This window comes from Streptosporangium sp. NPDC002544 (assembly GCF_040295965.1).
Classification (GTDB): Bacteria; Actinomycetota; Actinomycetes; order Streptosporangiales; family Streptosporangiaceae; genus Streptosporangium.
Window position 1 is genome coordinate 1 of record NZ_JBEOWJ010000025.1, and the last position, 162,616, is coordinate 162,616.

The following is a 162,616-nucleotide window of genomic DNA, read 5'->3' on the forward strand; positions in this document are numbered from 1 at the left end:
AACTACGCGGCGGCCAACGTGTTCTTGGACGCGCTGGCGGCCTATCGGCGGTCGCGAGGGTTGGTGGCGACGTCGCTGGCGTACGGGTTGTGGGATGTGGCCACCGGGATGAGTGCCGGGTTGTCCGATGCCGATCGGGACCGGCTGGCCCGGCTGGGGCTGCCGGCACTGCCCGCCGCCGAGGGGTTGCGGCTGTTCGATGTGAGCGTGCGGGCGGATGCGGCGATGACGGTGCCGCTGCGGGTGGATGTGGAGGTGTTGCGGGGCCGTGGCGGTGAGGTGCCGGCGTTGCTGCGAGGGCTGGCACCGGCGAGGCGGGTGGCTCGTGCGGTCGCCGGTGGCGGCGAAGACGCGGGTGAACGCCGGCGCCTGCACAGCAAGGACGCCTTGGCTGAGTTGGTACACCACCAGATCGCGGCTGTCCTCGGCCACGCGGACGGTGTGAACATCGGTGGTGACCGCGCCTTCAAGGACCTGGGCTTCGACTCGCTCACTACTGTGGAGCTGCGCAACGGCCTGGCGAAACACATCGGGCTGCCGCTACCCGCGACCGTGGTGTTCGACCATCCGACGGCTGATGAGCTGATCAACCATCTCTGGTCGCGGATCCACGGTGCCGCTCCGGACATCAGCCGGCCTCAGGCGAGAGCCGACCACGACGACCCGGTCGCCATTGTCGGTATGGCGTGCCGTTTTCCAGGTGGGATCGACACTCCTGAGCAACTGTGGCAGTTGCTGGCCGATGGGGGTGAGGTGCTCTCCTCTTTCCCTGAGGACCGCGGCTGGGATCTGACGACCTTGGTGAGCCGCAGTGCCACTACATCCGGCGGGTTCCTCGCCGGAGTCGCTGACTTCGATCCGGGGTTCTTCAGGATTAACCACCGTGAGGCCCTGGCGATGGACCCCCAGCAGCGACTGCTGTTGGAGACTTCGTGGGAGGCACTGGAACAAGCCGGCATCGTGCCCGCGACCCTGCGCGGTAGTGACGTGGGCGTGTTCATTGGCACCAACGGCCAGGACTACCCGACGCTGCTGGCCCAGTCTGAAGGTGACTTCGGTGGCTACGCCGGCATTGGCAGCGCGGCGAGCGTGGCGTCTGGACGGCTTGCTTACACGTATGGCTTCACCGGTCCGGCGCTCACAGTGGACACCGCGTGCTCCTCGGCACTGGTCGCCCTGCATCTGGCCGCTCGGTCACTCCGGTCCGGGGAGTGTTCGCTCGCCCTGGTCAGCGGCGTCACAGTGATGACGACGCCAGAATTGTTCGTCGAGTTGACCCGGCAAGGAGTGCTGTCCGGCGACGGGCGTTGCAAGGCTTTCGCTGACGCGGCCGACGGGACAGGGTGGGCTGAAGGCGTGGGCATGCTTGTGGTCGAGCGGCTGTCGGACGCACGGGCGAAGGGCCATGAGGTGTTGGCAGTGCTCCGGGGCAGTGCCATCAACCAGGATGGCGCCTCGAACGGGCTCACCGCACCGAACGGCGTCGCGCAGCAACGTGTCATTCGCCAGGCGTTGGCCTCCAGCGGCCTGTCCGTGTCCGATGTGGACGTTGTAGAGGCACACGGCACCGGAACCAGGCTGGGAGACCCGATTGAGGCCGACGCCTTGCTGTCGACCTACGGTCAGGATCGGGACCGGCCGTTGTGGCTCGGTTCGGTGAAGTCGAACCTGGGGCACACCCAAGCGGCCGCGGGTGTGGCAGGCATAGTGAAGCTGATCCTCGCCATGCGGCACGGGATTCTTCCGCGGACGCTACATGTGGACGAGCCTTCGTCTCGGGTGGACTGGTCGGCCGGTTCGGTCAGGCTGGCGACCGATGCGGTGCCGTGGGCGACCAACGGGCGTCCACGACGCGGTGCGGTGTCCGCCTTCGGAATCAGCGGGACCAACGCACACGTCATTCTTGAAGAAGGCGAACAGTCCGGGAATCCGTCCAGCCGAGGGAAGCTGCCCTGGTTGCTGTCCGGCCGCACCGCCGATGCCCTTGGCGCACAGGCGGAACGCCTCCTGGCGGCCGACCCTGACTCGCGTGTGGCTCGACCGCTTGCGGTGTCTCGCACGCACTTCGAGTACCGTGCGGCGGTGCTGGACGGCAACCTTGACGCCCTCGCCGCTCTCGCGAGAGGCGAAGACCATGAGTTGGTTGTCCGCGGTGTGGTTGAGAAGCCGGTGGTACCGACGATCGTGTTCGCCGGCGCGACCGCGTGTACGGCGATGGGCCGTGAGCCGGCTCAGTTCCCGGTGTTCGCGGCAGCGCTGGCCGAGATCGGCAGCCGGTTCGGGGAGGAAAGTGGTTTCGCGTTCGAGGTGGCGTTGTTCAGGTTGCTGGAGTCCTGGGGGGTGAGGGCGGAAGTCCGCGGCCATTCGGGTGGCGAGGTCGCCGCCGCGTATGTGGCCGGGGCGTTGTCGCTGGATGACGCCTACGAACTGGTCATCGCCAAGGCCCAGGACCCTCGTGTCGCCGAATACCGGGTCCGGCCGTTCGGACAGGACGACGTCGTTGTCGAACCGGGGACCTGCGGTTCACTGTCCGGCTTGGTCAACGCGCTGGCAGGACTCCATGTGCGCGGCGTCGCGGTGGACTGGGCAGCCGTGATTCCGGGCGGGCGGTGCGCCGTGCCCACATATGCCTTCCAACGGCAGCGGTTCTGGCCGCGGGTGGTCCACCACACCATGCCCCCCAGCCCCATCGAAGCCGATGCCCAGACCGAGCCGCTGTCGGCGTTGGATCTCGTCCGGACCGAGGTGGCCAGGGCCCTGGGCCTGCCTGGTATGCAAGCGGTGGCGCCGGACAGTGAGTTCACCCGCCTCGGCCTGGACTCGTTGACCTTGATTGACCTGCGTGCCAGGCTGCGCGCCCGCACCGGCAAGAAGATCGAAGCGAGCGCGGTGTTCCGGCACCCGACCTCTGCGGCTCTCGCCCGCTATCTGGACGAGCTCGACCAGGGGCCGCAGGCCGAGCCGGGTGTGGAGGACGCGGCGCCGGTGCCGGGCGTGATGCCGTGCGTGATCTCGGGCAGGTCGGGTGAGGCGTTGCGGGCGTGGGCGGGCCGTCTGGCGGTGTATGTGGAGGAGGGTAACGAGTTGGGGCCGGCCGATGTGGCGTTCTCCCTGGCCACGTCGCGGTCGGCGTTCGAGCATCGGGCGGTGGTGGTCGGCGGGGATCGTGAGGAGTTGCTGGCGGGGTTGGCCGCGGTCGCTTCCGGCGACTCGGCGGCGGGTGTGGTGCGGGGTGTGGCCGACGTGGATGGCCGGATGGTGTGGGTGTTTCCAGGTCAGGGGGCGCAGTGGGTGGGCATGGGTGCGCGGCTGCTGGAGGAGTCGGCGGTGTTCGCCCGCCGGATGGCGGAGTGTGCGGCGGCGTTGGAGCCGTTCGTGGACTGGTCGGGGTGGTCGTTGCTGGATGTGGTGCGGGGTGTGGAGGGTGCTCCGGGGCTGGATCGGGTGGATGTGGTGCAGCCGGTGTCGTTCGCGGTGATGGTGTCGCTGGCGGCGGTGTGGGAGTCGTTGGGGGTTCGTCCGGATGCGGTGGTGGGGCATTCGCAGGGGGAGATCGCGGCGGCGGTGGTGGCCGGTGGTCTGTCGGTGCAGGACGGTGCCCGGGTGGTGGCGTTGCGCAGCCGGTTGATCGGTGAGCGGTTGTCCGGGCATGGGGTGATGCTGTCGGTGATGGCGCCGGTGGAGCAGGTGCGCGCGGCGCTGGCCGAGGATGATCTGCTGGATCGGATCTCGATCGCCGCGGTCAACGGGCCCCGGGTGGTGACGGTGGCCGGTGACGGGGAGGCCATGCGGGTGCTGGAGCGGCGGTTGTCGGCCGAGGGGGTGATGCGCTGGCAGTTGGCCGGTGCGGACTTCGCCGCGCATTCGCCGCAGGTCGAGCGGTTCCGTGACGATCTGCTATCGGATCTGGCGGGGGTGGCGCCGCGTGCGGCGCGGGTGCCGATGCTGTCGACCGCGACCGGGCGGTGGCTGGAGGGCACGGAGCTGGATGCCGGCTACTGGTATGAGAACGTGCGGCGGACGGTGGAGTTCGCGCCGGCCATCGAGCGGTTGCTGGCGGAGCGGTATCGGGCGTTCGTCGAGGTCGGCCCGCATCCGCTGCTGACGTTGGGGATCGAGCAGGCGGTGGACGCGGCGGGGGTCACCGCGGTGGTGGCCGGGACCTTGCGCCGCGACGAGGGTGGCATGGACAGGGTGGTGCTTTCGGCGGCCGAGCTGTTCGTCCGCGGGGTCGCGGTGGACACTGCGCCAAGCGCGTCACAGAGCCCGCCGGACGTCATCGCGCACCTGCACCGGCAGTCGGTCGACGCTGGTTTGCTGGACCAGGCGGACGCATTGCTGCGCGGGGTGGCCGAAGTGCGGGAGAAGTCGGCCGAGCCGCCGGCCCTCCGTCTGACACCGTTGAGGGACAGTGGAACCGGGCGTCAGCTGGTCTGTGTCGCGCCCATCGTTCCCACCACCGGCGAGCATGTCTACCATGGTCTGGCCACCGCTCTTGGCGGCCAGTGGGATGTCAGCGTGGTCACGCCTGGCGGGTTCACCGACGGCGAGCTGTTGCCCAGCTCCCGGACCGTGTTGATCGAGCAACTGGCGGCCGCGGTCGTGGACCGCACCGTGGCGGGTCCGCTTGTCCTGCTTGGAACATCTTCGGGCGGGTTGCTCGCCCACGAGGTCGCCGCCTGGCTTGACGATCGCGGCCTTGCCGTCGACGCGGTTGTCCTGCTGGATACCCACTTGCTCGACTCGAAAGCCACTGAGGTGTTGCGGCCCAGGCTGTGGCCGGCGTTGCATGCCCGGGAATCGGTGGTCGACGGGCTCGACTGGATCCGCTTGTCGGCCACCGCTTGGTATTTGGACCTGTTGTCGTCGTGGCGCCCTCGGCCGACGCGAGTGCCTTCGCTGCTGGTGCGCGCGTCTGCGCCGCTGGGCACCGTACACGACGATGCTTGGCGATCGACGCTGCCCGGGATGACCGACGTCATCGACGGCCCCGGCGACCATCTGTCGATGCTCGAGCAGCACATTGCGGAGACCGGTGGCCGAGTGGCGGACTGGCTCGAACGCATGGTGTTGAACAAAAGGCAGTGAGAGGTAGGTGGACATGTACTACGAGCACCTGAGCGAGTCCGTGTGGATCGCCTATGACGGAACCACTCGCAACGCGACGTACGTGCGGGGTGACATGAGCGGGGGTATGCTCGTCGGCACTCTCGACAGCGCGGACGCCACGAGACAGCTGCTCAGTTACGGTGATGGCGCGGCGAAGGTGGTGGTGCTCACCGACACCGACTCCGGGCAGCACATCCCGGACTACGCCACGACACTCACCTCGGTGGAGACGGCGACGGCACTCGCCAGGTGCCCTCTGCTCGACGCCGTCGAGGTGGAGCGGGGTTCTCCACTCGATGTCTATCTCGGGAGATCCCAGCGCACACACGGAATCGCGGCTCGGCGATTAACACCTGATCAAACCTTCAGCGGTGCGGCCGACCTCAAACTCGGCCACACACTTGTCGAGGTTCAGGACATCGGGCGCGCCTACAGCACCGCTGACACGATCGTGTGGCTTCCTGACGAGGCGGTGCTGATCACAGGTGCCGCTGTCGTCAACGGTGTGCATCCCGCGTCGTGGTCGGGCTCGATCGAGCTGTGGCGTGCGGCTTGCGTCCAGCTCGCGGCGCTACGGCCGACTGTAGTGGTTCCCGGGTACGGGCCGGTCACCGACATCACCGGGATCATCGATCTGCGGGACTATCTCGAGCACCTGCACAGCGAGGCGGAGGTGCGCTACCGCAAGGGAATGCCGGTCGAGGAGGCCGCCGCCGAACTGCCGCTCGGCCGCTGGGACCAGTGGGAGTGCCGGGAGAACCTGGCGATCACCTTGGCCACCGTCTACAAGTCCCTGGGCGACAGCACCGACCGCACGGTCACCGGCGTCCTGACCACCGCCGCCGAGATCGCCGAGGGCATCCGCCGGCGGCCGCGGATCGCACCCGTTGCCCCCGGTGAGCGTGACCAGGAAACACTGGACGCGTTGGGCCTCATCGAAGGGGAGAACTCGATCTTCGAGCTGCACCGTGTGAACATCCCGAACATTCTCACCACCTTTGTACGGCACACCAAGCTGTACAAGGAGAGCGTGCCCCTCGCCCGTGGCGTGATCGACGGCGTCCTACCGCCACGCCACCGCGAATTGGCGATCTTGCGCGGCGCGTGGGCGTGTTCGGCGATCTACCAGTGGAATCACCACTACCTTGTCGCCCTCGGCGTCGGCCTCACCCGAGAGGAGATCGACCTGATTTCCCGGGACATCTCCCTTGGACCATGGACCCGGCACGAGCGGGCGGTGCTGACCGCTGTGGACGAACTGCACACCGAGTCAGTGGTTTCCGACCACACCTGGGAGACCCTGTCGGAAACCTACGGCGAATGTGAACTGATCGAACTCGTCACCCTGATCGGCGAGTACCACAAGGTCTCCTTCGCGCTGAATAGCTGGGGCGTCCCCCTCGAACCGTGGATGGGCCCTTACCGCATCCCCTCCGGCTGGCGCACCGCCCACCAGGCCCGAGCCACTTCCCTGGACGATGCCTCACGTGGTGAGCTTGGCGGGTTTCTTGTAGCAGGTCAGCGCGGTGGAGAGGCCGAGGAAGGCGAGAGGTGGCTGCCCTTGCATTAATACCGGACGGGGAGACGGTGCTAGCCGAACAGCCAGGCAAGGAACCTCTCAATGCCCAGCACACGGGCTCGGCCCCGGCCAGGCAGGTCGGCGTCTTGTCGCGCTCACGCGGTAGCAGCAGCCCGGCCAGATGCTCGCGAAACCCGCGCCGCTGCCCGAACACGGAGAAGCAGGTACTCAGGACGCCCTGGAAGTTGAAGGAATGACTCTGCTGAGTCCCCAGGCGATCAGGCCGGTGATCGCTCCGACGATGACGCCGGTGAAGAGACTGCTGATCGCGGCGAACAGTCGCAGGATGACGGACTGCGTCGCCGGGGTGAGATCGCTCAGGTTCCCGCCGAGTGCGGGCGGGTTGCCGCCGAAGCCGGCGTCCCAGAGCAACTGGTGTCCCGCGGCAAGGAGGACGCCATAGAACAGGCCCACGACGAGCAGGGTGAGGAAGGGGCTGGGCACTCGTTTCCAGAGGGCGACCCCGATCCAGATCATCGGTGGTACGAAGACGAACAGGGCGTTCACGAAGGTGCCCTCGTGGATGACGTCCAGGTCGTGAAGCACGACCCGGGGCGCCGCGAGAAGAGCGAGCCCGACTACCACGATCATGGGCAGCCCGAGAACCGGGCGTCTCGGGGCGGGCGGCCGAGGTGGTGGGGTGTGCTGATGGGTCATGGCTGCACGCTAGGGAGCGCCATGGGCGCGGCACATCCGTATCCGATCTCGATGCCGGTACGTCCAGAGGCGACCCCCGGTGTCGCTTCACGCGGGCCGCGGAGTCGCCGAGGGGCACCCTAGGGTGGATCCATGGTCGACGAGCGGGCACGAAGGAGACTCCCATCCTGGGCCGTCGACGCCCTGATCGGTGCGGGCGTCAGCCTCACCGTGTCGGTCGTGATCTCCGCCGACCAGGGAGGACGGCACGGTCCGGACGCGATCGCGTACCTGTGGGCGGTAGGTCTTGGCGCGCTGATGCCGGCCCGCCGGCGTTACCCGGTGATCGTGCTCGCCGTCAGCGCGCTGGGACTGTTCGCCTACTACGCCGCCGGCTATCCGGCTGTCGGGGTCGCCGTCCCGGTCGCCGCGGCGTTGTTCTCGGCGGCCGAGTTCGGCCGGCTCGTCCATGCCGTTGTCACCGCTACCGTCGTGGTCGCGGTCTCGCTGTTCTTCCGCTTGGTCGAGGGCCAGGATTTCTCGTTCGTCGTCGGCTATGAACTGGCCGGACACATCCTGCTCATGGCCGCGGCGATCGCCCTGGGAGACGGCCTGAGATCGAGACGGACCGCACAGGCGGGAGCGAGGCGGATCGCCGAGCTCACCGCTCAGCGGTATCAGCAGGAAGCGGACGCGCGCGTTCACGCCGAACGCCTGGCCATCGCGCGGGATCTGCACGACTCGATCGGTCACACGACCTCCGTCATCTCCCTGCACGCCGATGTCGCCCGCGAGTCGCTCGGTCACGACGAGACGCAGACCCGCGCGGCTCTCGACCTGATCAGGTCCACCGCCACGCGCACGATGAGCGAGCTGCGCAGAACCGTCGCCCTGCTCCGTGCGCCGACTGAGAACCCGAGATCGGTCGTCTCGCTGTCGAGCATCGACACACTTCGTGAAACGGCCGCGGCCGCGGGAACCAGCATCGACATCGACATGCGCGTGACCGCTCAGTTGCCCGCGACGGTCGACGCCGCGGCGTTCCGAATCGTTCAGGAGGCGGTCACCAACATCGTCAGGCACTCGCGCGGTACCCACGCCCGTGTCACCGTGTACGACGACGGAACCCTGCTTCACGTGTCGGTGACCGATGACGGTGCGGACCCGGGCGGCGGTACCGGGCACGGGCACGGGATCGCCGGGATGCGCGAGCGAGCCGAGGCGCTTGGCGGCACCCTGACAGCCGGACCCGGAACCGCGGGATTCACCGTCCGCGCCGTCCTCCCGCTGGAGCCACCGTCATGATCAGCGTGATCGTCGTCGACGACCAGGAGCTCGTACGTGCGGGCCTGCGCACACTCCTTGAGAACGATCCGGAGATCACCGTTGTCGGCGAGGCGTCCGACGGCCGCGCCGCGCTCTCCCGCGTCCGGGAGCTGCACCCCGACATCGTGCTGATGGACATCCGGATGCCCGGCATGGACGGGCTCGAGGCGAGCGCCGCGATCCGCGCCGACGATTCGCTGGCGGGCTCGCGGGTCCTGATCCTCACCACGTTCGACGAGGACGACGACATCATCGAGGCCGTCACTCTCGGCGCGGCCGGCTACCTCCTCAAGGACACGCCGTCCGACGACCTCCGGAAGGCGGTGCACACGGCCGCGGCGGGCGGAAACCTCCTCTCGCCCACGATCGCCCGGCGGGTCATGGAACACCTCGCCCGAGCTCCGAAACCGCCAGAACCAGACCCGCGACTGGCCGCCCTGACCGAGCGAGAACTGACCGTCCTCACTCGGGTCGGTCACGGAGACACCAACGCCGAGATCGCCGCGGCGCTCTTCATCAGCCCGGCGACCGTACGCACCTATGTCAGCCGGATCCTGACCAAGCTCGATGCCCGGGACCGCACGGCACTGGCCGTCATCGCCCACCGCTCCGGGCTGAGCACCGGCGAAGACGGCCACAAGTAGCGGGCCACCATGATGTGCTCGCGATGCGACTGCCGCCAGATCTTCCGGATCCCGTGGACACCGTGGTTGTCCCGATGGACTCGGCCGATGTGGGCCTTGAGTTCCTCATCGCGCACGGCGCGGGCGCTGGGCCGGCGGTTGGTGGCGGCATGGATCGCTTCAACGCGCGAACTGCTTCGACGATGATCGCGTCGCTGTTCACGGTCGCTCCTTCAGATGGGGCCGGTCGTTAGCGAGGCATCATCCGGAGGGCGCGGTCCATACGGATCACTTCACCGTTGAGACAGTCGTGATGGGTGATCGCCGACGCGGGCCGGGCGTACTTCCATCAGTCCTGCTCCTTGCTGGAGGTGGTGATCGTTCCACCGGTGTTCCCGGCGAGTGCACGGCCGATGACCAGGCGCTGGATCTGGTTGGTCCCCTCGAAGATCTGCATGACCTTCGCCTCGCGCATGTAGCGCTCGACCGGGAAGTCCCGGGTGTAGCCGTAGCCGCCGAGGACCTGCACGGCGTCGGTCGTCACCTTCATGGCGTTGTCGGTGGCGACCATCTTGGCGATGGACGCCTCCCGGCTGAACGGGCGCCCCTGATCCTTCAGACGCGCGGCGTGCAGCGTCATCGCGCGGGAACTCTGGACGGCCGCCTCCATGTCGGCGAGCAGGAACGCGAGGCCCTGGTGCTCGATGATCGGTTTTCCGAAGGTCTCCCGCTCCTTCGCGTACTCCACGGCCTGGTCGAGTGCCCCTTGGGCCAGGCCGGTGGCGACCGCCGCGATTCCCAGCCGGCCGGAGTCGAGGCCGGCCAGTGCGATCTTGAGGCCATCGCCCTCCTCGCCGATCCTGCGCGAGGCGGGAACACGGACGTGGTCCAGCCGCATGGTGGCGGTCGCGGATCCGGTCAGGCCCATCTTGCGCTCGGGCGGGTCCGCGCTCAGGCCTTCCGCGTCGGCCGGGACCAGGAAGCAGGAGATGCCCTTGCGATCGTCGGAGGTCCGCGCCATCACCTGGTAGAAGTCGGCATGCCCACCGTGGGTCGTCCATGCCTTCGCGCCGTCGAGCACGTAGTCGTCCCCGTCCCGGACGGCGCGGGTCCGCATGGCGGCGGGATCAGAGCCCGCGTGCGACTCGCTCAGGCAGTACGCGCCGAGGAGGTCGCCGCCGAGCATCTCGGGCAGCCAGGCCCGCCGCTGCTCTTCCGTGCCGAAGGCGACGAGCCCGAAGCACGCCAGGGTGTGCACGCTGGCGCCGACACCGATGCTCGACCAGATCGCCGCGATCTCCTCAAGGACCTGCAGGTACACCTCGTACGGCTGGCCTCCGCCGCCGTACTCCTCGGGGTAGGGGAGACCGAGGAGGCCGACCGCGCCGAGGGTCCTGAAGACCTCGCGCGGGAACTCCTCGTCGGCCTCGGCCCGGGCGGCCCGGGGTGCGAGTTCCTTGCCGGCGAGGTCCCGGACGAGGTTGATCAGGTCGGCACTCTCGCCGGTGGGCATGACACGTGATGCGGGCATGGACAATCCTCCGGGAACCAGAATGAGTACTACAGTATCAGGTTTGGTACTCTGTCATAGGGTCGGCGTCATGCCACTTCCAGGGAAGGCCCGCGCGCGCCGCGAGGAGATGCTGGTTCAGCTCCGAGAGCTGTTCCTGACCGAGGGATTCTCTTCGTTCAACATCGGAGATCTGGCGGAACGGTTGCGGTGTTCGAGAACCACCTTGTACGCCGTGGCGCCAAGCAAGGAGCAGATCGTTGTCGCGGCCGTGCGCTCGTTCTTCAAGACCGCGGCGGAACATATCGAGGCCCGGGTCGCGACCTTCGATGATCCGGCGAGGCGGCTGGCGATCTACCTGGAGGCCGTCGCCTCGGAACTTCAGCCGGCCTCGGCCAGGTTCTTCGCGGATGTGGCCGACTTCGGTCCGGCCAACGACGTGTACCAGGAGAACACTCAGTACGCGGCTCGGCGGGTCCAGGCCCTCGTGACCGAGGGCGTGAAGGCCGGAGCGCTGCGTCCGGTTCACGCGTCGTTCGTGGGGGCCGCCGCGGCCCAGGTCATGGGCGCGATCCAGCGCGGAACGATCCAGGCGACCACCGGGCTCGACGCCGCCGAAGCGTACCGCCAGCTCGCCGACCTGGTCATGACCAGCCTGACGGCCGCCCCGAAGGAGCCGACCAACGTGCGGAGAACGACACCGTGACCACTGATGACCGAAGCGTGCGTCACCCCCGTGCTCACCTTCGCCGAGGCGGCCGAGCATCCACACCCGGCGGCACGCGGTACGTACCTCGAGGTGGACGGTGTGGTTCAGCCGCTACGCACCGTCTTTTCCCAGGTAGGTACGCAGGTGCCGGGCGGTGAGCGAGTCCCCCGTGGAGACCAGGTCCGCGGGAGTACCGGTGAAGACCACCCGGCCGCCGTCGTGGCCGGCACCCGGGCCGAGGTCGATGATCCAGTCGGCGTGGGCCATCACCGCCTGGTGATGCTCGATGACGATGACCGTGTTGCCGTCGTCGACCAGCCGGTCCAGCAGGGCCAGGAGCTGGTCCACGTCCGCCAGGTGCAGGCCGGTGGTCGGCTCGTCCAGCACGTACGTGGTGGCCTTCTCCGCCATCCGGATGGCCAGCTTGAGCCGCTGCCGCTCGCCGCCGGACAGGGTGGTGAGCGGCTGGCCCAGGCTGAGGTAGCCCAGGCCCACGTCGGCGAGCCGGTCCAGGACGGCGCGGGCCGGGCCGGAGGCGAAGAAGTCGCGGGCCTCGGCCACCGACATGGCCAGCACCTCGCTGATGTCCTTGCCGCGCAGCTTGTGGGTGAGCACCTCGGGGGTGAACCGCTTCCCCTCGCACTGCTCGCACACCGACGCCACCCCGGCCATCATCGCCAGGTCGGTGTAGACCAGGCCGATGCCCTTGCAGTTCTGGCAGGCCCCCTCGGAGTTCGCGCTGAACAGGGCGGCCTTGACCCCGTTGGCCTTGGCGAAGGCGGTACGGATCGCATCGAGCAGCCCGCTGTAGGTGGCCGGGTTGCTGCGGCGCGACCCCCGGATCGGGGCCTGGTCGACCACCGCGACGTCGTCCCGGCGGGGGAGCGAGCCGTGGATCAGCGAGCTCTTGCCCGAGCCGGCGACGCCGGTGACCACGGTCAGCACGCCCAGCGGGATGTCGACGCTCACGTCCTTCAGGTTGTGCAGGCGGGCGCCGGTGATGGACAGCTGCCCGCTGGGCTGCCGTACCTTCTCACGCAGGCGGGCCCGGTGGTCCAGGTGGCGGCCGGTCAGGGAGTCCGACGCGCGCAGCCCGGCCACGTCGCCGGTGAAGCAGATCCGCCCGCCGGACGAACCGGCCCCGGGACCGAGGTCGACCACGTGGTCGGCGATCTCGATCGTCTCCGGCTTGTGCTCGACCACCAGAACCGTGTTGCCCTTGTCGCGCAGCCGGAGCAGCAGGCCGTTCATCCGCTCGATGTCGTGCGGGTGCAGGCCGACCGTGGGCTCGTCGAAGACGTAGGTGACGTCGGTCAGGCTGGAGCCGAGATGCCGGACCATCTTCACCCGCTGGGCCTCGCCTCCGGACAGGGTGCCGGATTCGCGGTCCAGGCTCAGATAGCCCAGACCGATCTCGACCAGCGAGTCCAGGGTGTTGCGCAGGGTGGCGATCAGCGGCCGTACCGACTCGTCCTCGATGTCCCGGACGAAGTCGGCCAGGTCGCTGATCTGCATGGCGGCGCAGTCGGCGATGTTGCGGCCGTTGATCTTCGAGCCCAGTGCGGCGGGGTTGAGCCTGGTGCCGCCGCACGCCTGGCAGCTGGTGAACGTCACGGCCCGGTCCACGAACGCCCGGATGTGCGGCTGCATGGACTCGCGGTCCTTGGCGAGGTAGAGCCGCCGCACCTTGACCAGGAGCCCCTCGTAGGTGGTGTTCATGGTGCCGATCTTGATCTTGGTGGCGGGTTTGTGCAGGAAGTCCTCCCACTGGGCCGGGGTGTAGTCCTTCAGCTTGACGTCGCGGTCGAAGAATCCGGAGTGGGCTATCGACTGCCAGTACCACGAGTCCACATTGAAGTTCGGGGCGGTGATCGCTCCCTCGTTGAGCGAGAGGTCGACGTCGACCAACTGGGAGACGTCGACGTCCGACACCCGGCCGAGTCCCTCGCACTTCGGGCACATGCCCTCGGCGCTGTTGAAGCTGAACGCGGTCGAGGTGCCGACGTGCGGGGTGCCGATCCGGCTGAAGACGATCCGCAGCATCGTCTGCGCGTCGGTCGCCGTGCCGACCGTGGAGCGGGAGTTGGCACCCATCCGCTCCTGGTCGACGACGATCGCCGCGCTCAGGTTGCGCAGGGCGTCGACGTCGGGCCGGCCGAGGCTCGGCATGAACGACTGGACGAAGGCCGTGTAGGTCTCGTTGATCAGCCGCTGCGACTCCGCGGCGATGGTGCCGAAGACGAGGGAGGACTTTCCGGAGCCGGATACCCCGGTGAAGACGGTGAGCCGGCGCTTGGGAATGTCCAGCGAGACGTCGGCCAGGTTGTTCTCCCTGGCGCCGCGGACCTCGATCACGTCGTGGCTGTCCGCGGCGGCCCGGCCGTGCCGCGTGTCGTGGTCGTCGGTGGGGGTGGGGCTGGAGGGGAACACTGACCTTCTCCCTTGATATCCTTAGGGTGTAAAGAGATAGCCCGGTAAAGTTAGTTTATGCCGTAAGGAGTGGCAAGTTGGTCGTCTTCGCCGGACAGGGCGACGCGCGCCGTTCGATGGCACTGCTGTGGCATACCCCGAGGTCGGAAGAGGGGCGCCCCGGCCCCAAGCCCGGTCTGAGCGTGGATGTGATCGTGGATACGGCCATCGCCGTCGCCGACTCCGAGGGAATGGCCGCGCTCTCCATGCGCGCGGTGGGTGAACGGCTCGGCCGCACCGCCATGGCCCTCTACACCTACGTGCCCAGTAAGAGCGAGCTGGTCGACCTGATGTACGACCGGGCCCTGGCCGAGTTGCCCACCTCCTATGAGCTGGGGGCGGGCTGGCGGGCGGCCGTGACCTCCTGGGCCGAGGAGGCCTGGGCGTTCTACCTGCGCCACCCGTGGGTGCTGCAGGTCTCGCAGGCGCGCCCGGTGCTGGGCCCCAACGAGTACGTCATGCTGGAGACGGCGCTGCGCATCCTCCGTGAGACGGGCCTTACGGCCGGGGCGCTGCGGCGTCTCGTCGGGGTGCTGTTCCACTTCGTGCGCGCGGCGGCGCAGACGGTCGCGGAGTCGCGCCAGGCCCCGGCGGCGACCGGGATGTCCGACGAGGAGTGGTGGTACGCCCGCTCGGCCCTGCTGGAGGAGGTCGCGCCGGACTTCGCCGAGCGGTTCCCGACGCTGACCTGGCTCGACAGCGAGGGGGCCTACCAGTCCGAGGACGAGAGCGTGCCCTACCTGGAACAGGAGGCGAAGGAGACCTTCGCGGCCGGTCTCGCCGTCCTCCTGGACGGCATCGAGGCGGCCGTGAACAGGGCCGGCGTACGAGCACTTCCATGATCCGCAGGGCGTGCGGGGCCCTGGTGGCACAGCCCGGCTGACCGATCCTCGCCACGGCAGGGTCCGCGGGGCAGGGGCCTAACGGGCGTCGGGGCCGAAGGCCCGCAGGAACGTGTGGACGGCGGCGCGGGCCACGGCCCGCAGTTCGGCGTCGCCGACCTGGCGGGTTCCCAGCCGGGACCGGGCCTCCATCGGGCCGGTGAGCAGGGCGTTGAACTGTTCGGCCGCCTGTGCCGGGTCGATCGCGTGCAGGCGACCGGCGAGCGTGAGCCGGGCCAGCCGGTCGGTCAGGGCCTGGGCGACGCGCTCGGCCGCGCGCCCCTGGACGATATCGAGCAGGTCGGGGAACTGGTTGAGCTCCGCCGAGAGCAGCCGCCGCAGTGCCCAGGAACGATCGTCGCAGTAGCACTGGAGCAGGCTGTGGCCGACCTCCTCCAGCATGGCGCGCGGCTCGCCGTGCTCGGTGAGCCGCTCCAGTACGGCCAGGTTCCTGGCCAGAGCCCTGTCGGCCTGAGCGGTGATCGCCTGGCGTAGCAGGGTCTCCTTGTCGCCGAAGTGGTTGTACACGGTGGCCTTGGCGACGCCCGCCTCGGCGGCGATCATGTCCACCCCGGCCTGGGCGTACCCCTGGCGGGCGAACACCGTGAACGCGGCATCCAGGATCGCCTGCCGCTTGTCGATGCGTCCGCGCGCGACGGAGGGGCTGACGGAGGGGCTCTGTTCGGCCGAGATTCCGCTCATAGGCCGCATCATACTTCCCGAACCACCCGATTGGACTAACCAGTCTGGTTTTTTGGACTAGATTGACTAAGACTCACGGGTCTCTTAATTTGGTCGCACTGGTCTAGTTCGTTGTGATCGAAGCGGAGAGAACCCATGACAGAACCGCGAGACGACCGGCTGGATCCGGCACTGCTGCGGCTGATCGGCGTGATTTTGCTCGGCGGGCTGCTGGGCATCCTCAACAGCACGATGGCCGCCGTCGCCACCGACACCCTGGCCACCGCCTTCGACACCTCGCTGAGCACGATCGGCTGGGCCTCCACCGGCTTCCTGCTGGCCGTCACGGCCACCATCCCCTTCGCCACCTGGGCCGTCGACCGGTTCGGCGGCAGGCGGCTCTGGCTGATCGGCCTCCTGCTGTTCCTGGCCGGATCGCTCACCTCCGGGCTGGCCTGGGACGTCGGCAGCCTGATCGTCTTCCGCGTCGTCCAGGGCCTCGGCGCCGGCCTCCTCGACCCGCTCGTGCTGGTCCTGCTGGCCCGGGCCGCAGGTCCGCATCGCGCGGGACGCGTGATGGGCCTGATGGGCGTGGTCCTCTCCCTCGGCCCGGTCCTCGGGCCGATCCTGGGTGGCGCCATCCTCCAGGGACTGCAGTGGCGATGGATGTTCCTGCTCAGCGTGCCCGTCGGCGTCATCGCCCTGCTGCTCGCCCTGCGCGTGCTGCCCACCGACCCGCCGGCCGAGCGGCAGCCGCGGGTCCGGCTCGACGTCATCGGCCTGGCCCTGATCGGTCCGGGCTTCGCGGCGCTCATCCTGGCCCTGTCGCAGACGGCCGAGCAGGGCACGTTCACCGCCTGGCAGGCGCTCAGCCCGCTGGCCGCCGGCGCCGCGCTGCTGATCGGCTACACGATCCACGCGTTCCGCACCCGGCGCACGCCGCCCCTGATCGACCTGCGACTGTTCGCCGGCCGCGGTTTCACCGCGAGCGTCACCATCATGGGCCTGGGCGGCCTCGCGAACTTCGCCGTCTTCTTCGCGCTGCCGCTGTACTACCAGCAGGCGCACGGGTACGGCGTGCTCGCCGCCGGGCTGCTGATGGCGCCCGTGGGCCTCGGCGGCTCCATCGCCATGCCGCTGGCCGGACGGCTGTCGGACCGGCTCGGCGCTCGCGGGCTGGCAGGCGGCGGCGCGCTCGTGGCCGCCCTCAGCGCGCTGGCCTTCACCCGGATCGGAGCGGAAACCCCCGAGGTATGGCCCGTGCTGGGCGCCCTCACCATCGGCCTGGGCATGGGCTTCTTCAGCGCCCCCACGATGGGATCGCTGTATCGCACACTGCCCGCCCCGATGGTGGCGCAGGGCAGCTCGGTGCTCTACATGCTCAACCAGCTCGGCGCCGCGATCGGGGTCGCCGTCGTCACGCTCATCCTGCAGACCGCCGACGACGCGACAGCCGGCTTCCATCGCGTCTTCTGGTTCACCGTCACCGTGATCGCGGTCATCCTGGCCGCCGTCCCGCTCCTGCCGGGCCGGCCCCGGGCGCAGGTCGTACCGGAGACGCCGTCACCGGTGCCCTCTCCATCCAGGCGGAGCTGAGCCCGGCGTCGGGACGGCCCGGTCGTGGACCGGGCCGTTCCCCTCCTCCCGGACTCCTCGGAGCCCGAGCGCCGGTGGGTGTGGCCGGCGAGCCCGGACCGTCCCGGAGCTCAGCTGAACATCGCCTCCATGGTCTCGTGTGACTGCTCCTTCTTCGCGTCGGACTCGCTGCCCCAGCAGGTGTTGAGGATGATCCGGGTGCGGTCCTCCGACAGCGGGACCGTGCGGTGCAGCGTCGTGTCGGAGCGCAGGAAGTAGATGTCGCCGCTCTGGTGGGCGTAGGTGCTGATCGGGTAGCGGATGAGGTGGTCGTGGACCCGGGGGTCCTCCTTCACCCAGTTGGTGTGCGGAACGCACTGGAGCATGCCGCCGTACTCGCTGCTCGGCGCCTCCAGGATCCAGATGAGGGTGAAGCTGAAGTCGCCCCAGTGCCAGCCGTGGGTGTCGCCCTGCTTCTCCTGGCGGATGATGACGTACTTCTCCTCGTCCCAGGGGCAGTTGACGACGGGTTCGTTCGCCAGCCGGCCCAGGAAGCCCTTGAGGGCGGGGGAGTCGTAGAGCTCCGGGATCAGGGAGCTGTCGCCGGCGATGGACTGCTGGCTGACCGTGCTCATCTTGCGCGGGGAGTTGCTGGTCTCCTTGAGGTTGATGTCGATCCGGCGCGCGTGCAGATCGAGCAGGCGCTCCACCTCGTCCGAGACGAGATCCTTGACCTCCTCGGAGACCACATTCCGCAGTTTGACGTAGCCGTTCCTGCGGAAATCATGGGAGAATCTGCGGATTTCCCAGGGGTCCTGAAAGGTCTTTTCGAGATGCTCCGAGATCCGGTCGTCGAGTGAGAGCGTCCCGAGGCCGGTCTCGTAGTCGTGAGTCGGCATACGGTTTCTCCTCCGTGGTTATCGAGGTTTCCGGAACCGTAACACGCGAGTGGTGTCCGCAATTGGCGCGCGTTGTCCGTCCCGTCCCCCTGTGAAAGCATGAGCGGATTCCATCCGACCGGCTTCAGCGATTACTCGGACTACGCAGGGACGAGCGTTATGAACACCAAAGTCACATTCGTCGAGCTGTCTGCATTCGAGGCCATCCTGCCCCTTGCCTCCGGTTACATGCAGGCTTACGCACAGCATGATCCGGAGGTGGGGCCGCGATGTGATTTCGAGATCTTCTCCGCCCCGGTGTCCGCGGACAGAAAGGAGGTGATCGCAGAACTCCTGGAAAAGCGCAGCGACGTCTACGCCATCAGTTGCTACATCTGGAACATCGGATTCGCGCGCGCGGTGCTGGCCGCGCTGCACGAGCGGCTCCCGGCGGCCCGGTTCATCCTCGGCGGTCCCCAGGTCATGCTGCACGCCGAGGAGTACGTCGCCCCCGAACAGGAGAACGTCGTCGTCTGCAACGGCGAGGGCGAGAAGACGATGCTGCAGTACCTGCGCCAGGTGATCGGCGACGACCCCGACTTCTCGGCCGTCGACGGGATCAGCTTCTGGCGGTCGGGGGAACTCGTCACCACCGAGGCCGCCGAGCGGGTGCGCGACCTGATGGAGGTGCCCTCGCCCTTCACCTCCGGCGTCTTCGAGGAGGGCAAATACACCACCGCCATCCTGGAGACCAATCGCGGATGCCCGTTCAGCTGCGGTTTCTGCTTCTGGGGCGCGGCGACCAACGACAAGGTCCACAAGTTCGAGGACCAGCGGGTCCGCGACGACATCACCTGGATCAGCAAGCACGACTTCGTGTCGATCTTCATCGCGGACGCCAACTGGGGCATGGCCCCGCGCGACGTGGCACTGACCCGCCACCTGGTGGAGTGCAGCGAGGAGAACGGCTACCCGGTGATGGTCTCGATGGCCGCGGCCAAGAACAAGCCCGACCGGATGGCCGAGATCACCGAGATCCTCGTGCAGGGAGGACTGCTGACCAGCCAGCCCATCTCCCTGCAGTCGATGAGCTCCAGGACCCTGGAGTTGGTCGACCGCTCGAACATCAAGCCCGCGACCTACACCGAGTTGCAGAGAACACTCAGGGAGAAGCGCATCAGCTCCTACATCGAGCTGATCTGGCCGCTTCCCGGAGAGACCCTGGAGTCATACAAGGAGGGAATCGCGGAACTGTGCCGGCTCCGTGCCGACACGCTCATCGTCTATCCGCAACTCCTGCTGCACAACACCTCGATATACGCCAAACGGGAGCTTCTCGGAGTGCAGGTGGAACGCGTTCCCAGTGATGTCACGGAAGCCGACGTGGTGGTCGGCACCAACTGGGTAAGCCGCACGGAGTACGAGCGCGGCACCTGGTTCCACTACGCCGTCCACTCGCTCTACAACCTACGTGGCCTGTATTATCTCGCCAATTATCTGGAGAGGTCCGGAATAAGGCGGCTGGAGGATTTCTTCACCGACGCCGCGACGTATTTCGAGAGCCGTACCGACACCGAGGTCGCCGGTTTCTTCCGCGATTCCGTGCAGAAACTCTGGAACTACGACTTCCATAATTTCGGGATGGTCGCGCATCTCGTCCTGCACTCGCACCGCGAGGAGTTCGACGGGCTGCTCGTCGACTTCGCCCGCGGTCAGTCCTGGTGGCGGGACGCCGGGGCGCGGGCCGCGTTCGAGCTCGACCTGCTGGCCAGGCCCTACATCTACCTGGCCAGGCCCAAGCCGCCGGGCTACGACTTCACCGAGCTGCGCGTCGAGCCGCACGGCAGGACGGCCTCGGTCGTCGACATGCCCGCCGACCTGGCCGCCCTCCTCATCGACCTTGACGTGACCGGCCTGGAGGCCGGCCAGGAGCACCTCACCCGGCTGGTGCTCGACCACCCGCGCGGGCGGAAGCTGCCGTTCATGCCCGAGCGCAGCCTGGAGCACAACGCCTCCTACTGCCAGGGCATGGTGCTGCGGCTGCGGGAGTATCTGCCCACCTGGCGGCCGGAGTCCGAGGTCGCCGCGCTGCCGGGCCGCCGCTGAGCCGCCCGGCCGGGCCGCGGAGGGCCCGCGCGTGACGAGGGCCGTGAGGATCATCCTCACGGCCCTCGTCACGCGCGGGCATCCCGCCCGGCGGGATGCCCGCGGGCTCAGACCCCGGCCTTGGCCGACGCGCCGTCCACCGCCTCGGCGAAGTCGGCAAGCACCGGGTTCTCGAACAGCACCCTGATCGGCACGTTCACGGTGAACGTCTCCCGTACCCGGGTGATCACCTGCGCGGCCACCAGGGAGTGACCGCCGATCTCCAGGAAGTCGTCCTCCCGGGCGACTCGCCTGAGCTTCAGCACCTCGGCCCAGATCACCGCGATCGTCTGCTCCGTCGGCGTCCGCGGCGCGTCGAAGTCGTCCCCGTCCATGCCGCCCTGGCCGGGCTCCGGCAGTGCCTGGCGGTCCACCTTGCCAGAGGAGGTCAGCGGCATCGCGTCCAGCGTCAGGTAGGAGGCGGGCAGCATGTACGCGGGCAGCGAGCCCTGCAGGAACCGGTGCAGCTCGCCGGTCAGGCCGCTGCGGTCGGCGATGATCCTGGAGGCGTCGTCGAGCACGACGTAGGCCACCAGCCGGTCGTCGCGCGCGACGACCGCCGCCTCGCGGACGCCCGGGTAACGGGTGATCGCCGCCTCGATCTCGGCCGGCTCCACCCGGAAACCGCGGATCTTCACCTGAGCGTCGACCCGGCCCACGTACTGCAGCCGGCCGTCGGGAAGGTAGCGGACCAGGTCACCGGTGCGGTAGAGCCGCGCCCCCGGAGGGCCGTACGGGTCGGGCATGAACGACCGCGCGGTCATGCCGGGCCTGCCCCGGTAACCGTGGGCCAGACCGGCGCCGCCGACGTACAGCTCCCCGGGCACACCGGCCGGGAGCGGGTTGAGCCGGCGGTCCATCACGTAGGTCCTGAAGTTGGCCAGCGGCCGGCCGATCGGCGGGGCGTACGCCGCGGCGGGGTCGCACGCGCCCATCGTGGCGCACACGGTCGTCTCCGTCGGCCCGTAGGCGTTGACGAACCTGCGGCCCGGCCCCCAGGTCCGCACCAGCCCGGCCGGGCACTGCTCGCCCGCGACCACCATCAACCTGACCGTGCCCAGCTCGTCGCCCCTGAGCGTGCTGAGGAACGTCGGCGGGAAGGTGGCCGCGGTCACGCCCTGGTCGCTGATGACCTTCGCCGTCTCCTGCGGGGTCATGGCCGAGGGGTCCAGCACGCACAGCGCCGACCCGTTCGGCAGCGCCATCGTGATCTCCCAGATCGAGGCGTCGAAGCTGAGCGAGGCGAAGAGCGCCACCCGGTCGTCGGGCGTCAGGGAGAACTCCCGCGACAGGGCCGAGGCGAGGTTGCTCACGCCGCGGTGCGGCACCTCCACCCCCTTGGGATGGCCGGTCGATCCCGAGGTGTAGATGAGGTAGGCGGTGGCGTCGGGCGCGGGCGTCACGCCGGGGCCGGTGGCCGGCTCCTCCGCCTCGATCGTGCTCCACCCGGTGTCCAGCTCGACCGTGCGCACCCGGCCGCCGCGCACCCGGCCGGCGTGCTCGGCCACGGTCAGGACCAGCCCGGTTCCGCTGTCGTCCAGGATGTGGCCGAGCCGGTCGGGCGGCAGCGCCGGGTCCAGCGGCAGGTAGACGCCGCCGGACTTGACGGTGCCGAGGAAGGCGACGAGCGCCTCGGCCGAGCGGCCGGTCATCGAACCGACGACCTGGCCTGGCCGCACCCCGTCACGGATCAGCCGGTGGGCCACCCGGTTGGCGCGCTCGTCCAGCTCACGGTAGGTCAGCCGCCGCTCGCCGCAGAGCACCGCGAGCGCGTCGGGGGCGGCGGCGGCGCGCGCCTCGAACAGCGCGCCGATGCTCGCCCCCTCGTCGAAGGGGGTCTCGGTACGGTTCCACTCGGCGACCACCAGCCGCAGTTGCTCGGCGTCCAGCAGGGACAGGCGCGAGATGGGCCGGGTGGGGTCGCCCACGGCGTCGGTCAGGAGCGTGACGTACTGCTCGGCCCTGGTCCTGGCGCCGGGCGCATCGAACAGGTCGAGCGCGTAGCGCACCTCGCCCTCCAGCGAGCCGGGCACCAGGACCAGCGCCAGATCCGAGGCCAGCGGGAAGCGGTCCGCCACCAGCTCCGAGGTCCGCACGCCAGGCAGTCGCAGCGCGCTCCAGGCCGGGGCCGCCTGGTCGAACTCCGCCTGGTAGAGCGGCCGCACGCCGCTGGAGGCGTCCAGCCGCAGTTCCTCGGCGAGCCGGTGCGCCGGGTAGGAGCCGTGCGCGGCCGCCCCGTCGAGCGCGTCACGCACCCGGGCGACGACGGTGGTGAACGACGGGTCGCCCTCGCAGCCGATCCGGATCGGGAACACCGGGGCGCGGTCGTCGCCGGGCACGGGTACGCCGACCACGACCTCGTCCTGTCCCGACCAGCGGCACAGTGCGACGGCCCAGGCGGCCAGGGTGACGGCCCGGGTGTCGGTGCGGGGGGTGGCCGCCTCGGTCTGTCCCGACCAGCGCGACAGCGCCATCGCCCGCGCGGCCTGGGTGACGGTTCCGTCGCCGGTGCCGGACTCGCGTGCGAGGGCCTCGATCCGCGCGGCCGTCTCCGGCGGGACGCCGAAGGTCACCCGGGCGCCCGTGAGGCCGGGTACGGCGGGACGGCCGCGGTCGGCGGGCAGGTCGAGGACGGGGGGCGTGCCGTCGAGCCGGTCACGCCAGTAGGCGAGATCGGCGGCGTCGCGGGCCTCCGGGGAGGACGCGGCGTGACCGTTCGAACCGGCCGCGGGGGAGGTGTCGCCGGCGGCGCGTCCGCCGGGGGACGTGTCAAGGGGGCCGTGGCCGCCTGCGGAGACGCCGTTGGACGGGTGCCCGTCGCGAGGGACGCCGTCGCGAGCGGCGGCGGAGGAGCCGGCCGCGCTCTCGTAGGCCCGGGAGATCTCCTCGGCGAGACCGGCCAGGACGCGCTCGTCGGCCACCAGCCGGTGCGCCGTCATGACGAACGCGTGGTCGTCGTCGGTCAGCCGGGCCAGGGCGATCCGGAGCGGCGGCCCTGCTACGAGGTCGAGGCCGCGGTTGGCCTGCTCGGAGACCAAGCGCGCCAGCGACTCCTCGCGGCGGCCCGGTTCGTGCCTGCCCAGTTCCACCGGCCGGGGAACGGCGACGGGCGTGGTGCCGGGATCGGGACCACCCGGCAGTGCCGGCCGTAGGTCCTCGCGCGCCTCCAGCACGTCCTCCAGCGCGGCGGTCAGGGCCTTCTCGTCCAGAGACCCGTGTAGCCGCGCGGCGAGGGTGACCTGGTCGGTGTGGTCACCGGCGGGTTTTGCCCGGTAGGACCTCCACTCGCTCTCCTGGATCGGCGACATGTCCGGCATGAGGTGCTCCAATCAGTGCCCTGCGTGGTCGAGTTCGAGATGGACGGGGACGCGGTCGACGCCCCACATGAGGTTCGAGCGCAGCCGCTTGACCGGCCCGGTGAGTTCCATATGGGCCACCCGGCGGGTCAGCTCCTCCAGCAGCACGCGTAGTTCGAACCTGGCCAGCGCCGCACCGATGCACAGGTGCCTGCCGAGGCCGAACGTGAGGTGCCGGTTGGGGGTGCGGCCGACATCGAAGCGGCGCGCGCCGGGGAAGGCGTCCTCGTCGCGGTTGACGGCCGGGTGCCACACGCTGACCCGCTCACCGGCCCGGATGGTCTGCTCTCCGATCCTCGTGTCGCGCAGCGCGGTGCGCATGACGTTGAGGCTGGGGGCGGTCCAGCGCAGCACCTCCTCCACGGCGGTCGGGATGAGCGAGGGGTCCTCGCGCAGCCGCCGCCACTCGCCGGGGTTCTCCACCAGGGCGATGACGGCTCCCGCCGAGGCGTGCCTGGTCGTCTCGTTGCCTCCGGTGATGAGGCCGTTGATGTTGAGCAGGATCTCCTCGTCGGTGAGGGGCGCTCCGTCGATCCGGCCGCGGATCAGCACGCTGATCACGTCGTCGCCGAGGTCGCCGCGCCGTTCGGCCAGCAGGTCGGCGTAGTACGCGAAGATGTTGGCGTTCGCCTCGGCCTTCTCCGCGTCGGAGATGACGTCGTCGGAGGTGGCGGAGCCGAACGCGGTGCGCGTCCACTGGATCATCAGGTCCCAGTCGGCGCGGGGCACGCCCAGCAGCTCGCAGATGACCGAGAGCGGTAGCCTGCCGGCCACCGTGTCGACGAAGTCGAAGGAGTCCCTGGGCGCGTTCTCCTCCAGCATCCCGCCCACCGTCTCGCGCATCGCGCCTTCGAGGCGGCGTACCACCCGGGGAGTGAGCGCGGGGTTCATCACGTCGCGCAACCGGCTGTGGCGGCCGTCGGTGACGATGAGCATCTTGCCCGCGGCGGCGCGGGCGGCGGACTCGGTCTGCCCGACCTGCATTCCCCGCTCGGAGGTGAAATTCGTCTTGTCGAGATAGACGGCCACACCGTCGGCGTATTTGGTGAACGCCCAGAAACTCGGCCCCGCCGATCTCTTGTTCCAGAACATCGGCCGGTGCTCCTGCAGGTAATACAGGACGCCGAGGCCCGAGTCGGGTGCCGTGTAGATGTCCGGATCGGCGAGATCCAGCCCGTTCAGATCAACCGTCGTGTCCACTGTCATGTGGAATTCCTCCGTGCGTACACATCGAAGATGTCCGTGTTCCTCAGCAGGGGATCCTGGCCGATGTCGACCTGGAATCCACGGCTGGTGAGATCGCCGCGTACGGACGCCAGCCTGCCGTCGATGTCATGGACCTGCATGACGATTTGGTCGACCGCGTCCCAGTCATCGGGGGCGATTCCATCCAGCACATCGCACTCGGCTTTCTCGACGTTGATTTTCAGCAGCCCTATACGGTGTACGCCCTCGGCGACCATCACCTCTGAGATCGTCCGCACCTGGCACTCCTGCTTCTCCGTGACGTGCCTGCCCTCGGCCATGTCCGCCACGTCCTCGGGAGCGAACCCGCTGTTGGCCAGGAAAGTCCTGGTCACCTCCGCATCGTGGTCGACGTCGGTGTACATTCCGGACATCGCGGTGGTCTCCGGATAGACGGTGAGAGTCGCCGTTCCCGGGGTATGGGAGAGCGCGCAGTCGAACGCCTTGGCGTTCAGGCCGTGGGCGGCCAGATTCGCGCACAGCGCGTCGTAAAGCGGCCGGGCAGGCTCGAAGGCAAGAATTCGAGTGCCCGGACATTCCCAGTGAAACGCCAGCGCCGCGATTCCTATGTTAGCGCCCACGTCGAACACCGTCATTCCCGGCTCAAGGCGTACGTCGTGTCTGAAGTAACTTCTGTCGCCCACGATGCTGCGATACTGCAGGCTGGTCTCGGCGGGATTGAGCTGGAATACCACATGTCCGTCCGGCAGTGTCATCTGACGTACCCGCTGATTGTTTTCCAGGGCGCCTCTCCGTTGATTTCGCATATCATCACCCTTAACAAAAAGCTTATTCCAGTCAACCAGAGGTGAAACCCGACAGGGACGGAACGATCTTATGGACACGCAGAGAACGGAAGTCGGGGCGTCGGCGGAAAAGCCGCCCTCGCTCTGGCGTAATCCCGACTTCAACCGGCTCTGGGCCGGTCAGTCGATCTCGGTCCTCGGCTCCGAGCTGACCACCCTGGCTCTTCCGCTGACCGCGATCCTCATGCTGCAGGCCAGCTCCTTCGAGGTCGGTCTGCTCAACACCATGCGCACGATCGCCGCGCTGCTGCTGACGCTGATCGCCGGTGTGCTCATCGACCGCTACCGGCGCAGACCTCTCATGGTCGGCGCCGACATCGGGCGGGCCGCGGTCGTGGCCCTGATCCCGATCACGGCCTTCGCCGGGTTCATGGACATGTGGGTGCTCTATGTGGTCGCCGTGGTGGTCGGCGGCCTCTCGGTGGTCTTCGAGATCGCCTACGCCGCCTACATGCCGACGCTGCTGAGCGAGGAGCAGCTGGTGGCAGGCAACAGCCGGATGGCGGCGACCGAGTCGGTGGGCGCCATCGCGGGCTCCAGCGCCGGAGGCGTGCTCATCGACCTGTTCCGGCCGGCGTACGTGATGCTGGGAGATGCGATCTCCTTCCTGGTCTCCGCCTTCGCCCTGTCGCGCATCCGTCACGTCGAGCCGCCCGTCGAGCGCCAGGACAGCGGCGGGCGCGGCGCCGTCGCGGCGATGCTCCACGACATCAAGCACGGCCTGAAGGTCACCTACCGCAACGCCTACGCCCGCCCGCTGATCCTCAACTCCGCCGGGGCGAACTTCGGGTCGATGATGATCCTGACCCTGTTCATCCTGTACGCGGCCAGGGAGCTCCAGCTGTCGGGTACCTGGATCGGCTTCATCTACGCGGTGGGCAGCATCGGCGGCGTCATCGGCGCCGTCTTCGCGGGCAAGCTGTTCGAGAAGCTCGGCTATGGGCGCGGCATCATGACCGCCCTGATCGCGTTCCGGGTGCTGTGCCTCACGCCGTTCGTGGCCGGTCCGCAGTGGCTGCAGATCACCCTGTTCTCGGCGATCTGGTTCGTCACGGTGTTCGGCGTGGTGGCCGGGAACATCGGCCAGCTCACGCTCTTCCAGTACGTGATCCCCAACCACCTGCGCGGCCGGGTCATCGGCGCGAGCCGCGCGGTCTACCTCGGCATCCTGCCGCTGGCCGCGATGCTGGCCGGGGTGCTGGGCGAGCTGATCGGGGTCAAGCCCGCCATCTACGCCGGTGCCGCGTTCCTGCTGCCCTGGATCATCCTGCTCTTCCTGTCGCCGGTGCCGAACCTGCGCAGGCTGGAGGACGCCGAGATCCTGCAGGACATCGAGGAGTCCGCAGGGAAGCCCGGCGGGCGCGAGGACGGCAAGGACACCTGAGGTCAACCCGGGATTCGCACGGACATGCTCCGCGCGATCTCGTCGAGCAGGGCGGCGGGCGCCTGGAGGTAGCTCCAGTGCCCGCCGTCCAGCACGGTGTGGCGGGTCCGGCCGTAGAACTCCCAGCCGCCCATCTGCTCAGGGGGGATCTGCGTGTCTCCCGACCAGCCGATCGTGGTGATCGGGCACGGCAGCTGCACCGGGTCGGTCCGCTCGAAGCGGCCGTAGGCGGCCACGTCGGCGCGCATGACGCTCGCGGCCATCTCCACCAGTTCGGGCAGCGGCTCCGCGCCGCGCGCCCGCATCAGATCCGACACCAGCGCGCCCACCTGCTCCTCGTCGAGCCGCAGGATGCTCGGCCACGACGCCCGGTGCGGAGGGACCATCGAGGAGGCGAACAGGTGGCTGGGCAGCGGGCCGCCGCGCTCCATGAGCAGCAGCGTCGCCTCGTAGCCGATGAAGACGGTGCCGCAGTGGCTGATGAAGCCGAACGGCCGGTCCAGGTAGGGCTCCAGGCCCTTCAGCATCTCGGCGGCGACCTCCGCGTAGCTCTCGAACGACGGCTCGCGCAGCCGGTTCTCCCTGCCGGGCAACTGCACCGGGCACAGCTCGATCCCGTCCACCTCGGCCGGCCACCCGTGGTACATCGACGCCCCGGCACCCGGGTAGGGCAGGCACCACAGCCGTGCCCTCGCCTCGGGGTCGGGGGCGCGCAGCAGCCACGTGGGGCGGCTCCTCCTCCGCCTGCTCTCGGTCATCGTGTGCTTCCTTCCGCCCTGATGGTCTGGATGAGGGTCTCGGGTGTCGGTGCCCTGAGGAACTCGCGCAGCCGGATCCGCACGCCGTAGCGGCTTCCGATCTCCTCGACGAGACGGGTGGCCGACAGGGAGTCGCCGCCGGAGCGGATGAAGTGGTCGCCCAGCGCGCCGCGCGCGCCGAGCGCCCGCTCCCACAGCTCCAGCACCCCCGCCGTCACCGGGTCCGTGCTCCTCTCCCGCCCGCGCGGGGACTCCCCCCAGGAGGGCGCGGGCAGGGCGCGGCGGTCCACCTTGCCGGCCGCGTTCAGCGGCAACCGCTCCAGCGCCGTCCAGGCGGTCGGAACCATCGGCTCGGGCAGCCGGGCCGAGGCGAAGGCGCGCAGTTCCCCGATCTCGAACCGGGCACCGTCCGCGGCGCTCTCCGTGGCACCCTCCGAAGTGACGGCACGGACGACGTAGGCGCACAGCCTCAGGTCGCCGCCGGGACCCGGCACGCCCGTGACCACGCACTCGCGCACCCCGGGGTGCCGGAGCAGCACGGCCTCCACCTCCGCGGGCTCCACCCGGTGGCCGCGGATCTTGACCTGCGCATCGACGCGGCCGTGATGCTCCAGCCGCCCGTCAGGCCGCTCCCTGGCCAGGTCACCGGTCCGGTAGACGCGGCCTCCCCCACCGGCGGGGTCGGGCAGGAAGCGCTCGGCGGTGCGGGCCGCCTCGCCCAGGTAGCCGCGGGCCAGCTCGGGTCCCGACACGAACAGCTCGCCGACCTCGCCCGCCGCGACCGGCCTCAGGTCCGAGGTCAGCACGCCGGCGCCGACCTCGGGCCAGGCGCGTCCGATGGGGGGACGGGTCCGCCTGGCGGCCTCGTCGGCGGTGACCGAGGTGCAGCGGTCCTCCAGCGGGACCAGGCAGCTGGTCACGCCGTTGGCCTCGGCGGAGCCGTACTCCACCGCGACCTCGAAGGGCAGGTCGGGTGCGGGCCACACGCGCACCGCGTCGCTGCCGACCGTCATGAGCCGCAGCGACGTCTCCGCCGGCCACGGCAGGCCGTACAGCGGCTCGGCGAGCGGCATGTTCACGTACGCGCGGGTGATTCCCGAAGCGACCATCCAGTCACGCAGCTCGGACGGCGAGCCCGCGGTCGCCGCGTCGGCGACGTGCACGCTCGCACCCGAGCAGAGATAGGGCCACAGCTCCACCACCGAGACCGACGAGGCCGGGGGAGCCAGCCAGCTGGAGCGGTCGGCGGGGGTGATGCGGTAGGCCTCGGTGTGGGTGGCGATCCGGTGGGCGATCGCCCGGTGGGTCACCCCGACGAGCTTGGGCTGCCCGGTCGACCCGGAGGTGTGCACCGCGTACGCGAGTTGGTCGGGATGCGCGGGGACGCCGGGCCCTTCGGCGGAGGGGGCGGCGTCCAGGGGGCCGTCGATCACCATGGGACAGCCGTCGAGCACCGGGGCGAGACGGTCCTCGGGCCAGCCGGGGTCGAGCAGCACCGCCGTGCCGCCCGCCTTGCAGACGGCCAGCAGTGCGACGAGCAGCTCGGGGGAGCGGTCCAGCCGTAGCGGGACCGGTGTCTCCGGGCCGATGCCGCGGTGCAGGAGCGACCGGGCCAGGCCGTTGGCACGGGCGTCGAGTTCCCGGTAGGTAAGCGACACGGCCCCGGAGACCAGGGCCGTGCTGTCCGGCGTCTCGAGCGCCCTCTTCTCGAACAGGGTGTGGACGACGTCCACCTGTCCCTCCGTTCACCCGGCCTTGGCGTCGTGGATGCCGCGGACGGGGATCTCGCCGGTGGCGACCTGGTTGAGGATGAGCCTGGCCCACTCCTCCACGCTGCGGTTCATCCGGCGGGCCGCGTCACGCCACGACTGCTCCTGGTCGGCGGGTACGTCTATCTGGATCACGGCCTTCTGCCTGGCGTTCTCCGGGACCCGGCCGGAGAGGGCGGCGGTGCGGTGCGCCTTGATCTGGCTGCGCAGGCGGTTGCGGGACCAGTTGAAGCGTTCCGCGCGGTCCAGCCAGAGCGTCTGCTCGTGCTCGGGGAGCGCGGCCACCTCCGCGTGGTGCTGGAGGCTGAGCCTGTCTCGCCGGCGGGATACCGGGAAGCGCCGGGCGACCCAGGCGTAGTTGCGCAGGGTCTGGATGTCGAGGGAGCTCTCCTCGACCGCTCTCTTGTAGCGGTCGGTGTACTCGTTCTCGCCGTAGACCAGCCAGTCGCCGAGCCACCAGGCGGAGGAGTCGGCGATGAGGGAGATCTGGTGGCCGATCCGGCGCCAGGTGTCGAAGGGAAGGCTCACCGGGAGCTGGAGTCCGGTCCGCCTCGGCTTGGCGGACGCGTCCAGGGCGAGTTTGGAACCCTGGGAAGGGGTGGTGCGCGGGCCGGGGACGGATGGTCTGTCATCACGTGGGGGCGGCGCCTGGCGGTTCGCCTCTCGGTTGGGGGAGAGCACCTGCATGCGACTTTTCCTCCGGATTTCTGTGCATGTGGAGTGAGTCAGGTCGGTACCTTACCCACGGTTTTCGGTAGCGCACTTTCGATCATGAGTAATTTCCAGATGCCCTTTCCGGGGTGTGGCGGAAAGTTGGAATCAGGTCGATGGCCAGCGAAAACTCCATTGTCCTTGGCGATTATTTTTGTTCTGTGATATGCGCGTCCAGGCAAAATGCGACCTATCGGAAACGGAATTAGTCCATGACCTATCCAGGGTTTCGGTCCGCGAATACACGCACGGTACGTCGTTACGCGATCGCGTACGGTCTCGCCGTCGTGCTGCCCGCCGCGCTGGCGCTGCTGATGCTGGGGTTCGACGCGGGGACGGCCACCGGCCCCGTCCCGATGCCCTCGGTGGGGGTGGGCCGGCAGCAGCAGGTGCCGGCCACCCCTCTGCTGCTGTTCTCCATCACCGTGGTCGTCGCGCTGGCCCATCTCGGCGGAGCCGCCCTGAGGCGGCTCGGCCAGCCCCGGGTGATCGGGGAGATGGCCGCCGGCATCGTGCTCGGCCCCTCCCTGCTCGGCGCCGTCTGGCCCGAGGCGTACCGTGCGCTGTTCCCCGGCGCCGTCATGCCCTACCTGAACCTGCTGGCCCAGTTCGGACTGGCCTTCTTCATGTTCCTGGTCGGACTGGAGCTCCGCGGCGACCTGCTGCGCGGGCGGGGCCGGATCGTGCTGCTCTGCGGCCAGGCGAGCGTGGCCATCCCGTTCGCGCTCGGGGTCGCGCTGGCCCTGCTGATCTACGCGCCGCTGGCGGCCGCGCCCGTCGAGTTCCCGGTCTTCGCGCTGTTCGTCGGCGCCGCGCTGAGCGTCACCGCGTTCCCCGTGCTGGCCAGGATCCTGCTGGAACGCGGGCTCTTCCACACCCCGACCGGGGCGCTGACCATCACCTGCGCCGCCATCGCCGACGTGACCGCGTGGTTGCTGCTGGCCGTGGCGATCACCATGGCCAGGGGCTCCTCACCCGCCGAGGCGCTGCGCACGCTCGGTCTCACCGCGGCCTTCGCCGTCGTCATGGTCGGGGTGGTACGGCCGCTGCTGGCCCGGCTGCTGCGCCGGGGGCTCTCCCAGGAGGCGACGCTGCCCGTCGTCATCGTGGGCCTGCTCGTCTCGGGGCTGCTGACCGAGCTGATCGGCATTCACCTGATCTTCGGCGCGTTCCTGTTCGGCGTCCTGTTCCCCCGCGACGGTGACGTGCGGCTGAGGCGGGTCCGCGAGCGCACCCAGGACTTCACCGCGTCCTTCCTGCTGCCGCCCTTCTTCGCCTTCATCGGGCTCAACACCCAGATCGGGCTGCTCGGCCAGGACCTCGCGATGTGGGGCTGGTGCCTGCTGATCCTCGCCGTCGCGGTGGCGGGCAAGGTCGGCGGCGTGTCGGCCGTCGCCAGGCCGCTGGGCGTGCCGTGGCGGGAGGCCTCGCGGCTCGGGGTGCTGATGAACTGCCGGGGCGTGACCGAGCTGGTGATCCTGAGCATCGGCCTCGGTCTCGGCATCATCACCCAGGCGCTTTTCACCATGCTGGTGATCGTCGCGCTGGTCTCCACCGCGGCGACCGCGCCCCTGCTGGAGTTGCTGGACCGCCGGGACGCACGGCGCGATCGGGAGGTACGGGGGACGGCGGAGGCCCGGGTACGCCGGTCCGCCTGAGCGGCCTCAGGAGGCGCGGGGCAGCACCCGGGGCTCCGCGCCCAGCTCGCGCAGCTTGGCGCGGACCTCGCCGGGACTCTCCCCGGCGACGGTGAGCCGGGAGGTGGCGAACACCTCGCCGTCGGCGTCGGTGATCGGGGCGCCGCTGTAGGGGACCTCGCCGCTGAAGCGGGCGGCGCAGAGGTGGTCGCGGAGCTCGGGCCTGGCGTGCAGGGAGAAGATCGGCAGCCGGGTGGCCATCGCGGCCAGCCGCATGGTGCCCGACACCCGGGGGTTGATCTCCAGCAGGTGCACCTCGCCGGCCGGGGTCAGCAGGAACTCCGCCTCCAGGTAGCCGTGCGCCTCGGCCAGATCGGCCAGCCGCTTGCCCACGGCCCGCAGCTTGCGGTCCCAGGTGCCGCCGAGCGCCGGGTCCGGGCAGAGCCGCAGCCGCTGCCACGGCGGCACCAGGTCCTGGCTGGTCGGACCCTTCCACACCGGCGGGAAGGTCGCCGTGCCGTGCTCGTCGCGGTAGATCAGCACCGAGTACTCGACCCCGTCGACGTACAGCTCGCCCAGCTCGTTGGGGGCCAGACGGCACTCGCCCGCGCGGGCCAGCCGGGTGCCGACACTCTGCGTCCCGTGCCGGTCCTTGATCACCACGGGGGTGTCGGGGCCGGCCTCGGGCAGCGGTTCACCGGCCCGCGCCCACGGTGGGGAGACCAGGCGGTAGCGGTCGAAGAACTCCTTCATCAGGATCTTGTCGCTGCCCAGCGAGGCGCAGAGCCGTGACTGGCACTCGGCCCGATGGCCGAGCTCGCGGAGCCGGAACGCGAGCAACTGGTCGCGGCCGAGCGTCGCGTGGCTGGAATGGAAGATCACCGTCACCCGCGGGGCCCGGCCGATCGCCTCCAGCAGCGGGGCCACGTCCACGCCGGCGTCCTCCCCGGTGAAGACGGCCCGGTCCTCGGGGGCGAGGTCGACGAAATGGCCGAACCAGCTCTCCAGGCTGGCGGGGGCGACGGCATGGATAACGGGAAACGTCTGTCGGCTCATTTGGATTACTCCGGAATCGACGCTGGAAACAGGGACGACGTTACGCGGTACGGGCCATCGAGAATGCCTCGTCGAACGCCTCCAGATACGCACCGACCAGCGGCGAGTTCTGTTCCCAGAGGAAATTCACCGGCAATTTCATCCAGCGGGCGAACAATTCCGCGGAACGCGGAAACGGGCGGTCGTTCACCGTGGCCGCGGCCCGCACCGCGGCGGCGACCTGGGGTGACCAGTCAGGCGCGGTGCCCTGGAAGAGGGGGAAGACGTGCAGCGGCCGGGTGGCCGGGGCACGCACCTTCAGACCGCGCTCCTGGCCGGCCGCCACCAGGCCGTCCCTGCTGAACGGGCACTCCGGCGTCACCTCGACGACCCCGTCGTACCACGCGCCCATCGTGACGCCCTCGGCGATGGGGGAGGGGCGCACCCCCGGCAGCTCGCCGAGCCCCGAAGACAGGGCCGACACGTTGGCCACCCGGCGCTCCACCAGCTCGTCCAGCCGGTCGAGGTGGCTCTGGGCCAGTACCGCGCCGGGCGTGGAGATGCGGAAGTTGCCGCCGAGACCGGTCAGCAGGAACGGCCGGTAGCGGACGGCGTCGATGGTCAGGTCGGTGCGGTGCCGGAAGTTGGTCAGCAGGCAGGCACGGGCGAAGACGTCCTCGGAGTCGGTCAGCAGCATGCCGCCCATGCCCCCGGAGACCAGCTTCCTGCCGCCCACACTGAAGATCGCGATATCGCCCAGGGAGCCCACCGGCCGGGAACGGAAGGTGGCGCCGTGGGCGTGCGAGCAGTCCTCGACCAGGGCGAGCCCGCGCCGGGAGGCCACCGCCCGCAGGGCGTCCATGTCGCAGCTGTGGCCCCACAGATGGGTGACGACGATCGCGACGGTACGCGGCGTGACCAGTGCCTCCACGGCCGAGGGGAGCACGTTCCCGGTGGCGTCGCCCGCGTCGCAGAGCACCGGCACCGCGCCCAGCAGGAACAGCGGCGAGGCGGTGCTGAAGAACGTGAGGTCCGGGACGATCACCTCGTCACCGGGGCCGATGCCCAGCGCGAAGTAGGCGGCCAGCAGTCCCGCGGTGCCCGAGGTGAGCGCCAGGGCGTGGGCGCGGCCGTGCCGCTCGGCGAACGACCGCTCCAGCTCGGCCAGCTCGGGCCCGTAGTCGTAGTCGAACGTGCGCCCCCGCGTCACCAGTTCGGCGACCCTGGCCGCCACGCCGTCGTCGTAGACCGGCCATTCGAGCGGGTGCGGCGGGCCCGTGAGTCCACCTTCCAGCGAGCTCACGCGTCCACCTCCCGGCGCGCCACCAGCCTGGTCACCGCGTGGGTGTGCGGCTCCTCGTGGCCGGTGTGGGTGTGGGTGGAGTCGGTGTCGGTGGCGCTCAGCAGGGTCCATCCGTCGTACCTGGTGAGGTACCAGTCGTGGGGCAGCAGGACCGGCAGGCGCATCTCGCCGGCGGGAGGCCGGTAGGCGTGGCCGCCGTTGAACATCAGCAGGGCGTTGACCCCTCCCGGGGAGGTCGCGGCCTGGAGCCTGGCGATGACGTCGGCCACCTGCCTCTCGTCCCGCAGCCAGTGCAGGACGCTGCACGCCAGCACCCCGTCGAACGAGCCGGGCGCGAGCCGGGTGGTGCGCGCGTCGCCCCGGCGCCACTCGATCCCGCCGGCCCCACCGCCGGTACTGTCCCAGGCCCGCGCGCCGTTCTCCAGCGCGGCGGCCGACACGTCCATCGCCAGCACCCGCGCGCCCCGCTGGGCGAGTCGCACCGCGTTGCGCCCCTCGCCACACCCCACGTCGAGCACCGTGGGCGCGCCCGCGCCAGGTGGAGCGGAGGGCGGAGCGATCTCTTCGGGTGCCGGGGGCAACGAGAGCGCGTCCGCCAGGGTGTCGGAGATCCCGTCCGGCCTGCGCCCCCACAGGCAGGTGGTCCGGGTGTAGCGGGCGTCGCAACCACCGTCGTCGTAGCCGTTCGATCGTGTGTGAGGTCTCATCTGGCGGAGGCTAGGCGCGGCCCTGAGCACCGTCAACGGAGGTGGGCGGCCGCCGTGCGCCGCGGGGTCCGCGCGGGTACGAGCCTCGACTTGTCGCGCGCCGGGTTCACCCGGGTGGGGTAGTCGCCGGTGATGCACCCCTCGCAGAGGCCCTCGCCCGCCGCGCTCCCGAGCGTGTGCCGCATGCCCGCCACCGACAGATGCGCCAGGCTCGTCGCGCCGATGATCCGGCACACCTCCTCGATCTCGCGCCCGGTCGCCACCAGCTCACCGGTGTCGACGATGTCCACCCCGTAGTGGCAGGGCGAGATCAGCGGCGGCGCGGCGATCCGCACGTGCACCTCGCCCGCCCCCGACTCGCGCAGCAGCGCGACGATGCGCCGCATGGTGGACCCGCGCACCATCGAGTCGTCGACCACCACGACCCTGGCCCCGTCCACCGGCGAGCCGACGGAGAACTTGCGCCGCAGCCTGCGCTCACGCCGTCGCAGGTCGGGCTCGATGAACGTCCTGCCCACCCGCTCGTCACGGACCAGCGCCCCGGCCAGCGGCAGCCCCGCGGCCCGCGCGTACCCGCGGGCCGCCGGCACGCCGGAGGCCGGGACGGCCACGACCAGGTCGGCGTCCACCGGGGACTCCAGGGCCAGCCGCTCACCGAACGCCACCCGCGTCGCGCCGGTTCTGGTGCCGCCGATCCTGGAGTCCTGCCTGGTCAGATAGAGGTGCTCGAAGACGCAGAAGCTGCGCGGGGCGGGCTCCGCCACGCGGTGCGCCCCGATCGGGCGGCCGTCGCGCAGCACCAGCACCTCACCCGGTTCCACCTCCCGCTGCTCGGTGCAGCCGAGCGCGTCGAGGGTGCAGGTCTCCGAGGCGACGACCGCCCTGCCCTCGGTGAACCCCGCCACCAGGGGGCGCAGGCCGTGCGGGTCCCGGAAGGCCACGAGGTACTCGCCGACGGCGCACACCACCGAGTACGCGCCCCGCAGCACCCGCGTGGTCCGCGCGACCCCGGCCACGATCGGGCCGGGGGCCGCGGGGTGCCGGTCCTTTGGGCCGGGAGCCGAGGCGAGTGCCGTGCCGGGTGTCTCGCCCGCGTCGGCGAGCAGGGCGAGGATGATCTCGGAGTCGCTGGTCGAGCGGAACCCGTACCCCTCGCGGCCGAGCCGGGCGCGCAGCTCGGCGGCGTTGACGAGGTCCCCGTTGTGCGCCAGCGCGATGCGCCGTGCCTCATGTACGAAGGGCTGGGAGTTCTCCGGCACCGTGGCGCCGGTGGTGGAGTACCGGGTGTGGGCGACCGCCACTCTCCCGGCCCGCCAGGCCGCGAGGCCGTCACGGGCCGGGTCATCGTGGGACGAGTCACCACAGGCCGAGCGCGAGGCGAAACCGAGCGCCCGCCGGACCTGCACGCCGCCGGGGCCGGCCACCGCGATGCCCCAGGACTCCTGGCCGCGGTGCTGCAGGGTGACGAGCCCGTCGAAGGCCGGTTGCCCGGCTGTTCCTCCGTTAACGGATACGCCGACTATTCCGCACATACGCTCCCCTTCAAAACCTTAACATTTCCCGAAAAATGCGTTAAATCGCTTCTGTCTGGCCATGGCATTGTTCTGCCGGCAGGCCCTATCGAATGATGAATGAAGCGAAGGAGATCCAGAATGTCGGAGGACGCCGAGTACACGGTGGTGCGCAATCACGAGGAGCAGTACTCCATCTGGTGGACCGACCGTGACATTCCCGAGGGCTGGCGGAGTGTCGGCCACAGCGGCACCCGCGAGGAGTGCCTGGCCCACATCGAGGAGGTCTGGACGGACATGCGCCCGCTGAGCCTGCGCCGGTGGATGGACGGTGAGCGGTCCTGACCCGCGGGCGCACCGACGAACGGTCCCGGAAGGAACGGTCCCCGAAGGAGGAGCCGATGGACACGATCCAGGAGCACGACGCGCGCCTGGTCGTCGAGGAGTGGAACCGCACCGAGTTGGCCGACGAGCCGGCGACCGTCATCGAACGGTTCGCCGCCCAGGTCGCCAGGTCGCCCGCCGCCACGGCGCTGACGGACGAGGAGGGCACGACCCTCGGCTACGACGAGGTGCGCCGCGCCGCCAACCGGCTGGCCGGGCACCTGCTCGGCCTCGGCCTGCGCACTGAGGACCGCTGCGCCATCTACCAGCGCCGATCGGCCGGCATGGTGGTGTCCATGTTCGGCACGCTGGCCGCCGGGGGCGCCTACGTCCCGATCGACGAGGGCAACCCGCCCGAACGGGTCGAGGCGATCCTGCGCGACGCCGGCACCACCGTGGTGCTGGCCGACTCCACCACCGAGGCCGAGGTGCCGCCGGGCCCGTGGTTCGTGGTGAACGTCGACGACCACCCGGGAAGGGAGGAGGACGATCCCGGGGTGCCGCTGCACCCGGCCAACCTCGCCTACGTCATGTACACCTCCGGCAGCACCGGGACGCCCAAGGGCGTCCTCATCGAGCACCGCGCGGTCACCGCGTTCGTCCGGGGCGCCCAGCACCTGTACGGGCTCTCCCCGCAGGACCGCCTCGTGCAGTTCTCCTCGATCGCCTTCGACGTCTCCACCTTCGACGCCTTCGGGGCGCTGCTGTCGGGGGCCACCCTGCACGTCGCCGCCGCCGAGACCCGTACCTCCGCCGAGCGTTTCCGCGACCTGCTGCGCGAGCGGCGCATCTCCGTCTACATGGGCACCCCCGGCATGCTGAGACTGCTGGAGCCCGGCGACTTTCCCGACCTGCGGGTGCTCGCGGTCGGCGGCGAGAGCTACTCGGGTGAGTTCACCACCCGCTGGGCGGCCGGGCGCAGGTTCGTCAACAGCTACGGGCCCACCGAGACCACGGTCGGCGTGATCACCCAGGAGTGCCGGGGAAGCTGGGACACCTCACCGCCCATCGGGCGCGCCATGCCCAACCACCGGGCCTACGCCCTGGACGCGTCGATGTGCCCGGTCCCGATCGGCACGGTCGGCGAGCTGTACGTCGGCGGTCCCGGCCTCGGCCGCGGCTACCTGGACCGTCCCGGCACGAGCGCGCTCTCCTTCGTCCCCGACCCGTTCGCCACCACGCCGGGCGAGCGGCTCTACCGCACCGGCGACCTGGTGCGCTGGACCGCCGACGGCGAGCTGGTCTTCGCCGGGCGAGCCGACCGCCAGGTCAAGGTACGCGGTGTCCGCGTCGAGCCGGAGGAGATCGAGCAGACCCTCCGCAGGCACCCGGCGGTCGCGCACGCCGTGGTCGAGGCGGAGGCGCGGGGCGACGGCGACGCCCGCCTGATCGCCTACGTCGTCTCCACGACGGGGGAGCCGCCCGGCGTGACCGAGCTGCGCGAGACCGCCGCCCGGTGGCTGACGGCCCCGCTGGTCCCCAACGAGTTCGTCCACGTCCCGGAGATCCCGCTCACCCCGGCAGGCAAGGTCGACCGCGACGCCCTGGCCGCGGCCCGACAGGAACGCGCCGGCGCCGGCGTCGGCAGCGGCGCCAGTACAGACGATGGTGCCGAGTGGACGCCGACCAGGCGCAGGGTGGCCGAGGAGATCGTGAAGCCGCTGCTCGGCGTCGACTCCCTCGGCCCGCACGACCACTTCTTCGAGCTGGGCGGCACCAGCATCCAGGTCATCCAGCTCCTCGGCCGGGTCCGCACGATCTTCGGCATCGAGGTGCCGGTCGCCGACTTCTTCGACCGGCCCACCATCGCCGGGGTCGCCGACGCCGTCGACTCAGCGGTCCGCTCCGATCTCAAGGACATCGTCCGCGAGGGCTGGGACGACATCGCCGACCGCTACGCCGCCTTCCAATCGGAGTTCTCCGACGGCCCCCGTATGCAGTGGACCGGCCACCTGCTCGCGATGCTGCCCGCCGGCGGCTCGGTGCTGGAGCTGGGCGTCGGCGGCGGGCACGAGTCCTCGCGCCGCCTGGCCGAGGCACACGCCCTCACCGCCGTCGACATCTCCGCCGAGCAACTCAAGCTCGCCGAGAGGACACTGCCCGGCGCGACGCTCGTGCAGGCCGACATGGCCCAGGCGCGGTTCCCCGACGCCGCCTTCGACGCCGTCGTGTCCATCTACACCCTCACCCACCTGCCGCGCGAGGAACTGCCCGGCCTGCTGGGCGACATCGCCCGCTGGCTGAAGCCGGGCGGTCTGCTGCTCGCCACCCTGATGACCGAGGACATCCCCGGCGCGATCGAGGAGTGGTTCGGCTCGACCATGTTCTTCTCCGGCTTCCCCACCGAGGAGAACCTTCAACTGCTGCGCGCGGCGGGCCTGGTACCCGAGCGCGAGGAGGTCGTGGCACAGCGGACACCGCTCGGGGAGTCGCGCTTCCTGTGGGTGATCGCCAGGAGGACGGAGACAGCGTCGTGACCGGACTGCCCGTCCGCACCGCCCCGCTCTCCTACCTGCAGGAGCAGCTCTGGTTCGTCGAGCAGGACGATCCCGGCAACGGCTCGTACAACGAACTGAAGGTACTCGTCCTGGACGGCACGCTGGACGCGGCCAGGCTCGGCCGGGCATTGGAGCGGGTGGTGGCCCGGCACGACGTGCTGCGCACCACCTTCGTCTACCAGGGAACCGAACCGGTGCAGGCGATCTGGGCGCGGGGCCCCGCACTGCGCGAGGCGTCCGTCGGCGGCGAGCAGGCGCTCATGGAGTACGCCCGTGAGGTCGCCGAGGCCCCCTACGATCTGGCCTCGGGGCCGCTGCTGCGCGCCTCGCTCGTCACGCTCGGCTCGGAGCGGCAGGCGCTCGTGCTCGGGGTGCACCACATCATCAGCGACGGCTTCTCGATGAACCTGCTGCTCGACGAGCTGGACGCGGCCTACCGAAGCGAGCCGCGCGGTGGGACCTCGATCGAGCCGGCGGGCGAGACCTCGGCCAGGTCGCAGGGGGAGTCATCGGGTGGGCCGCTGGACGAGCGGCCCGCCCAGTACGGCGACTTCGCCCGCTGGCAGCGCGAGCAGTTCGCCGGCGGCCGCCTGGCCGCCGACGTCGAGCACTGGCGGCGGGCGCTCGACGGCGCGCCCACGGTGCTGGAGCTGCCCGCCGACCGGCCCCGGCCGCGCCGGCGGGACAGCGCGGGCAGGCGCGAGCGCTTCCCGCTCGCCGGTGACCTGACCGACCCGCTCGGCGAGGTCGCCGAGCGGGTCGGCGGCACCCTCTTCACAGTGCTGCTGGCCGCCTTCGCCGCCACCCTCTACCGCTACACCGGACGCGGCGACATGGTGCTGGGCACCGGCGCACCCGGCCGTCCCGGACGCGAGTTCGACGGCACGCTCGGCTTCTTCGCCAACATCGTGCCGGTACGGCTGCGCCCGGCGGGCGAGGTCCCCTTCACCGAGCTGGCCGACGCGGTCAGCGAGGCCGCCTTCGACGCCTTCGACCACCAGTACGTGCCGTTCGAGAAGCTCGTGGAGTTCCTGCAGCCCGAGCGCGACGCCGGGCACACCCCCCTGGTGCAGGTCGTCTTCACCATGTGGGACGCCGGCGCGGCCGAGTGCTCCATCGGCGGCGTGCCCGCCGCCGAGGTCGAGGTGACGCGCGGCCGGTCCCGCTTCGACGTCGCGGTAGAGGCGGTACGGCGGGGTGACCGGGTCGACTTCTTCGTCGAGTACGACGACGCCCTCTTCGACGAGGCCACGATCGCCCGCCTGATGCGCCACTACGAGCGGGTGTTGCGGGCGGTCGCCGCCGACCCCGCCCAGTCCCTCTCGGACATCCCGATGATCTCTCCGGAGGAGTGGGCCACCCTCACCCAGGGCGACGTGAGCGTGCTCGATCCCGACGGCAATGTGCTGCCCGCCGGGGCCGTCGGCCAGCTGGTCCGCCGTTCCGGCGAGCACGGGCACACCGGCCGCCTGGCCGCCCGCAGGCCCGACGGGCGGGTGGTCGAACGCGGACGCGAGGACCGGCTGGTCAGCTTCGGCTCCTTCCAGGTGCAACTGGAGGACGTCGAGGAGGTCCTGCGCGCCCACCCCGCCGTACGCGACGCCGCGGTCATCGCGGTCGAGGGCGGCGCGGGACGGGAGCTGGTCGCCTACGCCGTCGCGGAGCAATCGCCCGGCGATCTGCGGACCGTTCTGGTCGAGCGGCTGCCGCAGTACATGGTGCCCGCCGCCATCGTGGCGGTCGACCACATCCCGCGCGGCGAGGACGGCCGCATCAGGACCGCCCTGCTGCCCGAGGCGGCCGAGATCGGCGAGCGGGCCGGGCTGCCCGCCCTGGAGGCCGCGCTCTGCGTCATCTGGGCGCGCGTCATGAACCTCGACGAGGTGGAGCCGGACGACGACTTCTTCGCCCTGGGCGGCCACTCGATGCTGGCGGCCCGGCTGGTACGCGAGATCGCCTCGGTGCTCGCCGTACGCGTCCCGCTGATGGCCCTCTTCGAGCACTGCACCCCCGCCGACCTGGCCGACTACCTGGCGGCCAGGTATCCCGCACTGGAACACACGCTCGCCGACGCGAGCCGCGCCAACCGCGCGGGGCAGCCCATGATGGGGCAGACGACCGGCGGTGCCGGTCGCATGAACCCCACCGCGGGACAGGCCGGGGAACCGGAGCCGGAGCAGACGCCTGACGACACGGACCGCGCCGAGCCCGCCGGGCAGGCCGTATCGGACGGCGCGGAGCCAGGCGGCTGCGCGCTTTCCACCGCGCAGCTGCAGATCTGGATCAACGAGCAGCTCGCGGGCGGCGACGCCCGGGACTTCATCGCCGCCGTCACCTACCGGGTGCGCGGCCCGCTCGACGTGGACGCGCTGCGCGGCGCTCTCGACGCGCTCGTCGCCCGGCACGAGAACCTGCGCGCCCGGGTGGCGCTGGTGGGCGACGTGCCGGTGCTGCGCTTCGACGCCGGGGTGCGCGTCGAGCTGCCCGTCGAGGACCTCACCGGCCTGCCCGAGGCCGGGCGGGCGGCGGAGGCGGCCCGCCGTACCGCCCGTGACGCCGAGCGCGGCTTCGATCTGTCCGCCGCCCCCCTGATGCGGGCCACTCTCTACCGTCTAGGCGACGGCGACCACGTCCTCGCGCTCACCCAGCACCACCTGGTCACCGACGGCGTCTCGATGGGACTGCTGGTGGGCGAGCTCGGCCGGCTGTACTCCGACCGCGACACCGCGCCCGCCACACCGCACCTGCGCTTCTCCGACTACGTGGCCTGGGAGCAGGCCTGGCTCGGCGGACCCGAGGCCGCCGCCTCGGAGCGGTTCTGGCGGGAACGGCTGCGCGAGGCCCCCGAGCTGGTCCTGCCCAGGACGCGCGATGGGCGGCGGGAGAGCCGCGACACCGAGATGATCGCCCATCATCTGCCGCCCGCGGACTCGCGCCGGCTGCTCGCGCTGGCCAGGCGGAGCAGGGCCACGCCCTACATGCTGGTGACCGCCGCCTTCGCCGCGATGCTGGCCCAGTGGAGCGGCCAGGACGACGTGGTGATCGGCACCACCGCCGACAACCGCCCGCTGCCCGGCCTGGAGGGCGTGGTCGGCTGCTTCGTCAACATGGTGGCGCTCCGCCTCGACTGCGGTGGCGACCCCAACTTCACCGAGCTGGCCGGGCGGGTGCGCCGGACCGTCCTGGAGGCGTACGCGCACCAGAGCACCCCGTTCAACGAGGTGGTACGGGCACTGAAGATCCACCCCGACCCGCGCAGGATGCCACTGTTCCAGGTGACCTCCGACTGGGCGGGCGACGGCCCCGCGGTGCCGGAACTGGCCGGCTGCGAGGTCGGCTTCGACTACGTGCACACCAGGGCCAACCGCTACGAGCTGGAGATGTACGCCGGGATGGCGGGGGAGCGGGTGGTGCTCGACCTGGAGTACGCCGTCGAACTCTGGGACCGGAAGGAGGCCGAGGACCGCCTGGCCCGGGTGGCCGCGCTGCTCACCCGTGCCGTGCTGGCCCCGGACACGAGGCTCTCGGCACTGCTCAGCTGACCGACCGCAACCCGGATGTGGCGATCGGCTGTACCGAAGGAAGATTCATTAAATTTGACACAAGCCCTGCCGGTTTATTTGCGAAGATCTCTAATTATGTGCGCGAGCCAACCCTCGAGCTGACCCGGCATGCGACATCTGGGCGGCTCCCGTCGGCAGGGTCGTACTACAGCCTGTCATGTCGTAGCCGGTCGCGGAGGGTTCGTGCGACCTGTGCCATGAGTGCCTCGGCTCCTGGCTGGCTGATGGCCGGTACGCGGGATTCGGTGAGTACGGCGACGGCGAAGGCCTGGCCGTCGGTGTGCTCGACGACGCCGACCTCGTGCCGGAGGTTGAGCAGCGTTCCGGTCTTGGAGGACCATCTGGAGGCGTCGGAGCTGAAATCGGGGGTCAGCCTCTGGCGCAGGAGGTTGTCGGCCATCAGGTCCCGTACCCGCTCGGCCACGCCAGGGTTGATCGAAGCCGGGGTCCACAGTGCCTGCAGGAGTTCGACGAAGGCCCGCGCGGATCCCGAGTTCGCGCGGGTCACGTCCAGTTGCGGGACCCGGTGCCCCCGCCCGGCCGTTCCCGCCTCGATGGCGAGGAAGTGGGCGAGGTGGACCTCGCCGGGATCGAGACGTTCCGCCGGAGTCTCGATGAGCTCCTGGACGGTGTGGCGGATCGCGATGCCGTGCAGCCCCAGCCCGTGCAGCATCGCCGAGACCTCGGCGGGCGGGGTGAGGGCGAAGAGCGCGTCCGCCGCCGTGCTGTCGCTCACCGCGATGCTGAGGTAGAGCAGGTCGTCGATGGCGACCCGGGTCGGGTGCCGGAACCTGCCCAGCCCGGTCGGTCCCGGCACGGTGATCCCGGTCGGCCGCACCAGGATCTGGGTGGAGCCGTTGAGTTCCCCCTTCCGGATGCGTTCGAGCGTCGCGATGGCGAGCGGGACCTTGACGAGTGAGGCGATCGGGAACTCCAGGTCCGGCTCGATACCGATCTCGTCACCGGTGTGCAGATCCCGGACCAGGAACGATCCGTTCAGTCCGGCGTCGTCGAGCTCTCGCCGGAGCTGTCGCATCAGCTGCTCGACCTTGATGGTGCCCCTCCGTCTTGGTCATGCCTGGTCGTACGCGCCGAGGCAGCGGGCGATCGGGTGCCAGAGCCGGGTCCGGATGCGCTCCGCGTCGTTCCCGACGGCGGCCGACACCTCGAAGCCGCGGACGAGTTGGATCTCGCCGACGGGGCGCCAGTGTAGCCCCAGTTCCTGGGCCTGCCCGACCGGGCAGAGCAGGAGATCCGCCGAACCGAGGACCTCCGCCACGGCGGAGGTGAGCGTCGCCGAGACGCCGACCTGCGCGGGCTGGAGACCGACGGCGTCCCGGATCCGGAACATCGGGTCGCGGATGTGCGGGACGTCGTCCTCGGGCTGGATCCAGATCCGGCGCCTCGGTGACGACCGCGCGGCGCGGCCGGCGCGGAGCGTCTCGATGTAGATCGTCTGCACGGGGAGATCCGCGGCGCCGGCGAGTCCGAGCCGTACCGACCAGGTCGCGTCGCCGGGCGGTACGGCGATGAGGGCGGCGCGGACCTCGCGAGAGCGGACGAGTTCCGCCCGTTCGGCCGGTGGGGCAGTATGAAAGTGCAGGTAGACGCCCTTTTGGCGGGCCTCCGCGTCAAGGCGTGCCAGGTCGCGAACGGGCACGATGCCGGGAACGGCGAGCCGGAGCGGACTGAGCTTGGCCTGCTCCGCCTCGTACTCCATGTCGTCGGCCAGGCGGACGAGACGCTTCGCCGACGGAAGCATGTCCCGGCCGAACTGGGTGAGTACCGCCCCGCGCGACGACCGGTCGAACAACTGCTCCCCGAGGTGCTTCTCCAGGGCGGCGATCCGGCGGCTCGCGACCGACTGCGGCACCCGGGTGGCCGCAGCCCCCTCCGTGAAGCTCCCTCGCTCGCTCACATTGACGAACGCTCGCCAGGCTCCGAGGACGTCCACGAGATGATCGTATGCCGTTTCAGCATAGAACTCGCCACTTTCGTCTTTGACCGCATCAACCGGCGGCGTGAGACTGCCTGTCGCATCCAACCCGCAACCGGAAGGCATCACCATGCGTCTGCGACACGCCGCACTCTCGGTGCTGGCATCACTCACGCTCGTCCCGCTGATGGGCGTCACCGCGGCAGGCCACGCGTCCGCCGCCTCGCCGGTTACCCGGGTGGTATCGGGAGAGGCCCAGGCCAGGAAGGAACTGCGCACGCTGGAGGCGTCCTTCAAGGGCCGCATCGGCGCGTACGCCATCGACACCGCCACCGGTAAGACGGTCACCTATCGTGCGGGCGAGAGTTTCCCGATGCTCTCCACCTTCAAGGCGATCGCCGCCGCGGCCGTGCTGCACAAGGCCCGCACCTCAGAGCCCGGCCTGATGGACAAGGTCGTGCGCTGGACGGACGCCGAGGTGAAGGAGAACTCCCCGATCACCAAGGATCATGTCAAGGACGGGCTGACCGTCGCGCAGCTGTGCGAGGCGGCCATCACCCGGAGCGACAACACCGCGGGCAACATGCTGCTCAAGCAGCTCGGCGGCCCGGCCGGCCTGACCGGCTACTTCCGGACGCTGAAGGACCCGATCTCCCGGCTGGACCGGTGGGAGACCGAGCTCAACGACTGGAACCCCAAGGAGAGGCGCGACACCACGACGCCCGCGGCCATGGGCCGTGACCTGCGCGCGGTCACGGCAGGAAAGGCCCTCAACGCCAAGGACCGGGCGCGGCTGAACACCTGGCTGATCGCGAACCAGACCGGCGACGCCCGCATCCGCGCGGGCCTGCCCAAGACCTGGAAGGTCGGCGACAAGACCGGCACGACCTCGCAGTACGCGGCCGCGAACGACATCGCGATCGTCTGGCCCGGCAAGTCGGCCGCGCCCATCATCATGTCGATCTACACCAACGGCAGGGCCGCGGACGCGGTCCTCGACAACCAGGTGATCGCGGACACCGCCACCATCCTCGCCCGAGGCCTCGGCAGGCTCTGAGGCGCCTGGTGGGGTGACCGCCCACGGGCCACCGGGGCCCGCGAAGACGGCATCGAGCGCGCCGGCCGGGCGATCGTGCCTCCCACGGTCGAGCACAGATCTTTCTCCTGGTTCAGCGGGGTGAATTGATCAAGGCCCTGAGACGGTGCTGGTCGCACCGGCTCGGGGCCGTCTCTCTTTCTCCAGGTGACCGGCTCGGGCCGGGCGGGGAGTCCGTACTCCCACGGGTGGGTGGTGTTCGGTGAACAGCGCAGGTGGCCACGGCCGCCGCGGGTGAGATCGCGAGTCGCAGACCGAGAGTTTGCATGACCATGCAGCGCAGTGCATACTTTTGTTTATGTCCAAGGTTCTCACCTCCCTGCCCGCCGGCGAGCGCGTCGGCATCGCCTTCTCCGGCGGCCTCGACACCTCGGTCGCCGTCGCGTGGATGCGCGACAAGGGTGCCGTTCCGTGCACCTACACCGCCGACATCGGCCAGTACGACGAGCCCGACATCGCCTCGGTGCCCGGCCGTGCGGTGACGTACGGCGCCGAGATCGCGCGCCTGGTCGACTGCCGTGCGGCGCTGGTCGAGGAGGGCCTGGCCGCGCTCACCTGCGGTGCGTTCCACATCCGCTCGGGCGGGCGCGCCTACTTCAACACCACGCCGCTCGGTCGTGCCGTCACCGGGACCCTGCTGGTCCGGGCGATGATCGAGGACGACGTGCAGATCTGGGGCGACGGCTCGACGTTCAAGGGCAACGACATCGAGCGGTTCTACCGGTACGGCCTGCTCGCCAACCCCCACCTGCGCATCTACAAGCCCTGGCTCGACGCGGACTTCGTGTCCGAGCTCGGCGGCCGCAAGGAGATGTCGGAGTGGCTGCTCGCCCACGACCTGCCCTACCGCGACAGCGCCGAGAAGGCCTACTCGACCGACGCCAACATCTGGGGCGCCACCCACGAGGCCAAGACCCTGGAACACCTTGACAACGGCATCGAGACCGTGGACCCGATCATGGGCGTGCGGTTCTGGGATCCCACGGTCGAGATCCTCGCCGAGGACGTGACCATCGGCTTCGACCAGGGCCGCCCCGTGACGATCAACGGCAAGGAGTTCGCCACCCCGGTCGACCTGGTGATGGAGGCGAACACGATCGGCGGACGGCACGGCCTGGGCATGTCGGACCAGATCGAGAACCGGGTGATCGAGGCCAAGAGCCGGGGCATCTACGAGGCGCCCGGGATGGCGTTGCTGCACGCGGCGTACGAACGGCTGGTCAACGCGATCCACAACGAGGACACCCTGGCGAGCTACCACACCGAGGGACGGCGGCTCGGCCGGTTGATGTACGAGGGCCGCTGGCTCGACCCGCAGGCGCTGATGCTGCGAGAGTCGCTGCAGCGCTGGGTCGGCACGGCGGTCATCGGTGAGGTGACGCTGCGGCTGCGGCGCGGTGAGGACTACTCGATTCTGGACACCTCAGGCCCGTCCTTCAGCTACCACCCGGACAAGCTGTCGATGGAGCGCACCGAGGACTCGGCGTTCGGCCCGGTGGACCGGATCGGCCAGCTCACCATGCGCAACCTCGACATCGCCGACTCGCGCGCCAGGCTTGAGCAGTACGCCAGCCTCGGCATGGTCGGCACCACCCAGGCCGCGCTCGTCGGCGCCGCCCAGGCGGCCTCGACCGGACTGATCGGCGCGATGCCGCAGGGCGGCGCCGAGGCCATCGCCTCACGCGGCGAGGTCTCCGGCGACGACGAGATGCTCGACCGCGCCGCGATGGAACTCGGCACCGACTGAACCGCCGCCGTCTACGGCACCTCTGAAACGACGCGACCCAGGGGTTCGAGCGGACCTGGTCGGCGGCGAACGGGGAGTCGCCAGGTACGGTGCCGGACTCTCTCGTGTACCAGCGGGCGAAGGGTTCGGGGTCGGTGCAGCGTGGATCGTCCAGGTCCAGCAGGTAGTGCGCGACGTCGAGGCCGAGAGCCTCGACGTCGCGGGCCTCGACCACCGGCCTGACATACGGGTTCGCGGCCAGCGGGCGGATTCGCTCTTGCGGGGCCGCGACTCGGGGGCGGACCTGCAACGGAACCGTTTCGTACGTTAAGCCGGTCTGGTCAGGTCAAAGGGGACCCCCGGCGGCGCGGACGGCGCGGGCGCCCGCCGCACGCAGGTACGCCAGCAGCTCCGGCGGCTCGTGCACCTGGAACTCGCAGCCGAGCATGAGCAGCCGGGAGGCCAGCCACTCCAGGGTGTCGGCGCGCCCGTGCAGGCGGCAGCTGTGCTCGTCGATCGGCTGGACGTCGCCCGGGGCGGTGCCGAGCCGTTGCACCACCTGGTCGGCCGGAAGACGCAGGGTCGCCAGCACCTCGTAGGTGGGTGCCGACGAGTACAGCTTGTCGATGATGAAGGCGGCCGCGTCCTGCTCGGGCGGCTCGCGGGGCGGGACCCGCACGCCGGTCGGCCGCGGATCACTGATTCGGTCGACGCGGAAGGTCCGCCAGTCGTCGCGATCGTTGTCGTAGGCCAGCAGGTACCAGCGGCGTGCGGCCGCCACCAGGCGGTACGGCTCGACCAGGCGTCTGGTCTCGCTCCCGTCACCCGTCTGATAGGCGAACCGCAGGCGTTCGCGGTGGGCGACTGCGCCGGCGAGCACCGTCAGGTTCTGCGGATCGACACTCGGCCCGTTCCCGGTCAGCATCGAGACCAGGGCTGCGGCCAGTGCGGCGACCCGGTGCCGCAGCCGGGACGGCAGCACCTGCTCCAGCTTGGCCAGGGCCCGCACGGACGCCTCCTCCATGCCGTCCACCGGAGTCCCGGCCGCCATGCGCAGGCCGACCGCGATGGCCACCGCCTCCTCGTCGTCCAGCAGCAACGGAGGCATGGCCTTACCGGCGGCGAGCCGGTAGCCGCCCACCGCCCCCATCGCCGCCCGTACCGGATAACCCAGCTCGCGCAGGCGATCGACATCCCGGCGGATCGTCCGGGGGCTGACTCCCAGGCGCTCGGCCAGCTCGCTGCCAGGCCATTCACGCGGGGTCTGCAGCAGGGACAGCAGTTTGAGCAGTCGTGCGGGGGTGTCGCTCATGGGGTCCATCATGCCCGGCCATCTAGGTCAGGAACTGACCTAGATGGTTCCTACTCTCGATCACGTCACCGCGACGTACCACCCGGGCCTGCCTGGGGACGACGTGGCGGGGTATCGCGCACCCACTGAGGAGAGTCATGAGCACCGAGGTCCGCCCCTTCCACATCGATATTCCTCAGGCAGATCTGGACGAGCTGCGCGATCGGCTGGCCCGCACCCGATGGCCCCGGCAACTTCCCGGTGAGGAGTGGAGCCGGGGCGTCCCCGCCGGCTACCTCAAGGACCTGGCCGAATACTGGCGCGGTGAGTACGACTGGCGCCGGCACGAGGCGCGGCTGAACGAATTTCCGCAGTTCACGACCGAGATCGACGGTCAGGACATCCATTTCCTGCACGTGCGTTCCCCCGAGCCCGGCGCCCTGCCGCTCATCCTCACCCACGGCTGGCCGAACTCGTTCGTGGAGTTCATCGACCTCATCGGCCCCCTCACCGATCCCCGCGCGCACGGCGGCGACCCGTCTCAGGCGTTCCACGTCGTCGTGCCGTCGGTGCCCGGTTTCGGGTTCTCCGCGCCGCCGCGTGAGACCGGCTGGAACGCCACGCGCGTGGCGCGGATCTGGGCGGAGCTGATGCGCCGCCTCGGATACGACCGCTACGGCACCCAGGGCGGGGACTTCGGCGCGTACGTCGCCCCGGAAGTCGCCAAGGTCGCCCCGGATCACGTGATCGGCGTCTATGTCATCAGCGGGCTCGGCTTCCCCACCGAAGACGACGTTCCCGAGATGACCGACGACGAGCGGGCGGCCTACGCGCAGCTTCAGAAGCAGGACTGGATGAGCGGCGTGGACCATCATGGGCTGCTGCGCGCGGCGCCCCAGACCTTCGCCTACGGGTGGCACGACTCTCCGGTCGCCGCGCTGGCCTGGATGATGCAGAAGTTCAAGGAGTTCACCACCGCCGCGAAACCGCCGGAGCAGGTGATCGATCGCGACCTGATCCTCACCAACGTGAGCCTCTACTGGCTCACCGGGACGTTGGGAACCTCCTCCTGGCCCTACTACGACAGCACGGGCTTCGGCTGGCCGGAGGGTCAGACGGCGGCGCCGACCGGCGTGTACAGCGGGCCGCCCGGAATCCGCCGGCTCGCCGAACGGCACAACACCATCCTTCACTGGCCGGAAGGCAATCCGGGCGGCCACCACTTTGTCGCCATGGAGCAGCCCGATAGCGTCGCCGCAGACATCCGCGAGTTCTTCGGCAAGGTCCGCTGACCTTCGCTCGCGGCCGCGTCTCTCACGCCCGGTGACGCGGCCGCGCCTCGGTCTATAGGCCCGGCGCTGGAATGCGTGTGACCAGCTGCCACACCGATTGATTTGGGGCGTGTGGCGCGATTCTTACCAGCGCCGGCCATCGGGACGAGTCCATGAACGCTGTGTAACGGTCTGATCGCTTACCGGTCGTATCGTGGCGGTGGGGTCCTGCGGTGCGGACCATGCCGGTGGAGTTTCTCAGCGGTCAAGAAGCGGCTGCCTATGGCCGCTACCGCGCTTCGGTGTCGCAGGCAGATCTTGAACTGTTCTTCTACCTGGACGACGACGACCACACGTTGATGGCGCGGGCGAAGCCGCGAGGTGATCACAACCGCCTCGGGTTCGGTATTCAGCTCACCACAGCGAGGTGTATCGGCAGGTTCCTGACCGATCCGCTGGTGGGGGTGCCGACCGAGGTCGTCGACTTCCTTCGTCCGAGATGCCGCTGGAAGCGGTGCTCGACGGGCTGGCCGAAGGCCGCGCCAGGTTCGGGATCCGGAGCCGGTTGCTGCTCGGCCAGTCCATGCGGCATCCTGGAAAGTACTTGACGATATGGAAACTAGAAAGTACTTTCCAAGTAGGAAAGAAGGAGGGAGCAGCCCATGGAGATCACCCCCGAAGAAGCCGCGCGGTCGCTGGCTCAGGTTCGCGAGACGCAGCACAGGGTCCTGCGCGCCGCACCGCCGATGTTCCCCGCCTGGTATCCGGTGACGGTCTGGATCTTCATCACCGGAATGCAGTTCGTCACCGAGATCACCCCCGCCTGGTGGCTCTGGATCGCGGTGACGGCCCTGTCGGCCGGCCTCGCCGTCGCCGTCCTCAAGTTCGTGATCGACGTCAGGAACGCGAACCTGCGCCCGCACTCCTCCATGACGGATCCATGGGCATGGGCCGGCTTCACCGCCTGGCTGATCACCACCGGTCTCGCGGGCTTCGCGCTGGCGTTGTGGCTCAAGGAGCTCGGCGTCGCCTATCCGCGCACCGTCATGGGCGCGATCATGACCGTGGTCGTGGCGGTCACCGCGCCCCTCCTGGCCCGGTGGATGTCCGCGCGGACCGCTCGGCGGGCGGAGACGCCGAAACGATGACGTCGCGACTCGACCCGGCGATCCACGCGCCGACCCGGCTGCAGATCGTCTCCCTGCTGGCCGCCGCGGAGGAGGCCGAGTTCGCCTTCGTACGCGACAACCTGGGCGTCAGTGACTCGGTGCTGTCCAAACACGCGAGTGCCCTGGAGGCGGCCGGCTACGTGAAGATCCGCAAGGGATACGTCGGCAAGCGCCCCAGAACGTGGTTCAGCCTCACCCGCGAAGGGCGCGCGGCCTACACCGGCCATGTCGCCGCGCTCCAGGCCATCGTCGCCCGGTCCGGCCTCTCGGTCCTTCCCGACTGAGGAAGAACGCGCGGGGGCCGGGTTGGCCGGATGCGGCACGTGTGTGTTCCCGGCCGCCGAGATCGCCGACAGACCAGCCGCGATCATGCCCTACTCCACTGCACTGCACGCCGAATGATTCGGAAGATATCCGAAAGTTTCATCGGCCAACCCTGGGTTGGGCCGGGCAGAGTAGGGCTATTGAACAGGCGTAATGCCTGCTCAAGAAATCCTTGACCAAGATCAGGCTTTCGGGAGTCGTTGACAACTCGCGGGGTCGGACCGACACTTTCGCCATCGCACCGATACTTTCGCTGCCGTTGGACCTCAACCACTGTCGATCCGAGTCACCCGCCGCGACCTGCTCCTCCGGTCGTCGACCGCACGACGACCGGCCAACCCCCCACGTGTACGACGCCGACGCGCGGTGGCCGTCCCCCTGGTCACCGACAGCCCCGCCGGGTCGTATCACGCTGCCCGGCCTCCCGGCCGGCCTTCACGAGGAGGAAGCACGCGCATGAACGACGCCCCCGCCCGCCCGAAGAGCCGCAGACGCGGCCGCATCAGGCTGCTCGTCGGCCGTGCCTGCGCCGTAGCGCTGGCCGTGGCCGTGGCGATGCTGCCCGGCCCCGCCCACGCGGCCATCACCTCCAATCAGACCGGCACCAACAACGGCTACTTCTATTCGTTCTGGACCGACAGTCCCGGGTCGGTCTCCATGGAACTGGGATCCGGCGGCAATTACAGCACCTCATGGAGCAATACCGGGAATTTTGTTGCCGGTAAGGGCTGGAGCACCGGCGGACGCAGGACCGTGAACTACTCAGGCAGCTTCAATCCGTCCGGCAATGCATATCTGACTCTCTACGGGTGGACGAGAAACCCACTCGTGGAGTATTACATCGTCGACAACTGGGGCACTTACCGGCCCACCGGAACGTACAAGGGCACGGTCACCAGCGACGGCGGCACGTACGACATCTACCAGACGACGCGAACCAACGCCCCCTCCATCGAAGGCACCAGAACCTTCAATCAGTACTGGAGCGTCCGGCAGTCAAAGAAAACGGGCGGAACCATAACCAGCGGCAACCACTTCGACGCATGGGCCCGTTACGGAATGAATCTGGGCAGCCATGATTACATGATCCTCGCAACAGAGGGATATCAAAGCAGCGGAAACTCCAATGTAACGGTGGACGGCTCTTCCGGTGGCGGCGGCGGTGGCGGTGGCTGCACCGCGTCGCTGTCCGCAGGGCAGCAGTGGAGTGACCGGTACAACCTCAACGTCTCGGTCAGCGGTTCGAGCAACTGGACCGTGACGATGAACGTCCCGTCCCCAGCGAAAATCATCGCTACCTGGAACATCAGCGCGAGCTACCCCAGCGCCCAGGTGCTGACCGCCAGGCCCAACGGCAACGGCAACAACTGGGGCGTGACGATCCAGCGCAACGGCAACTCGACCTGGCCGACGGTCTCCTGCAGCGCGAGCTGATCTCCGAACACCCGAAACACCACACCTGTGGCGCGGCGGCCCATGGCCGCCGCGCCACACCGCTGCCGGCGCGCGGCGGCTCGATCAGGCCGAGGAGACGGTACGCGATCTACTGGCCCTTCGCTCCGACATCGACGACCCGGCCGTGACCGCCTGGCAGATCACGGTGGTTCCCGTCCTGGGGGAGGAACTCGCCGCGGAGGTCGCGCGGACCGGGGAGGTGCACCGGTTGCCTGATGACGCGGTCAGCCGGGGTGATCAGGCCGGTTCGGGAGTGATGCCGTCCAGAGCCTCAGCGGGCCTGGCGCTGCCCGAAAACGTTAGAGGTTTTCCCTTTTAGTGCCGAAGCATCGGGAAAGACTGACATATCACCTCATCGAGGCTTCTAGTGTATTTTGGAGAATACAACCACATGCAATAAGGGTGTCCTTTTAACGGGGGCGCCCGTTGGGGCGGCCTCGAACTCTGAGTTCACGCCAGGTTCGTGAGAAAAACTCATAAGCCCCAAAACGGATGAGACCCACCGAACATCCCCCATCTCAATCACCATGCGTAAGTAACTGTGGCCGGAATCTGTCACTCCACCTGCATTCGAGGTCTTGCGCCCCTCTGTCATCAATGATTAGCTCGCTTACGTGACGGGCGCGCCAATGTATACGGAGGATGAAACTCAGGTCGAGTTAATCGCGATTCGTCCATGACGGGTCTCCTGCAGACCCTGATCGTCGGTGACATCGTCGCCGGACTGATTCGAACTGCTTGAACAGGGCGTGAACAGGGGGCAATGAGGCCCTCTCGTGCCATCTGCCACCATCGCCGATCGACATCCCCTCTCGAAGTTGGACCGTTCCAATCTGCCGGAACGGCCCAGCGGCGGCACGAATGCCGCCTCGTGTCCCCGGGTGCCGGGGATCTCTTTCTCGCTCGACGCATCGCCGCAGATCACGCATTTATTCGCGAGAACCTTCATGTGGTCGTCCGGGAATTCAATGCACCATGCCCGAATTCTCGTCCAGGCGCGACCATATGGGCGTTCTCGACGCCGGATCGTTTGGAGTCTCCTCCGTGACGAGTTCGCTTTCCGATGTCCAGAGTTCCTTTCCAGAGCCGACGACCGGCGAAGGCTACCGGTCACCCATGCCGGGCCTCGCCGCGGCCTTCGACCCCGAACGTTTCCATGACGGCGCCGTGGACATCGTCAGCCGCCTGACGACGTATCTGGGCGACCGGTCGGTCCGGGGACTCGACCTCCTCGATCCGGCGGTGCTGCTGAAGGCCGCGCGGGAACTGATGACCCCGGAACGGCGGCGCATCGCCGACTTCGACGCCGACCGGGTGAACCAGATCGTCGACCTGTACACGGAGACCGGCATCCCGGTCTACTCACCCGGCTACATGGGACGGCAGTTCTCCGGTGTGGTGCCACTGGCCAGCCTCATCGACCTGGTCGGCTCGGTGGTCAACCAGCCCTCCTCCTTCTATGAGGCCGGGCAGCTCCCCAACGTCGCCGAGCGGCTCATGGCCGAGGAGCTCAATCGGTTCATCGGCTGGGACCGCGACCGGTTCGCCATGGTGACGACCTCGGGGGGCTCCCTGGCCAACCTGACCGCGCTGCTGGCCGCCCGCAACCGCGCCTTCCCGCAGATCTGGACGCGCGGCGCCGGCGGCATGTCGGGTCCCCCGGCCATCGCGGTCAGCGAGGAGGCCCACTACAGCGTGACCCGGGCGGCCGGGGTGCTCGGCATCGGGGAACGGCAGATCGTCCGGCTCCCGGTCGACCGGGCCGGGCGGATCCGCCCCGATCTGGCCGGCCCGGTACTGGACGAGGCGCACCGGCGCGGTCTGCGACCGTTCTGCCTGGTGGCCACGGCCGGGACCACGTCGATGGGCGCCTTCGACCCGCTGGAGGAGCTCGCGGCCGTGGCACGCCGGTATGGTCTCTGGCTCCATGTGGACGGGGCGCACGGGGCGAGCCTGCTGCTGTCGGACCGGCACCGGGACAGGCTGCGCGGCATCGAGCAGGCCGACTCACTGACCTGGGACGCCCACAAGATGCTGTTCATGCCGGCGCCGTGCACACTGCTCTTCTACCGCGACGGCGCGACGGCGCGCGGTGCGTTCCGGCAGCGCGCCAGCTACGTCTTCGACGAGGAACCGGACGTCTACAGCGCCTACGACAGCGCGGACAAGAACTTCGAGTGCACGAAACGCCCGATGATCATGCCGCTCTGGACGGTCTGGTCGGTCTACGGCCCGGCGCTGTTCGCGCAGAGGATCGACCGGCTGTGCGCGGTGGCCCGGCAGGCGTACCGGATGCTCGCCGCCGAGCCGGACTTCGCCGTGGCGCACGAGCCGGAGTCCAACATCCTGTGCTTCCGGTACCGGCCGGACGGCCTGGAACCGGCGACCGTGCACCGGCTGCAGCTGGAGATCCGCAACCGGATCCGGGGCGGCGGGCGCTTCTTCATCTCCAAGGTCGACATCGACGGGGTGGCGGCGCTGCGCGTGGTGGTGATGAACCACCTGATCGACGCCGACCACCTGGCCATGCTCATCGCCGAGATCAGGGACATCGGGCAACGGGTGCTGCGCGCGAGCGCCGCGGCCCGGCACGACCAGCGGAATGGGAGTCATTCATGACCATGACGGATTTGGACATCGCCGCCTCGACGGAGCTGGCGGCACGGCTGATCCCCGAGGAGGAGCTGCGGCCCCGCTCGGTGGACGACGTCACCCGGCTGCCGTCGTTCGCGGGGAAGCTGGAGGAGTGCGGGCGGCTCACCGGAGTCCCGTACTGCGAGTCCCCGCTCGACCTTCAGAACGCGCTGGTGTTCCGCCGGCTTCAGCAGCTCGTCGGCGTCGCCCTGCTCAACCCGCTGTGGCGCGAGCGGCTGCACTACTTCGGGATCCGCGGCGCCCCCGCCGACATGTCCGAGTGGGAGCGGATCCCTCTCTCGGACAAGACCGTGCAGCGGGACATGTTCATGGGCGCACGGGCCGGGATGGTCGTGCCGCTCGGCCACGGCGGGTTCGAGGTGGTGGCCAGCGGCGGCACCGGTGACGGCATGCCCCTGGAGATCGTGTACTCCCTGCGGGAGCTGCGCGACACCTACCGCATCGCCGGGGCGTTCATGGGCGCCTACCAGCTCGGCCGCTACCTGCGCGGCCCCGCGCCGCGCTGGCTGTTCACCACCCTGGCCGACTACCAGATGTGGAGCAGCGGGACCATGGTCGGCGGCGTCCTGTCCCACGTCCCGGGGGTCAACTACATCGGCGCGGGACCGGTGAGCGCGCCGGTGCTGGAGCACATGTTCTCCTACCCGGGCCACAAGGCGCTGATGGGCATCACCGCCGGCATCGCGCTCCTGCCTGAGCTGGGCGCGGGCCTGCCCCCGCACGCCAGGGAGAGCTTCCGGGTCGCCATGTACGGCAGCGGCTCCCTGCCGCAGCGCAAGCGCGACGAGCTGCGGGCGTTCTTCCCCAACGTGTCGATCCTCAGCTACTTCGCCGCGACCCAGGCCGAGTGCGTCGGGCTCCAGCTCGACCACACCTCGCCGGCGCTCTCCGCCGTGCCGGGGCTGCACCTGGTGGAGATCGTGGACGAGCACGGCCGTGCCGTCGCCGAAGGTGAGGAGGGCGAGCTGGTCGTCACCCGGCTGCACGCCGACGAGACGCCGCTGCTCCGGCTCAAGCTCGGCGATCGGATGATCCGCCGCCCCGCCCTGAACGGTCCCGGGCTGCGCACCGAGCGATTCGAGTTCGCCGGGCGCACCGCCGACGTGCTGCACCTCAACGACAGCCAGTACTCGGCGACGCTGGCCTACGCGGCCCTGCGCGGGCGGCTGTGCTCGACGGCCGGCGTCGACCTGGACCTGGTCGCGCACGAGGTCCAGTTCCACAACCACCGTGAGGACCGGACCCTCACCCTGCTGGTGGCGGTGGACGACGCCGAGGGTACGGCCGCGGCCGTCGAGCACGCCCTCGGCCCGAGCGGGACGCGGCAGCTGTTCACCCAGGCGCTGCCGAGCTCCCTGTCGCTCTTCAACGACCGGGAGGCCAACGCGGCGGCCATCGAGCAGACCGGATACGGGTTCCGGCTGGTGTTCGTGCCACCTTCCTCACCGCAGATCGAGCGGACCACCGTCGGCAAGACGCCACTGGTCAGGGACCGGGGCTGAGCACCTGGTGGCCCGTACGCCCGAATGACATCCGACAAGGGAGGATCGATGAAAGACAGGATCAGCATCGTCGTGATGGTCGACGCCGTCGGGGCGTTGTCCGACCGGACGTTGCACAACGGCAACCTCTCGCTGGTCGACGACAGCTCGGCGGGGAGCAGGCACCAGGGGACTCCCGACCTCGTCACGGTGGTGGTCCCGGGACAGGTCGTCCAGTGGACGCCCATCCACGTGGACGTGCAGACTCCGGTCGAGATCAAGGCCATCGAGTTCCTGTCCGGTGTGACCGTCTCGCCCCCGGCCGACCAGACCGTGCCGCCGTACCCGGTGGAGCCCGGAACCGTTCCGGAACCCGCCGCCGTGCCCGGGGCGGGGGCCGACGCCACCGACTCCAACGGGCACGAGAACTACGACCTCCTGGTGTGGGAGGGCGTCGTGCCCTACGACATGACGCCCGGTGTCCCGTACCGGTACCGGCTCTCCCTCAAGCTCCACGAAGGACCCAACAGCGTGCTGCACATCGACTCGCCCGCGCTGCTGCGCGTGTGAGCCACGTTCTGCGAAAGGCGGTTTCATGGCCCAGCAACACGGGATCATCGTGCTCTTCGACGTCGAGAACGCGCTCCGGACGCGGTCGCTCGACGGCAACACGTACTGGTTCGACAACATGAAGTTGCTCGGCTCGGTCGGGGTGGGCACCGAGCAGCTGGTGACGATCGTGCCCGGCACCCATTTCCTCGACGGGTCGCAGGCGACCGAGCAGGTGCTGAACTGGTTGCCCGCGGCGCTGGGGTCGATCCCCCCGACGGTGCCGCGCAACTACCTGGCCGAGCAGGAACGCGCCGACGACCGGCGCACGCTGGAGGAGCTGGCCGCGCTCAGCGGCGAGGGCGGTGTGAGCGGCGCCGATCTCAAGCGGCTGCAGCAGCGGGTCGGCAAGCGCGCCCGCAAGTCGGGCGGCGGGCGCGGCCTCACCGAGGCCAAGCTGCTGGACGTCACCGGCAGGACCACGAGCAGCCCCGGCGCGTACAACTACCCGGCCCCGGTGATCACCGATATCACCGGCCAGGCCGTCACCGAGAAGATCATGTACCCGGCCCAGTACGGGTCACCCGACATGATCTACGACGGCTGGTACTGGGCCGCGACCGTGGACACGAGCCGGCCCGGGGTCTACCCGTACACGGTGCACGTCCAGCTGCACGAGCTGGTCGAGCAGGACGACGAGCTGGTCTGGCAGTCCGTGGACCTGACCTGCGAGTCCAGCCTCAAGATCATCAACGATCCGAAGCGCAACGGGTTCACCGGCGCCGGACTGGGCGTACTTCCCCTCCCGTCCGTCCCGGCCGCCGGCTGACCCGGTCCGAACCGGAGCATTCTCGACTGAAGGAGTCGCATGCCCCCGAGGAACAGACAGTCCGAACGCCGGCCCGCCCGGCCCGTCCGGCCCGTGACGATCACTGCGGTGGTCGACCCCGTGGCCGCGCTGGCGTCGGAGAACCTGGACGACAACCTCTACTTCTATGACACCAACGGGGCCGCAGGGTCCACCGGGTTCGGCACCCCCGAGCTGCACAGCCGGGTACGCAAGGGCGACACCCTGCTGTGGAACGTGATCCCGCTGGAGTGCGAGACCTACGTGGCCCTCGCCGACATCGAGATCGACCCGCAGATCGCCGAGCCCACGCGAAAGGTGTATCCCGGCACCGACATCGTGTTCTGGACCGCCGAGGTCAAGCAGGACCTCACCGAACCGGTCCCGTACCGGCTTTCGTTCCTGCTCGGCACCGTCGGCACGCCGTTCACCCCCACCGCCCGGCCGGCCCTGGCCGGTCCCGTCAACGAGGGAAAGGGAGGCCGATGACCCAGGAATACGCGGCTGCGGACTTCGCCGATCGCGGCCAGCTCAACTCCGTCCAGCTGAACGTGGTGACCCTCGTCGACATGGAGAAGGCCGCCGCGACGAAGTCCCTGGACGGCTGCCTCTACATGATGGACAACAGCGTCGGCGGGGTCGGGCAGGGCAGCGACCACCTGGAGACCATCTGCAAGCAGGGGCAGGTGATCAACTGGATCATCCGCCCGATCGACATGCACCGCCGTCCGGACGGCACCTGGCCTCCGATGCCGAAGATCAACAACCTGGTCTTCCTCGACATCGAGAAGGGCGACGAGGACGACGTCGCCGAACGCCGGATCATGACCGAGCTCAAGATCTACGGCGCTCCCGACCGGATGCGCGACCAGTACACCGCCGTCTACTACTACTGGGCCGGGGCGGTGATGAGCGACGCCCGGCCGGGGCTCTACCGCTATCGGTTCGTCCTGGAACTGGAGAAGGAGCACGGCACCGACAAGCTGTACCTGAACTCGGCCCGCTATCCCGCCCTGCGGGTAATGCCCGTCTGACGGTCTTCGGGGCCGCGAGCACGATGCGGTGAAGGTGGAGGTCATGGTCGCCGCCGGGCGGCGACCATGACCGACCGGTGCGCGCGGCCCGACCGTCATCGGTACGGGTGGAGCCGGGGCTACCGCCGGTCACGGGGGCGCACGTGTCCGGCGTGTCCGGGACACGCCGGACCCCGGCGCCCTTCCGGCCGGGAAGGTCGTCCCGCGTGTCCCGGTTTCCGCACCTGCCACATCGTTGCAGGCCGGTATTTGATTCGGTGCAGAGGGTAATCACTCCAGGTGAATCGAGGTCATGTGCGGAATGCGGGGCTAGCATGATCCAGACGATGCCCGACCGCGCAGCGAACGGATCCGCCCATGACGACCACCATCACCGTGATCGGCGGCCCGACGGCCCTACTGGAACTCGGCGGGCTGCGCATCCTCACCGATCCGACCTTCGATCCGCCGGGAGATCACCCCGTCGGGCCGCTCACACTCACCAAGACCATCGGCCCGGCACTCTCCCCGGCCGACGTCGGCCGGGTGGACCTGGTACTGCTCAGCCACGACCAGCATCCCGACAACCTGGACAGGCTGGGCCGCCAGATGATGTCCGCCGCGCCGCTGACCCTGAGCACGCCCGAGGCCGCCGCGCGCATCGGGGTCACCCCGATGCACCCCTGGCAGCACCACGACGTCGGCCGGGTGCGCGTCACCGCCGTTCCCGCCCTGCACGGCCCGCCGGGATGCGAGCCCATCGTCGGCCAGGTCACCGGCTTCGTGCTCACCGGTGACGGGCTGCCCACCGTCTACATCAGCGGGGACAACGCCTCACTGGAGTACGTGGAGCTCATCGCCGGGCGGTTCCCGGTCGTCGACGTCGCGCTGCTGTTCGGCGGCGCCGTCCGCACGCCCATGATCGACGAGCGGCTCACCCTGAACGCCACCGAGATGGTGATCGCCGCGCGCCTGCTGAAAGCCCGGCACGTCGTGCCGCTCCATGTCGAGGGCTGGACCCACTTCACCGAGAGCCAGACGGACGTGCACGCCGCCTTCTCCGAAGCCGGCCTCGACGATCTGCTCGTTTCTCCCACTCCGGGACGACCGGTCTCCCTGGGGTCTGTCCACACATGATCACCCCAGGTGCGGCTGGATGATCGTTCGTGGTGCGACGAGGTGAACCGACAAGGCCTGGCAACGGATCGAGCCCCTGCTGCCCGCCACGGACGGCAGGAGGCGCCCCCGGCGCGACCATCGCGAGGTCGTCAACGGCATCCCGTGGCGGCTGCGCACCGTACCTGACCGGCGGCAACATCGTGGACTGCGCCGCCTTTCGCCTCGCGGGACGGACCTGGGGGGACTTCGGGGCTTGGCCGGGCGGCCCTATCTCCCACCTCCGTGTCGCAGAACGGATGCCGGGGATCGTGTCCGCAGCCGGGGCAGGCGGTGCCGTCGGCGATGTCGGCGGCCAGCTTTCTGAGCACGTCGTCGAAGCGGCGTAGATGCTCGTAGTCGCCGAAGGCGGGATCACCGACGAACTTGGCACAGTAGTCGGCGATGGCCGGCGGGGAGTGCCGGGTGAGGGCCTCGGAGATCCTTCTCAGCAGCCGGGAGCGTAGCCAGGCCGGAGCGCGGCGGTAGTGGTCGGGCAGCCTGCCGAGCAACTCGGCGGCCATTCGGGACAACTCTTCCGGGTTCGCCGCAGGCGTCGGTGCGGCGCCCGGCCCCCTACGGTCCGCAGGCTCGCCTACGGCGAGAAGAGGTGGGTTTTCGCTGATCTTCTCGGGGTTCTGGTCTTCTTGCTTTGCTGCTCTTCTTATACGGGTGGGTTTTCCTACGTTGGGTTTCCCGGCGTAGGCCGCGACCTGGGGTTTCACGGTGTCCGTGCTGGTCGGGGCCAACGGCGGGTTTTCCGGCGCAGGCTCGTGGACGGTGAGTCGCGGCGACCAGGGGTCGCAGATGATGTAGGTGACGGCGCCGAGCCTGCCGTCGCGGCCCCGTTCGCGTTCGCGCAGCAGGTAGCCGTACGCCTCCAGCTCCCCGATGGCGGACCGGGCCGCGTCCCGGCCGTCCGGGGCGGCGCAGACGATGGTCTTCTCCGAGACCCGGAAGCCGGTCGCGTGCGAGGTCAGCCAGGCCAGCAGGCCGCGCGCCTTCCACGACAGCCGCAGGTCACGGATCCAGAGGTTGGATATCCGGGTGAACCGGTCGGAGGGCGGCTTCGCCTGCCGGATGCTCATCGTCCGCCCTCCGAGATCGAGGAGACGATCGTCTGGCGGGAGAGAATGTTTGATACGGGCGCGGGCGCGCGGGTACAGTCGAGCACGGATCTTTCTCCTGGTCTAGCAGGGTGAATTGATCAAGGCCCTGGGACGGTGTTGGTAGCACCGGCTCGGGGCCGTCTTTCTTTTTCCGGGTGACCGGCTCGCTCACGCCCTTCCGGGCGCCGTGGCACGGTCTGTCGTTCCGGCCCGCCCGCTCACCCGGGCTCGCCGATCTCTCGGCAATCCCCAATGAGCTGGGCCGACGCGCCTTTTTAGCACACACCGCCCGGACGTTTCCGCTGCTCTTGGAACATCTCCGAGTGTTGTATCCGGCACCCGCCGCCCAGCGCTGGGGGAGGGGCATCAGTGACTCGGTGCTGTCCAAACACGCGAGTGCCCTGGAGGCGGCCGGCTATGTGAAGATCCGCAAGGGATACGTCGGCAAGCGCTCCAGGACGTGGTTCAGCCTCACCCGCGAAGGACGCGCGGCCTACACCGGCCGCGTCGCCGCACTCCAGTCCATCCCCGCCGCGCTGCGTGAACACGCCCTGACCACCCGGCTGGCGACGCCGGCTTCACCGCCTTCACCAACCTGGTGGCCGGTACCCCCGCGCTGCGCGACTATGCCCAGAACATGTGGCTGCGCCACACTGCCGCACTCGCTTAGGCCATCGCCGAGGAGAGCGGCCTCGCCGCGGGCGACCCCATCTGCGCTGCCCTGGCCCACTTTGCCCTCGAAGCCCCCCGCGCGGCCTACGCTCACGACAACCCCCGCAAGGCCATCACCCGGGCCTTCGACCTCCTGGAACACGGCTGGAGCGCGCTCACCCAGATCAAGGCGTGAGCAAGCGCCTTGCCGCGGAATGGCGCGCGTCCGGGCGGCCCTCCTCACACCGGGCCGCCCGCTGCAACGGGCGGCCGAGGCGGGATTACTCGTCGTCGGTGGCGTCCTTGTCGCGGAGTGGCCGCAGACCGCTGGGCAGGTTCGGGAGCTGGAAGGAATACCGGCCGAGCATGTTGATGCGGTGCCGCACGAACGGCGAGAGGCGGGCCACGCCCTCATCTCGGACGTCGAAGCTGTCGGAACGCAGCTGGTTCACCGCGGCGTCGATGTACCGCGTGTTGAACAGCGCGAGGGCGTTGAGGACCAGGTCCGGGGCGCCGAGCTGGTCCTCAACGCCGTCCTGATAGCACTGATAGAGCTGCCCGGCGCGCTGCAAACATGGACACATCAGTCATTCGACTGCCACCGGAGCCTTGTGATCGTCGGCGTCGCCAGCCCGCTCACCTTGCCCAAGCGAACATCGCGTTTGAAGCGCGTGCATGCGGACCGGGCTCTTGTCAGCCGGCGTGGGCGATGTCCAGTTCCCGTTCTCGGATGGACTTGGTGTTGCTTCGCAGGGAGCGCAAGGCATTGCCGATCACCGGGAGCCGGAGGCTGCGCGCCATGACCGGTCGGAGGGCGATCTGCCGCTGGTTGCCGGGGGTGACAAAATACTGCTGTTCGACGCCGTTGGCCTGGTAGTAGGTCATGTGCGGGCGGAGCTGTGCCTCCCAGGCGCGCAGAGCGCCGCGGATGTCACCGGGGTGACGGTGCAGCATGCTGCCGAGCAGGTCGGCTCCGGCGAGCCCGGCGGAGATCCCCATGGCGGAGTACAGGCTGGGGCACCACGCGGAGTCGCCGACCAGCACAACCCGGCCGTGCGACCAGGCGTCCATGCGGGGTTGCTCCACTGAGTCGAACAAGAACTCGTCGGCGGCGTCGAGCGCGTCAAGCGCCTCGCCGAGCAGCCGGCCCGTGGGCTGAGGTCCGTACGCGGCGCGGACCTGTTCGGCGGGCCGACCGGTGAACTCGGCGTCGACGTCGCCGGTGCGGTACGAGAAGAGCACGGTGGGCGGGTGGTCGGCGAACGGAAAGACCCACATGGCCCGGCTGGGTTCTAGGAGACTCGCCCCCTCGTGCGGGGAGAGCCCGCCGACAGGGCTTGGCAGCATCGTCGCCGCGATCATGTAGCCGAGCCGATGCAGATATCTGTCGTGCGGGCCGAAGACGAGACGCCGGACCGTGGACCGCAACCCGTCGGCGCCCACGACGAGGTCGAATCGCTCGGTCACGGATCCACCATCGTGTTCGAGCGTCACCTCGACGCCGGAGGCATCCTGCTCGATGCGGGTGGGGGTCGTCGCGTAGCGGATCTCCACGTCGTGCGGGAGCGCGGCGAAGGCGGCACGTTCCACGTCACCACGCAGCATCATGCGAGGCGAGACCGGCAGATCCCCGAACCCCAGGCCGGGTTTCCGGACGCCGGCGCGATCCACCGTGTAGGTGATGCCGTTGGGCGGCGATCGGTCGGGGATGGCGTCGAGAATGCCGAGTCGCCGCGCCGCGGCCTGGCCGGCGCCGAACAACACGACGAAGTAACCACCCGATCGACGGTCCGGCACTTTCTCCACGATCACCGGATCCCAGCCGATGCGCCGAAGGCCGATCGCCGTGGCGATGCCGCTGACGCCGAGACCCACGACCAGGGCCCGTCTCCTACTGCGGCTCAACGAAGTCATGGCTTCCTCCTCGGATGTGACGGCTAGGGGACGAAAACGATGCGGTCGTCGGTCTCGGCGGTCCACGCCTGCGCGACCTGGGCGAGGGGTACGGCGCGGGCCCGTACGTCGATCGCGCCCGCAGCCACCGCTGAGGCCAGCTCCGGCAACTCGGCGAGGAAGTCCCGGGCGGGGACCGAGCCGATGCCGCTGCCGACGATCTGCAGGCGGGCGGAGCGCAGTGCCGCGGAGGGGATCGGCGCGGTCTGGCCGGCGATGGATCCGATCTGGATCCAGGTCAGCGGGGCGGTGCGGTCGGCGCGGGCGGTGAGCATCGGAATCATGGCGCCGGCGGCGGATTCACCCCACACGTAGTCGATGACCACGTCGACGTCGGCTGCGTGGCGGATCTGGTCGAAGGTGATCGTCTCATCGGCGCCGAGCGCGGTCAGTGCCCTCAGGCGGGTGGTGTCGCGGCCGGCGGCGATGACCTGGGCGGCGCCGAACAGTTTGGCGATCTGGACCGCCATCCGTCCGGCGTTGCCGGTGGCGCCGAGGACGAGGACGCGCTGACCGGTGTGGAAGTCGACGCGGCGGCGCAGCGCGACCCAGGACGACATGGCCGGGTTCATCGCGGCGGCGATCTGCACGGGGTCGATGCCGTCGGGCAGGATCACGCTGCGGCGGGGGTCGATGAGGGTGCGGTCGGCGAACGTCCCCAGAGCTGTGTCGTCCAGGGCCACGTAGCGGACGTTGCCCTCCTTGTCGCGTACCACGCCGTCGACGCCGGGGACGAGCGGGTACATACCGTTGCTGGAGTAGTGCGAGCCGTTCGCCTTTGCCCTGGTCAGATGGTGCAGGCCGGCCGCGAGGACCTCAACGACCATCTCGTCGCCGTGGCGTTCCGTGGGGTCGGGGTGGTCGTGATAGACCGGCGGGGCATCGGTTGCCGGGATGACGGCAGCGTGCATGGTGGCCTCCTGAAGATGGTTTGTATTACCAACCACCCTCATAATGGGTGGTAATACAAACCATGTCAACGGATGTGGCGTGATTGATGCAACATCACGTTGCGTACTGTCACCATCGCGCTCGGGGGTGTATGGGCCGTGCGCGATGATCAGGGCTGCGGCCGGCGGGCCGGGAGGGCTCGGCGCGGCCGAGCGCGACCACCTCGTCGTCGACGACCGGGTCGGGCGGATGAGGTTCCAGCAACCGCCGATCAAACGTGTAACGGCGGTGGCCGCCGCGTACTCCTGCTGAACAACGACGGCAACATCGCGATGGCGCGCCGGCTCCTCACCGTGATGATCGAGTCCGCCCTTGTCGCCTACAACGCCGACTGAGGCGCCGAGGGCGAGTCGGGCTGGGACTGCCGATCCCGCTGCCGATGATCTTCCTTGTCGCGCATGACGCCATCGACGTCAAGGATGGCCGGGGCCGGCGGGCAGCGCACCGGTGCTGGAGCAGGGGGAACCATTCGCCTCCGCTCGGGTCAGCTTCGGCATGGTTGGCATTGCCAACCATGCCGAACTAGCATGACGGCATGACCGCCGCCGACGATGTCGTGGACGCCCTCGTCCGGACCACCTTCGAGGTGGCAGGCGTGCTGACCCGCATCGGCGGCGAGCATGATCTGTCGCTCACCCAACTACGGGTGCTCGGCATCCTCCGCGACCGCCGCGCCCGCATTACCGAACTGGCCGCCTACCTCGGCCTGGACAAGTCCACGATGTCCGGCCTCATCGACCGCGCTCAGCGCCGGGGGCTGCTGACGCGCGGCAAGAACCCCGATGACGGCCGGGTCGTCGATGTGTACGTGACCCCAGCCGGGCTCGAACTGACCAAGCGAGTGGAGGACGAAGTCCGACGCGCCCTGGCACCCAGGACCAGCCGTCTGGACCCAGAACAGCTCGATCAGCTCGTCAAGCTGCTCGAACTCGTCTCGACCCGCCCGTAGCGAACACGCCGCAGAGAACTGTTCCAGCAAGTGACCCAGCAGCCCAGCGATTGGCGCACCTTGCGGACTACGAGGCCGAGCGCACTGAGCTGATCCTCCATCCCGTCCCGGGCGGTGTGTCTCAGGTCACCAGGCCCCTGCGGTAGGCGTAGACCACCGCCTGCACGCGGTCACGCAGGTCGAGCTTGGTGAGGATGCGCGACACGTACGTCTTAACGGTTTCCTGGCTGATCACCAGGGTCGCGGCGATCTCGCTGTTGGACCTGCCGTCTGCGATGAGGCGCAGCACCTCCAGCTCGCGCGGGGTCAGCGTGGTCTTGTCCGGCGTGGCCTGGGCGGGGCGGATCCGGGCCGCGTACCTGCCGACGAGCTGCCGCGTCACCTCGGGTGCCAGCAGCGCGGCGCCCGCCGCGATGGTGCGGATGCCGTGCAGGAGCTGCGCCGGTGGGGCGTCCTTGAGCAGGAACCCGCTCGCCCCCGCGCGCAGCGCCTCGTACACGTACTCGTCCAGGTTGAACGTCGTCACCACGAGCACCTTGATCGGACTCTCGACCCCGGCGCCGGCCAGCAGGCGGGTGGCCTCGATGCCGTCGAGCACCGGCATCCGCACGTCCATCACCACGATGTCGGGGCTTAGCCGGCGGGCCAGGTCGACCGCGGCGCGACCGTCGCCGCACTCGCTCACCACCTCCAGGTCCGGCTGCGCGTCGATGATCGTCGCGAAGCCGGTGCGGATCAGCGCCTGGTCGTCGCAGACCAGGACCCGGATCGGCACGGTCACGACGGGCTCCCCGCGGGGATGCGGGCCCGTACCACGAAGCCGCCATCCGCCTGCCGATCGGCGCTGAACTCGCCGCCCATGGCGTCCACCCGCTCGCGGAGCCCGGCCAGGCCCCGCCCGCTCCCGCCGGGAGAGGCGGTCCTGGAGCCGGGGCCGTCGGTGCTGACCTCCACGCTGATCTCCTTCTCGCCGTAGCGCACCCGGACCACGGTCGGGCTGCCGTAGGCGTATTTGAGGGCGTTCGTCAGGGCCTCCTGGACGACCCTATAGGTCACGAACTCGGCGCTGCCTGCCGATTCCGCCGGACTGCCCTTCTCGGTGAACTCCACCAGCTGCCCGGCCCGGCGGGTCTGCTCCACGAGGGTATGGAGCTCGCCGGCGGAGGGCATGCTGACGTCGGTGTCGTGATCGGCTTTGAGCAGGTCGAGCATGTGCCGCAGGTCGGTGATGGCCCGTCGGCCAGTGTCGGTGACGACGCTCAGCGTCGCGTCGAGGCGGTCGGGGGCGGTGGTCAGGTAGCGTGCGGCCTCGACCTGCACGACCATCGCCGTCACGTGGTGCGTCACGACGTCGTGGAGCTCGCGGGCGATCCGGGTACGTTCGGCGGCACGGGTGGCCTCGGTGACGTGGCGGCGGCGTTCGGCCTCGGCGGCGCGGGTGGAGCGCAACCAGGCCCCGATGCCCCACGCGAGGGTCAGGACCAGGTAGAACACCACGTAACCTTCCACCCTCTCGGTCGCGCCGAGCCGGCCGAGCGCGAGCGCCAGCGGCACGTACGCCATGGAAAGGAGGACCACGGTGACGCGCCGGCGGCGCTCCAGATGGGCGCCTGCGCTGATGAGCGCGATGAGCATCGCGTTGCTCGCGAACACGTGGTAGGCGCGGAGCTGGTCGAGGACGAAGCCGAGCGACACCAGAGCCAGACACACAGCCGGCCACCGCCGGCGCACGGCGAGCGGAAGGCACTCCAGGGCGATCACCACGAACGCCAGCGCGTCGAAGGGGCGTGCTGGGCGATCAGGCCTCTCCGGCCTTCTGCGCGAGTGCCGCCTCGCGTTCGAGTGAGATATCCCGTAGAAGCGCAGTGTCCTGGTAGAACGAACGCTTCTTGGTGATCTTGCCGTTCGCCACGTCGACCAGCTCAAGAACGGTCATCCTCCTCGGATCAGCAGGGCGCCGAATCCGAGGTCGTTGCTCACCGGCCCGGCCGCGTAGCGGATCCGGCCTTTCCAGCTCATCGCCGCGTCGTGCAGAGGGTGTCTGATATGGGCGCGGGTGCGCGGGTACAGTCAGCGCGGATCTTTCTTCTGGTCTAGCAGGGTGAATTGATCAAGGCCCTGAGACAGTGTTGGTCGCACCGGCTCGGGGCCGTTTCCGGGTCACGGCCCAGCGGTCCGGTGGCTGGTGGGCGCTGGAGAGCGAAGGGCCGGGATTGCGGCGTCCGACGCATACTCAAACGCGGCGGCTCGATCAGGCCGAGGAGACGGTACGCGATCTACTGGCCCTTCGCTTCGACATCGACGCCCCGGTCGTGACCGCCTGGCAGATCACGGTGGTTCCCGTCCTGGGGGAGGAACTCGCCGCGGAGGTCGCGCGGACCAGGGAGATCCGCCGGGAGGCGGACCGGTTGCGTGATGACGCGGTCAGTCGTTCCCGCGAGGCCGCGCGCCGTCTGCACGAGCAGGGGCTTCCCCATCGGGACATCGGCTTGCTACTCGGCGTCTCCCACCAGGCGGTCAGCAAGCTCCTCGCTGGTTAGTACTCCAGCCGTAGATCGTGATGGTCTGGATGAATATCGTCGCCGTATGCCTGAACTGATCACGCCCACCACGCACTTGCACTCCGCCTGGCTTGAGGCGCATCACGAGTGGGGCCCCGGCCTCCACGAGGACGGATTCGGGCTGGGGCCGTCCGACGAGGTCGACTCGCCGGACGGATTCGCGGCCTGGGTGGCGAGACTGGCTGAGGAGTCGGATCCGGCGAAGCCGGTGGAGACCGGCCGAATGAGTTGCATGTATCGGTGGATCGTCGAGGGCGACCGGGTGCACGGCGGGATCGCGCTGCGGCACGGGCTCAACGACTACGTGCTGCAGTTTGGCCACATCGGGTACGGTATCCGACCGTCTTCACGTCAGCGTGGGCTAGCCACCTGGGCGCTGGGCCGGATGCTCGACGAGGCGCGGGCACTCGGTCTGGACCGGGTGCTGATCGTCTGCGAAGTCGACAACCTCGCCTCGGTGAAGACGATCGAGCACAACGGCGGCGTCCTCGAAGGCGTACGGGACACCGAGTACGGTCCCGCACGGCGCTACTGGATCAAGATCTAGTTTGTGATCTTACTGGCGGAACCGGCACGGAGACAGATACAGCCACCGCTGATCATCGGTGTGTGAAGACAGAAGACCATGCGGTGGCCCGTAGATCGCGGTGTGGTGTCTGCCCGCCGGCAGGAGGCGTTCGAGGGCCTGATGGATCGGATCACCGGACGGTTCGGTCGGGTGGAACCCCGCCGTCGGGTACGTCAGTTGGTACTCGGGCTGCTGTCGGACCTTGGGAAGGTCAGGCGGGTGCCCGAGGGGGTGGGCAGGGCGAAGGCGACGGCCTTGCCAGGGGTGCCGGTGGTGTGGATCGTGGTGGGGTAGGCGTGGCAGTGGCCGTGTGAGAGCCGGTGGGCCAGCAGCAGGCCGCGGGTGCCGGCCCCGACCGTGTCCGCACCCTTGACCGACTGGGAATCCACGATCGCCGCCGACGGCTGCACCTCACGACCCACACCGGTCCGCAGCCGGGCACGCAGCCGCTCGACAAGCCGTTGCGGCAACCCGCGCTCGCTCCACCGCTGGAAGAACGCGTACACCGCCGTCCAGGGGGGAAGTCCACCGGCAACGCCCGCCACTCGATACCGTTGCGCACCACGTACCCGATCGCGTCGACCATCGCTCGCAGGTCATGCACCATCGGCCGGCCGGTCGCCCGACGCATCTCCTCCATCACCACCCGTGCCTGCGGCTCCAGGACCTTCCACTGGGCGTCGGTCATATCCGACGGATATCGAGGCATTCGGTCACGACACGCACAACCGGGACAGGAAGAACTGGCGCCAGACGCGCCGGCACGGTAGACAGGCATCCACGGGCTCTTGGTCGAAAGGGCTGACTAGTGTACTGATCCGCAGTCGTCGCGCCCGGCGGGATCGATGCGGCGGGCGTGCAGCACGAGGACGGCGCGGCGGCGCCACCTGCTCTTTCTTCGTCAGTTCGGGTACCACCTCGATCGGGGTGGGTTCTTTGTCCACGAGGTTGCCGCGAGCAGGACTTGCCGCTGCCGCTCGATCACGTGGAGGTGAAGGTCGCGGGCCTCGACGTCCTGGTCGGAGATCCGTCCCGGGCTGTGCCGAAGCCGGCCAGAGGGGGGCACTCCTGCATGACTGCGCCGCTGGCCTCGAGCCAGGCGACAACCGCGGGGACGAATCCCGTCTGCTTCCTCGCCGCTTCGTGGGTCCGCGCGAGCAACGGCTCGACAACCTCGACGAATGCCGACCGGACGAGATCCGCCATGGTGGAACAGGCTGCCTACGGTCACGCCGGCGCTCTCGGCGATCGCGCGCACCGTGGCTCCGCTGTAGCCTCGCTCGGCCACGTGCTGCATGGCGGCGCGCATGATGCGGTGCCGTGTGGCAGCTCCGTCGGAGCCTGCGGGGCGGCCGGGGGTATTCCGGGGTGTCTGCCCACCCACGCCGTCCGTCCCCTTCTTTGTCGGCTTGTCTGCCTGTCGCAGATGGCACGACAGGCAGGCTCCGCCGGCGTCAGGCGAACAGGAATCGCCCACCATCGATGCCGATCGCCTGGCCGTTGATGTAGCCCGCGCCTTCGCTGGCGAGGAAGACCAGCATAGGGGCGCAGTCCTCGTACGCCGTGCCGAACCGTCCCGTGGGGATCTGCTCCGCAAGCGCCTTCGCGGCCGCACGGCCCTGCTCGCTCAGGTCGTAGGCAGGGGTCCTGATAACCGGCAGGAAAGTGTTGGTGACGATGCCGTACTTTCCCCACTCTTGGGACGCGTTGCGGGTAAGCGCCATGATCGCGCCCTTGGCCATCTCGTACGGGGTGAAGCCGGGGATTCCTGCTATCGCGGCGTGCGAGGCGGTATTGATGATGCGCCCGTAGTGCCGTTCCTTCATGTGAGGCAGGCACTTCTGCATGAACAGCATCGTCTGGATCGGCCCGGTGACGAAGCTGGCGATCGTGTCTTCCGGTTTGGTTTCTTCCAGATACCGCATCTCGCCCATGGCGCCCTGTGCGATGTTGGCCAGGATGTCGATCTGCCCGAACGACTCGATCGCCACCCCTACCACCTGGTCGATCTCGTTCTCCTTGGCCACGTCGCAGGTCACCGCTACAGCCTTGCCGCCGCCAGTGGTGATTTCCTCGGCCAGTTCCCTCACCAGCTCGCCCTGGATGTCGGCCAGCACCACAGCGGCACCCTCGTCCGCGAACCGCTGCGCACAGCCTCGCCCGACACCGGACGCCGCACCGGTCACGATGGCCACCCGCTCGCTCAACTGTCCCATCTCGGCTCCCTTCCACGTATTCGATCAATCGCTTGGCCTTTTTACCGCCGACAATGTCAGCTCGGCAACACTCTCGAAACATCGTTGCTACAGTTCCTGCGTTCCGCGGCTTCGCGTCGATATGGTCCGCGAGTTTGGGGCTTGAGCCGGGCAAACGGCTGCTGGCCCGGTGACATGGCGTGTCACTGGGCCGTTGCGTTCTTACTGGTCAGGTGGCTCCGGTTTAGCGAGGTCGATCGGGGGTCACCATTCTTCGGCGAAGGTACGGCGTTGCCACGGGTGGGGGTAGTAGATCGCGAGGAGGTCCACAGGCTCTTGGCAGAACGGGCTGACCAGACACCACCCACTGCCAAGAGCCCACCCACGTCTTCCCGCCGACACGACCACCGAGACATGATCGATCCCTAAAAGATCGCCAACCGCAGGCACCCTTTGTCAACAGGCTTTTACGAGTGGATCGTAGGAGGGGACATCAAAGCCTGCTTCGACGAGATCTCGTACTCCGCTCTCATGGACCGGGTGCGGAGGCGAGTTGGAGACAAACGCGTCCTGGCCCTGGTCTTCTCGAAGCGGATGCGGGGACGGTCATCGGTTTCGCTCATGTTGATCCGGCAGAGTCGCGTCTCACGACAGGTAGGCGTTGTGGGGGTTGAACGTGGTGCCCGCCACCTGGACGCACTTGTGCGAGCTGATGTCGAGGTTGGAGCCGTCGTAGGTGTCGCCGGTGACGCGCTGCGGGTAGACCCACGTGTCGCCCAGCGTGTAGCGGCCGTTGAGCGCGAGCCGGGTGACCGCCGTGGGCAGCGACCCGCGCGAGCGGTGCATGCAGCGCTCGCTGAAGATGACATATTCGCCGGCCTTCATCGGGACCGTCTGCGTGTCGCCCGGCTTGACCTTGAAGGGCTCGGTGACGACCGCGAACAGGTTCTCGCAGAACGCATCGAGCATGCCGAAGAGCTCCTCCAGCGAGTACTTTTCGGGGTCCACCCCGGAGAAGACGTTCCGCGTGTCGATGTCGAGGATCACGCTGTTGTTGGCGGCGCGGTCGAGCAGCTCCTCCTTGGTCTTGATCCGGTTGCGCGGATCGACGTAGGCGCCTGACTCCGCCAGCCGTACCATCCGCTTGGGGTAGGAGTTGCGCTGGGAGCCCTTGACGAACTCCATGACGCCGTCATCCTCCGAGACATCCGTCAGCGCCAGCCACACCGTCCAGTCCCATTCGCCCGCGGGATTCATGGGGAACAGCGCTGGGCGATGCCCGCCGACCTCTTCGCCGTCGAAGTAGCCGTACTCCTGGTGCCAGTCGATCGGACCGCCGCCGGGGAACTTCTCGAACAGCTTGGAGCGCCACAGGATCAGCGAGTCCGCCTTGGTGACCTCCTGTACCGTCTGGGCCAGCTCCGGAGCCGTCAGGATCTCGCGGACGGTTTCATTGGCCAGGTGCCAGTCACGCACCGAATAGCGGCCGTAGAGCGGGTGCGTGGGCGCCTCGTGCAGAACATTGCCGAAGAACTCCCGCAGTTCCTCGAGGACCGCGGAGGAGGCGAAGCGAGGGAAGGGACCCACGAAGCCGTTTCTGATCAGGGACTCTTGGGGTGACATGTCCATCGGGGACGCCTTTCTGTCGCTACGAGGGGACGGTGAGGATCGAGAGCCCGCGGAGAACCGGCCGGCCTTGGCGGCGACGTCGCCGCTATAGAGGCGCAGCGCCTGCTCCAGGACGAATTCGGCCAGGTAGCGCCGCAGGTCGTCGGGAGGTTCCTCCGCGGCGTTGAGCATCCGGCGGTTGGCGGTGACGGCAGGGCCGCGCATGCGGCCGAGGCAGTGTTCGAGCGCCGCGTCCAGGTCCGTGGCCTCGTGGACCTCCTCGACGAACAGCCTGGCCGCGGGCTCGGCGGCCCGGACCGCGGGGCCGTCAAGGATGACCTGCCGGGCCAGACGCGGGCCGACGTGCCTGATCAGCCGGAGATCGGCGACGCCGGGGATGGGCTGCGGGGAGGCTCAGGTACGCGTCGGCGGCGGCCACTACGTGGTCGAATACCAGCAGGAGCTGGGCGCCGCCGCCGATGGCGTCGGCGTGGGCTAGTCGTACACTTCGTGCCCGTTCAGGGGCAGTTCGTGAACGCCTGCGGGTGTGATGGCCGCGCGGTACTCGTTCTTGACTTCCTTCGGGACAGTGATGCGCATTGCCCACCCCTTTATTGGGAAACAGCAATGATGGTGGCGAGTCTTTCGATAGGGCGCCATAACATCGCAAGAACTAGCGATATCCCAGCGGATACTCGCCCATCGTTCATTCATGAGTCCTTCTCGACCGTCGAGTCCGAATCCTGTGCGACCGTTCCGCGGCACTCCGGCAGCACTGGATGACGTAGATCGACGGCTGCTCCATGAGCTGGCCGAGGACGCGCGCATCCCGAACAACACGCTCGCCGGCCGAGTCGGGATTGCTCCATCGACGTGCTCACTGAGGTTGAGACGCCTGCGTGAGATCGGAGCAATCCGTGGCTTCTACGCCGACATCGCCCCTGAGGCCCTCGGCCTGCCGATCCAGGCCATGGTTGCCGTGCGCGTGCAACCAACTGCGCGCTCCCACATCGGTGAGATGACCGCCAAGCTGGCCGCACTGCCAGGAGTGCTGAACGTCTACTTCCTGGCGGGATCGGTGGACTTCCTGATCCAGGTGACGGCCGCGTCGCCCGAAGCGCTGCGCGAGTTCGTTACGCTACACCTCAGTGCCTCACGGGAGTATGCCATGACTGAGACCAGCCTGGTCTTCCAGCACATCCGCAGCGGGCTTCTCGGCTAGTTGTTCGGGCCTGAGGACGCCGTGTCTGCGTGCGTCGCGGGCAACCACGGGGTGCGAAGCCTGAGGTCGAGGCCCAAGGGCTCCTGTTCCATCCGGGAGTTACAGGCTGGGGAAGACCGGGCGGGTGAATGCAAATGAATCCTCGATGATGCCTCGTCAAGCGAACTCCCATGAGATGTGGGAGATCATCCAACGTTCTTCGGTGCCGGCAGCCGGTCTCCAGGACTCTCCTGCCAGTGATGTTCCACGACAGGTGCCAGACCTGCGCGTCCCGGCTGAGCCAGGCCATGACCTGCGGCATGCCGGCGTAGCTGAACCCGCCGGGCTCGGCCAGCATGGCCGCTCCACCCGCCTGCCCCAGGTAGACGGCCTTGCCCTCCAAGAGGTAGGCCTCCTCGTTGGACTCCACCAGCATCGGATGCCCACCGCCGATCAGCCGCGTCGCTGCGCTCTCTATGGGTTATGGGCTCTCCAATGGGGCGAGTGACGGTCCAAGCCAGTGCTTCCCCGAACGGGGCGCTGGAGTGGATGAGCTCTGTGTGGTAGGCGACGGCGTCATCGAGATTCGTGTTTCGATGTCCGGCTCTTCGGCGTGTCGCGGGCTGCCTGACTCGTGGGCCGGTTTCAAGCCGAACCATGCGATGGCGGCGCCCCAATGGTCCTCTGCAGCCACTCGTTGAGAGCGACGTAGTCACAGTCGGTCAGGCCCTGACGGGGGTCGACACGATGGAGCAGGGCATGTCCTCGGTGGTGTGCGGACACCCAGGTTCGATCGGTGTTCGTAATCTCGTCATCGACCCAAGCGAATGAGCGACCTGCTGCCCAGTCGACGAGAGCGCGGGTTTTCCAGTGCAGCCCGTTCCGCTCGTCCTGCTCGTCAGTGTCGGATGGTTCCGGCCAGGTCACCACTTTCAGCTTCGGCAGGCCGATCCGTGGTGCGATGCACTCGTTCGCGTCGGCCATCCATGTCGTGGCCCAGACCAGATCGCACGGTAGTGCCGCCAACCGGGGCCCGTGCTTGGGATTGATCCTGGCCAGAAGCGGATTCGAGCCGGTTCCCTGTGGTTCAGGACTCGCTTGATAAGTCGGATACTGCTGCGGCGCCGCGCCGAAAGGAATGAGCGGTCCGTCGACATCGAGGAAGAGCAGCGGACGCTGCCCGGAACCGGTCACGGCTGCACGATAGCGGCTCGTCCTGGCGGTCTGACTCGACGACGAGGTCCGACGAGCGGTTCCATCCGCCTCGCGAACGGATTCGTCCACCAGTTTCAGAGGTATCGGTCCTCATACCGTCGGCTCAGTAGCGGCCAGGTCGTCGCTCATCGCGGTGAAGACGGTCAGGATCGACGCGACGACTTCGATCTCCATAGGACCAGCCAGCCTTAGCAAGGCCAGTTCGGGTAACCCCCTGTGGCGTCGGACGACGGTGAACCCGTCAGGCCATGGGCGCGGTGATGTCGGAAGGTGTAGCACTGAAATTTCGTCGACGAAGCAGCCCGAGGACTCTGGAGGCTTGCTGATCGACAAGTGATACAGACTCTCCAACGAGATGGTGATGTCCGGCCATTCCGGGCCTTGCCTGAGTCCGATCTCCAGTGCATCGCGGCCATTGATGACGTCAAACGACATCCGGTGAATGAAGTAGCCCTCACACGACGCCAGTGCCGTGCCGGCATTGCGACACACGTTTTCGAAGTCCGTGGTCGCGCTTGGTTTCCTCGACATGACTCGATCTCGTCCTCTTCGCTCGGCGGGCTGTGATCTCAGCTTCTCTGAACTTATAAATGATCTACAGGAGGTGGCACCCGAAAGAGCAGGGTCGATGTGTCAGGATTTCGGCTCAGCCGACCACCGTCTTGGATGGGAACCGTGTCTTGTCGCTGTCGAATCATGTGCCGTCGTGGATACCTGCGTGGCAGGGAGCTGAGCAGATCGCACAAGACCTGGATGCCGAGGCGCTCAGGACGGCGGCGCGAAAGCTCGTGGACCTGGTGCTTACAGATGACACGATCGTCCTGGACTCCCTTCCGGAAGCCGTGGAAAGCAACCTTGTGACACCTCTCACGATCTTGGTTTCCGTCCTCGATAAGCCCAGTAGCACCTTGGAGCTCGTGGTGGCTGCACGGTTGGTCAGGCAGAGCGCCTTGCTTTCCCTCTGCCCGCCTGAGCTTGGTGTTTTGATCCGCCAACTGCCCGATTAGGCCATTAGCGGGTATCAGCCCCCGCCCTACTTATGGTCGATTACCTCGCCTGGTGGTCGGGATACCAGGGACTGTACGGTTTCCGGCTCTGTCGGAGCGTGGCCGATGTCCCGCTCGACGCACGCCGCGTGCTCGTGGTGGTGCGGATCCGCCGCCTGATATGCCCGACGCGCGGCCGAGCCGGTTTCGCCCTGCTCCGCCACCGCATCCTCTTGGACCGACGCCTCCGTCACGGCCGAAAGAGGACAGAGCCGTTTCATGGTGAACGCCGATCGAGGAGCCGCAGTCCTGGCCGTCGTCGGGATCGGCTACAGGGGCATGGACCCGTCTCCCCGAAACTTGGGTCTTACCGGAAAGGTTCTTTACTATTAAGCTCCCGGCGTGGACCTAGAGGTGCGTCACCTACGAGCAATCTGTGCGATCGCTGATTCGGGCAGCATTTCCAAGGCGGCCGTCGCACTCAAGATGTCGCAGCCCGCGCTCGCCACGCAGTTGCGACGCATCGAGCGGATGTTCGGCGGACCGCTGTTCGAGCGAGGCCGGGAGGGGGCACGGCCCACCGATCTCGGCGCGTGGGTGCTGATCAGGGCGCGGTCGCTGCTGCCGGCATTCGACGAGTTGCGGCGGGACGGCATGCGCTACGTCGAGCAGCCCCCGGAGAAGATCAGAATTCGCCTGGGCTGTATGTCCAGCCATTTAGCGATAAATGTCATTGGATGCCTTAATGAATTGCTGGACGGTGCCGACATCACCGTCCGCACCGAGGAGGCGATGGACCTGCTGCCCGGGCTCCTGGAGTCCGAGCGCCTGGAGCTCGCCACCCTCGGCGACTATCCGGGACACGAGCTCCTCCCGCCCCCGGGAGTGGTCTACGCGGGCGTGGCCGTCGAGCCGATCTTCGTCGGGGTGGCCGCCTCCCACCTGCTCGCCCGGCAGGAGGAGATCGAGCTGCGTGATCTCGCCGGCGAGGACTGGGTCATGCACGCGCTGGCCGAGTCGGGACATCGCGAGCACTTCTGGTCCGCCTGCGCCCAGCAGGGCTTCACCCCGAAGGTCGGCTACTCCGCCGACCTCAGCCTCGCCATCGACCTCATCTCCTCGGGCCGGTGCGTCGGCATGTTCCAGGCGACCAGCAAGGGCCACCCGGGGGTCACCATCCGGCCGCTCGCCGGGACCCCGCTGCGCTTTCGGCACATGATCGGGTGGACCGAGCACGGGCCGGTCGCCCGCTACGGGCACGAACTGGTCCGGGCCGTCACCAGAACCTACTGGGCCGAGGTGCGGCGCGCCCCCGTCTACGCGTCATGGCTGAGGCGCCACGTGCCGCTTTCTACACCTGTTTAGCCGCCTATATCGCGAAGTTATGCAATTTCGTAGGGTACTCGTCCCGCGCTCACGGTGTCAGCTTTGGTCCAGCCCAAAACGCCAGGGCTCCTTGCATCCCTCCAACCCCCCAAGGGACACCGAGAGGAGTCACCCCGAGTGAATCCCAAGGTCAAGCTGGGCGCGGTCGCCGTACTGGCTGCCGTCGCCATGACCACGAGCTCAGTGGTGAGCGCCGCCGACGCCGCCACCGCCCCCGCGGGCATCGCCGCCCGTACCATGTCCGCAGATCCGCCGGCGTTCGCGCCGCCGGATCCCGAATCCCGCAGGCGCGCGGTCTCCAGCGCCGGCGGCGCCCTCGCCGCCAGGTCCGACGCCCTGTTCAAGACGGCGGAGGACGAGTTCACGCTCACGAACACCATCGTGGGAACCCGCGGCCTGCAGTACCTGACCTACTCCCGCACCCACCGCGGGCTGCCCGTCTACGGCGGTGACGTGATCGTCACCACCGACAGGACGGGCCAGGAGGTCGGGTCCGTGGCCTCGGGCCAGCGCGCCAGGATCGAGATAGGCGTCAAGGGCAAGATCGACGCCGCCACCGCGGCCGTCACCGCCCGCGGCAAGCTGCCCACCGTGGAGAGCGTGAGCACCCCCCGGCTGGTCGTGCACGCGGCCGGTAAGCAGCCCAGACTGGCGTGGGAGGTGGTCGTCACCGGCGCCACCAAGGAGGCTCCGAGCGTCCTGCACGTCTTCGTGGACGCCCTCGACGGAACGGTCGTGGACTCCTACGACGACGTCCGCGCCGGGACCGGCAACGGCTACTACAACGGCAACCCGGTGACCATCCAGACCTCGGGTTCCGGCAGTTCGTACTCGATGACCGACACCACCCGTCCCGGCCTGCGCTGTGGCGGGCAGGGCGGCACCGCCTACACCGGGACCGACGACGCCTGGGGCAACGGCCAGGGCACCAGCCTGGAGACCGCCTGCGTCGACGCCCTGTACGCGGCGCAGAAGGAATGGGACATGCTGCGCGACTGGCTGGGCCGTAACGGGTTCAACGGCTCCGGCGGCGCGTTCCCGGCCCGGGTCGGCCTGAACGAGGTCAACGCCTACTGGAACGGGTCCTACACCAACTTCGGGCACAACCAGGCCAACAACCAGCAGGCCACCCCGATGGACGTGGTCGGCCACGAGTACGGCCACGCGATCTTCCAGTTCTCCGGCTCCGGCGGGGCGGGCAGCGGCAACGAGGCCGGCGGCCTGAACGAGTCGACCGGCGACATCTTCGGCGCGCTGACCGAGCACTTCGCCGCCAACGCCTCCGACCCGCCGGACTATCTGGTCGGCGAGGAGGTCAACCTGGTCGGCCAGGGCCCGATCCGCAACATGTACAACCCCGGCGCGCTCGGCGACCCCAACTGCTACAGCTCCTCGATCCCCAACACCGAGGTGCACGCGGCGGCCGGACCGCAGAACCACTGGTTCTACCTGCTCGCCGAGGGCACCAACCCGCCCGGCAAGCCCGCCAGCACCGTCTGCTCCGGACCGGCTGGCCTGACCGGCATCGGCATCCAGAAGGCCGGTCAGATCTTCATGGGCGGCCTGAACAGCAAGACCATTCCGTGGACGCACGCCAAGGCGCGCCTGACCACCGTGGCCGCGGCCAAGCAGCTCTTCCCGAACAGCTGCGTCGAGGTCAACGCGACCAAGGCCGCGTGGGCCGCCGTCAACGTCCCGGCGCAGAGCGGTGAGGCGACCTGCACGGTGAACCCGCCCGGCAACGACTTCTCGGTCTCTCTCAGCCCGATCTCGGGCAGTGTGCAGGCCGGCCAGTCCACCACCGCCACCGTGGGGACCACGGTGACCGGCGGCAGCGCCCAGTCCATCACGCTGCGGGCCTCCGGCCTGCCCTCCGGCGCGACCGCGTCCTTCAGCCCGGCCACCATCACGGCGGGCCAGACCTCGACGCTGACGCTGGCCACCTCGGGGAGCACGCCCAGTGGCACCTCCTCGGTGACGGTCACCGCCGACGGCGCCGACGTGGACCGGACGGCGAGCTACTCCCTGACCGTCACCGGCGGCAACCCGCCCGACCCGACCAGCCCGGACATCCCGGTGGCCAACGTGACGGCGCACCTGAACCAGCTGCAGTCCATCGCCTCCGGCAACGGCGGCAACCGGGCCTCGGCCACCTCCGGCTACACCGCCTCGCTGAACTACATCAAGGGCAGGCTCGACGCGGCCGGCTACAGCACGACGGTGCAGAACTTCACCTACAACGGCCAGACCCACTCCAACCTGATCGCCAACTGGCCGGCCGGTCCCACCGGTCCGACGGTCATGCTGGGCAGCCACCTGGACAGCGTCACGGCCGGTCCCGGTATCAACGACAACGGCTCGGGCTCGGCGACCCTGCTGGAGGTCGCGCTGACGCTGGCCAACCGCAACCCCACGCTGACCAAGCACGTCCGCTTCGCCTGGTGGGGCGCCGAGGAGCTCGGCCTGCGCGGCTCGACCCACTACGTCCAGAACGGCGGCGCGAGCGGGGTCGACACCTACCTCAACTTCGACATGACCGCCTCGCCGAACCCGGGCTACTTCGTCTACGACGACAACCCGGCCATCGAGAAGATCTTCAAGGACTACTACGCCACGCTCAACGTCCCGACCGAGATCGAGACCGCGGGTGACGGCCGCAGTGACCACACCCCGTTCAAGAACGCGGGCGTCAAGGTGGGCGGTGTCTTCACCGGCGCCGAGACGGTCAAGACGTCGGCTCAGGCCGCCAAGTGGGGCGGCACCGCGGGCCAGGCCTTCGACCGCTGCTACCACTCCGCCTGCGACACCACCTCCAACATCAACACCACCGCGCTGGACCGCAACGCGGACGCCGCCGCCAACGCCCTGTGGAAGCTCGCCGTGGGGGACACCCCTCCTCCGGCCAACGACTACTCGGTCTCGGTGAGCCCGTCCTCGGCCTCGGTCCAGCCCGGCCAGTCGGCAAGCGCGACGCTCAGCACCCAGGTGACCTCCGGTAACGCGCAGGCCGTCGCGCTGAGCGCCTCCGGTCTGCCCTCCGGCGCGACCGCGTCCTTCAGCCCGGCGAACATCAACTCCGGCCAGTCCTCCGCGGTCACGATCGCCACCTCGGCGAGCACCCCCGCGGGGACCTACACGATCAACCTCAACGCGGACGGCACGAGCGCCGACCGCTCGGCCACCTTCAGTCTCACCGTCAGCGGTGGGCAGGGCGGCAGCACCTGGCAGACCTGGACCCTGTACGCGGTGGGGGACACCGTGACCTACAACGGCGTCGGCTACCGATGCCTGCAGGGTCACACCGCACTGCCCGGCTGGGAGCCGCCGAACGTTCCCGCCCTGTGGCAGCAGCTCTGATCGGATGACGATCCACTGACGGAGTACGGCGGGCGGTCACCGACCGCCCGCCGTACTCGTTTTCCGTGCCCATTCCAGGGCGTCGACTCGGGCTCGCGTGATGAGCCGGAAGCTGTCAAACCGATCGAGACATCAGGCTACTTGCGGCGTTCGCGTCGGTGACCCCGTTCTCACCGGCGGCATCACCCGGCGGGTGGACTTCGCGCTGTTCATGGTGGACGCTCGTCGATGACGAGCTGATCCGCGAGGCTCCGGCGATCGTCGGCCGCCGGACGCGCTCGGCACGCGCCCGTCCGGCGGGCGTGGTCCCGGCAGCGCGGCGGAACGCCGGTGTCCCGCGTCGTTGTCGTTTCTCAGGGCGGTACGGTGTCGTTGAGGGCACTCGCGGCCGGTATGCCCAGCTCCCGGTAGATCCGATGGGCACTGGCCAGCAGTCTCCGCGCGTCAGGGTCACCCGCCCGTTCGGCGGCGGACGCGAGCGCGACGAGCGTACGCGCCTGCAGAGCCGGCACCTGATTGTCGGTCCAGTAGCGCAGAGAACGGTGAAGGCGGTCGGTGGCCCCCTCGGCATCACGGCCGAGCTCCACCTCGCCGAGGCTCAGCTCGGTGAGGGCCAGTCCCCAGCTGTGCCCCCGCTCACGGAACAGCGCCGCCGCGCCGCCCAGCACCCGTTCGGCCTCGACCAGTCTGTGCGGCTCGTGCGCGAGTGCCTCACCGAGCACCCGCAGGCTCTGGGCGGTGCCGATCAGATCACCGATCTGTTCGAAGAGCGTGACGGATCGCCGGGCCGCCCGCTGCGCCTCCTGGACCTTTCCCTGGGCCAGGAACGCCCCGGAGAGGCCTCGTGAACTGTAGGCCTGAGCGAACCGGTCACCACACGATCGGGCGATGAGCGACGCCGCGCGAAGGATGTCGACGGCCTCGGCACTGTCACCGCGCTGCCGCAGCACGAACCCGAGGCTGGCGAGGGCAACGGCCTCGGCGGACCGCTGCCCGGTGAGCCGCAGTTCCCGCACCGCGACGCGCATCTCCGCCTCGGCCTCGTCGAGTCGGCCGATCAGCCCCAGGGTGAAACCGATGTACCGGCGGGCCAGCGCAGCCCCGGATGGATCACCGACTCTCTCGGCCAGCACGCGCGCGGCGTGCAGCATGGCCAGACCCTCGTCCATGTCATCGAGCTCGACCAGGCAGTGACCGAGCCCTCGGAGCATCGCCGCCTCACCGAGGCGATCGCCGGCCTGCCGGCAGGCGGTCAGCGCCGTCTCCAGGATCCGCCGCAGGTCATCGTAATAACCTCGGAAGTCGTAGAAGTCGGTGCTGCAGCCGACCAGGCCGCGTGCTGTCGCCGTCAGACCTGTCTCGGCGCACGCCTGGACCAGCGTCGCGATGCTCTCCCGTTCGGCTTCGAACCATTCGATGGGCCGATGGGCGGCGACGGCGGCCGTGCGCGGGTCGGCGACGACCGGAGGGCCGCTCCGGTCGTCGAGGTGAAACCGGTCGCTGTGCAGGTGGTCCTGGGCCTGCCGGGCGAGGGCCAGCCAGCCGCCGGCGGTCCGGGCCAGCGCGGCGACCCATTCGGACCGGCCGATCTCGGCTTCCCGGCGCTCGCGCGCGTACAGCTGGGTGACCGCGTGAAACCGGTAACGCGGCTGGCCTGCCCGATCGGGGCCGAGGTCGTCCAGCAGCCGGGCGTCGAGCAGTTCCTCCAGCGCGGCGGCCCCCGCGGCCGGTTCGGCGTCCAGTAGCGCGGCCACCGGCCATTCCGGGAACGAGGGGACGGTCAACCCGCCGAGCAGCGCGAACACTCGGGCGGTGGCCGGGCTGAGCCCCTGGTAGGCGAGTTGCAGTCCGGGACGCACCGCGAGGTCGCCGTGCCGCAGCTCATCGAGCCGATGGCGCTCATCGGTCAGCCGTTCCGTGAGCGCGCCGACCGCCCAGTGTGGCCGCGCGGCCAGCCGGGCCGCGACGATCCGGACCGCCAGCGGCAGTCCGCCGCACACCTTGACCAGTTCGGTGGCGGCCACGGGCTCGGCTCGCACACGTGCCACGCCGGCCACCCGGGCGAACAGATCGACGGCCACCGTATCGGGCAGCGGGCGCAGGTCGATGGCCGTCACCCCGGGGAGTCCGGTCAGCGGCAGCCGGCTTGTCACGATCATCGCGACGCCCTCGGCGGGCAGCAGCGGCTCCACCTGACGGTATCCACCGGCGTCGTCAAGGACGATCAGCACCCGCTGTCCCGCCAGCCGGATCCGGAGCAGGCCCGCGCGGGCGTCCACCCCGGCAGGCAGGGCCGATCCGTCCACACCGAGCATCCGCAGCAGCTGGGCCAGCACCTCGGACGGATCGGCGGGGTCGCTGGTGGCGCCGCGCAGCGTCGCGTACAACTGCCCGTCCGGAAACAGCGGCGCGAGCCGGTGGCCGGCGTGTATCGCCAGCGCCGTCTTGCCGACACCCGGCGGGCCGGAGGCCACCACCAACCTCGCGCCGCGGACGGTCGGATCGAGCACCTCGCCGATTAGGGCGAGTTCCTCGCCGCGACCGACGAAATCGGGGAGATCCGCGGGCAGTTGCCAGGGCGGCGAGTCAACGGCACGGATGTTCCCGCCCGACGGTTTGTTCCGGCCGGACCGTACGGCACGGTTGGCCCAGAAGAGCGCGTGCCCGGCGTCGGTGAACTCCGCTCGCTCGTCGCCGGTCAGCGCCAGCGCCGTCGCGAGCTGTTCGATCGTCTGCGGCCGGGGGCTCCGCCCGGGGCCGCGTTCCATCTCGCGGATCGAGCGGGAGCTGACACCGGACCGCTCGGCAAGCACTTCCTGTGTGAGCTGGCGCTGTATTCGGTGACGACGGAGCAGCACTCCAAACGCATTCCCCAAGATCGGCCCTCCTCGATCTTCTTGGCAGCGTACCGGACGTCCGGTGCAACGTCCGGTACAAGATCCTGGTCGGTCGATTAAGTCCGGGTTTCGATGGATTTGTCGGGCCGCATTCGGCGGCCGGCACGGAGGAGGACACCATGACCCGTATGCTCACCGCCTTCGCCGACCGCATGGTCGACGGACTCGTTCCCAAGGCGACCGCGCACGCCGCCGCGGCCTGCGCCAGCATTTCCTGTTACTGCGTGGGGATCGAGCTGTACAAGAAGACCTGCTGCGACTTCCAGCCGTGCGGCCCCTGCAGGTACTACGCCCGTGCGTGCTGAATGACACATCTGATAGCGGCATGTCAGGGCCTGCTCGCGGTGGTCTTCCTCGTCTCCGCGGCGAGCAAACTGCGTGGCGGGCAGGCCCTGCGCGCCTTCGCGACCTCCCTGGCCTCGATGCTTCCGGTCCGTGGCGATCGCGCCCTGCCGGTCGCGGTCGCGGTCACCGCGGCGGAGGTGATCGTGGTGGTGCTGCTGGCGGTCCCGCCCACCCGGGGTGCCGGCTTCGCCGCGGCCACCGCGCTGCTCGTCGTACTCACCTCGGGGGTGGCGGTGGTGCTCACCCGGGGCGGCGCGGAACCGTGCCGCTGCTTCGGCGCCTCGTCCACCCCGCTGTCCGGTCGCCACCTGATCCGCAACCTTCTGCTCATTGTTGTCGCGCTGGCCGGGCTCACCGGACCGGCCGGCCAACACTCATCGACGTGGTCGATCGTCGCGCTGCTCGCGGGGGCCTGCGCAGGCCTGCTGGTCACCATGCTGGACGACCTCGTCGCGCTCTTCGCACCCACCCCCACCTCCTGGAGGAGACCTGATGGCGTACCTAGCCGCGGTCGCGGTCCTGGTCGGACTGCTGGTCGTGACCAACCTGATATTTACCGTCGGCGTCGTACGCCGGCTCCGTGAGCACACTGCCGAACTGGCCGCCCTGCGCGACGGCGGCTCCGGCGGCGTCGACGTCGCGATGCCGGCGGGATCGTCGGTGGACGGATTCGACGCCACCAGCGTGGCGGATCTGCCGGTCAGCCTCGCGACGCTCGGCGAGCGCCCGCTGGTCGGTTTCTTCTCCCCGAGCTGCCAGCCGTGCAAGGAGAGGTTGCCCTCCTTCGTGGAGTACGCCGCGACCCGGCCCGGGGGGCGTGACGCCGTGCTGGCCGTGACCGTCGGCACGCGGGAGGAGACCGCGGCGCTGGTCGAGCTGCTGCGGCCGGTGGCCACCGTCGTGGTGGAAGCCGATCGGGGGCCGGTGCAGCAGGCGTTCGGGGTGACCGGCTTCCCCGCGTTCGTCCTCGTCGAGGAGGGCGTGGTGGCCGCGTCCGGCTACGAGCTCGCCCCCGTCGTCGACCGCGATGCCGTGGCCCTCCCGGCCGCCGGCTGATCTCGCCGCACCGATGTCGTTCCGCGCAGCCGGGCGAGCGCTGTCACTCGCCCGGCAGGCCGCCCCGGCGCAGATCGCCGCGTATCTGGTGGTGACGCTGCTGAGCGGGCTCGCGCCGCCCTCGGTCGCCTGGCTGACCAAAGTCGTGATCGACCGGCTGGTGGCCGGGCCGCTGCGGTGGCTCGACCTGCTGGGGCCGGCCGCCGCGCTTGGGGCCGTCGGGGTGGCCGCCGCGCTGATGCCGCACGCCACCCGCTACCTGCGGACCGAGAGCGACCGGCGGGTGAGCCTGCTCGCCACCTCACGTCTCTACACCTCGGTGGACCGCTTCGTGGGGCTGCGCCGCTTCGAGGATCCGGTCTTCCTGGACCGTCTCCAGATCGCCAGGTCCAGCGGGGTCAGCAGTCCGGGAATGGTGGTGGACGGCGGGCTGGGGGGCATCCAGGCACTGCTCACGATCATTGGCTTCGCCGGCTCCCTGCTCCTGCTCGGGCCCTGGGTGGCGGTGGCGGTCCTGCTCGCCGCCGTACCGGCCCTGCTGGCCGAGCTGGCGCTGAGCAGGCGCCGGGCGGCGATGATGGTCGAGACCGGACAGGCCGAGCGGCGGGAACTGTTCTACTCCGGCCTGCTGACCAGCCCGCAGGCCGCCAAGGAACTACGCCTGTTCGGCGCCGGACCGTACCTGTGGCAGCGGATGGCCACGGAGATCCGCACGATCCAGGGCGCACACCGCCGGATCGACCGGCGGGAGCTGAGACTTCAGGGCGGGCTGGCGGTGCTCGGCGCCGCGGTGGCGGCCGGTCTGCTGCTGTGGGCGGTACGCGCCGCGGCCGAGGGCACCCTGACCGTCGGTGACGTGGTGCTCGTCGTCGCCGCGGTCGGCACGGTACAGGGCGCCCTTGCCGCTTTGGTGACCGAGGCCGTGTCCGTGCATCAGGCGCTGCTGCTCTTCGGTCACTACCTGACCGTTGTCGACGCCGGGCCAGATCTGCCGGTACGCGACAGGCCCCTGCCGGTGACACCCCTGCGGGGCGGGATCGAGCTGCGCGATGTGTGGTTCCGTTACGCCGACGACCAGCCGTGGGTGTTGCGCGGGGTGAACCTGACACTCCCGGCGGGGCGCTCGACCGCCGTGGTCGGGCTCAACGGAGCCGGGAAGAGCACGCTGGTAAAACTGCTGTGCCGGCTCTACGATCCGACTCGTGGGCAGCTGCTCTGGGACGGCGTCGACCTGCGCGACCTCGACCCGGCGGAGCTGAGACGCCGGATCCGGGCCGTCTTCCAGGACGCGATCCCCTATGACCTCACGGCGCGGGAGAACATCGCCATCGGCGACCTGACCGCCCTGCGAGACGACGACCGGATCGAGGGCGCGGCGGATCGCGCCGGTGTGCACGACGTCCTGGCCGCCCTCCCACACGGTTACGAGACGCTGCTGACCCGGATCTTCTTCTCCGAAGCCGACCGCGCCGACCCGGACACCGGGGTGGTCCTCTCCGGCGGGCAGTGGCAGCGGCTGTCGATAGCCCGGGGTCTCGTACTCGACCGGCCCGATCTGCTCGTCCTTGACGAGCCGAGCTCCGCCCTGGACGCCAAGGCCGAGCACGAGGTGCATGCCCGGCTCCGGGAGCACCGGCGCGGACTGGCCAGCGTGCTGGTCTCACACCGGCTGGGCGTCGTACGCGAGGCCGATCTGATCGTCGTGCTGTCCGACGGGCGGATCGCCGAACGGGGCACGCACGACGAGCTGCTGATGCGCGGCGGTGCGTACGCCCGGCTCTTCGAGCTGCAGGCGGCCGGTTACCGTCCTTCGACGTCGGAGGGGGTCCGGTGAGCGCCGCTCTGGCCGCCGTGCTGACCGGTGCCGGCGCGGTGCTGGTGCTCGCGTTCGCCGTCGTGGCCGCGGCCGTCCTGCTCCGCGGGCACCTCGTCGCGCTGTCGGTCAGCGGGCTGAGCATGGCACCGGCGCTACGCCCCGGAGACCGGGTGCTGGTCCGCCGGACGCCGGGTGAGCGGCTGCGTAACGGTGACATCGTGGTGGTCGAGGAGCCGGGACCTTGCCGGCCGGGCGATCCGACCGGGGCCCAAGGCTCCCGGTGGATGGTCAAACGGGTCGCCGCGGTGCCGGGCGATCCGGAGCCGGCCTGCCTGCCCTCCTGGGCCCGGCAGCCCACCGGCATCGTTCCGCCCCGGCACATCGTGCTCCTCGGCGACAACGCCGAGGCGAGCAGAGACTCCCGGCACTTCGGCACCGTCCGAACAGATCGGGTGCTCGGCGTGATTCTGCTCCGGCTCGGTCGAAGACCCACAGCCGAAGCGGGTTCCCGTCGGCGCGTCAACCAGGTGAGGCCCTGACCACTGGTGCTGCGTTGATCTCGCCAGCGGGCCGACCGGCGTCATCACCAGGCCTGACGTCGCTCGAAGAGAGCACGTTTCCTGTCATATCGCCTCGCGTGTACCTGATGACACGCTCCTTAACGACAGGTCAGGTCGCACGCCGCTCGACCAATCAGGGGCTGGAGCGGTGCAAGGAGCGCAAGTTCCCGATCCTGCCGGCGTTCGTGGCCCAGGCCGTGAGGCGGTGCCCGGGGCCCGGCCGACCGGCCGGGGCCCGGGCACCGCCTCGCGGGTCAGTTCGCGAGGTCCTCGTCCCTGATGGTCTCGACCCGGCAGTGCGAGAGCGCGTTCCGCTTCGGCTGGTAGACACAGACCTTGAGGTCGATCCACTTGACCTGGCCCTTGGTCTTGAAAAGGTAGCCCTTGGACCCGGAGGGGGCACAGGACCAGAGCGCCGGTGACCAGGACGGCCCGCCCTTCTGGTAGTGGAACCTGGCGCGAACCCAGGCGCAGTGACCGGGGTGGCGGTCTCGGTCGTAGATCTTGCCGTACGCGGTGAAGTGGCTCTGGTTGAAGCCGGTGACCCACAGTTGCGCCTTGGCGTACCCGGAATGCCCGGAGCCGGATCTGACCGTCCCCAGATAGAAGTCGCCCTGGGCCGTCGCGCTCGCCGCGGTGGGCAGTCCCAGCACGAGCGCGGTGGCCAGCAGCGCTCCACGGACGATCCTGCGCATCGTCTCTCCTCTTTCCTATGCTTCCCTGTGTTTTCCGGCGCGGGTTCTTCTCGGCTCGGGTGATCCGTCACCAGTGATACGCGAGACGACTTGGAACTCTCTTGCGAGTCACTGCCCGCGGCGCACCGCCCGGTTCGCGGCCTCATCCCGCCGAGGAATCCGGGGAGCCGGAAGGATCCGGAGAGCCGGCGGACAGCAGCGCGGCGGTATGACTGGCGTTGACGTGAGCCGGCCCGGAGGCCGAGTCGAAAAGAGATGATCACCAGTGAAAGGATCATGTATCCGCTGAATCGTTTCCCAGTGAGCTGCAAGACCGGGTCCTTAGCGTGCCGCCATGAGTTCGGATTCACGCACACGGGCCGCCGGTGTCCTCTTCGTCCTGGCGGTCCTCGCGGTGGCGGGCGCCCTGGTCGGCGCCGTCGGGCACTACACGATCCTCGACCGGCCGGTCCTGCTGGGTACCCTGGCCGCGAGCCTGATCATCGTCTCCGGGGCGCTCGTTTTCGGGGGAGGGCTCCGCGGGCCCGTCATCGCGCTTGGGATGATCTGGACGACGATGGGGGTGGTCACCTATGTGAACGGCTGGCAGGTGTATGCCCAGATCCCCGGCCCGACCGGCAGTGGGCTGGAAGTGCGTGTCCTGTACGACGACTGGATCATCCCCGACTGGGCGCTCGTGGTCCGCAAGAACGACGGCCTGCTGACGCGTGAGTGGACCTTGGTGGAGCGCTTCAGCTCCGAACACGCTGACGGCCTGCCCATGGTGACCTGGGCCGATCCCTCGCACGTGCGACTGGACGACCGGCCGGGCGATGATCGGGCGTTCTGGGGCGGGCAAGTGGTCGTCCTGGACCCCGAGATCGGGCGGCCGCTCGAGCCGGACCACCCGGTGAGCTCCTTCTGAGGCCCGGCCGTCTCCTGCCGACCTCTACCGGCGGGCCGCAAGGGCCGTCACATTCGGCTCGGGCTGTATTGCAGCGTCGCCTGCCTGGTGCTGCGTTCCTCAACGGGGATAGCGAACGTGCGGTGGAGAACCCGAGGTTGTCGGGAGGCCTTCCCTCGCCTTTGGCATCCCGCGCCGGCAGGAATCTGCGCCTCCAATGAGGCACGTTGCACTAGTGGTTCCTGAGCAGGATGTTGCCCGTGATCCTGGGCTCGCAGAGTTCCTCGGCGCCCGGGGCACCGGCCACGATGGTGAAGCCGGTCGGGGCCAGGCGCAGTTCCATCACCGCGGCCCGCTCGGCGGCGGGCAGGGCGGCGTAGCGGGCCAGCAGCTCCTCGTCGTCGAACAGGTCGGCGTCCGACAGGAAGACCGGGGAGGTGGGGTGGCGGCGTCCCAGGTCCAGGAGCTTGCCGCCGCCGTCCCAGTTGACGCCGTTCAGCGAGACCCAGCCGATCCCTTCCAGGCCCTCGAACAGGCGGGCCGCGTCGCCGAAGCGGTGGGTGCGCATCACCGGGTGCAGGTAGGCGTCGGCGTCCAGCACATCCTGGTCGCGCGGGTCGCCGGTCGCCGAGGAGTGCGTGCCGTAGCGGCCCGCGGAGCGGCCCAGGCCCAGCCGGTGCACCACCGACAGGCCCTCCTCGCCGGTGTCGCCGCCGGAGAGTAGCCGTACCAGCTCGCGGTCGATCAGCCGCTGGTGCTCGCCGAAGCTGTGGAAGAGCCACAGGTACATCAGGCCGCCGGGGGAGAGCCGCTCGGCCAGCCAGGCCAGGCCCGCGCGGGGGTCGTCGAGGCAGTGCAGCACCCCGGTCATCACGATGAGGTCGTAGGGCCCCTTGAACCCGTCCCCGCCGATGGCGCCGCGTACCAGCTCCACGTTGGTCAGCCCGTTGCGCTCGCGCAGTTCCCCGGCCACGTCGAGCGAGGACCGCGACAGGTCCATGCCGGTGAAGCTCGCCCGCGGATACTGCGAGGCGAGCCCGAGCAGCTGGTGGCCGGTGCCGCAGCCGGCGTCCAGCACCCGTTTGCCGGCCAGGGTCTTGTCCCTGGCGACCATGCCGATGCCGAGCGCCAGGTCCAGGATCAGGTCGTCGCCGACGGTCAGGGAGGGGCAGGGGTAGCGCTCGTACAGCTCCCTGACCTGCTCTACGGCGCTCACGGGGTGTCGATCTCGTCGTACGGGATCTCCTCGATCCGGCGGGCGAAGACCCAGTGGTGGCCCTCCAGGTCCTCGGCGGTGTAGTTGCGGTCGCCGTAGAAGCGGGTGCCCGGCTCGTCGCGGATCACCGCCCCGGCCTTCCTCGCACGCTCGTGGTGTTCGTCCACGTCGTCGACGAACACGTACAGGCTCTGGTGCGGCTCGCCCTGACCCCGCGGCTCGTGCCTGCGGCCGTCACCCGTCCCGGCGAGCTGCACGACCCCCTCGCCGAACGACAGCTCGGCGTGCACGATGGAGCCGTCGTCGTCGTTCAGCACCTTCCGCTTTTCGAATCCGAACGCCTCGATGAGCCATTCGATGGCTTTTTCGAGGTCGGCATAGAAGAGGACGGGGGTGATTCTCGGCATTCCGTCGGGTGGGTTGAGCATTTCTCCCTCTCCCTCGATCGGTGACCTTGGAAACGTACGGGAACGCTACCCCGCATCCCGCCGGCGAGACGTCCGGGCGTTCACGATTTGCACCGCGTTCACGGGTTCCACGAACCGGTCACGTGTTCGGCAGGCGCAGGCCGCCGTCCAGGCGGACGACCGTCGCGTTGAGGTAGCCCAGCTCGCACACCGCCCGGACCGTGCGGGCGAACTCCCGCGGCGTTCCCAGCCGGGGCGGGAAGACGATCTGCCGTACCAGCGGGCGCCGGAACTCCGGCGGGATCGCCCCGAACAGCGGGGTGTCGAACAGGCCGGGGGAGAGCGCGCACACCCGTACGCCGACCGAGGCCAGGTCGCGGGCGGCCGGCAGGGTCAGCGCGGCGACCGCGCCCTTGGAGGCGGCGTAGGCGGTCTGACCGGCCTGGCCGTCCTCGGCGGCGGCGGAGGAGGTGTTGACGACCACGCCCCGCTCGCCGTCCTGTAGCGGCTCGGTCGCGGCCATCGCGGCGGCGGCCAGGCGCATCACGTTGAAGGTGCCGACCAGGTTGACCGCCAGCGCCCGCTCGAAGGTCTCCAGGTCGTGCGGGCGGCCGTCGAGGCCGAGCGTGCGGGCGGCGGGTGCGATGCCCGCGCAGCTCACCGCCACCCGCAACGGCCCGGTGAGTCCCGCGGCCACCTCCACGGCATGCTCGACCGACTCGGCGCGGGTCACGTCGGTCTCCACGAACGTGCCGTCCACCTCGCCCGCCACCGCGGCTCCCGTACGGGTGTCGGTGTCGGCCACGACCACGTGCGCGCCGGCCCCGGCGAGCTCGTACGCGGTGGCGGCGCCCAGCCCTCCACCGGCCCCCGACACCAGTGCCGTCACCCCTCGCAGCTCCATATCCGTTTAGCCGCCTTTCCGCAATGCTGGGCGAATGTGCTTACTTATAAAGACATATCCTGACGCGAAATTCCGCATTCACGCTGCACTCCACAGACGTGAGGTAACCAATGACGATTTCCAACGGCGCTGACAATGTGCACGACCTGATCGCCCGCCGGCGGCGCGAGCGAGATCGCATCCCGCGGCGCGCGATACCCGAGGAGGGGGTGCCGGTCTCCTCCACCCAGGAGCGCATCTGGTTCGGCGAGAGGTTCAATCCGGGATTCGGGTTCTACCACGTGCCCGCCACCCTGCGGCTGCGCGGCCCCCTCGACGCCGGAGCCCTCGACCGGGCGCTCTGCGAGGTGATCAGGCGGCACGAGATCCTGCGCTCCACCGTCGAGGAGATCGACGGCATGCCCGTCCAGCGCGTCGGCGACGCGCCCACCGGTGTGCTGCGCTCCGTCGACCTGACCGGCGAGCCCGATCCCGGGGCCAGCCCCGAGGACGAGGCCGCGCGGATGGCCGCCGACGACATCCTGGCCCCGTTCGACCTGCGGCACGGACCGCTGGGGCGGGCCCTGCTGCTCAGGCTGGGGCCCGACGACCACGTGCTCGTGCTGACCTTCCACCACATCGTCTTCGACGACCCGTCCTTCGGCATCGTCGGGCGCGAGATCGAGGCCCTCTACACCTCCTCGGCACCCTTGCCCGAACTGGAGCTGCAGTACACCGACTTCTCGGTCTGGCAGCGCGAGCGGCTGCGCACCGAGGAGGTGCGCTCGCGCCTGGTCGGCTACTGGCGGCGGACCCTGGAGGGCGTGCCCCGGCTGCTCGACCTGCCGTCGGACCGGCCCCGTCCGCCGCAGCGGAGCCGCGCGGGCCGCTTCCACCGCTCCCGGCTGCCCGCGGACGTCGTCGGCGCGGCACGCGCGATGGCGCGCGAGGAGGGCACCACCCCGTTCACCGTCCTGCTGGCCGCCTACGGCGTGCTGCTGTCGCGCTACGCCGACCAGGCCGACATCGTCACCGCGGTACCCGCCGCCGGACGCATCCGGCCCGAGCTCGAAGAGCTCGTCGGCTGCTTCATCAACATCATCTGTCTCCGCCTCGACCTGCGCGGCGAGCCCACCTTCCGCGAGCTGCTGCGCCGGGTGCGGCACGCCTCCGTCGAGGGCCACGACCACGAGGAGATGCCCTTCGAGGAACTGGTGCGCGAGCTGCACCCGCAGCGGCCGCGGAGCCACACGCCGCTGTTCCAGGCGGGGCTCGGGGTACGCGACAACGACGGCGTCTTCCTGAACCTGCCGGGCGTGCGGGCCTCGGAGTTCGTGCCCGACGTCGAGGTCTCGCACTTCGACCTGATGGTGGACTTCAGCGTCGACGGCGACGGCATGGCGGGCCTGTGGGGTTACAACGACGACCTGTTCGACCCCGACACCGTCGAGGTCCTCGCCGAGCAGTTCACGCTCCTGCTCACCGAGGCGTGCGCCCAGCCCGACCGTCAGGTCGGCGACCTCCGGCTGCCCGCGTCCCCGAGGCTGCCCCAGCCCGAGAGCGTCGGGGCCGAGGGACCGGCCGCCGTCCTGGCCGGGCGGGCGCGGCGCGTACCGGACTCGCCTGCCGTCACCTCCGCCGACGGCACGCTGACCTACGCCCAGCTCGACGCGCACGCCGAGGCCCTGGCACCCGCCGTGCGCAAGGGGGCCGAACCGCCGGCCGCCGACACCCCCGACCTCGCCGTGTGGTGGTACGCCCGGCTCAGGGCCGACGGCGGCCCGCGGGACGCGGGCTACGCGCGGGCCGCGGACCTGGCCTCGCGGATCGGTCTGGGCGCCACCGGCACCGTGCTCACCTTCGCCCCGCCCGCCTCCGGCGTGCTCGCCGACGCCATGCTGCTGGCCCTCTCCTCCGGCGCGCACCTGGTGATCGCGCCCCCCCAGGCCGCCCGCGACATCGAGCGGCTGAGGACCCTGGTCGAGGACGCCACGGTCGTGCACGCCCCACCGGCCACGTGGCGGCTGCTGCTGCGCGAGAACGCCCTGCCGGAAGGCCGTCCGTTCACCGCGCTCTGCGACGCGGCCACCACCCCGGACCCCCTGGTACGGGAACTGGCCGCGCAAGTCCCCACCTGGACCCTGTACGGAGAGCGCTGGGCCGCGGCCCACCGGATCGACCCGCTCGCCGAGCCCCGCAGGGGCGTCCCGCTCGGCGTCCCGCTGGCCGGCACTCCGATCGAGGTCACCGGCCGGGCCGGGCGACCCGGCGCCACCGGCGTACCCGGGGAGATCCACGTCGGCGGCGTCGCCACCGGGGACCGGGGCCGGATCCTGCCCGACGGCTCGCTGGAGCTGCTCGGCCGCTTCGACCGGATGTTCACCGTCGGCGGGTTCCGGGTGGACACCGACGAGGTGGCCCGCTCCCTGGCCGGCCGCCCCGGCGTGGTCGAGGCGGTCGTGGACGTGCGCCACGACCGGCTCGTCGCGTACGTGGCCGGAGACGGGATCGATCCGCGGAAGCTCACCGCCCACCTGCCCGAATACCAGGTGCCCGGCTCGGTCGTCGTCCTCGACGCGCTGCCCAGGAACGCGCGGGGCGACATCGCCCACGAGGAGTTGCCCAGCCCCGAGGCCCCGGGCGACGAGGGCGGCCAGGTGCCGATCAGGGGCGGCACCGAGGAGTCCGTCGCCGGCATCTGGCGCGAACTGCTCGGCGTGCGGGAGATCGGCGCCGCCGACGGCTTCCTCGACCTCGGCGGCCACTCGCTCACCCTGGCCCGCCTCAGCCTGCGCTACGAGGTGGCGTTCGGCATCGAGGTGGAGCTGCCCGACCTGCTGCGCCACGCGACGGTCCGCGAGCAGGCGGCACTCATCGACGAGCGCCGCGCGCAGGCCGGCCTCACCGGAGAGGGGAAGTCGTCATGACCTCGGTATCCGCCAAGCCCGCGCAGGCCACGAGCGAGGGACCCCCCAGGACGAGGCTGGAGTCGCTGACCGGGCTGCGGTGGTTCGCCGCGTTCGGCGTGTTCTTCAGCCACGTCGCGATCCTGCTGCCGCTGCCCTACCTCAACGAGCTGTTCATCCTCGGCACCGCCGGGGTCACCTTCTTCTTCGTCCTGTCCGGATATGTTCTGACCTGGACGTTCTTTGCGAACGACACCGCGCCGAGGTTCTACTGGCGCCGCTTCGCCAGGATCTGGCCGTCGCTGCTCATCACCACCGTCGCGGCGGTCGCGCTGCTCGTCGGCGGCCAGCTCTGGCCCACCGAGGGCGGCACCTCGCTGGTCTGGTGGACGGTCGCGACGCTGCTCCTGGTACAGGCGTGGATCCCGGCGTCGTTCCAGAGCGACACCGTGCCGCACACCGTCTCCTGGTCGCTGTCGTGCGAGGCGTTCTTCTACGCGGTCTTCCCGTTCGTGGTCCGCCCGATCGTGCGGCGCACGCTGCGCCAGATGGTGACGATCGCCGCCGTGCTCATCGCGATCAGCATCGGCACCCGGGTCTGGCTCTGGCTGGCCAATCCGCAGATCACGCCGGAGAACTGGTTCACCTCCGACCTGTACTACTTCGCCACCCACTCGCCGATCGCCCGGGTCGGCGAGTTCGTGCTGGGCATCGTGATCGCCGCCGCGGTACGCCGCGGCTGGCGCAGCCCGCTCGGGCTGCGCGCGGCGACCGCGATCACGGTCGGCTACTTCGCGCTGCTGTGGGCGTGGTCCGTCTCGGGCCTGTGGCCGACCGCGCTGGCCGAGGCCGCCAACCGGGGCAGCATCGTGGTGTTCGCGCTGCTCATCGCGGCGGCGGCGACCAACGACCTGGCCGGTCGGCGCAGCCTGCTCGGCTCCCGCCCGCTGGTGGCGCTCGGCCAGTGGTCCTACGCCTTCTACCTGGTGCACTTCCTGGTGCTCTTCCCGATCGCCAAGCACGCGTTCGGCCGGCAGTCGCTCTACGACTTCCCGCCGCCCAGCTGGGCGCACCTGCCCTACGCGGTGGCCGGGCTGGCGATCAGCGTGCTGCTGTCGTGGGGGCTGTACCGGCTGTACGAGTACCCGATCGAGAAGCGGCTGCGGGCCATGCTGCGCCGCGAACCGAAGACCACACCCCCGGCCCCGGGCGCGGAGCCGTCGATGTGAGATCGAACTCCTGCCCTCCAGCTTCTCCGGGGTCCCAGTGGTAACGACGCAGGAGACAACGAATATGCAGGTCAGCGGCTCACCTTTCAAGCTGTGCCCGAAGGTCCTCAAGGAAGCTCCGACCTGCGTATCCGTTGAAAATTTCGCCGAAACCACCGGGACCCCTCATCGCGCGCTGCACGTGCCGAGGGCGGGCGGGTCTTGGCCGCGTAGTACGTAGAGGTCGCCACCTGTAGGACCTGGCCGATCGGCTCGACCCTGAACCGGTCGCGGTGGTGGTCGATGAGCGCAGGGAGTGCCACTCTGGCTAAGCCTGCCTGTTTCTCCTTCACCCTGGACAAGGGGTTGTGGATCAGGGGGTTCTGGTGAGGGGGAGGCCAGAGAGGAGGTGCTCACGGAGGGCGGATCCACGGATGCCGATCTCAGGGAAGTCGTCGGGGCTGACGGCGCCCTTGATCAGTAGTTCGGGGACCAGGAGGCCGGTCAGCGGGGCATCGGGCGTCGGGTCGACCAGGCCGCCGATGGGAGCCGTGGGCAGGTCGAGGTAGGCGGGGGCGAGGGTTCTGCCGTGGAGCGTGCCGGCGACCAGGTCGGGGCAGAACTCCCTCCAGAAAATCGCCACCGTGGTGCGCAGATCGCCATGGATCATCACCAGTTTGTCGGTCATGTCGCCGACGAAGGTCTCCGCCGTCACGTGGCCGAGCACGATCAGCTTCGTGTCACCCGCCAGGTAGATGTTCCTCGCCCGCAGGTCCCCCAGGACGACCAGCGCGGCGGCGCCGTCGTCCACGTTGACGATGTTGCCGTCTACGGTCAGATCGCCGTCCACGACGTACCCGGTGGCCGCGTCGGGCGTGTCCGTCCGCCACGGAGTCCGCTCGTGCTCGTTGAGGGGGAGTTCTCCGGTCACCGAGGCCGGGCCGGGCACCAGGATGTACTCCTCCTCGTACAGGTTCTCGTACGTCCCCTCCGGCAGCCCCCGCCGCTCGAACAGGTCCACCGCATCGTCCCACGCAAGGTAACTGCTTCGCATACGCGCGACCGTAACAGCATCTCCAGCGTCGTGAGATGCTGCCAGGGCCTGTGGCGGTGGGCTTCCCACGGGGCTGGGCCGGCGCCGAGCATGAGCCCGCTGAACCTCCTCCACCGCCCGCCGGGCCCCCCGGCCTGGGAGCACCGCATCTGGTCAGACTCCGCGGTCACCGCCTTCCTGGGATGCCGCTACTGTCTGGGGTCGAAGATGGTGGCCTACCTGGACGAGACCAGCCGGCCCCCGGTGGATGGGCACTTCCGGGCTGGGAGCGTGACCAAGTCGTTCACGGCGACCGCGGTGCTTCAACTGGTGGGAGAGGGAGAGCTGCATCTGTCCGACGGTGTGGAGCAGTGGCTGCCGGGGCTCGTGGACAGGGGCGCCGACATCACGATCAGGCACCTCCTCCAGAACACCAGCGGCCTTCCCGAGTACTCGGGCGGGCATCCCCGAGGAGCGCTAACGTACCTGGTCGGCACGCGAACTGGTGGAAAGAGCGGAAAAGCTTCCGCGCGACTTCCCGCCCGGGTCTGAGTACAGGTACTCCAACACCGACTACATCGTGCTCGGCATGCTGATCGAGAGGGTCACCGGCAGGCCGTACGCGACAGAGATCAGGGAGCGGATCCTGCGGCCGCTAGGCCTGCGGCATACCCGCGGGCCGTACACCTCCGGCGAGGCTCCCGGCACACCGCCGCGCTGGACGCCGGGGTGCCGCTGGCCGACGTCCAAGAGCTCCTCGGCCATGCCTCCCCGGTCACGCCCCAGCGCTACAACCGCGGCCGCCGCAAGCTTGACAGTCACGCCGCCTACCGGATGGCCTCCATCCTTGGAGGGGGCTGACCTCGTCAGCGCCAGTCGGTGCGGCCGGTCCGGTAGATCGGCCCCTCGTTGATCTGGATGGTTTCCATGTAGGTCGCGCCCTTGTGCTGGGTGAAGACGATGGCGTACTCGCCACCGCAGATCTCGCACCAGCCGGTGAGGGCGAGCCGTTGCCGACTCGCTGAGGGCCATTGCGTGATCCTGATGCCGACGATGAGGAGTGACAAGCCAGCGGAGAGGGCAGTCGAATCAAGAGCGGCGAGGCATAAGGTAGCTCTCATGTTCCGTGATGAGGATCTTGCCCTGCTCGCACGGCCGCTGTACGCCTTCCTCACCGTTGCACCACGCGGTGAACGCTGGCCCACGCCGCGCCCGGTGTGGTTCGAGGTAGCCGACGACGGCGATCTGCAGATGTTCTCCGTCCCGGAGGCGCCGAAGCTCGACCGTCTCCGGGAGCACCCCCGTGCTTCCGTCGTCGTCGCGGCTCCATCTGGTGAGCCCGAACACTGGGTGGCGGTGGAGGGTTCGGTCACTCTCCACGATCAGGGTGGCGCCGAGCTCGCTGCTCGTCTCGCCGAACGATACTGGGACATGAGCGACCCGAACCACCAGAGGTTCCTCGATGAGTGGCGTGTCAGGGGCGTGGTGCGCATCGTCGTTCACCCAGAGGTGGTCAACCGCTTCTCCGCCTGACAGATGACGGCCGGCTCGCCGCCGAGGCGGCCGATCCGGGCACCGCCGCGACGCTGTCAGTCCCGAGGTTCCCCAGTTACCCCGATCGCGACGGCGGCGTCGGTCAGGGGATGCAGCAAGTGACCAGCCGGAATTCTGGCGCCATTAGAAGGCCGGGTTCCCGCGACGTGTTAATCATCTGGAGCGAGTTCAGAGGACGTCGCCGTGGAGAACCTTAATGATCTGATCACGGGCTTGTTGCAGGCCGACGCCCAGGGACTCTGTTCCATCCTCATGTAGGAGGCCGAGCAGGAGATGCTCGGTGCCGACGTACCGGTGCCCGAGCCCGGCCGCCTCACGGCGGGCCGCCTCCGTGAGGCGGACGAGGTCTGCGCTTATCGCTCGGGGGCGCGTGGCGCCGAGGTCGACGCCGAGGCTGTTGAGCGTCATGACGGCCACGCCCTCGTCCAGGCGGGCAAGGCCCGTCAACAGGTGATCGGCGGTAACACGGTCATGTCCCTGAGCCCTTGCTTCCTGCTCAGCCAGGTCCAGCGCCTGCCGGGCACGAACCGTCAGGAGGCGCTCCAGGGGTTGATGAAGGGTTGTCTTCCTCAGCTTCCTCAGCATGGCGCCTCCGTCCGCGCGAGCAACTGACAACAGTATGGTGGCGCTGAGTTGACCGTGACAGGGGGTGGTCAACTGGCTTGGTGTTCGGCGCGGGCTTTGGCCTGGGCAAGGCGGTAGGAGTCGCTGCCGGTCTCGGTGATGTTGCCGACGAAGGCGAGGCGGTCGACGATCGCGGCGCAAAGGCGCGGATCGGTGAAGGTTCATTGGGTTTTCGGCCACGACTACGGGCACCCCTTGAAGATCAGAGCACCCGCTGAGCCTGACTTTCTTGAGTGTTGATCCCCAAGTCCCGACGCCGCACCGCGGCAAGGAACCGGATGAGGATGACACCAATACTCGCTGCGGCGGCCGTCCATACGATCACCAGCGCCCAGGACGCCGTCGGACGCCCGATCAGAAAGATCTGGGGCGGCAGAAAAGTCATTTCGACGATCGCGCCGACCGGCACCGTCAACCTGGCAAGCAGGCCAATCACCCCAGGCCGTCCGATGCTCGCGCCAACGGCGCCCAGAATCGGCCCAAAAAGCATGCTCGCGAGCCACCAGGAGAGCATCAGCCTCCACTGCCAGGCCAGCGGAACGCCCGTAAAGGCGGACTCCACGCAGTAGTACGCCGCCGTGGCCGCGATCAATGCCAGAACACCGGTGCTCGCCCCGCGGATGAGCCCACCGACCAGCCACCCCACGGTCACCGCCAGTGCCGCCCAGGCCCAGCCGACGTCCAGCAGCAGGCTCACCACTTCTGCGGCCTTCCCGACCCACACCCAGCCCGCATCCACCGACCGGCGTCCGATCATCCCGCCCGGAGAGGACACGTCCTTGACGAGGGAGAGGGCCGCGCCAAATCCCGCACCAAGCGTAAGAACGCCGACCGCACTGCGAATGATCTTCACTTCGCGAGAATACGCGCCCTTCAAAAGCCAACGCCCCGCAGAGACCCGACTGCTGGACCTGGTCGACACCCCTGAGGTCCTCGTGCTGCGCGAGCGCCTGGCCACCGGTCGGGGCCTGTGGCGGTGGGCTTCCCATAACTTCTGCCGTTTGTGAGCATGTGACCGCGAAGAGCTTCCGGAGCCCCCTACGCGTGCGCGGGTCAGGGGCGTGGTCGTCGCGGCCCGGAGTATGGCTGCCGGCTCCGCGGCCCTCAAGGCCACGGCCCTCGCTGTGCTCGCCCCGCGGCCTTGACCGCCGCCATCGCCGACAGCCTTCAAGGGCCGCCATGAGGACCACGCGAAAGATCGTCTCCCCGGTAACCGATCCGGGCGGCCGACATCGGCTTCGGGGTAAGGGGGCCGATGTGAGGCTCAAGCCGAGCGCTCACCGGTCTCCGCCGTGAGCAACTAATCTACGTTGTAAAGTCCGGGGCGCCGGATCGTTCACACCGACTCCGGGCAGGCTACGAAACCGCACTCAAGATCGACTCATGGCCGGTTTTACCGGTATCTCGGCTGGACCCGATGGCGTGGTGGATGCCGATCACGCCGATGCCGACTTCGCCGGTGATGACGCCCAGGGCGCGGCTGCCGCGTCCTGGATCCAGGGAACGGCAGCCGAGAGATTTGGTCAGGGAGTCACGATGGCGAGTTGCGAGACGAAGTCCTCGGTGACCCAGAGGTTGTCGTCGGGGCCGGTGGTGATGTCGAACGGTCCGGCGACGAGAGTCGGCAACGCGTACTCGTTGATGATCCCGGACGTGGTGGAGTAGGCGACGTTGTTGGCTTCTTGCTCGACGAACCACACATTGTTGTCGGGCCCGACGGTGATGCCCCACGGGAAGCTGTCAGGGTCGGAGAGCGTGTACTCGGTGAAGTTGCCCGAGGTGTCGACGTTGCTGAGCTTGCCGTTGGCGTCGGTGTACCACAGGTTGCCGTCAGGGCCCGTGGTGATGCCGACGGGCATCGCACCGGAGGACGGCACGGCGAACTCGGTGATCGAGCCGCTCGTGGTGATCTGCCCGATGCTTGCGGTGAGCGGTTCGGTGAACCACAGGTTGTCGTCCGGCCCGGCGGTGATGCCCATCGGGTAGGCGCCGCTGGTGGGCAGGGCGTACTCGGTGATGGTTCCGGAGGTGGTGATGCGTCCGATCTTGTTGGCGTTGGTCTCGACGAACCACAGGGCGCCGTCCGGCCCGGCGGTGATGCCCCAGGGGTAGGCGTCGCTGGTGGGCAGGGCGTACTCGGTGATGGTTCCGGAGGTGGTGATGCGTCCGATCTTGTTGCCGGCCGCCTCGGTGAACCAGAGTGCGCCATCGGGCCCGGTGGTGATGTAGGCCGGCTCGGAGTCGCCGGCGGGCAGAGAGTACTCGGTGAACAGGCCGCCTGTCGTGACCTTTCCGATCTTGTTGGCGTAGTTCTCGGTGAACCATATGTTGCCGTCGGGGCCGGTCGTGATCCCGACGGGGGTCGCGGGGTCGGTCGGTATCGACAGCTCGCTGATCGACGGCGTCTGCAGGGCTTCGGCCGCGAGCCTGGCAGGCCGGGCGGAGCGGGGCGGAGGTGGGAAGTGGCACTTGATACGCCGGTGCTGTGGCATCTGCTTGAGCTTGAGGCAGAGCTTCACCCACGGCCGTGCAGGGGACGGGTGTGGCGGGGCGGCGGACGCGGATAGGGCCGCCGGCGCGCTTACCGCCAGGGTCAGAGCCATGACCACGAGCGGGTAGCCCAGGCGTCGAGTCGAAAGACGCATGACATTCCTTCCAGAACAAGAACGAAAGGGAACGCGGGCGGATCGCCGGGCACCGATGAGTCGTTGAGTCTGCGGTATCGAGGGGCCGCCATCAGCGGATGTTCACAGGCCTCGGCGCGCAAACCCTTCAAGGTCTCGATCCGGGGCCATGGTGTTGCCTCGTGTCCGGCCCTCGCGACCCCAATATCTCCCACCGCCGTCGATCGCCGGCGATCTTCTGCGTTCGTGGCTGGTCATGGAAGCGCCAATTCAGCGGGGGTGAGCGCCGTGCTCGGCTCAAAGCCGCTGCCGTGCGAGGGCGGATGTGAGGGGAGAAGGGCGGTGCCGGTCAGGCGACCGAGTGGCTGATGGTGCCGGTGTAGGTGCCCGCGACGGCGGAGGACGGGATGGTGATGACGAGCGTCGGTTGCCAGCTCGTGGATTGATCGATCCCTACCGCCTTGCGTCCGCTGAACGCGGTTACCGGCGCCGTCAGGGCGACCTTCTGGGCGGCGGTGGCCTGTCCGGGGGTATTGGTGCCGGCACCCGATTCGGCGGTGACGGGGCCGGACCAGTACGCGACGTTGGCCTTGGTGATGGTGCCCGATCCGCCTGCGGTGGCGAAGTCGGTGGCCGAGACGGTCGCCGTCCAGGTCGGGCCCACCCCGGTCCGGATGTCGGCCACGGTCACAGTCCCCAGCGAGGCGCTGATCGTAGCTCCCCTGGCGCCAGAGCCGAGATTCGCCGAGGTCGGCACGGTGATCTCCAGCGAGTTGGCGCGCGAGGCGACCGTCACGACGGCCGCGGACCAGGGGGCCGAGACGCCTGAGGAGGCTGAGAAGGCGGGCGCGTCGAGGGCGAGCAGCACGACGAGCGACGCCGTCACCGGCAAGAGCGTTCGCGCGACGCCACGGCCGCCACGGCTCATCCTCATATCGATTCCTCGTACATCCCTCGCAGGCGATGCGGGTAGGGGCAGCTCTTCGGTGGGCGAAAAGAGCGATGACAGCTTAGATCACATGATCTACTCCGCGTCCGGCAACGACGTCCGGGTGCGGCAAATCCGAGGCAAAGACCGCCACAGGCCATGACATGCATCGCCCGCGCCCAGGGGTGTACGAACACGTCACCGGGTGCCGCATCCACGAGCCCCAAGCGCAGGCGCAAAGGCTGGCTGTGATCAAAGGACAGGCAGGCGGCCTCGCCTCAGCCACCCCCTCGGCTGACGGGGCCGCGCACCAACGCCCGCACTGGCCTCGCGCCTGCACCGCGCTGACCGAGCCCGCGCGCCTTGTGCCGGAAGGCCTGCCCGCCACCATGATTGCCAGTCACCAAATGATCGCCAAAAGTGCCCAGGTGTCTTCTCAGGCAACTCTCCACAGAGCGATCAGTACAGAGAATGTGCGCACGTAGGAACCGCCCACAGACCCAGGACGGGCATTCGATGAGGGAGATCACCCAATGTCCAAGAGCCGTCTCGGCATCGTCTTGATGGGGGCCGCCAGTGTCACGGCGGCCATGATGGTGGCCCCGCCCGCCCAGGCCACCACCTGCCCCGCCTCAACCACCTGCTCCACCACGGTGAACTTCACCGTCACCGCCCCGGACGGGCTGACGATCACCGTGCCGGCCGGTCCGGTCAACGTCGGCAGCGCCGCGCCGGGCGGCCAGATCAGCGGGCAGCTCGGCGTGATCACGGTCTCCGACCAGCGTGCCGCGCTCAGCGCCACCTGGGTCGCGTCGGTGGTCGCCGCGACGGGAGGCTTCACCACAGGGGGCGGCACCGCCGCCGAGACCATCCCCAACCCCGACGTCCTGTACTGGTCGGGCGCGGCGACCTCCACCACCGGCACCGGAACCTTCGTCCCCGGCCAGGCCAACGCGGCCGCCGCGCAGTCGCTGGACACCTCGCGCACCGCCTTCAGTAAGACGAGCGGCTCCGGTGACAACTCCGCCGCCTGGAACCCGACCATCGTCATCAACGTGCCCGCCCAAGCGGTGGCGGGCACCTACACCGGCACGGTGAACCACTCCGTCGCCTGACCCGCCATGGCCATCTCACCGTTGCTCCGGCTCGTCTCTGCGGCGCTGCTCGCGCTCCTCGCGCACGCGATGGCCGGTGCTCCAGCGGCCGCCGCGGACCCTGGCCGGGGCCAGGCGCGTCCCAACGCCGACAAGAACAGCATCGGCATCAGGCTGCTGGAGATCCCCGCCAACCGGACCGACGACCCGCGCTCGCACCTCTTCATCGTCGACCACGTCAACCCAGCCACCACCTTCAGCCGGCGCTTCGAGGTCCACAACGCCTCAAACAAACCCCAGCACCTGCAGCTGTACGCGGCCGGAGCCGGTATCAGCCACGGCCGCTTCACCTTCGCGCCGGAACGCACCCCGAACGAGCTGAGCTCGTGGATCAAGCTCAACCGCGCCGCCATCGACCTGCCTCCGCACGACAGGGCATCGGTGAAGGCCACCGTCGCCGTGCCGGCCTGGGCTCCCAAGGGGGAGCGGTACGCCGTCATCTGGGCGGAGGTCTCCGCCGCCGGAGCGGGGAAACAAGAGGGCATCACCGTCGTCAACCGCGTCGGGATCCGCACCTATCTCGACGTCGGCCCCGGCGGGGAGCCGCCCACGGATTTCCGGATCGGCGAGATCGTGCCCCAACGGACCGAGGACGGGCAGCCGAGAATCCAGGCCACCGTCGCCAACACCGGCGAACGCGCCATCGACCTCGAAGGCCAGCTGTCGCTGTCGGACGGGCCAAGCTCGCTCAGCGTCGGCCCCGTCCCGATCGACCATGGCACCACCCTGGCCCCCGGCCAGCAGGCAACCGTCACCATCCAACTGGGAGACGACCTCCCCGACGGGCCATGGAAGTTCAGCCTCACCCTGACCAGCGGCCGGATCGACCGTACGCAGACCGGAACGCTCGCCTTCCCGCAGAAATCGGGAACGTGGGGCCTGGCGGCCTCGACAGACTCCCCGCTGACGCTGCCCCTCGCACTCGCCGCACTGGTGGCACTCATCGCCGGGGCCAGCCTGCTCATCGCGCGCCGCTTCCACACGCGCCGCAAGAGCCCGGCAGCCCTGAGTCATGGTGGTGACCTCACCTGACGCCGAGGCGACATGCGGTTCGCCCCTCCGACCGTGTCTGCCCAGGTGAGCACCCTACCTTCCCGCCGGGCAGGCGGCCCACCCGAAGTGCTGGCTTCGCGCGGAGGCGGCACTTTCGAGCCGTCGACTGCCTCGTACACGAAGTGGAACGCGGCGAATAGGGGCCGAAGTGCCGTCACCATCCAGCAACTCGGCACTTCCGATCACAGATGGCGGCTGGTGGTGCGAGCCTTACCGACACCCCGATTGATGGCCTGGTACGGGCAGGTGCGGGAACAGTGCCTGTTACCGCCCGTGGTCGCCGCGGCAACCGTGCACGCCTGGTTGGCCCACGTGAAGACCTCTCCGGGGGAGTCGTCATCCGCGACCTCTCAGGCACGCGCCAGCTTCCTCCCCTGGAGGCTGCACAGCTGGTGGCCGAGCAACTGTCCTTGGATTTCCGCGAAGGCGTGGCCCGCGCGAAAACACCCTATGCGCGTCCCAGGAATCTGTGGGGATTCGGATTCAACCGGGTAAACGGCTGTTAGAGGGCGCAGACCATGACTTCTCGGACCTTGGCAAGGCTCCCGACAGCCCATTGCCCCTTTGGGCCTTATCTTGTCTGCCTCTCTGCAGCGTAGGACGCGCAGTGAGCGGGGAGATTTGTCGCCCACCGCGGCGGGCCCCAGCGAGCGACGAAATTCCGGGGTTCCGAGGGGACCGAGGCGTCCCCTCTCGCCCCGGCCTGAAGTGTGGCCGACGCTTGCCGCCGGTCAAGTCCTGCGCGTCCTCGCTGCGCTCGTTCGCTCCGGACTGGACACCCCCGCTGTGCAAGCCGCTTCTTCAACTGCTCAACATCGCCCACATCGTCAGGCGCCGGTCCTCCATCCAGAGTTGGCACGATCCATGTGATCAAGGGTGAAGAAGGTCACCGCGACTGCACCCCGGTCTTCCGACGAAATAACCAGGGTTGAGGAGATCCACGAGCCTCCTCGGGACGTCGGTCTATCCCGATGTCGGCCGGAACCGGGGGAGCCGGCCATATGGGGCACATGACCTCGCTATGAAGCCGGCGGCCGTCCGCGCGGGAATTCATGGTTATCCGACTTGGTTGATCGGGTTATGACCATAGGTGTTGCTCTATCGGTGCCGGCGGACGCGGAGAATGCCGTGGACGCCGTCGTGGATCAGGCGCGGGTGGCGGAGTCGGCGGGAATCGACTCGGTCTGGCTCGGGCAGCGGTTCGACTACGACTCCGTCGCGCTGGCCGGGATCGTCGGCCGGGAGGTTCCGGGACTGGACGTGGGAACCTCCGCGGTGCCCATCTTCGGACGCCACCCGCTGCTGGTCGGCGCCCAGGCGCAGACGACGCAGGCGGCCACGCGCGGCCGGTACACGCTCGGGCTGGGGCTCGGCGCCAAGGCGTTCGTCGAGCCGGTGTTCGGCATCCCGCACGACCGGCCGATCGCCCGGCTGCGGGACTTCCTCACCGCGCTGCGGACCTTGCTGGCCGAGGGGTCGGTCGACTTCCACGGCGAGACGCTCACCGCGGTGAGCCCGATGCCCGCCGGGCTCGCGGGCGCGGCCCCGGCCGTACCGGTCCTGGTGGCGGCCATGGGACCGCAGGCGCTGCGCGTCACGGGCGAGCTGGCCGACGGGACGCTGCCGTTCCTGGCCGGGCCGAAGGCGCTCGCGGAGCACGTGGTGCCGCGGCTGCTGTCGGCGGCCGAAGCGGCGGGACGGCCCGCTCCGCGCGTTGTCGCGCTCGTCGCCGGGGTCGTCACCGACGACGTGGAGGCCGCGCGGGAACAGGCGGCCCGGCAGACCGCCTTCTACGACCGGGTCCCCTCCTACCAGAAGGTGATCGAACTGTCGGGGGCGTCGCGTGCCGCCGACCTCGTCGAGATCGGCGACGAGGAGGCGATCGCCGCGGCGGTGCGCCGCTATTTCGACGCGGGCGCGACCGAGGTGGTGTTCGGCCAGACCGACCTGGCCGGGCCGCAGGGCCGCGAGCGCACCTGGCGGCTGCTCGGCGAGTTGGCCGCGACCGTGGAGCGCAGGTAAGACCGGAACCTGTTCCGGCACCGCGCGGCGAAGCGGTAATCCACCCGAAGCCGCGCACGCGGCAGGCGGGACTCTCCGCCCTTTAGGGCGGAGAGGATGTCAGGGGATGAGGTCGATCTCCACGCCGGCCGGCGTCCGGCCCGGTTCCGCGCTTATCAGTGCCTACGAGTGCAGGCGGAGTGGATGAACCTTTCACCCGGCTTTGCAGTGTATGGCCAGCTCCCGGCCCATCGCCCGCCGAGAGCCATAGATCACTGTTGCCGCTGACCGGGGACTGGGTGACGGTGGGGACACCTCTGGCATGAGGACTCGGCCCTCACTCGGCGTGCCAGGACTCGTCATCCCAGCATTCGAAAGGAAACCTGTGCAGATGAGTTCACACGTGCTCCGACTCTTACGCGGCCATACCGGCGCATCCGACGCGCCTCCCCGCCGGAGCAGGTTCCGGCGGGTGTTCGTCGCGGTCGCGGCCGCGCTCATGCTCACCACCGTGATGGTCGTCCCCGCCTCGGCGCACGGCTCGATCAGCGACCCGCCCTCGCGCAACTACGGCTGCTGGCTGCGCTGGGGGAGCGACTTCCAGAACCCGGCCATGGCCCAGCAGGACCCCATGTGCTGGCAGGCCTGGCAGAACAACACCAACGCGATGTGGAACTGGAACGGGCTGTACCGCGAGGGCGTCGCCGGTAACCACCAGGCCGCGATTCCCGACGGGCAGCTGTGCAGCGGCGGCCTGACCGAAAGCGGCCGCTACGCCTCCATGGACGTGCCGGGCGCGTGGAAGACCGTGGACCGCCCCGCCAGGTTCACCATGAATCTGATGGACCAGGCCTCGCACGGTGCGGACTACATCCGCGTCTACGTCACCAAACAGGGCTACGATCCCAAGACCCAGCGGCTGAGGTGGAGCGACCTGGAACTGGTCAACCAGGTGGGCAAGGTGCCCACCGGCCTCACCACACCCATTGATGTGTACGCGCCCGGCCGTACCGGCCACCACGTCGTCTACACCATCTGGCAGGCCAGCCACTCCGACCAGTCCTACTACTTCTGCAGCGACGTCAACTTCACCGGCGGCACGAACCCCACCCCCACCCCCACCCCCACGCCTACTCCGACTCCCACACCGACTCCCACGCCGACTCCCACGCCGACTCCGACCCCCACTCCCACGCCGACTCCCACCTCGCCCCCGGCCGGTGGCTGCTCGGCCACCTACCGCACCGTCTCCCAGTGGTCCGGCGGCTTCCAGGCCGAGGTACGCGTGACCGCCGGCTCCGGCGCGATCACCGGCTGGACGGTGAACTGGACCTTCACCGGCGGTGAGCAGGTCAGCTCGGCGTGGAGTGCGACCGTGACCGCCAACGGGTCCGCGGTCAGCGCCCGCAACGCCGCCTACAACGGCTCACTGGGCGCCGGCACCGCCACCACCTTCGGGTTCATCGGCTCCGGCACCAGCGGCACACCCACCCTCACCTGCACCGCGACCTGATCTCCCCGCCGAGTACGCGCGTGTCGGCCCGCCGCCTTCCAGCGGCGGGCCGACACGCGCGACGGCGACCTCATGAAACCCCCTCTCGGAGAGGCGACTCGCCACTGCCCGCTGTTCGCCCGCAGCCGGACGGCGTGACGCGTCAGGTGAGGTCTCTGGCGGTGAGGGCGGCTTCCAGAAGGCGGGCTTGGGCGGGGATCGTGAAGTCCAGGCCGGTCAGAGCGGTGATCCTGCGTAGCCGGTAGTCGAGGGTGTTGCGGTGGATGTGCAGGTCCTGAGCGGTGCGGCTTCGGTTGTGGCCGCGATTGACGAAGGCGCGCAGGGTCTCGACCAGGTGGGGGTGATCGTCCAACGTGTCGAGCTTGGCGGCGAGCCGGGCGAGGCCGCTGCCGGGCCGGGCCAGCTGGTATTCGAGCAGGACGTCGTCGAATCGGTAGAGGCCGGCCGGTCGGCCGAGGCGCTGGACGATCTCCATCACCCCGCGCACCTCTTCGGCGGCCCCGGGAATGAGGTCCGGCTCCGCGGCCCGGGCCGTGACCGCCACGACGGGCTGGCCGGTGGCCTCGGCGATCCTGGCGACCAGGGCCGGCAGGTCGAGCGTCGCCGGCAACAGCGCGAAGCCCCCGGTGTGGTCCAGCATGGTGAGCACGGGCGTTCCCGTGTGGGCGTCAAGGGCCGACTGCGTGAGCCTGACGGTGCGGCGGTCGGCCGGTGGGTCCTCGGCGAACCGGATCTCCATGACCTCGTAGGCGGGTGCGACCGTGACCCGCGCCGCCTCCGCCAGGGCCTCGTGCGGCTGCCCGGTCAGCAATGCCGTGATCAGCGCCCGCCGTACCTTCCCGTCGTCGCTGCGCATGTCGTCCTGTGCCTGTACGTGAGCGATGGCGACCGCGGGCATGGCCGAGCCCAAGCAGCCGAGCAGGCTCAGGCCCGCCTCGGCCAGCTCCGCACGGTCGGCGGTCTCCGCCAGGGCCCGCCACCAGACTTCGGCGCCGACGAGGTACGCGGTGAGCGCCGCCTCCAGCGGGACGCCCTCCTCGGCGCGCCGCGCGGACCATTCGATGAGCTCGGTCAGATCGCCGGGGCCGAGGGCGCGGCCCTCCCGCAGCGCCCGTAGTAACAGCCTGAGGACAGCCGCGACCGACCGGCTGACCTCTTCGTCGAGGAGGTCCTTGGGCAACTGCCGGTAGAAGGGCACCTCGGATTCACACCGTGCGACCACCGTCGCGGTGAGCTCCCTGACACGTGGAGCCATGCGGGCGTGAAGGGCGGGCATCCACGGATCGTCACATTGCACAAACCGTGACGTCAATCATTGCCGCGAGTGCGGAGAGACGGCGGGCGTTCCCCCATTCAGGATGTGCAATCAAACGAGAAGTGAATCCGGCGTAACACGGGATTCACCTCTCGGCGTCCCCCTGTCAGGAGAACCCCCATGCTCCGAAGGCTGTTCGTCCCCCTGATCGCACTCGTCCTCGCCCTCACCGCCGCCCCGCACGCGGCCGGCGCCGACACCGGCTTCCCCTCCGTCGAGGGGAAGTGGAGCGCCGCGGGCCCCTACGCCACGGCCGTGGACGTGGGGCTGGTGACCACTCTGTACTACCCGCGAGACATCGCGCAGAGCCCTCGACGTCATCCAGTGATCATTTGGGGCAACGGTACGTTCGCCTTCCCCGTGGTCTACCGTGACCTGCTGCTTCACTGGGCCAGCCACGGCTTCATCGTGGCGGCGGCGAACACACCGCAGTCCAACCTGGGCATCTCGATGCGGGCGGGCATCGACCTGCTGGCTCAACGGAACGCCGACCCCGGCAGCATCTTCTACGGCCACGTCGACCTGGACCGCATCGGCGCGTCCGGCCATTCACAGGGCGGTGCGGCCGCCATCGTCGTCGGCGCGGATCCCCGGGTGGACACCATCATCCCGATCCAGCCCGGACCGCTGGCCGACGTCGACACGGTGCACGGCCCGATGTTCATCCTGGCCGGGCAGTACGACATCGTCGTGTGGCCGGCTCTCGTCAAGGCCTTCTACAACGACGCCGACCACATCCCGGCGATCTACGGCGAGGTCAGGAGGGCCGACCATTTCACCGTGGTGGGCGCCCCCGGTCCCTTCGCCGGCCCGACGACGGCGTGGTTCCGCTTCCAGCTCATGGGCGACGAGGAGGCGCGCGGCGAGTTCTTCGGCGCCGGATGTCGCATCTGCGCCGACACCCGGACCTGGTCCGACGTCCGCCGCAACCAGCCGGCGCTGCGGGTACCGGGCCCGGCGCTCTGACCCGGCCCCCGCGGCCTCGCCCTGTTCAGCGCCAGCGGCGTAGTTCGTCGTCACGCGGCGCGCGGACGAGGTCAGGGCCCGGATGATCGAACAACATCACCGGACGGGTCCTGTCCCAGACGGGCCAGCCTGGATCGCCGGAGACGGCGAAGGCGATCCAGGCTCGGTGCATGGCGTCGGCCAGTTCCTGGGGGGCTTCGGGTCCCGCCAGGGCCAGCTGTGCCGAGGTGCGCAGCGTGTCGAAGACGAACCCGATCTCCAGCGCGTGGCAGGCGCCGAGCCCGTCCACCGGCGAGCGCCAGCCGAATTCGTACATGTAGGTGTTGCCGCCTCCTGCGCGTGCGTCGGCCAGCCGGTTCAGCGGCACGCGGAGCAACAGGTCGGTGGCGAGAGCGCCGAGGATCTCACCGGGCCGGGCGCCTGGCCGGTTCGCCCGGTAGAGCCTGGCCAGCGATCCTTTGATCTTGAACTTGGCCATGGCGAGCCGCAGGGTGAGACCGCCGATGCGGTCGACCACCCCCGTGGGGACGAACCACAGCCGGTACTCCTCGGTGTTGGCGCCCAGCAGCAGGTCGACATCGCGTGCGACGCCCGCCTTCAGCGCGTCCATCGGGTGCGCGGGGACGACGTCGCCGTCCAGGACGATCTCGAACCCCGCGCCACCGCTGATCGGGTTCCCCTTGGCCGTCGCCTCGGCCTGTGCGGTGAGCAGCCGTTCGCGGTCCACGGCCGCGAAGGCGGCGGCGGTCGGAGCGATGCCGAGACCTCTGGCGATGACCCGGGTGATCCTGGCCCCGGCCTCGGACGGCACGGCATGTGGCGGGCCGCTCTGCAGTACGGCACGGCGGAACAGGCCGGCCGAACGGGGGCTGGTCAGCAACGCCCCGATGCTGATCGCTCCCGCGGACTCGCCGAACACGGTGACGTTGCCCGGGTCGCCGCCGAAGGCCGCGATGTTGTCTCGCACCCAGCGAAGTGCGGCGAGTTGATCCAGCAGGCCGCGGTTGGCGGGGGCGTCGGGGAAGACCGCGAAGCCCTCGACGCCGAGCCGGTAGTTGATGGAAACCAGCACGATCCCGTCGCGGGCGAAGGCGCGGCCGTCGTAGACCGGCACGCTGGAGGAGCCGTTGCGCAGTGACCCACCGTGGATCCACACCATGACGGGCAGGCCGTCGGCTCCTTCGGGGGTCCAGACGTTGAGGTTGAGGCAGCCGTCGCCGGGGATGTCCGGATCGGGGATCAAACGGTCGAGGGGGCGGCGATAAGGCCGTTTCGGCGCGGTGGGGCCGAACTCCAGCGCGTCCCGGACGCCCTCCCACGGTTCGGGCTCGACCGGAGCCCCGAAGCGGTGGGGACCGAAGGGCGGAGCGGCGTACGGAATGCCGAGAAAAACCGCCACACCGTCATCGAGCCTGCCTCGTACCTTCCCCTGCTCGGTGGCCACTATCGCTTCCATCGGTTTCCTCCCGGTCGGTTCCACCGATCCTCATCTTCCCTAACGATCGATCGGTCGTGCCATATGCTCCCCGGCTTCGCCCCAGGGCACAATGGGGCGAGGAAGAACGATCGATCGGCAGGAAACATGACCATACCCACAGAGCAGCGGCGGATCGCGGCCGACGAGGTTCGGCTGCCACCCGATGTGTTGCCGGAGGGCACCAAAGGCCGGATCCTGCGGGAGGCGCTACGCCTGTTCGCCGAGCGGGGCTTTCACGGCGCCTCGATCAGGGACCTGGCCGAGGCGTGTGGCATCCGCTCGGCCACTCTTTACGCGCATTACCCGGCGAAGGAGCACGTCCTGGCCGAGCTGATCCGCATCGGCCACGAAGACCACCACGGGAGGCTGCTGCGGGCAGGCGGCACCGACCCGGTCTCACGGCTGCGAGCCGTGGTACGAGAGCATGTGCTGGCTCACGCCGAATATCCGCTGCTCGCCACGGTGGCCAACAACGAACTGCACGCCCTCTCGCCCGAGATGGCCGCCCCCGTGCTGTCGATCCGCGCCGGTGGCAGGCGGTTGCTCATCGACATTCTCAACGAGGGCCTGGCTCAGGGCCTCTTCGACATGCCCGACACCTTCCTCGCGATGACCGCCATCAGCGGCATGGGCATGCGGGTGGCCGGCTGGTACGGCACGGGCGTGCCCTACACACCGGAAGAGGTCGCCGACGCCTACGCCGACCTCGCCCTGCGCATCGCCGGCGCGACCATCCCGCGCTGACCCGCGGACAAGCCCCGCCGGCCCGGGCGCCGATCGGGGGAGCGGCGCCCGGACTGTCCGGTCCTACGCCGGGATGAGCAGGGTGGTCAGCAGGTCGTCCAGGCTGACCAGTCCGGCCAGGGAGCCGTTCGTGGTCTGGACGAGCGCCAGCTGGCTGTGCGCGGCACGTAGTTCGGCGACCGCCTGGGAGATCGAGGTCTCCGCTGAGAGCTCGGGCAGCCGGTAGGCGATGTCTCGAGCGCGGATCCGGGTGCCGCGCCTGCGGGCCAGGTAGGCGTCCCGGACGTGGACCACCCCTGCTGGGCGATCACCGTCCCACACCACCAGGCGGGTACGGCGCGTCCGAGCCGAGGTGCTGACGATCTCCTGAGCCGAGGCGTCGGCCGGCACTCCGGCGATGTCGCTCACCGGGACGGTGAGCGAGGCGATCGACGCGTTCGGGGCGTGCAGGGCCTGGGTGAGCACCGCGTGGTCGTCGGTCTCGATGAGCCCCAGGCGGCGCGACTCCTCCACCAGGTGCTGCAGTTGCTCGGGTGTGCGAGGGTTGGACGTCTCGTCACGGGGCTGCACCCGGAACATGCGCAACAGCAGGTTGCTGACGCCGTTGAGCGTGGTCAGGATCGGCCGGACGGCCACGGTGAAGCCGCGAAAGGGCAGCGCCAGGGCCGTCGCCGAACGCTCGGGGTGGGCGATGGCCCATGACTTGGGGGCCATCTCGCCGATCACCATGTGCAGGAACGTCACGATGGCCAGCGCGATCACGAAGGCGACCGCGTGCGCGGCGGCTTCGGGCAGGCCAAGGGTGTCGAAGAGCGGTGTCAGGCTGCCGGCGATCAGCGGCTCGGACACCACGCCCAGACCGAGAGAGCACAGGGTGATGCCGAGCTGGGCTCCGGCGAGCATCAGCGACAGCTCCCGGATGCCCTTCACCGCCGCTGCGGCGGCGCGGCTACCGTGCGCGGCCGCCTTCTCCAGGCGGTGCCGTTTGGCCGCGACGAGGGCGAACTCGGAGGCGACGAAGAAGCCGTTGCCGATCAGAAGGAGTACGGTCAGCAGAATGCCGGTGGGCAGGTTCACTTCTCCTCCACGCCTTCCTGGCTCGCCTCGGTGTTCCGGAAGGGGCGCAGGCGGACCCGCTCGGGTACGTGCCGGTCGAGGGTCAGCACCTCGATCTCCGCATGCGTGGGCGCCTGCTCGGCCATGGAGGGGACCAGGTCGACGGTGACCACGTCACCGACCGCGGCGAAGCGGGCCAGGCGCCGCAGGATGAGCCCGCTGACGGTGTCGTAGTCGTCCTCGTCGGGCAGTTCCAGCCCGGTGGCCAGGGAGACCTCGTCGATGCGCAGGCTCGCGTCGATTTCCCAGCCGTCGCCGGTGGCGACCACGGTGGGGATGTCGAGGTCGTTCTCATCGGCGATCTCCCCGACGAGTTCCTCGGCGACGTCCTCCCAGGTGACCAGCCCGGCCAGGCCGCCGTGCTCGTCGAGGACGCAGGCGACCTCCTCGTCGCGTGCGTGCATCTGGGCGACCAGGTCGGGCAGCGAGACGGAGAAGGGCACCATCAGGACCTCGCGGGCGATGTCGGCCACCGGCGTGTCCGCGGCTTTGTCGGCCGGGATCGCCACCAGCTCGCGCAGGCCCACGATGCCGATCACGTCGTCCAGGCGGTCGCCGAGCACCGGGTAGTGGGTGTGCCCGTGGCGGGAGATCAACTCGTCCAGCTCGGGGATCAGAGCCGAACCGGCGACGCTGACGACGTCGGCGTGCGGGACCATGACCTCCCCGGCGGTGTGCTCGGAGAAGGCCAGTGCCCGCTCCAACAGGTCCGCCTGGTCGCCGGGCAGGTGCCCGTAGGCCTCGGACTCACCGATGATGTGCCCGAGTTCCTCCAGCGTCGCGCCGTGGTGCAGCTCCTCGACCGGCTCGATGCCGACCGCGCGCAGCAGCCTGTTGGCCGCTGAGTCGAACAGCCGGATGATCGGCCCGGCGATCGTCAGGTAGGCCAGGGTGGAGGAGGCCAGCGCGCGGGCCAGCGGTTCTGGCCTGGCCAGCGCGAGGTTTTTGGGGGCGAGCTCGCCCAGCACCATCTGGATCACGGTGGCGACGATGAAGCCGAGCACCAGGGCGATGCCGCCGGTCGCGCCCTCGGGGACGCCGAGTGCGCCCAGGCCCGGGGCGATCAGCTCGGCCAGCGCGGGTTTGGCGATGAAGCCGACGACCAGGGCGGTGACGGTGATGCCGAGCTGGGCGCCCGACAACATGAACGACAGCCGCTCCATGACCTTGATCGCGCGGGCGGCCTTCTTGTCGCCTTCGGCGGCCTGCTGGGACAGAGCCAGGCGATCGGCGGTGACATAGGCGAACTCCTGGGCGACGAAGTAGCCGGTGGCCAGGGTCAACAGCAGAACGGCCAGCAGGCCGAGGGCGATGCTCACCTCGGTTGCCTGCCTCGTGATCGACGGTCTCTGATGTGGTCTCTGCTATGGCCGGAGTCCGACGACACGGACACCACCACCTTGCCCTTTCATCCGGCCCTCGTGGCCGGCTCATGTCCTCCCGGGTCGTCGACGCGGGAGGATCTCCGTTTTCGCAACGCTAGCCGATCTTCTGGAGCCGGCTCGCTTCGGGGTTCTTCGCCAAGGTCAACGCTCCGCAAATCGGCCGGGTTCCTCCTATGGCGTATGTCATACGTTCAGATCTTTTCAGGGGTGACCTGTGCGGGCTTACGATGATCGGCATTTGACCCCTTCCCCCCTCCGGGAGCTGACCTCTTGCCAGGGCGAGAACGTATTCGTTCCTTCCTTGAAACCCGGCTCTTCCAGCGGGTTGTCATAGCCGTCATTGTGATCAACGCGATCACGATCGGCTGTGAGACCTCCTCCTATCTGACGGACCGGATCGGCGGCTTCCTGCACGCCGTCGACCGGATCGCCCTGACGATCTTCACCGTCGAACTCGTCGCCCGCCTCTACGCCTACCGGGGCGCGTTCTTCAAGGACCCGTGGAACTGGTTCGACGCGATCATCGTGACCATCGCGCTGATCCCGGCGTCCGGCCCGACCTCCGTGCTGCGGGCCCTGCGAATCATGCGGGCGCTGCGCCTGGTCTCGGTGGTCCCCAGCATGAGCAAGGTCGTCGGTGCGCTGTTCGCGGCCATGCCCGGGATGGCCGCGATCGTCGGGCTGCTCCTCCTGGTCATGTACGTCTCGGCGGTCCTCGCGACCCAGCTGTTCGGCGGAATCGCCCCCGAGCACTTCGACGAGCTGCCGACGTCGCTGTTCACCCTGTTCCAGGTCATGACCGGCGAGGCCTGGCCGGACATCGCCCAGACGGTCATGGCGGAGAAGCCCTGGGCGTGGGTCTTCTTCGTCGGCTACATCCTGATGTCCTCCTATGTGGTGCTCAACCTGTTCATCGCCGTCGTGGTCAACGCCATGGACGACCAGAACACCTCCGCCGAGGAACAGCGGACCGAGGACCAGCTCACCGCCATCCTGAACGAGCTCGCCCGCCTGCACGCCAGGATCGACGCGATACAGGGTGTTCCCCGAGCTGCTCAGCCCGTCAAGGCACCGCGCAAGAACGCCGCCCGCCGCTCCCGGTGACCGGCCCGTGGCAGGCCGGCCTGCCCATGAACTCCGCCTGCGTCGCGGCGGATCGACGAGGGGGGCGGCCCGCGTCGCCGACCCCGGTGAGGGTACCGGTCGGCACCGATGCCTCCGGCCGCCGCATACCGCGACCGGGCGCCGGAGATCAACGGCCGGCCGCCCCGGCGCGGGTACGGCTGTCGCCGCTGGAGGTGATCACGGCACAATGAAGTCACGGCAGGCACCCCCAGAGAAAAGTGACCGTGATGGATTTCCGTGACGATGTGGATCTCGACGCCTCCCAGGTGGAAGACAGGGGCGGTGGCGGTCTGTCCGGTGGTGGAATCGCGGTCGGCGGGGGCCTGATCGGCATCATCGCGCTGGCCGCGGCCGTGTTCTTCGGGGTCAACCCGGCCGAGCTGCTGAACGGCGGCGGCTCACGACCCGCTGACCCGAGCCCGGCCTCGAACCTGGGAGCCCAGTGCAAGAAGGGGAGCGACGCCGACCAGTCGGACAAGTGCCGGGTGGTGGGTGTGGTCAACAGTGTCCAGCGGTACTGGCAGGACGCCTTCACCGAGCGCGGTAAGGAGCCCTACCGCACCGCGAGAACCATCCTGTTCAGCGGGGCCGTGAGCACAGGGTGTGGCCGCGCCGGCTCGGCCGTCGGCCCCTTCTACTGCCCGGCCGACCGCCGGATCTACATCGATCTCGGCTTCTTCGAGGAGCTGCAGAGCCGCTTCGGCGCCAAGGGCGGCCCGTTCGCCCAGGCGTACGTGATCGCTCACGAGTACGGACATCATGTGCAGAACCTGATCGGGACCACCAGACGGGTAGGCAACGACAGGAAAGGGGCCGACAGCGCCTCGGTCCGGCTGGAGTTGCAGGCCGACTGCTATGCCGGGGTGTGGGCGAAGAACGCCATCGACACCGGGTTCTACGAACGGCCGTTCACCGACGCCGACATCCAGGAAGCCCTGGACGCGGCCGCGGCGGTCGGCGACGACCGGATCCAGGAGCGCGCCCAGGGCAGGGTGGATCCGGAAGGATGGACGCACGGCAGTTCGCGACAGCGAGTCAAGTGGTTCACCACCGGATACCGAACCGGTGCCCCCGCGCGCTGCGACACCTTCTCCGGCAGCCTCTGATACCGGCGACCGCGGTTCCACGGCCTGGTCGCCCTGGCCTGAGCGGTGCACGTCCAGAGGTGATCCCGGCTGCGGTCATGCCGCCGGTCGGTCGCCGGCGCGAGACGGCCCGCGCCCGGTCGCGCGCTCGACGGCGATGCGGGTGAGCCAGCCGAGGCCCGCGGTGAAGAGGGGCGGCCACACGATCGGCCCGAACGTGTAACCGACCAGTACCGCGAGTGGAATCCACACCCGGTGCACGGCGTGATAGAGCACTCCGGGAGGGCCGACGCCGGCCAGTCGGGCCAGGTCGGGCAGCACGAAGAACAGGAGCATGGCACCCGTGGTCGGCACCCCGTACTTGACGCTCTCGAAAATCGCGAAAGCGGCCAGGAACAACGCGAACGCCCACCAGGCGGCTTTCCGCGCCCACCCCATGACGTCGTGCCGAGAGTCACCCCGCCGCGCGGTCACGGAAGGAGACTTCGCCCTGGATTCCCCGTCATGGGGATACTCGGCAGTCACCCGAAAAGCGTAGTGGAGGAGACTGGTCGAACACCCGGACTCCGAGCCCACACCGTCGCCCCGGGAACTCCTACGATCAAGAGAATGCGCACTGATCTGGTGACGATCCTCGTCGAGGACTATGACCGGGCCATCGCCTTCTTCGTCGGCATCCCGGGCTTCGACTTGGCCGAGGATGTTCCCTCAGAACCGCCAGCGCGTCGCCGTCATGCCGTCCACGCCGTAGCCGAAGGCACGCATGGGCATGACCTGGTAGAAGCCGTACTCGGGCGAGCCGGGCAGATCGTCCTCGTGGACCGAGCCGTCGCGTACCGCGAGATCCCACTCGTACTTCGCTCTGAACGCGGCGGCCACCCGCAGGAGCCTGGCCTCGTCCCGCACCAGGGTGGCGACGCCTTCGATCGAGAGGTCGAGGGTTTCGCCGGCGACGGTGACGGCGCAGTGGGGGTTGCGGGCGAGGTTCCTGGCCTTACGGGACGTCGGGCGGGTCGTGAACCAGGGTGTGTCGTCGACGCAGACCAGCAGTACGGGCATGGCGTGCGCGCGGCCGTCGGGCCGTACCGTGGAGAGCCATGCCTTCGGCGCGGTCTCCAGGCACGCCCGCGCCTGGGCCCAGGGTTTCACCGTCGCCTCGTCCGTGCTGAACGGTGTCGCGTCGGCCTCGCTGAACAGGAGTTCGGGGGTGGGTGTCGTTTCGGCTGCCATCATGTGTTCTCATCCTCAAGATCTTGACGCTTCACCGGGCGGCGGTGCTCAAACGTGGTACTCGCCGTGCAGGCGCCACCACTCGTAGGGCTGGGTCTGTGGCCTGCCTTCGGGGGAGTCCTCCCAGATCTCCTGCCGGCCGATCCTGGGCCGAGACGACCTGGGGATGGCTCATGATGCTCTCCCTACTATTGGTTCCCTAAAGGAACTTACTTGGAAGACGGTAGCAGGCGATCGTTCCTTAAGGGAACCCTCTGGCTTAGACTGACTTCATGCAGCGAACCCGATTCGGTGACATGGCCTGCTCGATCGCCCGCACGCTGGACATCGTCGGCGAGCCGTGGTCACCGTTGATCCTGCGGAACGTCTACGTCGGCATCACCCGCTTCGATCAGATCCAGCAGAGCCTGGACATCTCGCGCAAGGTGCTCACCGAGCGACTCAAGTGGCTGGTCGAGAACGACGTGCTGGAGCGGCGAGAGTATTCGAGCCGTCCGCCGCGCCATGAGTACGCGCTCACCGCCAAGGGCCTGGAGCTCTGCGACCTGCTGCTGGTGATGGTGCGCTGGGGAGACCGGTGGACGGCGGGCGAGGCTGGTCCGCCGGTCCTCTACCGGCATCATGCCTGCGGTGAGATCAGCCACGTCGAACTGCACTGCTCGGTGTGCGACCGGCCCATGCGCGCCGCTGACATCGATGTGCTGCCCGGTCCTGGGGCGGCCTCGGTGTGAACCGCGGTGAACTGGCCCGGCTCTGGTCTTCGCCTCACCCGAATGGCCGCCTTCATCGGTGGTGTGGAGGACGGTGAACTCGGTTGGGAGGACTCGCGGGACAAACGGACGCGGGCCTCCTCGGTCACTGAAGGACCTCAAGTCGGGTGGGACAGGGGGATGTCGGAGATCTGAGGTCCTTGCTCACCGGAGCCTTTTGGGGCCGCCCCCTCCAAATGCTCACCGAACGTCGACGCCTCGTATCAGAATGACATGACGCCAGGTGGTGGCCGACCTCTGCGAGGGTGGTATGGACAACGTAATGCGGCTGGTCGATGCTGCGACACTCGATCCGCGGATCACCCCCGAGCAGTTGAGCACCCGCTACGGCCAGGACGACCACGCCTTCAGTCTGCTGGCCGTCGCGGAGGCGATCCTCAACCGTGTTCCCGCCGGTGTCACCCAGTGGCTGTCGGCCCCCGGCGTGCGCACGATGTGGGAGGAGGTCCTCACCGTCCAGGAGGGCAACCACCAGCTTTCGTGGTGGAGCAAGATGATCGCTTTCGGGATCGAGCACCCCGACACCCTGCGCGCGGACCGGCGACTGGCCAGGATCCGCCAGCGTCGCCGAGAGGCACAGTTCATCGTGACCACATCGGTGGAGGACCGCTCGGTGGACGGCCGTGTGCGGGACACCGCACTGCGGCGGCTCAAAGGCGCCCATCCCCAGGAGACCGATTCGATGCTCGACGAGCTGCGCCGCCTGGGTGGCATCGCCGGCGACGAATGCCTCAGCCCCGGGGCCGAACGGCTTCTGCGTCTGAGCGATGAGCGGTTTCGCGACCTGGCCGCCCAGGATGTCCAAGGACGCGCGGACGCCGACGAGCTGAGGCACCCCGCTGTGCTGGCCCGCTGGTATGACGCCCTGGTCGAACTGGGCTCTCAAACCTTCGAGCAGATCGGCCTCGAAACCGAAGAGCGCAACATCCGGGCATGGTTCGCCGTTCCCGACCGGTACCTGATCGATACCCGGCACGACGCGTCCGTCGAGGACTGGGCCCCCAAGCTCACCTTCCTCACCCACCTGCGCACTCGCCTGATGGAACGCGGCAGGCTCCGCCGCGCACACGACCTACGGCTGTTCCAGCAGGTTCACAGCCCCTTGGAGCAGAGGCTGAGGGCGGCCTACCCCGATGAGTACGTCCGCTACCGGCAAGAAGAGCCCTCACCCGCCGCCGCGCCGCAGGCGGGCGAACCTCGTCCACCCCACCCCGCCGCGTTCTCCGGATACGCGGAGGTGTTGCACAGGCATGCGTGGAATGTGAAATGGATCTATGACGGGCACCGGGTGTGGTTGGACGCCTGGCACGGCGACGACTGGCGTAAGGGCGGCCGCATCGTCGTCACCGCCGCACGGGGTAGAAACGCCGGTAAGTCGTCATGGAGATGGAGCAGGCCCAACTTCGTGTTCCACAACCGCCGCTCCCGCCGTTACACCCTCCTGTCGAGTGCGGAGGCCCTGGTAACGCTCGCTGCGGAAAACCCCGCCGTCACCCCGACCCGATACCTCAAGGCCGTGGTGCCGCAGGTACGTGAGCATCTTGAGGCGCTCATCCCCCCGGACGGCTTCCGATGGCGGCACCCGTACCCGCCCCCATGCGGCCCCGCCCTGGACAGGCCGCAGGAGTTTCACGAACGCGGGCTTCCGGAAGGGGATCTATCCGGGGTCGCGCAACGCCGAGGCTAAGCCCGTGGCCGTTGGGTGTTCCCACAGCAGGCGGGCCGCCACCGGTCTGCGCAGGCCGTCACGGAGGCGGTCCAGCAGTGTCACCGCGAGCCGCGAGTCGCCGCCCGCCTCGAAGAAGGTGTCGTGCGGGCCGACCCGATGGTTGTCCAGCACCCGCCGGAAGGCTTCCAGCACCTCCAGTTCCAACCGGTCACGTGGCTCGTCCGTGCGTCTCCCGGCGCGGGCGGCCGAGGAGGCCAGCCGGCGACGGTCGATCTTGCCCGCGCTCGTCAGCGGTAGCTCGTCCAGCACGTGCACGGCCCCCGGCACCATGTAGCCGGGCAGCCGCCCGGCCGCCCATGCCCTGGCGTCCTTCGCCGTCACCGGCCCGGAAGCGGAGGCGGGCACGGGGACGGACAGGTAGGCCACCAGCTGGTCGTCCTCCAGTGTCACCGCCGCGTCGTCCACACCGGGACAGGCGCGTAGCGTCTGCTCGATCTCGCCGAGCTCGATCCGGTAGCCACGGTGCTTGACCTGGTGGTCCACCCGGCCGATGAAGTCGAGGCGGCCGTCGGGGCGCTGCCGCACCAGGTCGCCGGTCCGGTAGAGCCGCCCGCCAGGCGCCGGAGGCCGGCCCGGTGCGGGGGGAAGCGGCCCGGCGAGGGGCACGAAGCGTTCGGCGGTCAGCGCGGGTCGCCGGTGGTAGCCGCGGGCCACGCCCGCGCCGCCGACGTGCAGCTCGCCGGGCACGCCCCGTGGCACCACACGGCCCGCGGCGTCCAGCACCAGCGCGTACGTCCCCGCCATGGGCAGCCCGATCGGCGGTACGCCCTCGCCGGGCGAGCAGTCGGCCAGGGTCGCGATGACGGTCGCCTCGGTCGGCCCGTAGGCGTTGACCATGCGCCGGCCGGTGCCCCAGCGCTCGACCAGTTCGGGAGGGCACGCCTCGCCACCGGTCACCAGCACCCGAAGGTCCGGCAGCGGGTCGTCGCCGGGCAGCGTCGCGATCACCGAGGGGGGCAGCAGCACGGCGTTCACCTCGAGCCCGGACAAGCACCTGCTCAGCGCCCGGCCGACGAGGATGTTCCCGGCCTCCGGTACGCACAGGGTGCCGCCGGAGGTCAGCGTGGTGAACACCTCCCAGACCCAGGCGTCGAAGGTCGGCGGCGCGAACTGCAGCAGCCGCGTGCCGGGACCGATGCCCAGCTCGGGGGCGAGGGCCGTGACCAGGTTGCACGCGCCGGAGTGCTCAAGCAGCACCCCCTTGGGCAGGCCGGTCGAGCCCGAGGTGTAGATCATGTACGCGAGGTCGCGCGGCCCGGCGGGGCTGACCGGGGCGGTCACGCCCTGGTCGCTCAGGTCGAGGTCGAGGTCGAGGCGGCGCCCTCCGCTCCGCGGCAGTTCGCGAAGGGTCTCCCCGGTGCTCACCAGGACGGCCGCCGCCGCGTCGGACAGCAGGTACTCCAGCCTGGCGGCAGGCTGGGCCGGGTCGAGCGCCAGGAACGCGCCGCCCGCGTACAGCACCCCGGCCACGACCGTGACCAGGCGGGCCGAGCGGGGCAGGCAGATCGCGGTCACCGTGCCCGGACCCACCCCCTCGGCGGCCAGCCGGCCGGCCAGCTCCCGGGCGCGCCCGTCCAGCTCGCGGTAGGTGAGCCGCTCGTCGTCGCCGTCCACCGCCGTCGCGCCGGGGGTGCGCCCGGCCTGCGCGGCGATCAGTACGGCCAGGGTGGAGTCCGGGTCCACGGTCACCGGTGGGCCGGTAAGAGGACCGGAGCACTCGTCCAGCGGCAGGTCGAGCACCGGCCGGGTGGGGGAGTGGGACATCTCACCGAGCAGCCGGATCAGGCGGGCGGCCATCAGCCGGATCGTGGCGTGGTCGAAGACGTCGACGGCGTAGGTGAGGGTCGCCCGCAGCCGCTCGTCGCCGCCTCCGGGAAGGGCCGCCCCGCCGTTCCCGGTGAGGGGAGCACGCGGCCGGTCGCCGCTGTCCCCGCCCTCGCGGCCCCTGCCCGATGCCTCGGTGGTGAGGCGCAGGTCCAGGTCGCGGGCCGTCCACGGGGTGACGGCGTCCGGGGCGTCGAGCGGTTCCAGGCGCAGGCCCGCCGCCTCGTGCGTGACGGGATGGGGCACGACGCCGTACGTCACGTCGAACAGCGCGCCCCGGCTGGGGGTGCGGGGCGGGGCGACGGCGGCGACCACGTCCTGCAGCGGCAGCCGATGCCGCCGGGCGTCGCCGACGGCTCGCTCCAGGCGGGCGGAGAGGGCGGCGAGGTCGGGGCCGCCGGACAGGTCCACGCGCACCGGGAGGAAGTCATCCAGCGGCCCCACTGTCCCGGAGAATTCGTTCGGCTCCCCGCCGAGCGGCCCCGAGACGCGGCCGGGGGAGTGCAGGCCGATCGTGAAGCGCTCCTGGCCCGAGCAGCGCGACAGCAGCGCGGTGAACGCGGTGAGCACCGCGAGCGGAGGGTCACCCAGCCCGGCCGGTACGGCCACCTCGAAGTGGTGTGCCCCGCCCGCGCCGGAACGGCGTCCGGGGCGGGGACGGTCGGTGGCCACCTCCAGCGGCGGCACCTCCCGCAGTGCCGCACGCCAGAACCTTCCACTGTCGGCGTCCGCGTCCCTCTCGGCAGGGGCGGAGGGCGGCTCGGGCAAGCGCGGGGAGTCATCCTCGGCCCTTGCCCGGTACAGCTCGGCCAGGTCGGCGGCCAGTACGGCGGCCGAGCCCTCGTCGGTGACGCACGGGTGCGCGCGCAGCACCAGCACGTGCTCCGCCGGGCCGAGCGCCAGCAGCGAGACGCGGGCCAGCGGCCCCGTCACCAGGTCGAACGGCCGGGACTCCAGCTCGGCCAGCGTCGCGCCGAGCTTCTCGGGCTCGACCGGCACCGCCCTCGGGGCGGGCAGGACCCCGGCCGAGACCACCGGGCGTGGCCCGTCGCCCCGGGTGGGCAGGGACCAGCGCAGCACCTCGTGCCGCGCGGCCAGATCGCCGAGCGCCGCGCCCAGTGCCGCCTCGTCGAGGGGGCCGGTCAGCCGCAGCCGCAGGGAGATCCCGCCGGGCGCGACATCGCCGAGCAGATGTTCCAGCCAGGCCCGCTCCTGGACGGGCGAGAAGAGCCTCACCGCTCGCTCCCGGGCAGGTTCAGCCGGAGCCAGTCCAGCTCCTGTTCGATCATGCTCTGGAAGTTCGCGGGCGAGACCATCGAGTACGGCATGTGTGCCTCGCCCCAGTAGCTGACCAGCCGCACCTTTTTGGCCTGCCTGGCCAGCGCCGTGTACATCTCCTCGGAGCCGGTGTGGGTCAGGTAGTCACGCTCGCCGTGCAGCATGAGCACCGGGGTCTTGATCTTGCCCGCGTGCAGCAGCGGGCTGTTGCGCACGTACCGCTGCGGGTCCTCCCACGGGGGCTTGCCCAGCCCGAACTCGAAGGCCGGGTCCTCGATGTAGGCCGGCGCGAACCATTCCTGCGCGCGCGGTGTGTAGCGGAAGCGGGAGTCGAACACGCCGTAGCTGCTGATCACGTCGGAGAAGCCGGAGATCGCGATCGCCGCCTCGAACCGGTCGGTCTGGGTGACGAGGCTGTGCACGTTGTAGGAGCCGAAGGAGTGTCCCATCACCGCCAGCCGCTTGGAATCGGCCACTCCGGAGTCGATCGCGGCGTCCACCGCGTTCATGATCGGCTTGGTGGGCCAGGTCATCGGCTCGGCCGCCGCCTTGCCCTCGGGGCGGGGGATCGACGGGACGAGCACGGCGTAACCGCCTGCGGCCAGGAACTGCAGGGTCAGGTAGCTCGGGTTGTTGACCTGGAACTCCGGCACGTCCTCCAGGGTCGAGACGATCCGGGTGCCGTACACGTTGACCACGAGCGGGTGACGCTGCCCGTCGCGGTGGCCCGGTGGCAGCAGCAGCGCGCCGGTCAGCTTCTCCCCGTCCGCGCCCTTGTAGGTGACGAGCCTGCGCTGCGGGGGGAGCACCTGGGCGAGATGGCCGTTCAGCGAGATCCGCTGGGTGTGGCGGCCGGCGTGCGTGGTCCACAACGCGGTGCCCTGGTCGCCGCCCGCGCCGAAGACCGCGGTGCGGTTGGCGGGGGAGTACCCGGCGATGCCCGCTTCGGGGTGCGGCGCCGGGAGCGGGGTCAGCACCGGTGCGGCGCCGGGCGCCAGCTCGTACAGGCCGCCCTTGGTGTCACGCGCCAGCACCAGGGGGAAGTCGCGGTCGAGCCGGGGGTTGGCCGGTTCGGCACCGCCCCGGTCGGTGGGGCGTACGCCGTTGCGCCTGACACCGTCGTCCAGCGGCCAGGCCAGCTCCGCCAGCGGGGCGGCGCCGGTGGCCTTCAGGTCGCGGGCCTGCCCGGTACGCGGGTCGATCAGCCAGGCGCGCCCGTCGGCCACGCCCAGCACGCCGCCGGTCACCGGCACCAGCTCCAGCGGGGGGACCTTGAACCGCGAGGTCAGGTCGCGCGGCTTGGCGGCGGGATCGGCCGGGTCGAACGCCCACCAGTCCTGGCGGGCCGCCGGATCGGCGGCATCGGCGACCTGCGTACCGCGCACCAGCGGGGTGCCCGCGCCCCAGAGCAGGCCGGTGGCCACCAGCCGGTCGGCGGCCAGCGGTGCGGCCTGTCCGCCGGCGGCGGGCACCAGGTAGGCGGTGAACGGGTCGGGCGTCTTCGGCGTGGCCTTGCCGACGACCAGCAGGTTGGCGCCGTCGGCGGCCCAGCGGGGCTGCACGGTGACCGAGGGACTCGGCACCTCGGTCACCACGCGTGGCTGCCCGCCGGCGGCGGAGGCGATCGCCAGCCGGGTACGCCGTTCCAGGACGCGCTTGAGCCGCCCGGCACGTGCGGGGGTGGGGCCGAGGTCGTCCACCCGGGCGATGTGCCGCCCGGTCGGGTCGGCGACCAGGTTGCCCGCCGTGTAGGTGCGGGCCGGCCCCGCTGAGGTGATCTTGCCGGTGACGGCGTCGATGACGGCGATCTCCTCGTCCAGCGTGTCCGCCCGGCCGGCGGTGGAGCTGTCGAGCACGGAGGCGGTGTCCTCCTTGCCGCGCTCGACCTTGGCCCACTCCTTCGGGGCGGCACGCTGAGCCTCCAGCCACTGCCCGTACTCCAGCGACCAGCGGCCGGGCCTCACCATCGGCGCGATCACCCGCCGGGAGTCCAGCCACTGGATCAGGTAGCCGGAGGCGTTCGTCATCGTCTGCACCCCGCGCGGGGTCAGTTTGCGGATCTCGCCGCTCTCGCGGTCCCACACGTGCAGGAACACGTCGTCGCCGCCCCGGGTGGAGGCGAAGGCCAGCATGCGCCCGTCGGGCGACCAGACCGGGTTGTAGTGACCGGTGCCGTCCTTCGCCCCGTGCGTCACGTCACGGGCCGGTCCCGCGCCGTCCGCTATCCAGATGTCGGCGCGCTCGTTTCCATCGACAAATGATGCGCCATATCTGCTCGACTCGCTCGGACCACGTTTCACGACCGCCGCCACTGATTTACCGTCGGGGGACGGGACGACCTGACCGAGTTTCTTCGTGGTCAGGAAGTCCCGCATCGTGAACGGCCCGGGGGCCCGCACCGCGACAGGCTGCTCCACCGGTGGGGAAGTGCCTCCCACCAGGGCGGCGGCCGTGAGCAATGACAGGACGAGCTTGACACGTAGCACCATGGGAGGACGATAACCACGTCATCGGAAACGCGGAAAAACGCCCGAGCGGCCCTCCGGTGGGCGGCTTATAATCCCGCCTTCGCCTTAATCGGACCATCCCGCCGCTTAAATCAGTGCCATCCCGCCGGCGAGATGACATCTGCCGGAAATCTCTCCGAGGAATGGGAGGTTCGTAAATGACCGATGTCGATCTGGCCGACGCCGAGCTGCACGTCGGAGACAGACCCCACGAGGTCTTCCGCCGGCTGCGCGACCACGACCCGCTGTACTGGAACCCCGAGGGCAGGGAGCCGGGCTTCTGGTCGGTCACCCGCTACGAGGACTGCGTGAAGGTGCAGAAGGACCCCCGGACCTTCAGTTCCAACCAGACCAACACCCTCGGCCCGCACCGCAACACCGGTGACCAGGGATCCGGAAAGATGATCAACACGACCGATCCGCCCCGCCACACCGAGCTGCGCAAGCTGGTCAACAAGTGCTTCACGCCCCGGGCCATCGCCGCCCTGGAGCCGTACCTGCGCTCGGTCGTCAGGGACGTGTTCGCCGACGCCCTGGAGCGGGGTGAGTGCGACTTCGCCGAGGTCGTGGCGGCCCTGCCGGTCGCGGGCATCTCCGCGCTGCTGGACGTGCCGCGCCAGGACTGGGACCTGATGCTCAGCCTCACCTCCACCGCGTTCGGCTCGCACGACAGCGAGTACCAGCTGACCTCCGACGTGCGCGCCAACGCCGCCCAGGCGCACGGCCGGCTCCTGCTCTACTGCCAGGGCCTGGTGGAGCGGCGGCGCGCCTCACCCGGCGACGACATCGTCAGCCTGCTGGCCCGCTCCCAGGACGCGGGAGTGCTCAGCGAGGAGGAGTGCCTGCTCTTCTTCGACGTGCTGATGCTCGGCGGCAACGAGACCACCCGGCACGCCGCGGTCGGAGGGCTGCTGGCCCTCATGGAGCACCCCGACCAGTGGGAGCGGCTGCGCAAGGAGCCCGAACTGGTGCCCAACGCGGTCGGCGAGCTGCTGCGCTGGACCTCGCCCAGCCGCCACGTGCTGCGCCGCGCCGCCCGCGAGACCGAGCTGCACGGCAAGACCATCCATCCGGGCCAGGACGTCGTCATCTGGCACACCTCCGCCAACCGCGACGAGCGGGTGTTCGACGCGCCGGAGGTGTTCGACATCGGGCGCCCCCGCGGCTCACGCAACGGGCACGTCGCGTTCGGCTCCGGGCCGCACTTCTGCCTGGGCGCCGCCCTCGCCGAGCTGGAGCTCACCGTCTTCCTGGACGAGCTCGCGACCTCGGTGTCGGGGGCCGAACTGCTCGGGCCGCCCGACTACCTGCGCTCCCCGGTCATCAACGGTGTCAAGCACGTCCAGGTTCGGCTCCATCCCATGGGGTAGAAGCGGAGACCATGAACTCACTCACCTGGGATCAGGTCCACGCGCGGCGGCTGGCCCGCCACCATCTCGTGAAACCCGTCTCCGGCGACCTGCGGAAACCCGTGCGTGACGTGTGCGGGGTGCAGGCGCAGGTCGCCGCCGCGGCCGAGCTGGCCATCGGGTCACGGGTGAGGGACGCCACCCGCGAGCAGGTCCGCGCGGAGCTGTACGACGACAAGCGCCTCGTCAAGACCTACAGCCTGCGCGGCACCCTGCACGTGCACGCCGCCGACGAGCTGGCCCTGTGGCTGGCGGCCATGCGCTGGAAGCCCTACTGGCGTGCCAAGGGCAGCTGGCACGCCCACCACGGGCTGACCGCCGAACAGGGCGAGTCGTTCGTCGACGCGGTCCGCCAGGCACTGGACGGCGAGTGCCTGACCCGCGAGGAACTGGCCGGGGAGGTGTCGGGCCGTGTCGGCGCCTGGGCCAAGGACAGGCTCGCCTCCAACTGGGGCGAGCTGCTGCGTCCGGTGGCCTACCTCGGCGTGCTCTGCTTCGGGCCGGTACGGGGCGCCAAGGTCACCTACGTCAGGCCCGACCGGTGGGCGGGGCTGAAGGTCGAGCTCGGCGACCAGCCCGATCCCGAGGAGTCGGCGATGGAGATCATCCGCCGCTACCTGCGCGCGTACGGTCCCGCCACCCACCAGGACCTGGCCCGCTGGTTCGCGCTCAGGCCGCCCGAGGCACGCGAGGCGCTGGAGTCGCTCGGCGACGAGATCGTCCAGGTCGAGGTCGAGGGCCGCAAGGCGTACGTCCTCGCCGCCGACGAGAGCCGCTGGCCGTCACAGGCGAGCTGCCTGCGACTGCTGCCGCAGTACGAGGCGTACGTCCTGGGCAGCGGTCCCAAGGAGGTCGTCGTGCCCAAGGGCACCGCCGGACGCGTCTTCGAGCACGGCCGGGGCAGGTACGAGGGCGCGGTCGCCCACCAGATCATGCTCGTCGACGGGGTCGTGTCCGGCATGTGGGAGCGCAGGGAGAAAGGTGGCAAGGTCGAGATCAAGGTCGAGTCGTTCGTCGAACTCGATTCCGGCCGGAGCGAGGAGCTGGAGCGGGAGGCCGAGCGTGTCGGCCGCTTCTATGGAGCCGAGGCCACCCTGTCCATGGGCAGGCTCACCGGCAGGAAACGCTGAGTCCGCCGCCCGGGGCCCCGCGGGCGGCGGGGTCCGTGTGGCGGCCTTCGCTCATCGGCAGGCGCCGAGGTCCTCCCGGATCGCACGCAGCACCGACCGGCGCTGGGTGTGGATGAAGAAGTGCCCGCCAGGCAGCAGCCGGAGCCGGAACGCCGACCCCGTCTGCGCGCTCCACGCGCCCAGCCCGGCGGCCGTCGTCGTCGGGTCCCCGATCCCGCCGAACACCGAGATCGGGCAGGCCAGCGGCGGCTCGTCCTCGTGGACGTAGGACTCGGCCACGTTCAGGTCGGCACGGAGCACCGGCATGACGAGGCTCATCAGCTCCGCGTTGCCGATCACCTCCGGAGGGATGCCGTCCAGCCGGTGCAGCACGCGCATCAGGTCCTCGTCGCAGAGCTGCCCGAGCCGCGGCATGCCGTCGCGGATCTGGGGGGCGTTCCAGCCGGAGACGAACAGCCGCCCCGGGCCCGGCAGCCCGCGCGAGCGCAGCCGCCGCGCCGTGGTGAACGACACCAGCGCGCCCATGCTGTGCCCGAACAGCGCGAACGGCAGCGGGGCCAGGCGCGACAGTTCGTCGATCACCGGATCGACGATCATCGACAGCCGGTGCGGCGGCTTCTCCCCGATGCGGGTCTCCCGGCCAGGAGAGCGCACCGCCCACACTTCCACGTCGTCGGCCGGCAAGCCGGCCCAGCCGCGGAACGTCGTGGCGCCGCCTCCCGCGTTGGGCACGCAGACCAGCCGAGCGCGAGGCCGTTCCGGCCGCCGCAGCGGTACCAGCCAGCTCGCGGCGGTCAGGCGAGCGGTCACCAGGAGACCTCCAGGGATCGTGCGGAGTCCCGGACCCGCTCGCAGGTGGCGACCAGGTCCGCCAGGGATTCGGGGGGGAACATGTGAGCCGCGTCGCCGGGGCGATACAGCCGCTCGGGCTTCGTGCACGACTCGATGAGCAGCCCGTCCGCGCCGTACGCCGAGGCCGCCAGCGCGGCCGGAGCCACCAGCGAGGCCGAGCGGGTGCTGTGGCTGGGATCGAAGATCACGGGCAGCTCGGTGCGGGCGCGCAGCGCGGTGATCGCCCCGAAGCCGGGCTGCTGCGGTGTCCCGGTGGCGCCCGCGCAGAGCACCACGGCACTGTTACCCCGGGTGAAGACGAACTCCGCGGCCCGCAGCCAGTCGTCCAGACTCGCCCGTGGCCCCCGCATCAGCAGCACAGGGCGCCGCTGGGCACCCAGCTCGGCCAGGAGCGGCCGGTTGTCCAGCTGCCGCCCGTCCACCTGCAGGCAGTCGGCCACCTCGGCGACGGCCGCCACCTCGCGCGGGTCACAGACCTCGGTGATCACCGGGATGGCCGCCGCACGCCGGATCTCCGCGAGCGCCTCCAGGCCCCGCAGGCCTCTGCCGGGAAAGTGGTAGGGGCTGCTGCGCGTCTTGGACAGCCCGGCCCGCAGCGCGTGCGCCCCCTGCGCCCTGACCGCCAGGGCCGTCTCGACCGCGTCCTCGGTCGACTCCAGCGCGCACGGTCCCGCCGCCCACCACAGCCTCGGCCCCCCGACCACTCCGACCTCCCGAGGAGCCTCCGGCGGGCCGGGCAGTGCTGGGCCGCCGATCGTCACCTCGCGCGCGGCCACGCCGCTGTCGCGCCGTACCAGCCAGTGGCCGTCGGGGGTGGGGCGGCGGGCCAGCACGGCGGGCGAGGCGGGTACGCAGGCGAGGGACTCGTCGCCGCTCACCACGACGAACACCCTTCCGGCCAGGCGCACCGGCCAGGCGGTGACGTCCTCGTGCGCCCCGGCCCGCGCCGCCACCTCCTCGGCGACCTCGGCGGAGGTGCCGGGCCGCAGCTCGATCAGCATGCCGGGACCCCCGAGCCGATCTCCTTCCGCCAGGTCGCGATGCTCGCCTCCAGCGCGGCGACGTCAGGTCCGTGCCGCAGCACCCCGGTGGTGACCGGCAGCACGGCCCGCCCCGGCGCGCCGGCGGCGACGGCGACGAGGTCGCGGGTGTCGCGTCCGGCCCGGCCCAGGCCAGGCAGTTCCACGACCGCGGAAGGCATGCGGGCCACCAGGTCGCGGGCTTCCTCGGCGGCGGCCCCGACCACGGCCGCCGCCGCCACGCCGTGCTCGTCGTTCCACTCCCGCACCTCGTCGGCGGTGCGCTGGGCGACGGTGCGCGAGCCGGTCATGGCGCACTGCACCCCGCCGGCCGCGTGGTTGGAGGTGCGTACGAGCACCATGACCAGCGTTCCGCTGTCCCGGGCCCGGCGCAGCAGCGGGCCGAGGGAGCCGAAGCCCATGAACGGGTTCGCCGTCACCGCGTCCCCGCGCAGCACGCTGCCGGGCCCCAGGTAGAGGTCGGCGTAGGAGTCCATCGTGTCGTCGGCGTCGCACACCTTCGCGTCCAGCACCGCCAGCGAGCCCCGCTCGTGCACGCCGTCGACGACGTCACGCAGCAGGGCGGTGCCCGCGGTGCCGAACCGGGTGAAGAACGGCACCTGGATCCGGTAGACGGCCACCTGCTCGCCCGCGGCCTCCAGCACCGTCGCGCACATTCGCCGCGCCCCGCCCACGTCGCCGGGCATCCGCCACGCCTCCAGCCACTTGGGGGAGGGGGCGAGTCCCAGGCAGAGGGCGGATCGGTTCCGCAGCAGGTCAGTCCATATCGGTACAACAGCCATGGGGTCATTGCACACAACCGAGCCCGCGTGCGCACGGCGTCCACTCGCCGTTGAGGTTCCAGCGAGTAAAATCCCCGCTCCGCACCGCGCCCGCGATGGGGAGCGGGGATTTCACCACTTCTTGATCTACATTGTAAAGGGGTTGGGTTGGCACGAACCCCCACACAACGCACAGACCCACGGTCATCGGAGCCTGTGGATGCTGGACCGCGCTGCTATCCGCCGCTCAGCGGTTGGTCCACAGATGCCAGAACCAGTCGCCCTCGGAGCAGGTGTAGTGCTCCCAGTGGCCTCGGTCGATTCCCCCCTGGCCGGCTGCCACACAGTTGGAGTGGCTTGAGAACCAGTCGCGGTACACATCGTCGCCGGCGGGTAGCCGGCCGGCCGCGCCGGCCTGCGCGGTGACCGTGTGTGCCTCGGGGGCGGTGGCCGAAGCCGCGAAGGCGGGTGCGCCCGTCGCCAGCACGGCCATGCCGATGATCGCGCCGACCGCCGGCAGCGCGCGGACGCGGAATGCCCTTGTGAAGCGGCCGTGCTCGCCCAGGGAGCCGGAGATGCAGCGACGACCTGTGTTCATCTTCATCAGATACCTCCAGTGTGGAGACCCCCTCCTTCAGGAGAGGGTCGTTAACTCCTCGTGTTCGTGGCGTGAGATGCCGATCACCTCGCGCCTGCTGTCCGTGGAGGCCGTGACGTGGGGTCCGGGGGCCGGGCCGCCGCTCTTCTGGAGGATCCCGCCGAGGTCGTCTTGCTCAACTCCGCCGGCACCGGCATGATCGTCCGGATCCCTTTGTCGACCGTCTCCTGACTTCCGTGATGGCCGGCATGCGGGACGCCGCCGATTCGGTCATCACTTGATTACGTAGTGTAATGGTGTCCGGTTGGCAAAGGACGGGTTTTGCCACGAGGAGGGGCGAGCATGCGGGCAAGGTCGCCGGAGGAGCTTTCGTGATCTCGCACGCGCTTGTGGACGGGCCACATGGGCCGATCCTGGCACGCGTTCCCGGCGATGCCGGGTCGCTGGCCGAGCTGGTACGCGGTCACTACGTCGGTGAGCGGCGGCTTCGGGAGGTCCGCGATCTGGCCGCGCTGCTGGCCGAGTCCCGGCGGGTCCACCACCTGCTGCCGCTGTTCGGGTGTGTGCCCGCCGAGCCGGACATCTGGGCGGAGCTGATCGCCTGCCTGGCGCAGGAGCTGGTGGTGCGCCGGGTCAACCTGACCCGGGTGCCGGCGGCGGTGCGGTGCGTCGCCGCCCTGCGCGAGCTGGGGCATCCTCTCGCGGAGCTGCCCCTGAGGCTCGGCAGGGGAGAGCGCTGGATACGCGTGCCCGAGTACCAGTCTGGCTGGGTTCCCCAGCCAGACTGGTACATTCCCGAGCATCCGGAGGCCGCGGGGCTCCTCCTGGACGGTCGCACGCTCGCACGGGTTCCCGGTGGGGAGCCTGCGATCGTGAGCACCCGGCAGGAGGAGCGGCTCATCACCGCGGCGGTGGAGCACTGGAGTTCACCGGGATGGGCGAAGATCTTCGAACTTCCCGGGGCTGTCGGCCCTGAGGAGCTGGTGCCGCTGGGGGTGAACGCCTTCCTGCCGGATGCCTTCGTGGCGGAGACCGTGTTGAACGGGCAGCGGGGCAGCCTGGGCTCGGTGGTGGCCGAGCTGTTCACCTCCGCCTACTGCGACGCCACTCACTCATCCGGGCTTCGCGGTGGGTACGGCAGGCTGGCGACGTGGCGGTCGGTCGCCGGTCTGGTGCGCGCTCCCGCCGACGCGTCCGTCCACCGGGTCAACGAGCTCGCGGCCCGGTGGCGGTGGCTGGCGTTCAGGATCACCAGGCGCACGCCGTACTGGACGGACCAGGAGTTCGCGGTCGGCGCGCTCGGCCCGCGCGGGAAGGTGCTGAGCCTGCTGGTCTCCCACGACACCGACTGACCGACCTTTGGCCGGTCAACGCCCAGCGGCCTGGGGCGTTCCCGAGCCGGGGGAGGGGTCGGGCCGGAGGCTGAGAGCTCCGACCGGGCAGATCCGCACCGCGTGGCGGAGGCCGACGTTGTGGGCCTCGGTGACCTCGCCGGTCACGAGGACGAGTCCCTCGTCGTCGGAGTCGAAGATCTCCGGCAGGACGAGCGAGCACTGCCCGGCACCGACACAGCGCCGGCGGTCCGCGATGACTCTCATGGTCACCAGGCCACCGGGAGCGCGTGCAGGCCGAAGATCACGCCGTCGTACTTGAACGGCAGCTCGTCGTCGTCGCCCACGACGCGCAGGCTGGGAATCCGCTCGAAGAGCGTGCGGTAGGCGATCTCCAGCTCGGCGCGGGCGAGGTTCTGCCCGAGGCACTGGTGCACGCCGTATCCGAACGCCACGTGGTTACGGGCGCCGCGCCGCAGGTCGAGCTCGTCGGGGCGTTCGAAGGCCCGGGGGTCCCGGTTGGCCGAGGCGCCGAGCACGAAGATGCCCTCTCCCCGGCGCACGTTCTGGCCGCCGATCTCCATGTCCTCGGTCGCGACCCGGTCGAAGGCCACCCAGTCGACGATGGAGTGGTAACGCAGCAGCTCCTCCACGGCCGGTGCCCAGCCGTCGGGGGCGGCGCGTAGCTCGGCGAGCCGGGCGGGACGGCGCAGCAGTGTGAGGACGCCCAGCGAGATCATGTTGGCTGTGGTCTCGTGCCCGGCCAGGAGCAGCAGGAACGTCATGCCGACCAGTGCGTCGTGGGAGAGTTCTCCGGTCGTTTTTCGGGTGGTCACGAGCCGCCCGATGAGGTTGTCGCCGGGGTTCCGCTCGGCCTCGGTGACGAGGCCGTCGAGATAGTTCCAGATCTCCGTGGCCGCGGCCACGGCATCCCGCTGGGAGCCGGCGGCGGAGCTGACCATCTGGCGGGTCCTGGACTGGAAGAAGTCGTGCTCGGAGTACGGTACGCCAAGAAGCCGGCAGATCACCATTGAGGGGACGGCGAGCCCGAACGCCTCGACCAGGTCGGCGGAGGAGCCCTGCTCGAGCATGTCGTCGATGAGCTGGTCGGCGACGTGCTGGATGTGGGGGCGCATCTCCCTGACGCGCCGGACGCTGAACTCGGGGATCAGCATCCGCCGGTAGACGTCGTGTTCGGGGGGATCCATGTCGATGAACTGCCCCGCCCGGAACCGCGCGCCCGCCTGCCGTTCCTCGGCCGAGGGGGGCTCTGCCGACAGGGCGGACATCGGGTGGCCGGGTGTGCTGGGGTCGGTGCTGATCCTGGGGTCGGAGAGCACCTGCTGGGCCTCGGCGTGCCGGGTGACCAGCCAGACCCGCCCGCCGGGAAGCTCCGCTCCGACCAGCGGTGCCTCCTCGCGGAGGCGTGCGTACTCGGGCGGGGGCGCGAACGGGCAGTCGCGAGGTAAGGGGAAACCCTGAGCCATAATCTTCTCCTCACAGGCCGGGTTCGAGTTTGCTTACTTACATGAAAGTAAGCAAACTCGGAGTGGTCGTCAAGGCATGGCGCGAAGAGGAGTGGCGGACCGGCGATGAATGCCCGACGCAGCGACACCAAGGAACGGATCCAGCAGGTCGCGCTGGAGCTGTTCGCTGAGCAGGGATACGACAAGACCTCGCTGCGGGAGGTGGCGGAGCGGCTGGAGATCACAAGGCCCGCGCTCTACTACCACTTCAAGGCCAAGGAGGACATCCTCACCAGCGTCATCGACGACCTGAACGGCTCGATCGACGAACTCGTGGAGTGGGCTCGCGCCCAGCCGCACACCGAGGAGGCCAGGGGGGAGATCCTGCGCAGGATCGCGGCTCTCCTCAACGATCACTGGCGGCCGCTCATCCGGTTCGCCCAGGTCAATCAGGCCGTCATGTCCGAGCTGCCGGCCGGTGAGCAGATGCAGCGGCGCATGATGACGATGATCTCGGTGCTGAGCGCGCCCGAGGACGGGCTGGTCCGGCAATTCGAGGCCCGGCTGGCGGTGATCGCGCTGATCATGGGCAGCGTTCCCTTCCTGCTCGGCATGGAGGTGCCCGAGGAGGAACGGAGCGCGATCGCGCTGACCGTCGCCGCGAGACTCGTCGCCGACCGTTAGGCCCTGTTCCGCGATCCTGTCGTGGCGGTGTCAGGGGCCCTGGGGGCCGCGGTAGGGCAGGGGCCGGCTGTAGACGAGGTTGGTGGTGGTGCTGCCGAACTGGGCCAGTTCGTCGACGAGCTGTTCGAGGTGGGTCATGGAGGTCGCGGCCAGTTTCAGCACGTAGCAGTCGTCGCCGGTGGTCCGCAGGCACTCCAGGATCTCGGGGCGCTCGTCGAGCAGCCGGTGCAGGGGCTGGTGCCGGCTGCCCGGATACTTCAGGCGTACCACGGCGAGCACGGTGAAGCCGACCTTCGCCAGGTCGACGTGGGCGTGGTAGCCGGTGATGACGCCCGCCGCCTCCAGGCGCCTGATCCGCTCGGTCGTGGCGGAGGCGCTGAGGTTCACCCGCCGCCCCAGCTCGGTCAGCGGGATGCGGCCGTCTCGCTGGACCTCGACCAGGATCGACCAGTCGGTGGCATCGAGGCTCTCGGTCATCCGGTAAAGGTACCGGCATATTCACGGCATATCGACTATTGCGCCGAGAAAACTCTCTTCCAACGGGAAATAACGGCTGGATAGCCTGAACCAGTGCAAATAGGCGTTAATATCCCGAATTTTGGGCCAGGTACCGATCCCGGCGTGCTGCGCGACTGGGCGCAGACGGTGGAGGGCCTGGGTTTCGACCTGCTCATGGTCTCCGACCACATCGCGATAACACCCGACGTCGCCGAACAGTACCCGGCGCCGTTCTACGAACCCTTCACCACCCTCGCCTGGCTGGCCGGCATCACCGGCAGGGTCAGGCTCGGGACCACGGTGCTCATCGTGCCGTACCGGCACCCGCTGCTCGTCGCCCGGATGGCCGCCAACCTCAACCAGCTCAGCGGGGGACGGCTCGTCCTCGGCGTGGGCGTCGGCTGGGCGCGGCAGGAGTTCGACGCGCTCGGAGTCCCGTTCCAGCGGCGCGGGGCGCTGACCGACGATCATCTCCGGGCGATCCGCGCCGCCTGGAACGATGACAAGGACTACCGTGCCGGGCGGATACCGATCTGGGTCGGCGGCAACAGCGACGCCGGCCTGCGCCGGGCGGTGCATCTCGGCGAGGCATGGCATCCGCTGAGGTTCACCCTCCCCTGGCTGCGCGAGGCGCTGGGCCGGTTGAAGGCCATCGCGAACGAGTGTCAACGGCCGGTGCCCGCCCTGGCCCCCCGGATCGCCCTGCGGCTCACCGAGACGCCGATCACCGCCCCCGGTCGGCTCGCCGGTGAGGGCACGATCGACCAGATCCTTGACGACCTCGAACAGCTGCGCCTCCTCGGCTCCGAGACCGTCGTACTCGACCCCTTCAACGGAGATCCGGACGAGACACGCCATCCGCAGACCGCCTGGCAGGCGCTCGCGACCGTGGCCGCCCGCTGGAATCCGAGCACGTATCAGACAGAAACGAGGGAGACCATGACCGGCGACGATGAGAAGTTCCTGCGCAGGGCCATCGAGCTTGCCGCCGCGGCACGGACGGCCGGTGACCCGCCGTTCGGGTCACTGCTGGTGGGCCCGGACGGCACCGTGCTCGCCGAGGACCGCAACACGGTTCTCAGCGACGCAGACATCACCGCCCACCCCGAGCTCAAGCTGGCCAGGTGGGCGGCCCGCGAGCTCGACCCCGCCACCGCGGCCGCCACGACCATGTACACCAGCTGCCAGCCGTGCCCCATGTGCGGGGGCGCCATCGAACGATCCGGCCTCGGCCGCGTGGTGTTCGCGCTCTCCAACGAACAGCTCGCGAGCCTCAAACCGGCCGCCACCGGCGCCGGCGCGCGGCAGGAGGGCCCCGCCCTGTTCGACGAGGCGCGCGTCCCGGTCGAGGGTTACTACCGCTGATCCGGTTCGATGGTTTCCACGGTCGTCCCACGATCTCGGCGCCGCCATGCCCGCGGCGCCGGAGCGGGATCACGTCATCCTCGGGGTGCCCTGCTAGGGTGCGATGTCTAATCAATCGTTCGATTGAGAGATGCCGTGTCAAACCTCGAGCAGATCCAGCGGGCCGCGGTGCGGCTCTTCGCGGAACGGGGCTTCGCGGCCACGGGCATCCGCGAGATCGGCCGCGCGGCCGGGCTGAACTCGGCCACGCTGTACCACTACGCGGGCGGCAAGGAGGAGTTGCTGGCCGGGATCATGCGCGCGGGCCTGGGCGAGCTGCTGCGCGCCGGGCGCGAGGCCCTGGAGCCCAGCGCGGACCCGGCCGTCCAGCTCGCCAGGCTGGTGCTCGCCCAGGTCGCGACGGAGGCGGTCAACCCGCTCACCTGCCAGGTCACCGACCGCGAGGTGCGGGCACTGACCGGGGACAACCACGCGGAGATCGTCGCCATGCGTGACGACTACGAGTCCATGTTCCAGCGCGTGCTGGAACGGGGGGTGCGTACGGGGGAGTTCCAGATCACCGACCTGCGGGTGGCCAGGCTGGCGCTGCTCGAGATGTGCAACGGGGTCGCCGTCTGGTACCGCCCCGACGGCCGGCTGTCGGTCGCCCAGTTGCAGGATCGCTTCGTCGAGCTGTCCTGCAGGCTGGTCGGCTCCCGGCTGGTCGGCCGTCAGGAGTGCGGGCCCGAGATCGTCGTCGTGTCGCTCAGCTCCGAGCCCCGTGACGGGAACGTCGGCGTCGAGGCGTCGGCGTGAGCGCCTGAGCCGCGGCTCGCGGTATTCCGAAGACACCATCGGTCCATCAGCGGAAGGCGGGGAGCCGACATCCTCCCCTTGCCGAGGGAGGGATTCCCCGTCGCCCTCCCCGCCTGAAGGCGGGATTTCCACATCGGAGGATTTGATGAAGGCGGTCGTTTACCGGCGCTACGGAGGGCCGGAGGTCTTGGAGATGGCGGAGGTCCCCGAGCCGAAACTCGGCCCGGAGTCCGTTCTCATCGACGTCAGGACGGTATCGGTCAACCCGGTCGACTGGCAGACAGCCGCCGGGCAGCTGGACAGCCGTTTCGACGTGCATTTTCCCGTTGTCCCCGGCTGGGACGTCGCAGGGGTGATCGCGAAGGTCGGCCCGACGGTCACCGACCTCGCGGTGGGAGACGAGGTGATCGGGTACGTGCGCGAGGATTCCATCGGGAGGGGAACCTACGCCGAGCGGGTGGCCGCGCCGGTGCGCACCATCGCCCGCAAGCCGGTCAATCTGAGCTGGGAGCAGGCGGCGGCCGTCCCCATCGCGGGCCTCACCGCCTACCAGTCACTCGTCCACGCGCTGCGGGTGGGGGCCGGTGACACCGTGCTGGTGCAGGCCGCGGCGGGCGGTGTCGGGTCGTTCGCCGTACAGATCGCCGCCGCCCTGGGAGCGCGTGTCATCGGCACCGCCTCGGCCCGCAACCACGACTACCTGCGGGGCCTCGGCGCCGAGCCCGTCACCTACGGTCCCGGGCTCGGCGAGCGGGTCCGGGCGCTCGCGCCGGCCGGTGTCAGCGCGATCGTGGACATGTACGGCGGCGAGACGCTGGTCTCCTCCCTTGACCTGCTGCGCGAGGACGCGCGGGGACGGGTCGTCTCGCTGACCAACGACGGCGTGCTGGAGCACGGCGGCGTCTTCGTGTTCGCCAGGCCGAGCACGGCGGACCTCGACGAGCTGCGACAGATGATCGAGAACGGTCTGGTCGTCCCGGAGATCGCGACGGTGCTGGATCTGTCAGAGGCCGCCGAGGCCTTCCGGCTGAGTCAGACCGGGCACGTACGAGGCAAGATCGTCCTTCGGGTCTCGGCGGGCTGAGGCAGGACGGGTCGGGGCATCCGCGCGGGCCGTCCGACCTTTTCCCGCCCCGTGCGGAGAGCCTCCCGGTGAGGTGGTTCCGCGGCTGTTCGCGATGCCTCACCGGTGAGGTCCCGGCCTGGCCGGATGCCGAGCCGGGACGATGTGGCGCGCGTCGTGGTCGACCGCGACACCGTGCTCGACAACGTCGGCCCGACCCTGGTGCCACGCGAGCACCTCGATCGCGAACGGGAGCGCCGCGAGGAGCCCGCCTGAGGCGTTCCTGGCCGTGATCCAGCATCTGCCGCCCCGGCAGCGGGCGGTGCTGATCCTGCGAGATGTGCTCGGCCGGCCGGCGAAGCAGGCCGCGGCGCTGCTGGAGGGCGGCGTGGCGTCGGTGAACAGCGCGTTCGCCCTGCCCACGGCGCTGCCGCCGGCGCACCGATGAGTTTTCGCGCGGTCCGCCGTCTCAACGGGGATCAGTCGAATCGATCTCGGCGGAGGTAGGTCATGGGTAAGTTGCAGTACCAGTGCACCATGTCGCTGGACGGCTTCATCGCCGGCCCGGGAGGTGACATGTCCTGGTTGGCCGGGCACCTCGGGCCCAACCCGATGGTGGAGGAGACCATGGACCAGACCGGTGCGCTGCTCGTCGGCAACCGCACCTTCGGCGGCGACGATCCGCACAGGGGCACCGAGCAGCAGGGCGAGCCGTACGGCGGGGGGTGGACCGGGCAGCAGTTCGTGCTCACCCACAAGGCGCCGGACACGCCGGTGCCAGGCGTCACCTTCGTCGGTGACCTCGACAGCGGTGTCGCCGCGGCCAAGGCCGCCGCGGGTGACAGGTACGTCGGCGTCCTCGGAGCCCAGGTGGCCCGGCAGTGCCTCGACGCGGGCGTGCTCGACGAGATCCTCGTGTTCATCGCGCCCGTCCTGCTCGGCGACGGCGTCCGGCTGTTCGATCATCCGGGTGGGACCAACATCAGACTCGAACGCCTCAGCGTGACCCAGGCGCCCGGAGCGACGAACCTCCGGCTACGCGTCCTCAGCTGACCCGTTTGCCGGGCCCGTGGATGTCCGGCGGGCACACGCCCCATCGGAGCGCCGGTCAGGACTGTCCGTGACCCCGGCGAGACCGGTACCCGAACGGCACGGGTACCGGCCTCGCCCGGCTCATCGGCGCAGGGACAGGGAGGTGGGCCTGGTTCCGATGACGACCGTGGCGTCCAACTCGTCGGAACCGGCCACCCTCGGGATCAGCCCGTTGCGGGTGAAGGCCTCGACGGTCCGCGGCGCCTGGCGCTCGCTCGTCTCGACCAGCAGATGGCCGTCCGGTGCCAGCCACAGTGGCGCCGCGGCGGCCAGGCGCCGTACGACGTCAAGGCCGTCCTCGCCACCGTCGAGTGCCACCCGGGGTTCGTGGATGCGGGCCTCCGGGGGCAGCAGCCCGATCGCCTCGGTGGGTACGTAGGGCGCGCTGGCGACCAGGAGGTCGACACACCCCCGCAGCGTGCCGGGCAGCGGTGCGTAGAGGTCACCCCCGTACACCTGACCGCCGGTGGCGGCGACGTTGCGGCGGGCGCACCGCACCGCGGCGGGGTCGATGTCGACGGCGTGCAACTCGACCCGCTCCAGCGCCGCGACCAGCGCGGCGCCCACCGCGCCCGAGCCACAGCACAGGTCGACGACGACCTGCGTCCGAGGGGCCTGTCGGTCCTGGACGGCGACGGCCTGGTGGATGAGGAACTCGGTGCGCCGCCGGGGTACGAAGACTCCGGGGTCCACGGCTATCCGCAGGCCACAGAACTCCGCCCAGCCGAGGACGTGTTCGAGAGGCAGTCCGGCGACCCGGCGGTCCACCATGGCGGTGAGGTCGGACGGAGTCCGTGCCGTGGAGATGAGCAGGTCCGCCTCGTCCTCGGCGAACACGCAACCGGCGGCCCGGAGCCTGGTGACGATGGCGGACCGGAGGCAAGGGGACAGAGGAAAAGACACGAGAGCCTTTCGGGATGCCGAAGGGTGCTCTCCCGGTCACCTATGCCCGGTGAACCGCACGGTCGTGAGATGAGAGCACCCGACCTGACACAGCGGTAATGGGTCTCACCTCCTCGGTAGGTCCTGCTGGAGACGGCAACACTATCCGAGCCGGAGCGCGGCGCAAACACATTATGTTGAGCCGGAACAGCAAGGGAGCGGATCCCGACGCCCGCGTGTCGCCCCGGTGACCGATTCCTGCAAGACACCGGCCCGGCGGCCGGAGCAGGATGAACGCCTGATCCGCAGCCCACGGCCGGAGCCGGGGGCCGGCCCTCACCGGCCCGGCCCCCCGCTTCACCGCCATCGCACACCGGGAGAACCTAGGTCAACGACCCCCTCCCGAAGGAGGGGGCTTGAGGTGCAGCGATGTGTCTTGAAGCCCCGCGTTGACCAGCCCGAGTCGATCGCCTAGAAGGAGGTGCATTCGATTGACTACGTTTCACGTAGGCCAGCAGACCCACCAGCGGGTGCTTCCTCAGCCCGCTGCTCTGGAATCCGCGTCAGCAGACACGCCCGAGGGTGGGCACGAAACGGGACGCGGACACCGCCCCAGCGCGGTAACCGGCGTGGAACATGGGCGAGGGGAGATCGAGCAGGCCGGCACCCGGTCTGCTCGGCGTCACCCCGACGGCGCCACGGCGCCCGAGGGAGCCAACCGTGAGGTTCCCCCGGCCGTGTTCGTCCTGGACAAGCACGGCCGCCCGCTTGACCCGTGCCACCCGGCCCGCGCCCGCCGCCTGCTGGCGGCCGGGCGGGCCGTGGTCCACCGGCATACCCCGTTCGTCATCCGTCTGCGCGACCGCGCCGCCACCGACTCCACACTCCAGGGCGTCGAGGTCGGCATCGACCCCGGCTCCAAACACACCGGCATCGCCGTGTTCACCGAACGCGACGGGAACCGTGCCGGCACCTACAGCATCCAACTCGATCACCGGGGCGGCCGGATCCGCGACAGGCTCAGCGCGCGGGCCGCGCTGCGCCGAGGCCGCCGTTCCCGTAACCTGCGCTACCGCGCTCCCCGTTTCTCCAACCGCACCAAACCCAAGGGGTGGCTCGCCCCGTCCCTGCGACACCGCGTGGACACGACCATGTCCTGGGTCGGACGCCTGAGGCGCTGGGCGCCCGTTCAGGTCGTCCACGTCGAGCGCGTCGCGTTCGACACGCACGCCATGTCAGCGGGCAAGCCGCTCGAAGGGGTGGCCTACCAGCAGGGAACCCTCGCCGGATACGAAGTCCGCGAGTATCTGCTGGCCAGGTGGGGGCGCACGTGCGCGTACTGCGGCAAGCAGGACGTGCCGCTCAACCTCGACCACATCCACCCGCGTTCCCGGGGCGGCTCCGACCGGATCAGCAACCTGACCCTGGCGTGCATCCCGTGCAACCAGACCAAGAACGCCACCCCGATCGAGGAGTTCCTGGCAGGAGAGCCGAAGGTGCTCGCCCGCATCATGGCGCGGGCGAAGGCCCCGTTACGGGACGCCGCCGCCGTCAACGCCACCAGGTGGGCGTTGTGGCGGGCGTTGGAAGCCACCGGCCTGCCCGTGGCCACCGGCTCGGGCGGCCGGACGAAGTGGAACCGTACCCGCACCGGCGCGGCGAAGTCGCACACCTTGGACGCGCTGCACGTCGGCCATCTCGACGTGGTGACCGGCTGGCCGTCCACGGTCCTGGTGGTGAAGGCGACCGGGCGCGGCACGTACTGCCGGACCCGCACCGACAAGTACGGGTTCCCCCGACTACGGCTGCCCCGAACCAAGACCGTGCGCGGCTTCCAGACCGGTGACCTGGTCCGGGCAAACGTCCCGGCAGGCAAGAAGGCCGGGGTTCACACCGGCCGGGTCGCCGTCCGCACCACCGGAAGCTTCAACATCACCACCCGGCACGGCACCGTGCAGGGCATCGGCCACCGCCACGTTCGCATGCTCCAGAGAGCGGACGGCTACGGCTACGCAACCCATTCAGAAACGCGGCACCGTGCCGCAGTTCCTCCCCCGCCTGAAGGCGGGGGTCTCCACGCTGGAGGTAACCGATGAACGTCGACCTTGCCGCGGCGGACGCCTTCATGGCCACGCACGCGCGTGTCCTGGACCGCCGCCGTTTCGAGGTGCTGATGGGCCAGGAGGACCCCGCCGCCGTGCTGGCCGCCCTGGACGGCCATCGCAACCCCGACGGCGGCTACGGCTGGGGCCTGGAGCCCGACCTGCGCTCCAGCGAGAGCCAGACCGGGGCCGCGGCGCACGCCTTCGAGGTGTTCGAGGACATCGCCCCTGCCACCACGTCGCGGGCCGTGGCGCTGTGCGACTGGCTGGAGTCGGTGTCCCTGCCCGACGGGGGACTGCCGTTCGTGTTGCCGCTGACCGGCACCGCCGGTTGCGCCCCCTGGTGGCGGGAAGCCGACCCCTCGGTGTCGTCGTTGCAGATCACCGCGGTGTCCGCCGCCGTCGCGCACCGCGTCGCCGTCCACGATCCCGCCGTGGCCGCCCATTCCTGGCTGGAGCGGGCCACCAGGTACTGCCTGGCCGAGATCGAGGCGGTCGAGGCGGCGCCCTCCGCGTACGTGCTGGCCTTCGCGGTGCGGTTCCTGGACGTCGTGCACGGTCGCCTGCCCGAGGCGGCCGATCTCCTGCGCCGCCTCGGCAAGTACCTTCCCGCCGACGGCCGGGTGCACGTCGAGGGGGGCACCGAGGAGGAGACGCTGCATCCGCTCGACTTCGCCCCCTACCCCGGTGGGCCGGCGCGGGAGTTGTTCGCCCCCGAGGTGATCTCCGCCGACCTCGACCGCCTGGCCGGTCTGCAACAGGAGGACGGCGGCTGGACCGTCGACTACGCCAGGATCTCGCCCGCGGGCTCTCTCGACTGGCGCGGCCACACCACGGTCCGCGCCATCGACATCCTGCGGCGGAACGCCAGGATCTGACCTGGCGGTCGCGAGCCGCGAAACCGGAAGCGGGGCCGGCCCCGGTCAGTACGGCCCGCTTCCCCCGTCACGTCCGCGACGGATCTAGCCGCAGTGTTCGAAGGGGCTGTCGTAGCCGGTGGAGCCCGCCTTGCCGCCCCACTTGACGCACTTGCCGGCTCCGGAGGCGCGGATCGGGCCGGCGTAGTAGGCGAAGTTGCCCGAGTCGGTGACGCGGGTGCTGCCCTGCACCTCCAGGTAGGCGCTGGTGGCCGTCGCGGTGCCGATGGAACTGCTCTTGATCGTGGTCACGCAGTTGTAGCCGTTGGAGCCGTTGTAGAGCAGGTAGACGGTGCCCGCCGACCCCAGTGCCGCGGAGTCGATCACGTCGTAGCCGGAACCGCATACCGACTGCGGGGTGTGCGGGTTGCCGCCGCCGGTGTCGCCGGTGACGAACTGCATGTACCTGGTCCAGTTCCAGTTGGGCCCGGGATCGGTGTGGTCGGCTCCCGGTACCTCGACATGCCCGACGATGTGGGCGCGGTCCTTGGGAATGCCGTACCGGTCGGCGATGGCGCGGGTCAGCGCGGCCGAGGAGCGGTACATCGCGTCGGTGAACCAGGAGGCGTTGTCGACGAAGCCCTCGTGTTCGATGCCGATCGATCGCCTGTTGTAGCTGCCGGCGTGGAAGGCCCTGTCCTTCTCGCGGACCGTCTGCGTGACGTCGCCGTCGGAGGATCGGACGACGTAGTGTGCCGAGGTCGGGTTCGCCCTGGGCCCGGTCTGGAACCAGGAGATCGTTCCCGCGTAGGAGCCCTGAGCCACGTGGATGACGATGCGGTCGATCGCGTCATCGGACGGGCGGTTGGAGACGGCGTAGTTGGTGGAGTGGGCCGGCGCCCAGTGGGCCGATGGGTAGTCCACGGCCGCGGCCGCGAAGGTCCTGTCCAGGTCCGGCGCCTTGGCGTACGCGCCCCGGTCGGGTCGCACCGCCTGCGGCCGGACGGTCACGGTGCCGTTCGGCGTCGTGGCCCTGACACCCGAGGCGAGCAGCTCGTAGACGGTGTCGGCGTACAGCCGGGCCACCTGGGGGGAGGAGGCGTTGCCGTACCTGGCCACCGCCGGGTACCACTTCCCGGCGTCCTCGCGGGCGGCGGCGTCCAGTCCGAGCGCGTCGGCGTGGGCGCGCAGCACCGCGGCGCCGCCCGCGATGTTGGCCGCGTCGTCGGTCCTCAGCGCCGAGACCGGCTGCCCGGTCAGCTGGGCGGCCTGCTCCAGGGAGTGGACCGTCGGGTTGCTGACGAGGTGCATCATCCCGTAGCCGCCGCTCGCGCTCGGCTCACCCCCGTGCCCGTCGAGATGGGTCTCGGCGTAGCCGAGCGTGACCAGCAGGTCGCGGGGCACCTCGTAGGTCGCGGCCGCGCGGGTGAAGGCGTCGGCCAGAGGGTCGGGGGGAGTCGCGCTCGCGGGCCGGCCGGCCAGGAGCACCAGGGGAACGAGCGAGCCGGCCAGCAGCGCGGCTGAACGGCGGAGTCGGGCCTTCACAGATTCTCCTCAAGCAGATGGGGGGCGTCGCAGGGGCCGTCTCCGCCCGGTGGAGACGGAGACGGCCCCTTAGGTGGGATCAGCTGCCGCAGTGTTCGAAGGGGCTGTCGTAGCCGGTGGAGCCCGCCTTGCCGCCCCACTTGACGCACTTGCCGGCTCCGGAGGCGCGGATCGGGCCGGCGTAGTAGGCGAAGTTGCCCGAGTCGGTGACGCGGGTGCTGCCCTGCACCTCCAGGTAGGCGCTGGTGGCCGTCGCGGTGCCGATGGAACTGCTCTTGATCGTGGTCACGCAGTTGTAGCCGTTGGAGCCGTTGTAGAGCAGGTAGACGGTGCCCGCCGACCCCAGTGCCGCGGAGTCGATCACGTCGTAGCCGGAACCGCACACCTCCTGCGGGGTGTACGGGTTGGTGGAACCGCCGCAGTTCTTGGAGGTCACCGTCTGGGCGGGGTAGCCGAACGTGGACCCGTTGAAGACGGCCTTTTGAATGTTGGACGGGTAGCTGGTGCCCAGCCGGACCTCGTAGTGCAGGTGGGGCGAGATGTTGTTACCGGGCTTGCTGGTGTTGCCGACCGTGCCGATCTTCTGGCCCTGGGAGACCGTGGCACCCGCGCTCACCGAGCGCGAGTTCAGATGCGCGTAGTAGGTGGACCAGCCGCTGCCGTGGTCGATCTTGACCAGGTTCCCGAAGCCGTTGGTCGATCCCTGGTGGGCGGAGATGGAGACCGTGCCCGCCGCCGCGGCGACCACGGTGTCGCCCAGGTCGGCGTCGGCGGTACTGCCCCGGTTGAAGTCGATCTCCCATGACTGGTGCGCGCTGCTGGCGCTGGAGTTACCTGTCCAGGCCTGTCCGCAGGGGAAGGGCAGCTGGAAGTTGGTCGCCAGGATGCTCATCTCGTCGCTCGGCGCGGGGTCCGCCGCGTTGTTGGCCGGCGCCGGGTCTCCCAGTGCCGCCGCGCCGGCGGCCGGGGCCGTGACGGCGCCGCCGGCGAGACCGAGTAGCAGGGCGAACCCCGCCGTGAGTACCCCGTTGAGTCTCATGCGGATCCTTTCCCGCAGGCCCGGCGGGCCGAGCCCTGACCGGTGCCGTGCACTGTCTGTTAGTTCTCTCCGAAAGGCTCTTGCCGGGGTCCAGGGTCCGGATTAGCGATACAAAAATCATCCAAAATCGATATAAAGGTCTATCCGGCCCGTACAACACAGCTCGATGAATGGTTGCAGCGCCTCCACAAGAGGAGTGAATGCGGTCATGGTGGTCGATCAGCCCACGTTCAACGTGCTCGGTACCCTCGAAGTCCGGAGCTCGGGACGGTCTCTCCGCATCGCCGGTACGAAGCCCAGGATCCTGCTGGCGTCGCTGCTGCTCAACGCGGACCGCGTGGTCGGCGCGGACCTCCTCGTCGAGGTGCTGTGGCCCCGGCAGCGGCCACGGTCCGCCCAGGCGAACCTCCGCACCTACGTGAGCTCGCTCCGGGGCGTGCTGGCGGCGGCCGGCGCGCGGATCCAGGCCCGTCCGCCCGGCTACGTGATCGAGCTGGCACCCGAACAGCTCGACATGCTGCTTTTTGAGGACCTGCTCGCCAGGGCGCGCGCGGCGGGCCGTACGGACGAGGCCTTCGACCGGCTCCGCCGGGCGCTCGCGCTGTGGCGCGGAACACCGCTCGCCGAGCTGCCGGGCAGCCCGCTCTGGGACGGCCGCCTGCAGTCGCTGGCGGAGGCACGGCTCGGCGCCGCCGAGGAACTGGTCGCCCTGAGACTGGAGCGGGGCGACCACGCAGGCGCGATCGGCGAGCTGCGCGGGCTGCTGAAGGAGCATCCCTTCCGCGAGGACCTCTGGCGGCAACTGATGCTCGCCCTGCACCGGAGCGGCAGGCAGGCCGAGGCCCTGCACACCTACACCACGGTCAGGCGGCAGCTGGTCACCGAGCTCGGCGTCGAACCCGGCGCGGATCTGCGCCGGGCGCACTCGGCCATCCTGGCGGGAGAACCCCTGCCCATCGTGGCCGTGCCGGGCCATCCTCCGGCTCTCGCCGCTCCCCGGCAACTCCCCTCTGACGTGCCGGACTTCACCGGCAGGGCCGAGAGCGTCGCCCTCCTCACGCGGGCGCTGACCTTCGCGGGGCGCCCGCCGGCCGGACCGCCTCCGATCGTCGTGGTCACGGGGGCACCGGGCGTGGGCAAGTCGGCGCTGGCCGTGCACTGCGCGCATGCCGTACGGGCCGGATATCCGGCAGGGCAGCTCTACCTCGATCTCCGTGGGACCGACCCGGTGCCCGCGGACCCCGGTGAGCTGCTGGCCGAGGCACTGCGGGCGCTGGGCGCCGATGCGGCGGACCTGCCGGGCACCGAACGCGAACGTGCCGCGCTCTACCGGTCCCTGCTGGCCGAGCGCCCGATGCTCGTCTTCCTCGACGACGCCGCAGACGCCGCCCAGGTACGGCCGCTGCTGCCGGGCAACGGCTGTGCGGTGCTCGTGACAAGCCGGCGGCGGATCACCGAACTGCCCGGGGCGCTCCAGCTTGAACTGGACGTCCTGTCGCCGCGGGAGGGGGAGGACCTCCTGGCCGCGATCGTCGGGCCCGAGCGGCTGGAACAGGAGAGGGAGGCCGCCTCGGCGATCCTGACGGCCTGCTGCCACCTGCCGCTGGCCGTCAGGATCGCCGGGGCGCGGCTGGCGGGGCGGCCCGGCTGGTCGCTCGGAGTGCTGCGGCAGCGGCTGGAGGTCGAGTCGAACCGGCTCAGCGAGCTGCGCGCCGGGGATCTGGGAGTGCGGGTCAGCCTCGACCGTAGCTACCGGCTGCTGCCCGAGGACGCGGCACGTGCCTTCCGTGCGCTCGGCCTCCTGGGCCCGCAGTCCCTGCCCGGCTGGGTGGTCGACGCCGCACTGGGCCGGCACCGGGCCGACGAGGTGACGGATGCCCTGGTCGACGCGAACCTGCTCCAGCTGGTCGGGACCGACCCGATCGGCCAGCCGCGCTACCGGCTGCACGACCTGGTCCGCTGCAACGCCAGGGAGAAGGCCGGCGGCGTCTCGGATCGGCACGCGCTCATCAGGGTGCTCGGTGCGTGGACGGCCACCACCGAGAGCGCGACCGCGCGGCTGCCGACCACGCTCTTCAGCCTGACCTCGGCCTCGGCCACCCGCTGGTACCTGGCCGAGGACACCCTCGGCCGCCTGACCGCCGACCCGCTGTCCTGGTTCGACGCCGAGCACGACGCGCTGGTGGGGGCGGTACGCCTCGCCGCCGACGCCGGACTGGCCGGATCGGCGTGGGGGCTCGCCGCGGCACTCGTCCCCTACTTCGACCTGCGCTGCCACTTCGACGAGTGGCGCTCCACCCACCGGATCGCCCTGGAGGCCGCGTGCCTGGCCAAGGACCGCCACGGCGAGGCGGCCATGCTCCGCGGCCTGGCCCAGGTGAGCCTCTACCAGGACCGCTACGCCGAGGCGACGGAGATGTTCCGGCGATCCCTCAGGATCTTCCACGAGCTGGGGGACAGGCGGGGGGAGGCGACCTCGATCTGCGGGCTGGGGGCGGTCAACCAGTTCTGCGGCGAGAATCTCCGGGCGCTCGGGTACTTCCGGCAGGCTCTGGCCATGTTCCTCGCCATGGGAGACCAGAGCGGCGAGGCCTACGCGCGGCAGGCCATCGGGCGGGCCTGCCTGGCCTCGGGTGACCTGCGGCAGGCCTCGAACTGGCTGGACGCGGCGCTGCGGCTGGCCAGGGAGATCGGTGACTCCCATCGCGAGGGCTGCGTGTCCATGCAGTTCGGGCGGCTGCACGATCTGGGGGCGGACCCCGGCCAGGCGATGCGCTTCCAGGGGCGTGCGCTGGACATCTTCGAAGGCCTCGGCGACCTGCACTGCGGGGCCTACGCCATGCAGGGGCTGGGCGGCCTGCAGGTGGTCCGCGGTGACCGGTCGCACGCCTCCGACCAGCTGGAGCGCTCTTTGCTGATCTTCCAGCGGCTCGGAGACCGGAGCGGGGAGGCCGCCACGGTCCAGACGCTCGGCGAGCTGCACCGGTCGGCGGGCCGTACCCGCCTGGCGCGGAACTACCTCCGCCACGCCCTCGTGCTCCGCCGCGAACTGCGGGGAGGCGCCGACCTCGCCGTGGGCGCCGGTGCGCGGGACGTACCGAACTAGGGCCGGTACGGAATTCGGGTCTTCAGCGTTATCTAGCGAGGAACCCCGGGCGTTCACGCCCGGGAGGAATCGCTTCCCGGTCCTGGGGTTGTGAACGTCTGGTCGTCAGCCCGGGCGTTTCTGATTTTCGATGTACTCCTTGATGATGCTCAAGGGTGCGCCGCCGCAGGAGGCGGCGAAATAGGACAGTGACCAGAAATGGCCGCCCCACAGGTACGTGCGGACGTGAGTGGGGTGCTCCTTGCGCAGCAGGCGGGCCGAGACGCCCTTGAGGCTGTTCACCAGCGTCGAGAGGGCAACCTTGGGTGGGTGGTGCACGAGCAGGTGCACGTGATCTTCCTCGCCGTTGAACTCGACCGGTTCGGCCCCGAAACTGTCGCACACCTCGATCATGATGTCTTCGCAGTGACGCAGGATCTCGTCGGTGAACACACCTCGCCGATACTTCGGGATGAAGACCAAATGCGCATGAAGCGCGCAGACCATGCTTCGGCCTCTTCTGATATCGGGGTTCGGTTCCCATCTCGGTGAGATGGACCTAAAGCTAGAGTGTTCGGGGTGAAGCTGGTGGTGCAGGTGAGACTTCTGCCGACGCCCGAGCAGGCGGCGGCGCTGGAGGCGACTCTGCGCGCGGTCAACGACGCGGCCACCTGGGTCTCGACGCTCGCCCACGACCAGCGGGTATTTCGCAATTACGACCTGCGCAGGCACGCCTACGGGCAGATCAAGGACAACTACGGGCTGGCGGCTCAGGCCGCGCAGCATGTCATCAAGAAGGTCACCGACGCCTACGCCACGCTGCACGCCAATCTCCGCAACGGCCAGGTGGGCAGGCCCGGCTCCGCGCGGCGCGAGCGGGCCTTGGCCAAGCCGATCGTCTTTCGCCCCGGCGCGGCCCAGCCGTTCGACGACCGCTGCCTGTCCTGGCAGATGGACGCGCGCACAGTGAGCATCTGGACCACGTGCGGGCGGATGAAGAGCGTGGCGTTCACCGCCTCGGCCGATCAGCTCCAGATGCTGGCCGCCTACCGCAAGGGCGAATCGGACCTCGTGTATCGCGATGGCATGTGGTTCCTGATCGCCACCTGCGACCTGCCGGACGTGCCGGTGCGTACCCCGGACGGATTTTTGGGGGTGGATCTGGGGATCGCGAACATCGCGACCACCAGTGGCGGGGTTCGCCATAGCGGCAAGGGCCTGAACGCGGTCCGCCACCGTCACCGCGAGTTGCGCCGCCGCCTGCAGGCCAAGCAGACCAAGTCCGCCAAACGGCTGCTGAAGCGGCGCCGCCGGGCCGAGGCCCGGTTCGCCGCGAACACCAACCACACCATCGCCAAACGCATCGTGACCGAGGCGACACGCACCGGGCAAGGCATCGCCCTGGAAGACCTCCAGGGCATCCGTGGCCGGGTACGGCTCCGCAAGCCCCAGCGGGTCACGTTGCATTCGTGGAGCTTCCACCAGCTGGGAGGCTTCATCGCCTACAAGGCCGCCCGTCAGGGCGTCGCCGTTGTGCACGTCGATCCGGCTTACACCTCGCAAGCCTGCTCATCGTGCGGGCAGGTGGACAAGAAGAACCGGCCAGGCCAGGCGGCCTTCTCCTGTACGTCGTGCGGTTTCGCTGAGCACGCCGACGTCAACGCGGCCCGTAACATCGCCTCGCGCGGTGTGGCGGGCTGGGCAGTGAGTCACGCTGCCGACGACGCGGCCTGAACCGTCGAACCCATCGACGGCGAGGAGCTGCAAGCTCGGTCGTTTACGGCCGAGAAGCTGACAATGGCCCTGTGCAGCTGAAGGCCGGCGAGGTGGCTCTCGGGGGTCTTGTCGAAGCGGAAGGCCGGCCCGTGCCATCCGATGTCGTGCGGGCGGCCGTTTCGGGATGAAAGTGCGGTGTGAAGAATCAGGGAAATAAGGAATTCACCTGAAGTGACAAGGTGATCACTGATAGACACTTTGGTGGAGGTCGGTCGCTGCAGAAGAGCCGCCCTCGTCCGAGGGGAAGGGACAAGATCCTGATCGTCGGCTTAGGCCGGTTCGAGCCTGCCTGTCCTTTCGTGACGGGCATCGACGTCGTTCTCACCGTCTCACCGTGTCGCTTGCCGGTGGCCGGGGTGATGGGCGGCGCCGGTGGTCTTCAAGCCGCCTCAGGTGAATTCCGCGGGAGGATCAACAGCCGGCGAGGGCGGCTCCGTAGCGGGTTCCTGTTCTTCGATCAGGCCGATGGGCAGCGCGCCCTCGGCGTTCCACGGGGGCTGGGTGAGCTGTTCGGAGGCGCCGTCGAACTCGGCGGCGGCCTCGGGGTGACCTTTGCCGGCCGCGCGGCTGAACAAGCTCGCGGCCGCCCAGTCCTCGTCCTTGGCCCGGTGAATCCTCGCGAGGCGATAGGCGGCCTCGGCATGACCACAGTCGCTGGCCAGCCGGTAGAAGAACATCGCGACGCTGAGCTTGCTCGGATCCGAGCATTGGTAGTGGTGGCCGTAGCGGTAGGCGAGTTCGGCGGCCGCCCGCAGGCGGTCGGGGTCATCGAACAGGCCCGGCGCGGCGGGGTGACCGGCGTCGCCGGCCTGGCGCAGCCACTGGCGCGCCTCCTGGGGCCAGCCTTTCAGCAGCGCGATGACGGCCAGGCGCATGCAGTCATCGCCGTTGCCGGCCTCGCTGTGGGTCAGCAGGCGGGTGCCGGTCCTGCCGTAGATCCGCAACAACCGCTGCCGGGCCGCGGGGAGCGGCGCGAACACGATCGTGGTACTCGACCGGCGCGGTGCTCTCCTGCCCGTCGGCCGCGCGGGCGGCAGCTGCTCGGCCTCGGGCCGTTGCGCGGGTGGGGGCGAGGCGGCGAACGGGACGGAGACCGGTCCCGGCGGCGGCGTGGTGAGGGCCGGCGTGGCAGGCGCGGTGGGCGCAGCCGGTGGATCGGGCCGGGCGTCATGGGCGGCTCGCCAGCTCTGATACCAGGTCCGGGTGTCGCCCATGGCCTGCACATCCAGGCCGGTCTGCTCGGCGGCCACCGTACAGGCGGCCACGAAGGACGCCACCCACGCCCATGCCGGGGCGCGTTTGCGTTTGCCGGTCAGGATGTCGTGGGTAGTGCTTGGCGCCAGCCCCCTGCCCTCGTTGTCCTCTGGAATGCGCATCGACAGCGTGTGCAGTCGAGACAGCGTCGGGGAGCCAGCCAGGCCACGCAGCTCGTTGAGCTGATCGACGAAGGCGCGTAGCGCCGCAACACGATGTTGTTCAGCCATCGCCCTTAGCCGGAAATGAGTGATCCGCGATCTACAAGTAGTAGCGGGAGTCATATTGGCATTAATCGGCGGCCAGGCTGAGGGAGATCGCACATTCCGCTTCGTCCGGAATTAACAGCCGTTGACCTGCTAAGTACACAGTCCGGAGGCATCCGGATGAGTCCGGATGACATCGGAGCGATCCGGATGGGTCCGGATGAGACCGGATGGAGGCGGACCGCCCCGAAGGACGCCGAAAATCCTGCCCGCCAGGCCGGGGCGAAGGGATATCGGCGTCGAGAACGTAAATATTTCTCACCTTACAAAGGGTATTTATCCGGTCTCTTCCGGACATGTTTGAACCGGTAGCGGCCCAGATGGCGGCGCCTTCATCGTTGATCGCACCCCTCAGTGCCGACGATGAAGGAGAAAGCCCATGGCGCACGCCCTGACTGCTTCGCCTGCCTTTCTCCGCGTCACCGGCACCCGGCCGGGCTCCCCACCCCCGCCGTGGGTTCACAACGACGACCAGCTACTGACCTTGCTGGTGACGGTGTGGGCCTTGACCACCGGACGCATTCCGCCCAACCGCCCGGCTGACGAGCTCACCGAGACCGAGCTCATCGCGTTCTGGGCCGATGACCAGACCGCCGGATCCCCGGCGACGCCACCTCAGGAGCGACCCCGATGTTCTCCGTACCCGTGCTTCTCACCTTGACCACCACCGCGCTGGTGACGGCCATCGCCTGCGCGCTCACCCTGGCCGCCGGCACCGCCTGGCCCACCGCCCTACTCAGTGGCGGCGCCGCCGGCGCCGCCACCATGAGCCTGCTCATCCGCCTGCTCGACCAGCACCGCGACAAGCGCTGAGCGGCCGACCTCTAACCGGGCCGCACCGGTCTGACCGGCGCTTCACCGGTTGAGTGTGAATCCTCCGGTCATGACCGCCACCGGCGCGCTCGCTCCGATCTTCATCGCCCAGGATTCCGCCATGAGGCCGAAGGAGAACAGCACCAAGGCCGGGCCGAGCAGGACGACGCTCGTCACCGACTACGCACCGGACGGATCGACGAGTGCCTGATCCGTCCGATGCACAGTACGTACAGCCCTCCCGGATCATGGTGCGGGCGGTCTAGCGTAGGCACCGTGAGTGAGCGAGTGACGAGTACGGGCCGGGTGGTGGTGCTGGTCCTGCCGGACGTGAACCTGCTGGACCTGGGCGGTCCTGCGCAGGTCTTCGACGCCGCGGCGCATCTGGGTGCCGATTACCGGCTGGAGTTCGTGTCCGATACCGAAGAGGCGGTGTCGGCACAGGGACTGAGGCTGGCCGGATTCGGCGGTCTGCCGCCGACCGAGCCCGGTGACCTGGTGCTGGTGCCGGGACCTCGGCTGAGGGATCTTCGGCCGAGCGAGCCGTTGGTTTCCGACTCGGTGACGCAATGGCTGCGTACGGCACAGCGCTGCGGGGCCCGGATAGCGTCGGTGTGCAGCGGCGCGGCGGCGTTGGGCGAGGCAGGGCTGCTGGACGGACGCCGGTGCACCACCCACTGGTCGCTCATCGAGGCGATGCGGCAGAGATATCCGGCGGCCCGGGTCCAGGACGGGGTGCTGTACGTCCACGACGGCCCGGTGAGCACCAGCGCGGGGATCTCAGCCGGGATCGATCTGGCGCTGTCGCTGGTGGAACGCGACCACGGCCCCGCCCTCGCCGCCGCGGTCGCCCGGGAACTGGTGGTCTATCTGCGGCGAAACGGTTCGGCGACCCAGATCAGTCCTTTTCTCCAGCACCGTTCGCACCTGCATCCGGCCGTCCACCGCGTACAGGACCATCTCGCCCAGCACCTGGACACCCCGCACACCCTCGCCGAGTTGGCCGCGGTGGCACACCTGTCCCCGCGCGGTCTGAGCCGGGCGTTCAGCACATCGATCGGCATCAGCCCCCTGGAATACCAGCAGCAACTGCGCCTGGAACGGGCTTCGAGACTGCTGGCCGACACGGACCTCGGCGTGGATGCCGTAGCGAGCCGTTGCGGCTTCCGCGATGTCCGGCACTTCCGCCGCCTGTTCTCCGCCTGGTACGGGATGCCCCCGTCCGCGGCGCGCAAGCACGCGCGCTGAGCGGCATACCTCACCCTGATTCCCCTTTCACGGCGCCGATCGCGCTGCCGTGATCTCGCCATGCCTCAAAGGCCTTCACGGAAGAGAGCCTCCGGTGTCCCCTGTCCACAGCGGTCTGACCATGCCCGTCGTACGCCGGATCGGGCGTGTCCTGCTGGGCGCCGCCTTGTTCCTCGCCTCCCTGGGCGGGATCTGCGCCGCCGGTGTCACCACCGTGATGGGCCAGAGCTACCCCCTGTCTCAGCAGCGCCCGCCTGCCCGGGGCTGGCCGGCCCCCAAGGCGATACCCGGCGGACGGATCACTGTCGCGATCGTGGTCAGCAACGCCGGTTCGGTCTCCGCCGACGTTCTCGCCCCCTACGAGGTCTTCGCCCGATCGGAAGGATTCGCCGTCTACACCGTCGCGGCCCGGCGAACCCCGTCCCCGCTTTCCGGCGGCCTGCACCTGCTGCCCGACCACACCCTGGAAGAGATCGGGACAGGCGCCGTTTCCGAACCGGACGTGGTGGTGGTGCCCGCCGTCATCGATCCCACCGGCACGGCGGAGAAGCCGTTGCGTGAGTGGATCGCCGCGCGGTCCCGGTACGGCGCCCACCTGCTGGGCGTCTGCGCGGGCTCGGAACTCCTCGCGGCCGCCGGTGTGCTCGACAATCGCCGGGCTACCTCCTTCTGGGCCAACATCGGCTCCCTGAAGCGGAACCACCCCAAGGTGCGCTGGCAGAGCGGCGAACGCTATGTGGAGGACGGCGCGATCACCACCACGGCGGGTATCACCTCCGGCACCGTCGGCGCGCTACGCCTGGTCGAGCGGTTCGCGGGCGCGGCGGAGGCCCAGCGGATCGGGAGCGCGCTCCACTATCCCGGCTGGAGTCTGGACGGCTCCACCGCGATCACCCCGAACCACCTCGCCCTGTCCGACCTGCCGTACGTGCTGAACGCGGCGTTCCCCTGGTGGCGCCCCACGATCGGCATCGGGCTGGTGGAGGGAGTGGGAGAGATCGACGCCGCCGCGGCGTTCGAGGTCTACTCCGGTGTCTCCTTCAGCGCCCGCGCGATCCCGATCGGCGCCACCGGAACGGTCACCACGCGGCACGGTGTGGTCCTGCTCACCGAACCAGCGGGGACGGCGGTGCCGCGTGTGGACCGGTTCGTGGTTCCGGGCGTGCGCGGCGACCTGACGCCCGCCCTGGCGAGCTGGGCGTCAGGACGGATTCTCACACCGGAACTGCCCGGCGGCGGCCGGCGGGACGGCGAGTTCGGTTTCGACCCGATGCTCCGTGACCTCGCCGCCCATGCCGACAGCGCCACGGCCCGGACCACCGCCAAGTTCTCCGAATATCCCGTCGGACAGCTGCGCCTTTCCGGGGCCGGCTGGCCTTGGCGTCCCACAGTGATCTTCGTCGCCGCCCTGACCGTCTCCGCCGGCGTCGGCATGCTCACCGTCGCCGTACCGCGCCTGCTCCGCCGCCGTACGGCCGGCACAGTCTCGCGTTCCGGCGGGGGCGGGCCGGGGACGCCGCCGGCGCGGTAGCCAGGCTACAAGAAGTGCTGTCCGACCGGTTGCGGGTGCTAGGCGGACGCCTCCACGGCGGTCTCCTCCGCAGCCGGGGAGGTGCCGCGGGCCGAGCTCGCCAGGATGCCCCAGAGGGCGCCAGCCAGCACCACCGCGCCCCCCGCGAGTTGCTGCCAGGTCAGGGTCCCGCCCAGCAGCAGCCAGGTGGCGAGCACCGTCACGACGGGCTCCAGCATGCTGAGAATCGACGCGCGTACCGGGCCGAGCGTCGTGGCCCCGGCGAAGAACAGGGCGATCGCGAGCACCGTCGACACGAGTGCCACCGCCGTCGCCCAGACCCAGCCCACCGGCGCGAAGCCGAGGTCCAGCCCGCCCGATGCCAGCCCGAGCAGCGCGAACGAGCCGGTGGCGAACATCGACAGGTAGGCCGTGGTGACCGAGGGGGACAGCGAGGCGGAGACCCGGCTGCCCACGATGATGTACAGGGCGTAGGCCACGGCGGCCCCGACCGCCGCGAGCAGACCGGGAACGTCGAGGCCGGTGTCCAGACGGCCCACCACCAGGGTCAGCCCGGCCAGTGACACCAGGATCGGCCCGGCGACGGTCCAGCTCATGCGAGTGCGCTCCACCACCGCCGACAGGATGGACACGAGCGCCGGATACAGGTACAGCAGCAGTACGGCGAGGGCCGGCGAGATGCGCTGGACCGCCGTGAAGTAGAGCAGCGACTGGGCCGCGTACATGCCGCCGCCCAGCAGCGCGAGGGTCGCCCACTGCCGTCCGGTCAGCCGCCCGAGCCTGCCGCGCACTCCCAGCCATCCGAGGAACACCGCCGTCGCGATCGCGAACCGCAGCATGAGGAGCGTCGTCACCGACATCCCCGTGCCGTACGCGAAGGAGGCGAAGACGGGCATGAGCCCGAACGCCGCCGCCGAGATCAGGATCGCCGCGACCCCGCGCCGCATCACCATCACCACCTCCGGCGATCATTGTGACCTATGGGACTTCATCTCTGTTATCGGGTACCTTCGGCGGCTGGACGGTCCTGCCACCCGGTGTCCTGAGCGGCGGTGACGGTGATCGGGACGTGATCGCGCTAGGCTGAGCAGGGCCGAGGTTCCGTGCCGGTGCGGCCCGCCCGTCCTCGAGGCGCGGCACCCCGCTGCCGCCGGCGATCCCTACTCGCTGATAGGTCGTGTCGGGCATCCACCGCGTGTAGGGAGAGGCATGCGCTCGAAACAGGCGAGGTTCGAGACAGTGACCGAGCCCGTCGATCCCCCCGAGCCGCGTCGCTCGCACTACGGTGTCCTGGCGGTGATCGCCGCCGGTGGCGCGATCGGCACGGGCGCCCGTTACGGTGCCGCCCTGCTGTGGCCGACCGCGGCCGGCTCCTTCCCGTGGACCACGTTCTGCGTCAATGTGGTGGGCTGCCTGCTGATCGGGGTCCTGCTGGTGGTGCTGACCGAGGTGTGGACGGCACCGGCCTGGGTGCGGCCGTTCCTCGCCACCGGAGTGCTGGGCGGGTTCACCACCTTCTCCACCTACTGCCTGGACATCGAGCGCCTGGTCTCCGGCGGCAGGACCGGCCTGGCGCTCGGCTACCTGGCGGCGACGCTCCTGGCGGCCCTGGCCGCGGTGGTCACCGGCGCGTGGGCCACCCGCCGGCTCCTGGTGAGGAGAATGCGATGATCCCGCCTGGACGGGCGCTGCGGTTGACGATCTTCACCGACGACACCGACACCTGGCGCCACCGACCCCTGTACAGCGAGATCGTGCACCGCGCCCATGCCGCCGGGCTGGCCGGGGCATCGGTCTTCCGCGGCGTGGAGGGTTTCGGAACCACCTCGATCGTGCACACCACCCGGTTGCTGTCGATGACCGACGACCTGCCGGTGACCATCGTGATCATCGATACCGAGGAGCGGATCCGCGCCTTCCTGCCTCGGCTGGACGACCTGCTCACCGAGAGCCTGGCCGTTCTGGACGAGGTCGAGGTCGTTCGCCCCCGTGCCGGACGGGCCCAGTGAACTGGCTGCTGGTGCTGCTCGGCGGCGCGGTCGGCGCGCCGTTGCGATACCTGACCGACCGGGCCGTGCAGGCACGCCACGACACGGTCTTCCCCTGGGGCACCTTCACGGTCAACGTGGCCGGCTCGCTGATCCTGGGCGTCCTGGCCGGGGCCGCGCTGTCCGGGGTGGTGGGCACCGGCGTGCAGTTGCTGCTGGGCACCGGCTTCTGCGGGGCGCTGACCACGTACTCGACGTTCTCCTACGAGACGCTGCGGCTGGCCGAGACCGGCGCGGTGTTCTTCGCCGTCGCCAACGTCGTCGCCTCGATCGTCGCCGGCCTGGGAGCGGTGTTCGCCGGTCTCACCCTCGCCCAGGCGATCTTCGGGTGAGCCGCCCGCACGAAGGCCTGGGAACTTCGTACGGGCGGCCCCCATCGGTGGCCGGGCCTTCGGGAGCGGCACGAGAACCGACGCGGTTCACTCCCCGTCGAAGGGGTGAGCCATCTCGTCCAAGACGTCGTCCATGACCTCGCGCAGGGTTCGGGTCTCGTGCTCTTCGGTCCACATGTGCGTGGCGATGCGCAGCGAGACCAGGAAGGCGGCCGCCATCACCCGAGATCGGGCGCTGGTCTCGGAGTCGCCGCCGCGCTCTGCGATGACCTGGGCGAGCTCGCGTTCGAGGTTGGCGTGGTTGGCCAGTTGCCTGGCCAGGAGCGAGGGGTGCCTCTTGGCGAGCCTGGCGCGGATCACCCACTCCCTTTCCGGTCCGCCCATTTCGCTGTAGAGATCGTGTACCGCTCCGCGCAGCGCCCGCCAGGCCGATTCCTCGGCGGGGCGGGTGCGGACCCGCTCGAGCAGCAGGCGGACGCGCTGCTCGTCGCCGTAGAGGAGGGCGTCCTCCTTGCCGGTGAAGTAGTTGGAGAAGGTTCGTCGCGAGATGTTGGCGGCGTCGGCGATGGCCTCGACGGTGACGTGGTCCAGGCCGTGCTCCACGGTCAGCCGTAGCGCGGCCTCGTGAACCGCCTGCCGCGTCTCGGCCTTCTTGCGCTCGCGCAACCCCATTGTGATCTGCATAACACGGACAGCCTAACGCCTGGCACCATACGTGCCCAGTGGGCAAACTTTCTCAATGGGCATGTATGGTGTCATGGCCTGTTCCAGTCACCCGTACGTGGAGGTCGTGTGAGCACCCAAGCGGTCATGCCGCAAAGCACGGAGCCGATGACTCATCGGCAGATTCTCGAAGCGCTCAGCGGCCTGCTTCTGGTGCTGTTCGTCGCGATGATCAGCGGCACGATCGTGTCGGTGGCGCTGCCGCAGATCATCGGCGCGCTCGACGGGACCCAGTCCCAGTACACCTGGGTGATCACCGCGTCACTGCTCGCCGCGACCGCCTCCACCCCGATCTGGGGCCGGCTGGCGGACCTGTTCAGCAAGAAGCTGCTCCTCCAGATCTCCATCGTCATCTTCATGCTCAGCTCGCTGGCCTGCGGGTTCGCGCAGAACGCCGGCCAGCTCATCGCCTTCCGCGCCATCCAGGGCCTGGGTATGGGGGCCCTGCAGGTCCTGGTCCAGGTCATCATCGCCGCGATGATCAGCCCCAAGGAGCGGGGACGCTACAACGGCTATCTGGGCGGGGTGATGGCCGTGGCCACCGTGGGTGGCCCGCTCCTCGGCGGCCTGATCGCCGACACCTCATGGCTGGGCTGGCGCTGGTGCTTCTTCGTCGCCGTGCCGTTCACGGCGATCGCCTTCGTCCTGCTGCACAAGACGCTCAAGGTGGTCTCGGTCCGCCGCCCGAATGTCAAGATCGACTATGCGGGCGCCACGCTGATCGCCGCGGGCGTCAGCGTCCTGCTCATCTGGATCACCTTCGTCGGCAACTCCTTCGACTGGATCTCCTGGCAGACCGCGGTCATGGCCGGCGGCGGGATTCTGATCCTGGCCGTCGCCACCTGGGTGGAGTCACGGGTCAGCGAGCCGGTCGTGCCGATACACATCGTCCGCAGGCGCACCCCCGCCCTGGCCATCGTGGCCAGCCTCGCGGTGGGCATGGCGATGTTCGGCGGAGCGGTCTTCCTGGGGCAGTACTTCCAGATCGGTCGTGGCTACAGCCCCACCCAGGCCGGGCTGCTGACCATCCCGATGATGTTCGGCGTGCTGCTCTCCTCCACGATCTCCGGGCGGCTCGTGTCCAAGAGCGGCAAGGTCAAGCCGTACATCGTGACGGGTTCCGTGGTGCTCACCCTCGGATTCCTCGGCCTGTCCCTCATCGACCACGAGACCTCGCTGGTGCTCATCTCGGCCGCGATGATGCTGGTCGGCATCGGCGTCGGCATGTCCATGCAGAACCTGGTGCTGGTCATCCAGAACGTCGTCCCGCTGCGGGAACTGGGCGCCGCCAGCGGCGCCATCACCTTCTTCCGCTCGCTGGGCGGCACCATCGGAGTCTCGGTGCTGGGCGCGGTCCTGGCCAGCCGGGTGGCCACCGGTATCGCCGAGGGCTTCGCGAAGGCGGGCATCCGGCCGTCCGGCTCCGGGGGCAGCACCCTCAACCTTGAGGCGCTGCCCGAAGCCGCGAGGACCGTCGTGCGCGCGGCGTACGGCGATGCCACCGGGCACATCTTCCTGATCTCCGCCGCGATCGCCGCGGTGGGCGTCGTCGCCGTGCTCCTCCTCAAGCCGACCAGGCTGCGCGACACCGTGGACCTGGCGGATTGAGAGCGGCGCCCGGCATGCCCATGACCACCTTGAAGCCGAGCGCCTCCTGGTAGAAGGCGACGCTGCGCTC

The 162,616-nt window shown here is 69.7% G+C and carries 143 protein-coding genes and 3 pseudogenes; 80 read left to right on the forward strand and 66 right to left on the reverse strand.

Features of this window, described 5'->3' with window-relative positions; all coding sequences use genetic code 11:
- On the forward strand, nucleotides 1–5,088 hold a 5,088-nt coding region (locus ABT061_RS31750; RefSeq protein ID WP_350924902.1), incomplete at its 5' end, for an acyltransferase domain-containing protein.
- Nucleotides 5,089–5,101: 13 nt separating this feature from the next.
- A complete protein-coding gene (locus ABT061_RS31755; protein WP_350925177.1) occupies nucleotides 5,102–6,679 on the forward strand; it encodes a carboxymuconolactone decarboxylase family protein in 1,578 nt (525 codons plus the stop codon).
- Between the two features lie 177 nt (nucleotides 6,680–6,856).
- Here ABT061_RS31755 and ABT061_RS31760 read toward each other — a convergent pair whose 3' ends face one another.
- On the reverse strand, nucleotides 6,857–7,345 hold the full coding sequence (locus ABT061_RS31760; protein WP_350924904.1) for a hypothetical protein: 489 nt from the start codon (nucleotides 7,343–7,345) through the stop codon (nucleotides 6,857–6,859).
- A 132-nt stretch (nucleotides 7,346–7,477) separates the two neighbouring features.
- Here ABT061_RS31760 and ABT061_RS31765 point away from each other — a divergent pair, with 132 nt between their 5' ends.
- Nucleotides 7,478–8,629: a sensor histidine kinase gene (locus tag ABT061_RS31765; RefSeq protein ID WP_350924906.1), complete on the forward strand. Its 1,152-nt coding sequence runs from the start codon at nucleotides 7,478–7,480 to the stop codon at nucleotides 8,627–8,629.
- Nucleotides 8,626–9,294 carry a response regulator gene (locus tag ABT061_RS31770; RefSeq protein ID WP_350924908.1) on the forward strand — a complete coding sequence of 223 codons (669 nt, stop codon included), beginning with the start codon at nucleotides 8,626–8,628 and terminating at the stop codon, nucleotides 9,292–9,294. Before ABT061_RS31765 ends, ABT061_RS31770 begins: the two co-directional genes overlap by 4 nt.
- Before the next feature lie 328 nt (nucleotides 9,295–9,622).
- On the opposite strand, the gene ABT061_RS31775 is transcribed toward ABT061_RS31770, so the two are convergent.
- A complete protein-coding gene (locus ABT061_RS31775; protein ID WP_350924910.1) occupies nucleotides 9,623–10,804 on the reverse strand; it encodes an acyl-CoA dehydrogenase family protein in 1,182 nt (393 codons plus the stop codon).
- 70 nt (nucleotides 10,805–10,874) lie between these two features.
- Between ABT061_RS31775 and ABT061_RS31780 the strand changes: the two genes are divergently transcribed.
- The gene (locus tag ABT061_RS31780; RefSeq protein WP_350924912.1) at nucleotides 10,875–11,489 is read left to right on the forward strand and encodes a TetR/AcrR family transcriptional regulator; all 615 of its coding nucleotides are present in this window, start codon (nucleotides 10,875–10,877) and stop codon (nucleotides 11,487–11,489) included.
- Nucleotides 11,490–11,603: 114 nt separating this feature from the next.
- Here ABT061_RS31780 and ABT061_RS31785 read toward each other — a convergent pair whose 3' ends face one another.
- Nucleotides 11,604–13,922 (reverse strand): ATP-binding cassette domain-containing protein, encoded by a 2,319-nt coding sequence (locus ABT061_RS31785; protein WP_350924914.1) that lies wholly within the window; start codon nucleotides 13,920–13,922, stop codon nucleotides 11,604–11,606.
- A 77-nt stretch (nucleotides 13,923–13,999) separates the two neighbouring features.
- Here ABT061_RS31785 and ABT061_RS31790 point away from each other — a divergent pair, with 77 nt between their 5' ends.
- Nucleotides 14,000–14,803 carry a TetR/AcrR family transcriptional regulator gene (locus ABT061_RS31790; RefSeq protein WP_350924916.1) on the forward strand — a complete coding sequence of 268 codons (804 nt, stop codon included), beginning with the start codon at nucleotides 14,000–14,002 and terminating at the stop codon, nucleotides 14,801–14,803.
- Nucleotides 14,804–14,881: 78 nt separating this feature from the next.
- Here the strand turns inward: ABT061_RS31790 and ABT061_RS31795 are convergent, their stop codons facing one another.
- Entirely contained in the window at nucleotides 14,882–15,544 is a 663-nt protein-coding gene (locus tag ABT061_RS31795; RefSeq protein WP_350924918.1) for a TetR/AcrR family transcriptional regulator, read from the reverse strand.
- A gap of 135 nt (nucleotides 15,545–15,679) precedes the next feature.
- Between ABT061_RS31795 and ABT061_RS31800 the strand changes: the two genes are divergently transcribed.
- On the forward strand, nucleotides 15,680–17,119 hold the full coding sequence (locus tag ABT061_RS31800) for a DHA2 family efflux MFS transporter permease subunit (RefSeq protein WP_350924920.1): 1,440 nt from the start codon (nucleotides 15,680–15,682) through the stop codon (nucleotides 17,117–17,119).
- 110 nt (nucleotides 17,120–17,229) lie between these two features.
- On the opposite strand, the gene ABT061_RS31805 is transcribed toward ABT061_RS31800, so the two are convergent.
- Nucleotides 17,230–17,997, reverse strand: a complete 768-nt coding sequence (locus tag ABT061_RS31805) for a HalD/BesD family halogenase (RefSeq protein WP_350924922.1) — start codon at nucleotides 17,995–17,997, stop codon at nucleotides 17,230–17,232.
- Between the two features lie 159 nt (nucleotides 17,998–18,156).
- Between ABT061_RS31805 and ABT061_RS31810 the strand changes: the two genes are divergently transcribed.
- On the forward strand, nucleotides 18,157–20,082 hold the full coding sequence (locus ABT061_RS31810) for a B12-binding domain-containing radical SAM protein (RefSeq protein ID WP_350924924.1): 1,926 nt from the start codon (nucleotides 18,157–18,159) through the stop codon (nucleotides 20,080–20,082).
- Nucleotides 20,083–20,189: 107 nt separating this feature from the next.
- Here ABT061_RS31810 and ABT061_RS31815 read toward each other — a convergent pair whose 3' ends face one another.
- The 3 genes from ABT061_RS31815 to ABT061_RS31825 are packed head-to-tail and all read right to left on the reverse strand — an operon-like array spanning nucleotide 20,190 to nucleotide 25,438.
- The gene (locus ABT061_RS31815) at nucleotides 20,190–23,438 is read right to left on the reverse strand and encodes a non-ribosomal peptide synthetase (protein ID WP_350924926.1); all 3,249 of its coding nucleotides are present in this window, start codon (nucleotides 23,436–23,438) and stop codon (nucleotides 20,190–20,192) included.
- 12 nt (nucleotides 23,439–23,450) lie between these two features.
- The gene (locus ABT061_RS31820) at nucleotides 23,451–24,683 is read right to left on the reverse strand and encodes a cytochrome P450 (protein WP_350924928.1); all 1,233 of its coding nucleotides are present in this window, start codon (nucleotides 24,681–24,683) and stop codon (nucleotides 23,451–23,453) included.
- Nucleotides 24,680–25,438 carry an FkbM family methyltransferase gene (locus ABT061_RS31825; protein WP_350924930.1) on the reverse strand — a complete coding sequence of 253 codons (759 nt, stop codon included), beginning with the start codon at nucleotides 25,436–25,438 and terminating at the stop codon, nucleotides 24,680–24,682. The genes ABT061_RS31820 and ABT061_RS31825 overlap by 4 nt, the downstream gene beginning before the upstream one ends.
- Nucleotides 25,439–25,559: 121 nt before the next feature.
- Here ABT061_RS31825 and ABT061_RS31830 point away from each other — a divergent pair, with 121 nt between their 5' ends.
- Nucleotides 25,560–26,912, forward strand: a complete 1,353-nt coding sequence (locus ABT061_RS31830; RefSeq protein WP_350924932.1) for an MFS transporter — start codon at nucleotides 25,560–25,562, stop codon at nucleotides 26,910–26,912.
- 2 nt (nucleotides 26,913–26,914) lie between these two features.
- On the opposite strand, the gene ABT061_RS31835 is transcribed toward ABT061_RS31830, so the two are convergent.
- From ABT061_RS31835 to ABT061_RS31845, 3 genes are read right to left on the reverse strand one after another with little or no spacing between them, the layout of a single operon-like run.
- Nucleotides 26,915–27,670 carry a thioesterase II family protein gene (locus ABT061_RS31835; protein WP_350924934.1) on the reverse strand — a complete coding sequence of 252 codons (756 nt, stop codon included), beginning with the start codon at nucleotides 27,668–27,670 and terminating at the stop codon, nucleotides 26,915–26,917.
- On the reverse strand, nucleotides 27,667–29,403 hold the full coding sequence (locus ABT061_RS31840; RefSeq protein WP_350924936.1) for a non-ribosomal peptide synthetase: 1,737 nt from the start codon (nucleotides 29,401–29,403) through the stop codon (nucleotides 27,667–27,669). Before ABT061_RS31840 ends, ABT061_RS31835 begins: the two co-directional genes overlap by 4 nt.
- 12 nt (nucleotides 29,404–29,415) lie before the next feature.
- Nucleotides 29,416–30,126, reverse strand: a complete 711-nt coding sequence (locus ABT061_RS31845) for an LmbU family transcriptional regulator (protein WP_350924938.1) — start codon at nucleotides 30,124–30,126, stop codon at nucleotides 29,416–29,418.
- A 236-nt stretch (nucleotides 30,127–30,362) separates the two neighbouring features.
- Between ABT061_RS31845 and ABT061_RS31850 the strand changes: the two genes are divergently transcribed.
- On the forward strand, nucleotides 30,363–31,808 hold the full coding sequence (locus ABT061_RS31850) for a cation:proton antiporter domain-containing protein (protein ID WP_350924940.1): 1,446 nt from the start codon (nucleotides 30,363–30,365) through the stop codon (nucleotides 31,806–31,808).
- Between the two features lie 6 nt (nucleotides 31,809–31,814).
- Here the strand turns inward: ABT061_RS31850 and ABT061_RS31855 are convergent, their stop codons facing one another.
- From ABT061_RS31855 to purF, 4 genes are read right to left on the reverse strand one after another with little or no spacing between them, the layout of a single operon-like run.
- Nucleotides 31,815–32,843: an ATP-grasp domain-containing protein gene (locus ABT061_RS31855; protein WP_350924942.1), complete on the reverse strand. Its 1,029-nt coding sequence runs from the start codon at nucleotides 32,841–32,843 to the stop codon at nucleotides 31,815–31,817.
- 40 nt (nucleotides 32,844–32,883) lie between these two features.
- Nucleotides 32,884–34,125 carry a DegT/DnrJ/EryC1/StrS family aminotransferase gene (locus tag ABT061_RS31860; RefSeq protein WP_350924944.1) on the reverse strand — a complete coding sequence of 414 codons (1,242 nt, stop codon included), beginning with the start codon at nucleotides 34,123–34,125 and terminating at the stop codon, nucleotides 32,884–32,886.
- Nucleotides 34,122–34,832 (reverse strand): class I SAM-dependent methyltransferase, encoded by a 711-nt coding sequence (locus ABT061_RS31865; protein WP_350924946.1) that lies wholly within the window; start codon nucleotides 34,830–34,832, stop codon nucleotides 34,122–34,124. Before ABT061_RS31865 ends, ABT061_RS31860 begins: the two co-directional genes overlap by 4 nt.
- Nucleotides 34,833–34,864: 32 nt before the next feature.
- Nucleotides 34,865–36,364, reverse strand: coding sequence for an amidophosphoribosyltransferase (purF, locus tag ABT061_RS31870; protein WP_350924948.1), 1,500 nt, complete (start codon nucleotides 36,362–36,364; stop codon nucleotides 34,865–34,867).
- A gap of 120 nt (nucleotides 36,365–36,484) precedes the next feature.
- Between purF and ABT061_RS31875 the strand changes: the two genes are divergently transcribed.
- The 3 genes from ABT061_RS31875 to ABT061_RS31885 are packed head-to-tail and all read left to right on the forward strand — an operon-like array spanning nucleotide 36,485 to nucleotide 42,767.
- Entirely contained in the window at nucleotides 36,485–36,688 is a 204-nt protein-coding gene (locus tag ABT061_RS31875; RefSeq protein ID WP_350924950.1) for an MbtH family protein, read from the forward strand.
- A 56-nt stretch (nucleotides 36,689–36,744) separates the two neighbouring features.
- The gene (locus ABT061_RS31880; RefSeq protein WP_350924952.1) at nucleotides 36,745–39,204 is read left to right on the forward strand and encodes a non-ribosomal peptide synthetase; all 2,460 of its coding nucleotides are present in this window, start codon (nucleotides 36,745–36,747) and stop codon (nucleotides 39,202–39,204) included.
- Nucleotides 39,201–42,767: a condensation domain-containing protein gene (locus ABT061_RS31885; RefSeq protein WP_350924954.1), complete on the forward strand. Its 3,567-nt coding sequence runs from the start codon at nucleotides 39,201–39,203 to the stop codon at nucleotides 42,765–42,767. The genes ABT061_RS31880 and ABT061_RS31885 overlap by 4 nt, the downstream gene beginning before the upstream one ends.
- Before the next feature lie 166 nt (nucleotides 42,768–42,933).
- Here the strand turns inward: ABT061_RS31885 and ABT061_RS31890 are convergent, their stop codons facing one another.
- Entirely contained in the window at nucleotides 42,934–43,824 is an 891-nt protein-coding gene (locus ABT061_RS31890; protein ID WP_350924956.1) for a serine hydrolase, read from the reverse strand.
- A 36-nt stretch (nucleotides 43,825–43,860) separates the two neighbouring features.
- Nucleotides 43,861–44,742: a LysR family transcriptional regulator gene (locus ABT061_RS31895; RefSeq protein WP_350924958.1), complete on the reverse strand. Its 882-nt coding sequence runs from the start codon at nucleotides 44,740–44,742 to the stop codon at nucleotides 43,861–43,863.
- 112 nt (nucleotides 44,743–44,854) lie between these two features.
- Between ABT061_RS31895 and bla the strand changes: the two genes are divergently transcribed.
- A complete protein-coding gene (bla, locus tag ABT061_RS31900; protein WP_350924960.1) occupies nucleotides 44,855–45,781 on the forward strand; it encodes a class A beta-lactamase in 927 nt (308 codons plus the stop codon).
- A 337-nt stretch (nucleotides 45,782–46,118) separates the two neighbouring features.
- Nucleotides 46,119–47,567 (forward strand): argininosuccinate synthase, encoded by a 1,449-nt coding sequence (argG, locus tag ABT061_RS31905; protein ID WP_350924963.1) that lies wholly within the window; start codon nucleotides 46,119–46,121, stop codon nucleotides 47,565–47,567.
- 325 nt (nucleotides 47,568–47,892) lie between these two features.
- Here argG and ABT061_RS31910 read toward each other — a convergent pair whose 3' ends face one another.
- Nucleotides 47,893–48,858, reverse strand: a complete 966-nt coding sequence (locus ABT061_RS31910) for a helix-turn-helix transcriptional regulator (RefSeq protein WP_350924965.1) — start codon at nucleotides 48,856–48,858, stop codon at nucleotides 47,893–47,895.
- 137 nt (nucleotides 48,859–48,995) lie between these two features.
- Here ABT061_RS31910 and ABT061_RS31915 point away from each other — a divergent pair, with 137 nt between their 5' ends.
- The 5 genes from ABT061_RS31915 to xynA all read left to right on the forward strand — a co-directional run bounded on the left by ABT061_RS31915 (nucleotide 48,996) and on the right by xynA (nucleotide 53,035).
- Entirely contained in the window at nucleotides 48,996–50,129 is a 1,134-nt protein-coding gene (locus ABT061_RS31915; protein ID WP_350924967.1) for an epoxide hydrolase family protein, read from the forward strand.
- Nucleotides 50,130–50,350: 221 nt separating this feature from the next.
- Nucleotides 50,351–50,716: a DUF4158 domain-containing protein gene (locus ABT061_RS31920; RefSeq protein WP_350924969.1), complete on the forward strand. Its 366-nt coding sequence runs from the start codon at nucleotides 50,351–50,353 to the stop codon at nucleotides 50,714–50,716.
- 54 nt (nucleotides 50,717–50,770) lie between these two features.
- The gene (locus ABT061_RS31925; protein WP_350924971.1) at nucleotides 50,771–51,256 is read left to right on the forward strand and encodes a hypothetical protein; all 486 of its coding nucleotides are present in this window, start codon (nucleotides 50,771–50,773) and stop codon (nucleotides 51,254–51,256) included.
- Entirely contained in the window at nucleotides 51,253–51,561 is a 309-nt protein-coding gene (locus tag ABT061_RS31930; protein ID WP_350924973.1) for a winged helix-turn-helix domain-containing protein, read from the forward strand. Before ABT061_RS31925 ends, ABT061_RS31930 begins: the two co-directional genes overlap by 4 nt.
- Before the next feature lie 496 nt (nucleotides 51,562–52,057).
- On the forward strand, nucleotides 52,058–53,035 hold the full coding sequence (gene xynA / locus ABT061_RS31935) for an endo-1,4-beta-xylanase XynA (protein ID WP_350924975.1): 978 nt from the start codon (nucleotides 52,058–52,060) through the stop codon (nucleotides 53,033–53,035).
- Nucleotides 53,036–53,705: 670 nt separating this feature from the next.
- Here the strand turns inward: xynA and ABT061_RS31940 are convergent.
- On the reverse strand, nucleotides 53,706–54,005 hold the full coding sequence (locus tag ABT061_RS31940) for a hypothetical protein (RefSeq protein WP_350924977.1): 300 nt from the start codon (nucleotides 54,003–54,005) through the stop codon (nucleotides 53,706–53,708).
- Nucleotides 54,006–54,172: 167 nt separating this feature from the next.
- On the opposite strand from ABT061_RS31940, the gene ABT061_RS31945 reads away from it, so the two are divergent.
- The 7 genes from ABT061_RS31945 to ABT061_RS31975 all read left to right on the forward strand — a co-directional run bounded on the left by ABT061_RS31945 (nucleotide 54,173) and on the right by ABT061_RS31975 (nucleotide 60,738).
- On the forward strand, nucleotides 54,173–55,675 hold the full coding sequence (locus ABT061_RS31945) for a pyridoxal phosphate-dependent decarboxylase family protein (protein WP_350924978.1): 1,503 nt from the start codon (nucleotides 54,173–54,175) through the stop codon (nucleotides 55,673–55,675).
- The gene (locus ABT061_RS31950) at nucleotides 55,672–57,213 is read left to right on the forward strand and encodes a phenylacetate--CoA ligase family protein (protein WP_350924980.1); all 1,542 of its coding nucleotides are present in this window, start codon (nucleotides 55,672–55,674) and stop codon (nucleotides 57,211–57,213) included. Before ABT061_RS31945 ends, ABT061_RS31950 begins: the two co-directional genes overlap by 4 nt.
- A gap of 48 nt (nucleotides 57,214–57,261) precedes the next feature.
- A complete protein-coding gene (locus ABT061_RS31955) occupies nucleotides 57,262–57,762 on the forward strand; it encodes a DUF8788 domain-containing protein (RefSeq protein ID WP_350924982.1) in 501 nt (166 codons plus the stop codon).
- Nucleotides 57,763–57,787: 25 nt separating this feature from the next.
- On the forward strand, nucleotides 57,788–58,570 hold the full coding sequence (locus ABT061_RS31960) for a hypothetical protein (RefSeq protein ID WP_350924984.1): 783 nt from the start codon (nucleotides 57,788–57,790) through the stop codon (nucleotides 58,568–58,570).
- Between the two features lie 93 nt (nucleotides 58,571–58,663).
- Nucleotides 58,664–59,077 carry a DUF8788 domain-containing protein gene (locus tag ABT061_RS31965; protein WP_350924986.1) on the forward strand — a complete coding sequence of 138 codons (414 nt, stop codon included), beginning with the start codon at nucleotides 58,664–58,666 and terminating at the stop codon, nucleotides 59,075–59,077.
- The gene (locus ABT061_RS31970; RefSeq protein WP_350924988.1) at nucleotides 59,074–59,622 is read left to right on the forward strand and encodes a DUF8788 domain-containing protein; all 549 of its coding nucleotides are present in this window, start codon (nucleotides 59,074–59,076) and stop codon (nucleotides 59,620–59,622) included. The genes ABT061_RS31965 and ABT061_RS31970 overlap by 4 nt, the downstream gene beginning before the upstream one ends.
- Nucleotides 59,623–59,979: 357 nt before the next feature.
- Nucleotides 59,980–60,738: an MBL fold metallo-hydrolase gene (locus ABT061_RS31975; RefSeq protein WP_350924990.1), complete on the forward strand. Its 759-nt coding sequence runs from the start codon at nucleotides 59,980–59,982 to the stop codon at nucleotides 60,736–60,738.
- Between the two features lie 131 nt (nucleotides 60,739–60,869).
- On the opposite strand, the gene ABT061_RS31980 is transcribed toward ABT061_RS31975, so the two are convergent.
- Nucleotides 60,870–61,844 (reverse strand): hypothetical protein, encoded by a 975-nt coding sequence (locus ABT061_RS31980; protein ID WP_350924992.1) that lies wholly within the window; start codon nucleotides 61,842–61,844, stop codon nucleotides 60,870–60,872.
- 440 nt (nucleotides 61,845–62,284) lie between these two features.
- Between ABT061_RS31980 and ABT061_RS31985 the strand changes: the two are divergent.
- Nucleotides 62,285–62,332, forward strand: a pseudogene (locus ABT061_RS31985) (hypothetical protein); the annotation flags it as partial.
- Nucleotides 62,333–62,797: 465 nt separating this feature from the next.
- On the opposite strand, the gene ABT061_RS31990 reads toward ABT061_RS31985, so the two are convergent.
- The 3 genes from ABT061_RS31990 to ABT061_RS32000 all read right to left on the reverse strand — a co-directional run bounded on the left by ABT061_RS31990 (nucleotide 62,798) and on the right by ABT061_RS32000 (nucleotide 65,380).
- Nucleotides 62,798–63,088 (reverse strand): Tn3 family transposase, encoded by a 291-nt coding sequence (locus ABT061_RS31990; RefSeq protein WP_350924994.1) that lies wholly within the window; start codon nucleotides 63,086–63,088, stop codon nucleotides 62,798–62,800.
- 121 nt (nucleotides 63,089–63,209) lie between these two features.
- Nucleotides 63,210–64,430, reverse strand: coding sequence for an FAD-dependent monooxygenase (locus tag ABT061_RS31995; protein ID WP_350924996.1), 1,221 nt, complete (start codon nucleotides 64,428–64,430; stop codon nucleotides 63,210–63,212).
- A gap of 23 nt (nucleotides 64,431–64,453) precedes the next feature.
- The gene (locus ABT061_RS32000) at nucleotides 64,454–65,380 is read right to left on the reverse strand and encodes a quinone oxidoreductase family protein (protein ID WP_350924998.1); all 927 of its coding nucleotides are present in this window, start codon (nucleotides 65,378–65,380) and stop codon (nucleotides 64,454–64,456) included.
- A 145-nt stretch (nucleotides 65,381–65,525) separates the two neighbouring features.
- Between ABT061_RS32000 and ABT061_RS32005 the strand changes: the two genes are divergently transcribed.
- Together ABT061_RS32005 and ABT061_RS32010 are read left to right on the forward strand one after the other, a co-directional pair.
- Nucleotides 65,526–65,672, forward strand: a complete 147-nt coding sequence (locus ABT061_RS32005) for a hypothetical protein (protein ID WP_350925000.1) — start codon at nucleotides 65,526–65,528, stop codon at nucleotides 65,670–65,672.
- 283 nt (nucleotides 65,673–65,955) lie between these two features.
- Nucleotides 65,956–66,369, forward strand: coding sequence for a MarR family winged helix-turn-helix transcriptional regulator (locus ABT061_RS32010; protein WP_350925002.1), 414 nt, complete (start codon nucleotides 65,956–65,958; stop codon nucleotides 66,367–66,369).
- A 121-nt stretch (nucleotides 66,370–66,490) separates the two neighbouring features.
- Here the strand turns inward: ABT061_RS32010 and ABT061_RS32015 are convergent, their stop codons facing one another.
- From ABT061_RS32015 to ABT061_RS32025, 3 genes and pseudogenes are all read right to left on the reverse strand, one after another.
- Nucleotides 66,491–67,150, reverse strand: a complete 660-nt coding sequence (locus ABT061_RS32015; RefSeq protein ID WP_350925004.1) for a response regulator — start codon at nucleotides 67,148–67,150, stop codon at nucleotides 66,491–66,493.
- Nucleotides 67,147–68,157, reverse strand: a pseudogene (locus ABT061_RS32020) (sensor histidine kinase); the annotation flags it as partial. The pseudogene ABT061_RS32020 and the gene ABT061_RS32015, both read right to left, overlap by 4 nt.
- Before the next feature lie 10 nt (nucleotides 68,158–68,167).
- The gene (locus ABT061_RS32025) at nucleotides 68,168–68,305 is read right to left on the reverse strand and encodes a hypothetical protein (protein ID WP_350925183.1); all 138 of its coding nucleotides are present in this window, start codon (nucleotides 68,303–68,305) and stop codon (nucleotides 68,168–68,170) included.
- Nucleotides 68,306–68,495: 190 nt separating this feature from the next.
- Here ABT061_RS32025 and ABT061_RS32030 point away from each other — a divergent pair, with 190 nt between their 5' ends.
- A complete protein-coding gene (locus ABT061_RS32030; RefSeq protein WP_350925006.1) occupies nucleotides 68,496–68,909 on the forward strand; it encodes a hypothetical protein in 414 nt (137 codons plus the stop codon).
- A 46-nt stretch (nucleotides 68,910–68,955) separates the two neighbouring features.
- The gene (locus ABT061_RS32035; protein ID WP_350925008.1) at nucleotides 68,956–69,477 is read left to right on the forward strand and encodes a GNAT family N-acetyltransferase; all 522 of its coding nucleotides are present in this window, start codon (nucleotides 68,956–68,958) and stop codon (nucleotides 69,475–69,477) included.
- Between the two features lie 232 nt (nucleotides 69,478–69,709).
- Here ABT061_RS32035 and ABT061_RS32040 read toward each other — a convergent pair whose 3' ends face one another.
- The 4 genes from ABT061_RS32040 to ABT061_RS32055 all read right to left on the reverse strand — a co-directional run bounded on the left by ABT061_RS32040 (nucleotide 69,710) and on the right by ABT061_RS32055 (nucleotide 73,526).
- Complete coding sequence (locus tag ABT061_RS32040; RefSeq protein WP_350925010.1) at nucleotides 69,710–70,276, reverse strand: transposase; 567 nt, start codon at nucleotides 70,274–70,276, stop codon at nucleotides 69,710–69,712.
- A gap of 123 nt (nucleotides 70,277–70,399) precedes the next feature.
- Nucleotides 70,400–70,978, reverse strand: a complete 579-nt coding sequence (locus ABT061_RS32045) for a TetR/AcrR family transcriptional regulator (RefSeq protein WP_350925012.1) — start codon at nucleotides 70,976–70,978, stop codon at nucleotides 70,400–70,402.
- Entirely contained in the window at nucleotides 70,953–71,714 is a 762-nt protein-coding gene (locus tag ABT061_RS32050; protein ID WP_350925015.1) for an SDR family NAD(P)-dependent oxidoreductase, read from the reverse strand. The genes ABT061_RS32045 and ABT061_RS32050 overlap by 26 nt, the downstream gene beginning before the upstream one ends.
- 624 nt (nucleotides 71,715–72,338) lie before the next feature.
- Nucleotides 72,339–73,526 (reverse strand): phytanoyl-CoA dioxygenase family protein, encoded by a 1,188-nt coding sequence (locus ABT061_RS32055; protein ID WP_350925017.1) that lies wholly within the window; start codon nucleotides 73,524–73,526, stop codon nucleotides 72,339–72,341.
- 37 nt (nucleotides 73,527–73,563) lie between these two features.
- Between ABT061_RS32055 and ABT061_RS32060 the strand changes: the two genes are divergently transcribed.
- Together ABT061_RS32060 and ABT061_RS32065 are read left to right on the forward strand one after the other, a co-directional pair.
- Entirely contained in the window at nucleotides 73,564–73,800 is a 237-nt protein-coding gene (locus tag ABT061_RS32060; RefSeq protein ID WP_350925019.1) for a hypothetical protein, read from the forward strand.
- Nucleotides 73,801–74,046: 246 nt separating this feature from the next.
- Entirely contained in the window at nucleotides 74,047–74,523 is a 477-nt protein-coding gene (locus tag ABT061_RS32065) for an Lrp/AsnC family transcriptional regulator (RefSeq protein ID WP_350925021.1), read from the forward strand.
- 624 nt (nucleotides 74,524–75,147) lie between these two features.
- On the opposite strand, the gene ABT061_RS32070 is transcribed toward ABT061_RS32065, so the two are convergent.
- Entirely contained in the window at nucleotides 75,148–75,696 is a 549-nt protein-coding gene (locus tag ABT061_RS32070) for an HAD domain-containing protein (protein ID WP_350925023.1), read from the reverse strand.
- Nucleotides 75,697–75,807: 111 nt separating this feature from the next.
- Nucleotides 75,808–76,152 carry a hypothetical protein gene (locus tag ABT061_RS32075; RefSeq protein ID WP_350925025.1) on the reverse strand — a complete coding sequence of 115 codons (345 nt, stop codon included), beginning with the start codon at nucleotides 76,150–76,152 and terminating at the stop codon, nucleotides 75,808–75,810.
- A 245-nt stretch (nucleotides 76,153–76,397) separates the two neighbouring features.
- On the opposite strand from ABT061_RS32075, the gene ABT061_RS32080 reads away from it, so the two are divergent.
- From ABT061_RS32080 to ABT061_RS32090, 3 genes are all read left to right on the forward strand, one after another.
- Nucleotides 76,398–76,724: a hypothetical protein gene (locus tag ABT061_RS32080; RefSeq protein ID WP_350925027.1), complete on the forward strand. Its 327-nt coding sequence runs from the start codon at nucleotides 76,398–76,400 to the stop codon at nucleotides 76,722–76,724.
- Between the two features lie 381 nt (nucleotides 76,725–77,105).
- Nucleotides 77,106–78,068, forward strand: a complete 963-nt coding sequence (locus tag ABT061_RS32085; protein ID WP_350925029.1) for a LysR family transcriptional regulator — start codon at nucleotides 77,106–77,108, stop codon at nucleotides 78,066–78,068.
- 138 nt (nucleotides 78,069–78,206) lie between these two features.
- Entirely contained in the window at nucleotides 78,207–81,446 is a 3,240-nt protein-coding gene (locus ABT061_RS32090; protein WP_350925031.1) for a M28 family peptidase, read from the forward strand.
- A gap of 353 nt (nucleotides 81,447–81,799) precedes the next feature.
- Here ABT061_RS32090 and ABT061_RS32095 read toward each other — a convergent pair whose 3' ends face one another.
- Entirely contained in the window at nucleotides 81,800–84,322 is a 2,523-nt protein-coding gene (locus ABT061_RS32095; RefSeq protein ID WP_350925033.1) for an ATP-binding protein, read from the reverse strand.
- Nucleotides 84,323–84,462: 140 nt separating this feature from the next.
- Here ABT061_RS32095 and ABT061_RS32100 point away from each other — a divergent pair, with 140 nt between their 5' ends.
- From ABT061_RS32100 to ABT061_RS32120, 5 genes are read left to right on the forward strand one after another with little or no spacing between them, the layout of a single operon-like run.
- A complete protein-coding gene (locus ABT061_RS32100) occupies nucleotides 84,463–84,648 on the forward strand; it encodes a hypothetical protein (RefSeq protein ID WP_350925035.1) in 186 nt (61 codons plus the stop codon).
- On the forward strand, nucleotides 84,649–85,272 hold the full coding sequence (locus ABT061_RS32105; protein WP_350925037.1) for a MauE/DoxX family redox-associated membrane protein: 624 nt from the start codon (nucleotides 84,649–84,651) through the stop codon (nucleotides 85,270–85,272). It abuts the gene before it with no gap.
- The gene (locus ABT061_RS32110) at nucleotides 85,181–85,744 is read left to right on the forward strand and encodes a TlpA family protein disulfide reductase (protein ID WP_350925039.1); all 564 of its coding nucleotides are present in this window, start codon (nucleotides 85,181–85,183) and stop codon (nucleotides 85,742–85,744) included. Before ABT061_RS32105 ends, ABT061_RS32110 begins: the two co-directional genes overlap by 92 nt.
- A gap of 13 nt (nucleotides 85,745–85,757) precedes the next feature.
- Complete coding sequence (locus tag ABT061_RS32115; RefSeq protein WP_350925041.1) at nucleotides 85,758–87,578, forward strand: ABC transporter ATP-binding protein; 1,821 nt, start codon at nucleotides 85,758–85,760, stop codon at nucleotides 87,576–87,578.
- A complete protein-coding gene (locus tag ABT061_RS32120) occupies nucleotides 87,575–88,099 on the forward strand; it encodes a S26 family signal peptidase (RefSeq protein ID WP_350925043.1) in 525 nt (174 codons plus the stop codon). The genes ABT061_RS32115 and ABT061_RS32120 overlap by 4 nt, the downstream gene beginning before the upstream one ends.
- A 275-nt stretch (nucleotides 88,100–88,374) precedes the next feature.
- Here the strand turns inward: ABT061_RS32120 and ABT061_RS32125 are convergent, their stop codons facing one another.
- Nucleotides 88,375–88,815: a hypothetical protein gene (locus ABT061_RS32125; protein WP_350925045.1), complete on the reverse strand. Its 441-nt coding sequence runs from the start codon at nucleotides 88,813–88,815 to the stop codon at nucleotides 88,375–88,377.
- Between the two features lie 334 nt (nucleotides 88,816–89,149).
- On the opposite strand from ABT061_RS32125, the gene ABT061_RS32130 reads away from it, so the two are divergent.
- Complete coding sequence (locus tag ABT061_RS32130; RefSeq protein ID WP_350925047.1) at nucleotides 89,150–89,719, forward strand: hypothetical protein; 570 nt, start codon at nucleotides 89,150–89,152, stop codon at nucleotides 89,717–89,719.
- Between the two features lie 211 nt (nucleotides 89,720–89,930).
- Here the strand turns inward: ABT061_RS32130 and ABT061_RS32135 are convergent, their stop codons facing one another.
- From ABT061_RS32135 to ABT061_RS32145, 3 genes are all read right to left on the reverse strand, one after another.
- Nucleotides 89,931–90,914 carry a class I SAM-dependent methyltransferase gene (locus tag ABT061_RS32135; protein ID WP_350925049.1) on the reverse strand — a complete coding sequence of 328 codons (984 nt, stop codon included), beginning with the start codon at nucleotides 90,912–90,914 and terminating at the stop codon, nucleotides 89,931–89,933.
- Nucleotides 90,911–91,342: a VOC family protein gene (locus tag ABT061_RS32140; RefSeq protein WP_350925051.1), complete on the reverse strand. Its 432-nt coding sequence runs from the start codon at nucleotides 91,340–91,342 to the stop codon at nucleotides 90,911–90,913. The genes ABT061_RS32135 and ABT061_RS32140 overlap by 4 nt, the downstream gene beginning before the upstream one ends.
- Nucleotides 91,343–91,460: 118 nt before the next feature.
- On the reverse strand, nucleotides 91,461–92,225 hold the full coding sequence (locus tag ABT061_RS32145; RefSeq protein WP_350925053.1) for an SDR family NAD(P)-dependent oxidoreductase: 765 nt from the start codon (nucleotides 92,223–92,225) through the stop codon (nucleotides 91,461–91,463).
- 110 nt (nucleotides 92,226–92,335) lie between these two features.
- Between ABT061_RS32145 and ABT061_RS32150 the strand changes: the two genes are divergently transcribed.
- Nucleotides 92,336–95,131 carry a condensation domain-containing protein gene (locus ABT061_RS32150; protein WP_350925055.1) on the forward strand — a complete coding sequence of 932 codons (2,796 nt, stop codon included), beginning with the start codon at nucleotides 92,336–92,338 and terminating at the stop codon, nucleotides 95,129–95,131.
- Complete coding sequence (locus tag ABT061_RS32155) at nucleotides 95,128–96,339, forward strand: acyltransferase family protein (RefSeq protein WP_350925057.1); 1,212 nt, start codon at nucleotides 95,128–95,130, stop codon at nucleotides 96,337–96,339. Before ABT061_RS32150 ends, ABT061_RS32155 begins: the two co-directional genes overlap by 4 nt.
- A gap of 164 nt (nucleotides 96,340–96,503) precedes the next feature.
- Here ABT061_RS32155 and ABT061_RS48415 read toward each other — a convergent pair.
- Together ABT061_RS48415 and ABT061_RS32160 are read right to left on the reverse strand one after the other, a co-directional pair.
- Nucleotides 96,504–96,653: pseudogene (locus ABT061_RS48415) on the reverse strand (IS3 family transposase); the annotation flags it as partial.
- Nucleotides 96,654–96,691: 38 nt separating this feature from the next.
- The gene (locus tag ABT061_RS32160) at nucleotides 96,692–97,372 is read right to left on the reverse strand and encodes a hypothetical protein (protein ID WP_350925059.1); all 681 of its coding nucleotides are present in this window, start codon (nucleotides 97,370–97,372) and stop codon (nucleotides 96,692–96,694) included.
- Nucleotides 97,373–97,462: 90 nt separating this feature from the next.
- Between ABT061_RS32160 and ABT061_RS32165 the strand changes: the two genes are divergently transcribed.
- Both ABT061_RS32165 and ABT061_RS32170 read left to right on the forward strand, forming a co-directional pair.
- A complete protein-coding gene (locus ABT061_RS32165) occupies nucleotides 97,463–97,903 on the forward strand; it encodes a serine hydrolase domain-containing protein (RefSeq protein ID WP_350925061.1) in 441 nt (146 codons plus the stop codon).
- Nucleotides 97,857–98,264 (forward strand): serine hydrolase domain-containing protein, encoded by a 408-nt coding sequence (locus ABT061_RS32170; protein ID WP_350925063.1) that lies wholly within the window; start codon nucleotides 97,857–97,859, stop codon nucleotides 98,262–98,264. Before ABT061_RS32165 ends, ABT061_RS32170 begins: the two co-directional genes overlap by 47 nt.
- Here ABT061_RS32170 and ABT061_RS32175 read toward each other — a convergent pair.
- Entirely contained in the window at nucleotides 98,218–98,418 is a 201-nt protein-coding gene (locus tag ABT061_RS32175) for a hypothetical protein (protein WP_350925065.1), read from the reverse strand. The genes ABT061_RS32170 and ABT061_RS32175 overlap by 47 nt on opposite strands.
- A 52-nt stretch (nucleotides 98,419–98,470) precedes the next feature.
- On the opposite strand from ABT061_RS32175, the gene ABT061_RS32180 reads away from it, so the two are divergent.
- Nucleotides 98,471–98,884, forward strand: coding sequence for a pyridoxamine 5'-phosphate oxidase family protein (locus tag ABT061_RS32180; RefSeq protein WP_350925067.1), 414 nt, complete (start codon nucleotides 98,471–98,473; stop codon nucleotides 98,882–98,884).
- A 189-nt stretch (nucleotides 98,885–99,073) separates the two neighbouring features.
- Here the strand turns inward: ABT061_RS32180 and ABT061_RS32185 are convergent, their stop codons facing one another.
- From ABT061_RS32185 to ABT061_RS32200, 4 genes are all read right to left on the reverse strand, one after another.
- Nucleotides 99,074–99,490, reverse strand: coding sequence for a Clp protease N-terminal domain-containing protein (locus ABT061_RS32185; protein ID WP_350925070.1), 417 nt, complete (start codon nucleotides 99,488–99,490; stop codon nucleotides 99,074–99,076).
- Between the two features lie 241 nt (nucleotides 99,491–99,731).
- On the reverse strand, nucleotides 99,732–100,382 hold the full coding sequence (locus ABT061_RS32190; protein ID WP_350925072.1) for a hypothetical protein: 651 nt from the start codon (nucleotides 100,380–100,382) through the stop codon (nucleotides 99,732–99,734).
- A 670-nt stretch (nucleotides 100,383–101,052) separates the two neighbouring features.
- Nucleotides 101,053–102,174, reverse strand: a complete 1,122-nt coding sequence (locus ABT061_RS32195) for a Vgb family protein (RefSeq protein ID WP_350925074.1) — start codon at nucleotides 102,172–102,174, stop codon at nucleotides 101,053–101,055.
- 328 nt (nucleotides 102,175–102,502) lie between these two features.
- Nucleotides 102,503–103,039 carry a hypothetical protein gene (locus tag ABT061_RS32200; RefSeq protein WP_350925076.1) on the reverse strand — a complete coding sequence of 179 codons (537 nt, stop codon included), beginning with the start codon at nucleotides 103,037–103,039 and terminating at the stop codon, nucleotides 102,503–102,505.
- 575 nt (nucleotides 103,040–103,614) lie between these two features.
- Between ABT061_RS32200 and ABT061_RS32205 the strand changes: the two genes are divergently transcribed.
- From ABT061_RS32205 to ABT061_RS32220, 4 genes are all read left to right on the forward strand, one after another.
- A complete protein-coding gene (locus ABT061_RS32205) occupies nucleotides 103,615–104,196 on the forward strand; it encodes a hypothetical protein (protein WP_350925078.1) in 582 nt (193 codons plus the stop codon).
- A 6-nt stretch (nucleotides 104,197–104,202) separates the two neighbouring features.
- Entirely contained in the window at nucleotides 104,203–105,267 is a 1,065-nt protein-coding gene (locus ABT061_RS32210) for a COG1470 family protein (RefSeq protein ID WP_350925080.1), read from the forward strand.
- A 1,101-nt stretch (nucleotides 105,268–106,368) separates the two neighbouring features.
- The gene (locus ABT061_RS32215) at nucleotides 106,369–107,310 is read left to right on the forward strand and encodes a TIGR03564 family F420-dependent LLM class oxidoreductase (RefSeq protein ID WP_502991520.1); all 942 of its coding nucleotides are present in this window, start codon (nucleotides 106,369–106,371) and stop codon (nucleotides 107,308–107,310) included.
- Between the two features lie 382 nt (nucleotides 107,311–107,692).
- Nucleotides 107,693–108,802 carry a lytic polysaccharide monooxygenase auxiliary activity family 9 protein gene (locus ABT061_RS32220; protein ID WP_350925084.1) on the forward strand — a complete coding sequence of 370 codons (1,110 nt, stop codon included), beginning with the start codon at nucleotides 107,693–107,695 and terminating at the stop codon, nucleotides 108,800–108,802.
- Between the two features lie 142 nt (nucleotides 108,803–108,944).
- Here the strand turns inward: ABT061_RS32220 and ABT061_RS32225 are convergent, their stop codons facing one another.
- The gene (locus ABT061_RS32225; RefSeq protein WP_350925086.1) at nucleotides 108,945–110,078 is read right to left on the reverse strand and encodes a PucR family transcriptional regulator; all 1,134 of its coding nucleotides are present in this window, start codon (nucleotides 110,076–110,078) and stop codon (nucleotides 108,945–108,947) included.
- A 159-nt stretch (nucleotides 110,079–110,237) separates the two neighbouring features.
- Here ABT061_RS32225 and ABT061_RS32230 point away from each other — a divergent pair, with 159 nt between their 5' ends.
- Nucleotides 110,238–111,083: an alpha/beta hydrolase family protein gene (locus ABT061_RS32230; RefSeq protein ID WP_350925088.1), complete on the forward strand. Its 846-nt coding sequence runs from the start codon at nucleotides 110,238–110,240 to the stop codon at nucleotides 111,081–111,083.
- 25 nt (nucleotides 111,084–111,108) lie between these two features.
- On the opposite strand, the gene ABT061_RS32235 is transcribed toward ABT061_RS32230, so the two are convergent.
- Nucleotides 111,109–112,539: a carboxylesterase/lipase family protein gene (locus ABT061_RS32235; RefSeq protein ID WP_350925090.1), complete on the reverse strand. Its 1,431-nt coding sequence runs from the start codon at nucleotides 112,537–112,539 to the stop codon at nucleotides 111,109–111,111.
- 126 nt (nucleotides 112,540–112,665) lie between these two features.
- Between ABT061_RS32235 and ABT061_RS32240 the strand changes: the two genes are divergently transcribed.
- Nucleotides 112,666–113,304, forward strand: coding sequence for a TetR/AcrR family transcriptional regulator (locus ABT061_RS32240; protein ID WP_350925092.1), 639 nt, complete (start codon nucleotides 112,666–112,668; stop codon nucleotides 113,302–113,304).
- A 63-nt stretch (nucleotides 113,305–113,367) separates the two neighbouring features.
- Here the strand turns inward: ABT061_RS32240 and ABT061_RS32245 are convergent, their stop codons facing one another.
- Together ABT061_RS32245 and ABT061_RS32250 are read right to left on the reverse strand one after the other, a co-directional pair.
- Nucleotides 113,368–114,381: a hemolysin family protein gene (locus ABT061_RS32245; protein ID WP_350925094.1), complete on the reverse strand. Its 1,014-nt coding sequence runs from the start codon at nucleotides 114,379–114,381 to the stop codon at nucleotides 113,368–113,370.
- Nucleotides 114,378–115,739 (reverse strand): hemolysin family protein, encoded by a 1,362-nt coding sequence (locus ABT061_RS32250; protein ID WP_350925096.1) that lies wholly within the window; start codon nucleotides 115,737–115,739, stop codon nucleotides 114,378–114,380. Before ABT061_RS32250 ends, ABT061_RS32245 begins: the two co-directional genes overlap by 4 nt.
- Nucleotides 115,740–116,075: 336 nt before the next feature.
- On the opposite strand from ABT061_RS32250, the gene ABT061_RS32255 reads away from it, so the two are divergent.
- Nucleotides 116,076–116,909, forward strand: a complete 834-nt coding sequence (locus ABT061_RS32255; RefSeq protein ID WP_350925098.1) for an ion transporter — start codon at nucleotides 116,076–116,078, stop codon at nucleotides 116,907–116,909.
- A 248-nt stretch (nucleotides 116,910–117,157) separates the two neighbouring features.
- A complete protein-coding gene (gene ypfJ / locus ABT061_RS32260; protein WP_350925100.1) occupies nucleotides 117,158–118,036 on the forward strand; it encodes a KPN_02809 family neutral zinc metallopeptidase in 879 nt (292 codons plus the stop codon).
- Nucleotides 118,037–118,111: 75 nt separating this feature from the next.
- Here ypfJ and ABT061_RS32265 read toward each other — a convergent pair whose 3' ends face one another.
- Nucleotides 118,112–118,489 carry a hypothetical protein gene (locus ABT061_RS32265; RefSeq protein ID WP_350925102.1) on the reverse strand — a complete coding sequence of 126 codons (378 nt, stop codon included), beginning with the start codon at nucleotides 118,487–118,489 and terminating at the stop codon, nucleotides 118,112–118,114.
- 234 nt (nucleotides 118,490–118,723) lie between these two features.
- A complete protein-coding gene (locus ABT061_RS32270) occupies nucleotides 118,724–119,248 on the reverse strand; it encodes a pyridoxamine 5'-phosphate oxidase family protein (protein WP_350925104.1) in 525 nt (174 codons plus the stop codon).
- 269 nt (nucleotides 119,249–119,517) lie between these two features.
- Between ABT061_RS32270 and ABT061_RS32275 the strand changes: the two genes are divergently transcribed.
- Together ABT061_RS32275 and ABT061_RS32280 are read left to right on the forward strand one after the other, a co-directional pair.
- A complete protein-coding gene (locus ABT061_RS32275; RefSeq protein WP_350925106.1) occupies nucleotides 119,518–119,976 on the forward strand; it encodes a winged helix-turn-helix transcriptional regulator in 459 nt (152 codons plus the stop codon).
- A gap of 289 nt (nucleotides 119,977–120,265) precedes the next feature.
- Nucleotides 120,266–121,702: a hypothetical protein gene (locus ABT061_RS32280; protein ID WP_350925108.1), complete on the forward strand. Its 1,437-nt coding sequence runs from the start codon at nucleotides 120,266–120,268 to the stop codon at nucleotides 121,700–121,702.
- Here ABT061_RS32280 and ABT061_RS32285 read toward each other — a convergent pair.
- Together ABT061_RS32285 and ABT061_RS32290 are read right to left on the reverse strand one after the other, a co-directional pair.
- Entirely contained in the window at nucleotides 121,673–124,804 is a 3,132-nt protein-coding gene (locus tag ABT061_RS32285; RefSeq protein ID WP_350925110.1) for a non-ribosomal peptide synthetase, read from the reverse strand. The genes ABT061_RS32280 and ABT061_RS32285 overlap by 30 nt on opposite strands.
- Nucleotides 124,801–127,335, reverse strand: coding sequence for a S9 family peptidase (locus tag ABT061_RS32290; protein WP_350925112.1), 2,535 nt, complete (start codon nucleotides 127,333–127,335; stop codon nucleotides 124,801–124,803). The genes ABT061_RS32285 and ABT061_RS32290 overlap by 4 nt, the downstream gene beginning before the upstream one ends.
- A 176-nt stretch (nucleotides 127,336–127,511) precedes the next feature.
- On the opposite strand from ABT061_RS32290, the gene ABT061_RS32295 reads away from it, so the two are divergent.
- Both ABT061_RS32295 and ABT061_RS32300 read left to right on the forward strand, forming a co-directional pair.
- Entirely contained in the window at nucleotides 127,512–128,723 is a 1,212-nt protein-coding gene (locus ABT061_RS32295; protein ID WP_350925114.1) for a cytochrome P450, read from the forward strand.
- An 11-nt stretch (nucleotides 128,724–128,734) separates the two neighbouring features.
- Nucleotides 128,735–129,892, forward strand: a complete 1,158-nt coding sequence (locus ABT061_RS32300; RefSeq protein ID WP_350925116.1) for a winged helix DNA-binding domain-containing protein — start codon at nucleotides 128,735–128,737, stop codon at nucleotides 129,890–129,892.
- A gap of 51 nt (nucleotides 129,893–129,943) precedes the next feature.
- Here ABT061_RS32300 and ABT061_RS32305 read toward each other — a convergent pair whose 3' ends face one another.
- The 4 genes from ABT061_RS32305 to ABT061_RS32320 all read right to left on the reverse strand — a co-directional run bounded on the left by ABT061_RS32305 (nucleotide 129,944) and on the right by ABT061_RS32320 (nucleotide 133,149).
- On the reverse strand, nucleotides 129,944–130,702 hold the full coding sequence (locus ABT061_RS32305; protein ID WP_350925118.1) for a thioesterase II family protein: 759 nt from the start codon (nucleotides 130,700–130,702) through the stop codon (nucleotides 129,944–129,946).
- Nucleotides 130,699–131,745, reverse strand: coding sequence for a hypothetical protein (locus ABT061_RS32310; protein ID WP_350925120.1), 1,047 nt, complete (start codon nucleotides 131,743–131,745; stop codon nucleotides 130,699–130,701). Before ABT061_RS32310 ends, ABT061_RS32305 begins: the two co-directional genes overlap by 4 nt.
- Nucleotides 131,739–132,566 (reverse strand): orotidine-5'-phosphate decarboxylase, encoded by an 828-nt coding sequence (gene pyrF, locus ABT061_RS32315; RefSeq protein ID WP_350925122.1) that lies wholly within the window; start codon nucleotides 132,564–132,566, stop codon nucleotides 131,739–131,741. Before pyrF ends, ABT061_RS32310 begins: the two co-directional genes overlap by 7 nt.
- Before the next feature lie 226 nt (nucleotides 132,567–132,792).
- Entirely contained in the window at nucleotides 132,793–133,149 is a 357-nt protein-coding gene (locus ABT061_RS32320) for a hypothetical protein (protein ID WP_350925124.1), read from the reverse strand.
- 365 nt (nucleotides 133,150–133,514) lie between these two features.
- On the opposite strand from ABT061_RS32320, the gene ABT061_RS32325 reads away from it, so the two are divergent.
- A complete protein-coding gene (locus tag ABT061_RS32325) occupies nucleotides 133,515–134,495 on the forward strand; it encodes a DUF6183 family protein (RefSeq protein ID WP_350925126.1) in 981 nt (326 codons plus the stop codon).
- A 15-nt stretch (nucleotides 134,496–134,510) separates the two neighbouring features.
- On the opposite strand, the gene ABT061_RS32330 is transcribed toward ABT061_RS32325, so the two are convergent.
- Together ABT061_RS32330 and ABT061_RS32335 are read right to left on the reverse strand one after the other, a co-directional pair.
- Entirely contained in the window at nucleotides 134,511–134,741 is a 231-nt protein-coding gene (locus ABT061_RS32330; RefSeq protein WP_350925128.1) for a ferredoxin, read from the reverse strand.
- A gap of 2 nt (nucleotides 134,742–134,743) precedes the next feature.
- Nucleotides 134,744–135,961: a cytochrome P450 gene (locus tag ABT061_RS32335; protein ID WP_350925130.1), complete on the reverse strand. Its 1,218-nt coding sequence runs from the start codon at nucleotides 135,959–135,961 to the stop codon at nucleotides 134,744–134,746.
- Between the two features lie 105 nt (nucleotides 135,962–136,066).
- Between ABT061_RS32335 and ABT061_RS32340 the strand changes: the two genes are divergently transcribed.
- On the forward strand, nucleotides 136,067–136,624 hold the full coding sequence (locus tag ABT061_RS32340) for a TetR/AcrR family transcriptional regulator (RefSeq protein WP_350925132.1): 558 nt from the start codon (nucleotides 136,067–136,069) through the stop codon (nucleotides 136,622–136,624).
- A gap of 30 nt (nucleotides 136,625–136,654) precedes the next feature.
- Here ABT061_RS32340 and ABT061_RS32345 read toward each other — a convergent pair whose 3' ends face one another.
- Entirely contained in the window at nucleotides 136,655–137,101 is a 447-nt protein-coding gene (locus ABT061_RS32345) for an Lrp/AsnC family transcriptional regulator (RefSeq protein ID WP_350925134.1), read from the reverse strand.
- A 144-nt stretch (nucleotides 137,102–137,245) separates the two neighbouring features.
- On the opposite strand from ABT061_RS32345, the gene ABT061_RS32350 reads away from it, so the two are divergent.
- The 6 genes from ABT061_RS32350 to ABT061_RS32375 all read left to right on the forward strand — a co-directional run bounded on the left by ABT061_RS32350 (nucleotide 137,246) and on the right by ABT061_RS32375 (nucleotide 141,398).
- Nucleotides 137,246–138,487, forward strand: coding sequence for a TIGR03619 family F420-dependent LLM class oxidoreductase (locus tag ABT061_RS32350; RefSeq protein WP_350925135.1), 1,242 nt, complete (start codon nucleotides 137,246–137,248; stop codon nucleotides 138,485–138,487).
- Between the two features lie 135 nt (nucleotides 138,488–138,622).
- Nucleotides 138,623–139,282 carry a TetR/AcrR family transcriptional regulator gene (locus ABT061_RS32355; protein ID WP_350925137.1) on the forward strand — a complete coding sequence of 220 codons (660 nt, stop codon included), beginning with the start codon at nucleotides 138,623–138,625 and terminating at the stop codon, nucleotides 139,280–139,282.
- Nucleotides 139,283–139,427: 145 nt separating this feature from the next.
- On the forward strand, nucleotides 139,428–140,366 hold the full coding sequence (locus tag ABT061_RS32360; protein WP_350925139.1) for an NADP-dependent oxidoreductase: 939 nt from the start codon (nucleotides 139,428–139,430) through the stop codon (nucleotides 140,364–140,366).
- Nucleotides 140,367–140,492: 126 nt separating this feature from the next.
- Nucleotides 140,493–140,621, forward strand: a complete 129-nt coding sequence (locus ABT061_RS32365) for a hypothetical protein (protein ID WP_502991521.1) — start codon at nucleotides 140,493–140,495, stop codon at nucleotides 140,619–140,621.
- A gap of 13 nt (nucleotides 140,622–140,634) precedes the next feature.
- Nucleotides 140,635–140,793, forward strand: a complete 159-nt coding sequence (locus tag ABT061_RS32370) for a sigma factor-like helix-turn-helix DNA-binding protein (RefSeq protein WP_502991522.1) — start codon at nucleotides 140,635–140,637, stop codon at nucleotides 140,791–140,793.
- A 62-nt stretch (nucleotides 140,794–140,855) separates the two neighbouring features.
- The gene (locus ABT061_RS32375) at nucleotides 140,856–141,398 is read left to right on the forward strand and encodes a dihydrofolate reductase family protein (RefSeq protein ID WP_350925141.1); all 543 of its coding nucleotides are present in this window, start codon (nucleotides 140,856–140,858) and stop codon (nucleotides 141,396–141,398) included.
- A gap of 120 nt (nucleotides 141,399–141,518) precedes the next feature.
- On the opposite strand, the gene ABT061_RS32380 is transcribed toward ABT061_RS32375, so the two are convergent.
- Nucleotides 141,519–142,340 carry a putative protein N(5)-glutamine methyltransferase gene (locus tag ABT061_RS32380; RefSeq protein WP_350925143.1) on the reverse strand — a complete coding sequence of 274 codons (822 nt, stop codon included), beginning with the start codon at nucleotides 142,338–142,340 and terminating at the stop codon, nucleotides 141,519–141,521.
- Nucleotides 142,341–142,948: 608 nt separating this feature from the next.
- Between ABT061_RS32380 and iscB the strand changes: the two genes are divergently transcribed.
- Entirely contained in the window at nucleotides 142,949–144,415 is a 1,467-nt protein-coding gene (gene iscB, locus ABT061_RS32385; RefSeq protein ID WP_350925145.1) for an RNA-guided endonuclease IscB, read from the forward strand.
- Nucleotides 144,412–145,299 (forward strand): prenyltransferase/squalene oxidase repeat-containing protein, encoded by an 888-nt coding sequence (locus ABT061_RS32390; protein ID WP_350925147.1) that lies wholly within the window; start codon nucleotides 144,412–144,414, stop codon nucleotides 145,297–145,299. The genes iscB and ABT061_RS32390 overlap by 4 nt, the downstream gene beginning before the upstream one ends.
- Before the next feature lie 84 nt (nucleotides 145,300–145,383).
- Here ABT061_RS32390 and ABT061_RS32395 read toward each other — a convergent pair whose 3' ends face one another.
- Nucleotides 145,384–146,823, reverse strand: coding sequence for an N-acetylmuramoyl-L-alanine amidase (locus ABT061_RS32395; protein WP_350925149.1), 1,440 nt, complete (start codon nucleotides 146,821–146,823; stop codon nucleotides 145,384–145,386).
- Nucleotides 146,824–146,902: 79 nt separating this feature from the next.
- On the reverse strand, nucleotides 146,903–147,862 hold the full coding sequence (locus ABT061_RS32400) for a M23 family metallopeptidase (protein ID WP_350925151.1): 960 nt from the start codon (nucleotides 147,860–147,862) through the stop codon (nucleotides 146,903–146,905).
- A gap of 208 nt (nucleotides 147,863–148,070) precedes the next feature.
- On the opposite strand from ABT061_RS32400, the gene ABT061_RS32405 reads away from it, so the two are divergent.
- Nucleotides 148,071–150,968 (forward strand): AfsR/SARP family transcriptional regulator, encoded by a 2,898-nt coding sequence (locus ABT061_RS32405; protein WP_350925153.1) that lies wholly within the window; start codon nucleotides 148,071–148,073, stop codon nucleotides 150,966–150,968.
- 105 nt (nucleotides 150,969–151,073) lie between these two features.
- Here ABT061_RS32405 and tnpA read toward each other — a convergent pair whose 3' ends face one another.
- Nucleotides 151,074–151,502, reverse strand: a complete 429-nt coding sequence (gene tnpA, locus ABT061_RS32410) for an IS200/IS605 family transposase (protein WP_350925179.1) — start codon at nucleotides 151,500–151,502, stop codon at nucleotides 151,074–151,076.
- 24 nt (nucleotides 151,503–151,526) lie between these two features.
- Here tnpA and ABT061_RS32415 point away from each other — a divergent pair, with 24 nt between their 5' ends.
- Nucleotides 151,527–152,681: an RNA-guided endonuclease InsQ/TnpB family protein gene (locus tag ABT061_RS32415; protein ID WP_502991524.1), complete on the forward strand. Its 1,155-nt coding sequence runs from the start codon at nucleotides 151,527–151,529 to the stop codon at nucleotides 152,679–152,681.
- A gap of 431 nt (nucleotides 152,682–153,112) precedes the next feature.
- On the opposite strand, the gene ABT061_RS32420 is transcribed toward ABT061_RS32415, so the two are convergent.
- The gene (locus ABT061_RS32420; protein ID WP_350925157.1) at nucleotides 153,113–154,207 is read right to left on the reverse strand and encodes an SEL1-like repeat protein; all 1,095 of its coding nucleotides are present in this window, start codon (nucleotides 154,205–154,207) and stop codon (nucleotides 153,113–153,115) included.
- A gap of 666 nt (nucleotides 154,208–154,873) precedes the next feature.
- Here ABT061_RS32420 and ABT061_RS32425 point away from each other — a divergent pair.
- From ABT061_RS32425 to ABT061_RS32440, 4 genes are all read left to right on the forward strand, one after another.
- The gene (locus ABT061_RS32425) at nucleotides 154,874–155,056 is read left to right on the forward strand and encodes a hypothetical protein (protein ID WP_350925159.1); all 183 of its coding nucleotides are present in this window, start codon (nucleotides 154,874–154,876) and stop codon (nucleotides 155,054–155,056) included.
- 70 nt (nucleotides 155,057–155,126) lie between these two features.
- A complete protein-coding gene (locus tag ABT061_RS32430; RefSeq protein WP_350925161.1) occupies nucleotides 155,127–155,267 on the forward strand; it encodes a hypothetical protein in 141 nt (46 codons plus the stop codon).
- Nucleotides 155,268–155,332: 65 nt separating this feature from the next.
- The gene (locus ABT061_RS32435) at nucleotides 155,333–156,304 is read left to right on the forward strand and encodes a GlxA family transcriptional regulator (RefSeq protein ID WP_350925163.1); all 972 of its coding nucleotides are present in this window, start codon (nucleotides 155,333–155,335) and stop codon (nucleotides 156,302–156,304) included.
- A 94-nt stretch (nucleotides 156,305–156,398) separates the two neighbouring features.
- Complete coding sequence (locus tag ABT061_RS32440; RefSeq protein ID WP_350925165.1) at nucleotides 156,399–157,835, forward strand: DJ-1/PfpI family protein; 1,437 nt, start codon at nucleotides 156,399–156,401, stop codon at nucleotides 157,833–157,835.
- A gap of 38 nt (nucleotides 157,836–157,873) precedes the next feature.
- On the opposite strand, the gene ABT061_RS32445 is transcribed toward ABT061_RS32440, so the two are convergent.
- Complete coding sequence (locus ABT061_RS32445; protein ID WP_350925167.1) at nucleotides 157,874–158,788, reverse strand: DMT family transporter; 915 nt, start codon at nucleotides 158,786–158,788, stop codon at nucleotides 157,874–157,876.
- 256 nt (nucleotides 158,789–159,044) lie between these two features.
- Here ABT061_RS32445 and ABT061_RS32450 point away from each other — a divergent pair, with 256 nt between their 5' ends.
- Genes ABT061_RS32450 through crcB form a run of 3 tightly spaced genes read left to right on the forward strand, consistent with a single transcriptional unit; the run spans nucleotide 159,045 to nucleotide 160,215 of the window.
- Entirely contained in the window at nucleotides 159,045–159,506 is a 462-nt protein-coding gene (locus ABT061_RS32450) for a FluC/FEX family fluoride channel (protein ID WP_350925169.1), read from the forward strand.
- Nucleotides 159,503–159,844, forward strand: coding sequence for a DUF190 domain-containing protein (locus ABT061_RS32455; RefSeq protein ID WP_350925171.1), 342 nt, complete (start codon nucleotides 159,503–159,505; stop codon nucleotides 159,842–159,844). Before ABT061_RS32450 ends, ABT061_RS32455 begins: the two co-directional genes overlap by 4 nt.
- Complete coding sequence (crcB, locus tag ABT061_RS32460) at nucleotides 159,841–160,215, forward strand: fluoride efflux transporter CrcB (RefSeq protein ID WP_350925173.1); 375 nt, start codon at nucleotides 159,841–159,843, stop codon at nucleotides 160,213–160,215. The genes ABT061_RS32455 and crcB overlap by 4 nt, the downstream gene beginning before the upstream one ends.
- A gap of 87 nt (nucleotides 160,216–160,302) precedes the next feature.
- Here crcB and ABT061_RS32465 read toward each other — a convergent pair whose 3' ends face one another.
- The gene (locus ABT061_RS32465; protein ID WP_350925175.1) at nucleotides 160,303–160,899 is read right to left on the reverse strand and encodes a TetR/AcrR family transcriptional regulator; all 597 of its coding nucleotides are present in this window, start codon (nucleotides 160,897–160,899) and stop codon (nucleotides 160,303–160,305) included.
- A gap of 147 nt (nucleotides 160,900–161,046) precedes the next feature.
- Between ABT061_RS32465 and ABT061_RS32470 the strand changes: the two genes are divergently transcribed.
- Entirely contained in the window at nucleotides 161,047–162,546 is a 1,500-nt protein-coding gene (locus tag ABT061_RS32470) for an MDR family MFS transporter (protein WP_350925181.1), read from the forward strand.
- Nucleotides 162,547–162,616 lie beyond the last annotated feature (70 nt).

Excerpts from the sequence above, each read along its gene's own strand:
- ABT061_RS32140 (WP_350925051.1), bottom strand. The coding sequence starts at position 91,342 with ATGCTCAACCCACCCGACGGAATGCCGAGAATCACCCCCGTCCTCTTC.
- ABT061_RS31995 (WP_350924996.1), bottom strand. The coding sequence starts at position 64,430 with ATGACTTCGTTGAGCCGCAGTAGGAGACGGGCCCTGGTCGTGGGTCTC.
- ABT061_RS32150 (WP_350925055.1), top strand. The coding sequence starts at position 92,336 with ATGACGATTTCCAACGGCGCTGACAATGTGCACGACCTGATCGCCCGC.
- ABT061_RS32145 (WP_350925053.1), bottom strand. The coding sequence starts at position 92,225 with ATGGAGCTGCGAGGGGTGACGGCACTGGTGTCGGGGGCCGGTGGAGGG.
- ABT061_RS32230 (WP_350925088.1), top strand. The coding sequence starts at position 110,238 with ATGCTCCGAAGGCTGTTCGTCCCCCTGATCGCACTCGTCCTCGCCCTC.
- ABT061_RS32445 (WP_350925167.1), bottom strand. The coding sequence starts at position 158,788 with ATGGTGATGCGGCGCGGGGTCGCGGCGATCCTGATCTCGGCGGCGGCG.
- argG (WP_350924963.1), top strand. The coding sequence starts at position 46,119 with ATGTCCAAGGTTCTCACCTCCCTGCCCGCCGGCGAGCGCGTCGGCATC.
- ABT061_RS31845 (WP_350924938.1), bottom strand. The coding sequence starts at position 30,126 with ATGCAGGTGCTCTCCCCCAACCGAGAGGCGAACCGCCAGGCGCCGCCC.
- ABT061_RS32235 (WP_350925090.1), bottom strand. The coding sequence starts at position 112,539 with ATGGAAGCGATAGTGGCCACCGAGCAGGGGAAGGTACGAGGCAGGCTC.
- ABT061_RS31830 (WP_350924932.1), top strand. The coding sequence starts at position 25,560 with ATGGACACGCAGAGAACGGAAGTCGGGGCGTCGGCGGAAAAGCCGCCC.
- ABT061_RS32335 (WP_350925130.1), bottom strand. The coding sequence starts at position 135,961 with ATGGCTCAGGGTTTCCCCTTACCTCGCGACTGCCCGTTCGCGCCCCCG.
- ABT061_RS32185 (WP_350925070.1), bottom strand. The coding sequence starts at position 99,490 with ATGCTGAGGAAGCTGAGGAAGACAACCCTTCATCAACCCCTGGAGCGC.
- ABT061_RS32330 (WP_350925128.1), bottom strand. The coding sequence starts at position 134,741 with ATGAGAGTCATCGCGGACCGCCGGCGCTGTGTCGGTGCCGGGCAGTGC.
- ABT061_RS31940 (WP_350924977.1), bottom strand. The coding sequence starts at position 54,005 with ATGAAGGTTCTCGCGAATAAATGCGTGATCTGCGGCGATGCGTCGAGC.
- ABT061_RS31835 (WP_350924934.1), bottom strand. The coding sequence starts at position 27,670 with ATGACCGAGAGCAGGCGGAGGAGGAGCCGCCCCACGTGGCTGCTGCGC.
- ABT061_RS32005 (WP_350925000.1), top strand. The coding sequence starts at position 65,526 with ATGATCAGGGCTGCGGCCGGCGGGCCGGGAGGGCTCGGCGCGGCCGAG.
- ABT061_RS32210 (WP_350925080.1), top strand. The coding sequence starts at position 104,203 with ATGGCCATCTCACCGTTGCTCCGGCTCGTCTCTGCGGCGCTGCTCGCG.
- ABT061_RS32405 (WP_350925153.1), top strand. The coding sequence starts at position 148,071 with ATGGTGGTCGATCAGCCCACGTTCAACGTGCTCGGTACCCTCGAAGTC.
- ypfJ (WP_350925100.1), top strand. The coding sequence starts at position 117,158 with ATGGATTTCCGTGACGATGTGGATCTCGACGCCTCCCAGGTGGAAGAC.
- ABT061_RS31950 (WP_350924980.1), top strand. The coding sequence starts at position 55,672 with ATGACCATGACGGATTTGGACATCGCCGCCTCGACGGAGCTGGCGGCA.
- ABT061_RS32345 (WP_350925134.1), bottom strand. The coding sequence starts at position 137,101 with ATGACCGAGAGCCTCGATGCCACCGACTGGTCGATCCTGGTCGAGGTC.
- ABT061_RS31825 (WP_350924930.1), bottom strand. The coding sequence starts at position 25,438 with ATGACACTGCCGGACGGACATGTGGTATTCCAGCTCAATCCCGCCGAG.
- ABT061_RS32205 (WP_350925078.1), top strand. The coding sequence starts at position 103,615 with ATGTCCAAGAGCCGTCTCGGCATCGTCTTGATGGGGGCCGCCAGTGTC.
- ABT061_RS31955 (WP_350924982.1), top strand. The coding sequence starts at position 57,262 with ATGAAAGACAGGATCAGCATCGTCGTGATGGTCGACGCCGTCGGGGCG.
- ABT061_RS32455 (WP_350925171.1), top strand. The coding sequence starts at position 159,503 with ATGATCCCGCCTGGACGGGCGCTGCGGTTGACGATCTTCACCGACGAC.
- pyrF (WP_350925122.1), bottom strand. The coding sequence starts at position 132,566 with ATGGCTGTTGTACCGATATGGACTGACCTGCTGCGGAACCGATCCGCC.
- ABT061_RS32270 (WP_350925104.1), bottom strand. The coding sequence starts at position 119,248 with ATGATGGCAGCCGAAACGACACCCACCCCCGAACTCCTGTTCAGCGAG.
- ABT061_RS31780 (WP_350924912.1), top strand. The coding sequence starts at position 10,875 with ATGCCACTTCCAGGGAAGGCCCGCGCGCGCCGCGAGGAGATGCTGGTT.
- ABT061_RS32225 (WP_350925086.1), bottom strand. The coding sequence starts at position 110,078 with ATGCCCGCCCTTCACGCCCGCATGGCTCCACGTGTCAGGGAGCTCACC.
- ABT061_RS32375 (WP_350925141.1), top strand. The coding sequence starts at position 140,856 with ATGGGTAAGTTGCAGTACCAGTGCACCATGTCGCTGGACGGCTTCATC.
- ABT061_RS32320 (WP_350925124.1), bottom strand. The coding sequence starts at position 133,149 with ATGAAGATGAACACAGGTCGTCGCTGCATCTCCGGCTCCCTGGGCGAG.
- ABT061_RS32045 (WP_350925012.1), bottom strand. The coding sequence starts at position 70,978 with ATGGTGGGCGATTCCTGTTCGCCTGACGCCGGCGGAGCCTGCCTGTCG.
- ABT061_RS31850 (WP_350924940.1), top strand. The coding sequence starts at position 30,363 with ATGACCTATCCAGGGTTTCGGTCCGCGAATACACGCACGGTACGTCGT.
- ABT061_RS31930 (WP_350924973.1), top strand. The coding sequence starts at position 51,253 with ATGACGTCGCGACTCGACCCGGCGATCCACGCGCCGACCCGGCTGCAG.
- ABT061_RS32195 (WP_350925074.1), bottom strand. The coding sequence starts at position 102,174 with ATGCGTCTTTCGACTCGACGCCTGGGCTACCCGCTCGTGGTCATGGCT.
- ABT061_RS31960 (WP_350924984.1), top strand. The coding sequence starts at position 57,788 with ATGGCCCAGCAACACGGGATCATCGTGCTCTTCGACGTCGAGAACGCG.
- ABT061_RS32360 (WP_350925139.1), top strand. The coding sequence starts at position 139,428 with ATGAAGGCGGTCGTTTACCGGCGCTACGGAGGGCCGGAGGTCTTGGAG.
- ABT061_RS32300 (WP_350925116.1), top strand. The coding sequence starts at position 128,735 with ATGAACTCACTCACCTGGGATCAGGTCCACGCGCGGCGGCTGGCCCGC.
- ABT061_RS31820 (WP_350924928.1), bottom strand. The coding sequence starts at position 24,683 with ATGACAGTGGACACGACGGTTGATCTGAACGGGCTGGATCTCGCCGAT.
- ABT061_RS32040 (WP_350925010.1), bottom strand. The coding sequence starts at position 70,276 with ATGCCTGTCTACCGTGCCGGCGCGTCTGGCGCCAGTTCTTCCTGTCCC.
- ABT061_RS32115 (WP_350925041.1), top strand. The coding sequence starts at position 85,758 with ATGTCGTTCCGCGCAGCCGGGCGAGCGCTGTCACTCGCCCGGCAGGCC.
- ABT061_RS31975 (WP_350924990.1), top strand. The coding sequence starts at position 59,980 with ATGACGACCACCATCACCGTGATCGGCGGCCCGACGGCCCTACTGGAA.
- ABT061_RS31760 (WP_350924904.1), bottom strand. The coding sequence starts at position 7,345 with ATGACCCATCAGCACACCCCACCACCTCGGCCGCCCGCCCCGAGACGC.
- ABT061_RS31765 (WP_350924906.1), top strand. The coding sequence starts at position 7,478 with ATGGTCGACGAGCGGGCACGAAGGAGACTCCCATCCTGGGCCGTCGAC.
- ABT061_RS32465 (WP_350925175.1), bottom strand. The coding sequence starts at position 160,899 with ATGCAGATCACAATGGGGTTGCGCGAGCGCAAGAAGGCCGAGACGCGG.
- ABT061_RS32295 (WP_350925114.1), top strand. The coding sequence starts at position 127,512 with ATGACCGATGTCGATCTGGCCGACGCCGAGCTGCACGTCGGAGACAGA.
- ABT061_RS32470 (WP_350925181.1), top strand. The coding sequence starts at position 161,047 with ATGACTCATCGGCAGATTCTCGAAGCGCTCAGCGGCCTGCTTCTGGTG.
- ABT061_RS31910 (WP_350924965.1), bottom strand. The coding sequence starts at position 48,858 with ATGAGCGACACCCCCGCACGACTGCTCAAACTGCTGTCCCTGCTGCAG.
- ABT061_RS31880 (WP_350924952.1), top strand. The coding sequence starts at position 36,745 with ATGGACACGATCCAGGAGCACGACGCGCGCCTGGTCGTCGAGGAGTGG.
- xynA (WP_350924975.1), top strand. The coding sequence starts at position 52,058 with ATGAACGACGCCCCCGCCCGCCCGAAGAGCCGCAGACGCGGCCGCATC.
- ABT061_RS32055 (WP_350925017.1), bottom strand. The coding sequence starts at position 73,526 with ATGCGCGGCCCTGCCGTCACCGCCAACCGCCGGATGCTCAACGCCGCG.
- ABT061_RS32340 (WP_350925132.1), top strand. The coding sequence starts at position 136,067 with ATGAATGCCCGACGCAGCGACACCAAGGAACGGATCCAGCAGGTCGCG.
- ABT061_RS32290 (WP_350925112.1), bottom strand. The coding sequence starts at position 127,335 with ATGGTGCTACGTGTCAAGCTCGTCCTGTCATTGCTCACGGCCGCCGCC.
- ABT061_RS32160 (WP_350925059.1), bottom strand. The coding sequence starts at position 97,372 with ATGCGAAGCAGTTACCTTGCGTGGGACGATGCGGTGGACCTGTTCGAG.
- ABT061_RS31800 (WP_350924920.1), top strand. The coding sequence starts at position 15,680 with ATGACAGAACCGCGAGACGACCGGCTGGATCCGGCACTGCTGCGGCTG.
- ABT061_RS31980 (WP_350924992.1), bottom strand. The coding sequence starts at position 61,844 with ATGAGCATCCGGCAGGCGAAGCCGCCCTCCGACCGGTTCACCCGGATA.
- ABT061_RS32400 (WP_350925151.1), bottom strand. The coding sequence starts at position 147,862 with ATGAGACTCAACGGGGTACTCACGGCGGGGTTCGCCCTGCTACTCGGT.
- ABT061_RS32310 (WP_350925120.1), bottom strand. The coding sequence starts at position 131,745 with ATGCTGATCGAGCTGCGGCCCGGCACCTCCGCCGAGGTCGCCGAGGAG.
- ABT061_RS31945 (WP_350924978.1), top strand. The coding sequence starts at position 54,173 with ATGCCGGGCCTCGCCGCGGCCTTCGACCCCGAACGTTTCCATGACGGC.
- ABT061_RS32105 (WP_350925037.1), top strand. The coding sequence starts at position 84,649 with ATGACACATCTGATAGCGGCATGTCAGGGCCTGCTCGCGGTGGTCTTC.
- ABT061_RS32000 (WP_350924998.1), bottom strand. The coding sequence starts at position 65,380 with ATGCACGCTGCCGTCATCCCGGCAACCGATGCCCCGCCGGTCTATCAC.
- ABT061_RS32165 (WP_350925061.1), top strand. The coding sequence starts at position 97,463 with ATGAGCCCGCTGAACCTCCTCCACCGCCCGCCGGGCCCCCCGGCCTGG.
- ABT061_RS31890 (WP_350924956.1), bottom strand. The coding sequence starts at position 43,824 with ATGCGACAGCTCCGGCGAGAGCTCGACGACGCCGGACTGAACGGATCG.
- ABT061_RS31755 (WP_350925177.1), top strand. The coding sequence starts at position 5,102 with ATGTACTACGAGCACCTGAGCGAGTCCGTGTGGATCGCCTATGACGGA.
- ABT061_RS32425 (WP_350925159.1), top strand. The coding sequence starts at position 154,874 with ATGTTCTCCGTACCCGTGCTTCTCACCTTGACCACCACCGCGCTGGTG.
- ABT061_RS32280 (WP_350925108.1), top strand. The coding sequence starts at position 120,266 with ATGGACAACGTAATGCGGCTGGTCGATGCTGCGACACTCGATCCGCGG.
- ABT061_RS31805 (WP_350924922.1), bottom strand. The coding sequence starts at position 17,997 with ATGCCGACTCACGACTACGAGACCGGCCTCGGGACGCTCTCACTCGAC.
- ABT061_RS32240 (WP_350925092.1), top strand. The coding sequence starts at position 112,666 with ATGACCATACCCACAGAGCAGCGGCGGATCGCGGCCGACGAGGTTCGG.
- ABT061_RS32125 (WP_350925045.1), bottom strand. The coding sequence starts at position 88,815 with ATGCGCAGGATCGTCCGTGGAGCGCTGCTGGCCACCGCGCTCGTGCTG.
- ABT061_RS31770 (WP_350924908.1), top strand. The coding sequence starts at position 8,626 with ATGATCAGCGTGATCGTCGTCGACGACCAGGAGCTCGTACGTGCGGGC.
- ABT061_RS31925 (WP_350924971.1), top strand. The coding sequence starts at position 50,771 with ATGGAGATCACCCCCGAAGAAGCCGCGCGGTCGCTGGCTCAGGTTCGC.
- ABT061_RS31970 (WP_350924988.1), top strand. The coding sequence starts at position 59,074 with ATGACCCAGGAATACGCGGCTGCGGACTTCGCCGATCGCGGCCAGCTC.
- ABT061_RS31815 (WP_350924926.1), bottom strand. The coding sequence starts at position 23,438 with ATGCCGGACATGTCGCCGATCCAGGAGAGCGAGTGGAGGTCCTACCGG.
- ABT061_RS31915 (WP_350924967.1), top strand. The coding sequence starts at position 48,996 with ATGAGCACCGAGGTCCGCCCCTTCCACATCGATATTCCTCAGGCAGAT.
- ABT061_RS32365 (WP_502991521.1), top strand. The coding sequence starts at position 140,493 with ATGCCGAGCCGGGACGATGTGGCGCGCGTCGTGGTCGACCGCGACACC.
- ABT061_RS32215 (WP_502991520.1), top strand. The coding sequence starts at position 106,369 with ATGACCATAGGTGTTGCTCTATCGGTGCCGGCGGACGCGGAGAATGCC.
- ABT061_RS32010 (WP_350925002.1), top strand. The coding sequence starts at position 65,956 with ATGACCGCCGCCGACGATGTCGTGGACGCCCTCGTCCGGACCACCTTC.
- ABT061_RS32275 (WP_350925106.1), top strand. The coding sequence starts at position 119,518 with ATGCAGCGAACCCGATTCGGTGACATGGCCTGCTCGATCGCCCGCACG.
- bla (WP_350924960.1), top strand. The coding sequence starts at position 44,855 with ATGCGTCTGCGACACGCCGCACTCTCGGTGCTGGCATCACTCACGCTC.
- ABT061_RS32100 (WP_350925035.1), top strand. The coding sequence starts at position 84,463 with ATGACCCGTATGCTCACCGCCTTCGCCGACCGCATGGTCGACGGACTC.
- ABT061_RS32430 (WP_350925161.1), top strand. The coding sequence starts at position 155,127 with ATGACCGCCACCGGCGCGCTCGCTCCGATCTTCATCGCCCAGGATTCC.
- ABT061_RS32420 (WP_350925157.1), bottom strand. The coding sequence starts at position 154,207 with ATGGCTGAACAACATCGTGTTGCGGCGCTACGCGCCTTCGTCGATCAG.
- ABT061_RS31865 (WP_350924946.1), bottom strand. The coding sequence starts at position 34,832 with ATGAGACCTCACACACGATCGAACGGCTACGACGACGGTGGTTGCGAC.
- ABT061_RS32050 (WP_350925015.1), bottom strand. The coding sequence starts at position 71,714 with ATGGGACAGTTGAGCGAGCGGGTGGCCATCGTGACCGGTGCGGCGTCC.
- ABT061_RS32075 (WP_350925025.1), bottom strand. The coding sequence starts at position 76,152 with ATGTCGTTTGACGTCATCAATGGCCGCGATGCACTGGAGATCGGACTC.
- ABT061_RS32450 (WP_350925169.1), top strand. The coding sequence starts at position 159,045 with ATGCGCTCGAAACAGGCGAGGTTCGAGACAGTGACCGAGCCCGTCGAT.
- ABT061_RS31855 (WP_350924942.1), bottom strand. The coding sequence starts at position 32,843 with ATGAGCCGACAGACGTTTCCCGTTATCCATGCCGTCGCCCCCGCCAGC.
- ABT061_RS32110 (WP_350925039.1), top strand. The coding sequence starts at position 85,181 with ATGGCGTACCTAGCCGCGGTCGCGGTCCTGGTCGGACTGCTGGTCGTG.
- ABT061_RS31795 (WP_350924918.1), bottom strand. The coding sequence starts at position 15,544 with ATGAGCGGAATCTCGGCCGAACAGAGCCCCTCCGTCAGCCCCTCCGTC.
- ABT061_RS32035 (WP_350925008.1), top strand. The coding sequence starts at position 68,956 with ATGCCTGAACTGATCACGCCCACCACGCACTTGCACTCCGCCTGGCTT.
- ABT061_RS32155 (WP_350925057.1), top strand. The coding sequence starts at position 95,128 with ATGACCTCGGTATCCGCCAAGCCCGCGCAGGCCACGAGCGAGGGACCC.
- ABT061_RS32180 (WP_350925067.1), top strand. The coding sequence starts at position 98,471 with ATGTTCCGTGATGAGGATCTTGCCCTGCTCGCACGGCCGCTGTACGCC.
- ABT061_RS31775 (WP_350924910.1), bottom strand. The coding sequence starts at position 10,804 with ATGCCCGCATCACGTGTCATGCCCACCGGCGAGAGTGCCGACCTGATC.
- ABT061_RS31920 (WP_350924969.1), top strand. The coding sequence starts at position 50,351 with ATGCCGGTGGAGTTTCTCAGCGGTCAAGAAGCGGCTGCCTATGGCCGC.
- ABT061_RS32130 (WP_350925047.1), top strand. The coding sequence starts at position 89,150 with ATGAGTTCGGATTCACGCACACGGGCCGCCGGTGTCCTCTTCGTCCTG.
- ABT061_RS32390 (WP_350925147.1), top strand. The coding sequence starts at position 144,412 with ATGAACGTCGACCTTGCCGCGGCGGACGCCTTCATGGCCACGCACGCG.
- ABT061_RS31875 (WP_350924950.1), top strand. The coding sequence starts at position 36,485 with ATGTCGGAGGACGCCGAGTACACGGTGGTGCGCAATCACGAGGAGCAG.
- ABT061_RS31810 (WP_350924924.1), top strand. The coding sequence starts at position 18,157 with ATGAACACCAAAGTCACATTCGTCGAGCTGTCTGCATTCGAGGCCATC.
- purF (WP_350924948.1), bottom strand. The coding sequence starts at position 36,364 with ATGTGCGGAATAGTCGGCGTATCCGTTAACGGAGGAACAGCCGGGCAA.
- ABT061_RS32025 (WP_350925183.1), bottom strand. The coding sequence starts at position 68,305 with ATGACCGTTCTTGAGCTGGTCGACGTGGCGAACGGCAAGATCACCAAG.